Here is a 230686-nt window from a genome sequence, read left to right as displayed (position 1 = left end):
GGAATCTAACCAATTAAAATTGGGCTTTTATGTGCCCGGAGGTTTTGAGGAAATTGTTAAAAAGACAACTGTCAAGGGCATGGCCACTGCGGAAACCCAACTCAAGATCTTAGGGTTGGTCAATGCCCCAAGCAATAAACTTACCCCCAATAAATTGGCCGAAGTTGCTGTAAAATCTGGGAAGGAATTTGGTTACCATGTGGAAGTCCATGATAAAAAATCCATCAAAAAATTGGGTCTAGAAGCCCTGATGGCCGTGAGTCAGGGGAGTGAGGAACCAGCTAGGTTCATTGTAATGGAATACAGACCAGTTAAAAGTGGGTCGGACACTCCTACTGTGGGCTTGGTGGGCAAAGGGGTAACCTTCGACACAGGAGGACTATCAATAAAAGGTTCTTCCAATATGCATTATATGAAAAGCGATATGGGGGGAGCAGCAGCTGTTTTAGGGGCCATAGAATTGACTGCCAAGCTACAATTGCCTGTGCATCTTATTGCTGTAATTCCCACGACAGAAAATTGTGTAGATGCCAAAGCTCTAAAACCGGGAGATGTTATTGGGTCTTACGCCGGGAAAACTATTGAGATTATAGATACGGATGCAGAGGGGCGCTTAATATTGGCAGATGGAATTGCCTACCTAAATAAAAATTATCACCCAGATATAATTATAGATGCGGCCACTTTAACGGGAAGTTGTGTCCAGACCTTGGGCTATGAGGCAGGTGGATTGTTTACCAATAATGAAGACTTGGCCCTTAAATTGATAAAGGCAGGGGATCAAAGCGGGGAACGTTTGTGGCGGCTACCTTTGTGGGATTCCTACGAGGGAGATATAAAATCTGATATAGCCGATGTAAAAAATTACAGCGGTAAACCTATAGCTGGGGCTATAAGTGCGGCTAAATTTTTAGAATTTTTTACGGATAAACATCCAAAATGGGCCCACTTGGACATTGCTGGGGTGGCTTTTGGTGATGCAGAATTCTATACCCAAAAAACGGCTACCGCTTTCGGGGTAAGACTGCTGACCGATTTTATTGCCGGTTTGGTGAAATAGTTTCTGATCAATATGGAAAGGGAGACATCACTGTCTAATTGCCCACGATGAAGTTTATAGGGGGTCTACTTGTTTTAAGGTCTTTATTATCGATTTAACGTCAGGTATTATTTACTTCAAAAACCATTAAATATCCAAAATAGTAGCTAAGGGGGTAATGACCTAGGCAATTTTAGCCTCGAAACAAGAACAAAGGATAAGCCGAAAGTGATAGGCAATTTTTTCAAACGATTTTGCTGTGTATACGGGATTAATGGGTATTTTACAACTAATAAGTTATACCTCACGACCATGACAGGAAAAGCCGATCAAACCACCTTTTTATGTATTACCAGTTTTTTTAAGGGAGAAGATTTTTTAAGATCTTGTAAGGCTTTGGGCAACAAGGTGTTACTTATTACCTCTAAGGGATTGGAACATAAGAAGTGGCCTCGCGAATCTATTGATGAAATTTTCTACATGCAGGAAAAGCGGGAAGGGGTATGGAATATGGATGATTTAATTTCTGGCCTAGCTTTTTTAATGCGTAATCAAAAAATAGACAGGATTGTTGCCTTGGACGATTTTGATGTGGAGAAAGCCACCATGGTAAGGGAACATTTTAGAATTCCCGGTATGGGACAAACTACAGGTAGATATTTTAGGGATAAATTGGCGATGAGAATGAAAGCAGCGGAGTCCAATATTCCCGTACCGGCATTCACCCCATTGTTCAACAATAGTGATATAGACGAATATATAAAGAGGGTATCTGCGCCATGGTTGATTAAGCCCAGATCCGAAGCCTCTGCTACAGGGATAAGAAAAATATTTTCGAACGAAGAGCTATGGTCCGTTTTGGAATCTTTGGGAGACCGGCGGCACGAGTACCTATTGGAGAAATTTGCTCCTGGGGATGTTTACCACGTAGATTCTTTATCTGTGGATGGTAAAATTGTTTTTAAACAGGCTTCCCAATATTTAAGCACCCCTATGGACGTGGCCCATGGGCATGGTATTTTTAGATCCATTACTCTTAAGATGGATTCTCCGGATGCCATTGGCCTTATGGCTATCAATGAGGAAGTATTAAAAGCCTTCGGAATGCGTTTTAGTGCCTCCCATAGCGAGTATATTAAATCTCGGCAAACCGGAAAATTCTATTTTCTGGAAACCGCCTCACGTGTTGGTGGAGCCCATTTGGCAGAAATGGTATTCTTTGCTACCGGAATTAATTTATGGAAAGAATGGGCTGTTATCGAAGACGCAATGGCCAAGGGGAAACCATATAAACTACCCAAAGTAAAAAATGAATACGCAGGTATTGTAGTTTCCCTGTGCCGGTTCCAATATCCAGATTCATCCTGCTTTACAGACCATGAAATTTGTTGGCAACTAAAAAAGGAGTACCATATAGGACATATAGTAAAATCCGATTGTCAGGAGAGAGTATTGGAATTGCTTAATGCACATACTAGACGCATCCAAATCGACTTTCACGCAAGTACCTAATATGTCATGGGAAGAGTTGTAAAGAGATAAAAAACTTGAATGCATCTCTAGTCCTCAAAGAAACCTACGCTGGCACCCACCCAGTCCTTATCCTTGTTAAAACGAACTCCGACCATTTCTCCTTTACTAATACGTACCAGATTGTTGACAACTCGGGCCTTTTTTTCGCCCTTTTCCCATATCATCAACATCCTGATTTCACATTTGGCCGGTTCCGTTGGAGTCTTTATTGCAGGTGCATAGACTACTTTTTTTTGTAAGATATAGTTTTCCTTATTTTGGACGGCATCAAGATCTTGTTTGGTGACATTGATGAGTACGCCCGATCCCGCAAAAGAGAACAAGGGTTTAAGCACATAGTTTTCCAAGTCTTCCGGATACTTTTCCAGTTGGTGCAAGAAATGGCAGGGAGGAACATAAGGGCTGTTGATCAAAGGCATGGTAAACTTGCTTATCCTAAAAAACCAATTGGGGTGCCCTATCCATTCCACATTGTATTCCTTAGTAAAATCGAATTGCCGCTGAAGATCGTCCCTTTTAAAAAGTTCGTCAAAAATAACCCGATTATATATCCTGCGTACCGGTATTTTCTGGCCTTTATTATTGGTGTAAAACACATTTTTCCCTTCGGTGATCAATTCACTTATGCAAACTACTTTTATACCCAAATGATGGGCCGTAGCCAAAAAATCTATTTGCGTGGCCTGTTTATGGGGTTCTATTTCCAAAAGAATCACATTTTCGGGAGGACTGTCGCCCACAATAATTTCCCTTAATTTCTCTACATATTCTGCAGAAGTTATATTGTTTAAATGGTGATAGTGGGAAGGTATGTTGAAGTGATCGCGATAGCCTTTGGCCATTAGCTCCTGAAAAAAATAAAGGGTAGGAAATCCTTGTACTTCTACCATTTGCGGCATTAGCTCCCCTTTCTCATCCAAACATATTCCAAAGTCCATTTGAAGAAAAGTAGTGTGCTCATCTTCTCCCGGAACCAATTGTGATGCATCCTGAAGGGCATTTTGGGTCAGTTCCTTAAAATTTGGCTGACAGATAACATTGTTGACCTGATCGCAAGCCTCCAACAATCTTTTTTTTAGGTATTTGGGAATGAAGATAGGAGTCTCTGAAATACGAAACGGTGGTTTGTGGTTATAGGCGGTAGAGATACTTTCCAAAAATGCCTTGTATTTCCCATCCGTAAATGCTGCATTATATTGCTGACGAAGATGTTCTACCATGAATACCTATATTAAGAGAGTTGCTTGGATAATCCAATTTTTTTAATGGCATTTTCAATAAATCCAGGTATTATGGAATTGTAGGTAGATTCCAATTTATCCGTATCCCTAATATGGGTCATCATGTTGTTATATTTTCTTTTCCCGTAGGTGGCAACTACTTTCTCTTCGTTTTCCGGTTTCGAAAAGTGCACTTCCATACTAACCGGTTCGGCCTCGGGATGAAATTGTACTCCGACAAATTCCTTGGAAAAACGTACGGCCATAATGGCCCTTTCGTATTCCACATGTGTCCTTATTTTCTCCAAAGCCAATATTTTGGCCCCTTTTTCCTCAAAAACTTTCAATCTCGGTTGTATAAGTTGCCAATCCCTTGAATCTACAGCAAAGAAAGGGTCGGGTAATTTAGAGAACAACTCATCGGCCCTTCCGTTTTTGGTCTTGTGGATTGGCAAGATGCCGAAAGAGGGGGATTTGCGTTTTGTTATTTCTCCAAGACCAAAATGATGACAGACCATTTGATAGGAATGACAAATAAAGAACACGTATTTTTTGGGATAGTGGCCATTTTTGTTGTGCTCCCATAGTTCGTCTATGAGGGAATAATACTTTTTATCCCATATTCCATCCCCTTCCAAAGGATTTCCTGGGCCTCCAGAAGATATATAGATATCATAACTGGTATCGGGAACTTCATTTTTTGCCCTAACGTCAAAAAATTTGTAATCGGCCTCTTCGCTATATTTATCCATTATTTCCCGAATGCATCGCAACCCTTGATTGGGAATGCCATTATATAAATCTAGAACTGCAATCTTTTTTTTTCTATCCAACATTTTTCTTGTTCATTTAAATCCCTGCAACCGTCTCCTTCAAAATATAATCGACCACATCATTAAGGTTTTTGGTTTTTTCAAAAACGGCCAGTTGTCTGTCCGCCCCAGTCCCTTCATTTAAAATTTTATGTATTTTATTAATTTCATCCCTACTTCCCAAGTCATCTACCACATCATCAACAAACTCGAGCAGCTCCAAAATTAATTCTTTTGTTGGAACTTCTATAGATTTTCCAAAGTCGATCATCTTGCCTTCAATTCCATATCTTGAGGCCCTCCATTTGTTTTCGTTGATCAATGCCCTTTTGTAAATAATAAAGTTGAGGTTGCTCCTTCTTAAAATATAAAGTTTGGCTACCAAGGCCTGAATCAATGCCGTAATGGTTACAGTTTCATCTATTGTAAGGGGTACATCACAGATCCTAAATTCGATAGTCGGGTAAAAAGGGTGTACCCTTACATCCCACCATATTTTTTTTGCGTTGTCTATACACTTCGTTTGTACCAAAAGGTTAACATATCTTTCGTATTCCCCGGCACCGGTAAAGAAATCTGGGATACCAGTACGTGGAAATTTATCAAAGACTTTGGTGCGGAACGATTTAAAGCCCGTGTTTCTGCCTTCCCAAAAGGGGGAGTTGGTAGAAAGCGCATAAATATTGGGTAAAAAGTAGCGCACGGAATTGTAAATATGTATTGCCATTTCCCTGTCCTCAATGCCCACGTGAACATGTAGCCCAAAGATAAGATTGGACCTGGCGGCATCCTGTAATTCCTGTACAATTTCATCATATCGTGGATGAACCGTAATCAATTGTTTTTCCCATTCCGAAAAAGGGTGGGTACCGGCTGCAGCTATACGAAGGTCGAGGCTGGCCGCTACTTCTGATATGGTTTTTCGCAAATTGGTTACCTGCGACCTTACCTCTTTTATATCCTTGCAAATGACCGTACCCACTTCAACTACGGCCTGATGCATTTCCGCTTTTACTTGCCCTTCCAATATCTCATCGGCAATTTCTACAATTTTTTGCTCATGGGAGGTCAATTCACGGGTTTTGGGATCTATGACTTGATATTCTTCTTCTACTCCTAATGTAAAATCCATTGGTGTCCACGTATTACAGGTTGGGCATTATCAAAACTATTTTGACTTGCTTTTGGTTGTTGTGGCCTTTTTGACCGATTTTTTAGTTGTCGATGGAGTGGCTTTTGCCTTTGTTGCCGTCGTTTTATTAGCTTTTGTAGCTGCTGCTTTTACCGGAGCTTTTTTTACCACCGGGGTTTTAGCTGCTGGTGTTGATGCTTTTGTGGGAGCTTTTTTTGCCTTTGCCGCTGCCGGGGCCTTTTTAACCACTGGCTTGGGGGCATTGGGTGTAACTGCATTCTTAATAAAAGTTCCCCAGGTTAAATTCATCTGACCTGGTTTTTGTGCTTTTGCCCTTTTAATCGCCATATTTGCTGCAGTCTCCACGACCCAATCAAAATTATCCTTGCCAACGGAATTAATATCTGCATCCGGCGCTGGATTGCAAAAATCTATTGCGTAAGGAATTCCGTTCCTAACGGCGAACTCCACGGTGTTGAAATCATAGCCTAAAGCCGCATTTAATTTTATGGTGTAGTCCTTAACGGTATCCAAAAGTTTTTTACTCAATGGAGGACCGTCATGTACATATCTTAAGTGATGCGGATTGCGGGGCTCATATTGCATAATACGGACTTCATTGCCGCCAAGGCAATAGCAACGGAAATATTCATTAAACTCAATTTCTTCTTGCAACATCATAATAAGTTGACCCGTTTCGCTGTGACTCTTAAAAAATTCCTCAGAATTATTCAGTTTGTACACATTTTTCCATCCACCACCTGCAAAAGGTTTCATGTAGGCGGGAAAGCCAATATGTTCAAAAATACCGTCCCAGTCCAAAGGGTATTTTAGATTCCGAAAGGAATTTTCGTTGGTATCGTCTGGCCTATCCTTCGAGGGCAGAAGCACTGTTTTTGGTACTGGAACCCCAGTTTTTATGGCTAGGGCATTGTTGAAAAATTTTTCATCGGCACTCCACCAAAAAGGATTGTTAAGGACTGCTGTACCAGATATGGCAGCATTTTTTAAATACGCCCGGTAAAAGGGAACATCTTGGGAAATACGATCAATGATAACGGCATATTCCGTTGGATCGGCCTGCATCACCATGTCGATCATTACGGCCTCCGCCATAATTCCATTAATATTTTTTTCGTTTATTCTATCTATAAAGGCTTGAGGAAAGGTATTTTCCTGGCCGTAGAGTATTCCAATTTTTTTCATAGTGCTTGTGGTGTTAAATTTTACATTAGCCATAAATAGTGGGGAAGCATTTCTCTCCATATGGGCCAATCGTGACTGGCGTTGGGCCTATTGTCCAACCAATGGTCGATACCCTTGCTTCTCAGGATTTCTGACATTCTAAGATTGGCTCCCAAACAAATATCATGTTCGCTGGTCCCCAGAATTATTTTTATATTATAGAGCTCAGGATTTGACATGTCCGGCAAATAATCAACTGGATTATTAAAATACACATTATCGTCGTAATATCCGTCCATCTGGTCCCTTATATCAAAGGCGGCGCTCATGGTAAAGAGGTGACTAACCTTTTCAGGATGTCTAAAGGCAAAATTGGCAGCTTGGTAACCTCCGAAACTACATCCGGAAACGGCCACCTTACCTATAGGGGATTCATGCTGCACCTTGGCTACTACTTCCTCCAAGATCATCTTATCGTACCAAATGTGGTTTTTAACACGGTCTGCGGGGTGTATGGATCTATTGTACCAACTGTATTCGTCAATACTGTCCAGGCAATATACCTTGACCCTACCTTGTTCTATGAACCAGGAAATGGAATCTATTAAATGAAAATCCTTGCTTTCGTAATACCTTCCCCTTGTAGTTGGAAAAATTAATAAAGGATAGCCCCAATGGCCGTAAACCATCATTTCCATTTCCTTGCCCAGATTAGGGGAATACCATTTATGATAGTTCTCTTCCAAAATGTTGTTGTTAATGGTCGGGGAAGTATCTCCTTGTCTTAAAGTTAGCCAAAATTATGACTCCAACAAATCTCTTTTTAGGAATGATCTGTACTTTACAATTTGGCTTAAGGTTTGCCTATCCGTACAATTTGGCGAAAACAATCAAAAGGTGTTGATATTCAACACCTTTTGATTGTTACAGGGTACTGTAGTAAATTTTTATTATATATAAAGTTATGAATTAAACACTTGTACAGCTTTAATTCAATACTCATCCAAATGTTCTGGATAAAGGAAGTTGTTGTAGGGAAATCGTGTTATGTGAATGTCCCTAACCTCATCATAAACGCGTTTTCTAAATTCTTCCAAATTCTCCTTATTTAATGCCGAGATAAATAAAGCCCTATCACCTACACGGCGCATCCAAGTATTTTTCCATTCTTCAATGGTGAAGTGCTTGTTTGTTTTTTCCGTAATTAAATCGTCGTCATCAATAGTTTTATGCTCATACTGGTCTATTTTATTGAAGACCATTATGGTTTTTTTGTCGGAACTTTTTATTTCAGTCAGAATTTGGTTTACAGAATCTATATGCTCTTCGAAATTGGGATGGGAAATATCAACGACATGTAATAATAGATCGGCCTCACGGACTTCGTCCAAGGTGCTTTTAAAACTTTCCACCAATTGCGTGGGCAATTTTCTAATAAATCCAACTGTATCACTTAATAGAAAAGGAAGGTTACCTATAACCACTTTTCTAACGGTAGTGTCCAAAGTGGCGAAAAGCTTGTTCTCTGCAAAGACATCGCTCTTGCTGATAACGTTCATAAGGGTAGATTTACCAACGTTTGTATACCCAACCAAGGCTACACGGACCAATGCCCCACGATTTCCTCTTTGGGTCTCCATCTGTTTGTCTACCTTCAACAACTTCTTCTTTAACAGTGTAATGCGATCACGAACAATACGTCTGTCCGTCTCTATTTCCGTTTCACCAGGTCCACGCATTCCAATACCCCCTTTTTGTCGTTCCAAGTGAGTCCATAAACCGGTTAGTCTTGGGAGTAAATATTCATATTGGGCCAATTCTACTTGGGTGCGGGCATAGCTGGTCTGTGCCCTTTGGGCAAAAATATCCAGAATCAGGCTGGTACGGTCAAGGATTTTACATTTGAGTTGCCTTTCTATATTCCGCTGTTGTCCCGGGGTAAGTTCGTCATCAAAAATAACAGACCCAATGTCATTGCTCTTAACATAGGCCTCGACTTCCAACATTTTACCACTTCCAATATAGGTTTTAGGGTTGGGCAAGTCTATTCGTTGAACAAATCGCTTGCAAACCTCCCCACCGGCAGTGTAGGTGAGGAATTCAAGTTCATCCAAATATTCGGTGACCTTTTCCTCATTCTGATCTTTGTTCATTACTCCTATGAGTACCGCTTTCTCGTATTCTATGGTCTTTTTCTCTAGCATATACTTATTTAAAGTACAAATCTAATCAATACTTGCCAAGGGATTTTTGTATTTTAGCTTTCGGTTAATAATTTTGGATGAATTTTTCATTTTTTAAGAAGAAATCGGTCAATACTCTTCACACGGTAGCTTTCTATAACTTAGAAAACCTATTCGACACTATAGATGATCCAGATTCTTTGGACGATGACTTTACTCCCAATGGATCTAGAAAGTGGACCCCAAGACGATATCAAAAGAAATTAGGCAAACTAGCTAAAACCATTGGAGAAATTGGGCTCGAAGCGGTTGGACTTCCTCCAGTCCTAGTTGGGGTAGCTGAGGTAGAGAATGAGACGGTAGTCCAGGATTTGCTGGCAACAGAGCCTTTAAATAAGTACAACTATCAGTATGTTCATTACGATTCTCCAGACAAAAGGGGAATTGATAATGCCTTGCTTTACAATAAGGACAACTTTGAAGTAATAAGTTCGGAAGCAATTCCTTTAATCGTTTATAGCCTAGCCGGGCAGAGGGATACTACAAGGGATATTCTATATGTACACGGTATTCTTAATGGTGAAGAGGTACATATATTCGTAAATCATTGGCCATCCCGAAGGAATGGCGAGGTGGAAACGGATTACAAGCGTATTGCCGCAGCCAAAACCATAAATGAATATATGGGGCATATCGAAGAAGGCACTGAAAACCCCAACTATATTGTAATGGGCGATTTTAATGACGGTCCGTCATCTACCAGTATTCAAACCTTAATGAGTAGGAACAAGTTGCATAACCCAATGGAAACATTAAGGTCTCCAAATCGTGGGAGTGCCAATTACAGAAAATCGTGGAGTCTATTTGATCAAATTATGGTCTCCCATAACTTCCTCAATTACGAAAAAGGAACCCATAGTTTTTGTGATGCCAATATTTTTGATGAAACCTTTTTAAGGGAGTTCAAAGGAAAGTATAAGGGCAGTCCACATAGGACCTATGTTGGGAGGAGATATATGGGTGGATTTAGTGATCATTTCCCTGTGTATGTGCAATTTAAGTACAATTCCTAAATTATTTTCTCGCAAAAGGGAACTTTTCATGCCGTTTTTTTAGCTGTTCACAACAAAACTGTGTATTTCGTCGAATAAAAAGGTGCGTTAATCGATAATATTTCTTTGTTACAGTATATTTGTAGTCCAAATCTTACTGTAAACATTATCATGTCTAACGCAAACCCTACATTGTTAAAGATTCGCAAGTGTCTTCTTCTAGTTGCTTTTAGCTTTGTTGTAAACATTTCGTTTGCGCAAACTGAGAAACAAATTCATATTATTAAGGATGAGTACCGTAGCTCAAAACTAGGGGCGTTTACAAATGACCTTAAAAATAATTTTACCAAAGAGAACAATACCTTGCTACAGGCTGCCAAGACCAATGGCTGGAAATTGACAGAAAGATTGGCAGACGGAAATTTTAGTGAACTTACTTCCATTGGCGACGATGGGACTCCCCTTTATTACAGTACCTTCAGTACAGAATTAAATACCGCTACAAGGGCCAATGCTCTACATGATAATGGTTTATTGGATTTAGGTATTAACGGTGAGAACATGTTGGTCGGAGTATGGGATGCCGGATCGGTATTGACAAACCACAAAGAATTTGACAATAGGGTACAGACCTTGGATCAGAGTGAAATAGTAGATTCCCATGCCACTAGGGTTACCGGTATTTTAGTTGCCGCGGGATTGGATAAGAAATCAAAAGGAGTAGCGTATAAGGCTAAGGCTGTTTCCCATGACTGGAGGAGAGATAAAATTGAAGTTGCAGAAATGGCGGCCAATGGTTTGTTATTATCCAACCACTCATACGGAATTATGTCCAACCGAGTGCCGGATTGGTATTTTGGATCCTATATCCAAGTTTCAAGGGATTGGGATAAGATTATGTACAATGCTCCTTATTATTTAATGGTAACTGCTGCCGGAAATTCTCAAAGAAGTAAAGATAACGAGGCTCCTATTTTTGGTTCAGCTTCCAATGGTTATGATTTGATGTTGGGATTTGCAACTTCGAAAAATGGAGTTACAGTTGCCGCAGCTGACATTGAAACCAATGACCAAGGGCAATTGTTGAGAGCCTCTGTGGCATCTTATTCCAGTTTTGGACCTGTTGATGATGGTCGTATTAAGCCGGACATTGCTGCATATGGCACCAATATCTATACTACAGGTATTGAAAATGACAATAGGTATGAGACCGCTAATGGAACATCTGTAGCTACACCAGGTGTAACGGGTTCCATGCTTTTGATCCAAGAATATCACGAACAAATGGAAGGTAGTTTTATGAGGGCTGCTACTTTAAAAGGATTGGTATTGCATAGTGCAGACGATGTGGACGCTCCGGGACCTGATTACAAAATGGGTTGGGGTGTTATTAATTCAAAATCGGCTGTTGAGGTAATAGCCAACAAGGGATTTTCTTCCATGATTTCTGAAGAAACCCTTTTGGAAGGTGAAACAAAGACCTATACGGTATTGGCCAATGAACAAGAAGCATTATCGGCCTCAATTTCCTGGACAGACCCTGCTACAGGAGCGGTTAATTCAGGTACCTTAAACGATATATCGGCTGCCTTGGTGAATGATTTGGATATTAAGATCACTAAGGACGGCAAGACTTTTTTACCTTGGAAACTTAATGCGGCCAAGGCAGATGTGGCAGCTGTTAACGGCGACAATAGAGTGGATCCATTTGAAAAAATAGACATTCAGAATGCCAAAGGGGAATACACCATTACTGTAACCCATAAGAACAGCTTGGATCAGGGACCTCAGAATTTTTCCATTATTGTTACGGGGATTGCGCTTACCGATTGTGTTCTTAGTACACCAGAGGATATTGAATTGACTACTTCTGATGAAACCGGTGTAACATTTAACTGGACGGCGAACACGGATGCACTGTTCCAAGTAGAATACAAAAAGAAAGGTGCAGACCAATGGAATGTAGAAACCACCTTTGATTCCTTTATTAGCCTACAAAATTTGGTTGAGGGCACGGATTACTTCCTTAGGGTAAAGACCTATTGTTCCGAGAATATTAGTTCGGAATATAGCAATGAGTTCCACTTTACCTTCAATGGAGCAGAAACCGAACTTGTAGATTATATGGAATATGAAACCTTGACTTTAGAAGTACAGTTTTCTATTTTCCCTAACCCAGTACAGACTTCAATGACCATAAATGGAGATGTCTCCGAGGATGCTATGTATAAAATAGTTTCCCTTAACGGTACAGTGGTAAGATCAGGGAAAGCGGAACAAAAGCAAATTTATATTGCCGATCTAACTGCTGGCCTTTATGTGCTGACCTTGGCTGATCTTGAGGGTTCAAAATCGGTTAAGTTCTATAAGTCATAATCGACCAGGAACATTTTCGACTTTACTAAATTCTTTTTATTTCGTTTTCATCCAATAGTTCCTCATTTCGCAAACGCAAAAACACCTGGGCTGTTGTTATTACATCCAATTCGCAATATTTTACAATGCGATCCAAGTCCTTTTCCTCATAATAAACAGCTTTTACCATACTACCATCTATATCCTCTTTTGGTGAAGGAATACCTAGTATATTGGCCATTAACTTCAGTGAGGTATAATGCTTATAGTCTCCAAATTTCCATAGCTCCATGGTATCCAAATGCGTTATTTCCCATGGTTTTTTGCCAAAAAGGTCCAGCTTATTGGGCAAATCTATTTTGTTGATAATCATTCGCCTGGCGATATAGGGAAAATCGAATTCTTTGCCATTATGACCGCATAGTAGATGGTGAGGTCGATTGAAATGGGTATCCAGTAAGTTTTTAAAATCTTTGAGGATCTTTGGTTCTTCACCGTAAAATGAAGTTACCCTAAAGTACCGGTTGTTCCCTTTAAAATTAAAATATCCAACGGAAATGGTTACAATCTTACCAAATTCTGCCCAAATTCCAGCCCTGTCGTAGTATTCTTCCGCTGTATATTCGTCTTTTCGTTGGTAGTGTGACTTATGTTCCCATAGGTCTTTTCTGGTGTCGTCCAGCTCATTAAAATTCTCTTTTTCCGGGACTGTCTCTATGTCCAAAAAGAGTATGTGCTCCAAGTTAATTTTGTGTAACATCCAATGTTATTTATAACATATATGGCTTAACCATAATTTCGATAATAGAACCTAGAGATATAAATATACAAACAAATTTAGAACTGATGTTTCCAATATTTTGCCAAGGAAATAGGTGGAATTTTTGGTTTCGTAAATTGATTGGTCAACATTCCCGGAACCGACCATTTGGTTGGTGTGCAGCCTTGGTTCCCAAATCAGATTTGGAGTTGCCCCTGTAAAGAACATAATTTTATCGATGTAGGACCACATTGTCCCAAGAAACTCAATAGAAAGGGCTAAGCACAAACCGGAGGGTTTGTAAAAACTAAAAAAGTGATTGCTGTTTTATGGGGCTTTCGTGTTCCAAAAGCCATTTTTTACGATGTAATCCACCCGCATATCCCGTTAAGGAACCATCGCTTCCAATGACCCTATGACAGGGCACAACAATCCATAAAGGATTACGACCATTTGCGGCAGCTACGGCCCTAATGGCTTTCACATCGCCCAAGGTTTTGGACAACTCAAGGTAGGAAACGGTTTTACCATAGGGTATTTTTTGTAATGCTTGCCACACCTTAATCTGAAAATCTGTTCCTTCAGGGTTAAGGGCTAAACTAAATTCGGTTCGGGAGCCTTCAAAATATTCCTGTAATTGATACACAGCATCTTCGAGCAATTCAGGAATGATATCCGATACTTTTTCCTCACTATCAAAAACGGTGATGGAAATCAAACCATTTTCATCGCCTTCAATTTTTGCAATTCCCAATGGAGTGTTTACATATACGGTTTCCATTACTTCTTTTTCCCTTTGTCTTGAATAATTCCCAATCTTTTAGCACGTTCATTCCAATTGGTACGTGCCAAGTGCTGCAGATCTTCCACATTATCGCTTTCATCCATAATTTCAAGGCCTAATAAGGTCTCCAAAATGTCCTCCATGGTCACTACCCCGCTAATGGAGCCATATTCATCGACCACTAGGGCAATGTGCTCACTTTTGGATATAAAGGTCTCTAAAAGCTCCGGAATGGGAGTTTGTCTATTGCTTACCAGAATCTCTCTCTTAATTGATGATAAGGGGGCATTACCATTTTTTTTGATTATATCCTCCAGTATCATATACTTTAACACATATCCCGTGATGTTATCCATTTTCTTACTATATACGGGGATTCTTGAAAATGGCATATTTTGATTGGCATCGTAAAAATCTTTAATTGTGGTTGATTCCTCCGCAATCTTTACCACAGCTCTAGGTGTCATAACGTCCTTTACCTTAATCTTGTCAAAATTTAAAAGATTACGTATTATTGTAGATTCCGATTCTTGAAAAACACCTTCTTCGTGGGCAAGATCGGTCATGGCACTAAAATCTTCCCGACTAAATACGCTGCCATGCTCGCCTTTGTTGCCAATTAATTTGGTAAAAAGCTGTAATACCCAGAGAATTCCTGTCCATTTGAGTCCCCACACCATTGCAACAAGGATTTTCGTGGAAATATTTGCCAACTGCTTCCAATAGTTGGCACCTATAGTCTTGGGGATTATTTCGGAGGCTACCAAAATTAGTATTGTCATAATGGTAGAAACCAATCCCACCATAGCGCCTTCGGTAAATTCTATTCCCAACAATGATTTTTGGGTATTTCCATATAGTTCGGAATATGCAACTTTTGCCTGTACTCCAACTAATATAGCACCCACAGTATGGGCAATAGTATTTAAGGTTAGAATGGCAATAAGCGGTTTATCCACATCTTTCTTAAGTGTTTCCAAATCTCTTGCATAAGATTTACCCTCTTTTATATTTAGATTGATAAAGGTTTGGGGAACACTCAGTAATACTGCCTCCAAAATGGAACAGAGAAAGGAAACGAGGATGGATATAATTGCAAATAATATAAGTAGCCCCATAAAAATGTATAAAATACTAAAGTACTAATTAATTCAGAATTTCTTAACTCAATCGATTATGGCGTCGTAAAATACTTGTTGTACTGCAGAGCGAATATTGTATTTGTATATATTGCTATGGGTTCTGCTGGGATATACCCGGTTGGATAGAAATATGTAAACCAATTGGGTTTGTGGATCGGCCCATACAAATGTTCCTGTAAACCCACTGTGTCCAAAACTGTCCGGACTGGCACTTGGAGCAGGATAGGAATCAGCTAAGGTAAGTTCATGATTATTCAAATCGGGTTTGTCGAATATTAATCCTCTTCTATTGCCATTTTCAGGATACTGTACTTTGGTAAATTCCCTCACTGTGGCCTCGGACAGATATCGTTTACCATTGTAGCTCCCGTAATTCATGTACATCTGCATCATTTTAGCCAAATCGGTGGCCGAAGCAAATAGACCGGCATTTCCCGACACCCCACCCAAAAGGGCTGCGTTTTCGTCATGGACCCAATCTTTGGTGAGTTCATGTCTAAACAGGGTGTCAATTTCCGTAGGCACTAAATTATTAGGGTAGTTTTTGGTTTTGGGATTGAATCCCAAAGTGGTGGCGCCCAATGGCGCATAAAAATTTTGGGTTAAATAGGTTTCGTAATCTGTATTGGTCAATCGAGAAATAATTTCGGGATAAAGTAAAAAAGTCAGTCCGGAATATTTGTACTTTTTCACGTCTGATACCTTTGAGCGGTTGATATGACGATAAATCTTGTTCTTAAACCTATCCTTGATATAGATGTTTTGGTAAGCTCTGGTACTAAATCGGCGACTGGGTTGGTCCCTTACAAATCGCCTTTTTAAGGACCCATTTTTTTTCATCACCTCCTGAAGAAAAATTATATAGGGAACCAATCCCGCTTGATGTGCAAAGACTTCCCTTATTGTAAGCGATTTTTTATCCTTTCTTTTTTCCCATTTAGGCCAGATAGTGCTAAAGGGTGCGTCCAAATCCAATTTCCCCTCATCGTGCAATTTCATTAAAGCCGGAAGCGGCCCCATTATTTTAGTGACCGATGCCAAATCGTATATATCTGTTAAACCTACCGCTTGAACACTGTCATAGGTATGAAATCCATAGGCTTTATGAAAAATGATTTTGTTGTTCTTGGCCACTAAGACCTGTGCTCCTGGGAAGGCTTCTTCTGCAATGGCAAAGGCCATTATGGAGTCTACCTTGGAGTGGATATATAAAGAATCCATTCCTACTGCTGAGGGATTGGCATAGTCAAGTACTTCTGAATTTCCTACTTGGGAAGCTAGGAGGTGCACATTAAAAAATATATTTAATAGTATAATGATTGGAGCAGAAGTACTTTTTTTCATAGCAGATTAATTACCAACCCACATATTTTGGGGGTTCTATATTATTGAGATTTAAATACACCACTAATTGGCCCCTGTGATGGGTTACGTGATCCTGCAGCAAATTTAATATTTGCAATTTAGTTTTTTTCCCGGCAAAGAATTCAACTTTTTCAGAAAGTGCAGATGAAGGGGTGTTTTTTAGAATTGTGCTCACCCTATCAAATCCGTCAATAAGGGATTGGATGGTTTCCTCTTTCGTTAATTTAGAGTTACTGTCCTTGGTCTTGTCAGGTCGTTGCCCACCGAAATAGGTGCTACTTAACCATTCCATATTACTTTTTATATGCAGCAATTGATCTTGAAATCCCATCTGCTTTTCTGTAGGCTTAAAATTGAATTTTTCATAGGGCATGGCCTCTGCCATGGCAACTAAATAGGTTTTGGAGTTGTCCCATTTTTCCAAAAAGGTGGGAATGGTAATATCTTGGGACTGTACAGAATTCATAAAAAGACCAATAAGTATAAAAAGTAAGTTTTTCATATGGTTAGTAGATAGGTTAAGGTTCCATAATATTCTCTTTGAAAATTATTATTGGACAATGGAGACCTCAACGGTTCATTATCCCAATACACGAACCACGTCCTTGGCAAAGTAACTGGCGATAATATTGGCACCCGCTCTTTTTATGGCTGTTAGTTGTTCCATCATTACGGCATCGTGATCTAACCAGCCTTTTTCTGCAGCGGCCTTTACCATGGCATATTCCCCTGAAACCTGATATACGGCTACGGGAACCTCCACCTCATTTTTGATTTCCCTTACAATATCCAAATAACAAAGACCAGGTTTTATCATTACGATATCTGCACCTTCATCGATGTCCATTTCGGTTTCTTTAATGGCCTCAAACCTATTGGCATAATCCATTTGATAGGTTTTTTTATCGCCAAAACCGGGGGCTGAATCCAAGGCATCCCTAAAGGGGCCATAAAATGCACTGGCATATTTGGCACTATAGCTCATAATTCCTGTGTGTTTATACCCTTCATCTTCCAAGGCTTCCCGAATGCTCAATATCCTGCCGTCCATCATATCACTGGGCGCAACAAAATCGGCCCCCGCTTGGGCATGGCTTACACTCATATTGGCCAAAACCTCCACGGTGTCGTCGTTAACGATCTGTCCGTCTTCTACTATACCATCATGTCCGTAAGAGGAATAAGGGTCCAATGCCACGTCGGTCATTACGAGCATCTCGGGACAGGCATTTTTAACCGTTTTAATGGCCCTTTGCATTAAACCCTTGGGGTTTACTGCTTCCTTGCCCTTATTGTCCTTTAAATGGTCCGGCACTTTAACAAAGAGAAGTACAGATTTTAGTCCCATAGCCCAAAGTTCTTTGACTTCTTTTTCCAATAAATCCAGGCTATATCTGTAATAATTGGGCATGGATGCAATTTCTTCCTTGACCCCATTTCCTTCCACAACAAAAAGTGGTACTAAAAAATCATTTGGAGAGATAATGGTTTCCCTGACCAGTGACCTTATGGCCTCATTGGTACGCAGTCTTCTATTTCTTTTAAGTGGATACATTGCTAGTTTATTTTAAAATTCAAAGATAGTGGAACAAGTCCTAAATTGTATAATTGGATTGCGTTAATCCTTGTATTATTCCGCCAAGCCCAAATACATCCAGCATCCGTTTTCCTTTACAAAGTCCGACTTTTCATGAATGACCTCGACCTTGCCGTTTTCAAAAAAATATGCGTTAAAGGTAACGGTACCCCTTTGGTCGTTTATTCCTCCTTTTTCCTTATCCACAATCTCCAATCTGATCCAACTTACGGATTTTGCCCAAGCTTCTATGGACTTCCTTTCTTTAATGGGCCTAGTAGTGGAGTGGTGACTATCCATTAAATAGTTGCCATTGCCCAAAACGAAGGCCGAATAGCGGGAACGCATCAATTGTTCTGCAATTGTGACCTGCGATAGGTCCTTATGAGCTCTTTCGCAGCATTGGGCGAAGGAATTATTAGATCCACAGGGACAATTCATGGTATTTATTATATGGTTTTTCTTTTAGTGATTATGGTTCTATTGCCTAATATGACTAATTCGTATCCTCTTTATTGCCCTTTTCCCGATGCTGTGCAATAATAGCTTTTAGTCGCTCTTTACGGGTGTCCTTTTCTTTCTTAAGCTTGTTTTTCTTTCTATTGAGGAGTTTGCTGTGTTTTGCCTTGTTGGCCGTATTTTTTTCTTTACCTTTTTTACTCATAATCCTATATTTAGGTTTGCTATACCCATTCCTTGGGTTTGGCAAGAACATTCAATAAACGCTCTTCTTCACTTCCCTTTTCTGGGTGATGGTCATATACCCATTGTACATGGGGAGGTAGGCTCATTAATATGCTTTCTATTCGGCCATTAGTCTTTAAGCCAAAGAGTGTACCCTTGTCATGCACCAAGTTAAATTCTACATAACGTCCCCTTCGAATTTCTTGCCAATCCCGCTGTTCTTTCGAGTAGGACAAGTCTTTTCGTTTTTCTACAATGGGGATATAGGCCTCTAAAAAACTATTGCCTACTTCGGTTTCAAAATTGTACCAATCTTCCATGGACATCTCTGTGTTGGCTTTACAGTAATCATAAAACAATCCGCCTATACCCCTGGCTTCGTTCCTATGTGTATTCCAAAAATAATCGTCGCACTTTGCCTTGTATGTACTGTAGAATTCCGGATTGTGCTTGTCGCAAGCATTTTTGCAAATTGTATGAAAGTGTTTGGCATCCTCATCAAACAAATAGTAGGGGGTAAGATCTTGTCCGCCACCAAACCATTGATCTACCAATTTGCCTTGCTTGTCGTACATTTCAAAATAGCGCCAATTGGCATGTACTGTTGGAACCATGGGATTCTTCGGGTGGATAACTAGGCTGAGACCACAGGCAAAAAAATCGGCATCCTTAACGCCAAAATAATTTTGCATGCTTTGTGGCAAGGCTCCGTGAACGGCAGAAATGTTAACACCGCCTTTTTCAAAAACAGCTCCATTTTCTATAACCCTTGATCGGCCACCGCCGCCTTCCGGTCGCTCCCAAATGTCTTCCCTAAACTTGGCTTCACCATCTACGGCTTCCAATTTGGCAGTAATCCTATCCTGTAGTTGTTGGATGTATGCGTAAAATTTATCTTTCATGTGTCTTTTTTTGTTCTTAGACCTACAAGGTTTTTGAAACCTTGCAGGTCCTGTTTTGCATTCTGTTGGTTGCCTATCCTGCAAGGTCTTCCTGACCTTGTAGGTATTGTTTCTTTTCTTTGCTATCAGCCATGCGTTATTTATGTTCATGTCTTTAGACCTACAAGGTTTTTGAAACCTTGCAGGTCTTGCCAGCGGCTCAACCTTACAGGTCATTAATCCCAGTTCAATTTGTCTAGACCTAAGCTTGTTTTTTGATTATGCAAATATTCAAAATTCCCTAGATCATCAAAAAGATTTATTACCTCTTCCTTTGCTATTGGCACTGAATCGGTACTGTTCTGAATGGAAATAGTGGTCTGATAAGACGAATATTGGTATGTTTTAAAATCTTTGGTGGTTCCATGACTTTCCGGGTTTGTATTGATATAGATTATCAGGTTCCTCAAATAATTAGTGTCACCAATTTTAATCCTTCTAAAATGTTTTTCAAAGAGACTACCCGTTCTATTGTGCATCTTATTAAATGCTTTGGCATAAGCATTGAAAAGATTTGAAAATGATTGTGTGACCATTTTTTCTTCTTCAATGACCTGGATTGCCATATGGTAATGATTGTCCATTAAACAATATGCAAGAATGGAAACTTTGTTGGACAAATACTTGTTAATCAACTTTAGAAAGTAGCTTTTGTTTTCGTTGGATTTAAATATTGGGCCACCGTTTATTCCCCGGTTGTAAATATGATAGTAGTGGTCTTTTTCGAGCTTTTCGAGTTTCATTTTTTTTCTTCTTTAGACCTACAAGGTTTTGTAAACCTTGCAAGCTTGCCAGCGGCTCAACCTTGTAGGTCTTGGTTTTCGTTCTGTTGGTTACCTATCCTGCAAGGTCTTCGCGACCTTGTGGGTATTGTTTCTTTTCTTTGCTATCAGCCATGCGTTATTTATGCTTCATGTTTTTAGACCTACAAGGTTTTGGAAACCTTGCAGGTCTTGCCAGTTTCTCAACCTTGCAAGTCTTGGTTTTCGTTTTGTTGATAACCTAACCTGCAAGGTCTGCCCGACCTTGTAGGTATTGTTCCTGTGCAATCAGCCATTCGCTATTTATGCGCCATGTTTTCAGACCTACAAGGTTTTGTAAACCTTGCAGGTCTTGCCAGTTGCTCAACCTTGCAGGTCTTGGTTTTCGTTTTGTTGATAACCTAACCTGCAAGGTCTTCCCGACCTTGTAGGTATTGTTCCTGTGCTATCAGCCAATCGTTATTTATGCTTCATGTTTTTAGACCTACAAGGTTTTGGAAACCTTGCAGGTCTTGCCAGTTTCTCAACCTTGCAAGTCTTGGGGGTCAACTAATTTCTTTTTCCACTTTCAATAGTTCTACTGTCCTTATGGTCGCAGCGGTAACCGATAGTGGCAGCACTAGAATTACACCAATTACGGGAATAAAAAGAAAGAACATAAAGACAATTCCGTTGCCTATAGCAATGCCTTTGTTCTTTCGAACAAAATTTAGACTTTCGGCGTATTTAAAATGTCGCTCCAAAGTATAGTCCATATTGCCAAAACCGGCATAATAGGCCTGTATTAGAAATATAAGCACAGTTGAAACCAATCCTATTACCGGAATTAGACCAATTAATAAAAGAGGGATGGTCAACAAAATTTCCATAATCAAGTTTCTTAGGTTGATACGGATTCCGCGCCATAGTTGTTCCCCGAAAGTAGTATCTCTATGTTTTTCTGCCGAGTTTCCCAATAAGTGTGCTTCTATTTTTTCTGAAACTGGGCTCATAAAAGGCGCAGAAAGTGCCATGACAATATGTTTGTACAATATAAAGCCAAACACAATAATAAGAAGACCACCAAAGATTTCGCTGATCAGGATTACTGTTTGCTTTCCCCAGTCCCAAGTCCACCATTGTGAAAGAAATCCGCCAATATTGTCGGATAGCCCATAAGCAGAGGTAAAAATTATAATGGCTATTACTACGCTGATCAATATGGGAATCCAAAAATAGCGCCAAAGCCCCAATTGGGAAAGGATTTTAAAGGTGCCAAAATAGGCTTTAATACCGCTCAGTATATGTTTGGTCATACTATTGATTTTGCGTAAGCGATTGTAGTGACATCCTTTTATTTTTATCGGTAGGAATGCTTCTAGGGGCGTAATTTTAGAGTTTTAAACGGTGCCCCGAAATAATGCTTCCATAAAAATAAAAGATATAACGGAAAGGGCGACCCTTTTTTCCTGAAAGGAAGAAAAAAAGGGATACGCCCATCTAATTCTGTTGGTACTCCTTTACCGCATCTATAAAGGCCTTGGCGTTGTCCAAGGGAACATTGGGCAAAATACCGTGACCAAGATTTACTACATATTTATCCTTGCCAAATTCATTGATCATTTGGGTTACCATTTTTTTGATTACTGCCGGAGGAGAAAGCAATCTTGCCGGGTCAAAATTACCCTGAAGGGTTATATTGCCCCCTGAAAGGTAACGTGCATTGCGCGCGGAACAGGTCCAGTCCACTCCAAGGGCAGCAGCTCCTGATTTGGCCATATCGCCCAAGGCGAACCAGCATCCTTTACCAAAAACGATTACGGGAGCCTCGTCCTTAAGGGCATCTATAATCTGTTGTATATATTGGAACGAAAATTCCCGGTAATCTACTGGTGACAACATACCTCCCCAAGAATCGAATACCTGTACGGCATCGACACCGGCTTTAACTTTTGCCTTTAGATAGGCAATGGTAGTATCGGTGATTTTTTGCAGTAGCTGATGTGCCGCAACTGGATTGGTAAAACAGAATTCCTTGGCTTTGTCAAAGGTTTTGCTACCCTGCCCTTGTACAACATAGCATAAAATGGTCCAAGGTGAACCTGCAAAGCCGATTAAGGGGATTTCATTGTTCAATAGTTCCTTTGTCGCTTTTATGGCCTGCATTACGTAGTCCAATTCAACATTTACATCAGGGACAATAACTTCGTCCACACCTTTTTGGTCCGTTACCGGATTTGGCAAATAAGGGCCAAAATTAGGTTTCATCTGCACCTCTATGTTCATCGCTTGGGGAATCACCAAAATATCACTGAATAAAATTGCGGCATCCATGCCGTATCGGCGTATGGGCTGTACCGTAATTTCACTGGCCAATTCCGGCGTACGGCAGCGGGTAAAGAAGTCGTACTTATCGCGGATTGCCATAAATTCCGGTAGATATCTTCCTGCCTGGCGCATCATCCAAACTGGTGGGCGCTCTACGGTTTCTCCTTTTAATGCTCTTAAGAATAAATCGTTTTTAATGCTCATAATATTTAGGTGTTCTTCTTGCTTACCCATTTTAAACTGCCCCTTGATTATATTCCGTTAAGGGATAGTTGTTGTGTATGCCGGTTTAATTGCTTTTTATTTTTAAAGTATCTATAACCCTTTCCAAGACACTTTCTATCGTTGGTTTTTGGGCAATAATTATATTTTTGGTGTGTTTTTCGGCTTCCGAGGCGGTGGTAGTACCAATACAAAAAGCAACACTATTCTTTAAATTATTCCTAGCTGTAAAGCTTTCAATACCGCTGGGACTAAAAAACAGAATACCATCAAAATCGGTGTCAAAGGTAAGATGATTTGGGGTATTTTGATATACGGTCTGCTCCTTAAATGCCACCTTGTGTTTTGCTAGATAGGAGGGAATTTCATTCCGACGTTTATCACCGCACAAAAACAAAAAAGTTTCATTTGGGTGCTTATTTACCATAATTTTGGCCAATTCTGCTCCATAATTAGTCATTTCCAAGACATTAATGCCATTTTTCTCTAAAACCGACTTTGTTTTTTCGCCAACGCAAAAAGCAGAATAGGATTTTTTTTTGACGTTTAGAGGACCCATTATCTTTAGAAAAGCCTTTACGGTATTTTGGCTAGTAAATATGATATTTTTGAAAACTGGGTCTATATTGGGAGTTAAGTATTCTATATTGATGGCGTCATACTCTTCCACTTTAATATTGGCATTGGTCAGTATTGCTTTTTGGGAGGCTGTTAGAATTTTTGTAGAAAGAACGGTCATGCTCATGATACTTTGGTTTGTAATTCCCAAGCTGGGGTCATGCCAATTCCTTTTTTATCTCCACCATCAATTCCTTGCCGCCGTTGTTCAACACTTCTTGGGCACACAGCTTACCAAAGTTGATATATTCATTGGCGGGAATAGATTTTTTGACCATTAATTTCTGTTTGCCATCCAAGGAAAGTAGTATACCTTCAAAATTGAGGTTATCCTGTTCTATTTTGGCCAAAGCCCCTATGGGTGCAGTACAGCCCCCTTCCAATATTTGCAGAAACTCCCTTTCTACATAGGTACAAATATCTGTGGTGGAATCGTTTAGTTTACGAACAGCCTCTGTTGAAAACGCATCATTTTCCATGCTAACAACAACCATGGCCCCTTGTGCCGGTGCGGGCACCATCCAATCCAAGTCTATATGGTTTGGCGGTAAAACCTCAATACGCTCCAAACCTGCCTTGGCAAAGATAGCCCCGTTCCAAGGATTGTCCTCAAGTTTTTGAAGTCGGGTGTTTACGTTTCCCCGTATATCCACAACCTTGTGAGATGGGTATTTATGCAACCATTGCGCCTGTCTTCGTAAGCTTCCGGTGGCAATGGTACCGTTGGATTTTAAAAAATCCAAATCTTTGTAAACTAATATATCTTGGGTATTTGCTCTTGGGAGTACCGCGCTCTGTACAATTCCTTTGGGAAGGCGGGTAGGTACGTCTTTCATGGAATGCACGGCGATATCAACAGTGCCATTGATCATGGCGATGTCCAATGTTTTGGTAAATATTCCGGTGATGCCAAGTTCGTACAAGGGCTTGTCCAACAATAGGTCCCCAGTAGATTTTACGGAAATTATTTCGGTGGTAAAGCCTAAAGCCTCTAATTGGTCCTGAACGGTGTGGGCTTGCCAGAGTGCTAACTGACTATCACGGGTGCCAATTCTTATCGTTTTACTCATTTAGACTCCAATTCTAGTTGAAAAACTCGTTGTATAAGCTCTAAACTGGTATCGGAATCTATTTCGGTGTCTTTAAGGTGATTGGCAAATTGTTTGGTAATTTTCTGAATGATGCGTTCCGAGATAATATCGGCTTGAACAGAATTGAAATCGCTTAGCTTTTTGCTTTGGAAGTCCAATTCCTCATCTTTCATGGTCTTTAATTTTTTCTTTAAAGCCTTGATGACCGGAGCAAACTTCCTAGTTTCCAACCATTTAATAAATTCTTCCTTTACTTCCTCAATAATCACTTCTGCCCGGGGCACGGATTCTTTTCTTTTTTCCAGCGTATCATCGGTCATTTGCGATAGGTGATCTAGATGAATTACAGTTACATTATCTAAATCTGATACATCGTCCGATACATTTTTGGGAATGGACAGGTCCAAGATCAACAAAGGTTTTTTAGTGTAGATCAATTCTTTTGAAATAGTGGGTGATTGGGCACCGGTAGCTACAATAAGAACATCGGTATTTCGGATTTCGGTTTGTAGGTCCCCGTAGTTCTTCACTATTAAATTAAATTTCCCAGCTATACGCTCCGCCTTATCCTTGGTACGGTTTATTAGGGTGATGTGGGAATTTTTAGTATGCTTAATTAAATTCTCACAGGTATTTCTACCTATTTTCCCGGTCCCGAACAACAGAATATTCTTTTCTGAGATATCAGGGATATTATTTATGATGTATTGTACCGAAGCAAAAGCAACTGATGTAGCACCAGAGGAGATATCGGTTTCGTTTTTTATTCTTTTACTGGCTTGGATTACCGAATTGCACAAACGCTCCAAGAACGGGTTGGCAATGTTTTGTTTTTTGGATCGATTGAAACTTTGTCTTAACTGACTAATAATTTCGAAATCGCCCAAAATCTGGCTATCCAATCCTGTGCCCATCCTAAAAAGATGGTTTATAGCGTCGTTATTCTTATACACATAGGCCACCTCTTGGAATTCCTCCACGGTGCCCTGAGTATTATCGCATAATAATTTTATAAGTTGAAAGGGATGTTGGGCAAACCCATGTAATTCGGTACGGTTACAGGTTGAAGTCACCAATAGTCCGTCTATCCCAATGAGTTTAGCCTGTTCCAATAGTCGGTCTATGGCATTCTCATCCAAGCTAAATTTACCACGCACTTCGGCATCGGCCTTTTTGTAGTTTAGGCCAATGGTATATAACGAACTATGTTTGGAAATGTGATAATCTTTCATAAGTACTCTTGAGAGCGCCACAAATTTAGGGGCATCAGCCAAATAAAAATAACGCTAGAGGAACAATAAGTATCGTTTGTGGTTTTTTAACGCTATTTTATATATCAAAACGCTTGAAATACTATATTTTAGCAGTGTTAAGGAGAATTATACCTTGGTTAATTTAGAATGTTTCTAAATAGGTAAATTTAATATAAAGTCGACATGGAGGAAGAAAATATCGCTCAAGGGTCTTTTGAGGAAGTATTGATTGAAGATGGTTTTTATGTATTGAAAATTCAGAACGATAGTATTTACAATCAGACGGTTACGCGTGAGATCGATAGTTCTTTTATACAGTTTCATTTCTGTTTAAAGGGCGGAGCCAAGTTTATATTTAATGAAGGCAGATATGCCTTGGAAGTCTCGGAAGATAATTCCCTCTTGTTGTACAATACCCAGGTAGACCTACCCCTTAATCTTGTCTTAAATGCCAATTCTTGGATGGTCTCTATTGTAATGACCATTCGCAAGTTCCACTCTTTATTTTCCAAGGAGGCGGACTATATTCCTTTTTTAAGTTCTGACAATAAGGATAAGAAATATTATTCACAGGAAGCCGTATCCCCTGCGATAGCAGTAGTTCTGAGTCAGGTTATGAATTATAACCTACATCGTTCCATTAAGGAGTTGTATATAAAAGGAAAGGTTTACGAGCTAATTTCACTTTATTTTAATAAAAGTCAGGATGCCGATGTGGAGCAATGTCCTTTTTTGGTGGATGAGGACAACGTTAAGCGAATTAGGAATGCCAAGGAAATAATTATTTCTAGAATGGCGGAACCACCCAGCTTACAGGATCTTTCCGAAGAAATTGGACTTAGTCTGAAAAAATTGAAAGAAGGCTTCAAGCAGATCTATGGGGATTCCGTGTATAGTTTTTTATTCGATTACAAAATGGAATATGCCCGTAAAATGTTGGAATCGGGGAAACATAATGTAAACGAGGTGGGGCTGAAGGTGGGCTATAGTACCTCCAGTCACTTTATTGCAGCCTTTAAGAAAAAGTATAGCACCACTCCTAAAAAATACCTGATGTCTTTGGCCAACGGATAGGTTACTTATTTATGATTTATGTGGTTCCCAGATTTATTTTAGTCGATTAGGGATTATCCAAACAATTCTCTTCCCTTGGGTTTATTAGTGTTATGGTAAGGGAGTCTATGCAAGGTTTTGGAAATTTAATTTTTAACATGTAGGGGCATTATTGTGAAAACTGTAAATAATTTTGGAAATATTAGTAAATTTTGTGTTTTGTTGCAGTAAATTTTGGATATTTAGAAATTCTAATTTGAAAATCAATAATTTTTATGAGCTTATATAAATGTACTATTACATTAATAGCACTAGTTTTTGTGGTTGGTTGTGGCAGTACGAGGATTCAGGAAGAGGTTACCATAAACCCGAATTTACATACTAAGCCAGTACAAATCCCGGAAAAAATAATATCCGCGAATACATTGGCCAAAGATCGGGTATTGGTATTTACCAAAACCAACGGATTTCGACATAAGTCTATAGAAAAGGGGGTAGCTACTTTCGTAAAATTGGGTGTAGCCAATAATTTTGCCGTTACCCATACAGAGGATTCACTTCAGTTTAACAGCGATAATCTTAAGAAGTTTAAACTGGTGGTATTTTTAAGTACTACCATGGATGTGTTGGGCGATGAGCAGCAGACAGCTTTTGAGAAATACATTCAAAATGGAGGAAGTTTTATGGGGGTGCATGCTGCGGCTGATACAGAATATGAATGGCCATGGTACGGCAAATTGGTCGGGGCTTATTTTTTAAGTCACCCCAAACAACAAACGGCCACGATAGACGTTGTGGATCATAACCATCCTGCTACCAAACATTTGGCCAATATTTGGACGCATTTTGATGAATGGTACAATTACAAAAACATAAATCCGGATCTTAATGTGCTCATGAAGATGGACGAAAGCTCCTATGAAGGGGGTAAAAATGGGGACAACCACCCCATTGCATGGTATCATGAGTATGACGGAGGTAGGGCCTTCTATACAGGCTTGGGACATACTGATGAGGCTTTTGACGATCTTAATTTTCGTCAACATTTGGTCGGCGGAATCGAATACTGTTTGAAGAGAAAATAACTCTCAGGCAAATACAGCACAAAGTTTAATACCAATGCTTTGTAATTTTTAATAACCACCAACTTTTACTGTAGTCCTGCAAGGTTTAATTGACACCGAATTAACCAACCTAAAATTCATTTTAGTGTGTCGGTAACAACCTCGCAGGACTTTTTTTTGTTTGGATTCCAATGAAACCTTTCCAATGTTGGTGCCGAATCGGGGAAACGGATTCAACGGCACGCAAATAATTGAACTTAGGTGTTATTGTATGACTTGGGAACTTGTATCAACTTCCAATCCAACAATAATCAGTCTGAACAGCCTAATAATTTGATCCATTTTACACAGTCCAATTAGACCGGGTAGTCGTTTTTCCCTACAATTTTTCATCTTAACTGTAAATTATAGGTATTTCATAGATCTTGTTTCGTTTTATATCGAAGCTATGTAGTTCACTTCGGCCCGTTTTATAACGAAAACCAACCATGCGGTTTAATTCTTTGTTTTGAAAGGATAATCTAGAACTACTCTGCTAAAGGAATAAAATTGGCGTATAAAGAAGTAGTTTTTAGTTGTTTTCGGTACTTTTTGGAAAATGTACCTCCACCTTATTATGCATGGTATAAAGTCTAAACTGGTCTCCATCCGGAACTAGGATGCCACTGGATCTGTTCTCTTCCATTATCGGATTTTGGGGATATTTTTTCCAATGTAACAAGTCTTTTGACGCCGCTACATTGGTGGACCAAAGACTCCAGTCTTCAAAAGGGGTGCCATGGTAATAAGCATAATACCATCCTTTGTATTTAATGATCTGGTTTACGGCCACACCGTATTGATCATACTCTTCAGGACCCATATTTATTACAGGTTCATCCTGTACATTGGTCCATACTTTTAAATCTTTGGAAGTGGCGAGCCATATGCCCAGGTCATTTCGCTCATAGAACAAATACCAAGTGTCGTTTTCCCGCCAAACCGTTGGTGTGCCATATGGTCCTTTGCTTAAAGGTGAACCGTTGGCATTACGCATGTCAAGGGAGCCATGGTCCGTCCAATGTATGCGATCAGTTGAAGTTAGTCTGTGGGCTACGTCGTTTTTCCCTTCGGCAAACATGTGATAGGTATCGTCTACCTTTATTACCATCATGTCCTCCGTCCAACTTTTACTAAAAACTGGGTTGTCCGGATAAGGGGTCCAGCTGATTCCATCCAGCGAGGTTGCATAACCTAAGGAGAGCGACTCCTTTTCCGTGCGGAAGCCAGTATACCACATATGGTAGGTATCCCCTTCTTTTAAAATATATCCCCTTTCCCTAATTTTTTGATCCCAGGAATCCGGGCCGGAACCCGTAAAAACAGGATTTTCTGTTGGGGTTTGAAATTGGACCAATTCGGCAGGGAAGGGCACGGAGTCTTTAATATCTTTGACAGTTAGTTGATTTTCCTTAATGTTTTCCTTGGGTTTTTGATTGTATTTGCAAGCCAGAAGAGTAACAACAAGGGTAGCAAACAGAAGGAAGCGTAGTTTCATATGGCAGTTATTTGGATTATTCAGGATTAATTGGTCTATTGAAATAGGAAGATAATAATTCCTTTTCAACTAATGACCTTTGGCGTTCATAATAAGAACCAACTATACTTTTTCACCCCCTTGTGTAAGGGATAGCAGTGAAAAGCCCACAGGCAGAAAGCCGAGGACTTGTAGCGTATAGCCCGGCCCGTTAGGGATACACCAAAATATTATAGCTTAGGGTTAAGATTATGGCAGTTTTTGATAGAATCTGCTAGAAGATGCAGATTCAGTTTTGTTACCTTGCTGTTGGTTATAACCCCTGAATTCTTGGGTATCTCGGCCGTGTTTTGGCAATGGTATTATGTCAGTGATTATTTATGCCGCTTGAAATTGGAGTATGGGCCGCAAATAGTTCCTGCCTCCAGGCAAGTAAAAGCTATAAATCTAATTAAATGAAATTAACATCTTTATTGTGCTTCCTGTTTTTAGCAAGTTTTGCCATGGCGCAACGGCCTGCACAAGGGCCTATGTCCAAAAAGCGGTTTAATCCCGAGAAAGTGGGATATAAATTGATATGGGAAGATCAATTTAAGGGGAAAACATTGGATACCACTAAATGGGCCGTAAGAGGTATTGGTCCTAGAGCTATTGCCTATGTTTCCGAAGAAGCGGTTAAAGTGGAAAAGGGATATCTAAAATTATATGCCCTTAAAAAGGGGGATTCACTGTTGGGTTCCGCTGTGGGTACCCAAGGGAAGTTTATGTCCAAATATGGTTATTACGAATGTAGGGCCAAATTACAGAAGTCAGAGGGAGTATGGGCGGCCTTTTGGTTGCAGTCACCCGGGATTAGTAAAGGGGAGGATCCGGCCAAATTTGGGGCCGAAATAGATGTGATGGAATTTTTTAAAAAATTGGGAACCGATATTGTGTCACACAATGTTCATTGGGCCTACGGACCCAACCAGCAATCTACCAAGGGTATGCAGAGCTATCGCAGGGGGGTAAGTTTGGGGTTTCACACCTTTGGGCTAGAATGGTTTCCGGATAAATATATTTTTTATGTGGATGGCTATAAGTATTATGAGGTCACTACCGGTATTTCGAATATTGAGGAGTATATGATCCTGAGCATGGAATATCCAAGCAAAAAGGAAGAGGTGTTAAAAACCATTTTCCCCGATGTATTTATGGTCGACTATGTTAAGGTTTACCAAAAGAAGGAAGGCTATTAAGTATGACCAAATAAGTTTAATTAATTTTGCAAATTATCATAACCCTAAGTTTATAATATTAAAGATTAAATAAGAACCCATGAAAATAGCCCTACTACAAGAGTCAGACGTAAATCCTGATATGGAACAACAATTGGCCGGATTGTTCCGCCAGTTGAATGCCGACATAAAGCAAATTGATCTTAAACATGTGCTTGATCCAGAGAACCCCATATGTCTAGTATATTGTAAGGAAGGTAATAGGGTTTTGGGAATGGCCTTAATGTGCACCTATACTGTTATATCCGGAATTAAAGGTTGGGTAGAGGATGTGGTTGTGGATGTAGAGCACAGAGGCCAAGGTATTGGCAGGAAGCTCATGGAAAAATTGGTAACCGTGGGAAAGGAGAAAGGACTTACCGAAATCCTTCTTTTCAGTGCCGATAAGAGAATTGAGGCTATTAATCTTTATAAGAGTTTAGGCTTTAAGGAAAAGGAAAGTCGTATTTATGTCCTTAAAACCGAGGCTTTGATTAAGAAGGGTTAAAATACATAGGATAACAAAGAAAAGACTATTGCACTTATTAGGGCTGCTATAGGTAATGTCAATATCCAAGAAAGAACAATATTGCGGATAACTTTTATATCCGACTTTTTGGTTACACTGCCAATTCCAAAAATTGAGCCCACGGAGACATGGGTCGTGGAAACGGGAAGGCCATGTATACTTGCGGTGGTTACCAAAAGACCTGTAATAAGGTTGGCCGTAAATCCTTGCCCATGATTCATTGGTGTTATTTTTTTACTTACGGTTTCGCCTACTTTTTTTGCGTTCAATAGTCCTCCAATTGCCATTGCGAAGGCCAGGGCAACCATGCCCCATTCTATGGACAGGCTATTTATTACAATGAGCAAACCTACCAATTTAGGGGTGTCGTTTAAACCTCTGGCAAAGCTAACTACCCCTGCACTTAAAAAATGGGCAACATCCAATAGTTTTTGGGCATTTAAACCCAAAAAGGCTCCTTGATAGCGTTCAATGCAGTTTTGTTCCTTATCTATATTAATTGATTTGTATGAGGTAATGGAATCAGCCACAGGATTTACCTTATTTAAATTGTTGACAATAGGTACGTATTCTTGGCCTATGCAAATACACATTTGTTTATTGACTCCAAAGAAAACGCGTAATCGTCTAAAAAGGAGATAGGCTACCATACTGGCGACGGTAGCCATCAATGGACTCAGAATTAGGGGCATTATAAATGTGCTGCCTAGCAGACTAAAATTAAATGCACTTCCGACAGCCACAATTCCACTACCGAAAAGTCCGCCTACCAAACTATGTGTAGTTGAAATAGGCATCCCTATTTTTGTGGCTAAGAACACTGTGATTCCCGCGCCTAGGGCTATTGATACTGCAAATTCAGGGGTCTGTATCAAAGCATCTGGCACCAAACCCTTGCCTGAGAAGTTTTTGACCAGCGAACTAGCCAGAAAAATGGCGGTAACAGAACCAAGAAAAGTCGTCAGCGTTGCCCAATTTATGGCCCGACTGTAATTTGTGGTCCCACTGCCAAAGAGGGTGGCCACACCTTTAAAATTATCATTGGCCCCATTGCTATATGCAAGAAAACATACCACTACAAAAAGAAGTACAAAAATCATAGATAATAATCTTATGGAATTAGAATAATTGAATCCGCCGGCATAAATAAATAGACGGTGGGGATTTGGATTAATTACACGAATACTTTTTAAATATAATGTGGTGTTGCCGTAATGGTGACAATAGGAAAGATTATTTCAGGATGTAGGACATATTGTTACTGGGTAGAAGTAATTCTTAATGGATTAGGCTCTAAGTATGTGGTGTCAGCTCCTGTAACATTGTTACTTCTAGTAATTGGGATAACAGGGAGGAAGTGGATATGTAACTTCACCGGGGTAAGCTAAAATAAAATTACAGGAATTTTATACTACATTTTATAAACTTTTCATTTTCAGAGGGTCATGGTTCTTAATTAGGGTTAAAATTGTAGTAGTATTTGAGAAAATCTCGGAGATAAGGTCTATTATTATGTTATATCTTGCTATATCCCTAAGGCGGTTATAACTGGGACTGTAAGATTGCTTTTGTAGTTGCTCCGGTTAAGGAAGATGTTTTGATGAATATAATTGACAATGTAAAAATGTAATAATCAATAATTATGAAAAAAGAAAAACCTAAAAAGTCTGTCGATTCACGCAGATCATTTATCAAAAAAGGAGCCATGGCTTCCTCTATCTTTTTCGTGCCCAGGCATGTACTAGGAGGCGTTGGTTATACGGCCCCGAGTGACCGATTGAATATTGCGGCCATTGGCGCCGGAGGTAAAGGAGCCAGTGACATTCGCAATGCCTCTGTTGGAGGTAGGGAAAAGGTAGTAGCCTTGTGCGATGTGGATTTCTCAGGTTCTGCCAAGAAATCCGTGGAACTGTTTCCTAAAGCCAAGCTTTATGCTGATTTCAGAGAGATGTTGGACAAGGAAAAGGGTATTGATGCCGTAACTATTTCCACGCCAGATCATGTGCACGGACCGGCGGCGGCCTATGCTATGGAGCGTGGGATAAATGTATATGTTCAAAAACCCATGACCCACAATATACGGGAGGCAAGAATGCTGACCGAAATGGCAAGAAGTAAAAAAATCGTGACTCAAATGGGGAACCAAGGAGGTTCCAATCCGTTATTGGGCATGGTACAAAAATGGGTAGATTCCGGGGACCTTGGAAAGATATCAAAAGTACAGGTCTGGACCAATAGGCCAGTTTGGCCACAGGGAGGCGCATTTCCTAAACCAGATCCAAGTGCCAAACCAAAAGACCTTAATTGGGACCTATGGTTGGGACCATCGGAATTTAAGCCATACACCCCCAATTTGCATCCATTCGGATGGAGAGGATGGTGGGAATACGGCACAGGAGCTTTGGGAGATGTAGGATGTCACCTGATCGATATTCCTTTCAGAACTTTGGGACTAAAGTATCCAACAGATGCTGAATGTAGTGTAGGTGCTGTATACACCAATATGTGGAATGCCGATTATCATCCAGAAGGATGTCCGGCTTCCTCTTATATAACATTGCACTTTGGAGCTACGGAAAAGAGTCAGTCACCAATAGAAATGACCTGGAGCGATGGTGGGATTAGACCTGCACATCCAGAAATTATACCTGCGGATCATGAGATTGGTGGACATGGAAGTCAGAATGGGGTATTGATTATCGGGGAAAAGGGAATTATCTCTACCAATATTAACGATAGTTCCCCTTTGATGCCAAAATTGTATATGAATGATGGCTCAACGGATTTCGGTCCCGAAGTAGAGCCCAATGATGAACCGGAATACGGACATCAGCGTCTTTGGGTAGATGCCTGTAAAGCTGGATTTGGCAGTAAGGAACATCTTGGTCTAACTTCTTCCTTCGACTATGCGGGACCTATGACAGAGACTGTTCTTATGGGGAATTTGGCCATTCGCAGTTATTTGTTGCAGAGGGAAAATGAAAAAGGTAAGATGGAGTTCTTTGCCCGAAAGAAATTGCTTTGGGACGGAGAGAACATGCGTATTACCAACCTTGAGGAAGCAAACCAGTTTGTAACAAGAAATTACAGACCTGGCTTTGTAGTATAAGTTGGAATATCACGGAATTAAACACCCTTAAAACCTTATATGTTGTGGTTTTAAGGGTGTTTTGTTTGTGCTAATTAACTAAAATTTATAAACCCATATGGAATACCAGCACAGACGGCTTTAGGTATTTTGTTATATTTGGCCCTTAAAAAAGAATAACTATGAAGAATACACTTTTTGCTTTGGCCCTAGTGCTTTTTATTTCTTGTGATAACGATAAGAAAACCGAGGAGGATATTGATTATGTTGCCAAGAACGAGACGGATATCCAGGCTTATGTGGAGGAGAACAACTTAACCGCTGTACGGAGTAATTCAGGACTTTATTACGTAATCGAAGAAGAGGGTACGGGAACACAGGCAGTGGCCAGTTCCAATGTAACGGTGGCCTATAAAGGGTATTTTCTTAATGGATCGGTCTTCGATCAAAGTGATGCAGAGGGAATTACTTTTGATTTAAATCGAGTTATAGCAGGGTGGACAGAAGGTATTACCTATTTCAAGGAAGGTGGTAATGGAATACTTCTGGTACCTGCCCATTTGGGATATGGCAGTAGAGATTATAATGGGATTCCTGGTGGATCTGTACTTATTTTTGAGGTCTCTTTGATTGCCGTAAACTAGAGGATTAGCCATTATTTTTCAGTTTACCTTGGTATTTGCCCAGGTGTAGGAATATACATAAAAACCAACCGATAGGTTGGTTTTTGTTTTTTATCGGTTTTTGTTTTTTAATGAGATGTGGAGGTTAAATACATATTTAATCGGTGAAATACTCATTTAGCATTTAAAAACGGCATAAATTTTACTCATACCGACCAATCAGTTTGTGATTGCGCTATAAAATGGGACTTCTAACTGACATGAGCACTTACCTGAAGGTGTAAATTTTGGCAGTCTCGAAGTTGTGCCATAGGCTCCGCACATTAGAAGCAACATCCTGGTTTGGACTTTAATGGTTTTGGTCATATTTTTTGCCTAACTGCCTTCATTGTCTTACGAGGGCTTTTATTAATTGGAACCTATAGAAGGCGGAAATAGGGCAAAGGCAGATTGACTTTCAGGAATCACATTGGATATTGGGTTTGCGGTATTTCCCGATCAAGACCCCTCCTTAATTAGGTTGGCTTTTTAAAAATACTTTGTCCTTATTCAACTTGTCCCTATATTTAAAGATTCTTATTATTATTATTGGATGGCGTTGGCCTCCCTATCTAACAAGTTGGCGGAATAGTGAAGCTAAAACGTAGAAGAAAACTTATTACTTACCTAAATATATTGGACCAACCAATTCGGTTCAATCCTTTTGTATTCAGTCGTACCTTTTTATTATGGGCTTTCCTCGGTTTATTAGGGGGATTGATTGCTGGCCTATATTGGATTGTCCTGGAATTCTTGACCCACAAAATGGCATTTTTTACAGGGTGGCAGGTAATCCCCCTTATGTCGATCGCTGGTTTATTGGCCGGATTGGTGATTCATTTCATTGGTGATCCGGGTGAAATCCATCTCATTGTAAACAATATTCGTTTTAATAAGGGCAAGTTAGATCCCAAGAACAATCCGTCAATGATATTATCGTCCTTGCTTTGTGTAGCCTCAGGAGGCAGTTTGGGTCCGGAAGCTCCTTTGGTACAGGTTACCGGTTCAACTGGTAGTTGGCTTGGAAAAATATTTCGGTTAAAGGGCGAAGAATTACGTTCCTTGAGTATTGCGGGCATGGCTTCGGGTTTTACGGCCTTGTTTGGCGCCCCATTGGGAGGCAGTTTATTCTCGCTGGAAATTCTGCACCATAAACATGCTGTAGAATACTATAAGGCTATTATTCCTGCCTTGGTAGCTAGTAGTTTTAGTTACGTGGTTTTCGCTTTGGTCATTCATTTGGGTATTGGTCCTATTTGGAATTTATCCGAATATGAATACTCAGGAGTGTTCGATTTCCTCTATGCCGTAATTTTTGCCGTAGGTGGCACTCTTGTGGCTTGGGGATTTATATACTGTACCAAATTCTTTAAATTGATTTTTGAGAAGCGACCGATTCCAATTTATTTAAAAACTTTGATTGGGGGATTACTTTTAGGTATTATAGCCTATTATTTTCCTTTGACGAGATATTTTGGCCATCATGAAATTAACGAACTGCTAACTCAGGATCTATCACTGAATGCGCTAGTGGCGATCTTGGTTTTTAAAATTGTGGCTATTGCCATTACGGTTACCTCTGGTTGGCGTGGTGGTTTTATTATACCCTTATTTTTTGTTGGGGTTAGTTTAGGATTGATACTTTCTATTTTATTCCCTTCCATCAATCCAATTTTAGCTATAATAAGCTGTATGGCGGCCATAAATGCCTGCGTCACCAGAACACCTATGAGTACCACTATTCTTTTGGCTACTTTAACCGGATTTGGGTATTTTATCCCTATCCTGTTTGCCAGCCTAACGGGATATTTTTTAGCCCCAAAAATACCTTTTATAGGTTCACAAATGGAATAATAAATTAAGTGATTGTGTAAAATGGGATTGAACATAGATCCACGAATTGAAGAGATATCGGAAAAAAAATTGATCGGTAACCGATTGGTCATGAGCTTATCGGAGGATAGGACGAAGGAACTTTGGCGGGGATTTATGACCAGAAGAAAGGAAATTGGGAATCCTGTGACCACCGATTTGATAAGTATGCAGGTATATGACCGGCTGTTGAGTTTTTCGGAATTTAATGATACCACCCAATTTGAAAAGTGGGCCGTTGTCGAGGTGGAGGATTATAAGGACTTGCCAAATGATATGGAGTCCTATACCTTGTTAGGAGGGTTATATGCCGTATTTGTTCATAAGGGTTTACCTAGTGACTTTCCAAAAATGGCACAGTATATTTATGGGGAATGGTTGCCAAAATCGGACTATGAGTTGGATCATAGGGAACATTTTGAGGTGTTAGGCGATAAATACAGGAATAATGACCCTAGTTCGGAAGAGGCGATCTGGGTACCTATAAAAAGAAAAAATTAAAATAAGATTATATGAGAACAAAGTCGCTTATTGGTTTTTTTACAATTATTTTTCTGATTCAGTTGGCCAATGCCCAGGAGGATAAGAACATAAACTGGTGGAACCCAGCGGACGACAATTCCCTGGTCGTTGAAGGACAAGCTTGGCCAGATCAGGTGGCTTCAAGGTATCACAGATTACCAAAGCAGGCCGAGGGAAAAGTTCGGGCTGCTGTTTGGAACCTATCCAAACATTCAGCAGGCCTGTCTCTACGGTTTAGAAGTGACGCCGAATCTATTACGGTTCGCTATAAGGTGAAAGGAAATCATGCCATGGCCCATATGCCAGCAACCGGGGTTAGCGGGGTGGATCTATATGCCAAGACTAGTGATGGGGATTGGAGATGGTATAGAGGCAAGTATTCTTTTGCCGATACCATACAATATCGCTATTCCAACATAGACCCAAAAGAGAAATATCATACTAAGGGTAGGGAGTATCAGTTGTATTTGCCTCTGTACAATGAAGTGGAGTGGTTGGAAATTGGAGTGCCAACGGATGCTGTTTTGGAACCTTTGCCATTAAGAAGGGAGAAACCTGTGGTGGTTTATGGCACCTCCATTGCACATGGGGCCTGTGCCTCTCGCCCAGGAATGGCATGGACCTCTATCTTGGGAAGAAAATTGGATAGACCACTTATTAATTTAGCCTTTTCGGGAAATGGTAGAATGGAGGAAGAGGTAATTAATTTTATTACGGAAATTGATGCCAAATTATATGTGTTGGATTGTTTGCCGAATTTGGGCGCCACCAAAGATCGTTCGTTGGACGAGGTACGGCAACTTCTTATTTCCGGGGTGAAACAGTTAAGGACAAAGCGTCCCTCAGCGCCAATTTTGTTGGTGGAGCACGACGGTTATTCTGATGGTGCCGTAGACAGTGAACGTTTTAAAACCTATACCGATTTAAATAGAATGGCCAAGGAGGCATTTGCTCAATTGGAGGACGAGGGTATAAAGGATATTCATTTATTGACCAATGAAGAGCTGAATCTGTCCATGGAGAGTTTTGTAGATGGTACCCATCCCACCGATTTGGGGATGATGGAATATGCCGTGGCATATGAAAAGAAAGTACGCCAAGTAATAAAGGAACCTGTAGGTGTCCTTTCTACAACGATTCCTGTAACCCAAGCAAGGGAGCCAGAAATGTATCCTTGGGAGGGTCGCCATCAAGAGTTATTGAAAATGAATAAGGAAGCTGCTCCAAAAATATGTTTTTTCGGAAATAGTATAACCCATTATTGGGGCGGTAGCCCAAAAGCCAACTTAAGCAATGGAGCCGATTCATGGAAAACCTATTTGGAGGATTTACAGATAAGGAATTTTGGCTTTGGTTGGGATAGAGTGGAAAACGTGCTTTGGAGAATATATCACGATGAATTGGATGGCTTTGAAGCTGAGCAAATAGTCCTGATGATCGGCACCAACAATGAACACCTCAATACAGATGAAGAGATTCTCAGTGGATTGGAAATGGTGATCAGTGCCATAAAGGAAAGACAGCCTAATGCGCGACTGTTATTGCTGGGGTTGTTTCCAAGGGTAGACAAAGAGGAGCGTATGCGTAATTTAAATACTGGAATAGCAGCATTGGCGACCTCTAAAAATGTGGCTTATGCGGATATTGGTGTGGTTCTTTTGGACAAGGATCAGAAAATTGATGCCAGTCTTTTTTCGGATGGCTTGCACCCCAACGCAAAAGGTTACCGAAAAGTGGGCAAAATACTAAAACAAACCTTAGAGAAAAATGCGAACTAGAAATTTGAGAAGTACCGTTCCCATCCTGTTAAGCATATTGTCATTATCCTGTAATTTAAAGACAGATGGAAACTCTTCACATACCTCTTTGGACAAGGCGGAAACAAAGGAAGCCACAAGACCTCCCAAGGCACCCATTATGGGTTGGGCCAGCTGGAACAATTATCGAGTGAATATTAATGAAGAAATTATAAAATCCCAGGCAGATGCCATGGTGACTTCAGGTTTAAAGGATGCCGGTTATTCCTTCATCAATGTAGATGATGGCTTTTATGGGGGGCGGGATGAAAATGGAAACCTCTTGGTGCATAAGAACCGCTTTCCTTCCGGGATGAAGTCTTTGGCAGAGTATATTCATGCAAAAGGGCTAAAAGCAGGAATCTATTCCGATGCTGGAGTCAATACCTGTGCTTCTTATTGGGATAAAGATACCATCGGCTCCGGAATGGGGCTTTATGGACATGATCGGAAGGACTTGACCTTATATCTTAAGGAATGGAAATACGATTTTATTAAGGTGGATTGGTGTGGCGGAGAATGGTTGGGATTGGATGAGGAAATCAGATATTCAGAGATTGGAAAGATAATAAGGGAGATTAACCCCAATACAGTTTTCAATGTATGTAGATGGAAGTTTCCAGGTAAATGGGTAACACAGGTAGCAGATTCTTGGAGAATTTCCGGGGATATCAGCAATAGGTTCGAATCTATATTAAGGATTATTGATTTAAATGCCGATTTGTGGTCCTACGGTTCTGCCGGACATTATAATGATATGGATATGCTTCAAGTTGGAAGAGGAATGACCCTGGAGGAGGACAGGACCCATTTTTCCATGTGGTGCTTAATGCATTCCCCGCTTTTGTTGGGCAATGATCTAACTACCATGTCCAATGAAACATTGAAAATGGTAGGTAATCGTGAAATGATTGCACTCAATCAAAGTCCCTATGTTTATCAGGCAAGGCGTTTGATAGATTATGGGGAATTGGAAGTCTGGGCTAAACCTCTTATAGATACTATGAGTGGCGAAATAGCAGTAGGATTGCTTAATAGGTCCGATAGCCCGGCGAACATAACTTTTAATCTTTCGGAGGTTGGCATTAAGGCCTCGGAAGGATATACCATTCGAGATATATGGGCAGATAAAGACTATAAAACCACCACGGAAGAAACAATTCAGATGGAAGTTCCCGGTCACGGGATTGTGGTTATAAAGATTAAAGGAAAAGCCGTTCCCTTTAACGTTTTCCAGTTTAAGGAAAATAATTGGTAGTTTTATAAGGGGCGTGCTACCATAATCCCCGTATTACTTTTTATATCTTTTAGGTAATCGGCTAGGGGTAGTTTGGATACTTCTACCTCCATGGATCCTGTGGAAGCATGTAGTAGGTGTATTCTGCCGTCAGCTTCCCGACTAGCAATACCGGTGTGAGTAATATCAAGTCCTTTTATTGAAGTGGTCAGGGCTATAATGTCCCCAGATAGAATCAAATGTTCATTGGCTTTGATCTGGTCCTGAGGAAGGATACAGATGGACTGCGATTTAAGAAACTCTTCTGAAGCCTGTATTTTCTCATAGTTATCGGCATCTTTGAGAAAAGGATACAGTTCTCTATGTGTACTCATAAAATTAATGGCCTTACTGCTTTCCACACCTCCTATTTGGGAGGTCATATCTTTTAATAGGCCCTTATGCTCATTGTTGGCGATCCATTCTGAGAAATAATGTAGCCGTGAGGAGTAACCATTGAGGTTTCCATCCTTATACCGAATGGTTTCTAAGTGGTCGATAAAGCTATCAAAGTCCTTTTCGTTGTTTTGTAACATTAGACTAAAAGCCAAAACATTCTCTACAAAGGTGGTGCAATCCAACCCTTGAAAGTTAATGACCAAGGATTCAGTTTCTCCTATTTCCAAAGTTTTGGCCACATAGGGAATTCCTATAAAGGTTTTGCCCACTGCAACCATAGTCGATCCCATATCTTGGGTTTTAATTTGGGAAATTAAATTTATTTTGGTGTTAAAGGCTTCCCTGTCCTGGGGAGAACAAATTAGATTTTGGGCGTATCCATGGAGATTAAAATATAGAAAAATTAAAAAATAAAAAATATTTTTCATTGCTATTGTATTAAATATTTAGTTTATTAAGATATATCTATATCGTTATATATAAGATAATTGCAATTTTTAAATACTTATAGGTATGTATTTATCGGTTTCAGTTGGCCAAGTCCAGATTTAGGGGTAATTATACCTCTTAAAGGCCTAATTCAATTTGCAAAAGGTTCTTGGCGGAATATTTACATGTAAATAATTAATTAATGGCAAACATTCAAAACTAACTATTATATATTAATAATTTTTTATCTATTTCAACCACTCGAGTATGGATTAAAAGCAGATATCGTTATTTTCATAACAATAAGTTTAATATTTAATGCATAAACCCTGAATACGCGGAAGGGTTGTTCACTATAGCACGTTGTCTATCCTTCAAATTATACTCTTCGGTAGTTAAATCCAATACCTCTTCTTCCGTGCTGATGTCTGCAATGTTAAAACCTTTGTTTATATAGTAAGGTTTGGATTCAATATGATTCGATTTTTTGAATGCTAATAGATACATTTTTAAATTGTTACTATACTTATCTTTATCCTTTACTTTAAAGTAATAACCGTGGTAATTGTTATTGGGATAATACAATTTTTGATCCTTGATGTATTCAATAGTGTATTGCTCAGGATTTAATTCCAAGGTGTTATAGAGTATGGACTCCGCTATGGCCTGTTGATTTCTGTAGTTGGCAGGGAAGTAATTTAATTTGCCAATTTGCTGTAATTTCTCGAATAGTGATAATCGTGTTTCAGGGTTTTCAGCTAGGGAAATTATTAAACTTTTTGGTATTTTATTTTCACCATGCAAAGGATTTTCTTCGTTTTTAAGCAATAAGGCAATATATGACGTTTGAATTTCAGGGTCTTCTACCATAGAAAGACGTCGGAAGAATGCGGCGACCTCTATTTCTTTAATAAACGGATAAAGCAGTATGGCATAGTTTTCAAGAATGTCGTAATTGTTATCAGTTGTTTTGGGCGATTCTTCTGTTAATTGATCCATGGAAAGGCCTAGTTGTCTCTTTAGTTGAATCTTGGCATCATTTAATATTTGATTTTTGTACTTCTTGTAACTTTTTGGCTTTATCAAGCCCCTGGCTTTAAGTTTGGCGAGTATGGAAAAGATTGGGGATTTATATTCTTCTATGGCACTGTAGTCGAAAATCTCTGGGAACAGATTATTGGCAAGGGGTAGGCTGTCCAAATATGGTTGGAAGATGTTTTGAATCTCTTGTTTACTTGACACCAATGGCAGATCGGTAGACATTAGTCGTAGGAGCAGGGCCAAGGAGCTTTCATTTTGCTTTTTGCTGATTGCCTGTAATATCTTTGTTTGCGCCTTGGAGTTGTTATAGGATTTGGTATAGTAGGTCTCAAAGAACCTTGTGGCATCAACATCCTGCATTTGTGCCAATTTTTGAATTAAATGTGCCTGTAAGTATTTTTGATTGTCCTTAAAGTTGAACTCGGATATATAATATTTTAGGGAATCCTCGTGTTTTTTGTAAAACTGCACAAATGGATAGCCATCAAGGACAATACTATCGTTCTGTCTTATGGCCTTAAAGAAATCGGCTGTTTTATCACTTAAAATGGAAGAACCTATTAGGGTATCATGAGGGGAGAAGTTGTTGAAGAATTTATTGACAAACTTACTAGGAGGCAAAACAGTGTCTATAAGTGCTTTTACTTCGTAAAGCAAACCACCCTTAACAATGTTTTTGATCATTATTCCCCTAGTGCTACCAGTATCCACTAAGGTTAGGTTCATCTCGTGATATTTATTGTTGTATTGTGGCCTTTGCTCCCGTATAATGTTAAAGGTATTTTGAGCGTACAATTTTCTTCTAAGCCTCCATACCGAATCAATATTGGGAAACATTAGAAAATCATGGGCTTTATTAACAGTTACAAGGACGGCCTCGTTATTTTTATTTTGATAGACAGACTTCTTAGTGTATGCGCTATATGGTTTTGGTTTTTTGTGACGTTCGTAATAATTATTGCTGTTTTCAACAAACTTGGGAGGGTCGATAGGACTGACTGTCGAAAAAAACAAAGCGGTATCCTGGACTTTTTTAAACTCTTCGATATAATTTTGCTGCTTTACCTTAAAGGAATCGAAAAAATGCACGGCATCCGAACTATCTTTGGCTACGCTACCTAAGAGATAGTAGTTGTTGCTCCTAAAAACAGTCTTTAAATACAACTTTTGTGATCCGTTAGGGGTAAAGTTGGCTGAAGAGATCAAACTCTGATTGTCATAAGGCCCAAATTCCGGTTTCAGCTTAAGATCTTCATAAAATCGGGTTTGAATTTGTTTCAGTTCAAAGGTGTCCTCTTCAATAAAATTAAAATCATTTAAAGTAGCTTTTTTTAAAAAGAAATAGGAAGAGGTTTCTGGATCCACTCCTTCAATAAATCTATTCCCTTTCCTTTTCCGATTGGTAAAATTGTAGATAGAAGGCATTTCTACTTCAAAATCATCGAATTGGGAAAAAAGTACCGTTCGTTTTTTTTCTATTGAGCTAAAACTGATACTGTTAAATATAGTGTCTGAATGTTTTACTACATAATCACCATGTCCGCTCATTTTAAAAATGAGTATTTCCAAGGGGGTAATATAGATATGGTATCGTTGAAAATCGCCATTTTTCAACTGGTTTTTTATATCCAAACCAGGATATGGCCCAGTTTCAATCTTAGTCTTTTCAAGGATCTTTCCTGGGATATTCTCGAACAGCAGTTTATCAACATCTTCCAAGGTGTAGGAGTAGTCTTTTTTTAAATAGGAAAAAGTAGGAATGCGGTTCACCATAAGATAGCTGCCGTTAGCCAAATCCGGAGATACGTAGGTAGTATTGGTATATTCTGCTATTGGGTAGAGCTTGTTGGGAAGGAGAATACTAAAAAGAGCATCATCAGGAGTTCTTGTGTAATATTCATTGTTGAGGATTTTGGTTTCCAACGAATCTTTTAAGGCCCGTCCTTTGTATGAAAATCGGGAAGTAAGGGCCTTAACCTCGTATCCCTTGTTTCTAAGTAGTTGTATTACCCCATTTTTTCCTGGGAGGTGTGCTGCGCCAATACCGGTAAACACCTTTGCTGTTTGCATTAATGAATCCATCCGCTGCACCATATTTACATTACGCGCATAGAGCATATTTTGTAAATAATGCTCTGTATACATGGCCTGGTCAAGGCTATCTATAAGATTTATATTGCGTTCCCTATAGGCGTCCTGTAAAAGTGACATGACCTCCTGGGTCTGCATTTTTTTCTGAAGCCATTCGTCAGGTTTGGGTTTCATGGCATTCATGTTGGCCCTCCCCACCAAAGCGCTGGATTCTTCCAGGTCTTCCAAGGCCACTATGGGTTTGGTAAACTTTTTACCCGCCTGATAAATAAACATGTCCAAATAGGTTTCCTCTTCAAAGTTTTGGGAGGTTTCATTGGTACGGTAGAGAATGTTGTTCACTAAGCGATCGTCGAGGGAGAGGTAGGAGGATACGATTTCTTTTGTAGGGTTTTTTATTGCAAAGGGGTATATATAAAAACCCTTGGTAATAAAGCCGGTTCCATATCCAACTCCTCCGCTACGCATTTTTCCATAGTCTTCCAACCAACTGTCCGGATCCGATTCCAAGGCCACTATTTCACTTTTGTCCAATGCTTCGTAAAAAACGTCGTCCAACCTGAAAGCAATTTTTTGACTTACATGCATGGTACCGTACAGATAAGACGATTGCTGTAGATTATTGCCAGATATTTCCCATAAGAGACTGTTCTCTTCCTGGGCAGAAATGCCATAGGATACGAATAGTAGAAGAAAACCTAAGCAAAAGCGCATACCGAATCCAAATTTTTGTTAAAAATGCTTCAAAAATATATAGGAATAAAGGCTTGGGGCATAATTAACGTTTTATTTGTATTAAAGCCACATTTTTCATGCCAATCAATAGAGAATGCCCGCTACTTTTTAGAGGAGTTGGGCTCGGTATTATCGGTAAGGTATAAACGGGTATGTGGTAGGCTTTCCGGATAATGTTCTTGTAAAAAACCAATCAGTTTTTCCCGAACCAAAACCCTTAAATCCCATGCGGTGGGCGAGTCAACTGCGCTCATTAATGCCCTTATCTCAACACTCTGGGCCTTGGCATCAGTAACTTGGAGTACATTTACGTTACCATCCCATAATTCTGAAGAGGACAATATCCTTGTGAGTTCTTCCCTAAGCTTATCGAATGGAACGCGATAATCTGTATGAATAAAAACAGTTCCCAAGATATCTGCGGATGTTTTGGTCCAATTCTGAAAAGGGTTTTCTATAAAATAGGTGGTGGGGACAATTAGCCGCCTTTTATCCCAAATTTTAATTACTACATAAGTCAGTGTAATTTCTTCTATCCGACCCCACTCGCCCTCCACCACCACCACATCATCAAACTTAATGGGTTGGGTAATGGCAATCTGAATTCCGGCCAAGATACTTCCAATTAGTTTCTGGGCGGAGAAACCTATAATTATACCCGCTACCCCGGCGGAAGCAAAAAGACTTACACCAATCTCCCGGATGCTGTCAAAACTCATTAAGGCGGCCCCCAAAGCCAATACCGCCACAACCACGATAAAAATCCGTTCTAAAATATTGAATTGGGTGTATATTTTTCGAGCCTTAAGATTGTCGGATGTTTTTACATCATAGTTTTTGATAATCAATTTTTTGGCAACTTTTAAGGCTACCAAAATCAGCCAAGTGATAGAAAATATGATAAGAAGGGTGCTGGCCTTTTTTATGACAAAACTAAAATCATTTAAATATAATAGGGTATGAAGCGATTTTGAACGGATTAAGAAAGAAAGGAATAAGATGAAAAGGGGCAGACTCACTTTTTTCATGGCATCCTTAGGAATCAGATATTTTGGATTGCTTCCCAATTTTCGAAGGGTAGTGTAGGTGATTATGTAAAGTATAGCCAAAAGTACAAACGTACCAATAGCATAAACTAAGGTCTGGTTGTCTACGTTTTTTAAAATATTTCCCATCTATATAGAATTTTTATTCAATGATATCCGTAACATACTAAAATCTATTCAATATATAGATTTTGAAAGCCTTTATCATTGTTAAACCCTTAGACATAGTATACTTATATACCTTTGATGTAGGTATGGTAGACCTCAAACCCCGAACACTGGTGACAGAGGGCTTAGCAAATAAAATACTTATTGGTATTAAAACGTAACGTTATTTATTTTTGCATTTAAATTGGTCTTATCTATTCCAGTATAAAGAAACTATTTAATGGATTTAAATTATAGTTACCCTGCATGTGTTATTTTTGTTGTTTAAGTAAATTAATATAACAAGGAATAATGAAAGGAGTTTTGTTAGTAAACCTAGGTTCCCCGGATAGTCCCACACCTAAGGATGTTAAACCTTATTTGGATGAATTTTTAATGGATGAAAGGGTTATCGATGTTCCCAAGTGGTTAAGGAATATTATTGTGCGAGGGATAATTTTGCAAACAAGACCCAAGAAATCCGCCGAGGCCTACCAAAAGATATGGTGGGAAGAGGGATCTCCCTTAGTCGTAATTTCCGAACGCTTTGCGGATAAGGTAAAGGAACAAAGTGAAATTCCGGTCGCCTTGGGAATGCGTTATGGTAGTATGACCATTAAAAAGGGCCTTGATCAGCTTCATAAAAAAGGAGTGGATGAGGTACTGTTGGTGCCATTATATCCGCATTATGCCATGTCTTCCTACGAAACCGTTGTGGTAAAGACCATGGAGGTACGAGAGGAATTTTTTCCCAAAATGGAAATTACAACCCTTCCGGCGTTTTATAAAAATAAGGACTATATTGAAGTACTTTCAAAAAGCATTGCTGAGGGATTGGAAGGTTTTGAATATGACCATATTTTATTTTCCTACCACGGTATTCCCGAAAGACATATTAGAAAGTCCGACCCTACAAAATTCCATTGCAAGATAGATGACAACTGTTGTAAGACCAATTCTGTGGCGCATCATACCTGCTATCGCCATCAGTGTTATGAGATGACTGAAAAAGTAAAGGAAAATCTTGGACTTTCCAATGATAAGGTGAGTCTTTCCTTTCAGTCCAGATTGCCCAACGATCCTTGGTTAAAACCTTATACTGACTTTGAGTTTGAGCGTTTTCCTAAGGAAGGCATTAAGCGTTTGGCGGTAATTACCCCTGCCTTTGTTGCGGATTGTCTGGAAACTTTGGAGGAAATTGCCATGGAAGGAAAACATCAGTTTCAAGAAGCAGGAGGTGAGGACTATAAACATATACCTTGCCTAAACGACAATGAAGCCTGGGTGAACTTAATGGTAAAATGGATCGGAGACTGGGAGGCTAAAGAAACACTTCCAGTGTAATGGCTAAAGTGTCCTCAGAACAGTTGGGCAGCGAGTCTATAGGTAAATTGCTGGTAAAACAGGCAGTTCCGGCCTCCATAGGCATTTTGGTCATGTCCTTGAACGTTCTTGTCGATTCTATTTTTGTGGGTAATTGGATAGGTTCCATAGCCATAGCGGCAATCAATGTAGTGCTTCCGGTATCCTTTTTTATAGCGGCTTTAGGAATGGCCATCGGTATTGGAGGTTCTAGCATTATTTCCCGTGCCTTGGGCGAAAATAATAGGGAAAAGGCACTTAAAACCTTTGGAAACCAAATTACCCTAACACTTCTGGTTACCATAGTTATGGTGATATTGGGGCTGTACTATGTAAATAGCCTTATCCCGGCCTTTGGGGGCAAAGGGGATATTTTTGGGCCGGCCAAAATTTATTACACCATTGTTTTATACGGGGTGCCCTTTTTGGCCCTTTGTATGATGGGAAATACGGTTATTAGGGCGGAAGGCAAGCCTAGATTTGCCATGAACGCTATGATAATTCCCTCTGTAGGTAATCTGTTGATGGATTATATCTTCATCTATGTCTTTGATTGGGGTATGGAAGGGGCGGCATGGGCAACGACTATTGGTTATTTTCTTTGTTTTGCCTATATCCTTTATTTTTTTCTTTCCAAAAATTCCGAGCTTAAATTGAAGTGGTCCCATTTTGGGTTAGATCGTCCTATTCTAAGTGAAATAGGGGCTTTGGGTTTCGTTACCTTGTCCAGGCAGGCCGTAATAAGCTTAATCTATTTATTGATGAACAATATCCTTTTTGGTTTGGGAGGAGAGGCCATGATTGCGGTCTATGCCATTATTGCTCGTATGCTTATGTTTGCCTTTTTTCCTGTTTTTGGGGTAACTCAGGGATTTTTGCCTATTGCAGGCTTTAATTACGGAGCCAAAAAATACCAAAGGGTACGAGAATCGATAAATACTGCGATTCTTTATGCCGCTGGCTTGGCTTTTATAGTGTTTGTGGGTCTCATGATTTTTCCTGCGGAGATTGCAGCCTTGTTCTTGAGTAATCGTCCAGACATGTCGGCAGACGAATTGGCTATGAATACTTTTGTGTTGGAACATACCCCCTCAGCCATGCGTTGGGTCTTTGCGGCAACACCTATAATTGCGGTTCAATTGATCGGCGCGGCTTATTTTCAGGCCATCGGAAAAGCCGTGCCGGCACTATTATTGACCTTGAGCAGACAGGGATTCTTTTTTATACCGCTCATTTTAATTTTACCTAATTACCTGGGAGAACTTGGAGTTTGGATTTCTTTTCCTATTGCAGATGTTCTGGCCACCTTGGTTACAGGTTATTTTTTAAGGAAAGAGGTGAGGGCGACCTTGGTAGAAAAACCATAAGTAATTCAGGCTATGAGAAATCAACATCTTGTAACCCATTTGGCAGATAATTATAAAGCAGTAGGCTTAATATCCAGGTTTTAAATAATTCAAAGTTTAAAAAAGGGGTTGGACTTCCTATTGCTATATCCATGGAATAATATTACGGATAGAAGAATTGCACTACACGCCAATGCCGTATATGCCGGGATTTCCAAACTGTCCTGATGCCTAATATAGATGGCGAACAGTGCCCAGACCCCAACAGCGGCAAATTCGCGCATGTTTCTTTTGTAAATGATGACCAGATTTATCAAAGTGGCAATTACTATGAGCACCATGGTCCATTGCACTTCGGTTAGAAATGCGCCGTCCCAACCTATTTTAGTTAGATATAGGGCAATATTGGCTATAGTGGCAACGGTAATCCATCCACTGTAAAGACATATGGGCCACCAAGAAAAGACTATTATTTCCTTAGGGGCATCCCATCGTTCCATATTGGTATTGATAATGATTTTTAATAGTGAGATAAGGATTCCGACAATGATAATAACAGTTAAGCCCATATAATCATAAGCAAATGCAATGACCCATAAAGCATTCAAGACATTGGCAATGGCAAACCAATATCCGGTTTGTTCTATGTAGGCCAGTTCTTTCTTATCATAAAAAACAACCTTGACTTGAAAAAGGGCATAGGCTAATAAGCTAAGAAAAATGAGGCCCCAAATGGCAAATGCATAGCTCGCAGGAGTAAAAAGATTGCTGTACCGCTGACTTAATTCCCCTATAGTGGTATCGTTAATGCGGACGGCTTGTGAGATGTAATTTACGGCAATGACCAAAACCACTGAGAGTAGGTTTATAATGGAAAGCTTTCTTTGCATTTACCCAAATTACGTAACTTTTCCAGGGAATTAGCTATTGCTAAAAAAATTATACCATTCCATATAAATCCTAATATTCTTGCACGGCATATTGTATTTTTTTTTCGACAAAGATTACGGCAGACATTTTCCGAAAGACAATGGATTTAGGATATTTCTTAATAGGCTTGGTTTCCTATATTAAGGGTATAAACCAGTACGGATACCAAAGATTAGTTTTTCAGAAAACCGTCTACTATCTTTACGGAAGAATAGCTATTAAATGACCGACTATTACAATTATATTAAAGCCTTACACCTCATTTTTGTGGTTACCTGGTTTGCGGGATTGTTTTATATACCTCGATTGTTTATCTATCATATTGAGGCCGATCAAAAACCATCGCCTGAACGGGAGATTCTAACCCATCAATTAAAGTTGATGACCAAACGTTTATGGTTTATCATTACCTGGCCTTCCGCCATTTTGGCCACATTATTCGCTATTTGGTTATTGATATTATATCCAGCTTGGTTGCTACAACCGTGGATGCATATAAAACTCACCTTTGTGGTGTTGCTTTTTCTCTACCACCTAAAGAATCACCAGATTTTTAAACAATTGCAGCGCGATGAGGTAAAATATACCTCCAGGTTTATGCGCATATGGAACGAGGGAGCCACCCTGATTCTGTTCGCGGTTGTCTTTTTGGTTATTTTAAAGGGTACTTTTAATTGGATTTTTGGTGTTGTCGGAATAATTGTTCTGGGTGTACTACTTATGTTGGGGATTAGACTTTATAAGCGGATCCGTGATAAAAATCCTGAAGCTTAGGCACTACTTGATGCTAAATTGCCATTAATTTTGGCGTGATAATTGTTACCTTTAAGATCTAAATTAGATTTCAGTTGCTCACAAACTTTTCCTTGCGTTCCCGAATTTTTATCTCCATGATTTTTTGGGTGGTGATTGCATTTGTATTGATTGCAGCCGTTACGGTATATCAGTACAGTGAACAGAATAGGGATTACCATACTGAACGTATGGAACGTAAGGAGGAACAGATAAAGCAAAGTATAGATTTAGTACTTCAAAAGACTACCTATCCTGTAACTACGGAAAATTTGGGGCATATTTTTAGGGATGAAATATATGAGATTGCCCTGGTACAGAATATTAATTTTAATATTTACGATCTGCAAGGCCAGTTAATTAAGAGTTCTAGGCCTAAATTTGAAATAGATTCCATTTCTACTTGTTTGGATGCCGAAGTGTTGAACAAATTGGCTACCATGCCCTCCAAGAGATATGTTGAGCAAAAATCGGCTGCTGGATTCAATTATCAGGCCTCCTATACCTACATAAGCGACAAAAGATTTAAACATGTAGGTATTTTAAACCTGCCCTATTTTGAAGACAATTCATTTAATGATAAGGAATTAAAAGAGATACTTTTAAGGCTTACAGGGGCCTATCTTCTGTTGATGCTTTTAGCCATTGGCCTTGCCTATTTTATTTCCAAATACATTACCAGATCTTTACAGACCATTTCGGACCGATTGAATCAAACAGATTTGACCAAGCGGAACGAGAAAATTATTGTCGAGAATCCGAGTGAGGAAATTGGCAAATTGATTACCTCCTATAACGAAATGATCGATGAGCTAGAGGTAAGTGCGGCAAAATTGGCAAAAGGGGAGCGGGAGCAAGCATGGCGAGAAATGGCAAAACAGGTGGCACATGAGATTAAAAATCCTCTAACACCCATGCGCCTCAGCGTACAGAATTTTGAACGTAGATTCGACCCCAAGGATCCGGATATTACAAAAAAGGTTTCAGAATATTCAAAAACACTGATTCAGCAAATTGATACTATGAGTAGTATCGCCTCCGCATTTTCCAATTTTGCCAATATGCCTGCCCAGCAGAACGAGACTTTAAATGTGGTGAAGATTGTAAAGATGGCGGTTGACATTTTTGATGAAAATTATATTCACTTTTCCTCTGATGTAGAGGAAATAATAGCCAAATTAGATCGCACCCAATTAATTAGAGTGGTTACCAATCTTGTTAAAAACGCCACCCAGGCAATCGTGAAAGTGGAGTCTCCTTATATTATGGTAACCGTTTCCCAAGATGGAGATTTTGTAAAAATGACCGTTGAAGATAATGGCCTCGGGATACCGTTGGAAGTACGGGATAAGGTTTTTGAACCCAAATTCACTACCAAGAGCAGTGGAATGGGTCTAGGTCTGGGGATGGTGAAAAATATTGTGGAAAACTATCAAGGGACGATCAACTTTACATCGGAGACCAACAAAGGAACCGTATTTACGGTCCGGTTTCCTATTGCCAGAGCAGGGGCAACTTCCATGGCCCCCAACGCATAATGAAGTAAATACTGAATATTTTTTATAATACAAGGTTTAACTTAATCTTAAAGCAATGCAAAACGAAAACTTACTCATTAATTCAGAAGCGACTGTAGCCGTTATCACCATTAATAGGCCTACCAAGTTGAATGCACTTAATAAGGCAACTATAGAAGAGCTGCACTTTGCCTTTAAAGATTTGGAAAAGGATAAAAAGGTAAAGGTTATAATCTTAACGGGAAGCGGTGAAAAGGCATTTGTAGCCGGAGCAGATATTTCCGAGTTCGCCAATTTTTCAGAAAAAGAAGGTGGGAAACTGGCATCAAAAGGTCAAAAACAATTGTTCGATTTTGTAGAAAACCTATCCACTCCCGTTATAGCGGCAATCAACGGATTTGCTTTGGGAGGTGGTTTGGAATTGGCCATGGCCTGCCATTTCAGGGTAGCCAGCCACAATGCCAGAATGGGTCTCCCTGAAGTTTCCTTGGGTGTTATACCGGGCTATGGAGGTACACAGCGCTTACCGCAACTAATTGGTCGGGGCAGGGCTATGGAAATGATTCTTACCGCCGGAATGATCGATGCGTCTAAAGCATTGGAGTTTGGGTTGGTCAACTATGTGGTTGAACAGGAACATTTAATGGATCTATGTATGAAATTTGCAGGTAAGATATCGAATAATTCACCTGTAGCCATCGGTTATGCAATAAAAGCGATAAATGCTGGTTTTAACAATAGTATTAATGGGTTCAAAACGGAAATAGAGGCTTTTGGCAGTTGTTTTGGTACTTCGGATTTTAAGGAAGGGACCACTGCGTTTTTGGAAAAAAGAAAAGCCAATTTTCCGGGTGCTTAAAAGATACCCTAAATAGCTTGTTATGAATATCAGGAAAAACCTTGGGTTGCTAAGCTTGTTTTTGTCCTTTTTTTACTTGACTCAAGCACAGGAAATGCCTGTGAAATATAGTTTTGGAGAAAAATATAACGATAGGTACAAATATTCCAACCTCTTGGAAATTTCCGATGACGGTATGGGTGGTACAATTTTGGTACGCTCCTATTACACTGGAATAATCTTAAAACCAAGGGGTTATTATATTGAGCATTACAATAAGGATTTAGAGCTGGTTGCAGAATACAATTACAAGATAAAGGGTCTCGATTTTGTAAATGCCTTTGTCAAGAACGGACAACTGAATATACTTTTGTTGGAATACAATCTAGGTAAGGGTTCCTATGATTATGTGGTACATAGAAGTTCCATAAGCAGTTTTAATTTTACCGAGGAGACAATTCTTTCCATATCTTCCCAGGAAGTAGCCGAGCCTTTGGATCATAACTACTACAAGAGGAATTTTTCATCAGGTTTTACCACCACCACTTTTTTTAACGAGGACAAATCTGCCTTTGCCATTAGCACCCATTTTAAAAAAGGGAGGGATGAAAAGCATTTCGTATATCTCTTCAATAGTAGTCTGAACAAGCTTATGGAATACGACTTCTCCGAGCAGATAGAGGAAAAGAACTATGCCTTTGAGAATATGGTTACCTCCAAGGATTTAAGTCAGTTATATCTTGTTGGCAAAGCCTATTATAAAAAGAAACGTTTTGCTGCCACAGATCGCAAATTTCAATATGAAATGCTCAAGGTGACCAAGAGCGGGGCGGGAATCCAAACTTTTGATGACCCTGGTAAATTTTCTGAAGCTTTAAAACCTATAATTGTAAATGGCAAATTGATTTGTGTCGGATTTTATGCAGATCGAAAGGATAATAGATATAACGGCTTGGCCTATTTTGAGCTCGACAGAAACTCCCTTGCCCTTAATGCCAAAAAATATAATCCGTTTTCACAACAATTTATGGCTGATAAGTTTGGTAGGGAAGACGATTTGGAGATTAAGAATTTAGTCTTTAAGGATGTTAGTGTAACCAAAGACAACTCCATTCTGTTCAATGCGGAGGAATACTTTGTTACTTCCAGTGTACAGCAAGATCCAACTGGTTCCAGGGTAAAAATTGAAAGGTTTCACTACAATGATATTGTCAGTGCCAAACTAAATGCCGAGGGAGATATTATTTGGGCCAGGAATATTAACAAATCTGAGGTTACCCAAGGTGATGGCGCCTATGCCTCCTATAGCTCCTGTGCTAGGGGCGATAATACTTATTATGTAATCAGCACTGCTTCGGAAAACCCACAATTGTTAAGTGGTGAAAGGCTAATTTTTAGGCAGGGCCTTAGTCGTAATAGAAATGTTTTCATGATTAGGTTGGACAAGGATGGTAAGATCAGTTATGAAAAGGTTATCGATGACAATGAAGCCAGACTCCCTTTAATGGTCTCTATGCCGTTAATTGATAGGGAGAATAGCCGAATGCTCTACTATGCCAAAAGAGGTTCCAAAAAACAGTTGGTGAGTGTTGAAATTAATACTCCATAAACCATATTTTATTTATATAGGTTTCCCTCCACAATGGTTATTGGGATCTACTAGCCTGTTTAGTTAATTAACATATATACGGTCAATTAATTTGGAAATATTCCATATTTTTGGAATAAATCCAACATATTGAAGTCTAATAATTATATAAAAGGTCGTGGTGCCCAGCATAATTCCAACAATAGGTTTGCCCAATTCTCCAATGAATTAAGGGACGATTTTTTGGAGTTTTGTCGCTTGGAAGGGGAAACTGCGGACAATAACAAGACACAGTACCTTCCCATCTTTCCAAAGTCTATCGTCAATAAAGTTGATAGTCCAGACGTAGGCATGAGCTTTTCATTGAACCCATACCAAGGCTGTGAGCACGGATGCATTTATTGTTATGCAAGGAATAGTCATGAGTATTGGGGTTATAGCGCCGGGCTCGATTTTGAACGAAAAATTCTGGTAAAAAAGGATGCTCCGGCCTTATTGGAGGCCAAATTGAAAAGTAATAATTGGAAGGCAGCTACCATTGTACTTTCCGGGAATACAGATTGTTATCAACCTGCAGAAAATCAATTTAAAATTACAAGGGCTTGTCTGGAAGTTTTTCAGAGATACCGTCATCCAGTGGGCATAATTACTAAAAATGCGTTGGTATTACGGGATCTGGATATCCTGACCCAATTGGCGGCGGATAATTTGATCGGGGTAAATATTTCCGTAACTTCTTTATCCGAAGAAACCAGGCGTATATTGGAACCTAGGACAACAACCATTAAAAAGAGACTGGAGACCATTAGGATATTATCCGAAAATAATATTCCGGTAAATGCTATGTTGGCTCCAATTATTCCGGGTATAAACAGTCATGAAATACTTAATTTGGCCCAGGCGGTATCGGATAACGGGGCTCTTTCCTTTGGGTTTACCGTCGTTAGGTTAAATGGTGCCATAGGCCAAATTTTTGAGGATTGGATAAAAAAGACCCTTCCCGACAGGGCCAATAAAGTGTTGCAGCAGATAGCGGACTGTCATGGAGGAGCTTTAAACGATAGTCGTTTTGGAATTCGTAACAAAGGTGAGGGTAAAATTGCTCAACAAATCCATGATATGGCACATTTGGCGCGACAAAAGTATTTTAAGGACAAAACCTTTCCCAAACTTAATACAAGCCTTCACGAACAATATAAATTAGGACAGATGAAATTATTTTGAAAATAATGGTAAGATATGTCCAAAGGGAAGGTTGCTATTCGTCTTTAAAGCGAACATAAAAACTATTTTATTAATTTAAATGTACTACTATGAGCAATTTTTTATTTTTATTTAGGGGCGGTGATGCCGCGAGAAGAAATCAAACGCCTGAAGAAATGCAGGCAGAAATGCAGAAATGGGGGGCCTGGATGGGCGGATTAAAGGAAAAGGGACAATTAGTGGATGGGCTGCCTTTGGCAAAGGAAGGTAACGTTGTTAAAAAAGGTGGAGAAGTAATTACCGATGGTCCTTTCGCTGAGGGATCAGAAGTTGTTGGCGGTTATCTTATTGTGACGTCCAATGATCAAAAAGGGGCTGTAGAAATTTCCAAGGGATGTCCAATATTTGAGCATGGAGGAAATGTTGAGGTAAGACAGATAATGTCAATGGACATGTAATACCATGAAAATTGAATTAAAAGCCGTTTAACAAGTTGGGCTATTGGGCGTTTAATTATGTTATAAAATCTGTATTCCTGGGAATGGGGATAATATTGATTTTTGACATTTCCTGAGCAAAGTTTAAAGAACCAATAGAACATTGACAACCACTTGCTTTTTCACGGCTTTTTATTTTTTTAGTTATGATCGAAACAAAGAAACAGGTAGAAAACTTATTTCGTTATGAATATGGAAAGATCATAGGTGTACTCATAAATAAATTTGGTCCCAGCAATTTAGAAAGAATTGAGGATGCAGTACAGGATGCCCTTTTGAAGGCAATGCAGGTATGGGGATATAAGAACCTGCCAGAGAATCCCACATCATGGCTTTACCGGGTGGCCACCAATAATCTTATTGATGTACTTCGAAGGGATAAGAAAATGCTACTCGCAGCAGATGACAAAACAAATCTAACAGAAAATCACATCAGTATTCCGGAGATTGTTTTGGAAAGTATTATTTCGGACAGTCAATTAAAAATGATTTTTGCATGTTGCCACCCTTCACTTTCCGTTGATTATCAAATTATTCTAAGCCTAAAGTTAATAGGCGGATTTGGTAATAAAGAAATAGCCAAGGCCTTATTGAAAAAGGAAGATTCTGTGGCAAAATCCTATACTCGTGCTAAAAAGATGTTGAAGTCGAATATCACCACATTGGACATTCCCATTGAAATAGGGTTGCAATCAAGGCTTTCTATAGTTTTAAGGGTAATCTACCTGCTTTTTTCAGAGGGCTATGCTTCCAGCACTGGCTCAGAAATCATTAAAAGGGACATATGTTTGGAATCCATCCGCCTTGCCCTTATGTTGAGTGAAAATGAATATTGCAATAGACCCAATGTAAATGCCCTGCTTGCTTTAATGTGTTTTCATACCTCTAGATTTGAAGCTAGGGTAAATGAAGATGGGGAATTGGTGGATTTGGAACATCAGGATAGAACAAAATATGACAACAACCTTATTGCTATAGGCATAGAACATTTGGAAAATGCCTCCAAAGCTGTTCTTGAACCATCCAATTACCACTTGGAAGCAGCGGTCTCATATTATCATTGCATTGCCAAGACATTCGAATTAACGGATTGGAATAGTATTTTGAATTTATATAATTTACAGTTAAAAAGACAATATTCCCCAGTTGTACAATTGAACAGGATAGTACCTTATTATAAAGTAAATGGGCCTAAAAAGGCAATGGGAAAGCTTCTAGAATTTGAAGGCAGTGCGTATTTCAAGGTTAGTGCCCTCTATTATGCCATTAAAGCGGAACTTTTATTACAATTAGGAATTAAAGAGGAAACATTAGTGGCATTAAAAAATGCGGTGGACCAAACAGAGAATGACATGGAAAAGAACCATTTTCTGAAAAAAATGGTACAATTAAGAACAGAAATGATGTAAAATCAATAACCGAGGCCCGTAAATGGTTATTTAATGTAAATCGGATTTTCTTCGTGTGGTAGTTGGGCCAGATACCTAATTAATTTCACGGTATCATTTGCCTGCGATTTTTCAATATGAACTTTCCTGCTTTTACCTAGTTTTTGAAAGATCCATTTTTTTGAATTCCTTGGTGCGCTCTCATGTTTAAATGCCAGTGAAGCTTTATAATAATTCAATGTCATTAGGCATTTCCATTCCATTCTTTATAGAATTGCTCCAAATAATCCAACATAAATTGATGCCTTTTTTCCGCCAGTTGCTTGCCAGATTCGGTATTCATTTTGTCTTTTAAAAGCAGAAGTTTTTCATAAAAATGATTTATGGTGGGTGCGTGGGACTTTTTGTACTCCTCCTTGGTCATCTGCAGGTTTGGGGCAATTTCCGGGTTGTAAAGTTCTCTATTCTTAAACCCGCCATAGTTAAAGGCTCGGGCTATTCCAATGGCGCCTATGGCATCCAAACGGTCGGCATCCTGCACTACCTTGAGTTCTTGTGAAATAAATAATTTTTTGGAATCCAAACTGGATTTATAGGAGATGTTTTCAATAATTTTCACCACATGGTCCAATACTTTTTTTTCGACCTGTAAGGAAGTTAAAAATTCAGCAGCCATTTTTGGACCTACGGTTTCGTCCCCGGCATGGAACTTTGCATCGGCAATATCGTGTAAAAGTGCACCTAAACTAACTACCAGCACATCTACCTTTTCATCCTTGGCTATGAGCAGCGTGTTCTTAAAAACGCGTTGGATATGAAACCAATCGTGTCCCCCTTCGGCTCCCTTCAATGTTTCTTTTACAAAAGCAATGGTTTCTTCTATGATTTGTGTGTTGGTCATGTAGATGGAATTATGGCCTGTGTTATGGTTTCTTCAACCTTTTCAATCAGCAATTCCACATCTCCGTTATTTTCCAATGGTTTGTGCACCTCGAAAGTAATGTGGTTGCAAAGTCCATAGGGGAATTTGCCATATTTCAGCATTTTCCAGGAATTGTTGATGCTAATAGGGATAATTATCGCAGTGGGTGCTTTTTTTAACAGCACTTTTAATCCCGTGGTATGGAATTTTTTGGGTTCGCCGGTCTTACTTCTAGTACCCTCCGGGAATATTACGGCTGAACGTTTATGCTTTTCAATATAACTTCCCAACTTTGCTATTTCGGTTAAGGACTGCCGGCTGTCCTTTCTATTTATTAGCACCGAACCACCGTGCCTTAGATTATAGGAGACACTGGGGATGCCCTTACCCAGTTCCTTTTTACTTACGAACTTGGGATGATGTTTCCTCATGAACCAAATAATGGGTGGAATATCGTGCATACTTTGATGGTTGAGCACTATAATAGCTGGCCGATCTGTTGGTATATCTTGGGAATTATTAAAGGAATAACGGGTGCCAAGGATATGGGTACACCTCAATAGCGTTAGGTTCAATAGGGCCACGCTCATTCTGTGGGCGTTATAACCAAACCAATTAAAGCAGACCCATTGAATGGGATGGAACAGGAGCAAGGTAAGCCCAAATAATATAAGGTAAAGGGCCGACAAGGGAAATGCCAATACTTTTTGCATGTTACAAAAATAAAAAACCGCTCTTTTACAAAGCGGTTTCATTCAAGAATATTTCCAAATATTAATGAGACCTCAATTCATTAACAGAATTCGTTATAGGCCTCCATTAAATTTTCTGCTATAACTTCTGCAGGTCTGCCTTCTATATGATGACGTTCTATCATGTGTACCAATTCCCCATCTTTAAAAAGGGCCATGCTTGGGGAAGACGGAGGAAAAGGAATCATTGCATTCCTTGCCGCATTCACGGCCTCAGTATCCACACCTGCAAATACAGTTACCAAATGATTTGGCTTTTTAGGGTTTTGTAGGCTCATTTTGGCTGCTGGTCTAGCATTGGCAGCGGCACATCCGCAAACCGAGTTAACCACCACCAAAGTAGTTCCTTTTTTACTTATGGCACTTTCAACCGCATCGGCTGTATATAATTCTTCAAAACCGGCAACTGCCAAGTCTTGTCTCATAGGTTTTACTAATTCCGCAGGATACATAGTATTATTTTTTATTCGATTATTACTAAAGTTTTCAAAGATAACCATTTTGAAGCATTCTAATGGAATACCTTAACTTTTCATTAGACCTTCTGTTGTAACGTAAAATTATATCTTTGCCAAAATTTGGATATAAGATGATTAAATGGTTTGCCGCAATATTAGGATATTACACCTTTAGGTTTCCTGGGGCTATTCTAGGATTTATAATTGGTAGTTTTTTCGATAACCTAAAAAGCTCGGGCGGTGGAGGTGCGCGGTCTATTTTTAAGGATATTACACAACAAAATGTATCTCCTGCCGATTTTGAGATTAATTTGCTTTCCCTTTGTTCCATAGTCATAAAGGCGGATGGATCCGTTAGTCAGACAGAAATGGATTATGTAAGGCGATATTTTGTGAGCACCTATGGCAAGGACAAGGCCAATGCTATTTTCAGGACCTTTAATGAGGTTGTTAAAAAAAGGGAGGTATCCGCAGAGCGTATATGCAGCTATCTAAATCAACGTACTAGATATGAGGTTAGGCTTCAATTATTACATTTTTTGTTCGGTATCGCTCAGGCTGATGGGACCCTACGACCTGCAGAAATAAATAAAATTTCGGAAATAGCAGGATATTTTAGGGTAAGTCAGATCGATTTTGAAAGTATTAAGGCTATGTTTATCAAATCGGCCGATAATGCCTATAAAATTTTGGAAATAGAAAAATCGGTGTCGGACGAGGAGGTTAAGAAGGCCTATAGGACCATGGCCAAAAAGTACCACCCCGATAGGGTGAACACAGAAAATGAAGCTATTAAGAAAGGGGCTGAGGAAAAATTTAAGGAGGTTCAGAAAGCATATGAAATTATTCAGCAAGAAAGAGGTCTTTAATAATTTTATTCATGGAAAGTAAATATTTCTGCATAAAGTATTGATTATGGGAGATTTTGGATTTTATATTCAGTTGGGATTGGAACATGTATTGGATTTGGATGCTTATGATCATATCTTGTTTTTGGCGGCCCTAACCCTACCTTTTACCTTTGTGGATTGGAAAAAAGTATTGGTGCTTGCTACGGTATTTACAATAGCCCATTGTTTTTCACTTGGTCTTTCGGTATATGAAGTGGTGGTAGTGGATGTAAGTCTCATTGAATTTTTGATTCCGGTCACCATATTTTTTACAGCTATGTATAATTTAATTAGTTCCAAGAAAACCACTGATCAAAAAAACATGGCTGCTTACTTAGTGGCCACAGGTTTTTTTGGACTCGTTCATGGTTTTGGATTTTCCAATTACTTTAAGATGTTGATGGCTGGGGAAGAGGAGAAAATTTCGCCCTTATTGGGATTTGCGGCTGGGATAGAAATTTCACAAATATTAATTCTACTTGCGGTGCTTTCAGGGAATTACATTGTAAGATCCTTGTTTAAGGTGAAACAACCTTCTTTTATCCAAATAATGTCGATTATTGTTCTGTTCATTACAATACCTATGTTGATTACTACGTTTCCTTGGTAGAGTTTGGCTAAATCTTAACCTTTCTTGATTGCGGGAATTGTTGGTAGCAGCTATCTTAGTAAATACAAAATTGATTTAATCCCTATTGGCTAATATTTTCAATACAAAGTTGCCTTACCTTTGTGGAAACAAACCATTGGGAAAAATTAAGAGGGGTCTATTGGCGCAATACTCGGAAATGACCCAATGCAGTAGTGGGGAAAAATTATTGAATGAAAGAACGTAAACAAGAAAAGTACGATAAAGCGTATTTACGTATGGCCAGTGAATGGGGTAAGCTCTCTTTTTGCAAGCGCAAACAGGTCGGGGCCATCATAGTAAAGGATAGGATGATTATTTCCGATGGTTATAATGGAACTCCAACTGGTTTTGAAAATATTTGTGAGGATGAAGAGGGTTATACCAAATGGTATGTTTTGCATGCCGAAGCCAATGCCATATCCAAGGTTGCCTCCTCCACCCAATCCTGTGAGGGTGCTACATTATACATTACATTGTCGCCCTGTAAGGAGTGCAGTAAACTAATACATCAGTCTGGCATAAAACGTGTAGTATATCAGAAAGCCTATAAAGATGACTCTGGTTTGCAATTTCTTGACAAAGCTGGAGTACAACTTGTTCACCTTCCCATAATTGTGAATGTGTAAAATGCTAATTTGAATCATGAAGAAAATAAACACCTACATATGGCCCACAGTAATAGCCCTGGCAATTGCCATTGGAATATTTGTTGGTGGAAAATTGAACTTTAATGATTCTCCAGAAAAACTTTTCACAACCAATTCTAAAAAGGACAAGCTCAATAGACTAATAGACTATATAGATTATGAATACGTGGATGAGATAAATACGGATAGCATTGTAGATGTTACCGTTAACAATATTCTTGAAAAATTGGATCCACATTCAGTGTATATCCCTAAACAGGAAATGGATAAAGTCTCCGAAAATATGAAAGGGGATTTTGTAGGGATCGGGGTTAATTTCTATATGTACAAGGATACGATTTCCGTAATTAGAACTGTTGTGGACGGGCCAAGTTTTCTAAAAGGCCTCCTGCCTGGGGACCGTATATTAATGGCCGATAATGATACTTTATTCGGGGAGAATATTCCCAATAATTTGGTCGTGGAAAAACTTAAAGGAAAAAAGGGATCTCCGGTTAAGTTACAGGTATATCGGAAAGATGATAAAACCACCTTCAGTGTAAATATCAAAAGAGATGTTGTCCCTATAAAAAGTGTAGAGGCTTATTATATGCTTACCAAGGATATGGGTTATATCAAGGTAAATCGTTTTGCCGAATCTACCTATAAAGAGTTTAGAACGGCCCTTAGAAAGTTGGAGGCCCAAGGAGCTAGGAAATTAACCTTGGACCTTAGGGATAACCCTGGGGGTTATTTGGGCATTGCCGAACAGATGGCGGATGAGTTTCTCTCGGATGGCAAGTTGATTTTATTTACTAAAAATAAAAAGGGCAAGATCGATAAGGTATTTGCTACTAAAAAAGGGGATTTTGAGGATAAACCCGTATATGTTTTAATTAATGAGCGTTCCGCTTCTGCTAGCGAGATCATTGCTGGATCCTTACAGGACAATGATATAGGTACCATAATAGGTCGTAGGTCTTTTGGCAAGGGCTTGGTGCAGCGCGAAATGGATTTGGGAGACGGTTCTGCGGTGCGTTTAACGGTTTCCAGATATTACACCCCAACAGGCCGTTCCATTCAGAAATCGTACGAAAAGGGGAATAAGGATTATTATCAGAAATTCACCGATCGTTACCATAGCGGTGAACTAATTTCGGTGGACAGCATTAAAGTGGCCGATTCGCTAAAGTTTAAAACTCCTAAAGGCAAGGTGGTCTATGGTGGTGGCGGCATAATACCAGATGTTTTTGTGCCTATTGGGACCAACGAATCCGAATATTTTGAAAGTATGGAAAGCGTAGGCTTTCTATCCTATTTTGTGTTTGAGCATTTGGATGGGAATAGGGCACAGTACAAAGGCTATTCCAAGGAAGAATTTGTCAATAATTTTAGGGTAGATGATATCCTCTTCGAGGTATTTATTGACTATTGCTTGGCCAGAAATATCAAAATGGACTTTTATGCCTTTGAGGAAAAAATAAAATTATATATAAAGGCCACCTTGGCAGAGCAATTGTTCGACCCCAATACCTATGCTAAAATAAAAAGTGGGGAAGATGATATGCTGAAAAAGGTTTTGGAATTGGATAAACCTACCATAAGCCAAAAAGAGGCAGATAAAATTGAAGCCAAAAATTAATCTTGTTCTATTTTTTTCTGGATCTTTTTAGAGGTAGTATAAATCAACAATAGGGCAATGGCGCATAAGGAAGCCACGATCCCTATCAAGGCTATTATACTATTTCCCTGAAAAGGGTCTTCAAAATCCACTAAAGTTACGTTATAGGCTATTAAGGCCAATCCCAATACAATGAGTATTACTATTAATATTTTGTTCATCTCACCTTTTTTCTTAATTGATTAAAATAACTGGTTGATATTTGAGGTAAATAGTTTGACCGCAATGGCCAAAAGTATAACGCCAAATATTTTTCTGATCACATTAAGCCCGTTTTTACCCAAAAATTTCTCTATTTTACTAGAAGATTTAAGGACAAGGTATACAAAAATAACATTTATTATAATGGCGACAATGATATTCTCTACGTAGTATTCCGCCCTTAGGGAAAGAAGCGTGGTAACCGTACCGGCACCCGCAATCAAGGGAAAAGCGATTGGGACAATGGAAGCGCTTTCCGGTTGTTCATCCCTATAAAGGGTAATACCCAAAATCATCTCTATCGCCAAAAAGAAAATTACAAAAGCCCCTGCAACGGCAAAGGAGTTGACATCTATCCCTATGAGATTTAGGATTTCCTCGCCCACAAACAAGAAAGCCACCATAATACAGGCCGAGACAAACGATGCTTTTCCGGATTGTATGTGTCCTACTTTCTTTCTCAAGGTTATGATGATAGGAATACTCCCTATAATATCAATTACTGCAAAAAGGACCATACTTGCAGTAACAATTTCCCTAAAATTAAAATTGAATTCCATAGCTTAATTAATATAATCTTAGTCCATAAGGTGTTTATTTCGCCCTTTCCTCCTAAGACGCGGCAAATTTACGTTTAATTAGGGGCATTTGGATTTAATTAAGGGAAAATATATCCCCTTAAAGAATTATATTTGCTGCCTAATAAAATGGTATGTTCCAACTAGGAAAAACAATAGTATCCGAGGAAATTATTGAAAACGATTTCGTTTGTAATTTAAGTGCCTGTAAAGGAGCCTGCTGTGTTGATGGAGAGGCTGGTGCACCCCTGGAAGATAGGGAAACAGAGATTTTGGTGGACATCTACAGTAAGGTAAAACCCTTCTTAAGGGCAGAGGGTATTGCCGAAATAGAAAAGCAAGGAGCCTTTATTCGCGGTGAAGATGGCGAATGGGAAACCCCATTGGTAAATGGTAGTGAATGTGCCTATGTGGTCTTTGACGACAAGGGAATAACCAAATGCGGACTTGAAGAAGCTTATAATCAAGGGGCTACCAAATGGAAGAAGCCAGTATCCTGTCATTTATATCCTATCCGTGTCCGCGAGTATTCGGAACTTACGGCAGTTAATTATCATAAATGGGAAATCTGCGACCCAGCATGTTCATTGGGAAATGAACTTAAAGTACCAATTTATAAATTTGTAAAGGAGGCCTTGATTCGCAAGTTTGGGAAAAAATGGTATGCCGAATTGGAACAAATAGCTCTGGAGCATACTAATGGGTAGGGATATGTAGTACTACCTTGGTGCCCAATGCCACTTTGTTAATGTCATAAAGGTCTATTATTTCTACCTGAAAGGAATTTTCGAAATCTTTGGAGAAATTGGCCAGCCTTTCCTTAGTGATATCTATACCAATGGATTTGCGTTTCAAAATTTTACTTTCCTTTATTCTTTCGGAGGCTTCCCGCCCAACGCCGTTGTCGGTAATACTTATTTGAATAAACTTATCGTTTTCCCGACTTACGTGCAGTAGTATATTTTTTTCCCCTTCTTTGGAGGAAAGCCCATGCCACAGGGCATTTTCCAGAAATGGTTGAAGAATTAGCGAAGGAATCTTAACGGTGTGCTCATCTATGGGTTCCTCCACACGTACCTTGAAATTTATTTCGTTGGAAAATCTAATATTCTCGATGTTCATGTATAGGTCAATGGTTTCCAATTCGTCTGCCAAGGATATTTCTTTCAAGGAAGAGGATTCCAGAATTTTGCGCACCAATTTTGAGAATTTATTGAGGTAGTGCACGGCATTCTTCTTTTCGTTATTTATGATATAGAGCTTAATGGAATTCAGGGAATTGAACAAAAAATGCGGATTCATTTGGCTGCGCAACATGCTTTGTTCCAAGGTAAGTATCTGTTTCTCGTTCTTAAGTTCCTTCTGCCTATAGAGGATATACAATATAAAAGTCAAAAGAGCCATACCCAATGCGCCAATAATTAAGGTATTGGTCTTTTTGCGCAGCCGAAGGTTGATAAACTCGTTTTCCCTGGCCAGCGCCTCTATTTGATTGGTTTTTTTTTCAGTTTCATATTTGATGATCAGGTCATTTATATAACGTCGATTGACCTCACTATTGATTTCTTCGTTAAATTTTTCGGCCAATTGGTAATACTCCAATGCGTTCTTGTAATCTGACTTGTAGGTAAATAATTTGGAAAGGAAGGCATAGGCTTGTGCAATGGAGCTAGGAAGGTGGTGTTTTTTGGACATTTCCAAACCAGAAGTGAGAAATTCTTCTGCTTTGTCATATTGTTTTAACTCCATCAACGCCCAGCCCATATTAATGTTGATGGCTGTGATAATCGACATATCGCCCAGCATCTCTGCGGCTAGGAGATTAGGTTCAAGAATCTCAACCGCCTCATACAATTTATTTTGTTTTAAATAAACTTGGGCAATACTGTTTTTGCAAATAATTTTACCCTTGTCATTGTCAATTTCATTATTGTAATCCAACGAGGTTCTGTAGTAGTGAAGCGCTTCCTCCAATTCTCCCTTATATTCCAAACATTCACCAATATTCTGATAATTGATGGCCAATCCCAATTTGTTGCCCAGCTCTTTAGCCGATTCCATGGCCCTTTTAAATTGGGAAATAGCTATTTCATACTGTTTAAGGGTCAGATAAAGATTTCCAATGCTATTTAAGGATACGTTAATGCTCTTTTTGAGTTCGTTCGAGGGATTGGAAACGGACTCTGCCAACTCCAAGGCCTCTTGATGATAGTCCAAAGCTATTTTAATGGAATCATTTCTCCTGTAAACCACGCCCAGCATATTTAAGCTAAATACTCTGAACTCCAGATTGTTGTCGTCCATAGCGGCCTGTAATCCTTTTTGGTGAAGTGCAACGGCCTTGGTATATTGTGAAATATCCCTGTACTTTCTACCTAATTGGTTTAAAGCATATGATTGTCCCGATAAATATTGTTTTTTTGCGGCTTCATTATTAAAGTAGCGCATATAAATGGTATCGCTTCTTTTGGAATTTAATATAGAATCCAATTCTTGGTAAGTTCTAGGGGCAGCGTTTATTAAGCTATCCGTTACTCTTTTAAATTCTTCGGTAACCTCCTGTGAAACGCCTTGGGAACTGCAAAATAAGGTAAGAATTAAAAAAAAAAGGAATTCCCTCGATTTTAGGAATAAAAATCTCCGTATAAATAAAAAAATGCTGGAGGGAAAATTCATGTTATGGTGATAGATTATATTAAATCTAAAAAGTCGGATTTTTTTTGTCTTGAAACAGGGATTTTATGGTTGGATTGTAAAATGACATAACCATCTGTTTTAAGAAATTCCTTTATTTTATTCAGGTTGATGATAAAGGAATTGTGAATTCTAAAAAAAGTATCCTTCGGCAGTATTTGATTTACTTCCTTTAATTTTTTGGTAAGTAAAATTTTTTGACCATCGCTTAAAAATAACGTACTGTAATTACCGTCGGATTCCGCAAAAAGAATTTCATCACTTTGTAAAAATAATAATTTCCCGTCTGTATTGATGGTAATCTTTTTTTGAAGTGAATCTGAATTGAATTTCAATAAAATTTTTTCCAGTTTTTCCGCCGTATAATTCTTATTATTGAACTTTTTTATTTTGGCAATGGTGGCATTTAAATCGTCCGTGTCTATCGGTTTTAGAAGATAGTCAATGGCCTCGTTTTTAAGGGCCTTAATAGCATATTGGTTATAGGCCGTAGTGATGACCACTGGAAATTCCTTGTTTTGTAATTTTTGAATAAATTGAAAACCATCCATAGTGGGCATTTCAATATCCAGGAACAAACAATCCGGAGGGTGCTGTTCCAAATATTTTAATGCCTCAATAGGGTCCGTAAAAGAGGCAACCACTTTAATTTCATCACTAAAGTTGGTCAACTCCCAGGAAAGACTCTGGAGGGCCTTAATTTCGTCGTCTACTAATACTGCTTCTAACATAGTTTAGGAAAGATACTCAAAATTAAAACTATTGTTTGTTAAGCCTCCTATATTTTGTGTCAATGGAAATGAATTGAGTATGGTTGGTGGCAAATAGTTTAAGATTGGATCTTTATAGAATCTTGGCCATGGTTAAACTAGGAACTAATGAAGAGGCATCTCGAATTTGATCAATGTCATTTATACAGGATAATTTACCATTTACACAATTAAGCAACATCCATTAGTGCATTTCAGCTACATTTGATTAACATAATTATTTCCCAATAAATGATTATGTATAACCTACAGTGCAAAAAAACCTGGTGATGAATAAATGTATAGTTTTCTTTATCGTTTTAGTTTTAGTACTTGTCGTTGCTGTAATTACGGATAATAAGAACACAACTTCCCTAGAGAACAATTTAGTGGAGAACAAGGTAGATACGAATATGCATAATAGGACCCTAGTAGAAAATAAGGCGGGGGCTGACAGGAGATATTAGGTATTTAAAACTGTAAATAATCCTTCAAGTAGGTAATATATTAATAGTAATCAATGGCCATAAGAGTAAATAACAAAAATTAACTACCAAAAAAAGTGCGGTCCTGTAGGATTAAGTTTTAAATATGAACATGTCATTGTTAAAAACAATCCGAAGGATGTAAATGTAAGTTTGAAAAACACAATCAACTTGTAGGTTTTGGAATTCGCATAGTATTTAGGTTTCGGGGGAACTACCTAAACGTGTGAATCCGATACTCGTATTTCATAATCTCATTTCATCTGTTGGATCGCACTTTTTTTGGTAGTTTTTTTATTGGTATTGACAACGGATTAATAAATTGCCACTTTTTTTTTTAATCAGGAAATACAAATTGTCTTTAGTTCTAGAGCTCCCTATATTACTTCATTTAAAGCATCAATATTAGGGTAGGATTGATTTCTTCTTGGATAAACCTTATCTTGTTATAGCGTTTTATAACAGAAAGGGATGGCTTTGGGCAAAAAAATTACTTCACCACTATTGGGATTTATATTATTGGGAGTGATGTATCTCAATACCATTTTTACGGCCCAATCGCAATCCCAGATTAAATTTAGACAACTCTCCGTACAGGACGGACTCTCACAGAACAGTGCTATATCTATTACCCAAGATAGTATAGGATATCTATGGATTGCGACCCAAGATGGACTAAATAAATACGATGGTAGAATGTTTACAACGTTCCCTTTCGCTTTTGTAGATATTACCCGGTCTAACTACAGTAATTTGGGGAAAGTCTATACCGATAAAAAGGGTGATATTTGGATAATCCCCATGGATCGTTTACCGTATAAACTAAACACAAAAACAAATAGTTTTGATCCCTTAGCGGGAGTGACCGATGCCAGTGCCATTTTTATGGATAGGGAGCTTAATCTTTGGATTGGGACTTATTCAGATGGATTGTATGCTCTAAAAAATGGTCAGGAGAAAGTACAACAAGTAATTCCCCCTACAGTTCTCAGTAATACCATTTACAATTTGACCCAAAATGATAAAGGAGTCTTATTGTTGGCAATGGAGGATGAAATGGCGGAATACGATGCTCGTAACAATAGGTTTGGGTACGTACGGGCACACACGAACCAGGGCATCATGGTTGACGCTAATTTCAGTGATATCGTTGTTGATGGTTCGGCAAGGGAATGGATTGGCACATTTGGTGACGGACTTTATTTTAGATCTTCGGGCGGAGGCCCTTTGAATCGTATCCACAATTTGTCTTTTAAAGATTCATTACCGACAGATTTGAATATTACCGATTTGTATTTGGATTCTAAAGATAGACTTTGGATAGCCACTTATGGTCATGGGCTATATATGGTAAATTTTGAACAGTTTTCAATAATCAATTTTGTCACCGAAAAACATAACCCCACCGCTCTGCATTACAATGATATACTTAGTATCTATGAAGATTATACTGGCACTTTGTGGTTTGGTACGGATGGAGCTGGAATGAGCTATTACGATGAATATTTGGAAAAATTCAATTCTTTCACAGATTATCAGACCCCAGAGGACGTAAGTATAGATGTGGTAAGGTCTATTGTCGTAGACAAGGAGAAATCTGTTTGGATAGGTACCTCGGGCAAGGGACTTACACAGTATAGTCCCGACACCAATAGCTGGAGAACCTTTAAGGCCATATCTGGAGACAATAAAACAATTTCTTCAGACCGTATCATGAGCCTTTATGTGGATAGGGACAATAATTTATGGATAGGAACTCAGGAGGGAGGCTTAAATATTATGGAACCGGGGGGTAATATTTTGCATTTTTCCAATACTTCGGAAATCAAATTAAATGCCAATACCGTTTGGTGTATTTTTGAGGACAAAGACAATAGAGTCTGGTTGGGAACACGAGACCAAGGTCTAATTCAATTTGATAAAGAAAATGGGGTTATTAGTCAATATGCTTATGACTCACGGAACAAGAATGGGATTCCCAGTAATAACATCAGAGCTATCACGGCAGATGGAGAAGGAAATTTGTGGATTGCGACAGAGAGTCATGGAATTGCTTATTTTGATGTTAAAAAGGAAACATTTAGAGCATTTCAGTATTTGACAAATACAAATTCGCTGTCATCGAATAGTATAAAAAGTTTGTATTACGCACCCAGTGGAATCTTGTGGATAGGTACCAACGGTGGTGGTCTCAATGCATATGATGTTAAAAACAAGCGATTTTACCACTACAGTGAAAAGGACGGCTTGGCCAATAATGTTATTTATGGGATTTTGCCCGATAGTGAAGGTAATTTATGGTTGAGTTCCAACAAGGGAATTACCAAATTTACAAGAGGCAACTTATTGGATGAAGCCCCGGATATAGTAAACTACGCCAACTACGAGGGGTTGGCTACTGAGTTTAATACCGGTGCGGCCTATAAGGACTCGGAAGGCAGTCTTTATTTTGGTGGGTTGGACGGATTTTACTGGTTTAGGCCTAACGAATTAAAAGAGAATAATATCTTGCCCAAAACTATGATTACAGGGTTCGATGTATTTAATACTCCCATGCCTTTAACGGAAGGGCTTGCCTTGGAAGCCAAACAAAATACCATTTCCTTTACCTTTTCCAGTCTTCAATATTCCCTTCCCCAAAAAAATCAATACCAATATAGGCTGGTTAATTTTGATACCGAATGGGTTTTTTCAGGGAACAAGAACTTCGCCCGCTATACCAGATTGCCATCTGGTGATTACAAATTTCAGGTGAAGAGTAGTAATTATGACGGCGTTTGGAACATTGTGCCCGTTAGCTATTCATTTTCAATATTGGCACCTTGGTATTTAACACTCCCGGCCAAGATAGCTTATGTGCTTCTGTTTTTTATGTTGCTATATGGGGTTTATGCTTACCTGAAATGGAGATGGCGCATGCAGCTTAGCCTTCGTTTAAAAGTAGAGGAGACAGAACGATTTAAGGAACTTAATGAATTTAAGTCCAAACTTTATACAGATATTTCCCATGAATTCCGGACCCCTTTGACTTTAATATCGGGACCAGTTGATGTAAAATTGGGGCAAGGCAACCTTTCCGATACGGATTTTGCCAATTTCTCTATGATGAAGCGGAATATTAATAGATTAATTGCCTTGGTAGATCAACTCTTACATCTGGCAAAACTGGAAAAGGGAAAATTGAAATTAAGGATTGCTGAAGGTGATCTCGGACTTTTTTTGGGGATGTTAACATCCTCCTTTAGATATAGGGCTTCCATGGGGAACATTGATTATAGGGTTGAAATTGATCCTTTGCCCAATGCCTGGTTCGACGAGGATGCAATGGAGAAAATTATTGTCAACCTTCTTTCCAATGCCTTTAAATATGTAAGCGAGGAGGGTATGTGCCAGTTTATTGCCAACAACAAAGACGAAAAAGTGGTGATAAGTGTAAAAAATACCGTAGAGAATTATTCCGATATGGATATAGACCTTCTTTTCACACGTTTTTACCAGAAGGACGAATATTCGGATGGTGCTGGGGTAGGTCTTTCCTTAGTGAAGGAACTAATTAATATATATCAAGGAACCATATCGGCACAAATGGAAAAGGGCGGGGTTATTCATTTTATGGTAACCTTGCCTATAATAAGATCCGAATTTAAAAATTTGGAAGCAATAGAGGAAGTAGTAGAAATAGATGCTCCTACCATAAATAACCATAAAGAAGGTTTGGTGCCTACCAAGAATCCTAAGGAGCAGAACGAGAAGACAAAGGACTTGCCTATTTTGTTGATTGTAGAAGATCATGTAGAAATACGTGAATTTCTTTATGCTGTTTGGAGCACCAAGTATCGAATCTTGCAAGCGAGTAATGGCTTGGAAGGAGTAAAAACTGCCTTGGAAGTGGTTCCGGACCTCATTATTTCTGATGTCCGCATGCCAGTTTGCGACGGGATAGAGCTTTGTAATAGATTAAAGACCGATGAGCGTACAAGCCATGTTCCCATTATTCTGCTTACGGCAGGGATCGATGAGGAGCAGGAATTGAAAGGGTTGTTGTCCGGGGCAGATGATTTTATCACCAAACCTTTTAAGGTAAGAAGTCTGGAAACACGTGTGGAAAACTTAATTGGAACCAGGAAAATGCTTCGCAAACGGTATAGCCACGAATTGATTTTGGAGGCAAAGGATATTGCTATTACCCCTACTGATGAGGTATTCCTTACTAGGTTGGAAAAGGTTCTGGAGGAATGCTTGTTGGATACCAAATTCAACGCAGCGGCTTTTTGTGCAAAATTAGGTATGAGCAGAATGCAGCTGCATCGAAAACTTTTGGCATATACTGGTCTGTCTACAACTGCATTCATAAGGTCGCAACGCCTAAAACGAGCTATCCATATTTTAAAAACCTCAGATGCCTCGATCAATGAAATTGCATATGCCGTGGGCTTTAACACTCCCTCTTATTTTATTAAGTGTTTTAAGGAAGTGTACAAGAAAACACCTACAGAGTACCTGGAGTCGATAGAACTGTAATATCCTGCATTCATGTTACATTTCTTGCACACTTTGTTACATATAAGGCATGGCCTTCTAGATCCCTACTATATATTTGTTTTCCTGATAATAGCTTAGCGAAATTTAGGAGATATTATAAAAAGGAATTTGGATGTCTGTACAAAGGAACACCACAAGCATTGTATTTCCCGTCGCATAAAATCCAATGAAATATCAGGATAAAACTCGATTCAATAAATTAACTCTAACTCCACTAATATGAACACTACTAATATTAAAGCTATAAGCGTAGTTTTTTTGGCTATGTTGGCTATTTCCGTCTTTATGATCTTGGCAGCATTGTCCCTATAGTTTTTCAAATTTAATTTGGAAACAGAAATGGGCGACAACTGCATACCTTTTCAACCAAACCTATGGGTGTGAGTAGGTATGCGTAACCATAAACCAAATAGTATGTTTTTATATACTTTTTGGTTTATTTTTTTAGTGCTATTTTTTTGAACCTAACGGATCCAATTATTTATAATTGCCTTTGTTCTATAAAGGTAATGAACATCACTTGCGAACATACATTTCAACATTTTGTGTTAAAAACTTTGTAGTTAATAATGCTTATTAAGCTTTAGTTATTGGGGGTATTTTGCAATCTTTGTTATCTCCGACCGAGGGCAAATTTTCGCCTTAGTTTAAGAAACCCTATAAATCTAAATAAGATATGTCAGCAGCTATAGAGCCGATTCTGAAAGAAAACCTTAACCGATTTGTTATTTTTCCTATAAAACATCATGATTTGTGGGATTGGTACAAAAAATGTGAGGCTAGTTTTTGGACGGCCGAAGAAATTGACCTGCATACCGATCTTAACGATTGGAACAACAAGTTGAATAGTGATGAACGTTATTTTATAAAACATATTCTGGCCTTTTTTGCTGCTTCGGATGGTATTGTGAACGAAAACCTTGCTGAAAATTTTGTAAGTGAAGTGCAATATGCGGAGGCGAAGTTCTTCTATGGTTTTCAGATTATGATGGAAAACATTCATTCTGAAACCTATTCCCTACTGATTGATACTTATGTTAAGGATGAAAAGGAAAAGGATTTGCTTTTTAACGCTATTGAGAATTTTCCGGCCATTAAGAAAAAAGCTGATTGGGCATTAAAATGGATAGATTCGCCAAGTTTCGCAGAAAGGCTTATAGCTTTTGCCGCTGTAGAAGGTATTTTCTTCTCTGGTGCGTTTTGTTCTATTTTTTGGTTAAAGAAAAGAGGCTTGATGCCGGGACTTACTTTTTCCAATGAATTAATATCAAGGGATGAGGGGATGCATTGTGATTATGCAGTTCATCTTCATAACAAACACCTTATCAACAAGGTTCCTAAGGCGCGTATAACCGAGATTTTGGTAAACGCTTTAAATATAGAAAGGGAATTCATCACAGAATCACTTCCTGCAAGTTTAATAGGAATGAACTCTAAGTTGATGACACAGTACCTCGAGTTTGTAACAGACCGTTTGTTGGTGGAGTTGGAATGTGATAAAGTTTACAATTCAACCAATCCGTTCGACTTTATGGACATGATTTCCTTGCAAGGTAAAACCAATTTCTTTGAAAAAAGAGTGGCTGAATATCAAAAGGCCGGGGTCTCGAACAACAAGGATAAGGACGACGATTCGCAGAAAATCAGCTTCGACGCAGATTTTTAAAATACAATAATATTATTTAAATCCCCTTTGGGTTATAAGGGGATTTTTATGCGACAAAATTGATATGTTAACGTTTTTAACATATTGCGCCATAACCCAGACTTATGTATCATTTAAAAAAATTGTAGCAACATGTATGTAGTAAAAAGAGACGGCAGAAAAGAGCTGATGATGTTCGATAAGATCACAGCTAGAGTAAGAAAATTGTGTTATGGCCTAAACGATCTGGTTGATCCCTTGAAGGTGGCCATGCGCGTAATTGAAGGGCTTTATGACGGGGTAACCACGTCCGAGTTGGATAATTTGGCAGCTGAGATTGCGGCTACAATGACCACTTCACACCCTGATTATGCCAAGTTGGCCGCTCGTATTTCCGTTTCCAACCTTCATAAAAATACCAAGAAATCCTTTTCGGAAACCATGAAGGATTTATATGAATATGTAAATCCTAGAACAGGTAAAAAAGCGCCATTGTTGTCCGATGAGGTGTACAAAGTGGTTTCTGAGAATGCGGATAGACTGGACTCTACCATTATTTATAACCGGGATTTTGGCTACGATTATTTCGGATTTAAAACTTTGGAACGTTCCTATCTTTTAAAATTGAACGGGAAGATTGCAGAAAGACCACAGCATATGCTAATGAGGGTTTCCATAGGCATTCACCTAAACGATTTGGATTCGGCTTTGGAGACCTATGAGTTGATGTCCAAAAAATATTTTACTCACGCTACACCTACCTTATTTAATTCAGGTACCCCAAAACCTCAAATGTCTTCTTGCTTTTTATTGGCAATGAAAGACGACAGTATTGATGGTATTTACGATACGCTTAAACAAACGGCAAAAATTTCGCAATCCGCTGGGGGAATTGGTCTATCTATCCACAATGTTAGGGCTACAGGTTCCTATATTGCAGGGACCAATGGTACCTCCAATGGTATAGTGCCAATGCTACAAGTTTTTAACGATACAGCAAGGTATGTGGATCAAGGCGGTGGAAAGCGCAAAGGTAGTTTTGCTATTTATGTTGAGCCATGGCATGCGGACATATATGAATTTCTGGATCTGAAGAAAAATCATGGTAAGGAAGAAATGAGGGCGAGGGACCTATTTTATGCCATGTGGATTCCAGATTTATTCATGAAAAGGGTAGAGGCCAACGAGAATTGGACACTGATGTGTCCTAACGAATGCCCTGGACTCTTTAACCATCACAGTGAGGAATTTGAGAATTTGTATATTAAATACGAAGCAGAAAACAAAGGACGTAAAACGGTTAAGGCCAGAGAGCTTTGGGAGAAAATCTTGGAATCCCAAATAGAGACGGGTACTCCGTACATGCTTTACAAGGATGCCGCCAACAGGAAAAGTAACCAACAGAATTTAGGTACTATTCGTTCTTCCAACCTTTGTACTGAGATAATGGAATATACCTCGCCTGATGAGGTGGCGGTTTGTAATTTAGCTTCCATTGCGCTTCCGATGTTCATTAAGAATGGGGAGTTTGATCACAAGGAGTTGTTTAGGGTCACCAAACGGGTTACCAAAAATTTAAATAAAGTCATAGACAGAAATTATTATCCGATTAAGGAGGCCGAAAATTCCAATATGCGCCATAGGCCAGTTGGCTTGGGGGTTCAAGGTTTGGCCGATGCATTTATAATGTTGAGATTACCTTTTACAAGTGATGCTGCCAAAGAATTGAACCAAGAGATATTTGAGACTTTGTATTTTGCTGCTGTTACGGCTTCCATGGAATTGGCAAAAGAGGAGGGGGTTTACTCAACTTATGAAGGTTCTCCAATATCCAAAGGAGAATTTCAACACAATTTGTGGGGCGTAAAGGATGAAGAATTGTCCGGAAGATGGGATTGGGCAAAATTGCGTAAAGAAGTAAAAAAGAACGGAGTCCGCAATTCCTTATTGGTAGCTCCTATGCCTACGGCCTCTACGTCTCAAATATTAGGTAATAATGAGTGCTTTGAGCCGTATACTTCCAATATCTACACGCGTAGAGTTTTATCTGGGGAGTTTATTGTTGTAAATAAGCACTTATTGGAAGATTTGGTGGGTCTTGGCCTTTGGAATGAAAATATGAAACAGGAATTGATGCGTGCGAACGGTTCCGTACAACACATTGATAATATTCCTGCGGATATTAAGGAGTTGTATAAAACGGTTTGGGAATTAAGCATGAAGGATATTATTGATATGTCTAGACAACGTGGTTATTTCATAGATCAGAGCCAGTCCTTAAACTTGTTTATGGAGAACGCCAATTATTCCAAGTTGACATCAATGCATTTTTATGCTTGGAAGAGCGGACTTAAAACAGGAATGTACTATCTAAGGACTAAGGCTGCTGCAGACGCCATTAAATTTACTTTGGACAATACAAAGAAACAGGAAGTGCCTGTGGCCGAGGCTCCTTTGGAGGTTAGTATAGTAGCTCCGGAAGTAACCAAGGCCATTAAGGTTGAAGCTACTGCAGCTACACAACAGGAGGTGGAGGTACAGCCCATGACAGCTGCTGAGATGAAGGAACTGATAGCTAAGTCCAAAGAGGGTCAGGCCGATGATGATTGTTTAATGTGCGGCTCCTAAGGGGCTTAAATCTCCGGATTAATCAACAAAAAATCCCCAAAGGTAATCTTTGGGGATTTTTTGTTCCATATTGTAATGTAAAAGGAATGGCCTAAATGGTTGTTCTTCCATCTATTAATGAGCTGCCTATCGATTGAATATATAGGGTTTTAGTATAAACGCACATAGGAACGCTATACAATAAATTACTAAAATTGTGATGTACTTATCCATTTTGCCCCGTATTAAATGGTTTATTAAAATTATATACGACAAAAACGGGATAATGGACTATAATAATCTCAAAAACAAGAATTTAACATAATATATCCTTGTCATTTTTTAAAATGATGGTGATATATTATTCGTCCTAGAACGAAGAATATAAGATAAATTGCTATGGTGTAAATGTAAAGTTCCATCTTGTTCTTATGACGAAGAAGCAAGATGGAAACTTTCTAAATGTAACGTTAAAATCCTGGAATGTAACCTAGGGAAAGTTTTGGGCTACAAAAAATTATCCTCGGACTTATAAGCGTTGATAACCGCCAGTTCCCCTTCCTTGTCCGGTTTGGAATTACCATGTTCCATACCCAAGACTCCTTTAAACCCTTTGTCATGGATAAACTTAAAGACATTTTTATAATTGATTTCCCCGGTAGTGGGTTCTTTTCTGCCTGGATTGTCCCCTATTTGGATATAGTCGATTTCATCCCAGGTAAGGTCCATATTGTGGATCAGATGTCCTTCGGTTTTCTGCATGTGGTAGATATCAAACAATATCTTACAGGAAGGACTGTTTACACCTTTACATATCATATAGGTTTGATCGGAATTTTGTAAGTATAGGTCAGGAGAATCGGATAAAGGTTCAAGTACCATTACAAGGCCATGCGGTTCCAAAATTTCTGCACCTCGTTTTAAGGCCTCAATTACATTGCCATCTTGAATACCTATCGGCAGTTTTCTTTCGAATCCTCCGGGTACAACGGTCATCCATTTGGCATTGACGCGTTTAGCCACATCTACGGCTCTCCTACAGCCGTCCAAAAAGATATCTATGTATTCCTGTTTACCGGCAGCAAGGGTGTTGGCCATATTACCTCCTTTGTCCACTACGAATACGCCCATGGTCATATTCCGTTTGGCCAAGGTTTCACCTATTTTGGTCTGTGTTGCAATGTCCCTCCCCATCATGCCATTGTCTTCAAATGCCGTAAACCCTTGATCGGCCATAAAGTTTATTTGATCAATAAGATCATCACCGGCAAGGTTTTTAAACATCCCAAAATGAGGGGCATATTTTAAGTTGAAAGAATGTTTCGTTTTCATTAGAGGTTTGGCGCCATAGGCTAGGGATCCTCCCAATGTTACGGCACTACTGGTAAGGGCTGTTTTCTGTATAAAATCTCTTCTTTTCATGTTCATTTTTGGATATGGTTGGAATTTTGTTATAAAATAATGCTAATAGAACTAATTGACCATTTGGCCATCCTAGCTCTATTAGCTTATTCTTAATTTATTAATACTATTATAATTTATAGTGACCAGGCCTTTCCCCCAGTTAATTCTTGAAGGTCACCGCAAGCAATGAATTCACCTGGTACCGGCAAATAGCTTAATACATTCTCCCCGACAAATTCAGATGACTTGTAACCCCAAATTGTCAGACCCCTTAAATTATTGGCGAAGGCAAATCTTGAAACTTCATCATCCATGGTGGCTGTTTTACCAGCTTTTACAGCTTCCGTATAAGCGCTAATTGCCTTAAAGTGTTTAACCTCATCTTCTTTCGAAATTTTTAGGGCATTGGCCATGACCGGCTCCAGTTCTTTAGGGGTTAAATCCCCAATCTCCTTCTTGCCCGAATCTTGCAAAGCTTTGTCCATGAATTTTCCCATGGTCATTTTTAGCAGATCTTGTTGTTCTTTTTCCATTACCTGATTGGCAAAACGATCTATGAAGATATGTACTTGTACCTCAGAGGCAGAAGGAGTATCGGTTTTTGGAAGTATAATATCTACCAAATGTGTTAAAACAGATCCTTCCGCTGGCGATAGAAAGTCTGGGGTCCATACCATTGCAGCGTCTTTTTTACAACTCTGTACAATGCTGATCAAGGTTGGGGTGGCAACGGTGTATCCCAACGCCAGCCCCATATTTTTAAGTGCTTTTCTTCTATCCATTATATATTTCCTTTTTTAAGTTCTTTGACCGCATGGTCAGCGGCCCTAGCTGTGAAGGCCATATAAGTCAATGAGGGGTTTACGCAACTGGCCGAAGTCATAAATGACCCATCAGTTACATAAACATTTGGTACGTCATGCAATTGGTTGTTCCCATTAAGCACGGAAGTTTTTCTGCTACGTCCCATTCTGGCGGTACCCATTTCGTGAATGCCCAGGCCTAAACCTGTTGGTCCGTCATGCCCTTCGACATCACGCAATCCTGCTTTTTCCAACATATCTATTGCAGATTGCTGCATGTCTTTACGCATGTTGAATTCGTTTTCCTGAAGATCGGCATCAAAGGTTACCGTGGGTAGTCCCCAGCTATCTAATTTATCGTAATCCAAGGTCATTCTGTTATCCTGATAAGGAAGCACCTCGCCAAAACCGCCGATGCCCATTCTCCAACCTCCAGGCTTAAGAATATTTTCCTTAAGGTCTTTTCCGTAGGAGAGTTCTGCAACCGTTTCTTCCCAATCGCCTCTACTGGCTCCACCTTGATAACCGAAGCCACGTTTGTAATCTTTTCTATCGGAAGCTCCCCCTAGGTTTCTAAATCTCGGAATATATATTCCATTAGGTCTTCTACCCTTGTAATATTTGTCTTCGAAGCCATCGAATTTACCGGAAGCACCTACACCTAGATGGTGATCCATAATATTGCGGCCCAATTGATCTGAATCATTGCCCAAACCATTGGGGAAACGGTCAGATCTTGATTGCATTAAGATGGCAGTGGAAGCAATAGAGGAGGCACATAAGAAAATTACCTTAGCCTTAAACTCAAATGTTTCCTTGGTCAACCTGTCTATTACCTTTACCCCAGTAGCTTTCTTGGTATTGGGATCGTATATTACTTCATGAACAATGGAGTCTGTTCGCAAAGTCATATTTCCTGTAGCCTCTGCAGCGGGCAGGGTGGATGACAAACTGCTAAAGTAACCTCCAAAAGGACACCCTCTGATACAGCGGTTTCTGTATTGACATTTGGTACGTCCGTCAAAATTTTTGGTCCCGGTAATGTGTGCCACTCTACCTATGGTAACAGCGCGGTCATCGAAACCCTCCGTAACTTTATTTTTAAATTGTTCTTCCACACAATTCATTTCCATGGGTGGCAAAAAATCACTATCCGGTAACTGGGGCAGGTTAAGTGCCTCTCCACTAACACCAATATAGTTTTCCACTTTTGAGTACCATGGGGCAATATCCTTATAGCGGACAGGCCAATCAACTGCAATGCCATCCTTTAGGTTGGCCGTAAAATCAATGTCGCTCCAACGGTAACTTTGACGACCCCATTGTAATGAACGCCCTCCTAAATGGTAACCTCTCATCCAATCAAATCGCCTTATTTCGTTGTAGGGATGTTCCAAATCATTTACAAACCACATTTGACTTGCTGCATTTGTGGTATATCCCGTTCTGTTCTGTTTTGGTTGTTTTTCAATATCTTCCTTGGTGGGTTTTCCGGCATTCGGAAAATCCCAGGGATCCATATTTGCAGTCTCGTAGTCTTCAATGTGTTTTACCATTCTTCCACGTTCCAAAACTAGGGTTTTAAGCCCCTTTTCACACAATTCTTTGGCGGCCCACCCTCCGCTAATTCCCGTACCTACGACAATTGCATCATAAGAATCCTGCACTTCATTGTTAAAAATCTTGCTCATTTATGAAATTGTTTATTTAATAAATTTATTAAATATAAAATTAATTTTCTACATTTAAACCCTATATTTATTAATACTATGGCACTATAACGTTATAGTAATTGTTAATTCTTGGATTTAATCCCGAAACGTAATATGAAGTGTAAAAATTTAAAAATTAAGGGAATTGCGGTAGTTTTGGTTGCCTTATCAATGACTGTTTTTTCTTGTAAAGAAACCCCTAAGGAGCAACCGAAAAAAGATATGGAGGCTTCCGAGGTTTCCATGAAAGCTGCGGAACCTTTTTTTAAATTGTCATTGGCCCAATGGTCTATGCATAAAATGGTTCGTGAAGATGGTGTTGACCCCTATACCTTTGCTGAAAAAGCCAAGAAATGGGGCTTTACAGGATTGGAATACGTAAGCGGATTATATTATAAGGAATTGGAGGCTGCAAATTTTTCCAAGGAAGCCATGGCCGCTTTCGTGGAAAAAAGTAATGCGGAAAGCAAAAAACATGGTATGCAAAATGTGCTTATCATGATCGACGGTCAAGGAGATCTTGCCACAACGGATGCCAAAAAGAGAAAGGAAGCTGTTGAAAATCACTACAAATGGGTAGATGCCGCTGCAGCCATGGGTTGTCATGCCATTAGAGTAAACCTTTCAGGGAGTAAAGTTCCCAACGAATGGGTCGCCAGTTCAGTTGACGGGCTAACCCAGTTGGCCACCTATGCCAAAGGGAAAAATATTGAAGTATTGGTGGAGAACCATGGTGGTCTGTCTTCCAATGCCGTTATGTTGGCAGAGGTAATGACCAAGGTGAATATGGAGAATTGTGGTACTCTTCCGGATTTTGGCAATTTCTGTATAGAAAGAACCAAGGACGGATGTGCCGAGGAATATGATATTTATAAAGGAATTAGTGAGCTTATGCCACATGCCTTGGCCGTAAGTGCCAAATCCTATGATTTTGATGCAGAGGGTAATGAAACTAAATTGGATTACCCTAGAATTCTAAAAATAGTTAAGGACGCGGGTTATACTGGCTATATAGGTGTGGAGTATGAAGGTAGTCGTTTAAGTGAGGAGGAAGGAATTCTTGCCACTAGGGATCTATTGATAAAAGCCGGTAAGGAACTTAATTAGCATTCGATCCTATGAAGGCTTTTTTTAATCAGCTGTTCGATTATAATTTTTACTGCAATAAGAAATTGATTGAAGAGTGCCAAAAGCTGGAGAATGTTCCAGATAGAACAACGGAGCTCTTCAGTCATATTTTAAATGCCCATCATATATGGAATGCTAGAATTCTTGGTAAAAAGATAGAGTACGACGTTTTTCAGTTACAAGCGTTAAAGGATTGGGGAGACATACATTACGAAAATCAAAGAAGCTCATTTGAGATAATCACCAATGTGGATAGTTTTGAAAAGCGATTGGATTATGAGAATACCCAAGGTAGGTTGTTTACCAATACCATTCAAGATATGTTGTTTCACATCATAAACCATTCTACCCACCATAGGGCCCAAATTTCCGTTGATTTTAGAAATAACGCTATAGAACCCTTGGTCTTGGATTATGCTTTTTATAAGCGCTAAATAGACCCGCCGAATCGTGAATGTAAAAACCAAAGTACAATTGTCCTTAATGATGTTCCTCGAATTCTTTATTTGGGGAGGGTGGTTCGTGACACTTGGTACCTTTTTGGGTCAAAACCTAAAGGCTACGGGTGCAGAATCGGCTATGGCGTATTCAACGCAATCTTGGGGGGCTATTATTGCTCCTTTTATCATTGGATTGATTGCCGATAGATATTTTAATGCGGAGCGCATTTTGGGAGTATTACATCTTTTGGGCGCCATTATGATGTATCAGATGTATACGGCGGTAGACTTTGCCGGATTTTATCCCTATGTGCTCGGATATATGATCCTTTATATGCCTACTTTGGCCCTAGTAAATTCAATATCCTTTACTCAGATGAAAAATCCTGCCAAGGAATTTTCTTTTGTTAGGGTCTTTGGTACAATAGGTTGGATTGTGGCCGGATTAATAATTAGTTATGTGTTTCTTTGGGATTCCGAGGCCTCTAGGGGGGAAGGCCTATTGAAAAATACCTTTTTAATGGTTGCGATCGCTTCGGCCGTTCTGGGACTTTTTAGTTTTACCTTGCCCAAAACACCTCCAAAGGTCAAAACGGGTGAAAAGGTATCGATATCGAGTATTTTGGGACTGGATGCCCTGAAACTCCTGAAGGATAGAAATTTTTTGATTTTCTTTATTTCATCAATTTTAATATGTATTCCCTTGGCTTTTTATTACCAAAATGCCAATCCATTTTTATCGGAGATTGGAATGGAAAATCCAACGGGTAAAATGACTATTGGCCAAGGTTCGGAAGTTTTGTTTATGTTGTTATTGCCCTATTTTTTTAAGAAATTTGGATTTAAAAATACATTGATTGCCGGGATGTTGGCCTGGACCATAAGATATCTCCTTTTTGCTTATGGAAATTCGGGAGATTTGGCTTTCATGTTAATTTTGGGTATAGCCCTTCACGGAATTTGTTATGATTTTTTCTTTGTTTCCGGACAGATTTATACGGATTCCAAGGCGGGAGATAAATTTAAAAGCGCCGCCCAAGGCTTGATAACCTTGGCTACCTATGGCGTAGGAATGCTGATAGGTTTTTGGGTTGCCGGTAAAATAACCGATAGCTATTTGCTAAGTGAAGGTGTTCACAGCTGGACGGATATTTGGACATTTCCTGCTATTTTTGCATTTGGGGCTATGGTGCTTTTCGCAATATTTTTTAAAAACGAAGAAGTAGAATATAAAGAGTAAATTGGAATAAATAGATTATGAGCAAGAAAATTAAACTAGGAATTTTGGGGGGTGGAGGAGACTCCCTTATTGGGGTTTTGCACCGAGTGGCATCCCAAATTAATGACAATTACGAAATTGTTGGCGCAGTTTTTAACCCGGACTTTGAAGCTAATGTTGCTTTTGCCAAGGAAATAGATGTGCCCACCAATAGGATTTATAAGGATTTTGATACCTTGGTGGAAGAGGAATTAAAACTACCAAAGGAAGAACGTATTCAGGTATGTTCTGTACTTACCCCTAACTTTTTGCATTTTCCTATGGCCAAAAAGTTGTTGGAAAACGGCTTTCATGTAATTTGTGAAAAGCCAATGACAACTACTTATGAAGAAGCAAAAATATTACAGGCAACTTTGGAAAAGGCCAAAACCGTTTTTGCGGTTACCCACACTTATACAGGGTATCCTATGGTTAGGCAGATGAGGGAGATGATTAAGGCAGGAGCCATTGGCAAAATACATAAGGTAGATGCGGCATATTACCAAGGTTGGATCAACTCTATTATCCATGACAGGGCTAAGCGTTCAACGGTATGGAGGTTAGACCCCAAAAAGGCTGGTATCAGTTCTTGTATGGGAGATATTGGGGTGCATGCCTTTAATATGATCGAATATACAACCGGTTTGACCATAAAATCCATTTTAGCAGATTTCAATTATTTGTACGAGGACAATCAAATGGATGTAGACGGTACGGTTTTGATCCGTATGGACAAGCACGTGAAAGGGGTTATTCGCTCCAGTCAGGTGGCTACAGGAGAAGAAAACGGACTTACCATTGCTATTTATGGTGAGAAGGGTGGACTTAGATGGGAGCAGGAGAATCCCAATTATTTGTATGTCTTAAGTGATGATAAACCTCTTCAGGTCTTTAAACCTGGACATGCCTATAATTCCAAGTTATCCTTGGCGGGAACTAAATTGCCCCCAGGACATCCGGAAGGAATTTTTGATTCCATGGCCAATATCTATTTAGGTGTTGCAAGGGCAATTCGCGGTGAAAAATATAACGATGGAGAATTCCCGACCATGCTGGACGGTGTTCGCGGTCTGGATTTTATTGAAAGCACTGTGGAGTCCAACAAAAAAGGCAACGTTTGGATCGATTTGAAATAATTTAAGAGGAAGTTGATATAAAAATGGCCGCAATTGCGGCCATTTTTTATTATAATTATAAGTCACTGGAATTATCCGTAAACCTTTTCGAACTCTACACAAACTACAATCATACTGTCTCTGGGAACACGTTCGTAAGGTGCCAATTCACGGGTAAAATAATCCCAATGGTATTTTTTCCAGTGCTCTAGACTTTTGTCTCCTAAGCCTTCCAATTGTACATACTCTTTGGTAATACTAAAAAATGGCTTCAATTTTACCGAGGTAGTCCTTATGATGCACTTGGCTTCGCCTTTCCAATCTGTAATTACCATAAAAGCACCTATTTTAGGCAGTGGCTCTTTTCTATATTGTAGGCCCAAAAGGGAAAAGGAGGCCGCTTTCTTAAGGTTTTTGATGACCAGTCCCACTACGCGGTCAGCATCTTGTTCATTGTCGCTAAAGTGAAACACTTTAGGTGCTTCTTCAAAAGCAAATTCCAAGTGGGCGTCCAAAAAATCACCCCACATATTTCTAGCCGAAGCATTGTCCATTCTAATTAGGTCTAAGTTTTAACAGTAACGGTAAAATACATTAATTATTTCTCGAAAGATGTTATGAAAATTTACCCGCTTTTAATTGTTTGGTTGCATGATTTGCCGCCCTGGCCGTAAATGCCATATAAGTCAATGACGGATTTACACAATTGGAGGAGGTCATAAATGCTCCATCGGTAACATATACATTGGGGACCAGATGCACTTGATTATTTTTATTCAAGATCGAAGTTTTGGGATCATGCCCCATACGGGCGCCGCCCATTTCATGTATTCCCAATCCTGGCCCGGAAGGTTCTTCATAGGATTGTACATCTTTAAATCCTGCCGCTTCAAACATTTCTACAATAACTTTTATGATATCCTTGCGCATATTCAACTCGTTCTCCTTGAACTCCACATCAAACGCCAATTGTGGGAGCCCCCATTTATCTTTTTCAGTTGGGCTTAAGGTAACTCTGTTGTCGTCATATGGCAGGAATTCTCCAAATCCGGTGACACCGATCGTCCAATGACCGGGCCTTAGAATACTTTCTTTGAGTTCTTTTCCGAATCCCAACTCACCAATGGCTTCCGACCAATCGCCTCTACTGGCGGTACCTTGAAATCCGAATCCACGAATATACCCATCACGTTTGGTCTTTTCGTCCATATTTACGAATCGGGGAATATAGAAACCATTGGCACGGCGACCTTTGTAATATTTGTCCAAATACCCATCTACTTTGGCAGTTGCCCCCAATTTATAATGATGGTCCATAATTCCTCTTCCTAAGGCATCAGAGTCATTTCCAAGACCGTTTGGAAAGCGTTCACTTTTTGATTGCAGTAAAATACCGACGGAAGCCATTGCTGAAGCACAAAGAAAAATAATACGGGCTTTGAACTCCATTTTTTCGTTGGTCTCCGCATCTATCACTTTTACTCCGGTCGCTCTTTTTGTTTTATCATCATAGACGACTTCGTACACAATGGAATTGGGTCTGAGTGTCATATTACCTGTTCTTTCTGCGGCCGGCAAAGTGGATGAATTGCTGCTAAAATAGCCTCCGAAGGGGCATCCACGCCAGCATCTATCTCGATTTTGACATACTCCACGACCTTCAAAATCTGCATTTGGATCGGTAATGTGCGCCGTACGACCAATGGTCACCAAACGACCATCATCAAATTTTTCTTCTATAGATTTTTGAAAGTCTTCTTCTACACAATTCAATTTCATGGGGGGTTGAAATTTGCCATCAGGCAATTGTTTTAGCCCTAGGGCTTGTCCACTTACCCCTATATATTCCTCAACTTTGTCATACCACGGCGAAATGTCCTTATAACGAACAGGCCAATCAATACTGATGCCCTCTTTTTTATTGGCTTCAAAGTCAATATCACTCCAACGGTAACTCTGTCTGCCCCATGTTAGGGAACGTCCGCCGACTTGATATCCTCTAATCCAATCAAATCGTTTGGTTTGAACGTACGGATGCTCCAAATCGTTCACAAAGAAATGCTTATTGCTCTGATCTGGTGCCCAATTCAACCTACTTTGTATGTGATATTTTTCCTTATCCGATTTAGATAATTTACCTTTTAATGGGTAATCCCATGGGTCATCGTTCATTGTGGGATAATCCTCGATATGCTTTACCATTGGTCCTCTTTCCAGAACCAAAGTTTTTAACCCGTTCTCACAAAGTTCTTTAGCTGCCCAACCTCCACTAATTCCAGTACCTACAACAATGGCATCAAATATTTCACTTTGATTCATTCTATATTTCTTGTTTTAATTCTGATGCTTTTCCTATATTTATGACTTCGCATTTGTAGGTATATGCTACAAACTTTAAATATAGGATTTTTATCCTAAATGTTAACTAAGGTTATTTTCAATTACACTTAATAAAAAATCAAAATGAAGACAATTAAAGGGCCGGCAGTATTTTTAGCACAATTTGTTGATGAAAAAGCACCATTCAATTCATTGGATGGCATGTGTAAATGGGCATCCGATTTGGGATATAAAGGGATACAAATACCAACTTGGGTCGATTTTCTTATCGATTTGGATAAAGCTGCCGAAAGTCAGACCTACTGTGATGAATTAAAGGGAAAGATTAATTCATACGGACTCGAGATTACAGAGTTGTCAACGCATTTGCAAGGACAATTGGTGGCAGTGAATCCTGCTTATGACCTTATGTTCGACAATTTTGCGCCGGACAAGGTGAAGAACAATCCTAAGGCCAGAACAGAATGGGCCATTGATGTTGTTAAAAAAGGAGCCACTGCAAGCCGTAGACTTGGACTAAATGCACATGCCACTTTTTCTGGTTCCTTATTATGGCACACGGCCCACCCTTGGCCTCAGAGACCTGCCGGATTGGTAGAAATGGGCTTTGAGGAGCTGGCCAAAAGATGGTTGCCCATCCTGAATCATTTTGACAAGGAAGGGGTGGATGTATGTTATGAAATACACCCTGGTGAAGATCTTCATGACGGGGATACCTTTGAGCGTTTCTTGGCTGCTACCGGAAATCACAAAAGGGTCAATATTCTTTATGACCCAAGCCATTTTGTACTTCAACAATTGGACTACATTGCTTATATAGACCATTACCACGAATTCATAAAATCTTTTCATGTTAAGGATTCCGAATTTAATCCTACCGGTAAAAAAGGAGCCTTTGGTGGATTCAATGATTGGGGTGACCGTGCAGGTAGATATCGCTCACTGGGTGACGGACAGATAGATTTTAAAACCATTTTCTCTAAATTAACACAGTACGGTTGTGATGTTTGGGCGGTAATGGAATGGGAATGCTGCATAAAAAGTCCAGAACAAGGGGCTAGGGAAGGTGCCAAATTTATACAGGACCATATAATTGAAGCCACTGAGAAAACCTTTGACGATTTTGCTGGGGCAGCTATTGATAAAACAGTATTGAAGAAAATATTAGGACTTTAATTTCAACAAATAAGAAGATGAAAAAATTAATTTTTAGTGCCTTGATAGCCGTTATGGTAATCGGCTGTAAAGATAAAACGGAAAAAACGAACATGGACTTAGACTCAGATCCCCTTGCCAATTCTGAGAAAACAACTCCACCTCCAACAGCCCTAATTGAAGGGGAATGGAAGGTGCTTTTTGATGGGACCAATTTTGATGCATGGAAACGGTATTTGGAAGATGGTGTTGGGGATGCATGGAAGATTGAGGACGGTGCCATGGTTTACTATCCACCAAAGGAGCGTAAAAAAGGAGAGAAATACAATTTAGTGACCAAGGAGGACTTTACCAACTTTGTACTATCCTTGGATTGGAAAATTTCGGAAGGTGGAAATAGCGGAATTTTTTGGGGTGTAAAGGAATTGGAAAGTCTACCAGAAGCCTACCATTCCGGACCGGAAATACAAGTATTGGATAATGAAAAACACCCTGACGCAAAAAATGGACCTGTACGACAAGCAGGGGCTTTGTACGATATGGTTGGTCCTAGTGGTGACGTTACCAAACCGGTCGGGGAATGGAATACCTGTGTTATCACAGTAAACCACAAGACCAATAAAGGGAATGTAGTGTTAAATGGTACGGAAGTAGCTTCCTTCCCGGTACATGGTGAGGAATGGGAGGCTATGATCGACAAGTCTAAATTTAAGGGGTCGGAACATTTTGGAAAGTATAAAACTGGAAGAATAGGATTACAGGATCACGGAGACATAGTGTCCTTCAGAAATATTAAGATAAAATCATTGGATTAAACCAATATTGGATAAGTCTATGAAAATGAAATCTATTTATATCACTTTTATATTGATTTTGGCGTTCGGCTGTAAGGAAAAGGTCACCGTGGATCCGTTGGAGCCAAAAGACACAAAGGCAATTGAGAAAGAAACTGAAGTTCAGGGAGAATACTCCGGTACAGAGCCTACTACTCCAGAGGAGACCGAATTTTATAAGCCGGTGCCACCTGTGGTAAATCCACATGACCCCATTAAAGGAGCTCCAAGTGATGCTATTGTACTCTTTAATGGAGGAAATCTGGACAACTGGATCTCTTCCAGGGATAGTACTGCGGCCAAGTGGATTGTAAACAATGACGGTAGTATGACAGTCAATAATAAGACAGGGGATATACAAACTGTTCAAAACTTTGGTAGCATCCAATTGCATTTGGAATGGAAATCTCCTGCAGAAATACAAGGAAAAGGACAGAGTAGGGGCAATAGCGGTGTCTTTTTAAATGGGTTGTACGAGGTACAGGTCTTGGACAACAACGATAACGATACATATGTAAATGGTCAAGTGGGTTCCATATATAAACAACACACCCCTCTTGCTATGGCCTCCGTACCTACGGGGGAATGGAATACTTATGATATCATTTATCATGCGCCCGAGTTTGATAAGGATGGCAATAAAATAAAGTCAGGAACAGTAACGGTTTTGCATAATGGTGTTCTGGTACAGGACAATGTTGAGATTAAGGGAACAACACCCTATATAGGCTGGCCCAAGAACCCACCACACGGCAAGGGTCCTTTAAAGCTACAGGACCATGGGGACAATAGTAGGGTTAGTTATAGGAATATTTGGGTGCGGGAGCTTTAGATGGAATGGGTGTTTTTCCTTGGAGCCACAGCCCCCAGTCTACTATTAATGATTTTTGCCTGGTACTATAAGGCATTCCCTCCCAAAAGCATTAATTTTATTTATGGCTATCGCTCTCGGAAAAGCATGAGGAACCAGGAGACTTGGGATTTCGGCAACAAAATTGGAGCCAAAATGATGATTTACGCGGGCATGGCAACCTTAGTGGTAGGGACAGCAGCTTATTTCATTTCTCCCCCTTGGTCCCTTGGTATTTCCGGTTTTTTTCTAGTAGTTGCCTTGTTTGTAGGCATATTTTGGTGCGAACAGCAATTAGCGCATAATTTTGATAAAAATGGGAGACGAATGAATAAGGAGGGCAAACCCCATTAGGGAAGTGTTCAAAATAGTAATTGGGGCCTTAATGAATGACTTTTCACAGGTCTTGACCATCTAGGAATACAAACCCCAATTTTATTTACCTTTGACAAAATTTAAAAATAATTTATGATCCAATCAATGACAGGATTTGGGAAGCACGTTATTCAACTTCCTTCGAAAAAAATTACCATTGAAATCAAATCACTAAATAGTAAAAGTCTTGATTTAAATGCCAGAATACCCTCCACTTATCGGGAAAAGGAATTGGAATTGCGCAGGACCATTGCCGGGTCTTTGGTTAGAGGGAAAATAGATTTTAGTCTCTATATAGAAAATACAGGAGCTGAGACTTCTTCCGAGGTCAACGAAGTGGTGGTAAGGCAATATATGAAGCAATTGGGACATATTGTTTCTGGGAATGAAATGGGCCTATTGGAAATAGCTATGCGCATGCCCGATACCATGAAAACTGAACGGGAGGACATTGATGAGGAGGAATATAAGGTTATAAAAGAATCGCTGGAGGAAGCTCTCAAGGAAATAAATATTTTTAGAACGGAAGAAGGAAAGGTGTTGGAGACCGATTTTGAAGCCAGAATAGACGTTTTAAAGGATTTATTGGACAAGGTTGCACAAATGGACCCAGATAGGCTTTTGACGATAAGGGAGCGGCTGGAAAAGGCTGTTGCTGACCTTAAGACCAACCTGGACACCAACCGCTTTGAACAAGAACTTATTTATTATCTTGAGAAGTACGATATTACCGAAGAAAAAGTCCGTTTGCTAAATCACTTGGATTATTTTGCCAGTACGCTGAAATCTGACGACTCCAACGGTAAGAAACTGGGATTCATTAGTCAGGAAATTGGACGGGAGATCAATACTATTGGTTCCAAGGCAAATTTTGCCCCAATGCAGCAGCTAGTGGTACAGATGAAGGACGAATTGGAAAAAATCAAAGAACAAATGCTTAATGTTTTATAATGAAAGGAGGAAAATTAATAATTTTTTCTGCCCCTTCAGGTAGTGGAAAAACAACCATAGTTAAACATCTATTAAACCAGCCCGAGCTCAATTTGGCTTTTTCTATTTCGGCTACTTCAAGGCCCAGACGCGGAAAGGAGAAACACGGCGAGCATTATTACTTTATGAGTTTGTCCGAATTTAAACAACATATAAAGGACGATGACTTTCTTGAATGGGAGGAAGTCTATAGGGATAATTTCTACGGGACTTTAAAAAGTGAGGTAGACCGACTTTGGGCCGAAGGGAAGAATGTAATCTTTGATATTGATGTTGTGGGAGGTTTACGAATAAAAAAGAAATTTCCAGAGCAGACACTGGCCGTTTTTGTAAAGCCTCCGAGTGTGGATGAACTTAAAATTAGGTTGAAAAAGCGCAGTACGGAATCGGAGGATAAAATTAATATGCGAATAGCCAAGGCTTCGGTGGAATTGGCCACTGCACCCCAATTTGATACTGTTATTAAAAATTATGATTTGGATACTGCCCTAAACGAGGCACATAAGTTGGTGGCGGATTTTATAGGCATTGAAATGAAGAATAAAATTTAGGCAGATATTAATCGCTACATGTCAACTCCTCCATATTAAAATTAGAATAATTCATTGAAAAATGATGCTGAATCAAGTTTCGCATGAATAAAAAAATAGGGCTTTATTTCGGTACTTTTAATCCAATTCATATTGGGCATTTGGTGATTGCCAATCATATGGTGGAATTTTCCGACTTGGATGAGGTCTGGTTCGTGGTAACCCCTCAAAGTCCGTTTAAAACCAAAAAAACCCTTCTGGACAATCATCACCGTTATCAGCTGGTAGTCGAGGCTACCCAGGATTATCCCAAATTGAAACCTAGTAAAATAGAATTTGATCTTCCCCAACCTAATTATACGGTGACTACCCTAGCTTATTTACAGGAAAAATATGATGTTGATCATGATTTCTGTTTGATTATGGGGGAGGACAATTTAAAGGGCTTGCACAAATGGAAGAACTATGAGGTTATTCTGGAAAATCATACCATTTATGTCTACCCTAGGATTTCTGAAGGAAAAGTGGAGCATAGGTTTAAAGACCATGGCAACATACACCATGTTACTGCACCGATCATGGAAATATCATCTACATTCATAAGGGCGCAACATAAATTGGGCAAAAATGTGAGACCCTTGCTGCCGGAAAGCGTTTGGAAGTATATGGATGAAATGAATTTTTATAGATAGTTTAATTGGAGTTTTTATCCAAGACATCCGTCCCTAAATACTGATCGTTTTTATGGTAATACCATGCCCTGGTCTTCGGCATTTTAATGCCGCTTATAATCTCTTCGCCTGAAAGTAAAATGTACTCTCCATTTTTGGATTCATTATGGAAAAACTGATAGATTTCCATGGCATAGGTAGTAGGGTCAAAATAAAAATACCAGGTGTCTGTCCCAACTTCTTCGGTATAAGTTACTTTAAGTCTTAAATATTCCTTGTTTTTGAAAGTTTTGGGTTCTACACGGGACTCAATAATGGTTCCAGGATCTTTTAATTTCATGGGTAGGCCATAGAGATAAGTGTAATAGTCCTTCATCATTTTGGTCCGTTCACAAGAGATATTATGAGCGGCCTTATCGGCATCTGAAATATCTTCATTTCCATTGAGCGTTAAAAGGCAATCCCCTTTATCCATAGTTTGTACTATGACCGTGCCCTCCTTATTTGTGGTCAATTTAAATTCGCAGGCTGGCAGATCAATCGCTATGTAACTTATCCTTTTATCCCCTTTTGGGGGTTCCATACTTACCGTAAATACCCCTTTAAAAGAATTCCAATTACCGTTGGGATCATGATAGGCAATAGCTTTTTCCAGAAGTTCCGAACCCGTTAAATTTTGACCCATACAACAGGCGGTAGCGGCAAAAAAGATAAGCAGGAATAAGTATTTCATTCAATCGTCATATTGTAATTGACCTTATTGTGCCTCCAGTTTTGCAGGTTTAACCGTACTATCGTGCTCCTTGTAGTATAGCTCCAGAAGATTCATAGTGGCGTTAATGAAATCTTTAGTTTCCAAAAGAAAGGTAAAGTACAAGGTGGTATTTTTAGGACTGGATTCTTCTGTACGTGTCCTAGCAATTTGTTTTTCAATTTTTTGCGATACCATATCCAAGAGTTCTTGTTTACTGGCAAAAATGATACCTATACGATTAAATGACCGAGTTTCAAAAGCCGCTTTAGTAGCACTGAGCAATTTTTGTAATTCAAGATCTATTTCTTTTAGCTCTTTAATCTGGTTGTATTTTAATTTTTTGTGGTTATTGTGGATGTGCTTATGGCTTATTTTGTTGAGATATTCCAATGATTGCGCCATATCCTGCAAATATCCCAAGATGTTTATATAGAGATTACTGGCCCCTACACTGGCATCATCCAAATTTTTGATAAAATAGAAAATATGATCTCTTAATTCGTCTATTTCATCAGAGAGTTTACGAACACCTTTTTTGTTCTTTTTCAGAAGCTCCAAATCTTGCTTTGCGAGGCCATCTATGATGTTTGTGTATATTTTGTTACTTCTTTTTGCAACGTTGGAAATATTGTCCGCACTTTCCTCGATCACGCCTTGGATAGAACTGCTTTCAGCCTTTCTTAGACTGTCTTCAGCTTTTATTTCCTTGGACTTTTTGTTATGTGAAATGTAGTTTCTTACAAGCAATAGCACCGCAAGTAATAATAGTACGGCCACCATTGACGGAACATGAATATTGATAAGGGAAACAATTACGGCGGCTGATACAAAGGCGATAATGGCTGTAAAGAACCAACCTCCAATAACATTCAAAACTCCTGCAACTCGGTAAACCGCACTTTCTGCCCCCCAAGCCCTATCGGCCAAGGATGAACCCATTGCCACCATGAAGGTAACATAAGTGGTAGACAATGGTAATTTGTAAGATGTGGCCAAGGAAATCAATATACCGGCAACCATCAAATTCACGGAGGCCCTTACCATATCAAAAGCTGGCATTTCAAAAGTTTTATCCTTGGAAAGGGGTATAACTGGTTTTTTAAAATTGGAATCTATTCTTTCCTGTAAAGATTTTGGTAAAAGCGCTGAAGTAACCGTGGATAACATCATTGCCGATCTTACTATTCCTCTGGACAGGAAATTAGGCTGAAAACGTTCCTTTGATTCACCTTCCCTGGATAGGTTAATTTCTGTTTGGGTTACATAGCGTGCTTTTTTGGAAAACCAGAGGGTAAGAACCATGACCATTCCCGCTACGAATAATAAAACAGTTGGGGTAGGGACCTTGTCGGCCAATACGGTCATACTAAATTCATTAGCAGGAATACCAGAGGCTTGCCAGGCTTCAAAGGACTGCCATGCGGCAATTGGAACTCCTATAAAGTTAACAAGGTCGTTCCCGGCAAAAGCAAGTGCCAAGGCAAATGTTCCTACGATAATAATGAGTTTATAAACGTCATATTTCAACACCACCGAAATAATATAAGATACTATGGTCCAAAGCACGAGGCTTCCTATGATAATGGTGCCAGTATTGTTTTTAATATAATCAAGAACATCATCACTTACGAAAGTAGCACCTTTTAAACCTTTAATTAGGATGAAATAGGTGATAGCGGACAAGGCTATACCTCCGAAGAGTGCTCCTATGATCTTAGCCTTTTTTCTAAAGTCGAAAGAAAGTAGAATTCGGGACAGATATTGCACTAAGGCTCCTATGGAAAAGGCAATGACAACGGAAAGCAAAATGCCCAAAATAATTTCAGTAGCCTTTGAAGTGTTTATATAATTATAAATATCAATATAGTCCCCCCCACTTGAGGCTATTTTAATAAAGGACATGGCGACAGAGGCTCCCAAAAGTTCAAAAACAATGGATACTGTGGTGGAGGTAGGCATCCCTACAGTATTGAAAAAATCCAATAACAAGATGTCGGTTATCATAACCGCCATGAAAATTATCATAATCTCGCTGAACATGAACTCACCGGGATGAAAGATACCTTTTCGGGCGACCTCCATCATACCGCTGGAAAAAATGGCACCTATGGCTATCCCCAAACTGGCCACGATCATTATAGTCCTAAACGAAATGGCTTTGGAGCCAATTGCGGAATTTAAAAAGTTTACGGCGTCATTACTAACTCCAACTACTAAATCTGCTATTGCCAAGAAGGCAAGGGCAATGATCATTAATAAATATAAATTGTCCATTATCTTATAAAAATAGTTTGCAAATATCTAAAGTCTCTAGGTTCGTAACGTTATCTTAAGGTTATATTTTTTGCTAAAAATGTACATCCAGTTGAAGTCTATACATCAATTCTTCAGGGCCATTCCCAACAGAAAGATAACTAATATCTGTTTGGACCTTTAATTTGTGGCCAACAATATATTTGGAAAGCCCCAAGGTGTACTGATTTTCTGGGTTTGCACCAGTAATATTATTGTTTAATTCTACGTTTGTGTATCTCCCTGAAATCTCCAGATTGTTATTAAAAAGATATCCTGTTTGCAGATTTAATCCATGCCCCACTTGAACCACATCGCCTGTCAGGGAGCCGTCTAAATTTCTAGCAAATGGGTCATCGGCATCCCTGTGGGCGTATTCTGCCATAAAGGAGAATCCGTTGTATTTAAACATGGCATCCAGAAAAAGTGTGTTGATATTGGTTTTGTGAAATCCGTAATCGGTTACCATATAAGTCCCTTGGCTACCTCTGGTCTTTACAGCATTCAGATTAAGGTTATAGGTGGCCGCCAACATCAGTTTTGGGGATTGTTCCCTTTTTAAATCGGCACCGCTATATTCTCCACCTCCCTTGAATTCGCCAAATGGAAGTAGTTCCAAACGTCCGCTGTATTGATGCCCGCCTAGGTTTCCAGTGGTGACGTTTCTACCTTCACCTTGCGAAATGGCGACTATTTCCCGTATTAAAAATGTGTCCGTTAGGTTGGTGAAGTGTCTAAGCTGTATGCCCATGTCCCTGTCCAAGGTAAACTGGCCATTCAACAAGGAGCGATCCACCATTTGAAGGTTTCCAGAGGAAATAACCCTTTCCATGTTGCCAGGGAGTTTGGTTTGTCCTACCCAAAGTTCAAAATTTTGATAAAAATTCCACATTACTACGGCATCCAATATATATCGGGGAGCATCACTTGTGTATTCGGAGCCACCCGAGATATCCCTATTGGATAAACCCAATTCCAGTTTGTAGCTAAGTTTAGGGGAATATACAAATCCATCAAATTTTAACCTCGCCCTCCTGATAAGTGCGTTAAAGTGTGGGTCCGTAAAATCTCCGTTCGAATTTTCCGACCAGGTTGTACTACTCAAAAATTGCATTCTAGCCGCAATCTTTGCACTCCAAGTACTATCCTTACCCACTAAATTAAAAAGACCCTTGCCAAATTCCGGGGCATTGGTTTCTTGGGAATAAGATGTGAAAAATGAGCATATTATTAGCCCAAGAGCTAAGCATTTCATTTTCATAATATATTAGTTTTTGTCGAGCGCAAAGAACCAACATATGTGTTAATTTAAGGTTAACTTAGAAACAACATTACTTTAAATAAAAAAGCTACCTTGGCCAGAGGTAGCTTCCGATTTCACATCAATAGTCGACAAAAACTAATAGTTAAAATGAAACCAAAATAGTCTATAGACAAGTGCTAAGATGGGGATTACTAATAAACCCATTGTAATGTTAAGATTAACTTATCGTTAAAAATTGATCTGAGGTTTTTGGGTTCTGGAATGTGCATTAGGGTTTTATTATGTGTTGAATTTCTAAAAATGTATCTTGCGGCAACTAAATTGAGAACATGAATTGGGAACAACTTCTATCATTAAAACGCTTTGGTGATACCCACAAAAGAATACGAAAAGAACAGGATGAAACCCGCTTGGGTTTTGAAGTGGATTACGATAGGGTAATATTCTCCGCAGCCTTTAGGAGCCTACAGGACAAGACCCAGGTAATACCCCTATCCAAAACCGATTTTGTCCATACCCGACTTACCCATAGCTTGGAAGTCTCTGTGGTGGGAAGAAGCCTCGGTAGGATTGCCGGAAAGAAAATTTTGGAAAGACATCCCTATCTTAGTGAGGTACATGGATATAGGTTTAATGATTTCGGGGCCATAGTGGCCGCTGCGGCATTGGCACATGATATAGGAAATCCACCATTTGGGCATAGTGGTGAAAAGGCTATTGGGGAATATTTTAAAACGGGAAAAGGTCAACAATTCAAAGATGTCCTAACTCAGAAGGAATATCAGGATATTGTAGATTTCGAAGGTAATGCCAATGGTTATAAGTTGTTAACGGAGACCCGAAAAGGAGTAGAGGGTGGATTGCGACTGAGTTATGCCACCTTGGGCGCTTTTATGAAGTACCCAAAAGAATCGTTGCCCAAAAAGCCTACCAAACATATTGCAGATAAAAAATTTGGCTTTTTCCAGCAAGACGTTGTTTCTTTTAGGGAATTAGCCGAGGAATTGGGATTGGAATCAAGGGGTAAAGGAGAGGATGTTGGTTTTTGTAGACACCCACTTACCTTCTTGGTGGAAGCTGCGGATGATATTTGTTATACTATTATAGATTTTGAGGACGGAATCAATTTAGGACTTATTTCTGAGGATTATGCTTTGGAATACTTAATTAAGTTGGTAAAGGACAGCATTAATATAAAAAAGTATAACGAGTTGATCTATATGGAAGATCGACTGAGCTATTTAAGGGCTTTGGCGATCAATACCTTGATTTCGGATGCCATTGCTATTTTTATTGAAAATGAGGATGCTATCCTAAAAGGTGAATTCTCGGTTTCCTTAATGGAAAAAAGTAAGTTCAAGGCACAAATAGAGGACATTCTTAAATTAAGCGTGCAGAAGATATATCAGTCCCAGGAAGTATTGGAAAAAGAAATAGCCGGTTATAAGATCATCTCGGATATTTTGGATGTGTACACCACGGCTTTAATCCGGGAAAAGGAAGGAAACAGTTCCAATTACGACCGATTAATGATTTCTACTTTGCCAGAATCCTATAGGGAAACTTCAGCTTCTGTATATTCCATTCTCTTGAATACCTGTTGTTATGTAGCCAGTTTATCGGATAGTACAGCGGTGCATATCCATAATAAAATTATGGGAAGACAGCTTTAGAAGTCATATACCAAGCCAACCCCTAGTAATTGTTTGAATTGAATTTTGCGTTTACCTGGGGTGGTAACGGTTCCGTCTGCGGCCTTTACCTCGTCGAATATAATATCGTGGTCATATAAAACATGGGTGCCTATGGAAGCCTTTACGTATTTGTTTACTGTCAGGTCCAGGTTTAATTCCCAGTCCACATCAATATTTCCGAAATTCTTCACGTAGTCCGAGTATAACTGTAATCTATGATTTAATTTCACATTGTCATAAACCACGGTTTCCCAACTATTGGAGACCAGAAAACCAAACTCGAGATAAACGTTTTCGCCCTCCTTTATGATATTGCCATCCGTATCCACCAGTGCTTTTTGAACTCCAAAAGCACCACCGTTTGCTAAGGTTTGGTCTAATACAAAGGTAGATTTAAAAGTAAGCGGCGCCAGACGTAGGTTGAATTTCTTACCTTCCGGAATATAGGATGTACCAGCTCCCAAAAGAGCATATCCTGGAGCCATAAATCTAGAAATTGGTTTATCCCTATTGGGGTATTTGTAACCATTGGAGAACTGCGTTCTAAATTCGGCGCTGGCAGAATAATACCAATTGCTTATGGTGTCCCTTCTAAAGGCAAAGGTGGAGGAAAACCGCAGTGCGTCATCGGATTTTCTCAATTTAAAGCCTTCCTGCGCATTAAGGCCATATCGGATATCCAAATTGTTGTTTAATTGAACGTATCGAAATTTATAATTTCGAACAAATTTGGCGCTGGCCAAACCGGAAATGGAATTGTTACCCCCCGCATTCCAGTTTACAAAGGCTACCTCACTAAAATTAAATCCAAGTTTATTCTCCTTTTCCCAGAAGGAAGGAATACTGAAACGCCTATATTTTTCTTCCAGAGGTTTGGTGCGTTTAAAGGAAACAACAGGATTGGTTAGGTCCGCACCCCGGGGAATATATTTTATTTTGTCCTGCAAGGTCCTTATTACAATAGTGTCTATACGCATGGAATCCACTTGGGTGGAATCCGGAGCTTGCGGGGCAGGTATAGTATCTTGGGCAAATAAAAAATTAAAATTTAGAAACAGAAGGACAATGATGAAAATTTTACCGTACATGCTAATCAGAATTCAAAAGGTTGTTAATATAATTTTTTAAGGTCGAAATATCTATTTTAGCCATTTTTTGGAGCTCTTCCACTGTTCCCTGCTCAATAAAAACATCTTCAACACCAAAAATTTTTATGGGAACAAAACTATGGATCTCGTTTGCATATTCCAAAATCGCACTTCCGAATCCACCTATTTTGCAACCATCCTCTATGGTGATGACCTGCTCATAGGTAGATAAAACTTTGTTCAACATAACAGTGTCCAATGGTTTTACAAATCGCATGTTGTAATGACCAATAAGGCTATTGTCTTTAAGGCTGTTCAGCAAACTGCTCACCATATTCCCAATATGACCGATCGAAAGTACCGCAATTTTCGTTCCTTTTTTTAATTCTTGTGATATTCCTATCGGTATTTTATTAAAATCCCGTTTCCAATCCAGGATTACACCACTCCCTCTTGGATACCTTATGGCTATAGGTTGTCCCAATCCCAGTTGGGCAGTATACATTATATCCCTAAGCTCAATTTCGTTCATAGGGGCAAAAATAATAAGATTTGGAATACATCTTAAATAGGCCATATCATAGATGCCATGATGGGTTGCGCCATCCTGACCCACGATACCGGCACGATCCAAACAGAATATAACTGGGAGATTCTGTAGTGCCACATCATGGATGATCTGATCATAGGCACGTTGCAAAAAAGTAGAGTAGATGTTGCAAAAAGGCACTAGTCCTTCTGCTGCCATACCCGCTGCCATGGTTACCGCATGTTGTTCCGCTATACCAACGTCAAATGCCCTATCGGGCAATTGTTCCATCATGTATTTTAAGGAGCTTCCTGTAGGCATGGCCGGAGTTATACCTACTATGTTTTTATTTTTTTTAGCCAATTCCACTATGGTGTATCCAAATACATCTTGATACTTCGGAGGCTGCTTTTCCGAATTTTTCGGTAAAAGGTCACCCGTTTCCTTGTTGAATTTTCCAGGGGCGTGATACACTACTTGATTTTCCTCGGCTTTTCTGAGACCTTTTCCCTTGGTGGTTATAATATGCAGCAGCTTGGGGCCTTCAATAGATTTTAGTCTCTTCAATTCATTGATTAAGGAGGCCAAATCGTGGCCGTCCATAGGGCCTGAATAGTTAAAATTTAAACATTCAAATATGTTTTCATCTTTGGCGGTCCCTTTTTTAACATTGGTAAGGTATTTTTTCAGGGCCCCTACACTGGGGTCAATTCCTATGGCATTGTCATTGAGAATTATAAGAATGTTGGCATTGGTGTCCCCGGCGTGGTTAAGTCCTTCGAAGGCCATACCACTGGCAATGGAAGCATCACCAATGACTGCAATGTGCTGTCTATTCTTTTCGCCCTTTAACTGTGAAGCCAATGCCATCCCTAAAATGGCCGAAATGGAAGTAGAGCTGTGTCCGGTACCAAAATCGTCATAAGGGCTTTCAGAACGTTTGGGAAACCCGCTTATGCCCCTTAATTGTCTGTTGGTGTTAAATGTTTCTCTACGGCCTGTCAGTATTTTGTGTCCATATGCCTGATGTCCCACATCCCAAATTAGTTTGTCGGTAGGGGTGTCAAATACATAGTGTAGGGCAATAGTTAGTTCCACAACTCCCAAGCTGGCTCCTAAATGTCCTTCTTTAGTAGCTACAATATCTATTATGAACCCTCTTAATTCTTGGGCAAGTTGTATTAAATCGACTACTTCTAAGGTTCTAATATCCTTAGGGTCGTTTATATGTGGTAGAATTCCGCTAGGCATACTTAAAATGTTACGCAAAACTAAGGTATTTAAATGTTGAATTGAATATTTCTTAGGGTATCATTAACGGTTTTTTGGAAATTTTAAACAAATAGTATTTTTTTTGTCCCTACGCCAATATTTGTTACTATTGTGCCTTAAAATGTTTCATATGATCAATCCGTTCGATGATACTTATTTCATGAAAAAAGCCTTACAAGAGGCAGAGGCCGCTTTTGAAAAAGGGGAGGTTCCAGTAGGGGCAGTTATTGTGGTTGAGAATAGAATCATTGCCCGGGCACACAATTTAACGGAAAGATTGAACGATGTTACTGCACATGCCGAAATGCAGGCCATAACTGCGGCAGCCAATTTTCTGGGCGGGAAATACCTGCACAATTGTACCCTTTATGTCACCTTGGAGCCCTGTCAAATGTGTGCAGGGGCCTTGTATTGGAGTCAAATTTCAAAGATTGTTTATGCGGCAAAGGACGTGGATAGGGGTTTTGTAGCCATGGGAACCAAAATACACCCCAAAACAGAATTACAGAGCGGGGTTTTGGAAGAGGAAGCCTCTGAAATTCTAAAACGGTTCTTTATTCAAAAACGCAATTTGAATTAGTTAATATTTATTATAGAATCCACTACGCAACCATTTCAAGGAATATGGGTCTAATTATATATAATCTTTTGGAATATGAAGGTTCTTGGAATAGTAGTGTCTTTGGGAATACTGCTCGTACTATTGGGTTGTACCACTGAGAATGGCCATGGGAACGATGATCTGGTTAGAGGGAGTTGGAACCTGACCAATGTAAGTGGTGGTTTCGCAGGCGTTGATGACGATTTTGAAAAAGGGAAAATCGTCTGGAAATTCGATGCCAAGGGTGGAACTTTGATGGTAGTCAATAATGACGAGTCCAATTCAATATATAACGGCTTGTCAACCGGAACCTATACCTATTCAGTTCTACAAGAGAAGGACAAATATTATTTATTGGTAAACGACAAGGAGATGGGTGGAATTTTGGTTGAGGAAACAAAATTGCTCCTGGATCAAAATAGCTCTACTTCCGGCAGTGGGGCAGATGGATTTATTCTTGTATTGGAAAAATAGTCCAAGAACTGAACTAAGGGGATAAAAGCAAAAAAACCCTAGCGCTCGCGAAGGGTTTTTCATTTTTGTTTAATAAATAGTATTAGCCAATTACTTGTACTTGTGCAGCAACTATTCCCTTTCGGCCTTCTTCTTCCTGGTATTCTACTTTGTCACCTTCGTTAAGTTCAGTGCCGTTTAATGAAGTTGCATGAACAAAAATGTCTTTACCCGTGTCGTCGTTGGTAATGAAGCCATATCCCTTGGATTCATTATAAAATTTTACTGTTCCAATCATTGCAATGAAATTAAAATAATAATCGTTTAGATTACTAATTTATGTTTTTTTTGGCAAAACTGAATATAATCGATTTAAAAAAAATTTCAAAAATTACTGATTATCAGGAGTTTTCTTTTCCTTGCCTTGCATTTTTTTGATGTTTTCCTCCGTAAGCATATAATCCTTCATTTTTTTTCCTTTACTAACCTTAATTAGAAATAAGGGCATGGCCACCAAAAATATTCCTACGGTGCCAAAACCGATACATTTATCGGATAAGGCCTTATTTTCCTCATTGATGTTAAACCCATAAATAATTGAAGCCAAGGAAGCCAAAAGAATTAAGGTGATGATGTATTTCATGCTCAAGAGCGGATTTAGGAGGTTAAATTTATTAATTTTCTTCTGTAAGCGGTCAACAGCTTGGATTTGGAAATAAAACCGATATATTTTTCATCCTTAATAACGGGCAGGTTCCAGGCCCCGCTACTTTGAAACTTTTCCATAATATCCGTCATTTTATCTTTGTCCAATTCAATAATATCCGGAGGGGTGTTCATGATGTCAACGGCCATTACTTCCTTGTACAATTTCTGATCGAACATTATGGGGCGTATATCATCCAATAAAATGATGCCAAGAAGGGTGTTGTCCTCCCTATCAATTACCGGGAATATATTTCTGTTGGATTTTACGACCGCCTCGTGCAAAATTTCCCCTAGATTCATTTCAGGATAAATAGGGATAAAAGTATCCTCAATTACCTTATCGATGTCCATCAAGGTCAGTACGGCATGATCCTTATCATGTGTAATTAATTCTCCTTTACGCCCCAATTCCATGTTGTAGACAGAATGTGGGTGCACGTATTTGGTAATGGAATAAGAGATTGCAGAGGTTATCATTAGAGGGATAAATAATTCATATCCTCCGGTGACCTCTGCTATAAGGAAAATTGCAGTAAGGGGAGCGTGGAGAACGCCTGCCATAAGTCCGGCCATGCCTACCAACGTAAAATTACTTTCAGAAACTTGGTAAGGAAAAATTCCGATACTGTTGATTACTTTGGCAATGCAATTGCCCATTATGCTTCCCATAAAAAGTGTTGGGGCAAAGATTCCGCCAACCCCTCCTGCTCCAAATGTCAGGGCACAGGCAATAATTTTGAAAAAAACCAATCCGGCAAGTAGGCCTATTACTACCCACACCTGAGAAAGGTCTAAATTAAAAATGTTGTTTTCCAATACTTTTTCAGGGCTACCTTTGATTAGGTTGTTGATCACATCAAAACCTTCACCGTACAATGGGGGTACTAAATAGACCAAAATTCCAATGGCAATTCCGCCATAGAGCAACCTTTTGATGGGAGATCCTATTTTGTCGAATATTTTTTGGATCCGCTCATATACTTCTGTGAAATAAATGGAGGTTAGACCTGCAAACAAGCCTAGGATTATAAAGAAGGGAACGTCCGATATTATAAATTCGTCCTCAATTTTAAAAGGCAAAAGTACATCGCTCCCAAAGAAAAAGTAGGATGTTATAATTCCTGAAAGGGAAGCCAAAAGCAAGGGTAACATGGAGGCAATGGTTAGATCCAGGCTGAAGACCTCAATGGCAAAAATAATGGCTGCAATGGGAGCTTTAAATATAGAAGACATGGCTCCTGCGGCCGCACAGCCTATAAGTAAATTCCTTGTGGTCTGGTTAACGTGGAACATTCTTGAAATATTGGAGCTTATTGCCGCTCCTGTTGCCACCGTAGGTCCTTCCAAACCAACCGATCCTCCGAAACCAACTGTAATGGGAGCTGTTAGAATTGATCCAAACATCTGATATTTCCGCATTATTCCCTTCATCTTGGAAATGGCAAAGAGGGTGGAAGGAATACCATGGCTCACTTTGTTGCGAATCACATATTTAATAATCAAATAAACAAGGGTAAGACCAATTATAGGAAAAACAAAATAAAAGGCGTTGTGGTAATATCTCACCAAATTACCTTCCAATAGATGTTGAAAAAAGTGGGTTAAATTTTTAAGGACAACAGCACCTATCCCAGAAGTAAACCCAACCAAAATACTAAGGATGTAAATAAATTGCCTTTGGGAGATATGTTTTGCGCGCCAAACCAAAAAGTTGTTTAGCCAGGATTTTTTTAATGCTGCCATGATTTTGAAAAAAATCCTGCTATCCAATGAGGTAGCAGGATTTTAAAGATATGATTATAAATCCAATTTTAGATGAAGTTCCTGTAACTGAGTATCATCTATTGGGGCAGGGGCATCGATCATGACATCGCGGCCACTATTGTTTTTTGGAAAAGCAATAAAGTCCCGTATAGTTTCTTGTCCGCCCAAAATGGCCACCAATCTATCTAGGCCAAATGCCAAACCTCCATGGGGAGGGGCGCCAAATTGAAAGGCATCCATTAAAAATCCAAATTGAGCCTTTGCCTCCTCTGGGCTAAAGCCAAGATGTCTGAACATTGTAGCCTGTATCTGTTTATCATGAATACGTATAGAGCCTCCACCAATTTCGTTGCCATTTAATACCAGATCGTAAGCATTGGCCTTTACTGCGCCAGGGTCGGTATCCAACAATTCCAACTGTCCCGGTTTTGGTGAGGTAAAGGGATGGTGCATGGCATGGTAATGACCCGTTTCCTCATCCAGTTCCAATAATGGAAAATCTATTACCCAAAGAGGAGCAAATTCATCTTTTTTACGCAGTCCCAAACGTTCTGCCATTTCCATTCTAAGTGCACTTAACTGAGTTCTGGTTTTGTTGATGTCTCCAGACAGTACACATATTAAATCGCCAGGTTTTGCTCCAGTGGCCTCTGCCCATTTCTCAAGATCTTCCTGGTCATAAAATTTATCAACCGAAGACTTAAAGGAACCATCTTCATTGTATTTGGCATAGACCATACCTTTTGCCCCTATTTGTGGTCGACGTACCCAGTCTACTAGCGCATCTATTTCTTTTCTAGTAAAGGTAGCTGCTCCCGGAATGGCAATGCCAACAACTAATTCGGCCTCGTTAAAAATGCCAAAATCCTTATGCTGTGCACAGGCATTAAGCTCGCCAAATTCCATTCCAAAACGGATATCGGGCTTGTCGTTACCATATTTCTTCATGGCTTCATCGTAGGTCATTCTGGGGAATTTGTCCACGCTAACCCCTTTTATCTCCTGTAAAAGATGTCTGGTAAGTCCTTCAAAGACATTTAGGATATCTTCTTGTTCCACAAAGGCCATCTCACAATCTATTTGGGTGAATTCGGGTTGTCTATCCGCCCTAAGATCTTCATCCCTAAAACATTTAACGATCTGGAAGTACTTATCCATTCCTCCAACCATCAATAACTGTTTAAATGTTTGAGGTGATTGTGGCAAGGCATAAAATTGACCTTCGTTCATTCTACTGGGCACCACAAAATCACGGGCACCCTCTGGTGTGGATTTGATCAAATATGGCGTTTCCACTTCAATGAAACCTTGGTCGGATAGATGTTTCCTGACCTCTATGGCTACTTTATGTCGAAAAATAAGGTTGTTTTTGACTGGATTTCTACGAATGTCCAGATATCGATATTTCATTCGGATATCTTCCCCGCCGTCTGTTTGGTCTTCTATGGTAAAAGGGGGGGTTAAGGATTTATTGAGTATTTTAATTTCCGATACCAATACTTCTACATTTCCGGTAGGAATATTTGGGTTTTTGGAGGTTCTTTCAATAACGGTTCCCTTAACCTGTATTACAAATTCCCGACCTAGGGATCTTGCAATTTCCATAATCTCCTTGGAGGAGCGTTCCTCATCAAAAATCAGCTGGGTAATTCCGTATCGGTCGCGTAAATCGGCCCATATCACAAAACCTTTGTCCCTAACCGTTTGTACCCAGCCAGATAAGGTAACTTGTTCCTGTTGATGGGCCTCCCGTAATTCACCGCAATTATGACTTCTATACATTTTTTTGTTTCATCTATGAAAAGGCAAATGTAAGAAGTAATAGGGTAAGCTGAAAAAAATATCTGCAATTGGGAAATTCGAAATATTGGCTATAAATTTTTATCATATTCTAAAATTTTTTAGAGAATATTAACAAAACTTAAGTATTTTAGTATATAAATCTAACGAAACTTACTAATATGAAACAGAAATTAATTAAGAAAAACATGTTCTTATTTTTTTTAATGGCACCTCTGTTTTTGGTAGCTCAGGGAGTTGTTAAGGGAAAGGCAACAGACTCAGGACAAGGGGATCCACTTCCAGGTGTCAATGTGGTAATTAAAGGTACCACAACCGGTACTACCACAGATTTTGATGGTAATTATGAAATTTCAGTGGATAACTTTCCTGCAACCTTGGTATTTTCATCAATGGGATACGCCGTAAAGGAAATGCAGGTAACCGGTCCAACCACTTTAAATATTGCCATGGAGGAATCGGCAACAGGTTTGGAAGAGGTGGTGTTATTGGGAAACCGTTCCAAACCGAGAACAGTCATAGGATCCCCTGTACCAATTGATAATATAGGTGTTGCCGAACTGAAAAGCACTGGTCAACCTACCGTAGACAAAATGCTGACGTATAAAGTACCGTCTTTCAATTCTACCACTCAGGCAATCTCCGATGGTACTGCACATTTCGACCCTGCAGATTTAAGGGGGTTAGGTCCCAGTAGGACTTTGGTATTGGTAAATGGTAAGCGTAAAAATTTGAGTGCATTAGTATATATAAACGATACTCCCGGAAAGGGGGAAGTAGGGGTAGATTTAAAAGTGTTCCTTCTGCCGCTATAGAAAGGATTGAGGTTTTGCGTGATGGTGCTTCTGCCCAATATGGGTCAGATGCCATTGCCGGGGTTATTAATATGGTTTTGAAAAGAAATGTTGAATTCACTACAGTTGGGATTAGTTCCGGAATTACCACGGAAGGTGATGGTTTTAATTTTGCCGCAGATGTAAACAGTGCAATAAAACTAGGAGAAGATGGGGGTTATTTGAACTTAACCGTTGGCTATTATAACCAGGAAAAAACGGACAGGTCGGCTACACCTGGTGAGGATGGTTTATTTGGAGTGCCTGCAAATGATCCTGACTGGGGCTCATGGTTGGCTGAAAATCCTGATTTGGGAATGACAATAGGTCAGCCAGACCTTGAAAAAATGGATATATTTTTTAATGCAGGAGTTCCGTTTAAAAATGGCAACGGAGAGGTTTATACTTTTGGCGGGCTTACTTATAGAAAGGGTAAAAGTTTTGCCTTGTACAGACCACCATACTGGGTTTCTGATCCATTTAATTTATTGCATGAACCTGGGACTAATTATCAAGGATTTCAACCAACTTTTGAAACGGATATTAGAGACAACAATGCCACGGTAGGTGTAAGTGGAAATTGTTTTCCTTTGATGTAGATTTAAGTGGAACTTATGGTAGGAATGCTGTTAATTACGATGTTAGAAACACCCTAAATGTTGCATTGGGAGCCAATAGTCCAACCACCTTTAATGTTGGAGCCTATTCATTTAGCAACACCTTAGCCAATTTGGATTTTTCAAAAAACTTGGGAACTGTCAACATTGCTTTTGGAGCTGAGGTTAGGGGAGAACGTTTTACTGCCATGGCAGGGGAGTCTGCTTCTTATGCTGGGCAGGGTGCGGTATCTTTTCCAGGATTGCAGCCCAGTAACGCTGTTGAAGCTACCCGAGATAATTATGGGCTTTATGGAGATATGGAGTGGGAGCCTACCGATAAATTACTCCTAGGAGGGGCACTGAGATACGAAGATTTCAGTGATTTTGGCGATAATACTTCTTGGAAGGTTAATGGACGGTATCTGCTGGGAGAGCTCCTGCATTACATCAAATTTATTTGAGCAATATACAAACTTTGGTGTCCGGGGGGACGATATCCAATCAGGGAACGTTTAATAATGTGGACCCAATAATAAGAGACGGTTTGGGGGTGCCACAGTTAACCGCCGAAACCTCTAAAAATGTCACCGCAGGTTTTACATACAGTCCATTGACGAATTTATCTTTTGCAGTTGATTTCTATAATGTTAAAATAGATGATCGGGTGCTCTTTACCAACGAAATCGGATTTGATGGTGATGAGGCAAACAATAATCCAGTTGAGGAGATTTTATTAGCGAATGACATAACTAGTTTAAAATTCTTTGTTAATGCAGTAAACACCAATACCACTGGGGTGGATATAGTGGCCAGTTATAAGAATATCACTATGGGTGCTGGTAATTTGGGAGCGACTATTGCTGCCAATTTCAATAAAACTGAGATTGACGGACAAATTAAAACTCCTAGTTTATTGGCTGCAAATGGTTATGAGATTTTCAATAGAAAGGAACAAGCTAGAATCACCACGGTTCGTCCTAAATCTAAAATACTTCTTGGGTTTGATTACAATATTGAAAAATGGAATTTTATATTAAATAACACATATTTTGGGGAGGTTAAATGGGATCATGGTTCGGATCCTTTAAAAGACCAAGTTTTTGCAGGCAAGGTTATAACCGATTTAATATTGGGATACGAATTTTCACAAAAAATCTCTGCTACTATAGCCGTAAATAATTTGTTGAATGTTTATCCTGATGAATTGGATCCGAAAGGGGATGTTATTACTGATCTTGGAGGAAGGTTTAAGTACCCATGGGAAGTAAATCAGTTCGGATTTGCTGGAACTATTATAAACGCCGGACTTTCCTTTAAATTTTAGGGATTGATGTGCTATTATCAGAAGCGCTTATTCCCGATTAAAAATTAAACTCCCTATTTCAGGGAGTTTTTTTATTTGCAAGGAATTGAAACACAATAAAATAATATTCCAATGTAAATTTAATGTTAACTAAATGTATATTTTGTGTAAAATATATGTATCTTTAAAACGTTGATAGATTATAGATAAATTTAAAACCCGAATAAAATGAAAGGAATTACCCTAGTTTTCGCACTTATATTTTCAGTTGTAATTAATGCACAAGACATAAGACCAGTTTTTGAACAAGATGGTGATGTCTTAAAGGCTACTTATTTTCATGACAATGGAGTAGTTTCCCAAGAGGGTCATTTTCTACAAGGAAAACTTCATGGTGAATGGAAGATGTTTAATGAGGATGGAAAGAAAATTGCCATGGGTGAATATACCCAAGGAAAGAAAACTGGGAAATGGTTCTTCTGGGATGCTAAGAAGCTTAAGGAGGTAGATTTTTTGGATGGTAAAATCGCCAATGTTACCCAATGGAACGGAGTTGGAGAATTGGCAATTCATAAACAGTAGAGTACAATTATATAAATGGGAACCCGGCGATATTCGTCGGGTTTTTTGTTTATGATCAGGCGATAATATGGTTTAAAATTAGTTTTATTTTAGTGCTTATCTCCAAAGTCAAAATATGGCACAAAAAAAGTGCCTATTTCTAAATAGGCACTTTTTTATTTGGTTAGAAATATCTTAAGCTGCGGTTACTACCTCATTTTTAGCCTTGCCGCTTCCTCTAAGGGCAATTTTCATCCTATAGCTAATATTAAATAGAACCGGTACAATAATCAAAGTAAGAAAGGTGGCTACAATTAATCCGAAGATTACGGTCCAAGCCAAAGGACCCCAGAATACCACATTGTCTCCTCCCACGTAAATGTGTGGATTAAATTCCGAAAATAACGCAAAGAAGTCGATATTTAAACCTATTGCCAAAGGAATCAATCCTAAAACAGTGGTAATTGCGGTTAGAAGAACTGGCCTAAGCCTTGCCTTTCCGCCTTTAATGATGGCTTCTGTGGCATCTTCCTTAGTCAATAGGGCTTTATCATCCATTCCAAGTTTTACCTTCCTACGGTCAATAAGAATCTGGGTATAGTCCAAAAGTACCACTCCATTATTTACTACAATTCCCGCCAAGGAAATTATGCCCATCATTGTCATCATAATCACAAACGACCATCCTGTAATCATTAATCCTCCAAATACCCCTATAAAACTTAGGAAAATGGCAATCATAATAATAAGTGGTTTGGAAATACCGCCAAACTGAAATATTAGTATCAGCATAATAAGTCCCAATCCGGTAAAAAATGCACCTACCAAGAACATCATCTGCTTGTTTTGCTCTTCTATTTGCCCGGTATAATCTATTTTTATGCCTGTTGGAAGGTTCTTAAACTCCTCCATTTCCTTTTGAATCTCCGCCACAATGGCTGCAGCATCGGTAAAACCAGGTTGTAGACCGGAATATACGGTAACCACACGTTTATTGTCCCTGTGCTTTATAGCACTAAAACCAGAAGTATTCCTTTCGGTAGCCACCGCAGAAACAGGAATTTCCTTGATTTTTCCGGTGGATTGATCTCTAAAAATGATGTTTTGATTGAATAGGGCACTTTTGTTGTACCTTAAATCCTCGCTGAACCGAACATTTATATCGTAATCCTCCCCATCTTCCTTAAAAATACCGGCCTTTTCACCAAATAAGGCCCTACGCAATTGGTTTCCGACCTGTCCGACAGAAACCCCAAGTTCACCCGCTTTTTTACGGTCTACTACGACTTGCATGGATGGTTTGCTCTTGTTGACATCGATCTTTATTTCTTCAATACCAGCGATGTTTTTAGTATTTATAAAGTTTCTTATATCCTCTGCTGTATTGATCAACTGATCGTAATCCTTCCCTTCCAATTCAATATTAATGGGATAACCGGCTGGTGGGCCATTGGCCTCTTTTTCCACAGATATGGCAACACCAGGATAAATACCGCTGAGTCCAGACTGAACCTTGGCACGGATGTCTTCCGTGCTCAGCCCTCTCCTATACTTGAATTCACTAAAGTTGACAGTGATTTTGCCTTTATGGGGCATTTCGGCAGCAGAACCTCCATCGGCCAAGGGATTACCCGCTCCTTCACCTACTTGCGATACTGCAGTAGTCATCATAAAGTTTTCCCCATTGTCCATATATGCCTTGTCATTTACAATGGCATAGACCCTTTTTTCAATATTCAGGGTAATTTCATTTGTCTTTTCTATAGCTGTTCCTTCCGGATACTCTATATAGACATATATTTCATTGGGTATATTGTCCGGAAAGAATTCTATTTTTGTTCTTCCACTGCCAACAGACATTCCGAAAAGCATAAAAACAACTACCAACAACATTGCTGTAATTCCAAAATACCAGTATACATTTTTTCCCCTTAAGGCATGGATCAATCTTTTCTCATACCAGTTTTCGAAACGTGTCATGGTATTTTTTTGAAAGCGTGTAGCCCATTTTTTTACTGCGTATTTGTATATCCAGAACATCCCGGCTGTAAGTATCATTACCGAGCCAAAACCTCTCACGGCTCCACCGAACAATAAGATCAATAACCCGAGTCCGCCCATAATGATGCTAATTCGTACCAACTGCTTTAGGGTCAATTCCTTTTCTTCGGTATCCATAAAATTGGAAACCAGCATGGAGTTCATAAATATGGCTACAAACAAGGACGACCCCAACACCACGGATAAGGTTATTGGAAAATAAATCATGAATTGACCAAATATCCCTGGCCATAATCCTAAGGGAACAAAGGCCGCAACTGTGGTGGCGGTGGAAATGATAATTGGAAAGGCAATTTCACCAATACCCTTTTTCGCCGCCTCAATACGGGGCATGCCCTCGTCCATTAAACGATATACGTTTTCCACTACCACAATACCGTTATCCACCAACATTCCCAATCCCATGATCATTCCAAATAGAATCATGGTATTCAGGGTATAGCCCAACCACGATAGGATCATAAAGGACATAAACATGGACATGGGTATGGCAAAACCAACAAATAGGGCATTGCGGAAGCCTAAAAAGAACATTAGGACGCCTACCACCAATATAATTCCAAAAATTATATTGTTGACCAAATCATCTACCTGGTTAAGAGTTCTGGTTGAGGAATCGTTGGCTATGGAAATATGAAGATCTGGAGGAAAATAGTTGGCCTTGGTGGTTTTTACAATTTCCTTAATTTGATCGGATGCCGATATGGAATTTTGACCAGCTCGCTTTTTCACGTCCAACATCACTACACTTTCTCCAAATTCCCGGGCATAGGTAGTTTTGTCCTTTTCATCAAAATGTATTTCGGCAATATCTTTTAGGTATACGGCCCCGTTTTCTGATTTTACTACAAAATCGTTCAGCTGGCTTGGATTTTCTACCTCGCCCAATATGCGTATGGTACGTCTTTGTCCACCGATCTTCAAATTCCCTGCGGACATGGTCATGTTACCGTTGCCAATGGCCTGCATAACATCGTCAAAACTTACCTTTGCCGCCATCATTTTATAAACATCAACCGCTATCTCAACTTCTTTTTCCTGGGCTCCACGGATGTCGGCTTTTTTTACCTCAGGAAGGTTTTCAATTTCATCCTGCAGGTACTCCGCATATTCCTTTAATTTTTCCACTGGATAGTCCCCGGTAAAGTTGATGTTCATGATGGGAACTTCTTCAGAAAAATTGAGGTCGAATACATTGGGTTCTACTTTGGCGCCGTTAAAAGTAGGCCAGTCTTCGCTTGCTTTTTCACTATCAACCTCATCTTTAACCCTTTGTTTGGCAGCCTCGACTGTAATTTCTTCATTGAATTCAACAGTGATGATAGAATAATCTTCCTGTGATGTCGATACTATCTCCACCACATTGCTGATATTCTTTAATTCGTCTTCCAAAGGGTCCGTTATCAACCTTTCAATATCTTCGGCTGTATTACCTGGATAAGGGGTGCTGATATATATCTTCGTTTCTATTATTTCCGGAAAGTCTTCCCTTGGCATGGCAAAGTAAGACGATAATCCAATCCATAAAAAGATACCTATCATTACGTAAATAACGGAAGGGTTATCTATAGCCCATGACGATAGACTAAATTCTTTGTCTGCGTTTTTTTGTAGTTTGCTCATGGACTTTTTAGTTTAAAACTTTAACTTTTTGACCATCCTTTACGCTTCTGGCTCCTTCTTTTATGATGTGATTGCCATTACTGATGCCGGAAAGTACTTCCACATATCCGTTTTGTGTCTTGCCAGTGGTGATAATCATCTTTTTAACCACCGCTTCGTTGTCGGCGTTCAATTCTTGAGCTACATAGGCATACTGTTCCCCTTCTGCATTTTCGGAAACAATACTCTGTGGAATAAGAATGGCATTTTCGCTGGTATAATCGTTTAATTGTACCTTGGCGCTAAGGTTGGGCTTAATGCTTCCCGACTCATTGGGAACAGGTATTTCTACCGTAAATGATCTGTTGCCAGGGTTAATAAAATTTCCTGTCTGTCTTATACTGGTCATAACGCTATCACCCAAAACAGGGAAATATACCTTGGCTTCCTTTCCATTTTTTATACTGCCCAAATAAGTTTCGGGTACCTCTACCACGATATACATATCCGATAGGTTTACAATTCTGAATACCTCTGATCCCGGACCGGGGGCAACTACGGTACCTTGGTCCTTGATAACGTTGTCTATAATTCCGGAAAATGGCGCTCTAATAGTCGATTTCCCTAATTGACTCTGCATTTGCTTAACGTTATTTTCAGTAGCTTCATAATTGGTCTTGGCCTGCAGATACTGAATTTCGGAACCTATTTTTTGGTCCCATAATCTTTTTTGACGCTCAAAAGTGGTTTTTGCCAATTGTGCTTGAGTTTTTAATTGCGCCAGTTGACTGCCCATTCCACCGTCATCTATGCTGGCCAAAATTTGGCCTTTAATCACCTTTTGGCCCTCTTTTACATATACTTTTTGCAATACACCTTGCATTTCTGGATAGATAAGTACATTTTGTTTCGTTTTTACATCACCTTGCAGATCCAGGTAATGGTCAAATTTTACAGGATTGGCTATAACCGTGGTAACCAAGGGAAGATTTTCATTTCCGCTCATTGATCCTATTACCGAATCCAACTTTTTAAGTTCGGACTCCATGACTTTTTGCTTCTCGAACAGCTCACTTTTTTTAGCGCGTAATGCGTTGAGGTCTCCGCTGGAAATAAGCTGATCTACTGTTTGTTGATTATCAGAACCGCAAGAGACCAGAATGGCACCCAGAGCGAATATTTGAAATATTTTTTTCATAATGTTTTATTGATAGGTTGATGTTTTGCGTTTATAGTTTTCTATTAAGTACGGTTTCCAATTCGGTTTTCTTGTTTATTACCTCTACCATGGATTGCAGGTATTCCTGTTGTGCATTATACAACTGAGTTTGCGCCTGTCTTAGCTCGAAGCTGGAGGCAAGGCCTTCTGTGTATTTTACCTCGTTCTTATATTCAATGCGTTCTGCCAAGGCCAAATTTTCGCTTGCAGTGTTGTATTCTTCTATAGAAAATAGGTAGTTGCTCTTCGCGGTTTTATGTTGGAGGCGAATGTTCTGTTCCGTTTCCGCCATTTGAGTCTTGGCTTTTTCAAGAGCAATTTTTGCTCTAGCGGTCTTAGCGCTTCTTCCGAAGGAGCTAAAAATTGGAATATGAAGGTCTAACCCCAGCACCGATGAATCGAACCAATCGGTATCGTTACTAAAGAAGTTGAACTTATCACTATAGGAGGTGCTTCCGTAATTAACAAAGGCATTTAAGGTTGGTAGGGCCAAACTTTTTTGAAGCTTAAGTTCCAATTCCCTTTGCTGGTTTAGATTGTTCACTATTTTAAAATCGATGTTGTTGTCCAATACCAAATCTTCCTCCAACAGGTCTAAACGTATCGTTGCCTGGGCCAAATCGGAAAGTTTTTCCTTTAATTGTGTAGGAGCATCTATGTCCAGCCCCATAATGAGATTTAACATCTGAAGGGTAATCGACTGCAACCGGAGTGAGTTTTTTAATTGATTGTCAACGGAGGATAAGGTAATCTGTAATTGTTCCACGCTTTCTTCATCGCCAAGCCCATTTTCGAAAAGCTTTTCGGTTTCAAAAAGATTTTTTTCCAAATTAACCTTGTTTTTTTCCAAAATGGCAACGCTTTCCTGCGACAATAGAACATTACCATAGGCCTCAACAACAGATTTACGCACCTCCAGTTCAGTCTTCTCTTTGTTGTTATTGCTATAGGCAATAAAGGTTTTTGCTGCTTGAATGCCTACAAGATAGGACCCGTCAAAAATTTGTTGTTTAAGGGTCGCCGTGGCATTGGCGGTTTGGGGTTGTCCAAACACAATGGGAATAAAAGTTCCTGGCTCCTGGCCCGCCAATTCACCTGGCAGCAGGGATACGGGTTGCTTTAATTGGTTTTGATAGCTAACAGCCCCATCTATTTGTGGAAGTCCGGTCGCAATAGTTTCCCATTTTTGTTTTTTTGCGTCCAACAAATCCCGATCGGCATTAATGGCGCTATAATTGTTCTCCAAGGCAAAGGCAATAGCTTCCTCCAAGCTGAAACTATATGTCTGTTCTTGGGCATAGGTCCAAGTAACCGTAAATAGCATCGAAAGTGCTAAAAAGCTGTATTTCATAAGATTCGATTTAATGTTTTTTGATTGGGTCATTTAATGGTATTTTATTCATGTGTAGAATTGATGATATCATTTAGTATCTGTCTGCCCTTTGGTGTTACAATTCCACGCAAATGATATTCAAGAAAATAATCCTGTAATTCTTTTGGAGAGAAATTGCCCTCAGGAAAAAAGCGTTCGTCCTTGATACTGGCCACGCCCGAAATATAGATGCGCGATACAAATTCGATGTTCAAATTTTCCCTGTAAATTCCAAGTTCCAAACCTCTTTTAATATTTTTTATCGTGCATTCCTGCATTAGTTCGTATTGCTTTTTCCTAAGATTTGCAAAAATTTTGGGATAGTATTTCTGCAACTGGTATTGGGGGGAAGATTTTTCATCCTTTAAATGGGAAATGACAAATCTCTTAATATCGTACAATTCCTCAATTGGATTCTTGTCATTGGCGCATATAAAATCAATTCCTGTATTAATTTGGTTAAATAGACTATATGTGCACTCCTGCACCAACTTTGTCTTATTTTCAAAATGGGTGTAAATCGTTTTTTTGGATATTCCCATTTCAGTTGCCAAATCGTCCATGGTTACACTTTTGAATCCGAGATTCAAAAACATATCCGTCGCCTTTTCCAGTATTTTTTCTTTCATATAGCTGGCAAAGATAGCATTGGAAACTTATAAAACAAAAAAAGTTTCCTAAGTTTTACGTTTTCTTAACATTTCAGTCCATTTCCTTCTTTTTACATTGGGAATTGTTTCTTTATGGTATGTGATTTCTTTTAATGTATTTTTGAGAAAAATTGCCGTTATGCAGAGTATTGAACAATACAGGTCGGATTTTATGACCCATATGAAGGACAGGTTTAAAATTAAAGAGCCCGTAAATCTGTATGAGCCTATTTCCTATATTCTCCATTTGGGAGGAAAACGACTAAGGCCTGTTTTAACTTTAATGACCACCGATATTTTTGGGGGAGATTATAAAAAGGCCTTGGATGCTTCATTGGCCATAGAAGTATTTCATAATTTTTCTTTGGTACATGATGATATAATGGATGCGGCGCCATTGAGAAGGGGGAAACAGACATTGCACAAAAAGTGGGATATGAATACCGGGATTCTTTCGGGGGATGCTATGTTGATATATAGTTATCAGTTGCTGGAAACTTATCCTGCAGCCACTTATAAGAAATTGATGAAATTGTTCAGTAAAACTGCCCTGGAGGTTTGTGAAGGACAACAGTATGATGTGGACTTTGAGAACAGGGAAGATGTCAGCATTCCTGAATATCTGATTATGATCCAAAATAAGACGGCTGTTTTAGTGGCCGCGGCCATGAAAATGGGAGCTATAATTGCCGATGAATCGGACGATGTCCAAGATTTGATTTATGATTTTGGTATTAATCTAGGGATTGCCTTTCAATTACAGGACGATTATTTGGATGCTTTTGGAGACCCCAAGAGCTTTGGAAAACAGGTTGGGGGCGATATTATTGAAAACAAAAAAACCTATTTGTACTTGAAGGCTTTGGAATTGGGAAGCCCTGATCAGGCCCAGGAGTTGGAACATCTTTTTTCCATTAAACCAAAGGATGCCACCAATAAAATAAACACGGTTAAAGAATTATTCCAAGAAACGGGAGCTGTGTCCCTTACTATAAAAGAAATAGAAAGTTACACCGATAAGGCATTTAATATTTTGGAAATGCTGAGCATTGAACCTGGAAAAAAAGAAATATTAAGGCAGTTTGGTACTGCCTTAATGAAACGAGATGTTTAGGGTATTATATAACCACAACAATTTTACCGTGCTTATATAAGTTATTCCTTTTTCATTCCAGCCAAGAATTCCACTACATCCCTAATTTCCCTTTTAGACATTATGGTTCCCATAGGTGGCATCCCTGAGGCCATATTTTGTCTTTTGTCTATTCTGGAAAGGGCAATTTCCATGGGTTCTGCATCGGAGGTTTTTAGTATAAGCTCGTCCTCGGTTTCCTCTTCCAAAATTCCCGTTATGGTTTGTCCGTCCTTCAGGGTAACGGTAACCATACCGTAACCAGGGGATAAACGTGCACTAGGATTGATCAAGGCCTCTAGGATCTGTTCCCTGCTTAATATGTTTCCAATATTGTCCAAAGCAGGACCTACCGATCCGCCCGCGCCTCCAACGGCATGGCATCTAACGCATTGCCCGGTAGAATTAGTATTGAAATACTGATAGCCATCCCTTCTGTTTCCTCCGTTTAAAGTTTCAGAATAGGCCTGCAAACCATCTCCTTGGGATTTAAGTTTGCCCAGTTGGGCAATTAGTTCTTTGGATTGGGTGGCTTCAACGGCCTCCGTTAAATCCAAAATAACCCCATTGGACAGCTTCTTGTTATTTCCTTGTTTTATTAAGGAGCTTAGTACATCCTTACTTTTTTCAAGTGGCATTTCCCCCAACACGCTCAGCATTTTTTGTTGTTCAATAATGGATCCACTTTTAAATATAGGCTCCACAATAGCGGGCAACTTTTCTTTGGGAATATCTACTTGGGTTACCAATCCTACTGCCACGGTACGGACATCCCGATCTTTATCTGCCATACCGATCCTCATGGCTTCTTCAATATTGCTATAATTTAAGTCTCCAAGTGCCATTAACATGGCCGAACGCACCTCTGGGGAAGTATTGTTTTTCATGATAGTTGCCAATTGGGCATTGTAACCATTTATCTTGAGGGCGCTTATGGACTTGGCTGCGGCCACTAAAATATCCGGGTTTCTATCCTTTAAAAAGTCGGGAATATATTTTTCTATTTTATGTTTTACGGCAATGGCATCCCTATTAATTTCGCCCCTATAACGGCCATCTACCCTATCCAAAACAGAAGGGGAGGCCCAAGTGCCTATGGCTGCCAATGCTTCACCTCTAAGCGTGCTGGACACAGTGGTTCTCCTTGCAAAGTCGATAAGTAGGTCCAGCTCCTTATCGCCTCCAACCCTAAGTGCTGCGTTTATACTTCTTCGCAACAATGGTTCAGAAGTAAATCTTTCCTCTTTCAGTAAGGAGGCCAAAGCAGGCAAGGCAGGTTCAATAGACCAATCATCATTGATTGCCCTTGCGGCCTCGGTAACTATATATTCATCCTGGTCCTTTAAAAATAGGGCTAACTGTTCATTCTGTAGTCGTCTCAATACCAATACGGCGGCTATGCGCAAACTTCTGTTTTTGCTGTCGGCCAAGGCAATTATCGGTGCGGTTTCCCCTATTCTTGCCAGCGCCAATACAGCAGCATGTCTTAAATACAGATCTTCGTCCTTATTGGCTTCCAACATTGTCAAAAGCGGCTGAACTGCATTTTTTTCCGCAATTCTACCTAGGGCTTGGGCGGCGAAAAATCGTACCCGTGCGTTTTCATGCTTAAGTAAGGATATGAATTCCTTGCCAGCATTACCATATTTAACGTCTCCCAAGGTTTTGGCAGCCTGTGCCACAATTTCTGGGTCACTATCCTTTAAAAGATTCATTAAAGGATCGGCTCTGTCCAAATTTTTACGCGCAAATTGTCCAATGCCCCAAATTCCATGGACCCGGGCCAATTGGTTTTCCTTCTGTGTAATTGCAGCGGTAAATGCTTTATGGCCCTTATTGTCCCTATCTGCCAATTCGAATTGTGCTTTTTGTCGAATGCGCATATCGGGATAGGAAAGGAATTGGATTAATTTTTCAACGTTCTGATCTGTATAGTCCAAAGTCATTAAGCGCTCTGTTTCCTTCCTTTCAGCCTTCAGGTCGTTTTTGTTCGCTGCAACATCCAACTTCCATACCCGGCCGTAATTTTTGGTGTCCCAGCCGTTCATCCAATCTGCAATATAAAGTGCTCCATCCGGAGCGAAACGAATACCTGTGGGGAGAATTCCGCTTAAAATATCTTGTTCCGTATTTAGTTCAAAGGAGGCACCTTTTGGTTTAAGGTCGAAACTCCATATGTGTGATCTACTTGGATTGCCAACAAACTCTACTAGGAAAAATTTGTTTTTCCATTCTTTTCCCAGGGCAGTACCCGGATTGTATGCCATTCCTGTAGGACCATTATGAAAGTTCATAATGGGCGGTATAATATAGGCAGCTTGGTTTTCCCAACGTGGAACAAAAAGTTTTTCGTCCATCCAAACGTTGTATCCATTGTTTTTTGGATCGGTGTACTTGCCATATTGCCAGTTGGACCGCCAACCTGCATCGGATCCTTCTACAATATATACCAATCGTTCGCTTTCTCCACGGTGATCCCCATCATTATCGGCGGTAATAATATTGCCGTATTCGTCGAATACAAATTCGTGGGTATTGCGCACACCGGCTGCAAAAACTTCAAAATCGCTGCCATCGGGATTGGACCTTACAATAACCCCTTGATTAGGGTATTTGTGATGTGTTCCGTCAGCGGTGGTAATATTGGCCCCTATATCTCCAATTCCCCAATAGATTCTTCCGTCAGGACCTTCTATGGCTCCAGACATTCCATGTCCCCCAAATCCGATATGTACCCCATAACCATGGGAAATGGAGGTTTTATCGTTCATTATTCCGTCTCCGTCCTCATCGGTAATTCTCCACATATCCGGCGCAATACCTACGAACATATCATTTTTTCTAACCAATAAAGCTCCGGCAACATCCGATTGTTCCTCGTGAAAATCATTCACAATTCTAGTGGCGATATTGGCATAGCCAGTAGCGTTTTGGTCCTCCAATTTCCAGATTTCCTCCTTTTGTACGGTAAGGTCCCTCCAATCATGAATATTATCATTATTTAGGTCTTTTAACCATTCGTTTTCTTTGCTCTTTTCGGTAGCGAAGGTTTCATGTAAAAAGTTTTTTCTATCCTCCACGGATTGTAGGGCAATGGACGGGGTCATCCAATGTCTAAATCCCCTGATATCAAATTCAGAGTTTTTTTGACGGTTGGTCCTGGTGAGGTAAATGTTTCCTTCGTCATCAACGGACATGGCCACCGGATCGGGAGCCAAGGAATCCGAAGCCCATAAAGTCAGTGTTAACCCTTCTGCGACTTGGGCGGGAACACTTTCCCTTATTTCCTTAAACCTACTTAAGGCAGTTGTAGTATCTTCTTTTATTACCAACAGGGGTTCCTGAGGTTGCTTGGGTTTTTTGTCACAGGATATGGCAAAAACGCCAAAAAGGGATAAAATTAAGGCAGTTTTGAAGGTGGTTATGGTGCGCATAGCAATTTTTGGTTTTAATAAAGAGTAAAATATACGGGTATATATCAATATTATAAAATATAGCCTGTTAAATTAAAAACACCCTACGTATGAGGGCCTGGATAAATTCTTTTTTGGGGCAGGCCGCTATAATTTTTAAGTCCTCCCAAATACTGGTTTTTTCATCTAAAAATTTAAAGATATTTTGGGCTTTCCGTTGTTTGAACAGTTGTCCAAAAATTAACCTTCCCTTATTGTTGTTCCTATGGAGTATATCCAATAGTAATAGGTCATAAAACCAAAATCGATCCTTTTTAAAAAAAGTATTTAGCGGTTTGTCTTTTTTCAAAAACGGGATCAAAGCTCCTGTTTTTTGATATGTCCGCATAAAGGTATAGCCCGAACTCGGCTTTGCCCATCCTCCGGCAATCCCAATATGCAAAATGTTTTTGCTGTTGTGGACATTAAAATTATAACAGCTCATGGGGATGCTTCCTTTTTCCTTTTCCAATATTTCGTATTCTTTACAATTTAGATCTTCATTAAGATAGGAATTTATAGCCTCTTCATATTCATGGTCGGGCAGTACATTTTTAGAAAATAAGGTGTATTCCACCAAAGCTTCAGTTTCGGAAAATGGCAATACGTACATAAAGCGGGTGTTTTCTTTCTGAGGGACTGAAAAATCCATAAAGGTAGCTTGGTCCCTATCAAAAATGGGTTTCGTTGTTTTTATAAACCAACCTATAAAATGTTGCTGTAAGACCGGATATTTTTTTTGTTTCAACAGGGGTTTATAATCAAAAATGCTACTGAATATTTTTTTCCCTTTAAACGTATCGGAATCGGTTGTGACCAATACTTCATGGCCCATTTCCTTAATTTCATTTACATTCCCTTCCAAAAAAGTGATGTTGGAATGGCCATTTATTTTGTTGCGGTAAGTATGGTAAAAATCCTCTGCACGTAGCATCTTATACTTATATGGGGCAATTGGAGTGCGTTTGTAAAATTTGTCATCTGCGACAAAAATATGGTCCCAGATTTTGTGAAGGATAGCATCAAAATCTCCCTGGCCAATTTCCCAAAAACACCAGGTACGGTCATTTTGTTTATTCAAATTCTTATCCAACACCAGAATTGTTTTCTGTGCAAAGAAATTATCCTTGCCCAAAGCATCGGCCAATAACAGGCCAGAGGCCCCTGCGCCAATAATAATATAATCGTAGGTTGCCATGGGAATGCGCTCTGGTTTCAAGGATTAAAGTCGAGTTAAGGAATGATTTTGCTTCTGTCTTCGGGATGTAATCCAAAAGTACAAATTCTATTGGTAGAATTTACAAATCCGATAAAGGTGAAATATAAGGTATTTTTAAGGTTTTTTTTCAAGTATCCCCAGTAATTGTTCGGCATCCAGATATTGGAAATACCGTGCTTGGGCAGTAAAAGTAGAATCCATTAATACTAAGGCAGGTAGGGTAAAGGGCGCCTCCTTTCTACTGGCCAATAGAAGGGGTATTTCATGTACGGGATTACGTCTGTTGGCTCTTGGATTAGAAAAGCTTTGTTGCCCAAAAACAATGGTATCTGTGGTTTCCACATTAAATTTTATAGCATAAAAATCCTTATTTAGTAATTCTACCACCCTAGGGTCTTTGAAAGCTACTTCATCCATTTTTAGACAGGGTGAACACCAATCCGCATAAAAATCGATGAAAACTTTTTTGGGATTTGCTTTTAGGGAATCGTGCAATTGTTCAAAGCTGATCCAATTAACTTGTTTTTTTTCCTGGGCAAGAGCATTTGACCAGGGCAGCATTATATTCACCATCAATATTAAAATTGTTGTCTTGGATCCCATTATTCCTACAAAGATTTTATTCTTAGCCCTATAAAAACAGTTCTTGGGGCTCCAGGGCCGTAGACGTAGTTGCTATCCCTGTTTTTGCCCATATCAAAATCGTCCTGATAGGCATTTGTTAAATTTTTTACACCTCCAAATATCTCTATTCCTGTATCTATTTTAGGAAATTCATGGTTATAACCCAAACGGAGACTGAGTTCCGTAAACGATGGGGATTTGGAGTATTCATCTACCTCCTGACCTGTTCCTTCTCCACTAAAATGGGCAATTTCCATAGGTCCCGTATATACAATATTGGCGCTGGCACTTAGTTTTTTTGTGGGTGTATAAGTAAAAGTAGCATAACCATAGTCGTTTGGGGTTCTCAAAAATGCTCTTTTTGCCTCCAGACCTTCAATATTCTCCACGGGATCATTGAAGAGGCTGGACTGTAGGGTAAAGCCGGCATCGATCTGTAGCAAATAATCAAAGTTGGCCCTTGTTTCCAGGGTAATGCCTTTGACCGTAGCACCACTACCATTCCGCTTTTCAAATCGTTGTCCAAATTCGTCTTCTCCCAAGGGGAAGAGAAAGAAGGCGTCGTTTAGTTGGGTATAAAATCCCTCTAGGGTAAAACCGGCAATAAAGTGTTCTGAGGCCTTATCGTAATTAATAGATCCGGTAAAACTATTTGAACGTTCCTCCTTTAGTGCGTCGGAAAGTGAAACACGGGAGATGCCTCCTCCGGCGAAGGCAATGTGTAAGTCGGTATCAAAGGCTTGCGGCGCCCTAAAACCGGTACCCCATCCCAATCTCAATTGAGTTTCCTTATTCCACTTGTAGAGCAATGAGAGCCTTGGACTAAATATGGTTTTGTCTACCAGGTTGTGGTCATCGACTCTAAAACCGGAAAGAAAATTTAATTTGGTGTTAATATCCCAGTCGTTCTGTACAAACCCACTTAAATTCCTAGTCGTCTGGTCTATCTTGTAATTATAGGGTTCAATAACATCCAACACCTGGTCATATACAAATTCGGATCCAAAGGTCAATACGGTTTTGCCCCCTAGAAATTCATTAAACCTATGATTGTATTGTGTGCCACCCTGATGTGTGGTAACATTGGATATGCCATAGGGCGGGTCGGCCAAAAATTCCCCCAATTGGGGCTCATCGTCTGGGATTATGCCCGTATAATGGTCACGGTCGGTATATTGTCCCCCATAATAAAGGATCAGTGCACTTTTTTCTTCATTAAAATTTATTTGATAATCCAAACTGCCCATAAGTACATTATGTGTCCGTTCTTCAGATTGTTGTGCCAAGTGGGCAGGTTTGTCCACTACCTCACCACCATATCTATATTCATTTATGCTACTAAGGCTTACCTCCAACTTTTGGTTTTCCTGAGGTAGATAAAAGAAGTTGGTGCCAAAGGAATTGTTTATGAGCTGTGGCAGCTCTGAAAAATTGTCGCCGTTGGCATCATAGGTGTCACGATCCCGCTTACTGACGAAAAAGGTGGCGCCGGCATTCCGCTTTGGGTTAACTACAGTTGCGTTTCCTACCAGAAGGTGGTCGTTGGCATTGTTCCCCATATTTTGATAGGTATAGGTAAAGGAATAGTCGTTTTGCCGCGGAATCTTGGTTATCACATTCACGGTTCCGCCTATGGCGCTAGATCCATAGAGTGCTGAAACACCTCCACGGACTATTTCAATGCGTTCTATCATATTGGTAGGAATTTGCTCCATACCGTATAAGCCGGTAAGCGGACTAAATATGGGTCGACCGTTGATCAATATTTGTGAATATCCTCCTTGTAGTCCGTTTATACGCAATTGGGTGTAATTACACGTCTGGCAATCGGTTTCTACCCGTAGGCCTGGTTGAAATCTTAAGCCATCGGAAAGATTGGTTGCCACTACATTATCCAAGGTTTTGCTATTGATCAAATTTACGATTACGGGGGAATCTGTACGTCTTTTGTCTGTCCGGGTACCTGTTACCACTACTTGTTCCAGACCCATAACATCCTCCTTTAATTCAAAATCTAATTGCAAGGGTCGGGAATTGTCCAGGGTAATTTCTTTTAGGTTGGATTTGTACCCTATGCTTTGGCAAACCACGGTATAGGTTCCAAACGGGGCGTTTAGCCTATACTTTCCCGATTCATCCGTAGTGGTGCCAATTTGGGTCCCCTTAAGCTGTATGGTGGCCCAAGCTAATACATCTCCATTGGAAATAACCGTGCCTTCCAGTGTTCCGGTTTGGGAAAAAAGATGGAACAGTGGTAAAAGGAATAATATCCAGATTATATTTTTCATTAAATTAAATTAAATTTTAGGCAAATCTAAAAATTTGTTTGTACAAATAAAAATGTATTTTTGCATAAATTGTATTTAATGACGCGTTCAGAAGAGAATTATATTAAGACTATTTTTCATTTAGGCAGAAAAGGGACACAGGAAGTAGCCACCAATGCCATAGCGGAGCTAATGGAAACCAAGCCTTCTTCAGTTACCGACATGATTAAAAAACTATCCGAAAAAAATTTGGTAAACTACAAACGATACCAAGGGGTTTCCTTAACTTCTTTAGGTACAAAGACGGCATTGGGGATTATCAGAAAACATAGGCTTTGGGAGGTTTTCCTAGTGGAGAAGCTGGATTTTTCCTGGGATGAGGTCCATGAGGTAGCGGAACAGTTGGAGCATATTAAAAGTGACAAACTAATAGATAGCCTTGACCGTCTTTTGGCTTTTCCCAAATTTGATCCGCACGGAGATCCCATACCGGATAAGAATGGAGGATTTAAAGAAAGGGATAGGGATTTGCTAAGTGAAGTCCCAATAAATACTGTGGGGGTATGTGTTGGGGTCAAGGACTCATCGGCCACATTTTTAAAATTTTTGGACAAGAACGGGATAGCCTTGGGAAACCAAATAAGGGTGAAGGAGAGAGAGGAGTTCGATGGTTCATTAAATATTGAGATAGATGGAAGGAATCTGCAAATTTCACACGTAATTGCAGCTAATTTGTACATTAAAACCAATGATGAAATATGAATCAGATAATAGACTATTTTGAATCTATAGACCCAATTTTAGCTGCATTTTATGCCACTTTGTTTACATGGGGACTTACGGCCTTGGGCGCTTCATTGGTATTTTTCTTTAAGGGCATGAACCGCGCCGTATTGGATGGCATGCTTGGTTTTACGGGAGGGGTAATGGTTGCCGCCAGTTTCTGGAGTTTATTGGCGCCAGGTATAGAAATGAGTCCTGGGGAAGGATTCGTAAAGGTGATTCCGGCCGCGGTTGGATTTCTAATGGGAGCATTGTTTCTATTTGGTTTGGATAAGGTATTGCCACATTTACATATTAACTTTAAGGAAAACGAAAAGGAAGGTATTAAAACACCCTGGCATAGAACTACCTTATTAACTTTGGCAATTACTTTGCACAATATTCCGGAAGGACTTGCTGTTGGGGTATTGTTTGGGGGTGTTGCCGCAGGTTTTGACGGGGCCACTATTGGCGGGGCAGTTGCCCTGGCGCTTGGAATTGGGCTTCAGAATTTTCCCGAAGGTTTCGCGGTTGCCATGCCATTAAGGCGGCAGGGCTTAAGTAGAAGAAAGAGTTTTATGTACGGTCAGGCCTCAGCTTTGGTAGAACCTATCGCTGCGGTATTGGGTGCTTGGGCGGTTCTGACTTTTCAGCCAATTTTGCCCTATGCGCTATCTTTTGCGGCAGGAGCTATGATATTTGTAGTGGTGGAAGAGGTAATCCCGGAAACCCAACAGGACAAGTACACGGACATAGCCACCATGGGTTTTATAGGAGGATTTATAATTATGATGATGCTCGATGTTGGCCTTAGTTGATAAATTTTGGTTTGTTAGTGTAATCATCTATCTTCATTTAAATTATGGGAAATACTGAAAAAAGGCATTGGTTTTTAAACGTGCTTATTGTGGTCACAATAATTGTAGTTGCCCTGGCATTTACGGCACATTACAAAAATTGGATAAAGACCGAAAAGGAGGAATTGGAAATATTATCCGGAATCTATTTCGTTAAGATTCCATATACGGACATGGACAGTGTTACTATGGTGGAAAAGATTCCTTCCATGGAACGGATCAATGGATTTTCAGTTAAGGAAAGGGAAAAAGGTGTTTTTAAAGAAGATAGCCTAAATCTAAATAAGGTGTATGTTTATGTGGATCGACTATCCCAACCCAAAATAAGGTTGGTATATCAAGATTCCATGAAATTATTTTTGAACATGCCAGATAGTACGGAAACGGAATCTATGTATCGGTTTTTGTCGAACAAAATTAATCCCCCAAAAGAATAGATGTGCTGTTTTCAATTGGTCGTTTTCTTGAGGAAATATAGTTGGCTTCTGCTGACCTTACTTCCTTTCTCCGGGATGTCCCAATATAGTCTCTCTGTGGAAGTGCGCGGGGTTAGATCCTCCACTGGTAAAATCAATATTGCCATTTACAATAAATCCCACGGGTTTTTAATGTTTGAAGAGGTATACAAGGTAGACCGCATAGCGGCTAAAGAGGCAAGCACCCATTTCAAGATTTTCGATCTTCCCAAAGGGGAATATGCCGTGGCCATTTTTCATGATGAAAACGGCAACGATAAGCTGGATACCAATTGGTTGGGAATTCCTAAGGAATCCATAGCCTTTTCCAACGCCAAATTAAAGACTTTTGGTCCTCCAAGTTATAAGGAATGCGCTTTTGATTTGAACAAGGATCTGGATTTAATGATGCAGTTCAATTAGCTTAATAGTTTAATCCCTTTTTAAAATATTTTTATGGTACTTATAGCTCATATCATGGGTTCCCTTTATGGACTTTTAGCGGTGGTTTTTGGAGCGTTTGGTGCACATGCGCTTAAAAAAACCTTGAACGAACAGCAGTTGAAAAGTTTTGAAACTGGAGTAAAATATCAAATGTACCATGCCATTTTATTGCTGGTTTTAGGATTTAATTTTAATCTGGAAACAGCCTTGGAACGTTATATGATTTATTGCTTTATAATTGGTGTGTTTCTATTTTCCTTTAGTATTTATGGTCTTTCCATAAGTGCGGCCAAAGGTAAAAAACTCAGGTTTCTGGGACCTATTACTCCGCTGGGCGGATTACTTTTGGTAATTGGCTGGGGATTATTGTTTTATTCCTTTATTCAAAATTTGGTTTAGGGTCTAATTAACCTCCACTTGCGCTGTAAAATCCTTTATGGCCTGATTGGGTTCTATTATATTATAGCCTTTCCAAAATTCCGGATCGTAGTTGGGCATATAGGTAGGAAGTACTGTATTGTTTTCCTGAACGGCATTGAATTGTTGGGAAGTAATGGTTTCTGAATCGAACAGGATCACCTCGTGCCTGTTTACCCCACTGCTCGCCATATCTATTTTTAAGGAAAGCTCGTTCTGTTTGTTCCTTCCCTTTACACGCTTGTTCAGTTCAATGATTTTCAAAGGCCTTTTTATGGCCACCTTTGCGCCCAGTTCTTCTTCAAAATAGCGTAAATGGTAAACTCCTTCTTCATTCTTGGAAAATATCATCTTGCCCTTGTCCAAATGTTGGTCCAAAGAAACTCCCAAAAGCTTAAAGGTCCTCAAGGATTTAACATTGCTGTAATCTAAACGGATTATAGCAAAATCATCTGCATGGATATATAGCCTACCCTTGTAGTCGGCAGATCTTTTAGGCTCAAAATCCAGGATATAGACCGCATCATCCCCTATATAGGTAAAATCTACCATTTTAAAACTGTACCGATTGTCTTTATGGATGAAATTGAGGTCTGAATCTTTCAGAAAAAACTGTTTTTCCATTATCTTCCCCAAGCTTCCTTTTTTAAAGGAAGCGAAATTCTTTTTTCGATTTTCTTCCTTCTTTTTCTTTTCTTCCAATTCTTTTTTCAAGGCCTCGGCATCTGCACCTTCATTCTCGGGGGTAAATATTTCGTCAACATCCACTTTTGTACCGAATAGACCCGATTTAATTTTGAAATAGGAATCGTGCTTTATATTTTTCTTTAGAATATCATTGAACTTTTCTTCCAAAGCCGTTATGTCCAGCTCACTTTGCTTATCATATAGTTCTGAAGCTTTTATCAGTGTTAGTTTTTGATTGTCCTTTTCATATTTGCCATAAAAGTCACCTAAGATTTCGGTATAACGACTCGATTTTTTTGGGATGGTATTCAGGACACTGTCCAAGAATTTCTCGTTGAGTGCAGCTATGGTGGATTCTTTGAAGGTATAATTGGATTTGGTAAGGTTTTGATGATAGGAATCCCTGAAGAACAATCGTTTTTTGGTAAGGGCTGTACTGTAATTTTTGTCGATATGTTCTTTTACCTGCTCTATAAGCTCTTCGGCAGTATATTGTTTGTTACTAACAATTACAGGATTCAATTCTATGGGTTTTGCACTTAGAAAAATGACCGATTCCGTAAATTGATTCAATGGCTTGCGCAAACCCTCATAGCCTATACAGGAAATAAAAAGGGAGTCGGTGTCTTTACTGTTTTTGTCTAAGAGCAAGCTAAATCGGCCTTCTTCATTGGTAATAACCCCTTTTTTATTGGACAGTAGGATGGTGGCGTAGGGAATAGGTTGTTGTGTGGCGGAGTCTTTTACTACAGAGGAAATTACTTGGGCCTGATTAAAATTGCATGCGAACGCAACTAAAAAAATAGGAAATAAGGTTTTAAAATTGAGCATACAAGTCATCTAATGAACGCCAAATTAAGGAATTGGATTTCTGAAAGCAATGCACTTGTGATTATTTTAAGACAGATTTATTTTACTTAACAAAAAGTAATATTAAGCACGAATAGCAGATAAATATGTTTTTTATTAGGATTAATGACATCCACAATCCCCATCACCACAAGCTTTGGAGTTGCGTTTTTTTCCTGCAAACAATGATTTTGGCAACAGGAATTTTTTTACTAGGTACCCGAATGCCAAGACCACTGTGATATAGACCAGTATGTGTTGAAGAATACTCATTTTTATTACTCTTTTTGGGCGTTGAACCGATAAAAGTTTATAGCCGCTTGTTTACTTATCGGAACTAAAGTCCGTTACATTTTTTTCTTTTTTTGCTCGTCCGGATTACTTTAGAATCTGGTATGCAATCAATGCTACAATATACGCAAAAAGACTCATAAATACTAGTTGTGCAGCTGGCCATTTCCAGGTATTTGTCTCACGTTTTACTATAGCAAGCGTACTCATGCATTGCATGGCGAAAGCATAGAAAAGTAATAGGGAAATACCAGAAGCCAAATTAAATAGGGGTCTTTTTGTTCTAGGGTCTATTTCGGCGGCCATTCTGTTCTTTATGGTATCCTCCTCATCGCTACCCACACTATATATTGTGGCTAAGGTACCTACGAATACCTCCCGTGCCGCAAAGGAAGTAAGTACGGCTATACCAATTTTCCAGTCATACCCCAATGGGCGTACCACAGGTTCTATGGCCTTGCCCATATAGCCCATATAGGAGTTTTCCAGTTTATAACTAGCAATTTCCTGATTGGTGGCCTTTTCTTGTAAGGCCATTTCTTTCAATCTTAGGGAGTCGCTTATAGCAACGTGGTCCAAAGCATAAGCTTTTTTTTCAATGCTATCCTGAAGTGCATATTTGTAGGAAGCCATCGTACTTTCAATATTGGTTTTATTAAAATCCGAAAATCCTTGTTTTTCAATTTGCTCACTTACAATTTCGTCGGCATTGGCAAAATTATCCGAAAACCCATTGGATCCCAAAAACCAAAGTATAATGGAGATGGCCAAAATAATCTTCCCGGCCCCTAGCACAAAACTTTTAGTTTTTTCCCAAACGGTATACACCACATTCTTAATGAGTGGGAGTTTATAATTGGGCATTTCCATGACAAAGAAGGTCTTGCTCTTGATCTTCATGATCTTGTTCAAGATCATCGCCGAAAATATAGCGGCTCCAAATCCCATAAGATATAGGAGCATTAATGTCAATGCCTGATAGCTCAGCCCTAAAAATCTTCCTTCAGGTATAACCAAGGCAATAATGATCAAATAAACTGGTAAGCGGGCAGAACAGGTGGTAAAGGGGGTAACCAAAATGGTTATAAGTCGCTCCTTCCAGTTTTCGATGGTCCTGGTGGCCATAATAGCTGGAATTGCACATGCCGTTCCCGAAATCAAAGGCACAACGCTCTTGCCGCTTAAGCCAAACGGACGCATCAATTTGTCCATTAAAAAAACAACCCGGCTCATATAGCCAGATTCCTCCAAGAGGGCAATAAAAAGGAACAAAAAGGCTATTTGGGGGATAAAAATTACAATTCCACCTATCCCGGCAAGGATTCCTTCGGCTATTAAATTGGTAAATACTCCTGGGGGTAAAGTGTCCTTGACCCATTCACTGGCAGAAGCAAAGGATTCGTCAATAAAATCCATTGGGTAACTGCTCCAATCGTATATGGCTTGAAAAATAGTCAGTAGGATGACGAAAAAGATAAGATAACCGAATATTTTATGCGTCAAAATCTTGTCCAACGTGGCCCTGAGTCCCTTAGCGGCATTAATATCCACTTTATAGGCCTGTTTTAGGATACCATTTATAAATTGATACCTAAGAATGGTTTCCTTTTGTTGCAGCCTTTTTAGTTCGGATTTGGATTTGGTGGCAAAAGAGGCGGCAATGGTGATCGGATTCTTTTCTATGGGCATAAAGTTTACATCCTGTGTAATTACAAGCCATAGTTTATAAAGATCCTCTTTTGGAAAAGTTGATTTCAGTTTTTCAAAATAATCCGGCGCAATTACCGTCGTATCAACATTGGGAGTAATGGATAGGTTTTTATAGTCGGCGATCAAATCCTTAATTTGGTCTATACCCGTTCCTTTTCGGGTACTTACCAATGCAATTTTGGTATCCAGCTTTTCTTCCAGAAGTTCTATGTCCAAGGAAATGCCCGTTCTGGACATACGATCGGCCATATTGATGACCAGGATAACGGGAATTTTAAGGTCCTTGATTTGGGTAAAAAGGAGAAGGTTTCTTTTAAGGTTTTCAACATCGCTGATGACGACGGCAACATCTGGGAAATCCTTGTCATTCTTGTTGAGCAAAAGTTCTACCACCACACTTTCATCCAAGGAAGTAGTATTAAGGCTATAGGTACCGGGTAAATCAAGAATATGTGCTTTTACGCCACGGGGAAGTTTACAGACGCCTTCCTTTTTCTCGACGGTAATACCTGGGTAGTTCCCAACTTTTTGTTTTAAACCGGTAAGTTGGTTAAAGACCGAAGTTTTACCAGTATTGGGATTGCCTATAAGCGCAACCTTGATCTGTTTGCTCATAGTGGGAAATCTTCAGTAATTTCTAACTCTATTAAGGCGGCCATGGAACGCCTAATAGCGATATGAGTGCCGTTAACGTTAATATATATGGGGTCTTTAAGAGGGGCTACCTGTACCAATTCTATTTCATTGCCGGGAAGGCAACCCAATTCCAATAATTTAATAGGAAGTATTCCATCAGCAAATTCCTTGATGATTCCCTTTTGCCCTCGCCTTAAATGTGCTACAGTTGTAGTCAATTTTTATTTAGATTGATTTTAATTAAGCACAAAAATAAAAGAAAAAGATGAAGTAATCAGGTAAATCTATAAAAAGTTGACGCTTTAATGACCTGTTGCTTTGGAATGGTGGGCAGTAGCTGTTTTTTTAAATGAGCAGAGCTGGTAATTGAAGTTTTGTAATGGCAAAAGGCCAAATATCATTCTGTTCTTTTAATTTTCCAGAATTACTTGAAATATCAATCCTTATAGGACGATCTCAATATTTCCAGATCGCTTAGTAATTTCTCCATTTCTTCCGTTTTGGTACCGTCGTAGAATCCCCTTATCCTACGCTCCTTGTCTACCAGAATAAAGTTTTCGGTGTGGATCATATCATAAGGACCACCATCACCACTGGTCTTAACGGCCATATAGGATTTTCTGGCCAGTTCATAGATCTGCTGCTTGTCGCCCGTAACCAGATTCCATTTGCTATCCTTGACCCCTTTTTCCAGGGCATATTTTTTCAATTGCGGAACGGAGTCAATGTCCGGGGTCACGGAATGGGATAGTAGTAATACATCATTGTCATTTATAATTTTATCTTGAATTCCGGCCATATTTTTTGTCATAATAGGACAAATTGTGGGGCAGGTAGTAAAGAAAAAATCGGCGATATAAATTTTGTTGCGGTAATCTTCTTGGGTCACCAAATTTCCATTCTGATTGGTTAAGGCAAAATCGGCAATGGTATGGTATTTTTTTACATGCTGCAGGGTGCTATCCACCAATTCGAAATTTACCATGGCAGGTTGGTAAACGGGCAATATTTTTTTGGGTTGGAGGGCATTGTAGAAAAGGGAAATGATTACCCCGGAAATAATGAGTAGAACAATGCCGAAGAATTTGAATTTGGCAAAAAACGAACGCATGTTTTTTTTGGTAAAGGTAGGATAGATGTAAAGATTATTCAAGGATGTTTACAGGGATCCCTACTAAATCTTTCTTAAAAATACCCTCGGGGATAATAGTTTTTTTTTTAAGACCACGTAATAATGTACTTTTGTGCGCTTTAAAAGTTTAAAAAAAATACTTAATGACGTTAGCAATACAGATTGTACAGTTTGTACTTATCATATCCATTTTGGTAATTCTACACGAATTGGGCCATTTTCTTCCCGCAAAATATTTCAAGACCAAAGTAGAAAAATTCTATTTGTTTTTTGATGTTAAGTTTTCCCTTTTCAAGAAGAAAATTGGGGATACGGAATACGGAATTGGCTGGTTGCCCTTGGGAGGTTATGTAAAAATTGCGGGGATGATCGATGAGAGCATGGACACCGAGCAAATGAAGCAAGAACCACAGCCATGGGAATTTAGGAGCAAACCGGCATGGCAACGTCTTATCATAATGACCGGTGGGGTTATTGTCAACTTTTTGTTGGCTTGGGTAATATATACTGCGATGTTGGCAAGTAATGGTGACACCTATATTCCTTCGGATAGTTTGAAATACGGGATAGTAGTAGACTCTATTGGAGAACAGTTGGGGTTGAAGACGGGGGATCAAATTTTGAGGGTAGATGATAAGAAAACCAGAAAATTCAACGAGGCGGTTTTGGATATTATCCTTGGTGATGAGGTAACGGTTAAAAGGGATGGACAGGAAATTACCGTTCCCTTATCGGATGAAGGAAAGGAGACCGTTTTTGCTACTCAGGGTAAAAATTTCTTAGGATATAGATCAAAAGCCATTATTGCCAAGGTGCAGCCGGAGTCTGTAGCGGAGCAGGCTGGTCTATTGCCAGGTGATGAAATCATAGGGGTTAATGGAGTGGATACCAAATTTTGGGACGAATTTAGAAGTAAGATAGGGGCATCGGCAAATCAGAAATTGGACATTAGCGTTTTAAGGAATGGTACTACCGAGCATTTGGAACTAACAGTTCCAGAGGAAGGAATAATAGGAATAGAATTAGATCTTACCGATCTTAGGGTTACCGATAATTATAGTTTTCTTGAGGCCATTCCAGCAGGTTATAACAGGACTATACAGGTATTGACGGATCAAATAAGGCAATTTAAGGTAATATTTAACACTAAGACGGGAGCTTACAAACAGGTAAAAGGGCCTATTGGAATTGTAGAATTGATGCCTGAAAAATGGAATTGGATTTTCTTTTGGAATTTTATGGCCATGTTCTCTGTTTGGTTGGCATTTTTGAATATTCTACCAATTCCGGCATTGGACGGTGGGCATGTAATGTTTTTATTGTACGAAATAATTTCTGGCAGAAAGCCAAGCGAAAAAGTATTGGAAACCGGTCAAATAATTGGTTTTGTTATACTTATGGGGCTTATGGCAGTGGTATTTGGAAACGATATCTGGAATATCATCAAGAAGTTTTTATAGGATAAATAAATATTTTTAAAATTTAGGTGTAAAACAGCCATTTTTTGTTTGGCGTATTTGAAAAAACATTTATATTTGCACCCGCTTAGGCGATAAAATACACTCCTCCTTAGCTCATCCCGATAGCTATCGGGAGGTTAGAGGAAACGTTCTTTAAGAGATTATGAATTATGTGGTTTATGTTTTGTATTCAAAACGTCTTCAAAAATATTACGTTGGAGAAACGGTTGATATAGTACAAAGAATACATGAGCACAATATGGGAATATATCAAGGTTCATTTACTTCTCAATCCAATGATTGGGAGCTGTATTTGAGTTTCGAGGTTGAGACTAGGGTCATAGCCAGAAAAATTGAAACCCATATTAAAAAAATGAAAAGTAAGGTATACATAGAAAATTTAAAAAAGTATCCTGAAATGATCATTAAGTTAAAAAGAGAATTTTAAATACACTCCTCCTTAGCTCAGTTGGTTAGAGCATCTGACTGTTAATCAGAGGGTCCTTGGTTCGAGCCCAAGAGGGGGAGCTTTTTATAGAAATCCAATCTATTTGTTTAGGTTGGATTTTTTTGTTTTAGGTCAGTAAACATTGGGAATACCTTTGTTTAAGACCATAAGAACACTTTCCAACAAAAAGTCAACTTGCCAAGTTATTTTGAGAAAAAAGGTTCCCGTGGAGGTTCCCATTCAAAATCTCGAGGTTCCCATTTAATGAAACCGAATTGCATGCCAATTGTTTAACACTAAAATCAATTGGTTATGAATCAAAACAAATTATCTATTCGCTTTGTAATTAGTAAGGCGAAAATGAATCAAAGGGGTTTATGCCCCATCTCCTGCAGGATTACTTTTGAAAAGAAAAGACTTGCTTTTGCCACAGGTCTATTTGTAAATCTAGATTATTGGAATGCTAAAAGGCAAATAGTACTTAGCAAGGACTTGGAAAGTAAATCGAAAAATGGACAGATGTCCTTAATATGTCAGAAACTCAATAATGCTCTTCTCTCTTTGGAACTTGCTTCCGATGACTATAGTATTAATGACATTTTTGACAGGTACGCAGGCAAAATAGTAAAGAAGGAGGACAATGTGGTTAACTATTTTAGAAGGTTCCTTGCTAAAAAATCGCAATTAATCGATAAGGATATTAAGGAGGCTACATGGAGAAAATTTGAATATGTCTGCAATGACCTAGAGGCATTTATTTTCTCAGAGTATAAAAAGAAGGATTTTCCATTGAACAAACTTAATCCTCAATTTTTAGCTGATTTCGAGCATTATTTAAAGACTGTAAAGGATCAGAAGCAAGTAACAGTAAATAAAGCAGTACAGCGTCTTAGAAAGCCTATTAAGGTGGCCGTAGCGGAAGGATATTTGGATAAAGATCCATTTGCACAACACAAACCAGGTCGGGTCAGGAAAGAAGTAGTATTTCTTTCTACAGATGAGTTAAAGCTGCTCGAAGAGCATCAATTTGCCCAACCTAGACTTGAACTGGTTAAGGATCTTTTTGTTTTTTGTTGCTATACCGGATTGGCATACCATGAAATGGCAAACCTTAAAAAGGAGCACATAGTTAAGGGCTTTGATGGCAATGAATGGATCCAAATGAAACGGGAAAAAACAAGTAAAATAATATCTGTGCCTTTATTGCCTAAAGCCAAGGTCCTTCTAGATAAATATGACAATGAAACTGAAGGTTTTGCATTACCCAAATTTAGCAACCAAAAGATTAACTCTTATCTAAAAGAAATTGCTGGAATAGCAGGAATAAATAAACCTATAAGCCATCATATGGCTAGGAAAACTTTTGCATCTACTGTGCTACTTTACAATGATGTTCCTATGGAAATTGTAAGTGAGTTATTGGGGCATTCCAGTATAAAGATTACGCAGGAGTATTATGGGAAGGTGGTTCAGAAAAGGGTGAGTGAGGAGATGACAAGGCTTATGGACAAAAACAAACAATTAGATAAGGGCTGGTAGACTAATTTATTTACAAGAATTTTTTAACATCGACATTTAAAGCTTTCGCGATATTGGAAAGGGTAAGTATGGTAGTGTTTATTTCAGCCCTTTCTATTCTACCTATTTGATTTTTGGGAATATCAGCCTCAGTTGCTAACTGAAATTGCGACAAGCCCTTCTCTTCTCTAAGAGATCTAATTTTCATGCCTAACCTGAGCAATATTTCTTTTTCTTCAACTGTAAACACACGCTAAAGGTGTAGTTTACTGCAAAATAATTCGGACACACATATGTGTTTTGATAATTTAATTTTCCATATTTGAAATTTAAAAAGTTCCACAATACGGTAAACCGCAAAAACCAAACACAGCAAAAAACTATTATTGTAAAAACTAAATCCAAGTATTATGATCAAAACTTATTTAAGTTATTTAAGCTTTGTAGTCCTTATGCCTTTAATCATTACATCATGTTCAGATAGTGACTCTCTCGAATCGGAGAAAAATAATGAAGAAGATGTTGTGAGCATTAAATTACTAAAAAGTGTTGTAGACAATAGAGAATGGACAGATATTGATGATTCAATAGGAATTACCTACACGAATAATCTTATGCAAACATTCGATGATATTGGTGAGAAGCAATTCATAGAGTATAATTCAGATAATAAAGTGTCAAATTCCACAAACCAGTTTGACGAGATAAAGGAATTTTTCTACGAAAAGGGAAGATTAAAAATGATTTCGGATGGTGATAAAAATGATGAGTTCACCTATGATCAAAATGGGAACGTAACCTCAGTTATTGAAACAGTTGAAGGGGAGTATAATCAAAGTACCTTCACAACATATAATTACAAGGGGGATGTAGTAACTTATAGGATAGGTCCAGAAAATACTGAACATACTTCTGTCTATACTTTTGAGTTTGATGATAAGATTAACCCTTTTTACTCACTGTGGTCAGAATTTGGATTCTTTGTAGATTTAGAGGTTTACCCCTATGATATTATACCTTTGAATTTCAAGCACAATCCTACGAAAATCTATGAAGATAATGAACTGGAGTTTGAAATTAGCTATACATATGATAACGAGGGTTATCCAATGAGTTGCAGTTATACAAAGTATTCAAGCACAGGAGAATCAAATGGCACAGTACTATTTACATATTTATAGGAGTTAATTTCAGCACGTCATACTTAACATTGTTAGACTCTGCTAAGGTGTATTTCCTAAAAAATCTCCAGAATGGTACACTAATCATATTTTAAAATTTTATAATTATGAAACACAAAAAATACACCTTAATTTATTTATGGCTTTTCTTTTTTTGCATGATTAGTTGTTATGAATCTAAGGATCCACTTGGGACTGTTAAATTAGGCGAAATGCCAAAGGACACTTTTATACGCCATTTAAAGGACATGGAGCTCTTGACAGAAAAGGATATGCAGTCAGATAGTACAGAGTCATTAGATCTGATTGGTATAATAAATAGGTACACATATATCTTAAGTCAGGATACCGTTAACATATCATTTTCAATGCGCTTCAATAAAAGTGAATATGACTTTGGAAAAATCCAGGCTTTTGAATTGGATCCTAAGAATTCTTCTGAACAGGTCAAGAAAGCTGTCATTGCCAAGTACTCAGAATGGTACGGTAAACCTGATTCTTTAATTTCACCTTGGAATGAAGGAGATTCTGAAATATTGTATGATTTAAAATGGAAAAATGAAAGCATAATTGTTAACCTAGATCACACCATATATGGGGACTTTATTTCATATAATCTTCATTATATGCCTGCTGATTTTAAGGAGAGAAATAAAAGAATAAAAGATTCTATTGAGTTAAATCAAAGCATAAAAAAGCTGGCTAAGATTGCTAACCCAAATTGTAGATGGGAAAATATAAGCGCAACTCAAAAAAAGTTTAAATTCGATATTTCCATTTCTAGAAGTGAAAAGTATGATTTAAGGAAAATTACCGCCATTAGATATGATTTGGTCATCCAAGACTTATTTAATAATGAGTTGTTCAGAAATGTTGACTTAACAATGGAATTAAATTCTCCACTTGGACCACAACACCTGGCTTCTTATTATCCTGATGATGTTTTTTGGTCCGACACAAACAATGATATGAATTATCATGTAAGTTACAATATCTATAATCCAAATTTTGCCGCTATAGAAAGGGCTCGAAAATATGCTGAAAAAAATTCTATTGTCAGTCTGGGTTTAATTACCAGCATTGTTATGGATGATGGTTCAGTAATCTCAAAACAATGACCGCCCAAATAAAAGAAAGACTCCTAATTGACGGAGAAGAATATGGCATGGCTACTGAGCCGCTGGCAGTATATCTTCAAGAATTGCAACCTAAGCCGAAACTTATATTGTTTAGTACTGCTTGTTGGCGAGGATATATTGGGAGTTGGGAGTTAATTAATAATCGGCTTTACCTCGTTGACTTTAGTGGTAAGATTGAAGATGAAAAGATTGTTGATGTTGGTCTTGATTATTTATTCCCAGGAAAGAAGAGGGTATTTGCCCAGTGGTTTAGTGGAACCATTCGTGTGCCACATGGAAAGGTGATTAAATATGTTCATGCAGATTATTTAACGGAATATGAAGATGAATTCCTTCTAAAGTTTAAGGAAGGAAGCTTAATTGACATTAAAAAGAAGGGAGTGTAGACGCCCTAACTAAAAAATTTTTTCCCAGTAATTTTTTTGAACTTTTTTCAAGGTGAATGCGGATTAACCTAGAAATCACCCCCCACTCTCTTTAGGTTTTGGGGTTACCCCCGTATTGTTTAATCTTAAAAATTTAAAACCATGGTAAAAATTGTGGATTACAAAACCTATCAAAAAGAGGATGGGAAAGAATTTTATGCACTTGTGGTGCAAGGAGGTATTGAGGCGGTTACAAGTCAAGAAACCAACAGAACCTACCTTACAATCAAGGAAGCTAAGGTGGCTTGTACATTTAATGAAGATATGTGCAAAGCTGCCATTGGGACGGAGTTGGAGGGTAGGATTGAAAGGGTAGAAACAGAACCTTATCAGTATACCAATCAGGATACTGGTGAAGTTATCACTTTGAACTATCGTAATGAATTCATTTCAGCTCAGGAGGATATTTTGAGGAACAACGTTATTAACAGTGAAGTGGTGGCATAGAAAAGTAAAGACCCAACTAGATAATAGAGGGACTTCTACACTAGTAGGGGTCCTTTTTTTATGTGCAATTCTCAAAAAGTATAAAGTATAATAATATTGATTATAAACCCTAAAAATAGAAATTATGGAGTTAAAAACAGCGCAACGGCACCAAGTGAAATTAAGGCTTGGATTAAGTGGAGCCAGTGGTTTTGGAAAGACATTTTCTGCACTATTGCTGGCAAATGGTATTACCAATGATTGGTCCAAAATAGCCATTATAGATACAGAGAACAATAGTGCCAATTTATATGCGCATTTGGGCAATTTTAACGTGCTTTCTCTAGATGAGCCCTACAGTCCGGAAAGATATATTAATGCCATTAAAACGTGCGAGAAAGCCTCAATTGAGGTTATAATCATTGATAGTATAACCCATGAATGGCAAGGGAAGGGAGGCTGTTTACAAATACATGAACAATTGGGAGGTAGGTTTCAGGATTGGAGCAAAGTTTCTCCAAGACACCAAAGTTTTATTGATGCTATATTACAGTCCAAGTGCCATATTATCACCACTGTAAGAAGTAAAATAGATTACTCCTTGGATAGTGATCAAAATGGAAGGACCAAGGTTGTTAAACATGGTACAAAGGAAATCACGAGGGAAGGGTTTGAATATGAACTTACCGTGAATTTTGAACTTATCAATGACAAACATTTAGCAAAGGCATCCAAGGACAGAACAGGACTTTTCATGGACAAACCAGAATTTATAATAAACCAGTCTACAGGTAAAAAACTGATGCAATGGTGCAGTCTGGGATTATCCCTAGAAGATGTCAAACATGAAATAGAATCATGTGATACTGTAGAGGGTTTAAGGGAGCTTTACACTAAATACACGAGTATGCAGACTAAAATTCATCCTTTACTACTAAAGCGAAAACAGTCAATTGAAAACTTGAATAACCAAGTGATTGACCAGGACAATATTGTTGAACCTAATATAATTACAAGCAATGGAATTAATAGCCAATCATAACCCAATAGAAATGATACAGGATGCCTCAAAAGTATCCAATAGACCAATAAGCAGCTTTATTGAGGCCAATACGCAGAAGGTAACATTGGAGCATTTGAAAAATGACTGTGTTATACCAGTGTTTAGCAAGGACAATGAATCTACCATTTCCCATTATCAATTTATTGATAAAGCTCAGGAGGTGGTTCAGAAATTATTCCCTGATATGGAAATTAAGCAGCCAAACATTAGGGTGAGCCATGTTATTAAGGGAAGGATACCTTCAGCAGTAGGTAAACCCGCCAAGGAATTATTACCACACGAAAAGACCATCTATTATGAGCGATGTGCCTTTTTAATTGAACTGCCAAGTGTTAAGGAGATAGTGAATGGCAATGAGCTTAATCTAAGCATTGGAGGGGTAAGGAGTTATAACCAGGAAAATCTTTACAGTAAAAAGTCCTTGGAAAAATTTAAAGTTTTTATTGGTTTTAAAAATAGGGTTTGTACCAATCTTTGTATAAGCACAGATGGGTTCTCCAATGATATACGTATTGGTTCCATACTGGATATGGAGCAACGAATGGAACAGCTATTTCAAGGTTATGATAAGGAAAGGCATATTGGTGCTATGAAGCGTTTAAGTAATTATAAATTGTCTGAAAGGCAGTTTGCTCATTTCATAGGGAAACTTCGAATGTACCCGCATATGGATAAAATGGAGCAAAGGGAGGTGTTTCCTGTGGCACTCAATGACAGCCAAATAAGCAATGTGGTCAAGGAGTACTATGTTGGCCAAAATTTTAGTAGAGAAACTGATGGGTCCATTAACCTCTGGAACTTGTACAATATGTTTACGGAAGCCAACAAGTCCTCCTACATAGATAATAATTTGGAACGTAATGTCAATGCATTCGAGTTAGTGAATAACATGGGTATTTCGATGGAAAACAACACCTCAAATTGGTTGCTCTCAAATTAATTATATAGCTATTTCCAGTTTATTGGAGTGGTATACCTTGAAAATATCCTCCTAGAAAATAATGTTATGAATGAAAGACAACTGGCAGAATTGCTTAAATACAGCTCCCCAAACGAACTTTATATAGTTACATGGAACAACTTGTTGAAACTCCTGTTTACCCCCTTTAAGGTAATTGTTTCGGATGATTTAGAGGAATTGGCAAAAGGGCAGGTGGTATGGGTGGAAGAGGTAAAAGTCACTAAGGAATTAAAGACGGTATATATCATCCATGGGAGAGCATACTACTACCATCACTTTGATATATTAACGGATTAATTACCATTAAGAAAAGGAGTTATGCTGTATTTTGGATAATCAAGCTTTTGAGACGGTTTCTCCTAAACCAAAAAACCACTGAAAATGAATTGAATTCAAGAAAATAGAACCCTCCTATAATGAAATATGGGAGGGTTCTTTATTTTTATAAAAAACTTGACAACTTGACCAATGACAACTTGTCAACAAATTTAATGTAATTGCCTTATGGGATATATAACTAGACAATTAGAGTTCACGGATTTTATTACTGAAAAAGACTTTCAATCCTTAAAAGGAGATTTCCGTTTGTTACCATTAAGAGACCAGCCCAGCCTACAAGAATTGGAAATGGTGTGTTTAATGCCTGATTTTAAAATCCAAATGGATGATTTTATTGACGAATTTGGGAGAATAGAAGAGCAAATCTTTTTTTTCTTGAAGGATTACTTATATCCCAATATCACAAAAATGGCAAATCTTCACTATAAGAAATTCCAAAGGGATATTGATGAAAAATCTATATACCATACCGAAGCCTTGGAGAATTATGCAAAAAAAGTCATCAATGACCAACTTAAATGGTTTAGCGAAATAGAGGAAGCTCTTTATCTAGAAGGGGATATTAAAAAAAGGGTATTACAACAATTAGAACGTTTGACTCAGGATATTCAAAATCATGTAAAATACCCCCTTCCTTATGCCGAAGCTAAATTAAAATTTAAATGGAATAAGGCCGATGTGCTTTATTTTTTTCACCTTCTACGAGAAAATAAACAAATAGAATATCTTTCCAATTCAGCCTTTTCACAAATTATAGACAATTTGGTAGAATATAACGATGGTGATACGTTTTCACCTATCAATGATTCTAGAAAAAGACTTAGTGCGTACAATCAACAGACCCCACCTATAGTTACCGAGTCCAAAAAAAGACTCATGTCAATACTCTGTAAATCAGATTTTTATAAAGAATAATTCCTTAGGGACGGAAAATCGTCCTCAAATTTTAGTCCTATCTATCAAGTTCTTTGCTGCAGATTAAATGAGAATTCAGTCGCAGTCGGAATAGTTTTGAAGTCAACGATTAAAGCACTCAAAGCCCACTCTTCACTTTCATTTAGTCGGCAGCAATGGAATCGCTTCATTGCTAAAGTTAAATATTTAATTTTTTAAAAATTTGTACTATGCAATTAAAAAAAGTGGATTACCCAATATTTTGGGAGGAAGACGAAAAAGGAAAGCCAAAAATTTCAAATATTGGATTATTGGGGTTTTTAGAAAGAAATGGATTCGCAATGGCCAAGGTTTCAGAAACCGACCAAATTTTGGTCAAAATGTTTAATAACAGAATGTCCAGGGTCGACGAAACCTTAGTCGATCAAATTATTCAAGAGCATTTAGTTTCTTGTGGACAAGATAAGATATTGGAAACCTATGCCAAAGGTATGGCGGGCTATTTTACTAAAAGGAAATCCAATCTATTACCGCAGATCGAATTAGTTAAGGATAGGGATAAAAGTGAAAGTTCAAATTTTTACTTTCCTAATTGTTACGGTAAAATAACAGATAAGGAAATTAAAGTGCTAGGTTATGATAGTTTAGAAATGCCTATATGGGAAAATCGCATTCTAAAGCAGGAATATGTGCATATGAATGAACCAGGTGCTGGTCAGTTTGAACAGTTTAGTAAAAACATTACTGGCAACCAGGATGAACGTTTACTAGCTTTGAAAACTATTTTAGGGTACCTCTTGCACCGAAATAAAGAAGTAGGTGAATCCAAGGCTATTATTTTTTATGACGAGAATATGTGCCTTAATAATCAAGCTCATGGAGGTACTGGTAAGACACTTCTAAGTCAAGCAATTTCAAAATGTAGAGAAGTGGAAATTTTTGATGGCAAGGAAATTAAAACAGGAAGCTGGTTTAAAAATCAAAGAATTGAACTTACTACGGATGTATTGGTGTATGATGACTTAAACCAGTATGTAAGCCTCGAAAATTTTTACGCCATGATTACTTCTGGAATAGAGGTGGAGAAAAAGAGACAACAATCTTACTTCATTAAACATGAAGATTCCCCTAAAATCTTAATCACATCCAACTATCCTGTAAAGGGACCAGGCGGTTCGTCGGATGTTAGGCGTAGGCATGAGTTTGAATTGTCTAATTACTACGATGCAAATTTCACTCCAGAGATGGAATTTGGAAACAGGTTTTTTGGGAATGCATGGAACCAAGAGGAATGGAGTAGATTCTTTTATTTTATGATGTCCTGTGTACAGGATTATTTGAGACATGGATTGTTTGAAGTAGAACCGATCAACCTGAAAAGAGCTAAATTGGTAGATGGGAGTTGTCAAGAATTTGTCGAGTTTGCCAATGAATTCGTAGAGTTCAATGAATGGCAGGATAAAAGGGTTTTTGAGACTTTATTTCAAGAGTCACATCCAGAAGTCGAAGTTAGGAGTCCCCATATTTTTAAAAAATGGTTGTGTTCATTTGCAATAGAGAACTCCGCTTCATTTGACCAGAAATCTTCAGGAGGAAATTATCTTTTTAGAATTAAAAAAGAGGTGAAGGATGTCTAAGAAGATAATTTATAAGGCAACGTTTATTGAAACTGGTCAAGTGTATATTGGTGCGACTGGCAAAAGTTTGGAAGAACGTATGCAGGACCATGTGCAAAAATCCAATAAAGGTTTAGGAGGTTATTTTCAAGAAGCTATCGGGACTTATGGTCCCGAGGCTTTTGCTTGGGAACAAATAGATACTGCCAATGATGTAAATGAAATGGCTGCTAAAGAAAAAAGGTACATTATGGAATACAATAGCAATGTCAATGGCTATAATTCCGATTGCGGCGGTGGAGTTCAAAAGAATGTTTACCAATATAATATGGATGAAGGTAAATTGGTAGGGTTCTATGATTCATTGGAAAAAGCCGCTGAGGCGGTTAATTCTTCTAGAAAATCCATAAGTAATGCATGTCTGGGTTACAATGTTACCTGTAGAGGGTTCTATTGGAGTTATGATTATACAGAACCATTTATTCCAGATAAGGATCAAAGAAAGAAGGAAGTTTGCCAATTTAAAACAGATGGTGAATTGGTTGCTAAATATATTTCTGTTGCAGATGCCGCAAAGGAAACAGGAATATCCAAAACCTGTATTGCAAGGTGCTGCAGGGGAGAACGTGAACAGAGTGGCGGATTTATTTGGAAATATGTTTAAATATTAAATAAAACCAATAAAGAGGCAGTTTAATAGCTGCCTTTTTTTATTTTTAGAGACAAATTCAAAATGACCGATGTTCGAACAAACTTTTAAAAATATTGACGACCTTTTATATAAAGATGCAGGTGCAGATAGTGAATTAGATTATATAGGACAGACCTCATGGGTTATGTTTCTAAAATACCTGGATGAACTAGAGCAAGACAAAGCAGATGAAGCAGAGTTAAAAGGCAAAGAATACCAATACATACTAGACCTGGAATACCGTTGGCCAATTTGGGCCATGCCAAAAGGGGATGATGGCAAATTGGACCATCACATTGCAATGACAGGACCGGACCTTATCCAATTTGTGGACCAGAAGCTATTTCCGTATTTAGCTGGATTCAAACTTACAGCAGATAATCCCCAGACCATAGAATACAAGATAGGTGAAATCTTTTCTGAGCTAAAAAATAAGATTCAAAGTGGATATATTTTAAGGGATATTCTTGAATATGCTGACGAGCTTCCCTTTAGGTCATCAACTGATAAGCATGAGCTGAGCGAGTTGTATGAAACCAAGATTAAGAATATGGGTAATGCTGGTCGTAATGGTGGGCAATATTACACTCCCAGGCCGCTTATTAGGGCCATGATAAATGTAGTGGACCCAAAGATAGGTGAGAAGGTTTACGATGGAGCGGCAGGCTCCTGTGGTTTCCTATGCGAGGCATATGATTACATGTATAAGCGTATGGATAAAAACACGGACAATCTGGCTACTTTGGAAGAAAGGACCTTCTTTGGTAAAGAGAAAAAGAACTTGGCCTATGTCATAGGTATCATGAACATGATATTGCATGGGATAGAGGCGCCCAACATTATCCACACTAATACCTTGGGTGAAAACATAAGGGACATCCAAGAGAAAAACCGTTTCCATGTGATATTGGCCAATCCACCCTTTGGTGGAAAGGAACGTAAGGAGGTACAACAGAATTTTGATATTAAAACAGGGGAAACCGCCTTTTTGTTTTTACAGCACTTTATAAAAAGTTTAAAAACAGGAGGTCGTGCTGCTATAGTCATAAAGAATACCTTTTTAAGTAATACCGATAATGCCACTGTAGCATTAAGACAATTGTTGTTGGAGAGTTGTAATCTCCATACTGTGTTAGATATGCCAGGGGGAACCTTTTTGGGTGCAGGAGTAAAAACGGTGGTCTTGTTTTTTCAAAAAGGGGAACCTACTAAGAATATTTGGTACTATCAGTTGGATCCTGGACGAAACATGGGTAAGACAAATTCCTTGAATGATGCCGATTTAGCAAGTTTTGTGGAACTGCATAAAATCAGACCTGAATCGGAGCAATCATGGAATTTTAGTGTTGCTGGAATCAATACCAATACTTATGACCTTAGCGTTAAAAACCCAAACACACCAGAAGAAGCTCCATTGCGTAGTCCAGAAGATATTTTAACTGAAATGGATGCTTTAGATACTGAAACCAAATCAATTTTACAATCCATCAAAGAGTTGATATGAGAGAGGGCTGGGAACGGGAAATTTTAAAAAAGGTAACTGTTTTTAAAAGCGGTAAAACGGTTAGTAAGGACATAGAAAAGGATTCGGGTGCAGTTATCTATGCTAAAGTTGGAGATATGAATCTAAAAGGAAATGAAGTAAATATTACAACTTCGTCTAGATTTGTTGATTTAAGTGATATAAATGGTAATCAAATTATTCCCATAGGGTCAGTTATTTTTCCTAAAAGAGGAGGCGCAATTGCTACGAATAAAAAAAGGAAGGTAATTAGACCGACTATTGTTGATTTAAATACAATGGCCATTGTACCGACTGCAAAGTTAGATTCTGAGTATTTATATTATTGGTTTCAATCTATTGATTTACAAGAATTAAGTAACGGAACCTCTATCCCTCAAATAAATAACAATAGTTTTGACAAGGTTCATATTACATATCCTAAATCACTTGTTGAACAAAAAAAAATCGTATCCCTATTAGATGAAGCCGTTGAAGCCATAGACCAGGCCAAAGCCAATATTGAGAAAAATATAGAAAATGCGAAAGAACTCTTTCAATCCAAACTTAATGAGATCTTCTCACAAAAATGTGAAGGTTGGGATGAAAGGACTTTGGGAGAGGTTTGTGATAATTTGGACAGTAAAAGAGTTCCGATAACAAAAAGTAAAAGAATAGCAGGGGAAATACCTTACTACGGAGCCTCAGGTATAGTTGATTACGTTGCAGATTATCTTTTTGATGAAGATTTACTTTTGGTATCTGAGGATGGCGCTAACTTGTTAGCCCGTACTTATCCAATTGCCTTTTCTATATCAGGTAAAAATTGGGTTAATAATCATGCACATGTATTACGATTTAGTAGCCAGATTAGTCAAAAATTCATTGAGTATTATTTAAATTCGATAAAATTGGATGACTACGTAAGCGGTATGGCACAACCAAAACTAAATCAAAGAATGTTGAACTCAATTCCAGTTCCATTTCCTACTATTGATAAACAAAATAAGGTGTTGAAGGTCATATCAAGTCTAGATTTGTATCAGAAAAGTATTAAAGAACTATATGTTTTAAAATTACAATCTTTAGAAGAACTCAAAAAATCTATTTTTCAAAAGGCTTTTGCTGGGGATTTGACAAAGAATTGGGTGGAAAGTGGGATGCAGCCTGTGGCAGAAGAAAATGTTGGGTACAAATTAAAATATTAAATATTTGTAATTTACCAGATTAGGGGCAAAAATAGAATATACGGATTAATACATGACAAGAACCCAGCTTATAGAATTAGTGAACGAATTGGTAAAACAACCCAATGAAAGCGAATGGGTTGAGTTTAAGCTTAACTTTCATTCTGAAAATGAAATAGGTGACCGAATTTCTGCTTTGGCCAATGGTGCATGTATTCATAATCAGCAATTTGGATATTTGGTTTTTGGTATAGAAGATGGATCACATGTCATAAAGGGAACCAACTTCAAAGCAAAATCACATAAAAAGGGAAAAGAAGATTTAGAACATTGGCTGGCAACCCGAATTAATCCAAAAATAGACTTTGAAGTCTATGAGTTTAAAACCAAAGAAGACTTAAATTTATCTTTATACATCATACCAGCTGCTAAGAACCAACCTGTAGAGTTTTTACACCAAGCTTACATACGCATTAATACAATTACAAGAAAATTAAACGAGTTTCCAGAAAAAGAACGTAAAATTTGGAAGAATAATGCTGTTCCTTTTGAACAAGAAATAGCGATTGCAGGAGTTTCAGCAAGTGATGTTATTGGTTTGTTGAATACGCAAACGTATTTTGAATTATTGAATATGCCATATCCTACAAACCAAAATGGTGTGATAGAAAAGTTTTTGGAGGAGAAGCTTTTGTTAAAAGGAAGGCAAGGGTATCAAATTCTTAATATAGCTGCAATTCTATTCGCGAAAAATTTTAAAGATTTCGAAGGATTGGAACGGAAATCCGTTCGGGTAATAGTTTATAAGGGAAAAAACAAGGTGGAAACCATACGGGAACAAATAGGGCAAAAGGGCTATGCTGTTGGTTTTGAAGGTCTTGTAGATTGGGTAAATAGTCAACTACCTGCCAATGAGGAAATAGGTAAGGCCTTGCGACATGAAACCACTATGTATCCAGCAATAGCCATTAGAGAGCTGATTGCAAATGCCATCATTCATCAGGATTTCACCTATAAAGGATTTCCGATGATCGAGATTTTTTCTGATAGGATTGAAATCTCTAATCCTGGAAAGCCCTTAATAACTCCGGAAAGGTTCATTGATGGCTATGTCTCAAGAAACGATAGGCTTGCAGATTTAATGCGGAGAATGGGTTATTGCGAAGAAAAAGGTAGTGGCATGGACAAGGTAATAGCATTTAATGAGCTTTATCAATTGCCCCCAGTTAATGTGATTATAGATGAAACCAGAACAAGGGTTTCTATGTATTCTTACAGGACATTGAACGATTTGGATAAAAAGGAGAAGATTAGGGCGTGCTATCAACATGCGTGTTTAAAATACGTATCCAACGAAAAGATGACAAATCAGAGTTTAAGAGAACGCTTTAAAATAGATGCTAAAAATTACTCAATTGCCTCTAGAATAATTAGGGATGCGCTTGAAGAAAACGTAATTAAGGAAGTGGACCCTTCTAATAAGTCAAGAAAATATGCTAGTTATGTGCCATTTTGGGCATAGTCTTATGTGATAGGCTAGTGCGTTTTAGTATTAAATGAATTGCAAGCTCTTGATTTACAGGGGAATTCTTATGTGATGGTCATGTGATAGTTATTAACAATTAAGATGAAGTTATTAACGTTTAGTTGGGGTAAAATGTTTATAAGAGGAAATTATTAACTCCTTGGTGAATTTTGTAAGCAAATGAACGAAGCACAAACTAGATATGAATTAATAGACCCTAAACTTAGGGAGGCAGGCTGGAACACTGTTCCTGGTAGTCGTGTTATTCCTGAATTTCCAATCACTAATAAAGAAAAACCAGGTGTAAGGAACTATTCTCAACTAAGTGCTGATTATGTTTTAGAATATAAAAATAGGCGTATCGGTGTTATTGAAGCAAAAAAACGTGATCAATATTATACAGATGGACTTGGGCAAGCTAAAGACTATGCTGAACGCCTACAGATTCGATTCACCTATGCTACTAATGGACTAAAAATCTATGGTGTAGATATGGATGAAGGTACGGAAGGTGATGTTAGTAAATTTCCGTCACCAGACGAACTTTGGGAAATGACCTTCCCGACTCCCAAAGAAGAATATAAGGTAGAAATTGCAAATTGGAAGGAACGCTTATTTGCTGTGCCATTTGAGGATAGAAGTGGTACTTGGCAACCTCGATATTATCAAAATAATGCCATTACAAAGGTGTTAGAGGTTATTGCTGAAAAAAAGAATAGAATTCTATTGACACTGGCCACAGGGACAGGAAAAACAGCCATATCTTTCCAAATTGCCTGGAAATTGTTCCATGCCAAATGGAATATTAGAAGAGATGGGCAACGTAGGCCTAGAATACTCTTTCTGGCTGACCGTAATATTTTGGCTGACCAGGCCTTTAACTCGTTTAATGCCTTTGAAGAAGACGCATTAGTGCGTATTGCACCGGACGAAATTAGAAAGCAAGGTAAGGTGCCAAAGAATGGAAATATCTTCTTTACCATATTTCAGACCTTTATGTCTGGACCAAATGAAACACCCAACTTTGGTGAGTATCCAAAGGACTTTTTTGATTTTATTATCATAGATGAATGTCATCGGGGCGGTGCCAATGATGAAAGTACATGGAGGGCAATAATGGAATACTTCAGTCCAGCAGTGCAATTGGGCTTAACAGCAACTCCAAGACGAGATGTAAATGGTGATACATATAAGTATTTTGGGGATCCAGTTTATATCTATTCCCTTAAAGAAGGTATCAACGATGGTTTTTTGACCCCTTTTAAAGTGAAAGAGATCAGTACCACAATAGACGAATATGAATATACTGGGGATGATGATGTAGAAACAGGTGAGATTGAAACTAACAAGAAATATACGGAAGCTGACTTTAATCGAATTATAGAAATCAAGGCGCGTGAGGAGTATAGGGTGAAGATTTTTATGGATATGATTAACCAGAACCAGAAGACCTTGGTGTTCTGTGCCACCCAAGTGCATGCTGCTGCCATTAGGGATTTAATCAATCAATATTCAAATAGTAAAAACACCAATTACTGTCATAGGGTTACCGCGGATGACAGCAAGGTGGGAGAAAAGCATTTAAGGGATTTTCAGGATAATGAAAAAAATATCCCTACCATTTTGACCACTTCCAGGAAGTTGAGTACAGGGGTGGATGCACCTGAGATAAGAAATATTGTGCTATTACGTCCAGTAAAATCCATGGTGGAGTTCAAGCAGATTGTGGGTAGAGGCACTCGTTTATTTGATGGAAAAGAATATTTCACAGTATTTGATTTTGTAAATGCTCACGACCATTTTAAAGACCCTGAATGGGATGGTGAGCCATTGGAACCAGAACCTTATGAAAAAGGCAAACGAGGTAAAGGTGACTGTAAAGTATGTGGGCAACCAAAACCATGTTCTTGCGTTAATGAACCACCCCCAATCTGTGAGGTCTGTAAAAATGACCCTTGTGTTTGTGATGTCCCTCCTAAGAAAATGATAAAGGTAAGGTTGTCGGACAATAAGGTTCGTGAAATAGATTCCATGGTTAAAACTTCTTTCTGGAGCCCTTCAGGCATGCCTATTTCAGCCAAAGAGTTTATAGAACAGCTGTTCGGGGACTTGCCCTCATTCTTTAAAAATGAAGAAGAACTGAGAAGGATTTGGAGCTTGCCCACTACAAGAAAGAAGTTATTGGAAGAGCTGAATGAAAAGGGCTATAACAATTCGCAATTGGAAGATCTACGTAATTTGGTTCATGGCGAAAATAGTGACCTCTATGATGTTTTAAACTATGTGGCTTATCATAAAGACTTGGTTCCACGCATAGAAAGGGCAGAGAAGGCCAAGGTCCAATTAGGAGATTACAATCCCAAGCAACAGGATTTCTTGAATTTTGTTTTGGATCAGTATGTAAAAGAAGGTGTGGACGAACTCGACGATGCTAAACTGCCCGACTTACTGGAACTGAAATACAAGGCTATTGCCGATGCAAAACGTGAGTTGGGGGCTATTAAAACCATAAGAGAATCGTTTATAGGATTTCAAAGTTATTTGTACGGTGGTGCGGCGAGATGAAAGTCCTTACGCTAATTAAGGTATAAACAGTCTAAAGAACTTAGCAGATAATCGCCAAACCTAATAAAATGGAATAAGGAGGGGTTTGCAAACTAATTAAAATAATTTAAGAAATAGAACGCTTGAAAGAGGAGAAATTTAAGTCGTGGCTCTTATTAAAATTTAAAAGAAATGTTGCACAATCTAGGTACTCCAATTGTGTTCGGGTGGAAGATCAAATGGGTGATTTAGATCAGCATTATAATAGCGATGAATGCAATGGTCTAATAGAAAAATTAACCTATACTAAAAAAGACCAACGTAATAATACACCTAAGCGACACCCATTGAAAATTGATGGAGATATATACACTGGTTCTGCTACCCTAAAGCAAGCCATAAAACTATATGTTGAATTTAGAAAAGGTAAAGAGCCAACCCAAGTTTCTGAAAATAACCCCATTGCAAGTAACCGAATAAGTCATAAAGTTAAAAGACCTAAACAGGACTGGCCAGAATGGTCTCGCCCTTCAAATGATGATTTATACGATTTAGTGAAACTAAACGCCAGATTTGCTAAATTTTTACATCCAGATATAGTTAAGGTACTTGTTGAGGATAACAACAAAAATTGGACGGTATGGAGGGCAAATTTAAGGTTACATAACATCAATCCCAATATTTATTTGTGGCATAAATCACCCTGTGCTTTTCCTGGTATAAGGCGACATTCAGGTGGTAAAGAAATCGCCTATTTCCGTAAACATACTGAAATTGAGGATGGTTTAGTTCCAGACGCCTTGCAACTAGATGATAATGATTATCCAAAACATTTGTGGTCCTTTGTATTTAGAGGAAAACCATTTCCAAAACATGGCCCTAGAGGATACGCAATGGCCCATTTAGCAGACCACAAGGATTATAAGAACAGAATGTATCAGGAATTCGAGATGGTAGATATTGAGGATAATACTCCTATTTATGGGCTTTATACGGCACCTACAAATACTGTGTTTTTGCCAGCAAGTCTTATCAGACCCTCGGATTTTTCACCAATAGTTCGAAAAATTTTAATAGAAAAGGCAAATGATTTATATGGTGATTTTTGTAATATTTTACCGCCAAATATTAAAATTAAGGAGGATACATCGAGTAAATGGCATTATTCAAATTTCGAATGGGGCAACACGGTTGGTGAAGTCAAAAACTTAGAATTATTCTTAGAATTTAGAAGAAAAAAAATGATGACCTTTTTGAAAAATCCACCACTTTAAGAATTATTCATTATTTTTAGTATGAAATTTAAAGGCATACAATTCGGTTACCCATTAAGTTGGCAAGTTGTCAAATAGTTGGATTACAAAAGGTTACTCTCCTTGGTTCGAGCCCAAGAGGGGTATCAAAAAATAGAATCCAACTTATGAAAATAGGTTGGATTTTTTTGTTTTAGGCATATTCTACAGTGTATAAATGTACTATTTAAGAAATAAAGACTCATATTTTCATTGTACATGCACAAAAAGTATTACAAGTGGTTGTTTTACTAGTGGCAACATCAATATGCGGATGCAACTGAAAACGAATCAAAACCAATTCTAGATAAAGTAGTGCTTGCTTTTGAAAAATAGGCCTGGAGTAGCTATAGCCGTTCAATACCATCCCTGGCAAAGGTTTAATAGGCCTAGAGTCGGGACATGATGTACAAAGTTTAGTGAAGGCTGGAAACGGATGAAAGAGGATTAGGAGAAGGCGAAAAACTGAGCGAACAAAAGAGTATTATATTTTAGAATAATTGTAATTAAACATTAAAAACGAATGAAAAAATCAATTGGAAAAACCTGGTATCTATTCCCTATTTGTACCGTAGTGGCACTGATGTTTATGGTGAGCTGTAAGTCTAAAAGCGAAGAGAAACCAAAAGAAGAGGTCAGTGTTGCAGAAGTGGCCGATACGCCTACAAAATTTACCTATCAGGAGATTCCGGGAATTGGAATAGATAGTCTGTACAATAGGCGGGACAATAGTGATGTTATAAAAGTTGGGGACACCTATTATGTGTGGTATTCTCGAATGGATAGACCAACAACGGCAGGCTATTGGGCAACCATATGGTATGCTACCTCTAAAGATGAGGGGCGTACCTGGGAAGAGCAGGGCATGGCCTTGGATGTGGGTCAGCAGGGCGAATTTGATAGCCATTCTGTTTTTACCCCCAATATATTGGCCCATAAGGGAAAATATTATTTGTACTATACGGGTGTACAACCTACTCCCGGTAATGCAAAAAAAGAGTTTGAAAATAATACAACGAACGATTTTACTGCCATTGGTCTGGCAGTTGCCGACAGTCCCGAAGGTCCTTTCGTTAGGGTAAAAAACAATCCAATTTTGGAGGTTAGTGAGGTGGCCGAGGATTTTGATAGCTACCGTATAGATGATGCCAGTTTGTTGGTAAAGGATAGTAAAATTTGGTTGTATTACAAGGGTCGCTCTATTGTTCATGGAAAAAAAGGGCCCGGGCTCACTAAAATGGGGGTCGCCATGGCCGACCAACCAGAGGGACCTTATAAAAAGCACCCCGAACCCTTGATTGATAGGGGACATGAAGTATTGATCTGGAACCATAATGGGGGAATTGCATCCCTGGCATCGATTAGCAAAACCATACATTGGGCCAAGGATGGAATAAATTTTTCCCCAATGGAAGAAAATCTAAAGAAGATTCCAATAGCTCCAGGCCTTTATCGTCCACATTTGGAGGATGGGAACCAGGCCAATGAAATTCCGGGATGGGGTATTTCCCTAAAGGGCAAAAGAGGCGTTGTTTACCTAGAGCGTTTCGAAATGAAATAAAAGGAAGGCGGCCCCACCAAAAATTTGTTGGCACCATTGAGAACTGGGGTATTATACCAAATCAGTTCACGACGATCTGAACAATAAAAATCCAACCAAGTTAAATAGGTTGGATTTTTTTGTTTAAGACATATTTATAACTACCCAGTTTTGATTTAATTAATTATCAAGGTTTTAAGGTTATTAATAACTCCATTTGAGCAAGCTTAATATTGTCCAATTTGTAATTTTACCCAATCAAGGAATATTAATCTAATATATTTTCAAATGACTACAGATAGAAAGAATCAAGATAAAGAAAAGCCTTTCAGAGGCTTGGAAAACAATGTTCCGCAAAACCATGGTTTAGGCCAGGACTACCATGAAAGAGAATCCATTGGGATTTCAGCAGAGGAATTGGGAAAACCCGTTAATAATGGAGGAGTAGATACAACGAAACTTGACTTGCATTTAGAATCGCAATGGCTAGCGGTAAGGGACGAATACCTTTCACATTATCCTGCTATAAAGGAGGAAGACACCGAATATGAAAAGGGAAGCTTCTATAAGGTTATCGATTCTATAGCAAAAAGTAGACAACGTAGCCCAGAAGAGATACGTAAGGAAATTATGGGATGGTCTTTAACTACAAATGACCAATCTTAAAATTATAAATGCGCAGGATTATATGAATTACTTCAAGTAAATGTATTTTGCCCAGACCGCCCTGTTCCTTCTGTTTTAGTTCTATCCATTGAAAATTTATGAGCCATACCGTTTTAATCGATTAGCAAAAGGCCTCGGTTTAAGCCAACCATCATTTCAATGTTCTACTAGATTCGGAACACAACCCAATTATTACTTTACTTTTTCTCTACTTCCTGTTGCTGGTTCAACCGCAATGGAAAATCGGTTTCCCCTCTATATAACTTAATTTCTTGAATATCGGCGGGCATGTAATAACCTGCATCTTCCAAAGCTTCTTTTACATTTTTCACTACGATTCCCTTGGTGATAAGGGCCATACGCCTGAAATCTTTAGTGTCTACCCAGAAAAAAACTTTGAGGTTTACGGTACTGGTATCCAATTCGTCTTCTATAACGAAGTTTTCGTGTTCTTCATCCTCAATAACATCAGGTGCTTCCCTCAAAGCCTTCATTACAGTTTCTTTAGCGCCTTCAATATTATCTTCATAAGCTATGCCGATGATAAAATCCCAACGAAAAAAACCATCCTCAGTATAGTTGGTAACTGGTTTGGTAAGGACATCGCTGTTGGGAATATAAACATCTTTGCCATTAAAAGTCTTTAGTTTGGTGTAACGAAATTCCAAAGCTTTAACCTTTCCAAAATTATCGCCTATTTCAACAGTATCGTTGACTTCAAAGGGCCGACTAAATGCTAGGATGATTCCAGCTATAAAATTTTCACCGATATCCTTGAATGCAAAGCCCAAAATTACGGCACTCGCTCCGGCGGCTGTCAGGATTCCTGTAGCGATACCACCAAGGCCTGCAGCCTGAAGCCCCAGCATAATGGCAATTACTATAAGCGTGTACTTTAAGGCCTTTCCAAGAAATTTGCTCATGAGCGGATCCTGTGTTGAAGCAACAATACGCCTCCTTGCAAATTGTCCTAACCATGAACCAATTAATAAACCCAGAATAATGATTAGAATACCTAATCCAATTCCAGGTAATTGTTGAATAAACCGGTCCACAAAAGAGGTTAGGGACTCCGTTAAAGTAATGTCGGTATTTTCCATTGGTCTTATTTAATAAAAAAGCGATGCCTAAGGGAACACTTCAGCATTCCCCCCATATTGATTGGGTGAACGCCCTAGAACGAACATTGCGTAGCTAAAAGAAAAGATGCAGGAATGTCTTAATAGTCATAAAGCCATGAGCGTGGCTTAGAAACCTTGTGTAGTTTGCATAGTAAAACTAAACATGGCACAAAGAACCCTTTTAGAAAAGGGTTCTTCTATTTTTGACAAAGGCGGAAAACTACCTAAAATCTTCCAAGATTTTAGATGTTTCCAAATCGTTCTGAATGGCATTGCGCTGTTCAAGTAAAATTTCTTTTACCCTATGTGGGACTAAAGTCTCAGCCAAAACCTCATTATATTCCTCAATAGCCGATTTGTCTCCCCTCACAGCTTCTTCCAACATGGATTCGTCCTTGTCACCGGAAAAAAACGCCTTAATATCCATCCAAGCCCGATGTGCGGTACCTGCTGCACTGCCATCAATTTCGTTATCTCCCAATTTAAGTTCGGGCGATGAATTCTTTAAAGTCGTTATAAACATCCTTCTTTCCCTGGCTTTATTTTCAAAGTAATTTTGTATGCCTACATCCTTGGCATATTCAGCCGCATTGTCAAAACCTTTTACGGCATCTTCATTTTTTCTGATGACATCTTTTATCCTGTCCTCGATTTTTTTAATATCCTTATTCATTGATTTATATTTTAACGGTAACTTATACGAAATGTCTACCGGTTGACATATAACAATTTCAAGATACTAAACCGTTTGTTAAATGATTGACCCTAACGGGCTTTGCCTTAACTTCAATGAATTAATGTGGAATTTTCCCTCGACTCTCTGTATTAGGATTTAGGTTTTATCCTCTTTATAGGTAGGAATCGAGGTAAAAGTTTTAAGGTGAATATTCGTCATAACCCTTTAAGGAAAGAAGAGATGTTGGGTAGAATGGTTATACTGTTCGAAAATAAGCCGATTAAACCGTTTATCGGCGTTGGATTTTAACTTAGGCCAATAACGGTTTATACACTACAAGGACTAAATGGAAATACTGTTCTGTTTTTAGTATATTTTATTGGTTAAAATCACCCTATTTTATCTCCTACGTTGTCCAGAATATTGCATGGCCTCTCCCTTGCCGAAGCCATAGCTAAAGCCAAGGGCCACAAATGTGCCTCTTTGACGGCGATTGTAAACCTCGTAGTTGGCCTGGGCAATTTGGCTCTCGTCCACCCTAGAGGCGAATAGGTCCCTTACGCTTAAATTGAGGACGGCCTTGCCTTTCATTATATTTTTTCGTAGGCCCATATCGATAAACAGCATATCACTAACGTCACTTTGTACCGTTTGGTAGCTGGATTGATAGTTGCCTGTCATTTCCACATCGAAATCGGATGGAAGTTTAATTTTTGTCATTAATTTGGAAGTCCATTGTTTGTTGCTAAAATCGAAAATCGTGGTCTCGAAGATACCATCCCTTTGAAATTGATTATAATTAAAATCCCCATTCAGGGTAAGCCATTTGGCAGGGCTATATTTTGCATTGAATTCTATACCAGTAGCTTTATTGGTTCCAATATTTTCTGGCCTAGTGGTGCTAACGTTGTTTTCGAAGGTGGTAATACGCTCTATGACGTCTGTAGTATAGCGGTGATAAATCCCAAAATTTATACTGGCAGGACCTAAAATGTATATACTGGTAATTTCATAGGAATCGGTAAATTCCGGTTGTAGGTCGGGATTACCCTGGCGTATGCTATAATTGTTTCGGATATTGAAAAAGGGATTCAAATCCCACATTCTGGGTCGGTAGATACGTTTGGAGTAACCAGCTTGAACGGATACCTTGTCACTAAATTTATATGAGCTATGAAGACTGGGAAAAAAGTTGCCATAGTTTTGATCATTTGCCGCGTTTGTTGTAATCAAAAATGTGCTCTGATCGGTTTGTTCCAAGCGTAATCCTCCTTTAATGCCCCATTTTTTTCCTTCATAGGAACCGGTACCGTATAGACCTAGCACTTTTTGATCGAATTCAAAGACGTTGGTCAGACCGGGGTCGTTAACAAAGGCACCGTCGGTGAAATTATTTACTTCGTAATCATTGCTTACATCGTTAAAGACGTATTGGGCCCCTGTCTCTATGGTCCATTCCTCAGTAAGGGGATTGGTATAATCCAGTTTAAAGGTAAAAATAGCCTCTTTGAAATCGGTTCGGGTCTGTTGTCTACTGTCCTTATCCTCTCCGGCAATAGTGTTGTTCAAGAATTCTGAGGATTGGTCTTTACCAAAGAAATTTCCCAAGCCACTAAAAAGTAGGGTATGGTCCTCATTGTTTTCAAATTCCTTTTTGTACTGTAATTCATACTGCAACTTAGGGTTTTTTGCATCTGTAACTTCGGTACGTTCCCATTCTGAGATAGTGGCATTGTTGGAATCCAGGGACACAAAACTAGTGTTGGATGGTTGTTCCTCTATTTCCATGGCAAAGTTGCCAGAGAGTGTCAGTACGTTATTATCATTAATGTGATAATCCGTTCCAAGGACTATATTATAATAGGTTTCATTTCGGTACTCGGTACCATTACTAAGAATGGTGGTGTTGTTTTCCAAATCAACGTTTCGGGTCTCAAGATCATTGGGCATATCGCGAAGTCCTATTCCCAACTGGGTAAAAAGGTTAAAATTCTCTGTTCTTCTATTTAGGCTTACCCCAACACTATGGCTGTCAGGTGCTCCAGTATTCACCGAGATGGAGCCATTGAGTCCTTTGCGCTCCTCCTTTTTAAGGACTATATTGATAATGCCCGATGTTCCTTCGGCATCATATTTGGCTGATGGGTTGGTCATCACCTCAATCTTTTCAATCATATCTGCCGTAATGGTTCCCAAGGCATTTCCTTCTTCACTAGCAATGATGGATGGCTTTCCGTTGATGAGAATCTGTACTCCCTGGCTCCCCCTAAGACTAATACGCCCCTCTATGTTAACGTTAACGGAGGGCACGTTATTTAAAACTTCCAAGGCACTTGCCCCAGTAGTGCTAAGATCTTTCCCTACGTTGAATACACGTTTGTCCAATTTAAATTCGGTACGTGAAACCTCGCCCTGTACCACTACTTCCTGTAGTTGTTCTGCATCCTCTGTAAGGGCAATCTTCCCTAAATCTATAGTTTTACCCTGTGTTGGTGGCGGTCCAAATGTTTTGGTCCGAAAGCCTAGAAAACTTACTTCTATATAGTAGTCGGACGCATCGGTCTCCAAGCTAAAACTGCCATCATCCATAGTGGTGGTGCCATCTATTGGTTTTTTGGTTTCGTTATCGCCGACCATTACCGTTGCATAGGCAATAGGCTGTCCGCTAGATTCCTCCACCACAGTTCCCTTTATGGTTACCTGTGCCATGGTAACAGGGCAATAGAGTATGAATGAAGTAGCGATTAACAATTGTACCAAATTTTTTTTCATGGCTTCCTTAATTAATTTTAATTGTAAGAATTACAAAGATTCATTTTTTTATTGAGAAGAGTAGGGTATTTTCTGTGAACGACAAAAGTATTCCATTGAACGACAGCCAGTAGATTTTACTTAGGGCATACGCCGTTTAGGGGTTTAATTTTGCCGTTGACGTAGCACTATTTTTTGAAATGGGAGCAATAGCTTAGATTTGGATTATGAAAAAAGCCATGATTTCCAGGAAGGAACTGTTCTTTCAAGTCGTGCTCCATATCCTGGTGCTGCTTTTCTATTCCTTTGACAAGAATAATCCGGGGATTACGGTCGCCCAACTAGTTTTCTTTTTGGTCTATACTATTTTTGCCGCTTTTATCACCTACTATCTAATGCCCAAATTTTTATATCGAAAAAAATATTGGCAGTTTTTAGGAATGGTCGTCTTGGTATTGTTTGGCGTGATTTGGGCCGAAGAACTTTTGGAACTGGTTTTTTATCCAGGAACCAAAAGAGCAAGAATAGTTCCTGGAATCTATTATGCCATCTTCGATGTATTGCCGGTAATTGCAATTTTGTCGGGATTTAAGTTTGCTTGGGATGCGATAAGTTCCCAAAGCGAAGTAGAAAAGTTAAAAACGTCTGCACAGGAAAATGAACTACAATTTTTAAAATCGCAGATCAATCCCCATTTTTTGTTTAACAACCTTAACAATCTTTATTCATATGCCATTGATAATTCGCCTAAAACGCCTACCATTATTTTAGAACTATCCTCGGTATTGCGGTATATGTTATACGATTGCAAGGAAAAGTATGTGCCGCTTTCCAAGGAAATAGAACACTTGAAAAACTATACCCAATTAAGTGAATTGCAGATTGAAAATAGGGGAACCGTGGATTTTAAAACAGATATCATTGGGTCGGGATACCGAATTGCTCCTTTAATATTGACGGTATTCGTGGAAAATGCCTTTAAGCATAGTACCGCTAGTCAATCAGAGGATATTTTTATCAGCGTAGATATCAAAGTATCTGAAAATGGCCTATTACAATTTGAATGCTCCAATTCCTTTCGGCGTGAAACCAATACAGATGATCTCTCCCGCGGTATTGGTCTTCAGAACGTAAAAAAACGTTTAGGGCTTATTTATCCTGGAGCCCATAGTTTGTCAATAGAGGAAACAGATACCACCTATTCTGTTAAGTTGAACATTGATATTAATAAGGGAAGCGTATGATCCGTTGCATCATCATAGAGGACCAACCTCCCGCACAGCGTGTACTACAAAAGTATATAGGTGAAATGAAGAGTTTGGAGCTCAAGGCTACTTTTGCAGATGCCCTCAAAGCCATGGATTATCTAAAAGCCGAAGAGGTAGACCTTATTTTTTTGGATATTCATTTGCCCAAGATTTCGGGAATGGATTTTTTAAAGGCCCTGAACAAGAAACCTCATGTAATATTAACAACTGCCTTCTCAGAATACGCACTGGAAAGTTATGAATACCATGTGTTGGATTATTTGTTAAAGCCATTTTCTTTTGAACGCTTTGTAATGGCCGTTTCCAAGATTCCGGCGCCTAATTTACAAAGGTCTTCCATAGAAAAGGAGGTGGAAAGGAAGACAGTTCCAGAGGTAATTTTCATTAAGTCGGGCTACGAGCATCTTAAAATTGCCCTTGCAGATATTTTTTATATCCAATCTGAAGCGGACTACACCGAAATTTATACTACTGACAGAAAACATTTAACCTCCCATTCCTTACGATATTGGCTGCAGACCTTGCCGACGGATCAATTTACACAGGTACATAAATCCTATATTGTTAATACAAGACAAATCGAGAAAGTATCGGGCAACCGTATCTTTTTTGACCAAGAAACATATGTGCCTATTGGGCGTGCCTTCAAGGAGGATTTTGTGGAAAAGTACTTGTAGTAGGGGTGTGTACTACCATCAAGTTAGTTATGGACAATTTTATCTAAGACCCAGCAAACCAGGCGTTATCAAAATATTCTTTCAGATTAATATGCAATCGATTACAATTGATTAGATAAAATAGTATACTTGTAAAGAATAAATCTGAATATGCTATTTACGCAGAGGCTAACTGTTATAAGAACCAAGTTAGATAATTCATGAAAAAGAAAACGACCATATATGACATAGCGGCAAAACTAGGTCTCACAGCTGCAACCGTCTCTAGGGCTTTAAACAATAATCCCAAAATAAGTATAAATACGCGCAAGCTGGTCCTGGAGACTGCCTTGGAAATGAATTATGAGCAGAACAAGTTGGCTTTGGCCCTTAAAAGCGGCAAGAGTTATAATGTAGGCGTCATTGTTCCTAGAATAGATAGTAATTTCTTTTCATCGGTTATACGTGGTATTGAAGAAGAATTGTACCCCAAGGGTTACCACGTAATAATCTGTCAGACCCACAACCAGGAAAATATAGAGAACGAAAAAATAAATTCGCTTGTAAATGTACAAGTGGATGGCATACTAATGTCTATTTCCAATGCCAATCTGGAGGAAAATAAGGGGTTTAATAAACTTCTAAAAAATAAAAAAACGCCATTGGTCTTTTTTGATAGGAAGAAAGATATAAAAGGTATCAGTTCTGTAACCATAAATGATTTTAAAGGTGGTTACGAGGCTACCAAACATTTGTTGGACCAAGGTTGCAAGCGTATAGCACATTTGTCCAACGATCGGAACTTTGAAATATTTAGGAATAGATATTTGGGTTATAAGCAGGCCTTGTCCGATAATGGAATTGATTTTGATGAAAGCTTAGTCATTGAGACACAGAGTAACGTTCTTGATGGTAGAAGAGCCGCGCGGTTACTTTTGGATATGGAAACACCACCAGACGCTATATTTTCTTCCAGCGATTTTGCTGCTTTGGGAGCTATTCAGGAAATTAAGGAAAGTGGACTTAATATTCCCGAGGATATTTGCGTTGTAGGTTTTTCCAATGAACCCTTTACCAGATTTATGGAACTTACGACCATTACGACTGTTGATCAATTTCCGCTGGAAATGGGAAGAACCGCCGCTCAGGTTTTTTTGGAAGAAGTAAGCAATACTGGGGACATTAAAATAACCAAAAACGTGGTGTTGACACCCCAGCTGATTATTAGAAAATCCTCGTTAAAACATAAAGAAGGTTAAAGGAATTATTTCAATTCTTCAACCTTCCATTATTTAATAATTAGGGCAATAGTCCAAAAAATATTATAAAGACACTCCTCTACGCCATGGAATAAAATCATTTTGATTTAATAATTTGGCTTTGGTCTGAATTTTTCCACTGGCCACTTCGATTATAAAGTCCAACATTTCTCCTGCCATTTCTTCGATGGTTTTTTCACCTCGTATTACCGCTCCCGTTTCAATATCAATTATGTCGGGCATTCTTTCCATTAGTTCCGTATTGGAAGATACTTTTATAATAGGAGCAATAGGATTTCCTGTAGGTGTTCCCAATCCTGTTGTAAATAAGACAACGTTGGCTCCTGAACCTACCATGGCCGTTGTACTTTCCACATCGTTTCCGGGAGTACACAATAAATTAAGACCTGGTTTGGTAATGTATTCGCCATAATCCAGTACATCTTGAATGGGGGAGGTACCTCCTTTCTTGGCAGCTCCTGCAGATTTCATGGCATCGGTAATTAAGCCGTCCTTAATATTTCCTGGCGAAGGATTCATATCAAAACCAGAACCGGCATCTACAACAGACTTTTCGTAGGCCTTCATTAACTTTAGAAATTTTTGGCCCTTATCGTCTTCAACACATCTGTTTACCAATTCCTGTTCTACGCCACATAGTTCCGGAAATTCTGATAGTATGGCAGTACCATTCAGGGCAGCCAACAAATCTGAAACAGCCCCTAAGGTTGGATTTGCGGATATCCCTGAAAATCCATCCGATCCCCCACATTCCAAGCCAACTCGTAATTTGGACAATGGAGCAGGTTTACGCTCTGCATTATTTGCCTTTTTTATGGCTTCAAAGGACTCTTTGACAATGGTGGATAACATTTCATCCACTGTACCCATTTGTTGTTGCTCAAAAATAAGAATAGGTTTATTTAAGTTGGGATTAATGGATTTTAAGGCATCGTTAAAAACACTTATTTGCAGGTTTTGGCAACCCAAACTCAATACCGTTGCTCCTGCAACATTGGGGTTGTTTACGTAGCCCGCCAATAATTTGGCCAAACTTTCAGAATCTTGCCTTATACCACCACATCCCCCTGGGTGGGTTATAAATTTTACATCAATATTGTCAAATACATTACTGGAATTGTTTTCTACCGAAGCTTCTTCCGCAGTGTTGTTCACCAAGGAACGAAGTAACATTTGGTGTGGATTTACTTTTTGTTTCAAAAGCTCTTTTTCAAAGACTTCCTTTAATATTTCTATGTTTCTGTTTTCACAAAAAACCAAAGGGAAAAATAGCCATACGTTTTCGGTACCTACCTGTCCGTCTTCCCTGTGATAGCCAAGAAATGTTTTGTCTTTCCATTTTTCTACATTGGGAGCGGTCCAACCAATGGTTTCGGTTTTTCCATGTACTTTTTCACTTTGGTGTTTTACATTTTCAGTGGTTAAAACATCTCCTTTTTCTATAATGCCATTGGCGCTTCCCACGAGAACACTGTACATAATAATGCGATCTCCGGATTCAAATTTTTGCAAGGCAATTTTATGCTTCGATTTTATATCGGATAATACAGTAATTTCCTCACCTTCAAATGTAATTACTTCCCCCGCCTTTAAATTAACCAAAGCAACGGCAACATTGTCCGATGAATTTACCTTTATAATTTTACTTTTCATTTTATCAAACTCTAATTATTTTTACTCTAATGGTTTAAAACCTGTTACTGTAATTGGCAAAACCCATTTCAATACCATTCGTATCAATTTCTTCCAAGGCTAGGGCAACTGCTTCGGTAAGATTTTCAACCTGGGTTAAATCCTCCCCCCAATATGATGTGTTGCTCAAGGTTCTTTTAGCGATTTCCAAATAATTACTGGATTTCCAGATTTGGGCAAATGCTTCCACTATTTCATCACTATCATTAACCGGTAAATTCTCACCTTTCCAGGTTCCTTTATAAAAACGTATTAGCGCAGCAAAAGAGAAGGTTAAGTTGGTAGGTATCTTTTTATGTATGTCTATGTAATCCAATAAACTTGGCAATACCCTTACCTTAAATTTTGAAATTGAATTTAACGCAATACTGGATAAGTTATGAATAATAAACGGATTTCTAAATCGGTCCAAAACCTCTTCCGCAAAGCTGTCCAGTTCTTCCTTGGCCATTGGAAGTGTGGGATTAATTTCATTAAAAATGGCATTGTTCACAAACGGGCCGGTAAAGTCGTTGTCTACGGTTTGCTTTACCGTGGTGTTTCCATATAAAATAGAAAAAGGAACCATTGAGGTATGTGCACCGTTTAATATTCGGACCTTCCTAGTTCTATAGGGCTGCATGTCCTTTACAATCTTAACATCCAGATCTGTTTTATGGAAGGGTAATTTTTCTTTAAGTTGCTCATCCCCTTCAATGGTCCAAAGTAAAAATGTTTCTGCAGCTACAATTAAATTGTCCTTATAGGATAGTTGGGCATTGTAATCCTCAATTTCATCCTTTGGGTATCCCGGTACTATACGATCTACCAGGGTGTTATGGAATGTGGAATGTGTGGTTAGCCATTTTTTAAAGTCTTCCCCCAGTTTCCAATCATCGGAGTACTTCAATATTATTTCCTTTAGGGTGTCCGAATTATGATTTATCAGCTCACAAGGAATTATAGTTAGGCCTTTATTGGCATCACCTTTAAAATGCTTAAAACGTTCATACAATAGTACCGTTAATTTAGCCGGAAATGAACTTGGTGGCTGCATGTCCAAAGTATCAGTGGCAACATAGGCAATACCGGCTTCCGTAGTATTGGAAATAATGAACTGCAGGGCCTCTTCCTTGGCCAAACTTAAGTATTCCTTGAAATTGCTGTAAGGATCAATTCCTTTTACAATATTGGTAATAAGCTCTTTATGCTGAATTTCCTTACCCTTCTGAATTCCTTTCAAAAACAGGGTATAAAGTCCGTCTTGATCATTAAGCATTTTCACCAAACCTCTTTCAATAGGTTGGACCACCGCTATTCCAGCATCAAAATTAGCTTCCTGGTTTAATCTTTGGAAAGCATAATCCACAAATGCCCTTAAAAAGTTTCCTTCTCCAAATTGTACGATCTTAATTGGTGGGGTCGACTCTAAATTGGTGTTTTTTCTGTTTAATGGTTGCATATTACTTTTGTATAATGTTATTATGGCATAAACCGATTTTCCTATGGGATGCGCCTATGAGCTTTTAGGTGCGTCCCAATGCAATAATGTAATCGATTGCACAAATGTAGTATAATTTATTTTATATCCAATTTTTTCGATCCTGGTTCCTATGTTTTTATTTTGATTGAAGGTGATACGAGTCAAGAAAATATAAGGTATTCAGCTTGAGGCCCTTCCCTTATACCAACGGTCTACATGAATTGATGGTCGTTTTCAACACCAGGGTTTTTCCAGAGACTGCAAATGACTTGAATCAAAATTTATGAATTTGTCCCTATCTATAATTCTAGGACCCTCTTTTCCTTGTTGCTTTTAATTGCCGCCTCAATTACTTTTATCACGTTCATGCCATCTGTTGCCGATACTGGGACCGACTTATTATTTCTTAAAGCTTGGTAGATACCTTCGTAATACGCCATATAGTCTCCATTTAAAGTAGGGACGTATTCCCTGATAATTTTACCATCCTTCTCCGTATGCAACAATCCTTTTTCTTTATCCAATTCTGCACCCCAGTCCTGTGTACCTGGTATTTTTCCTGCCTGCAGGGCAGCCTCCTGTACATCGGCTTTGGATTTTATAAACGAGCCTTTGGTTCCGTGCAGTATGTTTCCCGGTAAAACCTCACGAACATAATAACTGGATTTTAATGTTACCCGGTGTGTATTATAAATCAACTTTACATCAAAATAATCCTCTACTTTGGAATTGGGGCGAAAGGTGTCCATATCGGCATATATGGCATTTGGCATGCCAAACAAAACCAATGCCTGATCAATTAAATGAGAGCCCAGGTCGTATAAACCTCCGACTGCAGCTGTTGGGGTTTCTTTGTGTATTTTGTAACTGAGAACTGGGTCATAGCGATCATAATGGATCTCTGCCTCTACAATATTTCCTAGCCAGCCTTCATCCATTACTTTTTTTATCGTCTTAAAATCACTGTCATATCTTCTATTGTGATACACAGAAAGTGTTACTTTTTTCTCCTTGGCCAATTGGATCAATTCTTCCGCTTGTGCCACGGTAGCCGTAAAAGGTTTTTCTACAATTACGTTTTTCCCTGAATTTATAGCCTGTTTGGTAAAATCGTAATGCGTTACACTTGGTGTATTCACTACTACCAATTCTATATTATTATCTGCCAACATATCTTCCAAGCGGCGGAAGGTTTTTACATTAGGATATTTGGCTTGGGCATTATTTTTTGTTCTTTCCCAAACCCCGTATAAATTAAATCCGGGATGTACATCAATGAATGGTGCGTGAAAAACGACTCCACTCATTCCAAAAGAGCATAAGGCTGTATTTATAGGTTTCATAGGCTTAAATTTTAAGTATACTAATTTATAAGTTTTAGATAACAACCGACTAAGAAATTATCCTTTGTAAATTTTTTATGTTTCTTAAAGGGGCTTGAATTATTAATTTTCCTGCAATTTCAAAACAGGGCTTATCCTTAATGGACTGTTCACAAATCAATCGATAAACAAGTTCGGCAATGCTAAGGAGAACCATGGAAATAAGGTAACCAAAATCAGCACCAAAAAGCTTACCAACAGAAAAGGTAGCCCGGCCTTGCTTACCTCCCCAATGGAAATTTTCCCAATACTCGATGCCACAAAAAGACAGACCCCCACAGGAGGAGTGGTCAGTCCTATAATTAAATTCAAGACGGCGATTACTGCAAAGTGAATAGGATCCACATCCACGGCAACAGCTACCTTTAACAAGATTGGAAAAAGTATAAGCAAGGCCGCAATAGTCTCCATAAAGGTGCCCACTATGATCAATAACAGATTGATCAGCAACAAGACCACATATTTATTGTCGGAGAAGCCCAGGATTTCATTGGATATGTTCTGTGGAATTTGCTCAGTAATCAATATATAACCAAATAGGTTGGCGAAACCCACCAAGACCATTAGTGAAGCCGAGGTCTTCATACTATCCAAGATAATGACCTGTGTATTTTTTAAGTTTAATTTCTTATACACGAATTTGCCAATGATCATGGCGTAGACCACCGCAATAATTGACGCCTCCGTTGGTGTGAAGATGCCTCCTACTATGCCATAAAGGATGATAAAGGTCATCAACAACGACCAAAAGGTATCTACAAAACTGCGTGCCACATCCCTAAGACTGCTGCGTTTATGTTTAGGATATTTTTTTCGTTTGGAAATAAAATAAGCCGTAAACAACAGTCCAACCCCCAATAACAAGCCAGGAAGCGCCCCGGCCAAAAACAACTTGCCAACAGACAAGCCGCTCAAGGTGGCTGCAATGATCATGGGTACACTCGGTGGAATTATAGGGCCAATTGTTGAGGAGGCGGCGGTAACCGCACAGGAAAAATCAGTGTCGTATCCTTCTTTTTTCATAGCAGGTATCATTATAGATCCCATACTGGCCGTATCCGAAATGGCAGTACCCGAAATTCCGGCAAAGAGCATGGAAGCTCCTATGTTAACCAACGAAAGTCCTCCACGAATGTGCCCTAAAAGATGGTTGCAGAATTTTATGATTTTTTCCGTTAGCCCACCTCGGTTCATCAAGTTGCCTGCCAAGATGAACCCAGGGACACTAAGTAGAACAAAGACATCTATGCCCGAGTACATTTTCATGGGGACAATAATCAAAGGCACCCCTTTGACGATTAAATAGCTTAGACAGGCAAGCCCAAGTGCGAAGGCAATAGGAAAGCGAAGTACTAGACCAACGATAAAAACAATAACGAGTATCCAAATCATGGTCTAGAATTTTTGATTGTTCTTTTAATTTTTTTCCAGAGGTAGTAGCTAATGGATGTCGACATTATAAGCATGCTAAAAAAGGCTATGCCCATATTAAAGCCCATACTTGGCGATTTTTCCGGTATCCCCAATAAAATGAACTTCACGGAATAAATTGCCATGACTAAAAATAGGACCAAAGTAACTATGGGTATCGCCAAGTTTAATATTTTTTTAAATCTTTCCGGGAAACGATTGTAGAACATATCCAGATGGACGTAAAATTCATTTTTCATGGCCAGACCTGCAGCAAAAGACATGGCATAAATAAAGAAAATTCGTGAAGCTTCCTCGGTCCAAGGGGGGGTGTTGAAGGGTGTAAAACGACAAATTATCTGAAGTAGGACGGTTAGTATTAGGCCCCATGTACTTAGTAAGGTTTCAATTTTCAGGATGCGACCGACCGTTTTATTTAGCATCGACTTTTTCTTTTTTAAGTTGGTGGTATATTTTCTGCATCTCAGGAGAGAGACTTTCATAAATTGCCCTTTCACTTTTTTTAGCAAAGGCTTCTTTATCTACTTCTATAAATTGCATGCCCTGGGCCTTTAATTCCTCCTGTACATTCTTTTCGTTTTCTAGATAGAGATGGTGCTCGTATGCCTGCATTTCTTTGCCGGCCTGCAGCACGATTTCTTGAAGGTCGGCGGGAAGCTTTTGAAATTGCTTTTCGCCTACAACTGGGTACACCCAACTTATGACATGACCCGTTAAGTTAAGGTATTTTTGTACTTCGGAGAAGCCGGCGTTATGGATCATGGCGAACGGATTTTCCTGAGCTTCTATTGTGCCTTGTTGTAAAGAGGTAAATACTTCGGAAAAGGCCATTGGGGTGGGCTTGGCACCAAGTGCGCTCCATGTTGTTACAAATGCCGGTACATTGGGAACCCTAACGATCAGACCTTTTAGGTCATCGGGATGTCGTATAGGTCTATTCGATGTTAAGTGCCGCGGACCTCTTTCAAAATGACCCAGGGAGCGTAATCCTGCCTTTTTGATCATTTCCTCTTCCATTAATTTACCGACAGGACCATTAATATAGCGATTCATGTCGGTGGAATCCTTCATTAAAAAGGGCAACTCGCAAAAGGTAGCTACCTCAAACCAATTGGTGAGGGTAGATCCGGTGGTGGTCATATCAATTACCTCGGCCTGTATTAGGCGAATGGCCTCAATTTCCTTGGCCAACTGTTCCGAAGGGTAAATCTCTATCTTGATGCGGCCTGTAGAGCGTTCCTCCACAATTTCGGCGAAATATGCGAAGGCCTTGTACCATGCATGGTCTTCATTGACCAAAAGTGCGGCTCTCATTAAAAATTCGGGTTCCTTTTTTTGAGGCTCGCAACTGCTGAATAGGAATATGGAGAATATAGGCACTAATATTGTCGCAAAGAAAGAGGCCATCCGAAGTGGATTTTTCATGGAGTTGGTCTAGATATCTTATTCTTTCTAAATATAGCTATTTTGATTTAACATTTGCAGCAAGATGAGAAATGCCGTTTTGGATTGGGAGGGAACATGGGTTACTGCTGCTCGTCCGGGCGAGCGACTTTAGTTTACGCGCGATAAATCAAAGGAGGGTAATTTGGTTATCCTAATTTATCTAATGTTAAAATTCTTATATTGAAGACTATATACATAGAATAGGACGCTCATTGCGCTCCAATCAACGATCAATAATCTAAATAAGAATGCGAAAAATTGTCTTAATTGTTTCATTATTGGTGGTATTGATAAGCTCCTGCAAAGGTGAAAAATCAGTGGAAATTGTGGAGGTGCAAGCCTCCGACAAACCCAATATCGTTTGGATTTATTTGGAGGACACGGCACCCTTTTTTGGGTGTTATGGAGTTCCATTGGTTGCCACACCAAATATAGACAGTCTAGCCACTAGGGGAATGCTCTTTAAAAATGTATTTATGCCCGCCCCTGTATGTTCGGCAAGTAGGTCCAGTATCATTACGGGTATGATGTCTACCAGTTTTGGGGCACAGAACCACCACAGTTCCAGGACTACTGAATCGGCCATATATTTGCCGGAACGGGCCAAAACGATTCCTGAACTATTCAAGGATGCCGGATATTTCACCTTCAACAATGGAAAGGACGATTATAATTTTGTCTACGATAGGAAAGACCTGTATGATCAAGAGTATCTATATCATCCCCTGTACGGGAAAAGTGGTGTACGGTTGGATTTGGCTAGCTTGAAAGGGAAGGAGCCCTTTTTTGGGCAGATTCAGATGTACGGGGGAAAGGAAATCTTCAATTCTCAGTTCAAGGATAATGTGGCTTCCCCGGTGGACCGTTCGCAGATACAACTGCCACCTTATTTGCCCCATCACCAGGCAATTGTGGAAGAATATGCCAACCATCTGGATGCCATTCAGATTACCGATCAAAAAGTAGGAGGGATTTTGGATAAACTCAGGGAAAACGATCTCTTGAGGAACACTATAGTTTTCTTTTTTTCCGATCATGGAATGCGTTTGACCAGGAATAAGCAATTCCTTTATGATGGTGGCGTGCAGGTGCCCATGATCATTGCCGATTTTAGGGAAGGGAAATCAAAAATACAAGCAGGATCCGTGAATTCCAACCTGATGGCTGGATTGGATTTGGGAACTACTGCCTTGGCCCTGGCCGAAATCCCCATTCCGGAATATATGGAAGGCAGGGATATCTTTAACAATGCCATAGCGCCCAGGGAGTATGTGATAATGACCCGTGACCGTTGCGATTTTACCATAGACCGGATACGATCCGTGCGTTCCAATGAGTTTAAGTATATCCGAAACTTTATGACGGACAGGCCTTATACACAACCTACGTATATGGATTTTGATAAGGTAGAGTTTGTAGGGGTAATGAAACAATTGCATGCAGAAGGAAAGTTGAATGAGGCACAAGATCGCTTTATGGCTGCTGAGCGGCCCTCGGAAGAATTGTATGATATAAATGAGGATCCTTTTGAATTGAACAATTTGGCGCAAAATCCCCAATATTCCAAAGTATTGGAGAAATACCGTTCTGTATTGGATGAATGGGTTTTGGAAACCGATGACAAAGGACAATACGGAGAGGTTGAGGCCGGTTTGAAATTCATGTTGGGTATATGGGGAAAGGACTGTGTAAATCCAGAGTACGATGTTCTCAGAAAAAAATATCCAAATTTTGAAGGATCTTTAGTTTATTTAAAGAGTGAAGCCTCCAAAAAAGTGGAACCCGATTTTGTTGGCACCCCGCTTTTTGATATTGAAGGGAATCAACTTGTTCAATTTTCTCTAAGGCCTATTGATGCGGAATAAAATACCGTGGTATTTGTGACTACTATTATTTATACTATTGGGTACCTAAATCTAAGGGGCATTACTTATAAATGTGCATTTTCCTGACCTAAATCATTTCAAAAATTTCCAACAACCATTACCTTGTTTTGAAAATAAATAATCCAGAAAATCATCGGAAAATGGCTACCATAACTAAACAAGAGTTACAGGATTTAGAAAGCATTCGCAATGTTCATTGTATATCTATTTATATGCCTACCCATCAAAAAGGGGAAGAGGTATTACAACAAGAGGATGCCAAACTACTAAAAAATCATTTAAAGGAAGTTAAACTTAAATTGGAGCAGGAACCTTTGGGTAAAAGGGAAATTTCAGAATTGATTGCCCCTATTCAAGAGCTGATTCATGACGGGGAGTTTTGGCGGCACCAATCCAATGGACTGGCACTTTTTTTAACCAACGGAATCGTTAAAAAATACACACTTCCCATTTCTTTTAAGCCCTTTAACCACGTGGCCAACAGTTTATATCTGACACCTTTATTGCCAATGTTCACAGGGGACGATTCGTTTTTTTTACTTTGGTTGCAACTGGAAAAGGTGAAATTGTATAAGAAAACACGCTATTATAGCTCAGAAATACAAATTGAAGATAAAATTCCGAGCCGTATGGAGGAAAGGGTAGGGTATGATTATGAACAGAAGAGCTTGCAGTTCAGAAGTCAGCAGGAAGGTCACGGAGCGGCTGCGTTTCATGGTCATGGAGAGGCAGACCGAGATCGGAAGAATGAGATCGAAAGGTATTTTTCGGCTTTGGACAGGGGACTGATGACCTTGATTCAAAATGAAAGCAAGCCTTTGATTATTGCTTGTCAAGATTATTTGTTTCCAATTTATCAAAAGGTAAATACCTACAAATATCTCTTGGCGGATCATATTTCTTTTGATCCTACCGAAACGGATGAGTCCAAATTGCGGGAATTGGCATGGAAAAAGTTGAGCCCCGTTTTTGATAAGGAACGTCTTGAAAAAATAGAAATTTTTAAAAAGTTTGACGGTACTTCAAGAACATCTTCAGATATAGAGCAAATTATTCCAGCGGCCATACTAGGAAAAATAGATTCTTTGTTCATACAGAAAAATGAAGATATATGGGGAATTTATGAACCTGAAAAAGATTTGGTTAGAGTGGACAAAGAATTGCTTCCGTCCAATGTATCACTCTTAAATAGGGCGGCCATGAAAACGTTTTTGAATGGAGGAAAGGTCTATCTATTGGAAAAGGAGGATATGCCAAATCCCTTTTCCAAAATTAATGCCCTATATAGATATTAATTTTTCTCTATTTACCTATGGCAAGTCTGCCATTGCGTCTTTTACCATTAAAATCTCCAAGGCAATTGTATGATCCTTTTTTTTCTGGCATACCCTTTTTCTTTCGGACAGGGTAATTATGAATACGAAAACATGACTTTAGCCTAAATATGTACCAACGGAATTGGATGATTATAAGGGCTATATTAGGCTTGGAAAGGCAAATTCTTTTACAACTTAAATATGCTTTCTGCTTAGTAAACAATTTTTGATCGAGACTAGGAGATCCGAAAGGTCAGATGGTTTTACAATAAAGTCATAGGCACCCAAGTCAATGCCTTTTTTGATTTCCTTTTTTTCACTTCTGGCGCTGAAAAAAATCAAAGGTATATTTTTAAGGTCGGGATGGGATCCCAATTTTTTCAATAGTTCAAATCCTCCCATTTCAGGCATCCAGAGGTCACTTATAATGAGGTCTGGCAAGAATTTCAAAATTTTCTCAAAGCCTTCTTTACCATTTGTGGCAGTTATTACGGCATAACCTTCCATCTCCAATAGTTCAGAGGTATTTTCAAGTATGGTACTGTTGTCTTCAACAATTAGAATAGTAGCCATTGGTTGTTAATAGGTTATGGGAACTGGTAAATGCGATAGTCTTAAGGTAGTGAATTTTTCAATAAAATTCCAATTACATATAAGGGTAAAACGATTTTTGTAGAGGTTTCAGGAAATAGGAATTATAATGGTAAAAATGCTGCCCTTCCCCAAAACACTCTTAAATTTAATATTTCCTCCGAACAATTCCAAATATCGTTGAACGATACTAAGTCCCAGGCCTGTGCCCTGTATATGTTCTACATTCCTGGCCCTAAAAAAACTTGAAAAAAGATTTTCTTGGTCTTCTTCGGGGATACCCAAACCTTGGTCCTCAATGGTTATTTTAAGATGATCCAACCTAATACTGCTTTTAACGTTTATTTGGTCATTGGAGTATTTCAACGCGTTGGACAGTAGGTTAAGGATGATATTCCTTAAAATTTTTGGGTCCAAATTTAGTTTTTTTGATCCCGTATGCTGGTATACAATATGCTGGCCTTTTTTGAGTAGGCCTTTCATATCGGCGATAATTTCTTGAACAAACGGTTCCAAATCAAAGACTTCCTTATTGATCTGTATAATTCCCTTATCCAACTGGTGCAAGGATAAAAAATCATCCAAAATATTTACAAAATGGTCCACGGAAGATTTAATTCGGGCAATATGTTTGTTGGATTTATCATACTGGCCCAAGCTGTTATATCTTTCTATTAAAATAATGGACGACATTACAATTGTAATGGGGGTTCGCAATTCGTGCGAAGCAATGGTGATAAAGTTACTTTTTAAATCATTGATCCTTTTTTCCGCTTCCAAGGCTTTGATCAACTCTTTGGTGCGTTCTTGTATTTTTAATTCTAGATTATCGGTATAGGTCTGCTTGTCCTCTTCCAATTTTGTTCGGACAGTAATGTCCTCACCTGCACTTAATATTCCTATTTGGTCGCCATTCTTGCCCAATAAGGTGGTATTGTGCCAAGACATTATAAGTTCTTCCCCGTTTTTACACCTCACTTTGCACTCCAATTCCGGGGCCAATAATTTTATTTTGCGTTCAAAATCGATTAGGCTTGGGTCATCCTCTCCTCCATTTTCTTCATATATTAAGAAGTCGAACCAGTTTTGACCCAAAAGCTCCACTCTTTCATATCCAAAAAGGTTGCAACCCTTTTGATTGATCATTTGAATTTTGTGTTCTTTGTCTGTTAGCAAAAAAACAACTGGGGCCAGATCTAAATACTGTTGTATTTTTTCCTTCTCATTTTGAAGGGCCTTATGTTGTTGTTGAAGAATCCTGGCTTGTCTCACCTCCGTTATATCCTGCATGGATAGGCGACACTGTAATTGCCCCTTTATGTTTTTTGTAACGGTGCCCTGTACAAGTGCGGGAAATGAACCACGATCGTTTCGTTTAATTTCCAGCTCAAAGGGCTTTAATACACCGTTTTTGAAAGCTTCCTGTAATTTAATAAATAGTATGTGAGCCTCGTTTACCTCCATAAAGGCGGACAGTGGCCTTTTTATAATTTTGGTTCTATTTATGGCCAACAGCGAACAGGCGGTAAGATTAATGTTGTCTATTAGCCCCTTCTCATTCAATATGATATAGCCTATGGGAGCAAAATCAAATAGATCGGTATATTGATCGCGAATGTCCTCCAGGTGATGCTGGGCTTCACGTAATTCTTGGTTCTGCATTTCCAACTCTACCTGATGCACTTCAAGTTCTTGCATTAGTTCCTTGGCCTGGTCCACGGTTAGTTCCGATTGATCCGAGGGTGTTGTACTAACCTTGGCCTCTGCTTTGGAACGCAAGTTGCTGGAACGGGAACCTTTATCGACCATTTTTTTTGGCTTTTAGGATTTCCAATTCTTTTTCAGCAGCGACAAGATCTGTAATATCAATGGAAGAACAGGCTACGCCCGTTACTCTTTGTTCTTCGCTAATGGGGCGAACCATCAGATCATAAAACCGGGCTTCACCACTTATTTTTAACTCTAATGTGGCCCTTTCCGGTTTACCAGTATTCAGTACTTTTCGTTTTATATTTTCCAATTTTTTGGCATCCTCCTCGGAAAAGAAATCCCCATCTTTTTTTTCGATCATATTTCTAAACTGAAAATCTGGATGTATGTTTGCCATACTGGTATAAATGAGCTGATCGTTTTGGGTATAGACCACGGTTTTTGTCATTTCCAGGATATGCTCGTACTCTTTTTTGAAGTCGAGCAATTGTTCCCCTAACTTCTTTTCTTGGGTAATGTCCACAAAAGTTATAACAACACCCGCAATGACATTTTCGGAAGTTCGATAGGGCATAATTTGCATCTGATACCAAAGACCATCACTACTTTTTACCGCTGTTTTATAAGGGGTTAATTTGTTAAGTACGGTCTGGGCATCCTTCATAATGCCGTTGTAGATGAGATTGGAGGACAAATGGTCTATAGGTCTACCTACGTCCGAATTAATAAGATTGATTATTTTGGACATGGCAGGCGTAAACCGTTTTATCTTTAGGTCAGAATCTAAAAAAATAGTTCCAATTTCGGTACTGGCAAGTAAATTGTTCATGTCATCATAGGCCCTCGCCAACTCGTCTATTTTACCTTGGAGTTCCGTATTTACGGTTACTATTTCTTCGTTTACGCTTTGTAATTCTTCTTTGGAGGTTTCCATTTCCTCATTGGTGCTCTGCAATTCCTCATTGCTGGATTGGAGTTCTTCATTGGAGGATTTCAGTTCTTCATTGGATATTTCCAATTGTTCTATGGTAGAACGCAAATACTCTTTGGTAGCGGTCAGTTCCTGCTCCAATGCCTGAATTTCTGTTATATCCTCTGGTTTTTTTTCAAGGGTAACTTTTGGCTTCACGGTTGGGGTATCCACATCTTCAAAGGTTACCATCCAATATTCTATGTTGGCATCCAATTGGGATAAGGGCCTGATCGTTAGGTTTATGGCTTGTAGGGTGCCATTGGTTTTTACTAGGACATTTTTTTTGACTTCCATTTTTTTGATCCTGCGACTAGTGGAAATTAGGGCGCTAAGATCGCTTTTAAGACCTTCGCGTGCCATGTCAATAATGTTCAGTCTAGCCTCTCCAGGGGAGGGTTGTAGGTATTTACCCGTATTCCCCGAAAAATAGAGTGCATCGCCCTTGAAATTGATAATAGCGCAGGCGGGGGCATAGTTGGCCAGCAATACTTTTGAGGTAATATTTGCCAAACTGGACTGCCATTCCCGCTTATGGGCAGGTATGTTTACGGTTTTTATGGGAATGGGTTCTTGGAAAAGATGTCCAATATCCGGCATCTCCGCCCTTTGGGCATCCTTGAATTTGAAAATTTTATGTTTCCTATCCAATACGTCAAAGAATCGGGCATATTCGCCCAGTGATTCCGAATTGCCCAGAAGTAATATGCCTTCCGGATTCAGGGCATAATGGAAGATGGCAAAAACCTTTTTTTGTGCCTCCAAATTAAGATAAATAAGCAAATTCCTGCAACTTATCATATCCAGTTTCGAAAATGGAGGGTCTTTTATGATATTGTGTTCCGCAAATACGATTTGATCTCGGATTCCTTTTTTTATTCTATAGGTATGTTTGTCCCCATGAAAATAATGGGACAATCTATTGGGGTCAATATCAACGGCAATGGTTTCTGGATAAATTCCCTGTCGGGCGGTATAAATGGCATTTTCGTCCAAGTCAGATGCAAATATTTGAACCTTTAACGCCTTGGGCTGATTTTTTATAACCTCATCGAATAAAATGGCCAGGGAATAAGCTTCTTCCCCGGTAGAGCATCCAGGGACCCACAAACGGATGGTATCCCCATCATTTTTGTCGGCAATAATCTTTTTAACAACTTTTTCTTTAAGGCTGTCAAAAATTTCCTTGTCCCTAAAAAAACTGGTAACCCCTATAAGAAGTTCCTTAAACAGCTTTTGTACTTCCTCTGGGTTTGTTTGAAGATACTTTATGTAGTCTTCCAGTTTTTCGATCTGATTGAGCGCCATACGTTTTTCAATACGGCGAACAACGGTACTGCTTTTGTAATCAGCAAAGTTACAACCGGTTTCATTGCGCAATAGGATAAAAACCTTTTCTAAGAGCTGGTGGGGTGTTTGTACTTGTAGTGGAATTCCCTTTGGTTCAAATTTCCGATTCTTGGCATATTTTAGGAGAACTTCCGGCATTTTCTTAACAGGTAGCACAAAATCTTCCACCCCTGCTTCTATGGCACTTCTTGGCATACCGTCATATTTGGCAGTTTCGGGGTCTTGCACTATGGATAGTCCTCCTTTGCCCTTTATGTCCTTTAAGCTTAGTGTTCCTTCCCTTCCCGTACCGGATAAGATAATTCCGATGGCCCGATCGGTCCGGTCTTCGGCCAAAGATCTTAGGAAAAAATCTATTGGTTTACGAAAGCCTCTAGGGGCCATGGGCTCCATAAGGTGCAATACCCCTTGAAAAATGGCCATATCCTTGTTGGGAGGTATTATATAAACGTGGTTGGGGAGCACCTTTGTGTTGTCCCTAACCTGGGTTACTTCCATTTTAGTATGGTTTTTTAGTAACTGAACCATAAGACTTTTATGGGTAGGATCTAAATGTTGTACCAATACGAAAGCCATTCCAGAAGTTGGCGGCATGGTATCAAAAAACTCTTTGAAAGCCTCCAGTCCACCTGCGGAGGCTCCCATACCCACTATAAGGAAATTATTTTCCTTGTCCTTTTTCGGCCCCTTCTTTTTTAGTGGTGCTTTTTTTTTGTTGGCCGTAGTAATATTGGTCGCTTCTTGTTTTGTCATGGTATTGTAATGATCACTTGTGCGGAACAATCACTGTCAAAGTTAGCCAAATGTACTAAAGCAGGTGGACTACTTCAATGATTAAAGTCAGTATCCACGTTATTCCGCCCGAGATATGACGTAAAAGTTAAAAATACAAAGAAATCTGTTTGGTGTAGAGGACGCTATTAAAATAGGATGTTTGGCAATCAAAAATGGTATCGTGGACCCTTTAATTTCAAAGGCTGATTTTTTAGGATTACTATTTCCAAAATCGCTCCAAAATGGAACTTTTTTATAATTCTTGTAGGATGGATAATTGGTTTAGAATAAGGAATAAGGTTTGTAGAATGTATTATCCGTGCTTAATTGGGCCCATTGAACGGTCTTGGATTATTACATAATACATTATTTCTAGGATAAGTAAATTTAAAAGGACCGACATATCTTGGATATCCCGGTCCTTCAGGTATTTTAATTAAGTTCCTCCTGGTCAGCTAAATCCAATTTGGAACGTACTAGCTACGTTGTTTGGATTTTTGCATGACAGAAGAATAAAATCGCAATACCTTTATATGACCTCTAAGGCATTACTGCTTAGAAGTTTGTAGGTTTTATGATTTTAGAAAAAAACAGGAGGCCGAAACCTCCCGTTTCCCATAAAGAAATGGACTACGTTTTTGCCGATAATTGGGCTTTCAGGTGACTCTGTTGCTAGAACACCATAATTGATCAGTTACGGGGCCAACCTTGGCCATTCCTTTACTAAGGTCGTTATCATCTTACAATGATAGCGACCAATGTCTTAATGCTTTAAAGAAACCGGAACACCTAGATGTTCCGGTTTCCAAGAAACTTTCAATTCTGCCCAATGACCTCTTACACTGATCCCTAATAGGAGCTATCACTAGATCCGTTCGCAATTCAAATGGTATAAAGGGTGCCCTTGACCGTTTCTGTATCTTGGGAATCTTAAGGTATGCAATTTAAAATTCCTCTTTATGTATTTTCAAAGAACTGTTTAACTTTTAAGAACATCGCTAAATTATGATACCTTGCGCATATGTAAAATGACCTAGATCAGTTTAAGTAATTTTTTTTAGGTTTTATAAATTGGGGTATTGGAACCCGGTTAATATGATGGGTGAAAATCAACTTTGACGCCCATTATATAAAATACAAAGTGCGGTTCATAAATATTATTGGATTTGCTTTACCAATGTAATGAGGATTAGGAATTAAAATCTTCCAATATTTTGATGGCTTCTTCATCGGATACCTGATCAAAATCCATGTAAAATTGTCCCACAGCCTGAAAATTAAAGGGGGTCTCCAAGCACACCACTTCGTCAACATAAGTAGCGTTCCTTAATTTTTGTACTGTTGATTTGGGAGCCACTGGTATGGCGATCATTATTTTTTCCGGTTTTTGGTCATAGACCAGTTGTGCGGTGACCCGTATGGTATTGCCTGTGGCGATGCCATCGTCAATAATGATTACGATTTTGTCCTTTAAGGCTATCGGAAACCTATTCTTATAATATTGTGCTTGTCTTTTTTTGAGCTTTTCGCGAAGACGTTTCTTTTCTTTCTCGATATAGTCGATTGAAACCTCTATGTTGTCGTCCAGGATAATATTGTTGAGACTTACAGCCCCAATGGCAAATTCCTTGTTGAAGGGATGCCCAATTTTTTTTGAAAGGGCAACATCCAATTGAGCGTTCAAAGATTTGGCAACAATGGCTCCTAGGGGTAATCCACCGCGAGGAATTGCTAAAATCACTACATTTTCTTTGTCTTTATATGAGCTTAGCTTTTTGGCAAGCTGTTCTCCAGCGTCAATTCTGTCCTTAAACATCTTAATCTTTTTTAGTTGTAAAACATTTTCTAAACCAAGTTGCGGAAAGTTCTGCAACCTTTTCCAGCTTTCCTTCTTCTTCAAAAAGGTGACTTGCCCTTGGAACTATTTCAAGTTTTCGTGTGCAGGCAACTTTAGCATAGGCCTTGATATTCAGTTCCAGGACGGCCGCGTCTTTCCCACCCACAATAAATAGGGTTGGAGCGGTAACCTCAGGTATTTCAGATAAGGCAAGATCTGGTCTTCCGCCCCTGGAGACGATGGCCTTTATATCTTGCTTAAAAAATGCGGCCGCTCTAAGTGCAGACGCTGCTCCCGTACTGGCCCCAAAATATCCTATGGAAAATCCCTGGGTTTCTTTTTGTGACTGTACCCATTTTGTTACCTCAATTAATCTTTGGGTCAATAGATCAATATTGAAGCGAGTTTCATAGATTTCATCTTCACTTTCCGTTAATAAGTCGAACAAAAGGGTAGCAAGCCTACTTTGTTGAAGTACGTTTGCCACGTAATTGTTCCTTGGACTGAGTCGACTGCTACCACTGCCGTGGGAAAACAATACCAATCCCCTGGCATTTTCCGGGATGTGCAAATGGCCTTTTAAAATTACGTTATTTAATGGAATTGAAATGGTATTATATATTTCTCTTATTATCATAATGCTGTTATTTTAAAGGGACTGGCACCTTGGAAATTTTTATAGATCATTTGTAACCTACCTAACTTTCGCCCTATAATTAGATTGGCCAAATAGATGTTCCTGGGGATGGTAAGTTATATTGGGTTGGCAAGGCCATCAATTAACAAAGTAGACCTAATATCAGAGGAATCCAATGATTTATGTCATATGCACTTATGCATTGGGAACTTGGATATAGAATCCTAGGCCGATGGCTCAATTAAAATATTGAAGGGGATATAGATAAGATACGTTTCGGGATGGGCCTCATAGATTTTTAATACGGTTGGCCAAAAATCCGAAATAAAAAAACCCTTAGAATTAAGGGTTTTTGGACTTAAATAATAATTTATACTTAGCTAGGCTTTACCTATGACTAAGGGTGGCTTGAGCTAATTTGAAGCTGCTTAAAGTTTTACCAATTCCTTTGCATTTATTGCCTCCTTGAGTTTAGCCTTTATTTGGCGGTGGCTATTAAAAAATGGCTTTCCGTTTTTACGCTTTAAATAGACTTCTATACTGCCATCTGGCAACTCCTTCTTGTCGGAAACGACCACTTTGCTTTTAAATAATGTTTTGTAATTGGGTATGCCTCCTTTTTTTATGATAAAGTTCATCCTGGGCAATTTTATATGTTCATATAAATTGGATGACGGACTTCCGATCATTAATTCCGAACCGACTACTATATCATCAAATTTTGGTGTATTTGTGGCCTGAGCCAAACTTAATGAACAAAAAATAGAAAGAAGTGCGATAGTTTTTTTCATAGCTATTGTTGATTTTTTTGAAATAATTAATTGATAATGCATTTTTTCAGCGGAAAAATAGTAAATAATCCAGAAATCTCCATCTTAAGATTTTCTTAAAAATACAGTTCCTCAGGATGTGAGCGAGTAAAATAAACTCAAGTTTAAGGCAAATTAAATCCCTAAAGAACCACGTCTGAAGGGATTTTATTTTCGCCAATTTTATGAAGCTTGATTAAGCTAGTTGGAATTAATAGGATATTTTATAAATAGTGCCTTTAAGATCTTCACTTACATAGAGCTCGCCTTTGGGGCCCTGTGCCAAACCACATGGTCTATTCTGTATGGGGCCACTGGGATTTGCCAAGTCGATTCCGGAAAAGTTATCCGCAAAAATCTCCCAATTTCCATTGGGTTTACCATCCTTAAAGGGCACAAAGGCCACAAAATAGCCTTTTTTTAGCTCTGGGGACTGACCATGGAAAGCAATAAAAGCGCCATTTTTATATTTTTCAGGGAACATATTTCCAGTATAGAAAAGAATATCATTTGGAGCTAAATGGGCAGGGAATGCCAATAGGGGATCTATGGCGTTTTCGCCGGCTGTTTTTTCCCCATCGCCCCCATATTCAGGAGCTAGCATTTTCTTTTTCTTAAACTGATCGTAATAGATGTAGGGCCATCCGGCATCATCACCATCATGTAATTCATACAATGTTTCGGCCGGAAGCTCTGCACTGTGCTTGGCGGTATAGTAATCCGGATAAAAATCATGGAAAGCACCGCGTCCATGAACAGCAGCAAATAAGGTGTTGGTTTTAAAGTTCCAAGCAGTGGCTACAGCATTTTTAACCCCAGTGGCATATCGCTTACCATTGGATAAGGATTGATTTAGTTTATCGGCCTTGAATTGCCAAATTCCTCCAGCAGAATCCAGGATAGCGCAGGGCATAATGCCGTTTCCGGTACCTTCTTCACGACAGGAATCGTTCCATGAGCCAATGGTGACATACAAGTTGGAATTATCGTCCATTACAAACGATTTTGCATTGTCACGGCCCTTATCCGCTAGTCCGTCCACAATATTCTCTGGATTATCAATATCGATAATTTCGTCCTGTCCATTTAATTTATAACGATAGATACCAGAATTTGAGGAGGTGTATAAGTAACCGCCTTTAATCAAGATGCCGGTCCCGGCGAGATTGCCAAATTGCTGTTCTTCATCAATTTTCCCGTCTTGGTCGTTATCCTTTAATAAAACAATGGCCTTATCATCCTTTAGTTTAGACCTATTTACGTAAATATCTCCGTTTTTGGAAACGGTCATATGTCTTAGATTTCCCAAATCTTGTGCTACAACTTCGATAGAAAATCCTTCGGGGATTGCTATAACGGTTTCATTGATAGGTTCCGTTTTTTGTGGAGATTTCTCCTTGCATTGAGTGGTTAAGCCCAATAAAACAATCATTGACAAATAAGGTACTAAAGTGCGGGAAATGAAGTTTTTCATAAATATGTTTTGGTATAGTTTGATAAAGCTCTAAAGATAGCATATCAATATTATTTTTAAGAGAAAAATAAAAACAGTCTCATATCTGTCATAGTATTTTTATTTTTAAGTCCAAGGACACATGACTATATTATCCTTATTTTGGTAGTTGGTTTATTGGTTCATGGGAGAGTTCAATAGTGTAGGTCAAATTAAATGGAATATAGCAAGATTAGAATAATTGCAGATCAGGCGGTTAAAATCGCCGCTGAAAATTTTAATGTTCAAGGTACGGCCAATCCATTGCCTGGGGAAATCGATTTTAATTTTAAGATCGATGCATCGGATGGACAGCAGTATATTTTGAAAGTCTCCCGGCCCAACGAGAACGAGGATTATTTGGACTTTCAACAGAAATTGCTGCTCTACGCCAGCGAACATGCCAAAGATCTAACATCTCCCCAGGTCGTTCCGGATAGGCGGGGGAATCTGATTTCTGAGATCAGGGACGATTATGGGCAGATCAGGAAGGTGCGGCTTCTGTCCTGGATATCAGGAAGGGTCTGGAGTGGGGTGAATCCCCAATTGGATGATCTTCGGTATAGTCTGGGGGAACAATGTGGGAGACTCACCAAGGCTTTGCAAGGTTTTGACCATCCCGAGGCCCATCGGGAATTTGTCTGGGACATAAGTCAGGGAAATTGGACCACAGAATATCTTGACCTTTTTAAGAATGGGGACAAAGAAGTTATCTCCTATTTTCAGAATCAATTTAAAGAGTCGCAGCCCGGTTATTCCAAGTTACGCAAGGCAGTGGTACACAATGACGCCAACGACAACAATGTTATTGTTTCCGGGGACCTGATCGATCCCCATGTGATCTCCGCAATAGATTTTGGGGATTCGGTCCATACGCAGATCATTAACGACCTGGCCGTGGCCTGTGCCTATGCCATCATGGGGCACAATGACCCCTTGGAGGCCGCAATGCCCATTGTACAGGGCTATCACCATGCCTTTCCTTTGGAAGAAACGGAACTGGAACATTTGTACATGGCCATCGCCATGCGCCTAGTAATATCCGTAACCAAATCGGCCATCAATAAAAAGGAGGAACCGGACAATAGCTATCTGTTGATCAGCGAAGAACCGGCCTGGGAACTGCTCCGGAAATGGAGGGACATCAATGCGGATTTTGCCCATTTTAGTTTTAGGGGTGCATGTGGATATACCGCCCACCCAAAAGAAGAAGAATTCTTGGCCTGGGCCAAAAAGCATTCCTTCTCCCTGGATAAACTCTTTCCCAGTGTAGGTTCCAACACAGTATACCCCTTGGATCTTAGTGTGTCCAGTAAATGGTTGGGGCATGAAAAGGACTTTAACGATCTGGATTATTTTCAGTATAGACTTAATAAACTGCAGGGAGAACATCCTTCCAAAATATTGGCCGGAGGTTATCTTGAGCCCCGCCCTCTCTACACCACTACGTCCTATGATAAGATCGGGAACAAAGGGAGGGAGAGTAGGAGCATTCACTTGGGGGTCGATTTTTGGTTGCCGGCGGCTACAGCGGTACATGCCCTTTTTGACGGGGAGGTGGTCACCGCTGTAAATGATGCAGGGGACAAGGAATACGGTGGACTGGTAATTTTGAGGCACCGGGAGGAAGGCTTTGAGTTTTATACCCTATACGGACATTTATCGGTGGGCAGTGCCATCCGGCATAAGCTTGGCGCCCATTTAAGGGCAGGCGATGAAATTGGTGTCCTGGGCAGTTGTGCGGAGAACGGCAATTGGGCCCCGCATCTGCATTTTCAGATCATGCTTTCCATGCTCGAATTTAAAATTGATTTCCCCGGAGTGGGGTATTACAGTCAGACCCACTTATGGAAAAGCCTTTGTCCGGACCCCAACCTTTTGTTTCAGGCCAAGGGACTGGAGGGAAGGCAAGCTACTTCCAATGCAGATATCCTGGAATATAGAAATCAGCATTTGGGAAAAAGCCTAAGCCTGCAGTACAAGGTGCCCATTAAAATGGTTCGGGGTGCAGGGCAGTACCTAATGGACCAATATGGCAGGAAGTACCTGGATACCGTAAACAATGTGGCCCATGTGGGGCATGAACATCCAGAAGTGGTAAGGGCGGGACAGGAACAAATGGCCTTGATCAATACCAATAGTCGGTATTTGCACGAAAATATAAATGAGCTGGCCAAGGAGCTGTTGGAGACCCTGCCTCCAGAATTAAGTGTGCTCCATTTTGTTAATTCCGGCAGTGAGGCCAACGAGTTGGCAATCCGTATGGTAAAGGCCGCTACCGGGCAGCGCGACATAATCGCCTCTGAAGTAGGCTACCATGGCAACACCAATATGTGCATCGATATCAGTTCTTATAAGTTTGATGGAAAGGGAGGCCAGGGCGCTCCGGAACATACCCATATTTTTCCACTTCCCGATGCCTTTAGGGGCAAGTACCGGGGAGAAAATACGGGAGAACAATATGCCTTGGAGGTCAAAAAGCAGATGGACATTATACTGGACAAGGGAAGGGGAGTTGGAGCCTTCATCATAGAACCCATTATTAGCTGTGGGGGACAGATAGAATTACCGGAGGGATTCTTGGCCAAGGCCTATCAATACGTTAGGGAAGCGGGCGGACTCTGTATTTCCGATGAGGTGCAGGTGGGTTGTGGCCGTATGGGCACTACATTCTGGGGCTTCCAATTGCACGGGGTGGTCCCCGATATCGTGACCGTAGGGAAACCCCTTGGCAACGGACATCCCCTGGCTGCTGTGGCCTGTACCCAAGAAGTAGCGGAAAGATTTGCCAATGGAATGGAGTATTTCAACACCTTTGGGGGCAATCCCGTGTCGTGTGCCATAGGTACCGAGGTCATGAGGGTGGTAAAACGGGAGAAGCTACAAGAACATGCATTGGCGGTTGGAACTTATTTAAAAAAGGAACTAAGAATTCTGGTGAGGGAATTTCCCATTATTGGTGATGTAAGGGGCCAGGGACTTTTCTTGGGGTTGGAGTTGGTGGATGAAAATATGGAACCTTTGGCGGAAAAGACCGATTATTTGGCCAACCGTATGAAGGACCACGGAATCCTTATGAGCACGGACGGCCCGGACCATAACGTATTAAAAATCAAACCTCCTATGGTCTTTACCCAGGAAAATGCCAGCGAACTAATTTTTTACCTTAGAAAAATTTTGGGCGAGGATTTTATGAAATTATAATGCTCAATACTTGTAAAAACTAATCCATAATAAACTTGGCACCCAATTCAAAAATACTGGCGCTTAAACCGGTTGTTCTTTCGTATTGGTTAAACCTAAAACTAATGCTCTTTAAACCGAATTTCCATACCTTGGATTGGGTGAAAATATCCTTGTAGGTAATGCCTAAACCGTACTGGTTGCTGTTAAAGGCCGATAGGTCATAATCCGAAGTATAGTATTCATAGGATGATAAAGCCGTTTCCTTGGGGTAAAAATAATCAGAGGCTGTTTGGGTGTAATAGCGGTACATGGGAAACACGGCAAACTTCTCCGATATTTTAATGGGAATTTCCAAACTTCCGGTATAAGCGGTAACCCCCCAATCGTCATAATAATATCTAAAGTAGGCGCGTAGGCCCATTTGATCGTTGAGGTAATAGGAAAGCCTTCCTCCAACTGGTAATTTAAATCTGGAAGTGGGCAATAATTCAACATTATCCGCCAACTGAAATTCCTCTATATAAAAATCGTTTCTATCCTGTAAATAGACCCTCTGGTGTGGAGTAGAAAGTAATCCATCCTGAAGAACAAAATCCAGTGACAGCGACGCTTGGAAGCGTTTGGTGATAATCTGGGAAAAATTAAGGGAAAGGGAATAGGAGTTTCTGTTTAAGTCGTTAAACTCATTAAATAATGGAGAGTAGGTACCTGTGCCGGTAATTCGGTTATCGAAAAAACCTTTACGCAGTTCAATGGGGTATTGCGGTTTATAGGTGTCCAAATATACTTGTCCACTTATCCCCAATTCCGTATTTTTTTCGTTCATAAGATGGGTAAAGCCACCTCCGAAACCCAATGAAAAGTAATCGTATTCTGCGGACACCGCAATGTTTCCGCTAAGGAGGTTGTTTCGGTCCTTGGAATTATGGGTAAAAGTTGGGTGAAAATAGGTTAGGGCATCACTTTTGGAGGCCCCCGAAGATGCCACCCACGGACTTGCTGTTTGGTTTCCATCAAATGGATTTACATTGCTTGATGAGGCAGAGGTGTAAGCAGATATTCCGGCGTCCAAAGTCAAAACATTATCTTCCCCTAAGGGGATACTTACGATAATGGTCGGGGTCATATCCGTCAATTTTTCTGTTCCCTCCCCACCGGTTACCGCAGCATTGTCTCCATCCTGGCTATAATAGCTATATAGCAGCTCCACTTCAGGAGTTTCCAAGACTTTTTTAACATATTCCAGATTGTTTCCCTGGGAATATCCTGCCAACGAAATCAACCCAAAAAACAATATAAATCCTAATCTCTTCATTTTTATTTTAATTACATCCACATCCACCACCTGTTTTGCCCCCATTGGCGCCGGCAGCAGCCTCCCGATATATCTGAAAATTAGTTTCAAATCGCTCCAAACTTTTGGAAGACAAGCTCATTTCTTCGTCATTGAGGTACACTTTATCATATTCCCTTACGGCAACGCATGAGGATAGTGATAACATGCCAATAATAAGTATGATCAATTGTCGCATAATGCTATTGGGTTTTGTTGAGTTCAATATTTTTGGAAGTGTGGATGTTGTTCTGGTCGTCTATAATTATACATTCCACCCCTTTTATTTGATTTATCATATTAAGCCCCGTTTCCACTCCTGTTATAAAAACAGAGGTTGCCAGGGCGTCACATAATTCGGCACTAGGAGCAAATATAGTAACACTTAGGATACCAGTGGAAGGGTATCCGGTTCTTGGGTCTATAATATGGCTATATTTTACGTCATTAAAGGTGACGTATTTTTCATAATTACCGGAAGTTGCGACGGCCGCATTATTAACCGGGAACCAAGAGATTATGTTGTCTTTATTAAGAGGGTTGGTAATGCCAACCATCCAGTCCGTGCCATCTGGCTGTTTCCCCCAAGTGGTTAGATCCCCTGAGGCATTTATAATTCCGGACTTTACGCCTTTCGTTTTTAACAAGGTCCTCACCTTATCTGCCGCATATCCTTTTCCAATGGCCCCGAAACCTATTTTCATACCTTCAAATTTTAGAAACACGGTTTGTGCTTTCTTGTCGAGTTCAATGTTTTGGTACCCTATCTTGGCAACAGAATTTTCTATGGCCTCCTTGGTGGGCATCTCGGACATGCTTCCATCGTATTTCCAAACCTTATTAATGGAGGCATAACTAATATCGAAAGCACCATCGGTAATTTTGGAGATGGTGATACACCGTTCTATAAGGTCTATTAATTCTTGATATACCTTAACAGGCGATAAGCCGGCATTATTGTTTATTTCTGAGGTTTGGGAAGAAGCATTCCATGATGAAATCAACTTTTCGATTCGGGTAATTTCTTCAATGGCGATATCTATGTATTGGTTAGCGGTAGCTTCATCCTGGGCAACCACGGTTATATCGAACCTACTTCCCATTAATTTTGTGGTCCGTCTATGTGCCGATTCTTGCGAAAAAATGACACAATGAACCAAAAAGGCAATCGCGATTAAAATTGGGTTTTTCAACCTTCGAACGATTTTAAAAGTGCAATATATTCTTTAACAGATATATTTTTGAATCCAGTTTGGCCTAGAATATTGCCATTTGGATCTAAAATTAGGACCAAAGGGAAATATCCTTTTTTATTATACTTTTCTGCGAGTTGGGCGTTTCTTTTTTTTTGGTCATCTGGTAGCTGATTGGCTTTTTTTCTTGGGAAATCGGCCTTTAGCATGGTCCAGTGGTCCTGGGCGTACTGCTGAAATTCAGAGGTCTGCCAAATGTTTTTATCCAGTTTAATACAAGGGGCGCACCAATCGGAACCTGAAAATACCAACAGCACATTTTGGTGATTTTGTTTTGCCAGGGCAGCAGCAGCTGTCCAATCGCTTTCCCATTTTTGGGCAGTACTGATACCAGTGAATAAAAGAGCCATAATTAATGTCCACTTCTTCATTCCAATATGTTTTAGTGATAAAGGTAGAGTTTTTTGGGCATGTCAAGATATAGTATCTGTACTTAGATATTGTCGGGTATAAGATATTTCCTTACAAACTTTTGTACTGTTTCTGGCCGTAAGTACTGCCACAGCTTTTTTTGGAATTAATTATTTAAACTATGTAGCCAACCGATCCATTGATCTGTCCAAGTGGCCAAATGCGGGTCCTGCAATCCCAAAGCAAATCCGTGACCTCCGGTTGGATAGATATGCATTTCCGCCGCAACCTTATGCTTTATGAGTGCAGTATAAAATAAGAGACTGTTTTCTACAGGAACAGCAGTATCATCCGTGGCGTGCACCAAAAAAGTAGGTGGGGTATCGGCGGTAACCTGCAATTCGTTCGAAAAATGATCTACCATTTTTTGGGAAGGATTTTCGCCAAGTAGGTTTTTTCTGGAGCCACCATGGGTATTTGGCGCCCCCATAGTAATCACGGGATAGGCCAAGGTCATGAAGTCTGGGCGAGCACTCATTTGGTCAATAGCATCCTGTTTGGCATTCACTTCTTCATTATAGTGGGTGCCCAAAGTAGAAGCCAAATGACCACCTGCCGAGAAGCCTATTATTCCAATGTTGTTAGGGTCAATATTCCATTCAGCAGCTTTGGAACGAACCGTCCTAATGGCGCGTTGTGCATCCTGTAGGGGTACTTTGTGTATTTCTGTTTGTGATTTTAAACTGGGTAAACGATATTTTACTACAATGCCTGCAATGCCTTTGGAGTTTAGCAATTTGGCAAAGTCCATTCCCTCCCAATCATAGGCCAATATGCCATAGCCACCTCCAGGAAAAATTAATACAGCCTGTCCTGTCGCTATTTTTTTTGCAGGCAGATATACTTCTATCTGTGGCAGCTGTACCTTAGCTATCCGCACGATGTCCGCACTTACGACTTCCTCTTTTTCGTCTGTTTTAATGGAGTTGGGAATGTTGTTGGGCCAAAGCGGGAGTATAGTGTTTTGAGCGAAAGAGGTCATGGAGAATAAGATGGTAAAAAGGAAAATAAATGATTTCATTATATCTTTAAAATAGGTTGATCAGGCTAAAGATAAAAAATATCGTTGAACAAGAGGGTTTTTTGTTTTCATGGCATACACTGTTCCAAAAAATGGGTACTTATAATAGGTCTTTTGCTGCTTCAGGGTCTAAAATTTTGATGCTTCAGGATTATTGAAAATTGTATATTAATGCATTGTGTTTATGATAAATATTTTAAACAACTGGTAATGAGGGAAATATATTTATATGGTGTTCTGACTCCAGTAAGATAATGGTGTTTTTAAAAAAGGAGACTCGGTCGAAGTGACCCCTGCAGTCATTCCTTGCGATAGCGAGAACCGCAGGTTCACGAATACCCGTAAAATAGAAATATCATGAGCTAAATCACACAAGTAGCTCCGCTACAAGCTTAGGCGTATCAAATCCTATAGGAAAGACAAATATGTGCGCCTTCCCTCCCGAGAGCTATCGGGAGTTGCAAAAGGGCAACTCATTTCGAAGTGACCCCCTCAGTCATTTCGTAACGACCGGTAGGGAGGAGAAACCGAAGGTTCACGAATACCCGTAAAATAGAAATATCATGAGCTAAATCACACAAGTAGCTCCGCTCAGTGCTAATGGGAAGCTAAATTCAATATGAGAACTAAGGATGTGAGACTTCTCAATCGTTGCAAAAGGGCAACTCATTTCGAAGTGACCCCGGTAGCTATTTTGAATGTCCAAGGAAAGGCCAAACCAAAGATTCAGCAGATCTTACTATCTCTATAATTTAGCCTGATTGTTTAAGTTTACCAGACCTAAGTGGGAGATTAGACTATTTTTAATCGATTATGTTCAAAATAATATCCTTGAAGTGATCTAATCAAAGGATTTACCGTATATTAATTGTTAAGGCAGATATTAGAACTCGAAAACCTAAATCCATTCCCTTTTTATGAACTTAAATAATACTGACAAGATACATATATGAAAATCGTAATCCTCTCCCAAAACCCCAAATTATATTCTACCAGTCGTCTTGTTGAGGCGGGCGAAAAAAAAGGCCATGAAATGTTGGTCGTAGATCATGGCAAGTGCGATCTGGTCATAGAAAAGAAGAAGCCTGGACTTATTTATCAAGGGCAAGAAATTACAGGCGTTTCTGGAGTTATACCTAGGATAGGGGCATCTATAACCTTTTATGGTACGGCTGTGGTAAGACAATTTGAAATGATGAAGGTCTTTACCGCGGTTGAGTCGCAGGCACTGGTCCGTTCAAGGGACAAACTGCGAAGCCTACAAATTTTATCGCGTGCCGGTTTGGGACTTCCCAAGACGGTATTCAGTAATTATTCCAGGGATGTGGGAACCATCATAGATAATGCCGGGGGAGCACCGGTGGTCATTAAATTATTGGAGGGTACCCAAGGACTTGGGGTGGTACTGGCGGACAATAGGAATTCTGCAGAATCCATATTGGAAGCTTTTAATGGCCTAAAAGCAAGGGTAATTGTACAGGAATTTATTAAGGAAGCCAAAGGAGCCGATATTCGTGCCTTTGTTATAGATGGGGTAGTAGTAGGGGCCATGAAAAGGCAGGGAAAGGAAGGAGAGTTCAGGTCCAACTTGCACAGGGGTGGTTCGGCCAATATCATAGAGCTGACCGATGAAGAGGAAAATGCGGCCATAAAAGCGGCCAGGGTCATGGGACTGGGAGTGGCCGGGGTAGATATGCTTCAATCCGCTAGGGGTCCATTGATTTTAGAAGTAAATTCGTCCCCCGGTCTGGAAGGTATTGAGGCCGCGACGGGAAAAGATATTGCTGGTCTTATGATAAAATATGTGGAAAGACATGCCGAATAGGAAAAATGTATTATTGGGCGAAACTGTTTTGCCCGGAAAGGGGATGCTGCTAAATCTGGATATCGCAAAATTGCATACCGGGACAAAAATTGAGGTTCCCATTATTGTACAAAGAGGAAAAAATCCAGGACCTGTTTTATTGATAACAGGCGGCATCCATGGGAATGAGATTAACGGAGTTGAGATCATTCGCAAATTGATTTCCAAAAAATATAACAGGCCGGATTGTGGAACGGTCATATGTATCCCTGTGGTCAATATATTCGGTTTTCTAAACCAGGCAAGACAGTTCCCCGATGGGCGAGATCTAAATAGAGTCTTTCCAGGGAGTCCCCGAGGTTCCTTGGCCAGTAGGTTTGCCTATCATCTTATGAAAGAAATTGCCCCTAAAGTGGATTATTGCATCGATTATCACACAGGAGCTGAAAGCCGATTTAATGCGCCGCAGACCAGGATAAATAAAGGCGATGAACAATGTATGGAATTGGCAAAAGTATTTGGTGCACCATTTGTTGTATTGGCAAAAACTAGGGAGAAGTCGTTTCGGGAAGCTTTGGCCAAAATGGGTAAGAAAGTATTGCTTTTTGAAGGGGGAAAATCCTTGGATATAAATAACCAGATTACAAAGATGGGGATTGCAGGAGCGCTTAGGGTAATGGATCATTTGGGAATGAGGAATTTTACCGGAGAGTTAAAGCTAATGGAGCCTAAATCTCCACAACCTGTGACTATTGGGTCATCCCAGTGGGTCAGGGCAAAATATTCTGGCATGTTTCACCCCTCTATTTCTTTAGGGAGTAAAGTATCAAAAGGAGATCTTTTAGGAAATATATCCGATCCCTTTGGCAACTTTGAAAGGAGAGTAAATGCGCAGAGCGATGGATATATCATATGTATCAACCAATCTCCGATCGTAAACCAGGGCGATGCTATTTTTCATATAGCACAGGATTAAACCTAAAAGTCCTTGTTCTGAATCCGGAACTATTGGCTTTTTGTGTCAATTCTTAACGGCGGGGTACAGTTATACTAATCAAAACTAGGAATATTCATAGATTCACCTCCCTTTAGTGCTGATGAATGCGCAACAATCCCTGGTGCCGTATACGCTAGGGCTTCATGAATATTGATTTCTGGGTCACGGTTGTTTACGATTGCATCTATAAACTCATGGGTTATGAAAGAATGCGAACCGTCATGTCCACTACCATGTCTAAGTGCCGTGGGTAGCATATCCGTTTTCCACCATAGCGGCTGATCATATTTTTCTACCCTACTTTTTTTGTTTTTAAAACCTGCATCATCTTTTCCAATTTCGTTGGATGCCCTTACTATTGTGGAATCCCCTCCTCCATGCTCAGACATATAAAAACTCATTTTATCGCCCCTCCATTCTCCCCTTTCAACTTCACGTAGAGCTCCTTTCCAGTTCACTTCTACACGAAAAGGTGTTCCTTTGTTGGTCTTGAAAAAGGCAGTTTCGTTCCAAAAAGGGTTGTTGTATGGATTGTTTTGCAATAATGGACTATCATCCCCCCAACCCATAGCGCTAACCTGTGTTAGCCGTTCCCCTGTTACCGAAATTAAGAACGAAGTACAATGTGTAGGATATAACATAGGCGGCACCCCATGTCTCCAAGTAGCCTTGCCATCCTCAAAATACAGTTCCTCCAGCCCTGGATGATTATATTCGGCTGCGGCACTGAAAACCTTCCCGAAAGTTCCTTCCTTATAAAACTTTTTAACCGAGATGGTAGCCTGTCTGTAAACACTGGTTTCTGCCATCATGTACGTAAGTCCAGTACGATTCACTGCTTCCTTTAATTCATAACATTCTTCCAGTGTCCAAGCGGCTGGTACTGCACATAAAACATGCTTCCCCGCGTTTAGGGTGGCCAAAACATGCTTAGCGTGATCTGGGGCCGGAGTGGCAATAAAAACAGCTTCGACTTTAGGGTCCTGTAGCAATTTTGCCAAGGATTCATAGCTTTTTTTGCAGGAGTATACCTCCATTAGATGGTTGCGGCGATCTGCACGAAGATCACTTACTGCTTCTACGATGCAATTGGGGTGTTCATGAAAATAAAAGCCGGCACCAAACCTTCCTCCAACAATACCTATTCTAACCTTTTTATCTACGGCCGGTATGTTTGCGAAAGCAAAATGAGGGGCTAAGGCCATGGCGCTGCTGCCCAGTAACGCGGTGCCTAAAAACTTTCTTCTATTGGGATTGGCAGTGACTCCATTTTTTATTGCTTTCATAACCTTATATTATTTTTATTTCGTGTGAAAATAGATCAGTTGCCAATTACGTCTTTTACTTATGGGATAATGGGAAGTCTCCAATAATTATGGTGTTTCTGGCCTATCGTAAGGTCCCTTTTGGGCAAATGGCAAATATTAATTAATATCGGCCTCGTCCCAAACCTTTCCGGTCTTTGCATCTATCATTTGAATGGCTACTTTTTCACCGTCAATCTTAACGGACAATACATAAAACATAGCTTCAGGGATATCGGTTTCCGTACCATCGGCAGCGTGGAATTTATAAGGGGCTATGCCTTCACCTTGTTCCTCATCCACTTTTTTACCGTAATAGGCATCGCCTTCAATGGCATCCTTTTCCCTTTTCAGTGAGTAGATGCTGGCACCAGCTCCAGCAGAAATAATGTAATTGGTGCCATTTCTTTTGGTGCGGTAATAAATATGGTCGTGTCCGCTAAAAACAGCAGTGACATTGTATTTGTCAAATAGTTTGGTAGTCTCTGTTTCGGCGCCTTCCACATCGTCATAGGATTTATTGCCCATGGTATAATGCGGACGGTGTTTGTAGACAAAAATGTGTTTTCCTTTTGCTTTCCTTAACTCCCTTTTAAGCCATCTTAATTTTTTGGGATCGTCCTTTATTTTTGGCCAAGGCAAGGCAATAAATTTAGCGTTGCCATAGTTGAAACTGTACATCGCTTTTTTCATCCCGAAGAAATTACTGAAATTCTCTATGCCATCTTCCCCGCCAGATTCCTCATGGTTTCCTACGGTAGGCCACATAGGATATTTTCGCATAAACCAACCCCCATCCTCGTCCAAGGTTTTGTAGTCTATCTTGCCTTGATCACCAGCCCCTCGGTTTACCAGATCGGCAGTGGTAATGCAGAAATCGGGCTGCAACATATCTGCCCTTTTTAAAACGCCAGGAAAATGTTCCGATCCCTTGGAGTCCCCAAACACCAAAAAGTGCATTTGTGTAGGTTTCTTACCTTTTCTGGCCCTTAATTGATCCATTTTTGGCTCAGGGTTATAAGGATTTTCAGATTGTTGGGCATATGCACCAAGCCCAAATAAAAGGACAAAGACGGTAATAAATAGTGATTTCAGATGCTTCATGGTAAAATTTTAATGGATAAAAGGTTCAGCTTTGGTATTTTCATTTAATTCCAAATTAAGATATAATTATTTGATATCCCAATGGTGGAAATATGGCAAATGCAATTGTTAATATTTTGTTAAGGACCAGGATGATCAATGTTTCAAGGGGAATTTTTTAAGATTGGTTACGGCCTAACGTATTTGGACATGGCCTCTTTTAACAAAACTTTATAATCTAGCTGGTCCGTGCTTATTTCTTTATTACCTTCCTGATGTATATTTTCCAGCGGGGTGTTGTTATAAGCGATGCCTGGCGTTTTTCCATTGGAAAATAAATAGTTGTCCTTAACTATATTGGTCGAAGCTCTGTGGAACCTTAGGGGGGATTTGGCAATATTATAGATTAGGTTGTTTTCTACCAATACATCTTTGGTTCCTTCATCTAAAAACATCCCATTACTTTCAGCTCTTCCCGCGTTGACCGAAATATCATGAATATGATTGCCAATCAATTTACTTCCCGGTTGTAAGCCCAGCATATAAATTCCTCCACCGTCACTAAGGGTTTGCATTACATGGTGAATATGATTGTTTTCTATGGTATTGTCCCTACAGGGGGTTACTTCCGGGCTCCACATCCAACCGATGGAAATACCGGTATAGGGCAGGTTGTACACCTTATTGTTTTTCAACATAGTTTCAGCAGTTAATCCGCACCATATACCAACGGCACCATAGAATTGTACTCCGCAATTGGAAATATCGCAGTCCTCCACCGTATTCCCAAGGGCGGCTTGTTGAGGGGCATCTTTCCACCATGGTTCACCAGACACGAGTCGATCCTGACCTTCGCCTATCATAACCCCATTTCCGGAAATATCTTGAAGTCTACAGTTTTTAATAGTGCAATTCCTACTTCCCGTTCCTAACCAGATGCCACTTCCTCCCAAGGAAGAGAATTCACAGTTTTCAAATCGAATATTGGTACCCCAAGTCGTCCGGATAGCGGCTGGCACCACTGCCCATTCTTTATTGCCTTTTTGCGTATCAAAATTACAGGCTTGTATTCCTGCATAGGTTTGGTTAGGGATATTCCATCTACAGTATTGAAAGCTAATCCCTTCAAAGCTAACATTGGAAATTGGGCTCTCTTCACTACCTTCCAAAAGCATTAAGGATTCCGCTAATGGCACCTCGATGGACAGTTGGGAAGGGTTAAGGTTTAGTGGTAATTTAAGGTAAATTTTTGATGCGGAGCTGTCCAAATACCATTCGTTTTCCATATCCAAAAATTCAATATCATTTTCCAGGAAGTATCGTGGATTTGGCTCCCATTGGTCAAGATTAAAAAAGTCCAAGCCCTTGGCACCGATAGAATCGGCCGCAATGATTGAATTGATGTTCTTGTCAATGTTTTTGATAGGAATTCGGGTAATGGACCAATCGTGTAATACGACCAGTTCTACCTCTCCAGCGTTTTTTGGTTGTGGAAAGCCGCCCGTGTGATAAGTAAAGTTGGTTCGTCTATCAGCCCCTACTTCCTTCACCCTAAGATATTCATTGTTGGGATGTCTGGCCCGCACAGCGCGTTTGCCTTTAACGAAAAATTCCCTAAAAATTCCAAGATTCTTGGGAACCTCCGCAACCCAAATGCCATCACCTAAATTAGTCCAATGCTTTAGTTCCACTGCCCCGGATATTGTAGGCCTTGAGCCTTCAACCGCCTTAAATTTCAGGGGAATTCCACTTTTCTTTACGGTTGAATCTATTACTATGGGTTTACTTATGCGGTAGATACCATCATTAAGCCAAACTACAATTTTGGGTAGTTCAGCGGAATCCATGTTTCCCAATATTGCAGTAACCTTATGAAGTGTTTTTATTGGTTTGTCTACCGTCCCTGGGTTGGAATCAGAGCCAGTTGGTGAAACATGGATTTCTATAATTTCCTGTGCCAAGGAAAGGTTGGCCAGCAAAATAAAGACAGCCAAAAAAGGTATTTTAAGACGCGATTTTTTTTTCATATTTCTGGCCGTTTTTGATCTCTCTTTCACATATAATTGGAAGCATCAAAATATTTTACTTACTTAGGGAGAGGTTATTGTTCACTAAGGTTTAAGCCATATTTCTTGCCCTGGATCGGTTTGTATGATCAGTGTGTCGCCATCCCAGGTATGGTTTATTTTATCTCCGATGGAAATTTCTTTTTTCTGAAAGGGGTTCTTAAGCCGAATTTCCCCTCCTTTTTCGGAAACGATTTTTACCCATTTCACGACCCCGGCATCCTTTTGAGCGGAAACCAAAAAGGCACCTTCTGTCCGCAATTTACTAAAGCTTGCATTTTTCCAATCATTGGGAATGGCTGGAAATAGTTGTATCGTTTCGGTGTGACTTTGTATCAGCATTTCTTGAAGTCCTGCGGCATAGGCAAAGTTGCCTTCCAGGGTGAATGGTCTATAAGTGAAATTGGATTTTCCCGTCCCCGATTGGTCGCCGTTGACGTGAAAGCTATTGGGCAGTACAAAAGAGGTGGCAAAATCCTTTAGTGCTTTTGCAGCACCTTCCCCATCATAGGCCCTTGCCTTTAAGTTAGCCAACCAGCTAAAGGAATATCCAACCCATTCGCTAGAGCCAGTGGCGTCCAAATTGGCAATGGTCTTTTCTATAATTTCTTTGTCCTTTGCACCGTTTGCAACATCTATTAATCCAAGTGGATGTATCGCCATTAAATGGGAGAAGTGGCGGTGCGATTCATTAAAAGTCAGGCTAGGGGAAAACATAAGCCCTGTTTCATCCATGGCGTAATCCGGCCACTCTTTAAGGCTGGCATTCCATTTTTCCGCTTCGTCTTTTAACCCTAGCTCCAGGGCCAGTTCTGCCGCATGGGAATAAGTCCATTTAATCAATGCTAGGTCAAAATTGGTCATATCGCCAAACCATGCTTCACGGGAATTATTATGGATTTCAGGGCTGGAACTCAGCGGCAGTTTTCTTTTTCCTTTTTCATCCAAAACCGACAATTCGTTAAAATGAATTGCCACCTCTTTGATCCACGGATATGCCTCATTCTTTAGAAAATCGCGATCCATGGAATAGCGCCAATGTAGATAAAAATGCTGTCCAAGCCAAGCCCCTACGGTAGGTCCAAATGAATATTGGATCCAACCGCCCATAGGGTCTCCCGTTAGAGTGGTAACTCCCGGAACGTTAAGTCCGTTAGTGCCATAGAAATCTTTGGTATACTTTTTAAAAGTTGGTTTGTATTGAGTAAGCCAGTCGATAAACCCTTGTTCCAAATCCAAATGATTTCCCGAATAGGTAGGCCAATAACTTAATTGTGTATTTAGATCATGATGAAAATCACCTTTCCAAGGCGGCAATTTTCCATTATCGGCGGTCCATACACTTTGAAGCGATATTGGTGGCGCCCCTTGTCTGGCGGCCGACCCCAATTTGTACATTTCCATATACCATTGGTTTTGCAAAACAGGATCGGGAACCTTAATCGTAGACTTGTTCCAGAAGGAAATCCACCAAGCTATATGACTTTTCATGGAGGATTCAATTCCTTGTTCAAGCGATTTTGTTACCACCTGCTCAGCAGTTTCTTCAGGTTCTTTCTCCGAGGTTTGGGAGCTAATGCTCCAACTGCCCTGAAAACCTGTAGGTGTAGGTTTCCACTGGGTGTGCACTTGAAATTTAAAGTCGGACCAACCCTTTTGGTCATAAGTTATGTAATGGTCTTTTTGGGTAACCTTACCGCCATCATAATTAAGTCTTCTAAGGTCTTGCCCAGTTACCGGATTATCTGCGCTGGCCTGCTTTACAGAAACATAGGCAGGTGGAATTATGGAGGGGTCTAAATCTCCCGATATATTTTCAAAGGAATACCAGCCTATAGGTTCTGAAGCGTGTACAAAGGTTTTTAGAAGGGCTCCGTTCTTCCATTTTACCTCACAAATTGCCGAATCCAAATTCAGTTTTACCGATTCCACTTCACCCAATCCGCTTACGTCAAATTCCAAGGCTCCTCCAGGAATTTTGGAAGGTGCCGGTAAATTGTCGTAAGGAACGTCATAGCGTTCCTGAACTTTGTTGTACGTATTCTTCTCCCATTGCTCCTTTACCCAATCAAATCCGAAATCCTTAAAATTTAAATTTTCCATGGGGCGCAGGTCCCAAAGATCAGCTCTGTCCAAGGATAATCGCAGTTTTCCGTCTTTTTGCCAAACCAAGGCTCCAACTGTGCCATTTCCTAAAGGAATGGCTTCATCCCAAGTAGTGGCCAATTGATCGAATTTAAGTTTGTATTTGGGAATTCGGTCAAGCTCCACTTTTTTAGGTTCAGAATTGCAACTTGCCATGGTGAGAATTATGGCCAAGATGTACATTGTTTTAGTCGTCATATGTTTTATTTTATTGCTCAATAAATTACAAACCAAGTACTGTCGTTGGCGGGAATTTCCACTTTTAATTCTACGGAATAATCCCTTGCCAATTTATAGCTTATTCTTTTACCTTCCTTCTCCTTAATGCTCACTTCATTGGAGTGGCCGGTGTAATATAGGGGGAGTTTTATGGTTTGGGACAAGGTCTCGTTAGTAGGGTTGAAGAACATTGCGAGTCCCTTTTCGTTTAAATTGGGGTCAACATGCATAACACCGTCAATTTCCCTTCCATTGGCTCTTTTTAAGTGCACAATGGGAGCGTTGAGAATCTGGCGGTATTTTTTGTACCAATCAACCACTTCTATAACGGTCGACTTTGTTTTCTCGGTATCGTACAAACGAGGTCCCCTATAACAGGCCTGAACTCCCATACCATAGTTTTGTACCATATGAGCCTTATAGGCCTCTAAATGGGTGTCCAATGGCTCTATAGTAGCTTCTGCCCCACCACCATGGTATTCTGTTAAGGGAACAAAGGTCCAACTCATACTGGGAAGCCTGTCGTAAGTTCCGTCATACATATTTTGTCTCCCTAGCACCAATTGTCGTTCACGTGGTAAAGACCAGTTCACCTCTCTATAACCAATTCCATTTTTAGTGCTGCCACTAAGATAGTACCAATCTGGGATATTTAGGGAAATTCCTTTTTCGTTGCACCATTTGTAGAAATCGGTAATTCGTTTCCAGGATTTCCATTGGGAATCCTCCAGGCCCTTATGACCTACATGGGATGTGGAGGCACATAATTGACCGGGGTAGGAGCCATCATGTTCCAAGAGATCAAAACCGGTTTTTTCAAAGAAGGTCGTTAATTTTTCAAAATAGTCAATTCCCCACTGGCTATTCAGGCAAGGGGAGCTGCCATGAATTACACCACCTCTTTTCCCCGTTTCCGGATTAATAACATCTACCTCCTCACTGATCCATCTGCTGGATAACAGGGAATACCCACCCAGTTCTATACCCTTGGAATGGGCATAATCTGCCAAGGTCTTAAATTTATTTATATTGCTATCGGACAGGTCCTCCATGTTCAGGCCACTGCCAAAACTAAGAATGACCATTTCATAACCAGTTTCGGCACATTGGTCAATAGCCGCTTTTACCTTGGCATCGTCCGTCGTGGTCAAATGTAAAAATAAGGGATTTTCCGTTGTCCAAGGCGCTATTAAGGAATACATGGCGTTGGTATATAGGCCTTTACGCTGTTTGTCATAACTGTCAAAAGGCATTTCCCAGACTCTAAAGGATTCAAAAGTAGAATCTTTTTCAATGGTTTCATTTGGACCAATAGGAAGTTTGCATTCCAACAAACAGGGAGTTGATAATAAATAACTGGCCTGCGACGTATATCGGGAATCTTTTTCCCAATGAACCACTTTGTTGGCATTTTTCATGGACATGGAATGAAATTCAAAATCGCTTTCCACATGAATGTTTGGCGTCTCCCAGCCTTTTTGTTTTTCTACCGCACTTTCGGCCTCCACCATGGCCAGGATTTCACTTTTAAAATTGTTTAAAACAATGGATTTTGTTCCGCTGTTTTCAATGGTGAACCATTTGCTTATCAAAGGAATGCCATCATAAATCTCATAGTGCACCTTCACTGCTAGGCCTTGAAATTCTGGATGGGCATAGGAAAAGCTTAGGTGTTTTCCTTGTGTTGGACTTTTTGGTTTGGAAGACCATCTTTTGTTTGGCCAGTTTATACGCTCTTGAATTTCATCAATCTTAAAATCGGTAAGTTGAAACGATCCAGCCGGACTCCACATTTGTTCCAACCATTCCTCTTTTAAATAGCCATATTCAATCTGTCCGTCCAGACCACCAACCGTGTATTCCTGTCCGTCTATGGTAAGCATGGCCTCCGGACTAACACCACGGAGCAGTGATTCTCCCGATACCAGATTGGTAAAACCAACCGTGGCACAGTTAGGGGTAAGTCGGAAAGTTCTACTGATCAATCCGTTGGAAATAACAATTTCCTTTCCATTGGCCTGTTGATAGACTTGAGAAGGAAGACTTACCTTTTCAACCAGCCAATCTGTTTTTAGTTCTTCTTTATAAGTGTCTTGGCCAAGGGGTAATTTTTGTATTAATGGTTTAATAGTATTATTAAAATTGGAATCAACCGTTTTTAATTTATTAAGATAATTGGCATCTACCAGTTGTGGTTTAAAGGATGAATAGTGGATGGTTGCATTCGCCCAAACGGCATGATCACCAGAGACACCATCACCGCTATCGTCTACGCTGAGTTCCATAACCTGAATACCACTTAAGTCTAAATCTACTTCAATGGCTTTGCTTCCACCAGTAATTTTTTTGCTTTTCCACAACAATTTTCCATCTCCTTTTATTAGGAATCGAACACTGCCAATGCCCATGTTGTCTTCAGAATTGGCAATACCTACAAATATCTTATCCTCTTCGTGTTGGGTATAGAATAATTTATTGCCATCGCTCAGAGTATTGAATTTTACGTTTTGTGGAAAGTCCTGCTTATCCTGAATACCGATCTGGGTCTTAAATTTTTTACCCTTACCATCCAGGAAAAGAAATAGCTTGCTTCCTGACAAGGTCCCAATGCCATTTTTAAATGATACTCCCCCAATTTGAATAGGGACTCCGGTGATGGACTTGTTTTTTTGGGCAGACCACCATGGTTGATCGGGTTTTTCAATATCCAATTCGGAAACGGAAAGGATACCTGAGGCCGATTGCTGGGAATACAGGGCCATAGAGAATAACAAGAATAGCGGTAAATATATTTTTAAGTATTTCATGGGGTTAGTTGCTAATATTTTGATACTTATTTTGTTTTACCAAGATAACTTGGTTCACAGTCTAAGGCAACCAATGCCCAGACTAATATTGATACTTTTTTTGCTAATTATAATGTGTTATTGATGTTTTAATGTGGTGATGAAAGGTGATTAATTGGTTAATGTGTCCAAAAAAAATGGTTGGCCATACTTGTTGGCCAACCATTGTAATAAATAAACACAAACATTTTTGTCAATAACCTAATTTAGTTACCACCACTACCAATGGCTGGGTTGTTTTTATCCCACCAAAGGCGTTGGGAGTTTAGAACACTGGGTGTTTCATCCCTTGGGCTGGTAAAGCCTTGGTCCGTGTTTGCCTGTAACCATTTGGCAACATTCAAATCACCTGGTTCAGGGGGAGGGATTCTTCGTGGAAAAGGAATTTCAGGGTTATCGGTCTCAGATCTAGCCAACAATGAAGAACCGTATTTTGGATATCCAGTACGCATGGAAAGGATCCAACCCTCTTCCGGAAGGCGGTAAAAATTTAAGAACTGTTGGATGTATACCTTTTCCAAATCATCCGTGTCGTTCAACTGAAGGGCCGGATTGTCCAGATAGTTGGTTATTTCATCTTCAGTAAGCGGTAAATAAGGATACTCTTTATTGGCCACCCTCATAATCAAATCCTGTTTTTCACCATACATATTGTAGGTTCTCAAAGAAGATTCCATTCCTTTTCTGTACCAATCCGCTGCATCTCCTGAGGTATAACCTTTAAGGATAAATTCGGACATCATAAAGCATATTTCTGAATAAGAAATCATTACATCTATATAATTGCCTTGAGGCTCTGGCAAACCTCCATAGCGAAACCTACATTCTTGAATCAGTCTCCTATTGTATTTGGATAACATGGTTGCATTGGACCCAACGGTATTGGGTTGATCTTGGAATTGGTAATAATCGGGAACATTAATATTGGGGTCGTTTCTATAAGCAGGTAAGCCTATATAACGATAGCCCATTATATCCTCGCCATCTGCAGTGGTATACAATACCTCGTTGTCGTTGTCTATATCCACCGCAGGGGAAATAGTAGCTGGATCGGCGAATGTATCAATAGTTTCCTGGGTATATCCATTTGGCTCAAAAAATATTCTTAACCTAGGGTCTAAAGTAGATTTCATGAATTCAACTAGAGGTTCTGCGGACCACATAACACCTTTCCATTCAAAATCGGCTCCTGGAGCACCTCTGTAGGTACCTCCCAAGTCAAAGGTGAATTGATCGTCTTCACTTTCAAACAATCGACCATCGGAAACCACAGAGGTTATTATTTCTTGTGCTTTCGATTCATTTTGACTTAATAAGCGTGTAGCGATTCTTAATTTTACGGCGTTGGCACATTTGATCCATTTGGAGATGTCTCCTTGGTAGGCTATGTCATTGGGAGAAAAATTGTAGCTGCTGGAGATATTTTCGTCCATTTTTTGAATAGCCGAGTTCAATTCATCCAAAAGTTGCATTAGAACAGCTTCCTGTTTGTCATAGTTGGGGTCTAATTTACCTTCCCTACGGCCATCAGCTGCTTCAGAGTATGGAATGTCGCCATATTGGTCAGTAATTCTAAGCGCAAAAAAGGCCTGAAGGATATCAGATGCTGCTACCATTTTTTGATAGAATTTTTGTTCCTCTTCAGATAGTTCGGAAATCTGAAGTCTCATCTCAGTTAAATGGTTCAATATTTTCACATAGAATGTGCCATATTTACTTCCAGGTAGAATGGTGTTGATATCACTATCGTTGGCTCTTCCCTGTACCAAGTACTGGGCCCAGGTCATTTTTTGATGGTTCTCATGATACCATTCGCCACCATTCTTATAGGTAACCATCTCCTTTTGAACATAAGTGAACAAGGTTTCTGGTGGTGGTACCCCTATGTTCGGGTTTGTATTTAATTCAGCAAAATCGTCGTCACAACCGGTAAAGATTACCAGGCCGATTATTATATATAATACTTTTTTCATGTTTGAAATTTTCAAATTTAGAAATTGAGTTTTAACGAAAAAGAAATAGATCTTATGTAGGGCGAAGACTTCTGTTGTAGAGGATTCGCGGCTGCATTACTACTTAGTGTAGGATTTATATTGTCTGGTAAGGAATTATATAGGAATCCTAAATCACGTCCTGTCAATGCCAGAGAAGCACTTTTTACCAGAAGTTTGTCCAAAATTTCCGATGGAACGTCGTAGGAAAGGGTTACTTCCCTTAAACCTACCCAACTGGAGGTGTAAACACCGGTAATTGGAGTTCCTGTACTGGCGGAAGTCCATCTGTATACATATCCAGACCAATGTGTTGGTTCTACCAGACCTTGATCATATGCTTGCTGATATGTTAAGCCGCCAACATCAACGTTGGTTCTATTGTCGGAGGGTCCAGAGGTAACGGTTGTACCATCAGGAAAAACTCCGTTGGGGATATACCCGTCCTCATAGGTTTTTCCAAAAAAGTTTTGCCCTTGTCCTTGGCTTGTCCAAGTAATACCACCCTGGGAAGCGTCCCTATTAGGCAAGGAGCTGTTGAGAACACCTTGGTGCAGACCGTATCTTGCATCTGCTGAATAAATTTCTCCACCAAACTTGGCATCTACGATAGTGCTTAAACGTACCCTTTTATACCTTACAGAGGTGTTCATGCCACCATACCAATCGGCTTGCATATTACCCATAACGTACAGGGAGTCTTTATTCTGTATACCGATAGGGTAGGCCACGGACCATCCATTTCTGTTGGCCAAAACTGGAATATCGTGGTTGGCACTGTTTGCACCATCATAATAATCGTAACCCCTTCTGGTAACAAGGTCACCATAGTTTCCTCCAACATAGGCATATGAAGCTGTAGCAGAGTTGGAGTCATCAGGGTTTCCAAACAATCTAAATTCGTTTATTCCAGGAGCCAATTCAATAATTTTATCTCTGTTATGGGTGTAATTTGCACCTATATCCCAACTAAAATCAGGAGTGTCCACTAGCTTTAAATTTAGGGCTACCTCTACCCCTTCGTTTTGAAGGTTACCGGCATTGATCAATTGATTGTCTATCCCTGATTCGGAAGGAACCTGTAAAGGAATAATTTGATTTTTGGTATTGTCCTTATAATAAGCGACATCCAAACCGATTCTGCTATCCCAAAATCTAAGATCCACACCTGTTTCAAATGAATATTTCTTTTCAGGTTTTAGATTTACGGAGACAGCAGTATTATCTTCAAACCTAAACATGTTTAGGTTGGGGTTTTGGTTAAAATTATCAACTGCAAATCCCGTAGATAACTTGTAGGGATCCGTATCATTACCAACAATGGCATAAGAGGCCCTTAATTTTGCAAAAGAAATAAAATCTGGAAGTTTAAAGGTTTCCGAGCTTACCCAGCCAAGGCTGGCGGATGGGTAAAAATAGGAATTATTGCCTTGTCCATTGGGGTAAACCAAAGCTGAAGACCAGTCATTTCTGGCAGTAGCACTAAAATAAAGGTCTCTTTTGTAGCTTGTGTTAAAAAATGCATAAACGGAATTGATTTTTTTTCTTGGCCCAATACCGCCTCCTGCGTTGAGAGGATCTCTTGAGTTGGCCAAGGCATAAAAATCACGAATTTTAAATCCACTACTGGTGCTGGCATATTGACCTTGTTCCTTAGAAGTCCATAATTCTCCTCCTAACAATAAATCCATTCTAATGTCATCATTGATCTGTTTGTCGAAAAACATTTTGGCAGAAAAACTATGTTGAAATTTTTCGCCATTTGCAAAGGAGTAGGATCCGTTTAGTCTGTCCCTGTTATCCGCAAATGTTTTGCTTTCCTGATTGTAGGTGTATTGGTTGACATTCCCTTCCAGGGTAGCGGAAATATTTTCTGATATCTTATAATTTAGGTTGATATTGGAGATGAACGATCCTTCTGTTCGGGTATTGTCATCTTCAAGTGCATGGGCCCAGATTCTGCTCATTCTAGTATAATTGTAGTTGTTGCCATAAGGATGTGGTACTCCACCATCAACGTCCAAATAATTATTCTTCCATTTGTTTACATCATAGTTCCTTGGGAAACCATCGTGGAACCATGAGGTAAGCCCTCCAGGTTGTAATGGGTTCTTTGCTTTGGAGCGAGTGTAGTGCATTACGGCATTAACAGTCAGTTTGTCTTTGATCAAATCATGTGATCCTTTAAAACTTAAAGAATTCTTGTCAAAATCATTCCTTAACTCCACCCCTGATTCCGAAAAATTGGAAAATGATAGTCTAAAACTGCTTATCTCAGTACCCCCATCGATGGCCACGTTGGTATTTCTAATAAAACCAGTATCAAAAGAGTCCTTGTAATTATTGGGCTGGGCAGACCATGTAGCTCTAGAACCATCATAGTCTATAATTTCCTGGCCATCAAAACGAGGTCCCCAACTGGCGGCATGTTCTTCGTAGGAATCAAAAGCCATGGAAGGTAGGCCAGTGTCTAGGTCATAGGTGAAAAACTGGCTCGTATCATGAGCATCGTCCCGTGTCCTAGTATTGGGTCCGTTGGTTACAAAACTAAAACCTCCAGCGGTAAGACCGGAGCCATACTGATTTTGGAAATCCGGAGAATCATAAACTGTTCTTACCCCAACGGTTTGGTTAACGCTAACCCCAAGACCCTTACGTTTTTTTCCGGATTTTGTGGTAACTATTACTACGCCATTTAGTGCACGTGAACCATAAAGCGCAGAGGCTGCTGCTCCTTTTAATATAGAAAACGATTCGAAATCGTCCGGGTTAAGATTTTTTAATTGGTTACCCCAGTCAGCACCACTGTCACCACTAATGTCATTGTCCAAGATTACTCCGTCCACGACGAAGATAGGTTGAGTATTCTGATCGAAGGTAGAATTACCTCTTACCGTTATTCTGGTTCCACCAAATGTTCCCCCGGAAGTGGTGCTAATTTGCACACCTGCCGTCTTTCCTTGCATTGCGTTTACCGGGTTGATTTGTGCAACTTGGGCAATTTCATCCCCTTGAATTTCAGATACTGCATAGCCAAGGGCTCTTTCCTCTCGTTTAATTCCCAATGCAGTAACCACAACCTCTTCCAATTGACTGGTATCTTCTTGCATGGAAACATCTATGTTGTTGGAAGCACCAATGGTGACCGATTTGGTTTTCATTCCAATGTAAGAGAAAACAAGTATTTCTCCTACCGAGGCATTAATGGTATAATTTCCATCGAAATCGGTTTGAGTACCATTTGTAGTTCCTTGAACTATAATGCTTACTCCAGGAAGTGGAGAGCCGGTTTCATCTGTAATAGTTCCAGAAATAGTCTGTTGTAACTCTTCAAATGGGCCATTGAATAACGGATTTCCGGTCATGGAAATAGATGTAAATGCAAGAAGGATAAGAGGAAACACCTTTACCCAGCTAACACTGTTTTTTTTCTTCCTTTTTAAGTTTTTTAATTTCATTCTTAAGGTTTTGTTAGTTAGTATTGTTCTTTAATTAGATATCCCTTATTACGGAATATCCCTGACCATTTAGTCACAATGGACCAAGATCCGTCCAAAAAAAATTAAATCATTAGGCAATCTTTTTGAATTAGTTTAGTTTAACAATATTCGTCAGTTGGGAATATCTAGGTAGATTATTCCTCTGCGATATTAACATATAATTAACTGTTAGTCGACCTAAAAGGAGTGTTAGGACTATAATACACATAAGAAATAGTCCTAATGAGCATTAGGACGTTGGATGAGCTGGCCTAGCTGGGCCACGCTAAATATCCCATGGGGCACTATTAATATTAAAAGTTAGGCTTTGGGTATTTTACGGCTTTATAGGATAGGAATTACGGGTTAAACTTTGGGCATCAATCGTAATACATTTCCAAAGGAAAACTATGAAGAAGAGCTCATGTCTGTAGCTTAAAGACATACCATTTTTTCATCTAACCCTTCCCAGTTTTTACCCACTTCTTTTATTTGATTTAAATGACCGTAAAGGATTTCACCCGAGGCATCGGTGACCACCTCAAGACATAATACACCCTAGGTGTTCAATATTTTTTCAGCATTAATTGCCAAGAATCGGTTACAAATTGTTGGCCGTGACCATCACATTTTTCAATCCAAATAGGTAAATAAAAATCATTGAACCCCATCTCTTAACCCCATTACTCTTTTACAAACTCCATTCTTCCGAATCTCGTTCAGTTACGACCGCCTCATTTAATAATTTGCCTTGATGCTCAAACCAGCATCCTTTTACCAATCGGCGTTATTGTTTCATTTGTTCTATGAGATATATTCAAAAATTATATCTAAGTATTTACTGCAGAAGGTCTAATTCGCAAATTGGACGCGCAACTTTAATTGAACATTGATATTTTATTGTTTTTTCTTGCTAGGTGCATGATGAGAACAGAGCCATCAAAAAAAATCTCAAAACAATTTTATTCCTAATTAATATTTAAGGGCTTCCTTTGAAACCATAAAATTAAAATATAATCTGAAGGTAATGAGTTTAAATATCCTTACTTCTGCTGTTTCATATTTATTTTTTCTTCTTTGCCCTGTAGTTTAAGTTTCAATTCTACCTTTGGGCTCCCACTTTCAAGCATACAATCCAACTGTATGGATTGCTCCCCTAAATCCAAAATAGGAGGATTGTTGATTATTTTTTTCTTTAAAACTTTCCCTTTGGAGTCGTAGTGGATTAAATTGCCCTCAGCATCCAAAGAAATGGTTTCCCCTTGTTTAATTACCTCAGAAATTTTTAAGTTGACATAATTGACCACATCCAAAGAAAGTTGGCTCACCGCCCCCTCTCCCTGTAAAGAGATAGTAAACATTAGAGGTTGTTTAGCGGCTTCATTTTTAAATTTCCACTTTGCATAAGTTGGCTCTCCCGGCTGTAATTCTACTTTCGTATATTCAAAATTATAGTGTTGGCTAGAGCCAAGGATCCAGTTGTTCCCACCTATATTTCTTAAGCTAAATTCCTTGGTTACATTCCTGAAATCTTTACGTTGCTCTGGAGTGAAGCTACCGCTCAAACGGGCATGTTCCCAATCTCGAATTGTTTCGAGGATTTTGTTGGTCTCCGGATTGGCTTTTAAAGCCTTATAATTAGCCGATAAAGCAAAACCAGCGTTATAACCAGCTCCTTTTGCCAACATCCATTCAATATCCTCCAGGGTTGTTTCAGGTGTTAAGGAAAACCAGCCCAACATATTGGGAAGATAATTGGCTTCCAAAAAAGGTTGAGTACTAAATCTATGCTCAGACTGACTTTCCCTAAACCCACCATACCAAGGTTCTCCCCAATTAATATAATGATTTATATGCCAATAAAAGTGCGTGGTTCTACTAGAACCATTCACTAAGTTGAAGTCCGTTCCTTCAAACACTTTAAGAGCAAAATCGTCCATTCCGTAAACGCCTTGTCCAGCAGCCAATGCTCCTTCATGTCCGTCAAAATCGATATGTGACACCCCTGTTTCATTTAGGAAATCCGTTAAGTTCTGAGCCATTTCTTTTTGCAGTTCCAGATTTGGAAAAAACACTTTATAAGGATGATCCAGAAGCTTTCCTACCTGCGCTCCTTTTTTATGTTCTGATATTGTAGTCCCAAATGCTCCGCGTTCACAGTCGAGCAATTTATAGGGTTCGATATCACTCACTGACCTATACCGGATAAGTTCATCACCTATCTGTACCGTATGCATCCAATTAAATTGCTCGTCCTCAAAATATTTTTTGCTACCAATAGGAATTTCCGTTGTTTCTACATTTAAATTTGCAGTAAGTTCCCCATATCCTGTTTTGGCCAAATCTTTATGAGGTACTGGAGTAATAAAAGGATCATTAGGGGTTATAAAAGTAGTTAAGGTATGCGCCCCTACCCTAATACCTTCGTCCTTGGCTTTTTCTACTAGTTTTTTCATCCCTTTGTTTCCGTTAGGGAACAGCTCCGGTAACAAGTCAAATTTACCCCAATTCTCAAAAGGATGACTATGATATATGGAAGTCATCCCAGCCATTTTCACATATTCCAATAGTTCATCAAAATTACCTTCATCAAACGAAGTGATAAAGTAAGCTTTGCTCCTCAAAGGGTGGGTCTTCACCCATTCCCCATCAATAGTAGGGTGGGGCAAGCCTTCTTCTATCTCCAATCCACCTACAGTGGCCAGTACCTCTTCTGGCGAGCAACCAAAGATTGCAATTTTAGAACCAATGACGGTACTCCCTTTTATGGAAGGAATTGGCATATCTTGATAATGACCTTCCCAAACGTTGGCGGTTCTTTTTAGCGATCTATTTATAGCAAAAGCCTGTAATGCACTCCCGTAGTCCGTTTTGAAAGCAGGTCCTTTACGGCTTGGAACAAAACCTGCGTTTGTCACTGGAACACCGCCTGTTGTCTGAGGATTCAAAGCCTGGATTCCTATGGCAAATTCACTATCTCTTACCACTCCCACAAGCTCTCCAATAGTTTCGTTTATAGTTGTTGGGTATGCCCCCCAAATAATCCCTGAGACTTTATCCATATTTTGACCATCGACCACTTCAAATTTCAAATACGATTCTTTTTCACTATAGGCCATATCCACTTTGATTTCTCCCTCGTAGTAGAGGGTAAAAATACCTTCCTTTATGTCTGTAATCATTCTTTGGGGTAATATTTTTGTGGAATCGGTTAATACCACCGTCAATAAGGGTGAATTTAAACCCTTTGCGAGATATTCCTGATTGTTTCTTGTATCCCTTAAAGAAGTAAGGTTTCCACTTTTATCTATACTCATAGAAAAAGCCTTGGCATTGAGCACGGTATTATTATCTGAATCGCAAGAAATTCCGATAGCTACAATTAATAAAAAACATACAGTCTTTAAATCCAATATGATTCCTTTTAAACCCTTCATAAATTGATTTTTTTAAAGTATCCCAAATTTGCTGTTTAAATCGATATAATTATGTCTTGCAATAAGACCAAAATTAAATCCTGCAAGTAAAAACATCTTTCAATACATGGTGAACCACACCAGTTTTAACAGCCCTTTCAACTTAAAGCAAACTTAAGAGAGTATATGGTTTAAGTCGCCCTAACATATATAAAAGGACAAATTCTGAGTTCATATAAAGCACCATTAATCATTGGCACAAATCTTATACTGCCTATCAGGGATTTGTGAAGTATTGGATTAAAGAAAATGTGGTAACGAAGATTATTGCCAATCTACTTAATTCGGAACCTTAAATCCAAACACCTTTCTCGATTTAAGTTCCCTATTGAATTGTAGTCCTTTGAAATTGCTTTTTGTGGTTATTACAAGTATAATTATACAACAGGCATTATGGAAGCCCTATGTGCTTAACCTATAATAATGATATTTTATATATGGACATTGACGATACTTCAATACTGTAATAAATTGGAAGCCTTTAAAAAAGGATAATATTATTGGGGCCGATTATATAATTGTAAATTGCTAAGCTCTATATTTATTCAATACGAAAATGGGATAAATTTATAGTGCGCTTCCAATAGTAATGAATACTGCAAAATATTGTCTTTCCAATAAACCTATGTACATTCCAAAAGGACAATACCTTCAAAAACTACTAATCATTAATCTAGAGACATATTTTGATACGCACTTGGTGTCTTTCCTGTTAGATTTTTGAAAATTCTATTAAAGGCAGATTTGGAGTTAAAACCGCAATCGCCACCAATAGAGGATATTGTTTGTTTTTGATAATAAGGATCCTTAAGTCTCTTTTTAACTTCTTCTACCCTGTAATGATTTATGTAGTCATAAAAATTTTTACCAATGTAATCATTAAGCAACATGGACAAATGATTGGTACTCACTTCTATTTTTTCAGCCAATTGACTCAATCCCAATTCCGAATCCAAATAAATTTTATCCGTTTCCATCAATAGATTTAATTCCTTGATTTTTTCTATATTCTCACCCTCCAAATTAGGATCAATTGGCTTATGGGATTTCTTGGCCTTTGGATTACCTTTGTTTGTTAGACCTCTGCTTTTAAACTTTTTAAAGGCCAGGACACCAAAGGATAGAGTCAAAAGCAACAAAAAAACAATTCCAATTTTTACAATATTTTTGTCCGTAAAATTGGCTCTTACTAGGATATCGAGATAAATGGGATTCTCGTTCCAAACACCATCATTATTTGCCGCTTTTAAATAAAAACGGTATTTTCCTGCCTTAAGTCTGGAATACCTGGCACTGGGATCTTTGCCTGTTGTATACCTCCAATCCTTATCTAATCCCTCCAATTTAAAAGCATATTGATTTCGAAATGGCGAAGTAAAAGATAAGGAGGCAAATTCTATTTCAAATCGATTATCATTCCCAGGCAACCTCACAACAGACCCGGAATTTAGGGGTTCGTTTATTATTACGCTATCATCAAGTAATTGGCCAATATCAATAACCTTACCGTCAATCAATAAATCCAAAAAAACTGGGTCCGGCTTTAAATTATTTAATCTAAAACTATTGGGATTAAAATAATTTATACCTGAAGCACCACCAAAAAATAGCGTCCCGTCTTCGGTTTTCCATTTAGCATTCTTCCTAAACTTTCCTTTCAGTACCCCATCATAGGTGGAATAATTGGTAAAGGTTTCCATATTGACATTAAATTCGGAAAAACCCGTATTTGTTGCAATCCATAAATCACCCTGATGGTCTTCCAATATTGCATTTACCTCATTATCAGATAACCCATCACTCTCGGTGTAACTTTGAAAATAGTAACCGTCATTAATATCCGATCTGCCATCCTCCTTCAAAAGATTTAACCCACCGGCCGAGGTGCCAAACCAAACACGTTTTTTAAGATCCTCATAAATAACAAAAACCTCGTCGTTACTAATCGATTTAGGATCTGAAGGATTATGATTAAACCGCAGAAAATACTTGCTCCCTCCCTTTTCCTGTAATAAATTTAATCCTCCCCCATTCATTCCTACCCAAATTCTATTTTGACTATCTTCAAACACGGAATAAATATCGTTGAAGGGCAAAGAATTGGTGTTCAACTTGGAATATCCTAAATTCTCAAAGGAATAATTTTTTTCGTCATGCTCAATTAATAACGACAACCCTCCTCCGGTTCCAAACCACATTCTTCCCAAATGGTCTTCTAATATGGAACGAACCGATGAAGCAGCAATACTTGTTTTTACACTATTGTCCTGAAGAAAATGTCTGAAAATATTGCGCTTTTCATCAATCAAATACAACCCATTACTCATAGTTGCTATCCACATTCTTTCTTTTGAATCCTTATGAATACAGGTAACATAATCACTGTTCAGCGAGTCAAAACCCTTACTTCCCATGTCCATGTGCGTTATCTTAGGATTTGAGTTGCCATTTTCAAAATCCACCAGATCAATTCCCTCACGTGTCCCTATCCAAAATAAACCATCTGTATCTTGAAAAATGGTTTGTACAAAACTACTTCTTAGACTATTACTGTTTTCGGGCAAATGCACCAAACTGTTGAACCTATGTCTGGAAAAATCGTAATAATCCAATCCTTCTTGGGTACCTACCCAAATAATATTTTCATCATCTACATAAACATCGTATATATCATTACTACTTATGGATAAATGGTTTTCAGGATTTGCCAAAAGTGATCCAAATATTCCTGTATCCCTTTTATATTTTAAAAGGCCGTTTCCATAGCTACCAAAAAAAATACCTCCTTCTTTATCTTCCGATATGGCATTTAAGGATTTTGAACTATAAACTTCAATAAATCTATCCCTTTCGGATTGATATCTGTAGATTTTATCCGAAATGGTAAGCCATACTTCCCCATAAGAATTAGTAAAAATCTCATCCAGGCTATATACATTAAATGAGCCAATTTCGTAGTTTTTTATTATGGTATTACTGTTGTTTTGGAATCGCAACAAACCCTTATCGGTACCTACCCAATAATTGTTATCAAGACTTTTGGCAACCGAAGCAATCTTATAACCTTTTAGAACCCTCTCAACTTCCAGGGATTCGGCATCAATAATAAAATTTTCATTCTCAGTAGACACCCAAACCTTATTAGATCCATCATTAAATAGTTGAAGAACACCGTTTGTTCCTATGGAATTGTGAATATTCGGTGTTGGAATCACATCCAAGGTAACCGTATTGATAATACTTAGTCCAGTTATAGTACCAACCCATAATTTATTATCGGAGACCGCAAGGGAATATATTTTATCGCCAATAATACTTTTGCTATCGTTGGTTATATTTTTGAAGACATTGAAGCGGTAACCATCATAGCGATTAAGTCCATTCTGGGTTCCGAACCACAAGAATCCTTGATTGTCTTTAACAATCTTTCGCACTTCATTATGGGAAAGCCCATCTACTGTAGTTATGTGTTGAAATTTATATTCTTGGGACCAACCGACATTCAGTATTTTCAAAAAAATAAAAATCAGAGCAACATAAGTTTTTGGCATCTTCATGTTTACTTTTGAAAACAATATACAATTAGTATTACATTTTAAAAACAAGTCATAGGTGTTTTTCACCAAATATTCATAAAATCTAATTTCATAGAAAATTTTCTATCTGATATTGCAAAATCTATAGTGCTATATTATGTTTTCTGGAAGTTTGTGAAGTTCTAGGATCATTTGGTTATAATTTTATGGTATTAAAGAAAATAGTTGGCCTAGAAAAGGTAAAAATTGATTTCAATATTTCGAATTAATATAGTTGGTTTTTAAGATATAAATTTTTATTGTGTATCATTAAAAATTGACTGTTTGTAAAGGCTTAGAAACGGAAAAAGGAGAATATGTGATAGATTGTAAGGTTTTTTACCGTGAATGTTTATCAAATTAAGATGCTTTATTACCGAAAATAATTCTAGAATATTGAGTGAAGTATTTTTATTTGGTGAGTAGGGAAATTTTTTGGAGTAGCACTCAATTAATATGGCCAAGTAATTGAAGGAATGTTATTAATTGACTCTATAATATGATTTTTAATAAACTCATTAATTTCCCATTGATTTCCAAGTGGTATTTTAGTATTGGTCTTGTAAATTGAGTAGGGGTATGGACCGTATTCAGGGACGACGGTGATAAAGGGGCGCTTCTTGCCCAAGGCGTTTTTAATCATTAAACGCCACCATTCGGTAAACAGATCCAACTCAGTTTTATAATTGCTATCCCGGGGGTCTATAACTTGTGGACTATGGGCGGATCCTACCCTGGCGTGGATATGGTAGGTATGTTCTATAGCTTTTTGTACTGCCTTGGGCTGATTTTCCAATAGGGATTCGGCAACGCAACACCAATGGGACAAGTCGGAGGTTAGTTTAAGAAAGGGATATTCCGCCAAATAAGGTAAACATGCATGGGCAGCAAATGAAAACCGGGAGCGATGGGTTTCATGGGTAATGATAACGCCTGTTTCCAATTCAATTTTATGGGCCAATTCAATTAAAGTGGAATTTTGAGAGTGGGTGAAGAAGTCCATGCCAGTATGCGAATTGACCAACAGAGGGTTAGCTTCCACTAGGTTGTACAAGTGACTTTTATATAGTTCTTGGTGCTTATGAAAATTTACTTCCTTGGTTTCCCAATGTTGGGCCACAAAGTCCAATTCCATATCTTTCAATATGGAACAAATTTCTTTTTTTTTAATACTATTCAGTGGCAGGTCTATTTCAACACCATTATAACCGGCCTTCTTTACTTTGGTTAAAAATACCGGCCAAGCCAAATCTGAACTTCCCCAGCGAGGATATATTAATTTAAGAAGCATATTTTACATCAATTTAATTTCTCTGCTTTCTTTCCCCAGTATGGTCTACCCCTTGTTCCCTCTCATAATCGATCATTTTTTTGGGTCTAAAATTTAAAATCAGGGCCCTGCGTTGGGTGTCTGTGGTGTTACCTTGACTAAAATGAAGGGTATGTCCATCATGAAAAGTGCATCCTCCCGGGAGTAAGGGAATACTTTCTGCTTGTGAAGTATCGGTTTCGCAAAATAAAGCTCCGCCGTTAGGCATGTTTTTATGGGGTAGAATAGGATTGCCTACCGTTTTGGGAATAAACCACATACAGCCATTTTCTTTGAACACTTTATCCAGGGCTATCCAACAGCTAGCGGATCTTTGGTCCGGCATGCTAATCCAATAAGCAGCATCCTGATGCCATGGGGTAGGGGTATTGGTGTTTGGAGCTTTATTGATCATCATATCAAAATCGAGTTCCATGTCTTCTCCCAATAGGTCTTTGGCCCATAGGCCTGCTTTTTTATAAGCACTGGTTTTTAACAATTCTGGAACTAGACTACTGGGTCTCATAATTTGGGTAATACGTTCAACCTTTTTGTGGGGATTCATTTCTGTACCTGCGAGGTCGCTCCGCAAATGAGCCGTTTTGACTTTATCCTGTAATATTGCATCATATATGGCCCTAAGGACGTCCACTTCCGAAAGGGAAAGTAGGCTTTCAATTCTAATATATCCCTCTTTAAGGAATTTTGTTTTGTTTGTTTCCATAATTCAAGTTTGTAGGCTCCAAATATGTAATTTAAATATACTAAAGTCTTCTAATTTTATACTATATTACTTTTTTATACAATTTTTATGGATATAGCTTTACAGGATAGAAGGGTATTTAATCTAAGGGATTTTGGGATTAAAAGGGGCTTGTCTTTTGGTCATTATCGATACAAAGCGGTAAAACCAGGACTAGAAAGCCATCTACATCAAGGGGCTTTGGAAATTTGTTTTTGTATGAAGGGGCAACAATATTATAAGATTGGAGAGCAATTGTACGAGCTAAACGGCAACGATATTTTTGTGGTACCCCCTGATACCATGCACAGTACGGGTGAATTTCCCGAAGATAAAGGTGAATTGTTTTGGCTTCAGATTTTATTGGATAGTTCGGTTGGTAAACTTTGCAACATGCCCAAAAAGCAATCGGATTTTTTGCTCAATACGCTACTGGATAAGTCCCAATGTATATTTAAGGGTTCGTTTCAACTAAAGTTGAATTTGGAGAAATTGGTAGATTACTTGGAAAATGTAGATTCCATGTTGTCCAAAATAATGATAGATCAATTAATTACCCAATTATTGTTGGAAACCGTTATCCTGTCCAAGAAAACCCAAAAAAGTCTACCATCCATAAAATTGAATACTTTGGATAAGTATATTCAGAAAAATCTATTCAGAATTATATATGTGGATGAAATGGCCAATATTGTGGGGATGTCCACAGGGTACTTTAAGGCTTGGTTTAAGAAGGAATCCGGGATGCCTCCAAAGGAATATGTGAACAGACTAAAGATTGAACAGGCAAAAATAGATCTGCGGACCACTAAAACGGTTACTGAAGTGGCATTTGGCTTGGGTTTTGCTTCCTCCCAGTATTTTGCCACCACTTTTAAGAAGTTTACTGGTACTACACCTAAATCCTATAGAAGATTGCAAAGGGAATTATAGAACACTTATCTAACTTTCGGGCTACCTTAAAAAAAATCCGGAACCTTAGTGGTGTCCGGATTTTTCAAAACTAACTCAACTCAATCTTTATCAGGTTCATTTGGAGGAACTTGGAGTGAACCTGAATTTTTTAAACTCTAATTTTTTAACAATCAATTTCACTTATGAAATCTTATGCAAGATAAGCGGTTAGTCTCTTGTTCGCTACCAATTAACTGACAAACACTGATATTTTTTTTGCATTTTTAACGTAATACTGTATTTTGTGGTATATATATTAAATGCTAGCCATAGAAAAGAAAGCCTAAATATTGCATTTATCGTTCAATTAAAAAGAGTGCCTATACTACTATTTTTAAAGTTTGAGATTTATTACTAAAATATTGTAATTAGGTTTTTATGGAAATGTATTTCGAGTGGTCCCAATAGAAATTGGCATATATTACCTCCTTTGGAAAGTTAATTGTCCCTGTAAATGAATTGATCCCATCAGGGGTTGAGAGCTCTATATGGAATCCTGCTGGCCTTTTCAGTAGGCAAGAGTGGAATTAATTGGGATAAGACCTTCTAGGTATATATAAACAAAGACACGAGTAGGAATTTCCTACCCGTGTCTTGTTTAGTTGCCTTTTTTTAAAACTTTTGGGTCTTCAAAAAAGCGTTTAATTTCTAAAATACAATTTTGCCTTTGTGGAATACCTGTGTTCAACATTCCTCAAGGCGGTATTAATTAGTATCCTGTATTTTGTACTAGATTAGGATTGTTCTGCATTTCAGATGTTGGTATCGGAAACAATAATTCCCTTGCTGTTAGCGCCTTATTTGGCAAGTAAGAGAAGTTATGGCCCACAAAATCTTCCAACGCATTGGTTTCCGGGTTATATGCCTTTCTCCATCTAACCATATCGTACCAAGTCTTGTTTTCAAAACTCAACTCATGAATTCTCTCTATTCTTACCGCATCTCTAAACGCGTCCTGTGAAAGACCGCTCAAATCTACCAATTCGGCACGTTGCCTAATCTCGTTCACAGCATCATATGCCTCAGTTGAAGGTCCGCTTTCAGCTTCGTTAGCTGCTTCCGCATACATCAGTAATACATCGGCATAGCGATATAGGCACCAATTCAGGTCTGATTGTGCGCTCCCTTCGTTTGCTTCAATATCAAAGTGTTTAAAGATATATGGCGCTCCTAGATTAACACTGCTGTTGCGATCTGCTTCCAATGAATAGCTTGTAAAATAGAACTGTTTTTCTTCTGTTCTTTTGTCGCCCACCTCGTAGGAATCTACAAAGGCGTTAGTTGAAAAGATACCACCAGTTTGGGCTGAATAGGCGGAAATTCCCAAATTATATGGTAAAATTCCTGGCTGCCAGTTGCCTGATTGAATACCTGCCGCGAATTGGGTCATAAAGATGTATTCCCCAGTGTTCTTAGTAGCAGGGTCATGCAGCTCATCATAGGTGTCAAAAAGGCCAAACTCATCCGAATCCATTACCTCTTTGGCCTTAGCGGCGGCAAGCGCGTAATTCTCTGTTTTTTGAAGCGGGTAGCCTGCCATGGTCAAATACACATCTGCCAATAAGGTTTTAACTGCGCCCAAAGAAACTCTGCCCGATCCAACTCTCCAAGCCAGGCCAGCACCTTCAGCCTCTTTTAGATCGTTGACAATTAAATCATAGACCGCTTCAGCAGAAGATTGTTCAGGGTATAATTGATCCGAGCCCAAATCAACCGAATTGGTGATGATAGGAATGTTTCCGAACATGCGTACCAAACCAAAATAATAATAGGCCCTAAAGAATTTGGCTTCCGCTAAATACTTCTGCTTTAAAGCTTCGTCCATATTTATTTCAGGGATTTTTTCAATTGCCAAGTTGGCCCTAGAGATACCTAAATAATATCCGGTCCAGAAACTGCTCCCATATCCATTGTCCGAATTATTAATTAAATCTTTTACCAAATAAATATTTGTCGCCTGTCCTAAAGAGGTGTTGGCCAATCCTGTGGCAAACTCGAGCATCATCCATGTACCTCCGCCAAAACCACTATTGGTAATTGAAACCAAGGGTTCATATATTCCATTAACGGCACTCTCGGCATGCGCAGCCGTGGTAAAGTAGGTGTCGGTTGTGAAGTTCGACTCATCTTCTTCATCCAAAAAATTACTACATGCCGTTATGCTTGATAGTGCGGTTCCGACGGCTATAGCTCTTATAAAGTTTCTATAGATTTTCATTTTTTTATCTTTTATAGGGTTATAGTCCAACATTTAATCCTAGCATAAAGGTTCGAGGTCTGGGATAATCGTAAAGAGAGAATCCTTGATCGAAAGCTCCTCCACCATTCGAACTTTCAGGGTCATATCCTGGATATTTCGTTGCTACAAAAAAGTTCTGCACCGAAGTATATACCCTTAGGCGATTCAAATGTAAACGCTCTACCAATTCAGGTTTGAATACGTAGGATAGCATCAAATTTCTTCCTCTTAAAAATGAACCATCCTTTAATTTCCCTGAATCGTTATTGGTATCATATCCAGCAGCAATTGGTCTTATTTGTGCAATATCGGTATCTTGATTATCCGGAGTCCACGCATTTAAAACGGTCGCGAAGCTATTGGCAATTGTTTGACGGTCTTCGGCCGAGTGTTCATCGCGGTACATTACACTGTTACCATATTGAAACTGCAGGTCTACCAGTAGTTCAAAATTGCCATATCTGAAGGTATTTGAAAATGTTCCAAAACCGTCGGCGATACCTTTTCCGATGATGGCCCTGTCATCGCTATTGATGGCCCCATCATTGTTTAAGTCACGGTATTTAATATCACCTGGCAATCTATCATAGATTGCTGCCTGAGCGGCTTCATCAGTGTTCCATGTACCCTCATCAATGTACCCGAAGAAAGTACCTACCGGTTCACCAACACGGATCAAAGTAGACCCCAAGAAAATATCGGAACCTCCTGAAAGTGCAGTTACTTCGTTTTTATTGATCGAAATATTGAAGTTGCTGCTCCAACCAAATAGTTCATTGTCAAAATTTACTGTATTCATATTAATTTCAACACCCTTGTTTTCCAAACTTCCAACGTTTCTAAATACATTGGTAAAACCACTTGAAGAGGGAACGGGAGCATTAAGGAGCATGTCGGAAGTCAACTTTCGGTACACATCAAGCTCTAACCCGATACGATTATTAAAAAGCCCTAATTCAATACCGGCATCCACTTGTTCCGTTTTTTCCCATTTTAAATCGGGATTGGCCATACGACCTGGGACAGTATAGGCGGAGCGGGCGCCATTAAAAATTACCGAACCATTGGACAAGCCGGCCAATGCTTGGTAAGCTGGTAATTCAGAGTTACCTGTTGCACCGTAACTAGCTCTAATTTTAAGATTGGAAATGGTTTCGTTCTCCGAAAGAAAATCTTCTTCAGAAGCCCTCCAGGCCAATGCTGCGGATGGGAAAAAGGCAAACTGATTTTCCGGTCCAAATTTAGACGATCCATCAGCTCTACCTGTAAGCGTCAATAAATATTTGTTCATGTAGTTGTAGTTGACACGCCCAAAATAAGAGTTTAGCCCGTAAGCAGTTTTGCTTGAGGTTGGTGTCTGTGGGTTGGACCCTGCACCAAGGTTGTTAAAACCGTAAAAGTCATCGGCGAACCCACGGGTCGATGCCCTTGCGCTAAACTGATCTACATGTTGCCAGGAAAGACCTGCCATGGCCGTTAACGAATTATTGCTGTCAAAATCCTTGTTATAGGTCAAATAATTTTCAAATTGCCATGAATTATAACGCGAGTTATCTACATATGCGGCACCATCGGGCATGGCTATGTACCTTAGGTCCTTTCCTCCGTAATAATCGTTTCTTTGATTAATGATATTGGTACCTAGGGTAGTACGTAATACTAGGTTTTTATTGAACTCAATATTACCGTAGAAGCTGCCCAAAACTGTCTGGGTCTTGAGGAAATACCTACGATCGTTCGCAACTGCCACTGGGCTACCGCCACCTTCCATCCCTGGATAGTGTATGTTAGAGCCCCAAGTACCATCCTCATAGCGGACCGGTATAATAGGTAGGGCTTCATAAACTTGTCGCATTGTAGTGATACCACCACCACCAAGTTGGTCTACTTGCTTTTCGTTTTGGTCGTTATAGCTCAAGCTACCTCCAACTTTTAACCAGTCGTTAACCTCGGTATCCAAAGTAAATCTACCTGAATAACGCTTCAGCCATGATTCTACGATAAGTCCTTCTTCATCCCTAAAGCCCATAAATAGTCCAAAATTCGATTTTTGGTTTCCACCGGTAAAAGAAAGTTGGTGATTTTGGGTAATAGCGTCCCTGATAGCTTCATCTTGCCAATCGGTATCATAAAGGGGGTTGCCGCTGGCATCAAAAAGTCTTGGGTCGGTTCTCTTTAATCTAGGGTCGGTATATCTTCCACCGGCCCATCCCTCCGGGTCAAATTTTTCAGCATTGGCATATGCAATTTCCTCAACACGAAGAAACTCTTCTGAATTTAACAGGTCAAGTTTTTTAGGTAAGGTTCCTATGCTGAAATCCACATCATAATTAAGACGGGTTTCACCAGTAGTAGTTCCTTTTTTAGTAGAAACCAGAATTACACCATTGGCGCCTCTCGCACCATATATGGCCGTCGCGGAAGCATCTTTTAAAATTTCTATGGATGCGATATCATTGGGATTCAGGTAATCGATCGGAGTACTGCCATTGGGTAAATTGGTGGCATTCAATATTACACCATCTATTACATAAAGTGGTGTATTGGCGATACTTACCGATGTATTACCACGGATTCGCACTACGGTTCTACCCCCTGGTCGTCCTGAACCAGAAGTTACGTTAACACCTGCCACCTTACCAGCCATGGCTTGGTTTAATGAGGCAGCCGGTCTTTCTGCCAATTCTTCGGACTTAATGGAGCCCACTGCACCGGTGAGGTCACTTTTCTTCTGTGTACCATATCCGATCAATACTACTTCGTCCAATCCAGCAGCACTTTCTTCTAAACTAACCGAAATAGTAGTTTGTCCATTTAGAGAAATTTCTTTTGATGCAAAACCAATATAGGAAATGACTAGGGTTGCATTTTGATTGGCTACATCTAGTGAAAAATTACCGTCAAAATCGGCTGTAACCCCATTAGTGGTTCCTTTTTCCACAATGTTCGCTCCAGGTAAGGGGGTGCCGTCCGAATCGGTAATGGTTCCGCTTACAGTTTGTTGTTCAACGGCGTTATTTACGGGGGCAATGGCTTTATTCGTTTTGCCCGTTTTTAAAATAATCTGCTTGTTCTTGACGCTGAAATAAATATCCGTTGCTTCAAATAAATCTTCCAAAATATTTGATATAGGCTCTTTATCCACGTTAACGGAAACAGTTCTCGTTAAATTCACCTTTTCATGGTTGTACAGAAACCTAAAATCTGAAAGGGATTCAATTTCATTAAATACCTGTTGAACGCTAACGTTTTTCAGGTTTAATGTAATTTTTGTGTTCTGTCCGTATGTGTTGGCCTGAATTTTAAACAGAGAAACTATTAGTAATAGAGTTGTTAGTTTCATCTTTAAATGATGTTTGCTTAGCCAATCCGAATGGAAAGGCCGGACTAATTTTAATTTTTTCATACTTTTGTAAAGGTTTGGTGATTAAACATTTCATTTGTTTATATCACTTTCTTATGCCGGGGAATGCGCCAACATTTTCCGGTTTTTTTGTAAAAGTGATTTTTCTAGTGCACATGTTTTTAGTTCATTTTCATTGGCATCCTTTTTTTTAATTAGCATTTTTATTGAGTATTATAATTTTAGAACCCTCCTGTATAAATTCAAAGGGGGTATCTTCCTTAAAAGCTTCCAGGATTTCTATAATGGTCTCATCTCTAAATGTGGCCGTGTATATTTGATTTTCCAATCGTCCACTTTTATCTTCGATGGTAATATTGAAGTGTCTTTCCAATTTTGTCCTAATACTATAAAAGGGGGAAGCCTTAAATACAAGATACCCATCTATCCATGCGGTATAAAGATCGGTATCCACTTCCTTTATGGTCATTGTATTGCTAATTTTATTCCATTCGGCACTTTGTCCAGGGACTAGCTGGGAGGCAGAATTTGTTTTTAGATCAGCACCTTCTTTGTAAAGTACTACGGCACCTTCGACCAACACTGTGCTGATGTCTTCATCTTCCGGATAGTAAGAAAGGTTAAATTGTGTACCCAATACTCTGATGTTCATTTGGTCGGCATTCACGATAAAAGGGTGAGCCTTGTCTTTGGCTACGTCGAAATAGGCCTCTCCTTTTAAAAACACTTTCCTTTCCTCCCCGGCCAAAAAATTCACGGGGTATCTAATGGAGCTTCCAGAATTCATCTTTACTTTGGTTCCATCGGATAGGACAAGGTCGAATTGTCTGCCATAGGGTATATGTAGCGTATTGTATACCAGTTCGTTTTGGGTTTCAGCACCTGTGTATTGTAATGAATTTCCCTGTTGTGAAGCAATTAAATTTCCGCTTGTAGTGGTAATCTTTCGCTTTCCATTGTCTGAGATTGTTTCAATGGTACCGTTGTCCAATTGCAATGTAATTGCCTCAGAATTTGGATTGTGCTGAATTGCTATTGGTGTTGTTGGCAATTCGGTGTTTTTTTGATTAAAAAAGTATATACCTGCCAGTAATAATAGGGTCGCTGCAATAGCTGACCAATATTTTATTTTGTTACTGGGTACAAAAGTTCTAATTTTTTTTTTGCTTTCAATGTCTTCTATTTTGTAAAGTATTTTCTGCAATAGAATTTTGGAGTCCTGATTTTTCCTTTTTTTAAATGGCAGGTTTCCCTTTTTTGCTTTTTCCCAGTGTTTGGCCCAAATTTCATTCTGAATTATATCCAGATCAGAATTATTAACAAGCTCAGTTAGACAATCCAATTCCTTTTTAGAAATGGTATTGTCCACCAATTTTTGGAAGAGCTTATCCAATTTGTTCTCGTTCTGCATCTACGATATTTTAATAGTAGTATTATGGGCTATATAAGTAATACACCTCAAAAATGATAAAGTCCCAAATTGGGGCTGCATTTTTTACGAAATAGATAAATTATGTGAAAAGAAGTAGACTAATTAGAAAAAAATATATGCTGTCTGCCATATAAGGTTTCAACTCTGTCTTGATGATTTGTAGGGTTTTCCAAAGATGGTTTTTCACCGTCTTCTGAGTTATTCCCAAAAGATTTGCTATTTCCTCATTGCTTTTACCTTGTTGTTTGGACAATACAAAAATACTTCGCTTTTGAGTGGGGATTTGTTGTAGGATATCATTTACTATGTCTTCATATTCACCTAGTAGAATGGTGTTTTCTGTTTCCTCATTTAATAAGCTAATATTTTTCCAGTATTCTTTCTTCAGGGATTCCTGATTGGCAATACTTCTTAAATAATTATAAGTTGCATTTTTTGCAATTTTAAAAATGAAGGCATCAAAAGAATGCTCAAGATCAATGGTCTCCTTTTTTGTCCAAATCTTAATAAATACTTCCTGTAGTATCTCTTCGGTGGCATAATCCGACTTCGTGATCGAGTGTATGAAATAATACAACCTTTTTTCATACAGCTCAAAAACAGTCTTAAATGCCAACCTATTTCCTTTTATTAAGGAAGCTAATAATTGGTCTAAGGGTTGTCCTGACATTACTGTAGCAATTAAAAGATTAGAATTTTATTAAGAAATTTAAGGCACCTTCTTTTCAAGAAATATATAATCTCTAAAAGATAACGTCCGAAATTAAGTGGTATTTTCTTTCATTTCAACTAAAAATTGCACATTTAGCAATACTTTTTTTGCCAATTTTTAATCCGTGTAAAAAAAGATGTATATTTAAAATCTCATTACGCTTTTTGTTATTTATCTAATTTTATGAAATTACACCTTCTTAATAGGGCCAGTTTACAGAACAGTTCCTTTACCGTTACACAAAATAGTTATTCCCATTTCTTAAAAATTTGGCATTATCACCCGGAATTGGAATTAGTTTACATTGCAAAAAGTACAGGGACCCGTTTTATTGGAGACGGAATTGAAAAGTTTTCCGAAGGAGACCTGGTATTGATCGGGAAAAACCTGCCCCATATGTGGCTTAATGATGAAGTGTATTTTGAGCCCGATTCGGATTTGGTTTCCGAAGCCATTGCCATACACTTTAAGGAAGACTTCCTAGGGTTGGAATTCTTGGATGCCATAGAGATGAAACCCATATTGCAGTTGATTAAAAGGGCGGCCCAGGGAATAAAATTTTCGAATATCGACCTTAAGGTTATTGAAAAAATTAAGAAATTGCACACCCTGGAGCCATTTGAAAAAACAATCAAGTTAATTGAGATTTTGTACAAGTTGGCAAATCATGAGGAATATCAATTATTGTCCAGCCCTGGATTTTTAAATTCCTTTAATAAAACGGATAATAAAGGTCTGGATGAGATATATGAGTTTGTATTCAAGAATTTCAATCAACCTATTGGTTCAAAAGATGTGGCGGAAATTGCTAAAATGAACCCTTCGGCCTTTAGTAGGTTTTTTAAACGAATCCATAGAAAAACATTTACACGCTACTTAAATGAAATAAGGATTGGGTATGCATGTAAATTGCTTATAGAGAATAAGAATAACATAACCCCGGTTTGTTACGAGTCGGGCTTTAATAATATTTCAAATTTTAATAGGCATTTTAAGTCAATAACAGGCATGTCACCCTCTGATTATATTAAACTTCATACTCAAAATTAGCAAAAATTGTAATTTCGGTCAAAAAAGTATCAGAATTGGTGCTTCTAGTGGTGGTTATAAATATGGTTTGGATTTAGTTTTGTTTCTTTAACATTATTCCAAATGAACAGCAAAATTATTATTACGGATGTTTTAGTAAAAGATGTCCGATTTCCTACCAGCAGATCACTGGATGGATCAGATGCCATGAATCCAGACCCGGATTATTCCGCGGCCTATGTAATTTTAAAAACCAACCATCCTGACGGCCTTGAGGGGCATGGGTTGACCTTTACCATTGGTAGGGGCAATGAACTATGTGCTGCTGCTATTCATTCATTGGCACCCTTGGTAAAAGGTAAATCTTTGGATAGTTTTACCTCTAACATGGGAGCCTTCTGGAAGATGATTACAGGCGACAGTCAATTACGTTGGTTAGGCCCTGAAAAGGGAGTGATTCATTTGGCTACAGGAGCAGTGGTCAATGCAGTTTGGGATCTTTATGCCAAAGTTGAAAAGAAACCGTTATGGAAACTCTTGGCAGATATGACTCCTGAGGAATTGGTTTCCTGTATAGATTTTACCTACATTACAGATGCCATTACCCCTAAGGAAGCATTGGATTTGCTTAAGAGCAAGGAGGCGTCCAAACAGGAAAGAATCAATAACTTATTACAGGATGGATATCCTGCATATACTACCTCTGCAGGATGGCTTGGCTATTCTGATGACAAAATGAGGAGACTTTGTAAAGAGGCCAAAGCGGCTGGCTTTAAGCATATGAAAATAAAAGTAGGGTCGGATCTGAAGGATGATATGCGTCGTGCTGGAATTATCAGGGAAGAGATCGGTACCGACTTAAAATTGATGATGGATGCCAACCAGAAATGGGATGTGGACGAGGCGATAGCCAATATGGCAGAGCTTAAGAAGTTTGACCCTTGGTGGATAGAAGAGCCAACGAGTCCGGATGATATTTTGGGACATGCAAAAATTGCCAAGGCCGTACACCCAATAAAAGTGGCGACTGGGGAGCACTGTCAAAACAGGGTTGTGTTTAAGCAATTAATGCAAGCCAATGCTATTGGAATCTGTCAGATCGATAGTTGTAGGGTAGGAGGGGTAAATGAAATTTTAGCCATCCTTTTGATGGCTGCAAAATTTAAAATACCGGTTTGTCCACATGCAGGAGGGGTTGGACTTTGTGAATATGTGCAGCACCTTTCCATGATCGATTATATTGCAATAAGTGGTTCCTTGGAGAATCGTATTATAGAGTATGTTGATCACTTGCACGAACACTTCTATGACCCAGTGGTTATTAAGAATGGTGCCTATATGCCTCCC

At 39.2% G+C, this 230686-nt stretch carries 183 protein-coding genes, 1 tRNA gene and 1 pseudogene (2 of these 185 only partly in view); 87 read left to right on the top strand and 98 right to left on the bottom strand.

Annotated elements, in window-relative coordinates; genetic code table 11:
- Nucleotides 1-1060, top strand: partial view of a leucyl aminopeptidase family protein gene (locus H4O18_RS05710; RefSeq protein ID WP_246474032.1) — the 3' portion only. 437 nt of this gene lie to the left of the window's left edge; only the last 1060 of its 1497 coding nucleotides appear in the window; its start codon lies off the left edge, out of view; it ends in the stop codon at nucleotides 1058-1060.
- Nucleotides 1061-1351: 291 nt separating this feature from the next.
- Nucleotides 1352-2551 (top strand): ATP-grasp domain-containing protein, encoded by a 1200-nt coding sequence (locus H4O18_RS05705; RefSeq protein ID WP_187582297.1) that lies wholly within the window; start codon nucleotides 1352-1354, stop codon nucleotides 2549-2551.
- Between the two features lie 47 nt (nucleotides 2552-2598).
- Here the strand turns inward: H4O18_RS05705 and H4O18_RS05700 are convergent, their stop codons facing one another.
- The 6 genes from H4O18_RS05700 to hflX form a co-directional block, all read right to left on the bottom strand.
- Nucleotides 2599-3792: a hypothetical protein gene (locus H4O18_RS05700; protein WP_187582296.1), complete on the bottom strand. Its 1194-nt coding sequence runs from the start codon at nucleotides 3790-3792 to the stop codon at nucleotides 2599-2601.
- Nucleotides 3793-3803: 11 nt separating this feature from the next.
- Entirely contained in the window at nucleotides 3804-4628 is an 825-nt protein-coding gene (locus H4O18_RS05695; protein ID WP_187582294.1) for a type 1 glutamine amidotransferase, read from the bottom strand.
- A 13-nt stretch (nucleotides 4629-4641) separates the two neighbouring features.
- Nucleotides 4642-5736, bottom strand: a complete 1095-nt coding sequence (locus tag H4O18_RS05690) for a carboxylate-amine ligase (RefSeq protein WP_187582292.1) — start codon at nucleotides 5734-5736, stop codon at nucleotides 4642-4644.
- A gap of 36 nt (nucleotides 5737-5772) precedes the next feature.
- Complete coding sequence (locus H4O18_RS05685) at nucleotides 5773-6942, bottom strand: ATP-grasp domain-containing protein (RefSeq protein ID WP_246474023.1); 1170 nt, start codon at nucleotides 6940-6942, stop codon at nucleotides 5773-5775.
- 20 nt (nucleotides 6943-6962) lie between these two features.
- Nucleotides 6963-7667, bottom strand: a complete 705-nt coding sequence (locus tag H4O18_RS05680) for an esterase family protein (RefSeq protein ID WP_187582290.1) — start codon at nucleotides 7665-7667, stop codon at nucleotides 6963-6965.
- Between the two features lie 246 nt (nucleotides 7668-7913).
- The gene (gene hflX / locus H4O18_RS05675) at nucleotides 7914-9125 is read right to left on the bottom strand and encodes a GTPase HflX (protein WP_187582288.1); all 1212 of its coding nucleotides are present in this window, start codon (nucleotides 9123-9125) and stop codon (nucleotides 7914-7916) included.
- Nucleotides 9126-9202: 77 nt separating this feature from the next.
- On the opposite strand from hflX, the gene H4O18_RS05670 reads away from it, so the two are divergent.
- Together H4O18_RS05670 and H4O18_RS05665 are read left to right on the top strand one after the other, a co-directional pair.
- Complete coding sequence (locus H4O18_RS05670) at nucleotides 9203-10177, top strand: endonuclease/exonuclease/phosphatase family protein (protein WP_187582286.1); 975 nt, start codon at nucleotides 9203-9205, stop codon at nucleotides 10175-10177.
- Between the two features lie 150 nt (nucleotides 10178-10327).
- Nucleotides 10328-12532: a S8 family serine peptidase gene (locus H4O18_RS05665; RefSeq protein WP_187582284.1), complete on the top strand. Its 2205-nt coding sequence runs from the start codon at nucleotides 10328-10330 to the stop codon at nucleotides 12530-12532.
- Between the two features lie 25 nt (nucleotides 12533-12557).
- Here H4O18_RS05665 and H4O18_RS05660 read toward each other — a convergent pair whose 3' ends face one another.
- The 15 genes from H4O18_RS05660 to hemA form a co-directional block, all read right to left on the bottom strand.
- Entirely contained in the window at nucleotides 12558-13271 is a 714-nt protein-coding gene (locus tag H4O18_RS05660; RefSeq protein WP_187582282.1) for a 3'-5' exonuclease, read from the bottom strand.
- Between the two features lie 307 nt (nucleotides 13272-13578).
- On the bottom strand, nucleotides 13579-14052 hold the full coding sequence (locus H4O18_RS05655; protein ID WP_187582280.1) for a methylated-DNA--[protein]-cysteine S-methyltransferase: 474 nt from the start codon (nucleotides 14050-14052) through the stop codon (nucleotides 13579-13581).
- On the bottom strand, nucleotides 14052-15173 hold the full coding sequence (locus H4O18_RS05650) for a CNNM domain-containing protein (RefSeq protein WP_187582278.1): 1122 nt from the start codon (nucleotides 15171-15173) through the stop codon (nucleotides 14052-14054). The genes H4O18_RS05655 and H4O18_RS05650 overlap by 1 nt, the downstream gene beginning before the upstream one ends.
- Before the next feature lie 48 nt (nucleotides 15174-15221).
- Nucleotides 15222-16541 carry a serine hydrolase domain-containing protein gene (locus H4O18_RS05645; protein WP_187582269.1) on the bottom strand — a complete coding sequence of 440 codons (1320 nt, stop codon included), beginning with the start codon at nucleotides 16539-16541 and terminating at the stop codon, nucleotides 15222-15224.
- 10 nt (nucleotides 16542-16551) lie between these two features.
- On the bottom strand, nucleotides 16552-17064 hold the full coding sequence (locus H4O18_RS05640; protein ID WP_187582267.1) for a DinB family protein: 513 nt from the start codon (nucleotides 17062-17064) through the stop codon (nucleotides 16552-16554).
- Between the two features lie 78 nt (nucleotides 17065-17142).
- Nucleotides 17143-18117 (bottom strand): porphobilinogen synthase, encoded by a 975-nt coding sequence (hemB, locus tag H4O18_RS05635; RefSeq protein WP_187582265.1) that lies wholly within the window; start codon nucleotides 18115-18117, stop codon nucleotides 17143-17145.
- Between the two features lie 75 nt (nucleotides 18118-18192).
- The gene (locus H4O18_RS05630) at nucleotides 18193-18579 is read right to left on the bottom strand and encodes a YchJ family protein (RefSeq protein ID WP_187582263.1); all 387 of its coding nucleotides are present in this window, start codon (nucleotides 18577-18579) and stop codon (nucleotides 18193-18195) included.
- 55 nt (nucleotides 18580-18634) lie between these two features.
- Nucleotides 18635-18802: a hypothetical protein gene (locus H4O18_RS05625; RefSeq protein ID WP_187582261.1), complete on the bottom strand. Its 168-nt coding sequence runs from the start codon at nucleotides 18800-18802 to the stop codon at nucleotides 18635-18637.
- Nucleotides 18803-18821: 19 nt separating this feature from the next.
- On the bottom strand, nucleotides 18822-19724 hold the full coding sequence (hemF, locus tag H4O18_RS05620; protein WP_187582388.1) for an oxygen-dependent coproporphyrinogen oxidase: 903 nt from the start codon (nucleotides 19722-19724) through the stop codon (nucleotides 18822-18824).
- A gap of 215 nt (nucleotides 19725-19939) precedes the next feature.
- Nucleotides 19940-20506: a transposase gene (locus tag H4O18_RS05615; RefSeq protein ID WP_187582259.1), complete on the bottom strand. Its 567-nt coding sequence runs from the start codon at nucleotides 20504-20506 to the stop codon at nucleotides 19940-19942.
- Between the two features lie 563 nt (nucleotides 20507-21069).
- The gene (locus tag H4O18_RS05610) at nucleotides 21070-21819 is read right to left on the bottom strand and encodes an EI24 domain-containing protein (protein WP_187582257.1); all 750 of its coding nucleotides are present in this window, start codon (nucleotides 21817-21819) and stop codon (nucleotides 21070-21072) included.
- Nucleotides 21820-22003: 184 nt separating this feature from the next.
- A complete protein-coding gene (gene hemE / locus H4O18_RS05605) occupies nucleotides 22004-23035 on the bottom strand; it encodes a uroporphyrinogen decarboxylase (RefSeq protein ID WP_187582386.1) in 1032 nt (343 codons plus the stop codon).
- Nucleotides 23036-23120: 85 nt separating this feature from the next.
- Nucleotides 23121-23798, bottom strand: a complete 678-nt coding sequence (locus H4O18_RS05600) for a uroporphyrinogen-III synthase (RefSeq protein ID WP_246474021.1) — start codon at nucleotides 23796-23798, stop codon at nucleotides 23121-23123.
- A 31-nt stretch (nucleotides 23799-23829) separates the two neighbouring features.
- A complete protein-coding gene (gene hemC / locus H4O18_RS05595; RefSeq protein ID WP_187582255.1) occupies nucleotides 23830-24741 on the bottom strand; it encodes a hydroxymethylbilane synthase in 912 nt (303 codons plus the stop codon).
- Entirely contained in the window at nucleotides 24738-25994 is a 1257-nt protein-coding gene (hemA, locus tag H4O18_RS05590) for a glutamyl-tRNA reductase (RefSeq protein WP_187582253.1), read from the bottom strand. Before hemA ends, hemC begins: the two co-directional genes overlap by 4 nt.
- A 204-nt stretch (nucleotides 25995-26198) precedes the next feature.
- Between hemA and H4O18_RS05585 the strand changes: the two genes are divergently transcribed.
- Together H4O18_RS05585 and H4O18_RS05580 are read left to right on the top strand one after the other, a co-directional pair.
- The gene (locus H4O18_RS05585; protein WP_187582251.1) at nucleotides 26199-27089 is read left to right on the top strand and encodes a helix-turn-helix domain-containing protein; all 891 of its coding nucleotides are present in this window, start codon (nucleotides 26199-26201) and stop codon (nucleotides 27087-27089) included.
- Nucleotides 27090-27343: 254 nt separating this feature from the next.
- Nucleotides 27344-28153, top strand: a complete 810-nt coding sequence (locus tag H4O18_RS05580) for a ThuA domain-containing protein (protein ID WP_187582249.1) — start codon at nucleotides 27344-27346, stop codon at nucleotides 28151-28153.
- Nucleotides 28154-28703: 550 nt separating this feature from the next.
- On the opposite strand, the gene H4O18_RS05575 is transcribed toward H4O18_RS05580, so the two are convergent.
- Entirely contained in the window at nucleotides 28704-29669 is a 966-nt protein-coding gene (locus tag H4O18_RS05575) for a glycoside hydrolase family protein (RefSeq protein ID WP_187582247.1), read from the bottom strand.
- 434 nt (nucleotides 29670-30103) lie between these two features.
- Between H4O18_RS05575 and H4O18_RS05570 the strand changes: the two genes are divergently transcribed.
- Nucleotides 30104-30886 carry a glycoside hydrolase family 16 protein gene (locus H4O18_RS05570; RefSeq protein WP_187582245.1) on the top strand — a complete coding sequence of 261 codons (783 nt, stop codon included), beginning with the start codon at nucleotides 30104-30106 and terminating at the stop codon, nucleotides 30884-30886.
- Between the two features lie 79 nt (nucleotides 30887-30965).
- The gene (locus H4O18_RS05565) at nucleotides 30966-31412 is read left to right on the top strand and encodes a GNAT family N-acetyltransferase (protein ID WP_187582243.1); all 447 of its coding nucleotides are present in this window, start codon (nucleotides 30966-30968) and stop codon (nucleotides 31410-31412) included.
- Here H4O18_RS05565 and H4O18_RS05560 read toward each other — a convergent pair.
- On the bottom strand, nucleotides 31409-32533 hold the full coding sequence (locus H4O18_RS05560) for an inorganic phosphate transporter (RefSeq protein ID WP_187582241.1): 1125 nt from the start codon (nucleotides 32531-32533) through the stop codon (nucleotides 31409-31411). The genes H4O18_RS05565 and H4O18_RS05560 overlap by 4 nt on opposite strands.
- A 542-nt stretch (nucleotides 32534-33075) precedes the next feature.
- Between H4O18_RS05560 and H4O18_RS05555 the strand changes: the two genes are divergently transcribed.
- From H4O18_RS05555 to H4O18_RS05530, 6 genes are all read left to right on the top strand, one after another.
- Nucleotides 33076-34542 carry a Gfo/Idh/MocA family protein gene (locus H4O18_RS05555; protein ID WP_187582239.1) on the top strand — a complete coding sequence of 489 codons (1467 nt, stop codon included), beginning with the start codon at nucleotides 33076-33078 and terminating at the stop codon, nucleotides 34540-34542.
- Nucleotides 34543-34703: 161 nt separating this feature from the next.
- Complete coding sequence (locus H4O18_RS05550; RefSeq protein ID WP_187582237.1) at nucleotides 34704-35165, top strand: FKBP-type peptidyl-prolyl cis-trans isomerase; 462 nt, start codon at nucleotides 34704-34706, stop codon at nucleotides 35163-35165.
- 609 nt (nucleotides 35166-35774) lie between these two features.
- The gene (locus tag H4O18_RS05545; RefSeq protein WP_187582235.1) at nucleotides 35775-37037 is read left to right on the top strand and encodes a chloride channel protein; all 1263 of its coding nucleotides are present in this window, start codon (nucleotides 35775-35777) and stop codon (nucleotides 37035-37037) included.
- Between the two features lie 21 nt (nucleotides 37038-37058).
- On the top strand, nucleotides 37059-37556 hold the full coding sequence (locus H4O18_RS05540) for a GyrI-like domain-containing protein (protein ID WP_222942344.1): 498 nt from the start codon (nucleotides 37059-37061) through the stop codon (nucleotides 37554-37556).
- A gap of 11 nt (nucleotides 37557-37567) precedes the next feature.
- A complete protein-coding gene (locus tag H4O18_RS05535) occupies nucleotides 37568-39355 on the top strand; it encodes an SGNH/GDSL hydrolase family protein (protein WP_187582233.1) in 1788 nt (595 codons plus the stop codon).
- Nucleotides 39345-40631, top strand: a complete 1287-nt coding sequence (locus tag H4O18_RS05530) for a glycoside hydrolase family 27 protein (RefSeq protein ID WP_187582231.1) — start codon at nucleotides 39345-39347, stop codon at nucleotides 40629-40631. Before H4O18_RS05535 ends, H4O18_RS05530 begins: the two co-directional genes overlap by 11 nt.
- Nucleotides 40632-40633: 2 nt before the next feature.
- Here the strand turns inward: H4O18_RS05530 and H4O18_RS05525 are convergent, their stop codons facing one another.
- From H4O18_RS05525 to H4O18_RS05515, 3 genes are all read right to left on the bottom strand, one after another.
- A complete protein-coding gene (locus H4O18_RS05525) occupies nucleotides 40634-41476 on the bottom strand; it encodes an N-acetylmuramoyl-L-alanine amidase-like domain-containing protein (RefSeq protein WP_187582229.1) in 843 nt (280 codons plus the stop codon).
- A 316-nt stretch (nucleotides 41477-41792) separates the two neighbouring features.
- On the bottom strand, nucleotides 41793-45323 hold the full coding sequence (locus H4O18_RS05520; RefSeq protein WP_187582227.1) for a TraB/GumN family protein: 3531 nt from the start codon (nucleotides 45321-45323) through the stop codon (nucleotides 41793-41795).
- Between the two features lie 122 nt (nucleotides 45324-45445).
- Complete coding sequence (locus H4O18_RS05515) at nucleotides 45446-46519, bottom strand: mechanosensitive ion channel family protein (RefSeq protein ID WP_187582225.1); 1074 nt, start codon at nucleotides 46517-46519, stop codon at nucleotides 45446-45448.
- Between the two features lie 330 nt (nucleotides 46520-46849).
- Between H4O18_RS05515 and hemH the strand changes: the two genes are divergently transcribed.
- Nucleotides 46850-47881 carry a ferrochelatase gene (gene hemH / locus H4O18_RS05510; RefSeq protein ID WP_187582223.1) on the top strand — a complete coding sequence of 344 codons (1032 nt, stop codon included), beginning with the start codon at nucleotides 46850-46852 and terminating at the stop codon, nucleotides 47879-47881.
- Nucleotides 47881-49266, top strand: coding sequence for an MATE family efflux transporter (locus tag H4O18_RS05505; RefSeq protein WP_187582221.1), 1386 nt, complete (start codon nucleotides 47881-47883; stop codon nucleotides 49264-49266). The genes hemH and H4O18_RS05505 overlap by 1 nt, the downstream gene beginning before the upstream one ends.
- Nucleotides 49267-49355: 89 nt before the next feature.
- On the opposite strand, the gene H4O18_RS05500 is transcribed toward H4O18_RS05505, so the two are convergent.
- Nucleotides 49356-50135 (bottom strand): tryptophan-rich sensory protein, encoded by a 780-nt coding sequence (locus tag H4O18_RS05500; protein ID WP_187582219.1) that lies wholly within the window; start codon nucleotides 50133-50135, stop codon nucleotides 49356-49358.
- Between the two features lie 262 nt (nucleotides 50136-50397).
- On the opposite strand from H4O18_RS05500, the gene H4O18_RS05495 reads away from it, so the two are divergent.
- The 7 genes from H4O18_RS05495 to H4O18_RS05465 all read left to right on the top strand — a co-directional run bounded on the left by H4O18_RS05495 (nucleotide 50398) and on the right by H4O18_RS05465 (nucleotide 58019).
- The gene (locus H4O18_RS05495; protein ID WP_187582217.1) at nucleotides 50398-50949 is read left to right on the top strand and encodes a CopD family protein; all 552 of its coding nucleotides are present in this window, start codon (nucleotides 50398-50400) and stop codon (nucleotides 50947-50949) included.
- Between the two features lie 116 nt (nucleotides 50950-51065).
- Nucleotides 51066-52505 carry a sensor histidine kinase gene (locus tag H4O18_RS05490; RefSeq protein ID WP_187582380.1) on the top strand — a complete coding sequence of 480 codons (1440 nt, stop codon included), beginning with the start codon at nucleotides 51066-51068 and terminating at the stop codon, nucleotides 52503-52505.
- Nucleotides 52506-52560: 55 nt separating this feature from the next.
- Complete coding sequence (locus H4O18_RS05485) at nucleotides 52561-53343, top strand: enoyl-CoA hydratase/isomerase family protein (RefSeq protein WP_187582215.1); 783 nt, start codon at nucleotides 52561-52563, stop codon at nucleotides 53341-53343.
- Nucleotides 53344-53365: 22 nt separating this feature from the next.
- Nucleotides 53366-54931: a hypothetical protein gene (locus tag H4O18_RS05480; protein ID WP_187582212.1), complete on the top strand. Its 1566-nt coding sequence runs from the start codon at nucleotides 53366-53368 to the stop codon at nucleotides 54929-54931.
- A gap of 129 nt (nucleotides 54932-55060) precedes the next feature.
- The gene (locus tag H4O18_RS05475; protein ID WP_187582210.1) at nucleotides 55061-56134 is read left to right on the top strand and encodes a PA0069 family radical SAM protein; all 1074 of its coding nucleotides are present in this window, start codon (nucleotides 55061-55063) and stop codon (nucleotides 56132-56134) included.
- Between the two features lie 89 nt (nucleotides 56135-56223).
- Nucleotides 56224-56571 carry a YciI family protein gene (locus H4O18_RS05470; protein ID WP_187582209.1) on the top strand — a complete coding sequence of 116 codons (348 nt, stop codon included), beginning with the start codon at nucleotides 56224-56226 and terminating at the stop codon, nucleotides 56569-56571.
- Nucleotides 56572-56756: 185 nt separating this feature from the next.
- Nucleotides 56757-58019, top strand: coding sequence for an RNA polymerase sigma factor (locus H4O18_RS05465; protein ID WP_187582208.1), 1263 nt, complete (start codon nucleotides 56757-56759; stop codon nucleotides 58017-58019).
- Between the two features lie 223 nt (nucleotides 58020-58242).
- On the opposite strand, the gene H4O18_RS05460 is transcribed toward H4O18_RS05465, so the two are convergent.
- The 3 genes from H4O18_RS05460 to H4O18_RS05450 all read right to left on the bottom strand — a co-directional run bounded on the left by H4O18_RS05460 (nucleotide 58243) and on the right by H4O18_RS05450 (nucleotide 60124).
- On the bottom strand, nucleotides 58243-58899 hold the full coding sequence (locus H4O18_RS05460; RefSeq protein WP_187582207.1) for an HD domain-containing protein: 657 nt from the start codon (nucleotides 58897-58899) through the stop codon (nucleotides 58243-58245).
- A complete protein-coding gene (locus H4O18_RS05455) occupies nucleotides 58896-59633 on the bottom strand; it encodes a lysophospholipid acyltransferase family protein (RefSeq protein ID WP_187582205.1) in 738 nt (245 codons plus the stop codon). The genes H4O18_RS05460 and H4O18_RS05455 overlap by 4 nt, the downstream gene beginning before the upstream one ends.
- Nucleotides 59634-59713: 80 nt before the next feature.
- Nucleotides 59714-60124, bottom strand: a complete 411-nt coding sequence (locus H4O18_RS05450; RefSeq protein ID WP_187582204.1) for a BrxA/BrxB family bacilliredoxin — start codon at nucleotides 60122-60124, stop codon at nucleotides 59714-59716.
- A 137-nt stretch (nucleotides 60125-60261) separates the two neighbouring features.
- On the opposite strand from H4O18_RS05450, the gene H4O18_RS05445 reads away from it, so the two are divergent.
- From H4O18_RS05445 to H4O18_RS05430, 4 genes are all read left to right on the top strand, one after another.
- Nucleotides 60262-60999 (top strand): TerB family tellurite resistance protein, encoded by a 738-nt coding sequence (locus H4O18_RS05445; protein ID WP_187582203.1) that lies wholly within the window; start codon nucleotides 60262-60264, stop codon nucleotides 60997-60999.
- A gap of 46 nt (nucleotides 61000-61045) precedes the next feature.
- The gene (locus H4O18_RS05440) at nucleotides 61046-61630 is read left to right on the top strand and encodes a HupE/UreJ family protein (RefSeq protein ID WP_187582201.1); all 585 of its coding nucleotides are present in this window, start codon (nucleotides 61046-61048) and stop codon (nucleotides 61628-61630) included.
- A 212-nt stretch (nucleotides 61631-61842) separates the two neighbouring features.
- Nucleotides 61843-62277: a deoxycytidylate deaminase gene (locus H4O18_RS05435; protein ID WP_187582200.1), complete on the top strand. Its 435-nt coding sequence runs from the start codon at nucleotides 61843-61845 to the stop codon at nucleotides 62275-62277.
- Nucleotides 62278-62293: 16 nt separating this feature from the next.
- Nucleotides 62294-63919, top strand: a complete 1626-nt coding sequence (locus tag H4O18_RS05430; RefSeq protein ID WP_187582198.1) for a S41 family peptidase — start codon at nucleotides 62294-62296, stop codon at nucleotides 63917-63919.
- Here H4O18_RS05430 and H4O18_RS05425 read toward each other — a convergent pair.
- Both H4O18_RS05425 and H4O18_RS05420 read right to left on the bottom strand, forming a co-directional pair.
- Nucleotides 63916-64119, bottom strand: a complete 204-nt coding sequence (locus tag H4O18_RS05425; RefSeq protein ID WP_187582196.1) for a hypothetical protein — start codon at nucleotides 64117-64119, stop codon at nucleotides 63916-63918. The genes H4O18_RS05430 and H4O18_RS05425 overlap by 4 nt on opposite strands.
- 21 nt (nucleotides 64120-64140) lie before the next feature.
- Nucleotides 64141-64719: a MarC family protein gene (locus H4O18_RS05420; RefSeq protein ID WP_187582193.1), complete on the bottom strand. Its 579-nt coding sequence runs from the start codon at nucleotides 64717-64719 to the stop codon at nucleotides 64141-64143.
- A gap of 152 nt (nucleotides 64720-64871) precedes the next feature.
- Between H4O18_RS05420 and H4O18_RS05415 the strand changes: the two genes are divergently transcribed.
- Complete coding sequence (locus H4O18_RS05415; RefSeq protein ID WP_187582191.1) at nucleotides 64872-65444, top strand: DUF3109 family protein; 573 nt, start codon at nucleotides 64872-64874, stop codon at nucleotides 65442-65444.
- On the opposite strand, the gene H4O18_RS05410 is transcribed toward H4O18_RS05415, so the two are convergent.
- Both H4O18_RS05410 and H4O18_RS05405 read right to left on the bottom strand, forming a co-directional pair.
- Nucleotides 65434-67413 carry a tetratricopeptide repeat-containing sensor histidine kinase gene (locus H4O18_RS05410; RefSeq protein ID WP_187582189.1) on the bottom strand — a complete coding sequence of 660 codons (1980 nt, stop codon included), beginning with the start codon at nucleotides 67411-67413 and terminating at the stop codon, nucleotides 65434-65436. The two genes, H4O18_RS05415 and H4O18_RS05410, sit on opposite strands and share 11 nt — an antisense overlap.
- A 14-nt stretch (nucleotides 67414-67427) precedes the next feature.
- Nucleotides 67428-68162 (bottom strand): LytR/AlgR family response regulator transcription factor, encoded by a 735-nt coding sequence (locus H4O18_RS05405; RefSeq protein WP_187582185.1) that lies wholly within the window; start codon nucleotides 68160-68162, stop codon nucleotides 67428-67430.
- Between the two features lie 974 nt (nucleotides 68163-69136).
- On the opposite strand from H4O18_RS05405, the gene H4O18_RS05400 reads away from it, so the two are divergent.
- From H4O18_RS05400 to H4O18_RS05390, 3 genes are all read left to right on the top strand, one after another.
- The gene (locus H4O18_RS05400; protein WP_187582183.1) at nucleotides 69137-73186 is read left to right on the top strand and encodes a two-component regulator propeller domain-containing protein; all 4050 of its coding nucleotides are present in this window, start codon (nucleotides 69137-69139) and stop codon (nucleotides 73184-73186) included.
- A 697-nt stretch (nucleotides 73187-73883) separates the two neighbouring features.
- A complete protein-coding gene (locus H4O18_RS05395; RefSeq protein WP_187582181.1) occupies nucleotides 73884-74873 on the top strand; it encodes a ribonucleotide-diphosphate reductase subunit beta in 990 nt (329 codons plus the stop codon).
- Between the two features lie 132 nt (nucleotides 74874-75005).
- Nucleotides 75006-77480, top strand: coding sequence for a ribonucleoside-diphosphate reductase subunit alpha (locus tag H4O18_RS05390; RefSeq protein ID WP_187582179.1), 2475 nt, complete (start codon nucleotides 75006-75008; stop codon nucleotides 77478-77480).
- 486 nt (nucleotides 77481-77966) lie between these two features.
- On the opposite strand, the gene H4O18_RS05385 is transcribed toward H4O18_RS05390, so the two are convergent.
- The 3 genes from H4O18_RS05385 to H4O18_RS05375 form a co-directional block, all read right to left on the bottom strand.
- Nucleotides 77967-78887: a hydroxypyruvate isomerase family protein gene (locus tag H4O18_RS05385; protein WP_343065414.1), complete on the bottom strand. Its 921-nt coding sequence runs from the start codon at nucleotides 78885-78887 to the stop codon at nucleotides 77967-77969.
- A 110-nt stretch (nucleotides 78888-78997) separates the two neighbouring features.
- On the bottom strand, nucleotides 78998-79645 hold the full coding sequence (locus H4O18_RS05380; RefSeq protein ID WP_187582177.1) for a gluconate 2-dehydrogenase subunit 3 family protein: 648 nt from the start codon (nucleotides 79643-79645) through the stop codon (nucleotides 78998-79000).
- Complete coding sequence (locus tag H4O18_RS05375; protein WP_187582175.1) at nucleotides 79645-81357, bottom strand: GMC oxidoreductase; 1713 nt, start codon at nucleotides 81355-81357, stop codon at nucleotides 79645-79647. Before H4O18_RS05375 ends, H4O18_RS05380 begins: the two co-directional genes overlap by 1 nt.
- A 135-nt stretch (nucleotides 81358-81492) precedes the next feature.
- Between H4O18_RS05375 and H4O18_RS05370 the strand changes: the two genes are divergently transcribed.
- From H4O18_RS05370 to H4O18_RS05355, 4 genes are read left to right on the top strand one after another with little or no spacing between them, the layout of a single operon-like run.
- Nucleotides 81493-82485, top strand: coding sequence for a sugar phosphate isomerase/epimerase family protein (locus H4O18_RS05370; protein WP_187582173.1), 993 nt, complete (start codon nucleotides 81493-81495; stop codon nucleotides 82483-82485).
- 11 nt (nucleotides 82486-82496) lie between these two features.
- Complete coding sequence (locus tag H4O18_RS05365) at nucleotides 82497-82940, top strand: DinB family protein (RefSeq protein ID WP_187582171.1); 444 nt, start codon at nucleotides 82497-82499, stop codon at nucleotides 82938-82940.
- A gap of 16 nt (nucleotides 82941-82956) precedes the next feature.
- Nucleotides 82957-84186, top strand: a complete 1230-nt coding sequence (locus tag H4O18_RS05360) for an MFS transporter (RefSeq protein WP_187582169.1) — start codon at nucleotides 82957-82959, stop codon at nucleotides 84184-84186.
- A gap of 17 nt (nucleotides 84187-84203) precedes the next feature.
- Nucleotides 84204-85340, top strand: a complete 1137-nt coding sequence (locus tag H4O18_RS05355; RefSeq protein ID WP_187582167.1) for a Gfo/Idh/MocA family protein — start codon at nucleotides 84204-84206, stop codon at nucleotides 85338-85340.
- A 71-nt stretch (nucleotides 85341-85411) separates the two neighbouring features.
- Here H4O18_RS05355 and H4O18_RS05350 read toward each other — a convergent pair whose 3' ends face one another.
- Both H4O18_RS05350 and H4O18_RS05345 read right to left on the bottom strand, forming a co-directional pair.
- The gene (locus H4O18_RS05350) at nucleotides 85412-85873 is read right to left on the bottom strand and encodes an ASCH domain-containing protein (protein WP_187582165.1); all 462 of its coding nucleotides are present in this window, start codon (nucleotides 85871-85873) and stop codon (nucleotides 85412-85414) included.
- Between the two features lie 61 nt (nucleotides 85874-85934).
- Nucleotides 85935-87638, bottom strand: coding sequence for a GMC oxidoreductase (locus tag H4O18_RS05345; RefSeq protein ID WP_187582163.1), 1704 nt, complete (start codon nucleotides 87636-87638; stop codon nucleotides 85935-85937).
- A gap of 144 nt (nucleotides 87639-87782) precedes the next feature.
- On the opposite strand from H4O18_RS05345, the gene H4O18_RS05340 reads away from it, so the two are divergent.
- The 7 genes from H4O18_RS05340 to nadD all read left to right on the top strand — a co-directional run bounded on the left by H4O18_RS05340 (nucleotide 87783) and on the right by nadD (nucleotide 93084).
- Nucleotides 87783-88835, top strand: a complete 1053-nt coding sequence (locus tag H4O18_RS05340) for a sugar phosphate isomerase/epimerase family protein (protein WP_187582161.1) — start codon at nucleotides 87783-87785, stop codon at nucleotides 88833-88835.
- Nucleotides 88836-88852: 17 nt separating this feature from the next.
- The gene (locus H4O18_RS05335) at nucleotides 88853-89629 is read left to right on the top strand and encodes a 3-keto-disaccharide hydrolase (RefSeq protein ID WP_187582159.1); all 777 of its coding nucleotides are present in this window, start codon (nucleotides 88853-88855) and stop codon (nucleotides 89627-89629) included.
- A gap of 25 nt (nucleotides 89630-89654) precedes the next feature.
- Nucleotides 89655-90479: a 3-keto-disaccharide hydrolase gene (locus H4O18_RS05330; protein WP_187582157.1), complete on the top strand. Its 825-nt coding sequence runs from the start codon at nucleotides 89655-89657 to the stop codon at nucleotides 90477-90479.
- 48 nt (nucleotides 90480-90527) lie between these two features.
- The gene (locus H4O18_RS05325; protein ID WP_187582155.1) at nucleotides 90528-90851 is read left to right on the top strand and encodes an SdpI family protein; all 324 of its coding nucleotides are present in this window, start codon (nucleotides 90528-90530) and stop codon (nucleotides 90849-90851) included.
- Between the two features lie 114 nt (nucleotides 90852-90965).
- Entirely contained in the window at nucleotides 90966-91823 is an 858-nt protein-coding gene (locus tag H4O18_RS05320; protein ID WP_187582153.1) for a YicC/YloC family endoribonuclease, read from the top strand.
- Nucleotides 91823-92413, top strand: a complete 591-nt coding sequence (gene gmk / locus H4O18_RS05315; protein WP_187582151.1) for a guanylate kinase — start codon at nucleotides 91823-91825, stop codon at nucleotides 92411-92413. Before H4O18_RS05320 ends, gmk begins: the two co-directional genes overlap by 1 nt.
- An 83-nt stretch (nucleotides 92414-92496) precedes the next feature.
- Nucleotides 92497-93084, top strand: a complete 588-nt coding sequence (gene nadD / locus H4O18_RS05310; RefSeq protein WP_187582149.1) for a nicotinate (nicotinamide) nucleotide adenylyltransferase — start codon at nucleotides 92497-92499, stop codon at nucleotides 93082-93084.
- Nucleotide 93085: 1 nt separating this feature from the next.
- Here nadD and H4O18_RS05305 read toward each other — a convergent pair whose 3' ends face one another.
- The 3 genes from H4O18_RS05305 to H4O18_RS05295 all read right to left on the bottom strand — a co-directional run bounded on the left by H4O18_RS05305 (nucleotide 93086) and on the right by H4O18_RS05295 (nucleotide 97370).
- Complete coding sequence (locus H4O18_RS05305) at nucleotides 93086-93796, bottom strand: DUF6503 family protein (protein ID WP_187582147.1); 711 nt, start codon at nucleotides 93794-93796, stop codon at nucleotides 93086-93088.
- 24 nt (nucleotides 93797-93820) lie between these two features.
- Nucleotides 93821-96091, bottom strand: coding sequence for an inorganic phosphate transporter (locus H4O18_RS05300; protein WP_187582145.1), 2271 nt, complete (start codon nucleotides 96089-96091; stop codon nucleotides 93821-93823).
- Between the two features lie 73 nt (nucleotides 96092-96164).
- On the bottom strand, nucleotides 96165-97370 hold the full coding sequence (locus tag H4O18_RS05295) for a porin (RefSeq protein WP_187582143.1): 1206 nt from the start codon (nucleotides 97368-97370) through the stop codon (nucleotides 96165-96167).
- Nucleotides 97371-97702: 332 nt separating this feature from the next.
- Between H4O18_RS05295 and dgt the strand changes: the two genes are divergently transcribed.
- Nucleotides 97703-99046: a dGTP triphosphohydrolase gene (dgt, locus tag H4O18_RS05290; protein ID WP_187582141.1), complete on the top strand. Its 1344-nt coding sequence runs from the start codon at nucleotides 97703-97705 to the stop codon at nucleotides 99044-99046.
- Here dgt and H4O18_RS05285 read toward each other — a convergent pair.
- Both H4O18_RS05285 and H4O18_RS05280 read right to left on the bottom strand, forming a co-directional pair.
- Nucleotides 99043-100155 carry a DUF3078 domain-containing protein gene (locus H4O18_RS05285; RefSeq protein ID WP_187582139.1) on the bottom strand — a complete coding sequence of 371 codons (1113 nt, stop codon included), beginning with the start codon at nucleotides 100153-100155 and terminating at the stop codon, nucleotides 99043-99045. The two genes, dgt and H4O18_RS05285, sit on opposite strands and share 4 nt — an antisense overlap.
- Nucleotide 100156: 1 nt before the next feature.
- Nucleotides 100157-101935: a 1-deoxy-D-xylulose-5-phosphate synthase gene (locus H4O18_RS05280; protein WP_187582376.1), complete on the bottom strand. Its 1779-nt coding sequence runs from the start codon at nucleotides 101933-101935 to the stop codon at nucleotides 100157-100159.
- 151 nt (nucleotides 101936-102086) lie between these two features.
- Between H4O18_RS05280 and H4O18_RS05275 the strand changes: the two genes are divergently transcribed.
- Complete coding sequence (locus H4O18_RS05275) at nucleotides 102087-102536, top strand: nucleoside deaminase (protein WP_187582137.1); 450 nt, start codon at nucleotides 102087-102089, stop codon at nucleotides 102534-102536.
- 75 nt (nucleotides 102537-102611) lie between these two features.
- A complete protein-coding gene (locus tag H4O18_RS05270; RefSeq protein ID WP_187582135.1) occupies nucleotides 102612-103031 on the top strand; it encodes a hypothetical protein in 420 nt (139 codons plus the stop codon).
- An 82-nt stretch (nucleotides 103032-103113) separates the two neighbouring features.
- On the opposite strand, the gene H4O18_RS05265 is transcribed toward H4O18_RS05270, so the two are convergent.
- From H4O18_RS05265 to aspS, 4 genes are all read right to left on the bottom strand, one after another.
- Nucleotides 103114-103308, bottom strand: coding sequence for a cold-shock protein (locus H4O18_RS05265; protein ID WP_187582133.1), 195 nt, complete (start codon nucleotides 103306-103308; stop codon nucleotides 103114-103116).
- A gap of 93 nt (nucleotides 103309-103401) precedes the next feature.
- Nucleotides 103402-103653, bottom strand: coding sequence for a hypothetical protein (locus H4O18_RS05260; RefSeq protein ID WP_187582131.1), 252 nt, complete (start codon nucleotides 103651-103653; stop codon nucleotides 103402-103404).
- Nucleotides 103654-103667: 14 nt separating this feature from the next.
- On the bottom strand, nucleotides 103668-105461 hold the full coding sequence (locus H4O18_RS05255) for a chloride channel protein (RefSeq protein WP_187582129.1): 1794 nt from the start codon (nucleotides 105459-105461) through the stop codon (nucleotides 103668-103670).
- A 54-nt stretch (nucleotides 105462-105515) separates the two neighbouring features.
- Nucleotides 105516-107264, bottom strand: a complete 1749-nt coding sequence (gene aspS / locus H4O18_RS05250) for an aspartate--tRNA ligase (RefSeq protein WP_187582126.1) — start codon at nucleotides 107262-107264, stop codon at nucleotides 105516-105518.
- Nucleotides 107265-107443: 179 nt separating this feature from the next.
- Between aspS and H4O18_RS22105 the strand changes: the two genes are divergently transcribed.
- The 4 genes and pseudogenes from H4O18_RS22105 (at nucleotide 107444) to H4O18_RS05240 (ending at nucleotide 110599) form a co-directional block, all read left to right on the top strand.
- Nucleotides 107444-108097: a carboxypeptidase-like regulatory domain-containing protein gene (locus H4O18_RS22105; RefSeq protein WP_246474016.1), complete on the top strand. Its 654-nt coding sequence runs from the start codon at nucleotides 107444-107446 to the stop codon at nucleotides 108095-108097.
- A gap of 14 nt (nucleotides 108098-108111) precedes the next feature.
- The gene (locus H4O18_RS22100; protein ID WP_246474014.1) at nucleotides 108112-108714 is read left to right on the top strand and encodes a TonB-dependent receptor; all 603 of its coding nucleotides are present in this window, start codon (nucleotides 108112-108114) and stop codon (nucleotides 108712-108714) included.
- A pseudogene (locus tag H4O18_RS22095) lies at nucleotides 108696-110038 on the top strand (TonB-dependent receptor plug domain-containing protein). Before H4O18_RS22100 ends, H4O18_RS22095 begins: the two are co-directional and overlap by 19 nt.
- 207 nt (nucleotides 110039-110245) lie before the next feature.
- Nucleotides 110246-110599, top strand: a complete 354-nt coding sequence (locus H4O18_RS05240) for a toxin-antitoxin system YwqK family antitoxin (RefSeq protein ID WP_187582125.1) — start codon at nucleotides 110246-110248, stop codon at nucleotides 110597-110599.
- A 174-nt stretch (nucleotides 110600-110773) separates the two neighbouring features.
- On the opposite strand, the gene H4O18_RS05235 is transcribed toward H4O18_RS05240, so the two are convergent.
- From H4O18_RS05235 to H4O18_RS05220, 4 genes are read right to left on the bottom strand one after another with little or no spacing between them, the layout of a single operon-like run.
- A complete protein-coding gene (locus H4O18_RS05235) occupies nucleotides 110774-114262 on the bottom strand; it encodes an efflux RND transporter permease subunit (protein WP_187582123.1) in 3489 nt (1162 codons plus the stop codon).
- A gap of 7 nt (nucleotides 114263-114269) precedes the next feature.
- Entirely contained in the window at nucleotides 114270-115439 is a 1170-nt protein-coding gene (locus H4O18_RS05230; RefSeq protein ID WP_187582121.1) for an efflux RND transporter periplasmic adaptor subunit, read from the bottom strand.
- Between the two features lie 31 nt (nucleotides 115440-115470).
- Nucleotides 115471-116811, bottom strand: coding sequence for a TolC family protein (locus tag H4O18_RS05225; protein WP_187582373.1), 1341 nt, complete (start codon nucleotides 116809-116811; stop codon nucleotides 115471-115473).
- Between the two features lie 44 nt (nucleotides 116812-116855).
- Nucleotides 116856-117461, bottom strand: a complete 606-nt coding sequence (locus tag H4O18_RS05220; protein ID WP_187582119.1) for a TetR/AcrR family transcriptional regulator — start codon at nucleotides 117459-117461, stop codon at nucleotides 116856-116858.
- Nucleotides 117462-117621: 160 nt separating this feature from the next.
- Here H4O18_RS05220 and H4O18_RS05215 point away from each other — a divergent pair, with 160 nt between their 5' ends.
- Nucleotides 117622-118596, top strand: coding sequence for a polyprenyl synthetase family protein (locus H4O18_RS05215; RefSeq protein WP_187582117.1), 975 nt, complete (start codon nucleotides 117622-117624; stop codon nucleotides 118594-118596).
- Nucleotides 118597-118637: 41 nt separating this feature from the next.
- Here the strand turns inward: H4O18_RS05215 and H4O18_RS05210 are convergent, their stop codons facing one another.
- The 4 genes from H4O18_RS05210 to H4O18_RS05195 form a co-directional block, all read right to left on the bottom strand.
- Nucleotides 118638-122048, bottom strand: a complete 3411-nt coding sequence (locus tag H4O18_RS05210) for a HEAT repeat domain-containing protein (RefSeq protein WP_187582115.1) — start codon at nucleotides 122046-122048, stop codon at nucleotides 118638-118640.
- A gap of 67 nt (nucleotides 122049-122115) precedes the next feature.
- Complete coding sequence (locus H4O18_RS05205) at nucleotides 122116-123264, bottom strand: lycopene cyclase family protein (RefSeq protein ID WP_187582113.1); 1149 nt, start codon at nucleotides 123262-123264, stop codon at nucleotides 122116-122118.
- A gap of 135 nt (nucleotides 123265-123399) precedes the next feature.
- Entirely contained in the window at nucleotides 123400-123888 is a 489-nt protein-coding gene (locus H4O18_RS05200) for a thioredoxin family protein (protein WP_246474012.1), read from the bottom strand.
- A gap of 5 nt (nucleotides 123889-123893) precedes the next feature.
- Nucleotides 123894-126197 (bottom strand): TonB-dependent receptor, encoded by a 2304-nt coding sequence (locus tag H4O18_RS05195; RefSeq protein WP_187582111.1) that lies wholly within the window; start codon nucleotides 126195-126197, stop codon nucleotides 123894-123896.
- Nucleotides 126198-126275: 78 nt separating this feature from the next.
- On the opposite strand from H4O18_RS05195, the gene H4O18_RS05190 reads away from it, so the two are divergent.
- The 5 genes from H4O18_RS05190 to H4O18_RS05170 are packed head-to-tail and all read left to right on the top strand — an operon-like array spanning nucleotide 126276 to nucleotide 129093.
- The gene (locus tag H4O18_RS05190; RefSeq protein ID WP_187582109.1) at nucleotides 126276-126938 is read left to right on the top strand and encodes a metal-dependent transcriptional regulator; all 663 of its coding nucleotides are present in this window, start codon (nucleotides 126276-126278) and stop codon (nucleotides 126936-126938) included.
- On the top strand, nucleotides 126935-127756 hold the full coding sequence (locus tag H4O18_RS05185; protein ID WP_187582107.1) for a ZIP family metal transporter: 822 nt from the start codon (nucleotides 126935-126937) through the stop codon (nucleotides 127754-127756). Before H4O18_RS05190 ends, H4O18_RS05185 begins: the two co-directional genes overlap by 4 nt.
- A gap of 44 nt (nucleotides 127757-127800) precedes the next feature.
- Nucleotides 127801-128232 (top strand): hypothetical protein, encoded by a 432-nt coding sequence (locus H4O18_RS05180; protein ID WP_187582105.1) that lies wholly within the window; start codon nucleotides 127801-127803, stop codon nucleotides 128230-128232.
- Between the two features lie 27 nt (nucleotides 128233-128259).
- On the top strand, nucleotides 128260-128673 hold the full coding sequence (locus tag H4O18_RS05175) for a DUF2141 domain-containing protein (protein WP_246474010.1): 414 nt from the start codon (nucleotides 128260-128262) through the stop codon (nucleotides 128671-128673).
- Between the two features lie 33 nt (nucleotides 128674-128706).
- The gene (locus H4O18_RS05170; protein WP_187582101.1) at nucleotides 128707-129093 is read left to right on the top strand and encodes a DUF423 domain-containing protein; all 387 of its coding nucleotides are present in this window, start codon (nucleotides 128707-128709) and stop codon (nucleotides 129091-129093) included.
- Between the two features lie 3 nt (nucleotides 129094-129096).
- Here the strand turns inward: H4O18_RS05170 and H4O18_RS05165 are convergent, their stop codons facing one another.
- From H4O18_RS05165 to H4O18_RS05145, 5 genes are all read right to left on the bottom strand, one after another.
- Nucleotides 129097-130629 (bottom strand): carboxypeptidase-like regulatory domain-containing protein, encoded by a 1533-nt coding sequence (locus tag H4O18_RS05165; RefSeq protein ID WP_187582098.1) that lies wholly within the window; start codon nucleotides 130627-130629, stop codon nucleotides 129097-129099.
- Between the two features lie 141 nt (nucleotides 130630-130770).
- On the bottom strand, nucleotides 130771-130920 hold the full coding sequence (locus tag H4O18_RS05160; RefSeq protein WP_187582096.1) for a hypothetical protein: 150 nt from the start codon (nucleotides 130918-130920) through the stop codon (nucleotides 130771-130773).
- A 105-nt stretch (nucleotides 130921-131025) separates the two neighbouring features.
- On the bottom strand, nucleotides 131026-133263 hold the full coding sequence (feoB, locus tag H4O18_RS05155) for a ferrous iron transport protein B (protein WP_187582094.1): 2238 nt from the start codon (nucleotides 133261-133263) through the stop codon (nucleotides 131026-131028).
- Nucleotides 133260-133502: a FeoA family protein gene (locus H4O18_RS05150; protein WP_187582092.1), complete on the bottom strand. Its 243-nt coding sequence runs from the start codon at nucleotides 133500-133502 to the stop codon at nucleotides 133260-133262. The genes feoB and H4O18_RS05150 overlap by 4 nt, the downstream gene beginning before the upstream one ends.
- 218 nt (nucleotides 133503-133720) lie before the next feature.
- Nucleotides 133721-134395 (bottom strand): SCO family protein, encoded by a 675-nt coding sequence (locus tag H4O18_RS05145; RefSeq protein WP_187582090.1) that lies wholly within the window; start codon nucleotides 134393-134395, stop codon nucleotides 133721-133723.
- Between the two features lie 164 nt (nucleotides 134396-134559).
- Between H4O18_RS05145 and rseP the strand changes: the two genes are divergently transcribed.
- The 4 genes from rseP to H4O18_RS05125 all read left to right on the top strand — a co-directional run bounded on the left by rseP (nucleotide 134560) and on the right by H4O18_RS05125 (nucleotide 137863).
- Nucleotides 134560-135876 (top strand): RIP metalloprotease RseP, encoded by a 1317-nt coding sequence (gene rseP / locus H4O18_RS05140; RefSeq protein ID WP_187582088.1) that lies wholly within the window; start codon nucleotides 134560-134562, stop codon nucleotides 135874-135876.
- Nucleotides 135877-136039: 163 nt separating this feature from the next.
- On the top strand, nucleotides 136040-136324 hold the full coding sequence (locus tag H4O18_RS05135; protein WP_187582086.1) for a GIY-YIG nuclease family protein: 285 nt from the start codon (nucleotides 136040-136042) through the stop codon (nucleotides 136322-136324).
- A gap of 6 nt (nucleotides 136325-136330) precedes the next feature.
- Nucleotides 136331-136404 (top strand) — tRNA-Asn (locus H4O18_RS05130).
- A 232-nt stretch (nucleotides 136405-136636) separates the two neighbouring features.
- Nucleotides 136637-137863, top strand: a complete 1227-nt coding sequence (locus H4O18_RS05125) for a site-specific integrase (protein ID WP_187582084.1) — start codon at nucleotides 136637-136639, stop codon at nucleotides 137861-137863.
- A gap of 10 nt (nucleotides 137864-137873) precedes the next feature.
- Here H4O18_RS05125 and H4O18_RS05120 read toward each other — a convergent pair whose 3' ends face one another.
- Nucleotides 137874-138050: a helix-turn-helix domain-containing protein gene (locus tag H4O18_RS05120; RefSeq protein ID WP_187582082.1), complete on the bottom strand. Its 177-nt coding sequence runs from the start codon at nucleotides 138048-138050 to the stop codon at nucleotides 137874-137876.
- Between the two features lie 202 nt (nucleotides 138051-138252).
- On the opposite strand from H4O18_RS05120, the gene H4O18_RS05115 reads away from it, so the two are divergent.
- From H4O18_RS05115 to H4O18_RS05035, 17 genes are all read left to right on the top strand, one after another.
- On the top strand, nucleotides 138253-139023 hold the full coding sequence (locus tag H4O18_RS05115; protein ID WP_187582080.1) for a hypothetical protein: 771 nt from the start codon (nucleotides 138253-138255) through the stop codon (nucleotides 139021-139023).
- A gap of 107 nt (nucleotides 139024-139130) precedes the next feature.
- A complete protein-coding gene (locus tag H4O18_RS05110; RefSeq protein WP_187582078.1) occupies nucleotides 139131-140141 on the top strand; it encodes a hypothetical protein in 1011 nt (336 codons plus the stop codon).
- Nucleotides 140138-140548 carry a hypothetical protein gene (locus H4O18_RS05105; RefSeq protein ID WP_187582076.1) on the top strand — a complete coding sequence of 137 codons (411 nt, stop codon included), beginning with the start codon at nucleotides 140138-140140 and terminating at the stop codon, nucleotides 140546-140548. Before H4O18_RS05110 ends, H4O18_RS05105 begins: the two co-directional genes overlap by 4 nt.
- 141 nt (nucleotides 140549-140689) lie before the next feature.
- Entirely contained in the window at nucleotides 140690-141034 is a 345-nt protein-coding gene (locus tag H4O18_RS05100) for a hypothetical protein (RefSeq protein ID WP_187582074.1), read from the top strand.
- 124 nt (nucleotides 141035-141158) lie between these two features.
- Nucleotides 141159-142055 (top strand): AAA family ATPase, encoded by an 897-nt coding sequence (locus H4O18_RS05095; protein ID WP_187582071.1) that lies wholly within the window; start codon nucleotides 141159-141161, stop codon nucleotides 142053-142055.
- Entirely contained in the window at nucleotides 142033-143016 is a 984-nt protein-coding gene (locus tag H4O18_RS05090; protein WP_187582069.1) for a DUF3871 family protein, read from the top strand. Before H4O18_RS05095 ends, H4O18_RS05090 begins: the two co-directional genes overlap by 23 nt.
- Before the next feature lie 66 nt (nucleotides 143017-143082).
- Nucleotides 143083-143334: a hypothetical protein gene (locus H4O18_RS05085; RefSeq protein ID WP_187582395.1), complete on the top strand. Its 252-nt coding sequence runs from the start codon at nucleotides 143083-143085 to the stop codon at nucleotides 143332-143334.
- Between the two features lie 207 nt (nucleotides 143335-143541).
- Nucleotides 143542-144291, top strand: coding sequence for a hypothetical protein (locus H4O18_RS05080; RefSeq protein ID WP_187582067.1), 750 nt, complete (start codon nucleotides 143542-143544; stop codon nucleotides 144289-144291).
- 209 nt (nucleotides 144292-144500) lie between these two features.
- Nucleotides 144501-145907, top strand: coding sequence for a primase-helicase family protein (locus tag H4O18_RS05075; protein ID WP_187582065.1), 1407 nt, complete (start codon nucleotides 144501-144503; stop codon nucleotides 145905-145907).
- The gene (locus H4O18_RS05070) at nucleotides 145900-146550 is read left to right on the top strand and encodes an NUMOD1 domain-containing DNA-binding protein (RefSeq protein ID WP_187582063.1); all 651 of its coding nucleotides are present in this window, start codon (nucleotides 145900-145902) and stop codon (nucleotides 146548-146550) included. The genes H4O18_RS05075 and H4O18_RS05070 overlap by 8 nt, the downstream gene beginning before the upstream one ends.
- 76 nt (nucleotides 146551-146626) lie before the next feature.
- The gene (locus H4O18_RS05065) at nucleotides 146627-148081 is read left to right on the top strand and encodes a class I SAM-dependent DNA methyltransferase (RefSeq protein ID WP_187582061.1); all 1455 of its coding nucleotides are present in this window, start codon (nucleotides 146627-146629) and stop codon (nucleotides 148079-148081) included.
- On the top strand, nucleotides 148078-149286 hold the full coding sequence (locus tag H4O18_RS05060) for a restriction endonuclease subunit S (protein WP_222942343.1): 1209 nt from the start codon (nucleotides 148078-148080) through the stop codon (nucleotides 149284-149286). Before H4O18_RS05065 ends, H4O18_RS05060 begins: the two co-directional genes overlap by 4 nt.
- Nucleotides 149287-149338: 52 nt before the next feature.
- Nucleotides 149339-150787, top strand: coding sequence for an ATP-binding protein (locus tag H4O18_RS05055; protein WP_187582059.1), 1449 nt, complete (start codon nucleotides 149339-149341; stop codon nucleotides 150785-150787).
- Between the two features lie 183 nt (nucleotides 150788-150970).
- The gene (hsdR, locus tag H4O18_RS05050; RefSeq protein ID WP_187582057.1) at nucleotides 150971-153355 is read left to right on the top strand and encodes an EcoAI/FtnUII family type I restriction enzme subunit R; all 2385 of its coding nucleotides are present in this window, start codon (nucleotides 150971-150973) and stop codon (nucleotides 153353-153355) included.
- A 206-nt stretch (nucleotides 153356-153561) separates the two neighbouring features.
- Nucleotides 153562-154608, top strand: a complete 1047-nt coding sequence (locus H4O18_RS05045; protein WP_187582055.1) for a hypothetical protein — start codon at nucleotides 153562-153564, stop codon at nucleotides 154606-154608.
- Nucleotides 154609-155149: 541 nt separating this feature from the next.
- Nucleotides 155150-156187, top strand: a complete 1038-nt coding sequence (locus H4O18_RS05040) for a family 43 glycosylhydrolase (protein WP_187582053.1) — start codon at nucleotides 155150-155152, stop codon at nucleotides 156185-156187.
- Between the two features lie 267 nt (nucleotides 156188-156454).
- The gene (locus H4O18_RS05035; RefSeq protein ID WP_187582051.1) at nucleotides 156455-156832 is read left to right on the top strand and encodes a hypothetical protein; all 378 of its coding nucleotides are present in this window, start codon (nucleotides 156455-156457) and stop codon (nucleotides 156830-156832) included.
- Between the two features lie 197 nt (nucleotides 156833-157029).
- Here the strand turns inward: H4O18_RS05035 and H4O18_RS05030 are convergent, their stop codons facing one another.
- The 3 genes from H4O18_RS05030 to H4O18_RS05020 form a co-directional block, all read right to left on the bottom strand.
- Nucleotides 157030-157932 carry a mechanosensitive ion channel family protein gene (locus H4O18_RS05030; RefSeq protein ID WP_187582049.1) on the bottom strand — a complete coding sequence of 301 codons (903 nt, stop codon included), beginning with the start codon at nucleotides 157930-157932 and terminating at the stop codon, nucleotides 157030-157032.
- A 241-nt stretch (nucleotides 157933-158173) separates the two neighbouring features.
- On the bottom strand, nucleotides 158174-158626 hold the full coding sequence (locus H4O18_RS05025; protein WP_187582047.1) for a ferritin-like domain-containing protein: 453 nt from the start codon (nucleotides 158624-158626) through the stop codon (nucleotides 158174-158176).
- Nucleotides 158627-159028: 402 nt separating this feature from the next.
- Nucleotides 159029-161401, bottom strand: a complete 2373-nt coding sequence (locus tag H4O18_RS05020) for a TonB-dependent receptor (RefSeq protein WP_187582045.1) — start codon at nucleotides 161399-161401, stop codon at nucleotides 159029-159031.
- Nucleotides 161402-161607: 206 nt separating this feature from the next.
- Between H4O18_RS05020 and H4O18_RS05015 the strand changes: the two genes are divergently transcribed.
- From H4O18_RS05015 to H4O18_RS05005, 3 genes are all read left to right on the top strand, one after another.
- Nucleotides 161608-162624 carry a sensor histidine kinase gene (locus tag H4O18_RS05015; protein ID WP_246474008.1) on the top strand — a complete coding sequence of 339 codons (1017 nt, stop codon included), beginning with the start codon at nucleotides 161608-161610 and terminating at the stop codon, nucleotides 162622-162624.
- Nucleotides 162621-163325, top strand: a complete 705-nt coding sequence (locus tag H4O18_RS05010) for a LytR/AlgR family response regulator transcription factor (RefSeq protein WP_187582043.1) — start codon at nucleotides 162621-162623, stop codon at nucleotides 163323-163325. Before H4O18_RS05015 ends, H4O18_RS05010 begins: the two co-directional genes overlap by 4 nt.
- A gap of 200 nt (nucleotides 163326-163525) precedes the next feature.
- Nucleotides 163526-164563, top strand: a complete 1038-nt coding sequence (locus tag H4O18_RS05005; RefSeq protein WP_187582041.1) for a LacI family DNA-binding transcriptional regulator — start codon at nucleotides 163526-163528, stop codon at nucleotides 164561-164563.
- Nucleotides 164564-164626: 63 nt separating this feature from the next.
- On the opposite strand, the gene H4O18_RS05000 is transcribed toward H4O18_RS05005, so the two are convergent.
- The 6 genes from H4O18_RS05000 to H4O18_RS04975 form a co-directional block, all read right to left on the bottom strand.
- Nucleotides 164627-166237, bottom strand: coding sequence for a UxaA family hydrolase (locus H4O18_RS05000; RefSeq protein ID WP_187582039.1), 1611 nt, complete (start codon nucleotides 166235-166237; stop codon nucleotides 164627-164629).
- A gap of 34 nt (nucleotides 166238-166271) precedes the next feature.
- Entirely contained in the window at nucleotides 166272-167717 is a 1446-nt protein-coding gene (locus H4O18_RS04995; protein ID WP_187582037.1) for a tagaturonate reductase, read from the bottom strand.
- A 320-nt stretch (nucleotides 167718-168037) separates the two neighbouring features.
- On the bottom strand, nucleotides 168038-169081 hold the full coding sequence (locus H4O18_RS04990; RefSeq protein ID WP_187582036.1) for a Gfo/Idh/MocA family oxidoreductase: 1044 nt from the start codon (nucleotides 169079-169081) through the stop codon (nucleotides 168038-168040).
- Between the two features lie 156 nt (nucleotides 169082-169237).
- The gene (locus H4O18_RS04985) at nucleotides 169238-170512 is read right to left on the bottom strand and encodes a TRAP transporter large permease (RefSeq protein WP_187582034.1); all 1275 of its coding nucleotides are present in this window, start codon (nucleotides 170510-170512) and stop codon (nucleotides 169238-169240) included.
- Nucleotides 170509-170973: a TRAP transporter small permease gene (locus H4O18_RS04980; protein ID WP_187582032.1), complete on the bottom strand. Its 465-nt coding sequence runs from the start codon at nucleotides 170971-170973 to the stop codon at nucleotides 170509-170511. Before H4O18_RS04980 ends, H4O18_RS04985 begins: the two co-directional genes overlap by 4 nt.
- Entirely contained in the window at nucleotides 170963-171976 is a 1014-nt protein-coding gene (locus H4O18_RS04975; RefSeq protein ID WP_222942342.1) for a TRAP transporter substrate-binding protein, read from the bottom strand. The genes H4O18_RS04980 and H4O18_RS04975 overlap by 11 nt, the downstream gene beginning before the upstream one ends.
- 269 nt (nucleotides 171977-172245) lie before the next feature.
- Here H4O18_RS04975 and H4O18_RS04970 point away from each other — a divergent pair, with 269 nt between their 5' ends.
- Nucleotides 172246-173862: a sulfatase-like hydrolase/transferase gene (locus tag H4O18_RS04970; protein ID WP_187582030.1), complete on the top strand. Its 1617-nt coding sequence runs from the start codon at nucleotides 172246-172248 to the stop codon at nucleotides 173860-173862.
- Between the two features lie 161 nt (nucleotides 173863-174023).
- Nucleotides 174024-175178 (top strand): baeRF7 domain-containing protein, encoded by a 1155-nt coding sequence (locus tag H4O18_RS04965; RefSeq protein ID WP_187582028.1) that lies wholly within the window; start codon nucleotides 174024-174026, stop codon nucleotides 175176-175178.
- A gap of 216 nt (nucleotides 175179-175394) precedes the next feature.
- Here the strand turns inward: H4O18_RS04965 and H4O18_RS04960 are convergent, their stop codons facing one another.
- From H4O18_RS04960 to H4O18_RS04930, 7 genes are all read right to left on the bottom strand, one after another.
- A complete protein-coding gene (locus H4O18_RS04960; RefSeq protein WP_187582026.1) occupies nucleotides 175395-175772 on the bottom strand; it encodes a response regulator in 378 nt (125 codons plus the stop codon).
- Between the two features lie 108 nt (nucleotides 175773-175880).
- Entirely contained in the window at nucleotides 175881-177599 is a 1719-nt protein-coding gene (locus H4O18_RS04955) for a sensor histidine kinase (protein WP_187582024.1), read from the bottom strand.
- On the bottom strand, nucleotides 177589-180573 hold the full coding sequence (locus H4O18_RS04950; RefSeq protein WP_187582022.1) for a chemotaxis protein CheB: 2985 nt from the start codon (nucleotides 180571-180573) through the stop codon (nucleotides 177589-177591). The genes H4O18_RS04955 and H4O18_RS04950 overlap by 11 nt, the downstream gene beginning before the upstream one ends.
- A 1210-nt stretch (nucleotides 180574-181783) precedes the next feature.
- Nucleotides 181784-182410, bottom strand: a complete 627-nt coding sequence (locus tag H4O18_RS04945; RefSeq protein WP_187582020.1) for a phosphoribosyltransferase — start codon at nucleotides 182408-182410, stop codon at nucleotides 181784-181786.
- A gap of 1 nt (nucleotide 182411) precedes the next feature.
- Nucleotides 182412-183068, bottom strand: coding sequence for a dienelactone hydrolase family protein (locus H4O18_RS04940; protein WP_187582018.1), 657 nt, complete (start codon nucleotides 183066-183068; stop codon nucleotides 182412-182414).
- A gap of 428 nt (nucleotides 183069-183496) precedes the next feature.
- Nucleotides 183497-183859 carry a hypothetical protein gene (locus H4O18_RS04935; protein ID WP_187582016.1) on the bottom strand — a complete coding sequence of 121 codons (363 nt, stop codon included), beginning with the start codon at nucleotides 183857-183859 and terminating at the stop codon, nucleotides 183497-183499.
- Nucleotides 183860-184088: 229 nt separating this feature from the next.
- Nucleotides 184089-185351, bottom strand: a complete 1263-nt coding sequence (locus tag H4O18_RS04930) for a PQQ-dependent sugar dehydrogenase (protein WP_187582014.1) — start codon at nucleotides 185349-185351, stop codon at nucleotides 184089-184091.
- 195 nt (nucleotides 185352-185546) lie between these two features.
- On the opposite strand from H4O18_RS04930, the gene H4O18_RS04925 reads away from it, so the two are divergent.
- The gene (locus H4O18_RS04925; protein WP_187582012.1) at nucleotides 185547-188573 is read left to right on the top strand and encodes an aminotransferase class III-fold pyridoxal phosphate-dependent enzyme; all 3027 of its coding nucleotides are present in this window, start codon (nucleotides 185547-185549) and stop codon (nucleotides 188571-188573) included.
- A gap of 19 nt (nucleotides 188574-188592) precedes the next feature.
- Here H4O18_RS04925 and H4O18_RS04920 read toward each other — a convergent pair whose 3' ends face one another.
- The 5 genes from H4O18_RS04920 to H4O18_RS04900 all read right to left on the bottom strand — a co-directional run bounded on the left by H4O18_RS04920 (nucleotide 188593) and on the right by H4O18_RS04900 (nucleotide 192573).
- A complete protein-coding gene (locus H4O18_RS04920) occupies nucleotides 188593-189870 on the bottom strand; it encodes a DUF3570 domain-containing protein (protein WP_187582011.1) in 1278 nt (425 codons plus the stop codon).
- 7 nt (nucleotides 189871-189877) lie between these two features.
- Complete coding sequence (locus H4O18_RS04915) at nucleotides 189878-190087, bottom strand: DUF4266 domain-containing protein (RefSeq protein WP_103438930.1); 210 nt, start codon at nucleotides 190085-190087, stop codon at nucleotides 189878-189880.
- Nucleotides 190088-190091: 4 nt separating this feature from the next.
- Entirely contained in the window at nucleotides 190092-191081 is a 990-nt protein-coding gene (locus H4O18_RS04910) for an FAD:protein FMN transferase (protein ID WP_246474006.1), read from the bottom strand.
- On the bottom strand, nucleotides 191078-191512 hold the full coding sequence (locus tag H4O18_RS04905) for a thioredoxin family protein (RefSeq protein ID WP_187582009.1): 435 nt from the start codon (nucleotides 191510-191512) through the stop codon (nucleotides 191078-191080). Before H4O18_RS04905 ends, H4O18_RS04910 begins: the two co-directional genes overlap by 4 nt.
- Before the next feature lie 146 nt (nucleotides 191513-191658).
- Entirely contained in the window at nucleotides 191659-192573 is a 915-nt protein-coding gene (locus tag H4O18_RS04900) for an alpha/beta hydrolase (RefSeq protein ID WP_187582007.1), read from the bottom strand.
- Nucleotides 192574-193522: 949 nt separating this feature from the next.
- On the opposite strand from H4O18_RS04900, the gene rimK reads away from it, so the two are divergent.
- Nucleotides 193523-194398: a 30S ribosomal protein S6--L-glutamate ligase gene (gene rimK, locus H4O18_RS04895; RefSeq protein ID WP_187582005.1), complete on the top strand. Its 876-nt coding sequence runs from the start codon at nucleotides 193523-193525 to the stop codon at nucleotides 194396-194398.
- Entirely contained in the window at nucleotides 194388-195353 is a 966-nt protein-coding gene (locus H4O18_RS04890) for a succinylglutamate desuccinylase/aspartoacylase family protein (protein ID WP_187582003.1), read from the top strand. Before rimK ends, H4O18_RS04890 begins: the two co-directional genes overlap by 11 nt.
- A 74-nt stretch (nucleotides 195354-195427) precedes the next feature.
- Here the strand turns inward: H4O18_RS04890 and H4O18_RS04885 are convergent, their stop codons facing one another.
- The 11 genes from H4O18_RS04885 to H4O18_RS04835 form a co-directional block, all read right to left on the bottom strand.
- Complete coding sequence (locus H4O18_RS04885; protein ID WP_187582001.1) at nucleotides 195428-196660, bottom strand: Gfo/Idh/MocA family protein; 1233 nt, start codon at nucleotides 196658-196660, stop codon at nucleotides 195428-195430.
- 138 nt (nucleotides 196661-196798) lie between these two features.
- Nucleotides 196799-197782 (bottom strand): metallophosphoesterase family protein, encoded by a 984-nt coding sequence (locus H4O18_RS04880; protein ID WP_187581999.1) that lies wholly within the window; start codon nucleotides 197780-197782, stop codon nucleotides 196799-196801.
- A gap of 167 nt (nucleotides 197783-197949) precedes the next feature.
- Entirely contained in the window at nucleotides 197950-199788 is a 1839-nt protein-coding gene (locus tag H4O18_RS04875; RefSeq protein WP_187581997.1) for a right-handed parallel beta-helix repeat-containing protein, read from the bottom strand.
- A gap of 84 nt (nucleotides 199789-199872) precedes the next feature.
- Nucleotides 199873-202170 (bottom strand): glycosyl hydrolase family 95 catalytic domain-containing protein, encoded by a 2298-nt coding sequence (locus H4O18_RS04870; RefSeq protein WP_187581995.1) that lies wholly within the window; start codon nucleotides 202168-202170, stop codon nucleotides 199873-199875.
- 17 nt (nucleotides 202171-202187) lie between these two features.
- Entirely contained in the window at nucleotides 202188-204998 is a 2811-nt protein-coding gene (locus H4O18_RS04865) for an NPCBM/NEW2 domain-containing protein (protein WP_222942341.1), read from the bottom strand.
- Nucleotides 204999-205243: 245 nt separating this feature from the next.
- Complete coding sequence (locus tag H4O18_RS04860; RefSeq protein ID WP_187581994.1) at nucleotides 205244-207010, bottom strand: SusD/RagB family nutrient-binding outer membrane lipoprotein; 1767 nt, start codon at nucleotides 207008-207010, stop codon at nucleotides 205244-205246.
- Between the two features lie 17 nt (nucleotides 207011-207027).
- Nucleotides 207028-210486 (bottom strand): SusC/RagA family TonB-linked outer membrane protein, encoded by a 3459-nt coding sequence (locus tag H4O18_RS04855; protein WP_187581993.1) that lies wholly within the window; start codon nucleotides 210484-210486, stop codon nucleotides 207028-207030.
- A 1064-nt stretch (nucleotides 210487-211550) separates the two neighbouring features.
- Nucleotides 211551-213944, bottom strand: a complete 2394-nt coding sequence (locus tag H4O18_RS04850) for a hypothetical protein (RefSeq protein WP_187581992.1) — start codon at nucleotides 213942-213944, stop codon at nucleotides 211551-211553.
- Between the two features lie 707 nt (nucleotides 213945-214651).
- Nucleotides 214652-217498: a ligand-binding sensor domain-containing protein gene (locus tag H4O18_RS04845; RefSeq protein WP_187581991.1), complete on the bottom strand. Its 2847-nt coding sequence runs from the start codon at nucleotides 217496-217498 to the stop codon at nucleotides 214652-214654.
- A 511-nt stretch (nucleotides 217499-218009) separates the two neighbouring features.
- Nucleotides 218010-218849, bottom strand: coding sequence for a sugar phosphate isomerase/epimerase (locus H4O18_RS04840; protein ID WP_187581990.1), 840 nt, complete (start codon nucleotides 218847-218849; stop codon nucleotides 218010-218012).
- A 13-nt stretch (nucleotides 218850-218862) separates the two neighbouring features.
- Entirely contained in the window at nucleotides 218863-219591 is a 729-nt protein-coding gene (locus tag H4O18_RS04835; RefSeq protein ID WP_187581989.1) for a phytanoyl-CoA dioxygenase family protein, read from the bottom strand.
- A gap of 87 nt (nucleotides 219592-219678) precedes the next feature.
- Between H4O18_RS04835 and H4O18_RS04830 the strand changes: the two genes are divergently transcribed.
- On the top strand, nucleotides 219679-220542 hold the full coding sequence (locus H4O18_RS04830; RefSeq protein WP_222942340.1) for an AraC family transcriptional regulator: 864 nt from the start codon (nucleotides 219679-219681) through the stop codon (nucleotides 220540-220542).
- A gap of 730 nt (nucleotides 220543-221272) precedes the next feature.
- On the opposite strand, the gene H4O18_RS04825 is transcribed toward H4O18_RS04830, so the two are convergent.
- The 4 genes from H4O18_RS04825 to H4O18_RS04810 form a co-directional block, all read right to left on the bottom strand.
- Nucleotides 221273-222781 carry a RagB/SusD family nutrient uptake outer membrane protein gene (locus H4O18_RS04825; RefSeq protein WP_187581987.1) on the bottom strand — a complete coding sequence of 503 codons (1509 nt, stop codon included), beginning with the start codon at nucleotides 222779-222781 and terminating at the stop codon, nucleotides 221273-221275.
- A gap of 19 nt (nucleotides 222782-222800) precedes the next feature.
- A complete protein-coding gene (locus H4O18_RS04820) occupies nucleotides 222801-226145 on the bottom strand; it encodes a TonB-dependent receptor (RefSeq protein WP_222942339.1) in 3345 nt (1114 codons plus the stop codon).
- Nucleotides 226146-226356: 211 nt separating this feature from the next.
- Complete coding sequence (locus H4O18_RS04815) at nucleotides 226357-227577, bottom strand: FecR family protein (protein WP_187581983.1); 1221 nt, start codon at nucleotides 227575-227577, stop codon at nucleotides 226357-226359.
- 100 nt (nucleotides 227578-227677) lie between these two features.
- On the bottom strand, nucleotides 227678-228268 hold the full coding sequence (locus H4O18_RS04810; RefSeq protein WP_187581981.1) for an RNA polymerase sigma factor: 591 nt from the start codon (nucleotides 228266-228268) through the stop codon (nucleotides 227678-227680).
- A 225-nt stretch (nucleotides 228269-228493) separates the two neighbouring features.
- Between H4O18_RS04810 and H4O18_RS04805 the strand changes: the two genes are divergently transcribed.
- Nucleotides 228494-229360, top strand: coding sequence for an AraC family transcriptional regulator (locus H4O18_RS04805; RefSeq protein WP_187581979.1), 867 nt, complete (start codon nucleotides 228494-228496; stop codon nucleotides 229358-229360).
- Nucleotides 229361-229462: 102 nt separating this feature from the next.
- A protein-coding gene (locus H4O18_RS04800) for an L-fuconate dehydratase (protein WP_187581977.1) crosses the window boundary here: on the top strand, nucleotides 229463-230686 show its 5' portion. The gene runs 99 nt beyond the window's last position; only the first 1224 of its 1323 coding nucleotides appear in the window; the start codon lies at nucleotides 229463-229465; its stop codon lies off the right edge, out of view.

Source organism: Arenibacter arenosicollis (genome assembly GCF_014397245.1).
In the GTDB taxonomy this organism is placed as follows: domain Bacteria; phylum Bacteroidota; class Bacteroidia; order Flavobacteriales; family Flavobacteriaceae; genus Arenibacter; species Arenibacter arenosicollis.
The sequence above is the reverse complement of the archived record's forward strand: the minus strand, read 5'-3'. Positions and strand labels throughout refer to the sequence as shown.

Coding starts and splice junctions, on each gene's coding strand:
- H4O18_RS05705 (WP_187582297.1), top strand. CDS start 1,352: ATGACAGGAAAAGCCGATCAAACCACCTTTTTATGTATTACCAGTTTT.
- H4O18_RS05700 (WP_187582296.1), bottom strand. CDS start 3,792: ATGGTAGAACATCTTCGTCAGCAATATAATGCAGCATTTACGGATGGG.
- H4O18_RS05695 (WP_187582294.1), bottom strand. CDS start 4,628: ATGTTGGATAGAAAAAAAAAGATTGCAGTTCTAGATTTATATAATGGC.
- H4O18_RS05690 (WP_187582292.1), bottom strand. CDS start 5,736: ATGGATTTTACATTAGGAGTAGAAGAAGAATATCAAGTCATAGATCCC.
- H4O18_RS05685 (WP_246474023.1), bottom strand. CDS start 6,942: ATGAAAAAAATTGGAATACTCTACGGCCAGGAAAATACCTTTCCTCAA.
- hflX (WP_187582288.1), bottom strand. CDS start 9,125: ATGCTAGAGAAAAAGACCATAGAATACGAGAAAGCGGTACTCATAGGA.
- H4O18_RS05670 (WP_187582286.1), top strand. CDS start 9,203: ATGAATTTTTCATTTTTTAAGAAGAAATCGGTCAATACTCTTCACACG.
- H4O18_RS05665 (WP_187582284.1), top strand. CDS start 10,328: ATGTCTAACGCAAACCCTACATTGTTAAAGATTCGCAAGTGTCTTCTT.
- H4O18_RS05660 (WP_187582282.1), bottom strand. CDS start 13,271: ATGTTACACAAAATTAACTTGGAGCACATACTCTTTTTGGACATAGAG.
- H4O18_RS05655 (WP_187582280.1), bottom strand. CDS start 14,052: ATGGAAACCGTATATGTAAACACTCCATTGGGAATTGCAAAAATTGAA.
- H4O18_RS05650 (WP_187582278.1), bottom strand. CDS start 15,173: ATGGGGCTACTTATATTATTTGCAATTATATCCATCCTCGTTTCCTTT.
- H4O18_RS05645 (WP_187582269.1), bottom strand. CDS start 16,541: ATGAAAAAAAGTACTTCTGCTCCAATCATTATACTATTAAATATATTT.
- H4O18_RS05640 (WP_187582267.1), bottom strand. CDS start 17,064: ATGAAAAACTTACTTTTTATACTTATTGGTCTTTTTATGAATTCTGTA.
- hemB (WP_187582265.1), bottom strand. CDS start 18,117: ATGTATCCACTTAAAAGAAATAGAAGACTGCGTACCAATGAGGCCATA.
- H4O18_RS05630 (WP_187582263.1), bottom strand. CDS start 18,579: ATGAATTGTCCCTGTGGATCTAATAATTCCTTCGCCCAATGCTGCGAA.
- H4O18_RS05625 (WP_187582261.1), bottom strand. CDS start 18,802: ATGAGTAAAAAAGGTAAAGAAAAAAATACGGCCAACAAGGCAAAACAC.
- hemF (WP_187582388.1), bottom strand. CDS start 19,724: ATGAAAGATAAATTTTACGCATACATCCAACAACTACAGGATAGGATT.
- H4O18_RS05615 (WP_187582259.1), bottom strand. CDS start 20,506: ATGAAACTCGAAAAGCTCGAAAAAGACCACTACTATCATATTTACAAC.
- H4O18_RS05610 (WP_187582257.1), bottom strand. CDS start 21,819: ATGACCAAACATATACTGAGCGGTATTAAAGCCTATTTTGGCACCTTT.
- hemE (WP_187582386.1), bottom strand. CDS start 23,035: ATGAGCATTAAAAACGATTTATTCTTAAGAGCATTAAAAGGAGAAACC.
- H4O18_RS05600 (WP_246474021.1), bottom strand. CDS start 23,798: ATGAGCATGACCGTTCTTTCTACAAAAATTCTAACAGCCTCCCAAAAA.
- hemC (WP_187582255.1), bottom strand. CDS start 24,741: ATGAGTAAAACGATAAGAATTGGCACCCGTGATAGTCAGTTAGCACTC.
- hemA (WP_187582253.1), bottom strand. CDS start 25,994: ATGAAAGATTATCACATTTCCAAACATAGTTCGTTATATACCATTGGC.
- H4O18_RS05585 (WP_187582251.1), top strand. CDS start 26,199: ATGGAGGAAGAAAATATCGCTCAAGGGTCTTTTGAGGAAGTATTGATT.
- H4O18_RS05580 (WP_187582249.1), top strand. CDS start 27,344: ATGAGCTTATATAAATGTACTATTACATTAATAGCACTAGTTTTTGTG.
- H4O18_RS05575 (WP_187582247.1), bottom strand. CDS start 29,669: ATGAAACTACGCTTCCTTCTGTTTGCTACCCTTGTTGTTACTCTTCTG.
- H4O18_RS05570 (WP_187582245.1), top strand. CDS start 30,104: ATGAAATTAACATCTTTATTGTGCTTCCTGTTTTTAGCAAGTTTTGCC.
- H4O18_RS05565 (WP_187582243.1), top strand. CDS start 30,966: ATGAAAATAGCCCTACTACAAGAGTCAGACGTAAATCCTGATATGGAA.
- H4O18_RS05560 (WP_187582241.1), bottom strand. CDS start 32,533: ATGATTTTTGTACTTCTTTTTGTAGTGGTATGTTTTCTTGCATATAGC.
- H4O18_RS05555 (WP_187582239.1), top strand. CDS start 33,076: ATGAAAAAAGAAAAACCTAAAAAGTCTGTCGATTCACGCAGATCATTT.
- H4O18_RS05550 (WP_187582237.1), top strand. CDS start 34,704: ATGAAGAATACACTTTTTGCTTTGGCCCTAGTGCTTTTTATTTCTTGT.
- H4O18_RS05540 (WP_222942344.1), top strand. CDS start 37,059: ATGGGATTGAACATAGATCCACGAATTGAAGAGATATCGGAAAAAAAA.
- H4O18_RS05535 (WP_187582233.1), top strand. CDS start 37,568: ATGAGAACAAAGTCGCTTATTGGTTTTTTTACAATTATTTTTCTGATT.
- H4O18_RS05530 (WP_187582231.1), top strand. CDS start 39,345: ATGCGAACTAGAAATTTGAGAAGTACCGTTCCCATCCTGTTAAGCATA.
- H4O18_RS05525 (WP_187582229.1), bottom strand. CDS start 41,476: ATGAAAAATATTTTTTATTTTTTAATTTTTCTATATTTTAATCTCCAT.
- H4O18_RS05520 (WP_187582227.1), bottom strand. CDS start 45,323: ATGCGCTTTTGCTTAGGTTTTCTTCTACTATTCGTATCCTATGGCATT.
- H4O18_RS05515 (WP_187582225.1), bottom strand. CDS start 46,519: ATGGGAAATATTTTAAAAAACGTAGACAACCAGACCTTAGTTTATGCT.
- hemH (WP_187582223.1), top strand. CDS start 46,850: ATGAAAGGAGTTTTGTTAGTAAACCTAGGTTCCCCGGATAGTCCCACA.
- H4O18_RS05505 (WP_187582221.1), top strand. CDS start 47,881: ATGGCTAAAGTGTCCTCAGAACAGTTGGGCAGCGAGTCTATAGGTAAA.
- H4O18_RS05500 (WP_187582219.1), bottom strand. CDS start 50,135: ATGCAAAGAAAGCTTTCCATTATAAACCTACTCTCAGTGGTTTTGGTC.
- H4O18_RS05495 (WP_187582217.1), top strand. CDS start 50,398: ATGACCGACTATTACAATTATATTAAAGCCTTACACCTCATTTTTGTG.
- H4O18_RS05490 (WP_187582380.1), top strand. CDS start 51,066: ATGATTTTTTGGGTGGTGATTGCATTTGTATTGATTGCAGCCGTTACG.
- H4O18_RS05485 (WP_187582215.1), top strand. CDS start 52,561: ATGCAAAACGAAAACTTACTCATTAATTCAGAAGCGACTGTAGCCGTT.
- H4O18_RS05480 (WP_187582212.1), top strand. CDS start 53,366: ATGAATATCAGGAAAAACCTTGGGTTGCTAAGCTTGTTTTTGTCCTTT.
- H4O18_RS05470 (WP_187582209.1), top strand. CDS start 56,224: ATGAGCAATTTTTTATTTTTATTTAGGGGCGGTGATGCCGCGAGAAGA.
- H4O18_RS05465 (WP_187582208.1), top strand. CDS start 56,757: ATGATCGAAACAAAGAAACAGGTAGAAAACTTATTTCGTTATGAATAT.
- H4O18_RS05460 (WP_187582207.1), bottom strand. CDS start 58,899: ATGACCAACACACAAATCATAGAAGAAACCATTGCTTTTGTAAAAGAA.
- H4O18_RS05455 (WP_187582205.1), bottom strand. CDS start 59,633: ATGCAAAAAGTATTGGCATTTCCCTTGTCGGCCCTTTACCTTATATTA.
- H4O18_RS05450 (WP_187582204.1), bottom strand. CDS start 60,124: ATGTATCCTGCGGAATTAGTAAAACCTATGAGACAAGACTTGGCAGTT.
- H4O18_RS05445 (WP_187582203.1), top strand. CDS start 60,262: ATGATTAAATGGTTTGCCGCAATATTAGGATATTACACCTTTAGGTTT.
- H4O18_RS05440 (WP_187582201.1), top strand. CDS start 61,046: ATGGGAGATTTTGGATTTTATATTCAGTTGGGATTGGAACATGTATTG.
- H4O18_RS05435 (WP_187582200.1), top strand. CDS start 61,843: ATGAAAGAACGTAAACAAGAAAAGTACGATAAAGCGTATTTACGTATG.
- H4O18_RS05430 (WP_187582198.1), top strand. CDS start 62,294: ATGAAGAAAATAAACACCTACATATGGCCCACAGTAATAGCCCTGGCA.
- H4O18_RS05425 (WP_187582196.1), bottom strand. CDS start 64,119: ATGAACAAAATATTAATAGTAATACTCATTGTATTGGGATTGGCCTTA.
- H4O18_RS05420 (WP_187582193.1), bottom strand. CDS start 64,719: ATGGAATTCAATTTTAATTTTAGGGAAATTGTTACTGCAAGTATGGTC.
- H4O18_RS05415 (WP_187582191.1), top strand. CDS start 64,872: ATGTTCCAACTAGGAAAAACAATAGTATCCGAGGAAATTATTGAAAAC.
- H4O18_RS05410 (WP_187582189.1), bottom strand. CDS start 67,413: ATGAATTTTCCCTCCAGCATTTTTTTATTTATACGGAGATTTTTATTC.
- H4O18_RS05405 (WP_187582185.1), bottom strand. CDS start 68,162: ATGTTAGAAGCAGTATTAGTAGACGACGAAATTAAGGCCCTCCAGAGT.
- H4O18_RS05400 (WP_187582183.1), top strand. CDS start 69,137: ATGGCTTTGGGCAAAAAAATTACTTCACCACTATTGGGATTTATATTA.
- H4O18_RS05395 (WP_187582181.1), top strand. CDS start 73,884: ATGTCAGCAGCTATAGAGCCGATTCTGAAAGAAAACCTTAACCGATTT.
- H4O18_RS05390 (WP_187582179.1), top strand. CDS start 75,006: ATGTATGTAGTAAAAAGAGACGGCAGAAAAGAGCTGATGATGTTCGAT.
- H4O18_RS05385 (WP_343065414.1), bottom strand. CDS start 78,887: ATGAACATGAAAAGAAGAGATTTTATACAGAAAACAGCCCTTACCAGT.
- H4O18_RS05380 (WP_187582177.1), bottom strand. CDS start 79,645: ATGGATAGAAGAAAAGCACTTAAAAATATGGGGCTGGCGTTGGGATAC.
- H4O18_RS05375 (WP_187582175.1), bottom strand. CDS start 81,357: ATGAGCAAGATTTTTAACAATGAAGTGCAGGATTCTTATGATGCAATT.
- H4O18_RS05370 (WP_187582173.1), top strand. CDS start 81,493: ATGAAGTGTAAAAATTTAAAAATTAAGGGAATTGCGGTAGTTTTGGTT.
- H4O18_RS05365 (WP_187582171.1), top strand. CDS start 82,497: ATGAAGGCTTTTTTTAATCAGCTGTTCGATTATAATTTTTACTGCAAT.
- H4O18_RS05355 (WP_187582167.1), top strand. CDS start 84,204: ATGAGCAAGAAAATTAAACTAGGAATTTTGGGGGGTGGAGGAGACTCC.
- H4O18_RS05350 (WP_187582165.1), bottom strand. CDS start 85,873: ATGGACAATGCTTCGGCTAGAAATATGTGGGGTGATTTTTTGGACGCC.
- H4O18_RS05345 (WP_187582163.1), bottom strand. CDS start 87,638: ATGAATCAAAGTGAAATATTTGATGCCATTGTTGTAGGTACTGGAATT.
- H4O18_RS05340 (WP_187582161.1), top strand. CDS start 87,783: ATGAAGACAATTAAAGGGCCGGCAGTATTTTTAGCACAATTTGTTGAT.
- H4O18_RS05335 (WP_187582159.1), top strand. CDS start 88,853: ATGAAAAAATTAATTTTTAGTGCCTTGATAGCCGTTATGGTAATCGGC.
- H4O18_RS05330 (WP_187582157.1), top strand. CDS start 89,655: ATGAAATCTATTTATATCACTTTTATATTGATTTTGGCGTTCGGCTGT.
- H4O18_RS05325 (WP_187582155.1), top strand. CDS start 90,528: ATGATTTTTGCCTGGTACTATAAGGCATTCCCTCCCAAAAGCATTAAT.
- H4O18_RS05320 (WP_187582153.1), top strand. CDS start 90,966: ATGATCCAATCAATGACAGGATTTGGGAAGCACGTTATTCAACTTCCT.
- gmk (WP_187582151.1), top strand. CDS start 91,823: ATGAAAGGAGGAAAATTAATAATTTTTTCTGCCCCTTCAGGTAGTGGA.
- nadD (WP_187582149.1), top strand. CDS start 92,497: ATGAATAAAAAAATAGGGCTTTATTTCGGTACTTTTAATCCAATTCAT.
- H4O18_RS05305 (WP_187582147.1), bottom strand. CDS start 93,796: ATGAAATACTTATTCCTGCTTATCTTTTTTGCCGCTACCGCCTGTTGT.
- H4O18_RS05300 (WP_187582145.1), bottom strand. CDS start 96,091: ATGGACAATTTATATTTATTAATGATCATTGCCCTTGCCTTCTTGGCA.
- H4O18_RS05295 (WP_187582143.1), bottom strand. CDS start 97,370: ATGAAAATGAAATGCTTAGCTCTTGGGCTAATAATATGCTCATTTTTC.
- dgt (WP_187582141.1), top strand. CDS start 97,703: ATGAATTGGGAACAACTTCTATCATTAAAACGCTTTGGTGATACCCAC.
- H4O18_RS05285 (WP_187582139.1), bottom strand. CDS start 100,155: ATGTACGGTAAAATTTTCATCATTGTCCTTCTGTTTCTAAATTTTAAT.
- H4O18_RS05280 (WP_187582376.1), bottom strand. CDS start 101,935: ATGCCTAGCGGAATTCTACCACATATAAACGACCCTAAGGATATTAGA.
- H4O18_RS05275 (WP_187582137.1), top strand. CDS start 102,087: ATGATCAATCCGTTCGATGATACTTATTTCATGAAAAAAGCCTTACAA.
- H4O18_RS05270 (WP_187582135.1), top strand. CDS start 102,612: ATGAAGGTTCTTGGAATAGTAGTGTCTTTGGGAATACTGCTCGTACTA.
- H4O18_RS05265 (WP_187582133.1), bottom strand. CDS start 103,308: ATGATTGGAACAGTAAAATTTTATAATGAATCCAAGGGATATGGCTTC.
- H4O18_RS05260 (WP_187582131.1), bottom strand. CDS start 103,653: ATGAAATACATCATCACCTTAATTCTTTTGGCTTCCTTGGCTTCAATT.
- H4O18_RS05255 (WP_187582129.1), bottom strand. CDS start 105,461: ATGGCAGCATTAAAAAAATCCTGGCTAAACAACTTTTTGGTTTGGCGC.
- aspS (WP_187582126.1), bottom strand. CDS start 107,264: ATGTATAGAAGTCATAATTGCGGTGAATTACGGGAGGCCCATCAACAG.
- H4O18_RS22105 (WP_246474016.1), top strand. CDS start 107,444: ATGAAACAGAAATTAATTAAGAAAAACATGTTCTTATTTTTTTTAATG.
- H4O18_RS05240 (WP_187582125.1), top strand. CDS start 110,246: ATGAAAGGAATTACCCTAGTTTTCGCACTTATATTTTCAGTTGTAATT.
- H4O18_RS05235 (WP_187582123.1), bottom strand. CDS start 114,262: ATGAGCAAACTACAAAAAAACGCAGACAAAGAATTTAGTCTATCGTCA.
- H4O18_RS05230 (WP_187582121.1), bottom strand. CDS start 115,439: ATGAAAAAAATATTTCAAATATTCGCTCTGGGTGCCATTCTGGTCTCT.
- H4O18_RS05225 (WP_187582373.1), bottom strand. CDS start 116,811: ATGAAATACAGCTTTTTAGCACTTTCGATGCTATTTACGGTTACTTGG.
- H4O18_RS05220 (WP_187582119.1), bottom strand. CDS start 117,461: ATGAAAGAAAAAATACTGGAAAAGGCGACGGATATGTTTTTGAATCTC.
- H4O18_RS05215 (WP_187582117.1), top strand. CDS start 117,622: ATGCAGAGTATTGAACAATACAGGTCGGATTTTATGACCCATATGAAG.
- H4O18_RS05210 (WP_187582115.1), bottom strand. CDS start 122,048: ATGCGCACCATAACCACCTTCAAAACTGCCTTAATTTTATCCCTTTTT.
- H4O18_RS05205 (WP_187582113.1), bottom strand. CDS start 123,264: ATGGCAACCTACGATTATATTATTATTGGCGCAGGGGCCTCTGGCCTG.
- H4O18_RS05200 (WP_246474012.1), bottom strand. CDS start 123,888: ATGGGATCCAAGACAACAATTTTAATATTGATGGTGAATATAATGCTG.
- H4O18_RS05195 (WP_187582111.1), bottom strand. CDS start 126,197: ATGAAAAATATAATCTGGATATTATTCCTTTTACCACTGTTCCATCTT.
- H4O18_RS05190 (WP_187582109.1), top strand. CDS start 126,276: ATGACGCGTTCAGAAGAGAATTATATTAAGACTATTTTTCATTTAGGC.
- H4O18_RS05185 (WP_187582107.1), top strand. CDS start 126,935: ATGAATCAGATAATAGACTATTTTGAATCTATAGACCCAATTTTAGCT.
- H4O18_RS05180 (WP_187582105.1), top strand. CDS start 127,801: ATGGGAAATACTGAAAAAAGGCATTGGTTTTTAAACGTGCTTATTGTG.
- H4O18_RS05170 (WP_187582101.1), top strand. CDS start 128,707: ATGGTACTTATAGCTCATATCATGGGTTCCCTTTATGGACTTTTAGCG.
- H4O18_RS05165 (WP_187582098.1), bottom strand. CDS start 130,629: ATGCTCAATTTTAAAACCTTATTTCCTATTTTTTTAGTTGCGTTCGCA.
- H4O18_RS05160 (WP_187582096.1), bottom strand. CDS start 130,920: ATGAGTATTCTTCAACACATACTGGTCTATATCACAGTGGTCTTGGCA.
- feoB (WP_187582094.1), bottom strand. CDS start 133,263: ATGAGCAAACAGATCAAGGTTGCGCTTATAGGCAATCCCAATACTGGT.
- H4O18_RS05145 (WP_187582090.1), bottom strand. CDS start 134,395: ATGCGTTCGTTTTTTGCCAAATTCAAATTCTTCGGCATTGTTCTACTC.
- rseP (WP_187582088.1), top strand. CDS start 134,560: ATGACGTTAGCAATACAGATTGTACAGTTTGTACTTATCATATCCATT.
- H4O18_RS05135 (WP_187582086.1), top strand. CDS start 136,040: ATGAATTATGTGGTTTATGTTTTGTATTCAAAACGTCTTCAAAAATAT.
- H4O18_RS05125 (WP_187582084.1), top strand. CDS start 136,637: ATGAATCAAAACAAATTATCTATTCGCTTTGTAATTAGTAAGGCGAAA.
- H4O18_RS05120 (WP_187582082.1), bottom strand. CDS start 138,050: ATGAAAATTAGATCTCTTAGAGAAGAGAAGGGCTTGTCGCAATTTCAG.
- H4O18_RS05115 (WP_187582080.1), top strand. CDS start 138,253: ATGATCAAAACTTATTTAAGTTATTTAAGCTTTGTAGTCCTTATGCCT.
- H4O18_RS05110 (WP_187582078.1), top strand. CDS start 139,131: ATGAAACACAAAAAATACACCTTAATTTATTTATGGCTTTTCTTTTTT.
- H4O18_RS05105 (WP_187582076.1), top strand. CDS start 140,138: ATGACCGCCCAAATAAAAGAAAGACTCCTAATTGACGGAGAAGAATAT.
- H4O18_RS05100 (WP_187582074.1), top strand. CDS start 140,690: ATGGTAAAAATTGTGGATTACAAAACCTATCAAAAAGAGGATGGGAAA.
- H4O18_RS05095 (WP_187582071.1), top strand. CDS start 141,159: ATGGAGTTAAAAACAGCGCAACGGCACCAAGTGAAATTAAGGCTTGGA.
- H4O18_RS05090 (WP_187582069.1), top strand. CDS start 142,033: ATGGAATTAATAGCCAATCATAACCCAATAGAAATGATACAGGATGCC.
- H4O18_RS05085 (WP_187582395.1), top strand. CDS start 143,083: ATGAATGAAAGACAACTGGCAGAATTGCTTAAATACAGCTCCCCAAAC.
- H4O18_RS05080 (WP_187582067.1), top strand. CDS start 143,542: ATGGGATATATAACTAGACAATTAGAGTTCACGGATTTTATTACTGAA.
- H4O18_RS05075 (WP_187582065.1), top strand. CDS start 144,501: ATGCAATTAAAAAAAGTGGATTACCCAATATTTTGGGAGGAAGACGAA.
- H4O18_RS05070 (WP_187582063.1), top strand. CDS start 145,900: ATGTCTAAGAAGATAATTTATAAGGCAACGTTTATTGAAACTGGTCAA.
- H4O18_RS05065 (WP_187582061.1), top strand. CDS start 146,627: ATGTTCGAACAAACTTTTAAAAATATTGACGACCTTTTATATAAAGAT.
- H4O18_RS05060 (WP_222942343.1), top strand. CDS start 148,078: ATGAGAGAGGGCTGGGAACGGGAAATTTTAAAAAAGGTAACTGTTTTT.
- H4O18_RS05055 (WP_187582059.1), top strand. CDS start 149,339: ATGACAAGAACCCAGCTTATAGAATTAGTGAACGAATTGGTAAAACAA.
- hsdR (WP_187582057.1), top strand. CDS start 150,971: ATGAACGAAGCACAAACTAGATATGAATTAATAGACCCTAAACTTAGG.
- H4O18_RS05040 (WP_187582053.1), top strand. CDS start 155,150: ATGAAAAAATCAATTGGAAAAACCTGGTATCTATTCCCTATTTGTACC.
- H4O18_RS05035 (WP_187582051.1), top strand. CDS start 156,455: ATGACTACAGATAGAAAGAATCAAGATAAAGAAAAGCCTTTCAGAGGC.
- H4O18_RS05030 (WP_187582049.1), bottom strand. CDS start 157,932: ATGGAAAATACCGACATTACTTTAACGGAGTCCCTAACCTCTTTTGTG.
- H4O18_RS05025 (WP_187582047.1), bottom strand. CDS start 158,626: ATGAATAAGGATATTAAAAAAATCGAGGACAGGATAAAAGATGTCATC.
- H4O18_RS05020 (WP_187582045.1), bottom strand. CDS start 161,401: ATGAAAAAAAATTTGGTACAATTGTTAATCGCTACTTCATTCATACTC.
- H4O18_RS05015 (WP_246474008.1), top strand. CDS start 161,608: ATGAAAAAAGCCATGATTTCCAGGAAGGAACTGTTCTTTCAAGTCGTG.
- H4O18_RS05010 (WP_187582043.1), top strand. CDS start 162,621: ATGATCCGTTGCATCATCATAGAGGACCAACCTCCCGCACAGCGTGTA.
- H4O18_RS05005 (WP_187582041.1), top strand. CDS start 163,526: ATGAAAAAGAAAACGACCATATATGACATAGCGGCAAAACTAGGTCTC.
- H4O18_RS05000 (WP_187582039.1), bottom strand. CDS start 166,237: ATGAAAAGTAAAATTATAAAGGTAAATTCATCGGACAATGTTGCCGTT.
- H4O18_RS04995 (WP_187582037.1), bottom strand. CDS start 167,717: ATGCAACCATTAAACAGAAAAAACACCAATTTAGAGTCGACCCCACCA.
- H4O18_RS04990 (WP_187582036.1), bottom strand. CDS start 169,081: ATGAAACCTATAAATACAGCCTTATGCTCTTTTGGAATGAGTGGAGTC.
- H4O18_RS04985 (WP_187582034.1), bottom strand. CDS start 170,512: ATGATTTGGATACTCGTTATTGTTTTTATCGTTGGTCTAGTACTTCGC.
- H4O18_RS04980 (WP_187582032.1), bottom strand. CDS start 170,973: ATGCTAAATAAAACGGTCGGTCGCATCCTGAAAATTGAAACCTTACTA.
- H4O18_RS04975 (WP_222942342.1), bottom strand. CDS start 171,976: ATGAAAAATCCACTTCGGATGGCCTCTTTCTTTGCGACAATATTAGTG.
- H4O18_RS04970 (WP_187582030.1), top strand. CDS start 172,246: ATGCGAAAAATTGTCTTAATTGTTTCATTATTGGTGGTATTGATAAGC.
- H4O18_RS04965 (WP_187582028.1), top strand. CDS start 174,024: ATGGCTACCATAACTAAACAAGAGTTACAGGATTTAGAAAGCATTCGC.
- H4O18_RS04960 (WP_187582026.1), bottom strand. CDS start 175,772: ATGGCTACTATTCTAATTGTTGAAGACAACAGTACCATACTTGAAAAT.
- H4O18_RS04955 (WP_187582024.1), bottom strand. CDS start 177,599: ATGGTCGATAAAGGTTCCCGTTCCAGCAACTTGCGTTCCAAAGCAGAG.
- H4O18_RS04950 (WP_187582022.1), bottom strand. CDS start 180,573: ATGACAAAACAAGAAGCGACCAATATTACTACGGCCAACAAAAAAAAA.
- H4O18_RS04945 (WP_187582020.1), bottom strand. CDS start 182,410: ATGTTTAAGGACAGAATTGACGCTGGAGAACAGCTTGCCAAAAAGCTA.
- H4O18_RS04940 (WP_187582018.1), bottom strand. CDS start 183,068: ATGATAATAAGAGAAATATATAATACCATTTCAATTCCATTAAATAAC.
- H4O18_RS04935 (WP_187582016.1), bottom strand. CDS start 183,859: ATGAAAAAAACTATCGCACTTCTTTCTATTTTTTGTTCATTAAGTTTG.
- H4O18_RS04930 (WP_187582014.1), bottom strand. CDS start 185,351: ATGAAAAACTTCATTTCCCGCACTTTAGTACCTTATTTGTCAATGATT.
- H4O18_RS04925 (WP_187582012.1), top strand. CDS start 185,547: ATGGAATATAGCAAGATTAGAATAATTGCAGATCAGGCGGTTAAAATC.
- H4O18_RS04920 (WP_187582011.1), bottom strand. CDS start 189,870: ATGAAGAGATTAGGATTTATATTGTTTTTTGGGTTGATTTCGTTGGCA.
- H4O18_RS04915 (WP_103438930.1), bottom strand. CDS start 190,087: ATGCGACAATTGATCATACTTATTATTGGCATGTTATCACTATCCTCA.
- H4O18_RS04905 (WP_187582009.1), bottom strand. CDS start 191,512: ATGAAGAAGTGGACATTAATTATGGCTCTTTTATTCACTGGTATCAGT.
- H4O18_RS04900 (WP_187582007.1), bottom strand. CDS start 192,573: ATGAAATCATTTATTTTCCTTTTTACCATCTTATTCTCCATGACCTCT.
- rimK (WP_187582005.1), top strand. CDS start 193,523: ATGAAAATCGTAATCCTCTCCCAAAACCCCAAATTATATTCTACCAGT.
- H4O18_RS04890 (WP_187582003.1), top strand. CDS start 194,388: ATGCCGAATAGGAAAAATGTATTATTGGGCGAAACTGTTTTGCCCGGA.
- H4O18_RS04885 (WP_187582001.1), bottom strand. CDS start 196,660: ATGAAAGCAATAAAAAATGGAGTCACTGCCAATCCCAATAGAAGAAAG.
- H4O18_RS04880 (WP_187581999.1), bottom strand. CDS start 197,782: ATGAAGCATCTGAAATCACTATTTATTACCGTCTTTGTCCTTTTATTT.
- H4O18_RS04875 (WP_187581997.1), bottom strand. CDS start 199,788: ATGAAAAAAAAATCGCGTCTTAAAATACCTTTTTTGGCTGTCTTTATT.
- H4O18_RS04870 (WP_187581995.1), bottom strand. CDS start 202,170: ATGACGACTAAAACAATGTACATCTTGGCCATAATTCTCACCATGGCA.
- H4O18_RS04865 (WP_222942341.1), bottom strand. CDS start 204,998: ATGAAATACTTAAAAATATATTTACCGCTATTCTTGTTATTCTCTATG.
- H4O18_RS04860 (WP_187581994.1), bottom strand. CDS start 207,010: ATGAAAAAAGTATTATATATAATAATCGGCCTGGTAATCTTTACCGGT.
- H4O18_RS04855 (WP_187581993.1), bottom strand. CDS start 210,486: ATGAAATTAAAAAACTTAAAAAGGAAGAAAAAAAACAGTGTTAGCTGG.
- H4O18_RS04850 (WP_187581992.1), bottom strand. CDS start 213,944: ATGAAGGGTTTAAAAGGAATCATATTGGATTTAAAGACTGTATGTTTT.
- H4O18_RS04840 (WP_187581990.1), bottom strand. CDS start 218,849: ATGCTTCTTAAATTAATATATCCTCGCTGGGGAAGTTCAGATTTGGCT.
- H4O18_RS04835 (WP_187581989.1), bottom strand. CDS start 219,591: ATGGAAACAAACAAAACAAAATTCCTTAAAGAGGGATATATTAGAATT.
- H4O18_RS04830 (WP_222942340.1), top strand. CDS start 219,679: ATGGATATAGCTTTACAGGATAGAAGGGTATTTAATCTAAGGGATTTT.
- H4O18_RS04825 (WP_187581987.1), bottom strand. CDS start 222,781: ATGAAAATCTATAGAAACTTTATAAGAGCTATAGCCGTCGGAACCGCA.
- H4O18_RS04820 (WP_222942339.1), bottom strand. CDS start 226,145: ATGAAACTAACAACTCTATTACTAATAGTTTCTCTGTTTAAAATTCAG.
- H4O18_RS04815 (WP_187581983.1), bottom strand. CDS start 227,577: ATGCAGAACGAGAACAAATTGGATAAGCTCTTCCAAAAATTGGTGGAC.
- H4O18_RS04810 (WP_187581981.1), bottom strand. CDS start 228,268: ATGTCAGGACAACCCTTAGACCAATTATTAGCTTCCTTAATAAAAGGA.
- H4O18_RS04805 (WP_187581979.1), top strand. CDS start 228,494: ATGAAATTACACCTTCTTAATAGGGCCAGTTTACAGAACAGTTCCTTT.